This window comes from Streptomyces dangxiongensis (assembly GCF_003675325.1).
Taxonomy (GTDB): Bacteria; Actinomycetota; Actinomycetes; order Streptomycetales; family Streptomycetaceae; genus Streptomyces; species Streptomyces dangxiongensis.
This window is the reverse complement of sequence record NZ_CP033073.1, coordinates 857,678-1,088,363: the sequence shown is the minus strand read 5'-3', so window position 1 is coordinate 1,088,363 and position 230,686 is coordinate 857,678. Positions and strand designations below refer to the sequence as shown.

121 protein-coding genes, 1 tRNA gene, 20 pseudogenes and 1 riboswitch (2 of these 143 cut by a window edge) are annotated in these 230,686 nt (G+C 73.3%); of the genes and pseudogenes, 106 read left to right on the top strand and 36 right to left on the bottom strand.

The window, feature by feature from the left end:
- The 13 genes and pseudogenes from D9753_RS04725 to D9753_RS04680 form a co-directional block, all read left to right on the top strand.
- Positions 1–4,603 carry the 3' portion of a type I polyketide synthase gene (locus tag D9753_RS04725; protein WP_121785851.1) on the top strand. 4,937 nt of this gene lie to the left of the window's left edge, so only the last 4,603 of its 9,540 coding nucleotides appear in the window; the start codon falls outside the window, past its left edge; its stop codon occupies positions 4,601–4,603.
- A gap of 35 nt (positions 4,604–4,638) precedes the next feature.
- A complete protein-coding gene (locus D9753_RS38915) occupies positions 4,639–6,975 on the top strand; it encodes a type I polyketide synthase (protein WP_449454490.1) in 2,337 nt (778 codons plus the stop codon).
- Positions 6,873–9,401: pseudogene (locus tag D9753_RS38905) on the top strand (SDR family NAD(P)-dependent oxidoreductase); the annotation flags it as partial. The gene D9753_RS38915 and the pseudogene D9753_RS38905, both read left to right, overlap by 103 nt.
- Before the next feature lie 428 nt (positions 9,402–9,829).
- A pseudogene (locus D9753_RS37620) lies at positions 9,830–9,928 on the top strand (acyl carrier protein); the annotation flags it as partial.
- Positions 9,929–10,042: 114 nt separating this feature from the next.
- Positions 10,043–10,246: a hypothetical protein gene (locus tag D9753_RS04715; RefSeq protein WP_121785850.1), complete on the top strand. Its 204-nt coding sequence runs from the start codon at positions 10,043–10,045 to the stop codon at positions 10,244–10,246.
- 59 nt (positions 10,247–10,305) lie between these two features.
- Positions 10,306–20,214 (top strand): type I polyketide synthase, encoded by a 9,909-nt coding sequence (locus D9753_RS04710; RefSeq protein WP_121785849.1) that lies wholly within the window; start codon positions 10,306–10,308, stop codon positions 20,212–20,214.
- 64 nt (positions 20,215–20,278) lie between these two features.
- Positions 20,279–23,782, top strand: a complete 3,504-nt coding sequence (locus tag D9753_RS04705; RefSeq protein ID WP_449455868.1) for a type I polyketide synthase — start codon at positions 20,279–20,281, stop codon at positions 23,780–23,782.
- Between the two features lie 46 nt (positions 23,783–23,828).
- Entirely contained in the window at positions 23,829–26,978 is a 3,150-nt protein-coding gene (locus D9753_RS38900) for a type I polyketide synthase (protein WP_338057959.1), read from the top strand.
- Complete coding sequence (locus D9753_RS38895; RefSeq protein WP_205614056.1) at positions 26,932–30,600, top strand: type I polyketide synthase; 3,669 nt, start codon at positions 26,932–26,934, stop codon at positions 30,598–30,600. The genes D9753_RS38900 and D9753_RS38895 overlap by 47 nt, the downstream gene beginning before the upstream one ends.
- Positions 30,601–30,635: 35 nt before the next feature.
- Positions 30,636–40,511 carry a type I polyketide synthase gene (locus D9753_RS04695; RefSeq protein WP_394346798.1) on the top strand — a complete coding sequence of 3,292 codons (9,876 nt, stop codon included), beginning with the start codon at positions 30,636–30,638 and terminating at the stop codon, positions 40,509–40,511.
- A 4-nt stretch (positions 40,512–40,515) separates the two neighbouring features.
- Positions 40,516–41,298 carry an arylamine N-acetyltransferase family protein gene (locus D9753_RS04690; protein ID WP_121785847.1) on the top strand — a complete coding sequence of 261 codons (783 nt, stop codon included), beginning with the start codon at positions 40,516–40,518 and terminating at the stop codon, positions 41,296–41,298.
- 23 nt (positions 41,299–41,321) lie between these two features.
- Positions 41,322–42,956, top strand: a complete 1,635-nt coding sequence (mhpA, locus tag D9753_RS04685) for a bifunctional 3-(3-hydroxy-phenyl)propionate/3-hydroxycinnamic acid hydroxylase MhpA (protein ID WP_121785846.1) — start codon at positions 41,322–41,324, stop codon at positions 42,954–42,956.
- Positions 42,957–43,000: 44 nt separating this feature from the next.
- Positions 43,001–43,951: a class I SAM-dependent methyltransferase gene (locus tag D9753_RS04680; RefSeq protein ID WP_121785845.1), complete on the top strand. Its 951-nt coding sequence runs from the start codon at positions 43,001–43,003 to the stop codon at positions 43,949–43,951.
- A gap of 85 nt (positions 43,952–44,036) precedes the next feature.
- Here D9753_RS04680 and D9753_RS04675 read toward each other — a convergent pair whose 3' ends face one another.
- From D9753_RS04675 to D9753_RS04660, 4 genes and pseudogenes are all read right to left on the bottom strand, one after another.
- Positions 44,037–44,705: a hypothetical protein gene (locus D9753_RS04675; protein WP_121785844.1), complete on the bottom strand. Its 669-nt coding sequence runs from the start codon at positions 44,703–44,705 to the stop codon at positions 44,037–44,039.
- Between the two features lie 244 nt (positions 44,706–44,949).
- A pseudogene (locus tag D9753_RS04670) lies at positions 44,950–45,630 on the bottom strand (polysaccharide deacetylase family protein); the annotation flags it as partial.
- A 71-nt stretch (positions 45,631–45,701) separates the two neighbouring features.
- The gene (locus D9753_RS04665; RefSeq protein WP_121785842.1) at positions 45,702–46,391 is read right to left on the bottom strand and encodes a glycoside hydrolase family 11 protein; all 690 of its coding nucleotides are present in this window, start codon (positions 46,389–46,391) and stop codon (positions 45,702–45,704) included.
- A gap of 549 nt (positions 46,392–46,940) precedes the next feature.
- Positions 46,941–47,654 (bottom strand): GAF domain-containing protein, encoded by a 714-nt coding sequence (locus D9753_RS04660; RefSeq protein WP_121785841.1) that lies wholly within the window; start codon positions 47,652–47,654, stop codon positions 46,941–46,943.
- A gap of 225 nt (positions 47,655–47,879) precedes the next feature.
- Here D9753_RS04660 and D9753_RS04655 point away from each other — a divergent pair, with 225 nt between their 5' ends.
- Positions 47,880–48,314: an ATP-binding protein gene (locus tag D9753_RS04655; RefSeq protein ID WP_121790905.1), complete on the top strand. Its 435-nt coding sequence runs from the start codon at positions 47,880–47,882 to the stop codon at positions 48,312–48,314.
- Here the strand turns inward: D9753_RS04655 and D9753_RS04650 are convergent.
- The gene (locus D9753_RS04650; protein ID WP_121790904.1) at positions 48,256–49,611 is read right to left on the bottom strand and encodes an APC family permease; all 1,356 of its coding nucleotides are present in this window, start codon (positions 49,609–49,611) and stop codon (positions 48,256–48,258) included. The two genes, D9753_RS04655 and D9753_RS04650, sit on opposite strands and share 59 nt — an antisense overlap.
- Positions 49,612–49,803: 192 nt before the next feature.
- Positions 49,804–50,829 (bottom strand): LacI family DNA-binding transcriptional regulator, encoded by a 1,026-nt coding sequence (locus D9753_RS04645; RefSeq protein ID WP_163010622.1) that lies wholly within the window; start codon positions 50,827–50,829, stop codon positions 49,804–49,806.
- Positions 50,830–50,963: 134 nt separating this feature from the next.
- Between D9753_RS04645 and D9753_RS04640 the strand changes: the two genes are divergently transcribed.
- From D9753_RS04640 to D9753_RS04625, 4 genes are read left to right on the top strand one after another with little or no spacing between them, the layout of a single operon-like run.
- Positions 50,964–52,265 carry an ABC transporter substrate-binding protein gene (locus D9753_RS04640; RefSeq protein WP_121785839.1) on the top strand — a complete coding sequence of 434 codons (1,302 nt, stop codon included), beginning with the start codon at positions 50,964–50,966 and terminating at the stop codon, positions 52,263–52,265.
- Positions 52,266–52,272: 7 nt separating this feature from the next.
- The gene (locus D9753_RS04635) at positions 52,273–53,226 is read left to right on the top strand and encodes a carbohydrate ABC transporter permease (protein WP_121785838.1); all 954 of its coding nucleotides are present in this window, start codon (positions 52,273–52,275) and stop codon (positions 53,224–53,226) included.
- Positions 53,223–54,041 carry a carbohydrate ABC transporter permease gene (locus D9753_RS04630; RefSeq protein ID WP_121785837.1) on the top strand — a complete coding sequence of 273 codons (819 nt, stop codon included), beginning with the start codon at positions 53,223–53,225 and terminating at the stop codon, positions 54,039–54,041. The genes D9753_RS04635 and D9753_RS04630 overlap by 4 nt, the downstream gene beginning before the upstream one ends.
- Positions 54,038–56,437, top strand: coding sequence for a beta-xylosidase/alpha-l-arabinosidase (locus D9753_RS04625; protein WP_121785836.1), 2,400 nt, complete (start codon positions 54,038–54,040; stop codon positions 56,435–56,437). The genes D9753_RS04630 and D9753_RS04625 overlap by 4 nt, the downstream gene beginning before the upstream one ends.
- A gap of 54 nt (positions 56,438–56,491) precedes the next feature.
- On the opposite strand, the gene D9753_RS04620 is transcribed toward D9753_RS04625, so the two are convergent.
- Positions 56,492–57,937 carry a cellulase family glycosylhydrolase gene (locus tag D9753_RS04620; protein WP_205614054.1) on the bottom strand — a complete coding sequence of 482 codons (1,446 nt, stop codon included), beginning with the start codon at positions 57,935–57,937 and terminating at the stop codon, positions 56,492–56,494.
- Positions 57,938–58,178: 241 nt separating this feature from the next.
- On the opposite strand from D9753_RS04620, the gene D9753_RS04615 reads away from it, so the two are divergent.
- The 5 genes from D9753_RS04615 to D9753_RS04595 all read left to right on the top strand — a co-directional run bounded on the left by D9753_RS04615 (position 58,179) and on the right by D9753_RS04595 (position 62,464).
- Positions 58,179–59,198 (top strand): substrate-binding domain-containing protein, encoded by a 1,020-nt coding sequence (locus D9753_RS04615; protein WP_121785834.1) that lies wholly within the window; start codon positions 58,179–58,181, stop codon positions 59,196–59,198.
- A complete protein-coding gene (locus D9753_RS04610; protein WP_121785833.1) occupies positions 59,198–60,274 on the top strand; it encodes an ABC transporter permease in 1,077 nt (358 codons plus the stop codon). The genes D9753_RS04615 and D9753_RS04610 overlap by 1 nt, the downstream gene beginning before the upstream one ends.
- 4 nt (positions 60,275–60,278) lie before the next feature.
- Entirely contained in the window at positions 60,279–61,196 is a 918-nt protein-coding gene (locus D9753_RS04605; RefSeq protein WP_121785832.1) for an ATP-binding cassette domain-containing protein, read from the top strand.
- Position 61,197: 1 nt separating this feature from the next.
- Positions 61,198–62,106, top strand: coding sequence for a sugar phosphate isomerase/epimerase family protein (locus tag D9753_RS04600; RefSeq protein WP_121785831.1), 909 nt, complete (start codon positions 61,198–61,200; stop codon positions 62,104–62,106).
- A gap of 163 nt (positions 62,107–62,269) precedes the next feature.
- On the top strand, positions 62,270–62,464 hold the full coding sequence (locus D9753_RS04595) for a hypothetical protein (RefSeq protein WP_121785830.1): 195 nt from the start codon (positions 62,270–62,272) through the stop codon (positions 62,462–62,464).
- 64 nt (positions 62,465–62,528) lie between these two features.
- Here the strand turns inward: D9753_RS04595 and D9753_RS04590 are convergent, their stop codons facing one another.
- The gene (locus D9753_RS04590) at positions 62,529–63,533 is read right to left on the bottom strand and encodes a Gfo/Idh/MocA family protein (RefSeq protein WP_121785829.1); all 1,005 of its coding nucleotides are present in this window, start codon (positions 63,531–63,533) and stop codon (positions 62,529–62,531) included.
- A 107-nt stretch (positions 63,534–63,640) separates the two neighbouring features.
- On the opposite strand from D9753_RS04590, the pseudogene D9753_RS04585 reads away from it, so the two are divergent.
- A pseudogene (locus D9753_RS04585) lies at positions 63,641–64,674 on the top strand (LacI family DNA-binding transcriptional regulator).
- Between the two features lie 250 nt (positions 64,675–64,924).
- On the opposite strand, the gene D9753_RS04580 reads toward D9753_RS04585, so the two are convergent.
- On the bottom strand, positions 64,925–66,085 hold the full coding sequence (locus tag D9753_RS04580) for a Gfo/Idh/MocA family protein (protein ID WP_121785828.1): 1,161 nt from the start codon (positions 66,083–66,085) through the stop codon (positions 64,925–64,927).
- A 133-nt stretch (positions 66,086–66,218) separates the two neighbouring features.
- Entirely contained in the window at positions 66,219–66,563 is a 345-nt protein-coding gene (locus tag D9753_RS04575; protein ID WP_121785827.1) for a cupin domain-containing protein, read from the bottom strand.
- A gap of 129 nt (positions 66,564–66,692) precedes the next feature.
- Here D9753_RS04575 and D9753_RS04570 point away from each other — a divergent pair, with 129 nt between their 5' ends.
- Positions 66,693–67,208 (top strand): hypothetical protein, encoded by a 516-nt coding sequence (locus tag D9753_RS04570; RefSeq protein ID WP_121785826.1) that lies wholly within the window; start codon positions 66,693–66,695, stop codon positions 67,206–67,208.
- Positions 67,209–67,319: 111 nt separating this feature from the next.
- A tRNA-Pro gene (locus D9753_RS04565) sits at positions 67,320–67,393 on the top strand.
- Between the two features lie 781 nt (positions 67,394–68,174).
- Here the strand turns inward: D9753_RS04565 and D9753_RS04560 are convergent.
- On the bottom strand, positions 68,175–69,425 hold the full coding sequence (locus D9753_RS04560; protein WP_121785825.1) for a helix-turn-helix domain-containing protein: 1,251 nt from the start codon (positions 69,423–69,425) through the stop codon (positions 68,175–68,177).
- 151 nt (positions 69,426–69,576) lie between these two features.
- Here D9753_RS04560 and D9753_RS04555 point away from each other — a divergent pair, with 151 nt between their 5' ends.
- The gene (locus D9753_RS04555) at positions 69,577–69,993 is read left to right on the top strand and encodes an ATP-binding protein (protein ID WP_121785824.1); all 417 of its coding nucleotides are present in this window, start codon (positions 69,577–69,579) and stop codon (positions 69,991–69,993) included.
- Positions 69,990–70,151 (top strand): hypothetical protein, encoded by a 162-nt coding sequence (locus tag D9753_RS36385; RefSeq protein WP_163010621.1) that lies wholly within the window; start codon positions 69,990–69,992, stop codon positions 70,149–70,151. The genes D9753_RS04555 and D9753_RS36385 overlap by 4 nt, the downstream gene beginning before the upstream one ends.
- 305 nt (positions 70,152–70,456) lie before the next feature.
- Here D9753_RS36385 and D9753_RS04550 read toward each other — a convergent pair whose 3' ends face one another.
- The 8 genes from D9753_RS04550 to D9753_RS04515 form a co-directional block, all read right to left on the bottom strand.
- Positions 70,457–72,001 (bottom strand): pectate lyase family protein, encoded by a 1,545-nt coding sequence (locus D9753_RS04550; RefSeq protein WP_121785823.1) that lies wholly within the window; start codon positions 71,999–72,001, stop codon positions 70,457–70,459.
- Positions 72,002–72,288: 287 nt separating this feature from the next.
- Entirely contained in the window at positions 72,289–73,707 is a 1,419-nt protein-coding gene (locus D9753_RS04545) for an amino acid permease (protein WP_121785822.1), read from the bottom strand.
- A 337-nt stretch (positions 73,708–74,044) separates the two neighbouring features.
- Positions 74,045–74,734: a GntR family transcriptional regulator gene (locus D9753_RS04540; RefSeq protein WP_205614367.1), complete on the bottom strand. Its 690-nt coding sequence runs from the start codon at positions 74,732–74,734 to the stop codon at positions 74,045–74,047.
- Positions 74,735–74,755: 21 nt separating this feature from the next.
- A complete protein-coding gene (locus D9753_RS04535; protein ID WP_121785820.1) occupies positions 74,756–75,757 on the bottom strand; it encodes a proline racemase family protein in 1,002 nt (333 codons plus the stop codon).
- Between the two features lie 13 nt (positions 75,758–75,770).
- On the bottom strand, positions 75,771–76,667 hold the full coding sequence (locus D9753_RS04530) for a dihydrodipicolinate synthase family protein (protein ID WP_121785819.1): 897 nt from the start codon (positions 76,665–76,667) through the stop codon (positions 75,771–75,773).
- Between the two features lie 86 nt (positions 76,668–76,753).
- On the bottom strand, positions 76,754–78,169 hold the full coding sequence (locus D9753_RS04525) for an FAD/NAD(P)-dependent oxidoreductase (RefSeq protein WP_121785818.1): 1,416 nt from the start codon (positions 78,167–78,169) through the stop codon (positions 76,754–76,756).
- A complete protein-coding gene (locus D9753_RS04520; RefSeq protein ID WP_394346686.1) occupies positions 78,162–78,518 on the bottom strand; it encodes a (2Fe-2S)-binding protein in 357 nt (118 codons plus the stop codon). Before D9753_RS04520 ends, D9753_RS04525 begins: the two co-directional genes overlap by 8 nt.
- A complete protein-coding gene (locus D9753_RS04515; protein ID WP_121785817.1) occupies positions 78,506–79,678 on the bottom strand; it encodes an NAD(P)/FAD-dependent oxidoreductase in 1,173 nt (390 codons plus the stop codon). Before D9753_RS04515 ends, D9753_RS04520 begins: the two co-directional genes overlap by 13 nt.
- 198 nt (positions 79,679–79,876) lie before the next feature.
- Between D9753_RS04515 and D9753_RS38610 the strand changes: the two genes are divergently transcribed.
- From D9753_RS38610 to D9753_RS04470, 12 genes are all read left to right on the top strand, one after another.
- Positions 79,877–79,999, top strand: coding sequence for a putative leader peptide (locus D9753_RS38610; protein ID WP_276209417.1), 123 nt, complete (start codon positions 79,877–79,879; stop codon positions 79,997–79,999).
- A gap of 120 nt (positions 80,000–80,119) precedes the next feature.
- On the top strand, positions 80,120–81,007 hold the full coding sequence (locus D9753_RS04510) for a glutathione S-transferase C-terminal domain-containing protein (protein WP_121785816.1): 888 nt from the start codon (positions 80,120–80,122) through the stop codon (positions 81,005–81,007).
- A 77-nt stretch (positions 81,008–81,084) separates the two neighbouring features.
- Positions 81,085–81,195: riboswitch (SAM riboswitch) on the top strand.
- Positions 81,196–81,226: 31 nt separating this feature from the next.
- Entirely contained in the window at positions 81,227–81,376 is a 150-nt protein-coding gene (locus tag D9753_RS36380) for a hypothetical protein (RefSeq protein WP_163010620.1), read from the top strand.
- Positions 81,377–81,546: 170 nt separating this feature from the next.
- Positions 81,547–82,530 carry an amino acid ABC transporter permease gene (locus tag D9753_RS04505; protein ID WP_121785815.1) on the top strand — a complete coding sequence of 328 codons (984 nt, stop codon included), beginning with the start codon at positions 81,547–81,549 and terminating at the stop codon, positions 82,528–82,530.
- The gene (locus tag D9753_RS04500) at positions 82,527–83,318 is read left to right on the top strand and encodes an amino acid ABC transporter ATP-binding protein (RefSeq protein ID WP_121785814.1); all 792 of its coding nucleotides are present in this window, start codon (positions 82,527–82,529) and stop codon (positions 83,316–83,318) included. The genes D9753_RS04505 and D9753_RS04500 overlap by 4 nt, the downstream gene beginning before the upstream one ends.
- Positions 83,319–83,413: 95 nt before the next feature.
- Positions 83,414–84,433: an ABC transporter substrate-binding protein gene (locus D9753_RS04495; protein WP_121785813.1), complete on the top strand. Its 1,020-nt coding sequence runs from the start codon at positions 83,414–83,416 to the stop codon at positions 84,431–84,433.
- 40 nt (positions 84,434–84,473) lie between these two features.
- Complete coding sequence (locus tag D9753_RS04490) at positions 84,474–85,286, top strand: GNAT family N-acetyltransferase (protein ID WP_121785812.1); 813 nt, start codon at positions 84,474–84,476, stop codon at positions 85,284–85,286.
- Positions 85,283–85,414 carry a putative leader peptide gene (locus D9753_RS39250; RefSeq protein WP_394346685.1) on the top strand — a complete coding sequence of 44 codons (132 nt, stop codon included), beginning with the start codon at positions 85,283–85,285 and terminating at the stop codon, positions 85,412–85,414. The genes D9753_RS04490 and D9753_RS39250 overlap by 4 nt, the downstream gene beginning before the upstream one ends.
- Positions 85,415–85,524: 110 nt before the next feature.
- Complete coding sequence (locus tag D9753_RS04485; protein WP_121785811.1) at positions 85,525–86,733, top strand: LLM class flavin-dependent oxidoreductase; 1,209 nt, start codon at positions 85,525–85,527, stop codon at positions 86,731–86,733.
- Positions 86,734–86,751: 18 nt separating this feature from the next.
- Entirely contained in the window at positions 86,752–88,134 is a 1,383-nt protein-coding gene (locus D9753_RS04480; RefSeq protein ID WP_121785810.1) for an NtaA/DmoA family FMN-dependent monooxygenase, read from the top strand.
- Entirely contained in the window at positions 88,131–89,240 is a 1,110-nt protein-coding gene (locus D9753_RS04475; protein ID WP_121785809.1) for an LLM class flavin-dependent oxidoreductase, read from the top strand. Before D9753_RS04480 ends, D9753_RS04475 begins: the two co-directional genes overlap by 4 nt.
- 11 nt (positions 89,241–89,251) lie before the next feature.
- Complete coding sequence (locus tag D9753_RS04470) at positions 89,252–90,379, top strand: LLM class flavin-dependent oxidoreductase (RefSeq protein WP_121785808.1); 1,128 nt, start codon at positions 89,252–89,254, stop codon at positions 90,377–90,379.
- A 110-nt stretch (positions 90,380–90,489) separates the two neighbouring features.
- Here D9753_RS04470 and absR1 read toward each other — a convergent pair whose 3' ends face one another.
- Entirely contained in the window at positions 90,490–91,575 is a 1,086-nt protein-coding gene (absR1, locus tag D9753_RS04465) for a beta-glucuronidase AbsR1 (protein WP_121785807.1), read from the bottom strand.
- 95 nt (positions 91,576–91,670) lie between these two features.
- Between absR1 and D9753_RS04460 the strand changes: the two genes are divergently transcribed.
- Complete coding sequence (locus tag D9753_RS04460) at positions 91,671–93,395, top strand: LuxR family transcriptional regulator AbsR2 (RefSeq protein WP_121785806.1); 1,725 nt, start codon at positions 91,671–91,673, stop codon at positions 93,393–93,395.
- A gap of 32 nt (positions 93,396–93,427) precedes the next feature.
- On the opposite strand, the gene D9753_RS04455 is transcribed toward D9753_RS04460, so the two are convergent.
- Positions 93,428–96,040, bottom strand: a complete 2,613-nt coding sequence (locus tag D9753_RS04455) for a CHAT domain-containing protein (protein ID WP_240468040.1) — start codon at positions 96,038–96,040, stop codon at positions 93,428–93,430.
- 76 nt (positions 96,041–96,116) lie between these two features.
- On the opposite strand from D9753_RS04455, the gene D9753_RS04450 reads away from it, so the two are divergent.
- The 3 genes from D9753_RS04450 to D9753_RS04440 are packed head-to-tail and all read left to right on the top strand — an operon-like array spanning position 96,117 to position 98,655.
- Positions 96,117–97,541: a S8/S53 family peptidase gene (locus D9753_RS04450; RefSeq protein WP_121785805.1), complete on the top strand. Its 1,425-nt coding sequence runs from the start codon at positions 96,117–96,119 to the stop codon at positions 97,539–97,541.
- A complete protein-coding gene (locus D9753_RS04445; protein ID WP_205614053.1) occupies positions 97,538–98,176 on the top strand; it encodes an RNA polymerase sigma factor in 639 nt (212 codons plus the stop codon). The genes D9753_RS04450 and D9753_RS04445 overlap by 4 nt, the downstream gene beginning before the upstream one ends.
- A 14-nt stretch (positions 98,177–98,190) precedes the next feature.
- Entirely contained in the window at positions 98,191–98,655 is a 465-nt protein-coding gene (locus D9753_RS04440) for a hypothetical protein (protein WP_240468429.1), read from the top strand.
- A gap of 129 nt (positions 98,656–98,784) precedes the next feature.
- Here D9753_RS04440 and D9753_RS04435 read toward each other — a convergent pair whose 3' ends face one another.
- From D9753_RS04435 to D9753_RS04410, 6 genes are all read right to left on the bottom strand, one after another.
- Complete coding sequence (locus tag D9753_RS04435; protein ID WP_121785802.1) at positions 98,785–99,564, bottom strand: N-formylglutamate amidohydrolase; 780 nt, start codon at positions 99,562–99,564, stop codon at positions 98,785–98,787.
- Positions 99,565–99,620: 56 nt separating this feature from the next.
- Positions 99,621–101,840: an NADP-dependent isocitrate dehydrogenase gene (locus tag D9753_RS04430; protein ID WP_121785801.1), complete on the bottom strand. Its 2,220-nt coding sequence runs from the start codon at positions 101,838–101,840 to the stop codon at positions 99,621–99,623.
- Between the two features lie 37 nt (positions 101,841–101,877).
- Complete coding sequence (locus tag D9753_RS04425; RefSeq protein WP_121785800.1) at positions 101,878–102,315, bottom strand: DUF4186 domain-containing protein; 438 nt, start codon at positions 102,313–102,315, stop codon at positions 101,878–101,880.
- Between the two features lie 14 nt (positions 102,316–102,329).
- Complete coding sequence (locus D9753_RS04420) at positions 102,330–102,659, bottom strand: SHOCT domain-containing protein (RefSeq protein ID WP_121790901.1); 330 nt, start codon at positions 102,657–102,659, stop codon at positions 102,330–102,332.
- 45 nt (positions 102,660–102,704) lie between these two features.
- The gene (locus tag D9753_RS04415; protein ID WP_240468039.1) at positions 102,705–103,163 is read right to left on the bottom strand and encodes a DUF6325 family protein; all 459 of its coding nucleotides are present in this window, start codon (positions 103,161–103,163) and stop codon (positions 102,705–102,707) included.
- Positions 103,164–103,318: 155 nt separating this feature from the next.
- A complete protein-coding gene (locus D9753_RS04410; protein WP_394346684.1) occupies positions 103,319–104,065 on the bottom strand; it encodes a GAP family protein in 747 nt (248 codons plus the stop codon).
- Between the two features lie 369 nt (positions 104,066–104,434).
- On the opposite strand from D9753_RS04410, the gene D9753_RS04405 reads away from it, so the two are divergent.
- From D9753_RS04405 to D9753_RS04360, 10 genes are all read left to right on the top strand, one after another.
- On the top strand, positions 104,435–105,106 hold the full coding sequence (locus D9753_RS04405) for a ribonuclease BN (RefSeq protein WP_240468038.1): 672 nt from the start codon (positions 104,435–104,437) through the stop codon (positions 105,104–105,106).
- Between the two features lie 114 nt (positions 105,107–105,220).
- On the top strand, positions 105,221–106,618 hold the full coding sequence (locus tag D9753_RS04400; RefSeq protein ID WP_240468037.1) for a hypothetical protein: 1,398 nt from the start codon (positions 105,221–105,223) through the stop codon (positions 106,616–106,618).
- A 185-nt stretch (positions 106,619–106,803) separates the two neighbouring features.
- Complete coding sequence (locus tag D9753_RS04395; RefSeq protein WP_121785798.1) at positions 106,804–109,476, top strand: LuxR C-terminal-related transcriptional regulator; 2,673 nt, start codon at positions 106,804–106,806, stop codon at positions 109,474–109,476.
- Positions 109,477–109,628: 152 nt separating this feature from the next.
- On the top strand, positions 109,629–110,147 hold the full coding sequence (locus D9753_RS04390; RefSeq protein ID WP_121785797.1) for a hypothetical protein: 519 nt from the start codon (positions 109,629–109,631) through the stop codon (positions 110,145–110,147).
- A gap of 126 nt (positions 110,148–110,273) precedes the next feature.
- Entirely contained in the window at positions 110,274–110,471 is a 198-nt protein-coding gene (locus D9753_RS04385) for a hypothetical protein (RefSeq protein ID WP_121785796.1), read from the top strand.
- A gap of 174 nt (positions 110,472–110,645) precedes the next feature.
- A complete protein-coding gene (locus D9753_RS04380; RefSeq protein WP_121785795.1) occupies positions 110,646–111,296 on the top strand; it encodes an HdeD family acid-resistance protein in 651 nt (216 codons plus the stop codon).
- Positions 111,297–111,418: 122 nt separating this feature from the next.
- On the top strand, positions 111,419–111,889 hold the full coding sequence (locus D9753_RS04375; protein WP_121785794.1) for an SHOCT domain-containing protein: 471 nt from the start codon (positions 111,419–111,421) through the stop codon (positions 111,887–111,889).
- A gap of 33 nt (positions 111,890–111,922) precedes the next feature.
- Entirely contained in the window at positions 111,923–112,354 is a 432-nt protein-coding gene (locus tag D9753_RS04370; protein ID WP_121785793.1) for a DUF7144 family membrane protein, read from the top strand.
- Positions 112,355–112,375: 21 nt separating this feature from the next.
- Complete coding sequence (locus D9753_RS04365; RefSeq protein WP_121785792.1) at positions 112,376–114,286, top strand: glycoside hydrolase family 15 protein; 1,911 nt, start codon at positions 112,376–112,378, stop codon at positions 114,284–114,286.
- The gene (locus D9753_RS04360) at positions 114,279–115,706 is read left to right on the top strand and encodes an MFS transporter (RefSeq protein WP_276209416.1); all 1,428 of its coding nucleotides are present in this window, start codon (positions 114,279–114,281) and stop codon (positions 115,704–115,706) included. Before D9753_RS04365 ends, D9753_RS04360 begins: the two co-directional genes overlap by 8 nt.
- A 43-nt stretch (positions 115,707–115,749) precedes the next feature.
- Here D9753_RS04360 and D9753_RS04355 read toward each other — a convergent pair whose 3' ends face one another.
- The 3 genes from D9753_RS04355 to D9753_RS04345 form a co-directional block, all read right to left on the bottom strand.
- Positions 115,750–116,841, bottom strand: coding sequence for a mechanosensitive ion channel family protein (locus D9753_RS04355; protein WP_121785791.1), 1,092 nt, complete (start codon positions 116,839–116,841; stop codon positions 115,750–115,752).
- A gap of 188 nt (positions 116,842–117,029) precedes the next feature.
- On the bottom strand, positions 117,030–118,568 hold the full coding sequence (locus D9753_RS04350) for an amino acid permease (RefSeq protein ID WP_121785790.1): 1,539 nt from the start codon (positions 118,566–118,568) through the stop codon (positions 117,030–117,032).
- Between the two features lie 153 nt (positions 118,569–118,721).
- Entirely contained in the window at positions 118,722–119,699 is a 978-nt protein-coding gene (locus D9753_RS04345; RefSeq protein WP_205614052.1) for a hypothetical protein, read from the bottom strand.
- 253 nt (positions 119,700–119,952) lie between these two features.
- Between D9753_RS04345 and D9753_RS04340 the strand changes: the two genes are divergently transcribed.
- The 3 genes from D9753_RS04340 to D9753_RS04330 are packed head-to-tail and all read left to right on the top strand — an operon-like array spanning position 119,953 to position 124,024.
- Positions 119,953–121,383 carry an FGGY family carbohydrate kinase gene (locus D9753_RS04340; protein ID WP_121785788.1) on the top strand — a complete coding sequence of 477 codons (1,431 nt, stop codon included), beginning with the start codon at positions 119,953–119,955 and terminating at the stop codon, positions 121,381–121,383.
- Positions 121,380–122,795, top strand: a complete 1,416-nt coding sequence (locus tag D9753_RS04335; protein WP_121785787.1) for an FAD-dependent oxidoreductase — start codon at positions 121,380–121,382, stop codon at positions 122,793–122,795. The genes D9753_RS04340 and D9753_RS04335 overlap by 4 nt, the downstream gene beginning before the upstream one ends.
- On the top strand, positions 122,792–124,024 hold the full coding sequence (locus D9753_RS04330) for an NAD(P)/FAD-dependent oxidoreductase (protein WP_121785786.1): 1,233 nt from the start codon (positions 122,792–122,794) through the stop codon (positions 124,022–124,024). Before D9753_RS04335 ends, D9753_RS04330 begins: the two co-directional genes overlap by 4 nt.
- A 271-nt stretch (positions 124,025–124,295) precedes the next feature.
- Here D9753_RS04330 and D9753_RS04325 read toward each other — a convergent pair.
- Positions 124,296–124,523: pseudogene (locus D9753_RS04325) on the bottom strand (crotonase/enoyl-CoA hydratase family protein); the annotation flags it as partial.
- A gap of 112 nt (positions 124,524–124,635) precedes the next feature.
- Here D9753_RS04325 and D9753_RS04320 point away from each other — a divergent pair.
- From D9753_RS04320 to D9753_RS04300, 5 genes are all read left to right on the top strand, one after another.
- The gene (locus tag D9753_RS04320; RefSeq protein ID WP_121785785.1) at positions 124,636–126,513 is read left to right on the top strand and encodes an ABC transporter ATP-binding protein; all 1,878 of its coding nucleotides are present in this window, start codon (positions 124,636–124,638) and stop codon (positions 126,511–126,513) included.
- 113 nt (positions 126,514–126,626) lie between these two features.
- The gene (locus D9753_RS04315) at positions 126,627–127,487 is read left to right on the top strand and encodes a LolA-like protein (protein WP_121785784.1); all 861 of its coding nucleotides are present in this window, start codon (positions 126,627–126,629) and stop codon (positions 127,485–127,487) included.
- A 72-nt stretch (positions 127,488–127,559) separates the two neighbouring features.
- Entirely contained in the window at positions 127,560–128,099 is a 540-nt protein-coding gene (locus D9753_RS04310; RefSeq protein WP_121785783.1) for a (2Fe-2S)-binding protein, read from the top strand.
- Entirely contained in the window at positions 128,096–129,094 is a 999-nt protein-coding gene (locus tag D9753_RS04305; protein WP_121785782.1) for an FAD binding domain-containing protein, read from the top strand. Before D9753_RS04310 ends, D9753_RS04305 begins: the two co-directional genes overlap by 4 nt.
- 34 nt (positions 129,095–129,128) lie before the next feature.
- Positions 129,129–131,198, top strand: coding sequence for a xanthine dehydrogenase family protein molybdopterin-binding subunit (locus D9753_RS04300; RefSeq protein ID WP_121785781.1), 2,070 nt, complete (start codon positions 129,129–129,131; stop codon positions 131,196–131,198).
- Positions 131,199–131,213: 15 nt separating this feature from the next.
- On the opposite strand, the gene D9753_RS37605 is transcribed toward D9753_RS04300, so the two are convergent.
- The 3 genes from D9753_RS37605 to D9753_RS04290 all read right to left on the bottom strand — a co-directional run bounded on the left by D9753_RS37605 (position 131,214) and on the right by D9753_RS04290 (position 133,130).
- Positions 131,214–131,522 carry an NUDIX hydrolase gene (locus D9753_RS37605; RefSeq protein ID WP_163010619.1) on the bottom strand — a complete coding sequence of 103 codons (309 nt, stop codon included), beginning with the start codon at positions 131,520–131,522 and terminating at the stop codon, positions 131,214–131,216.
- The gene (locus D9753_RS37035; protein WP_240468036.1) at positions 131,423–131,908 is read right to left on the bottom strand and encodes a class I SAM-dependent methyltransferase; all 486 of its coding nucleotides are present in this window, start codon (positions 131,906–131,908) and stop codon (positions 131,423–131,425) included. The genes D9753_RS37605 and D9753_RS37035 overlap by 100 nt, the downstream gene beginning before the upstream one ends.
- 391 nt (positions 131,909–132,299) lie before the next feature.
- The gene (locus D9753_RS04290; RefSeq protein ID WP_205614051.1) at positions 132,300–133,130 is read right to left on the bottom strand and encodes a class I SAM-dependent methyltransferase; all 831 of its coding nucleotides are present in this window, start codon (positions 133,128–133,130) and stop codon (positions 132,300–132,302) included.
- A gap of 62 nt (positions 133,131–133,192) precedes the next feature.
- On the opposite strand from D9753_RS04290, the gene D9753_RS04285 reads away from it, so the two are divergent.
- The 39 genes and pseudogenes from D9753_RS04285 to D9753_RS04160 all read left to right on the top strand — a co-directional run bounded on the left by D9753_RS04285 (position 133,193) and on the right by D9753_RS04160 (position 224,204).
- Positions 133,193–133,792, top strand: a complete 600-nt coding sequence (locus D9753_RS04285; protein WP_121785780.1) for a TetR/AcrR family transcriptional regulator — start codon at positions 133,193–133,195, stop codon at positions 133,790–133,792.
- A gap of 418 nt (positions 133,793–134,210) precedes the next feature.
- Positions 134,211–135,011, top strand: coding sequence for a LytR/AlgR family response regulator transcription factor (locus tag D9753_RS04280; RefSeq protein ID WP_121785779.1), 801 nt, complete (start codon positions 134,211–134,213; stop codon positions 135,009–135,011).
- A 239-nt stretch (positions 135,012–135,250) separates the two neighbouring features.
- Entirely contained in the window at positions 135,251–135,631 is a 381-nt protein-coding gene (locus D9753_RS04275; RefSeq protein WP_121785778.1) for a hypothetical protein, read from the top strand.
- 31 nt (positions 135,632–135,662) lie between these two features.
- Positions 135,663–137,381 carry a sodium/solute symporter gene (locus tag D9753_RS04270; protein WP_121785777.1) on the top strand — a complete coding sequence of 573 codons (1,719 nt, stop codon included), beginning with the start codon at positions 135,663–135,665 and terminating at the stop codon, positions 137,379–137,381.
- A 198-nt stretch (positions 137,382–137,579) separates the two neighbouring features.
- On the top strand, positions 137,580–138,767 hold the full coding sequence (locus D9753_RS04265) for a sensor histidine kinase (protein ID WP_121785776.1): 1,188 nt from the start codon (positions 137,580–137,582) through the stop codon (positions 138,765–138,767).
- Between the two features lie 902 nt (positions 138,768–139,669).
- On the top strand, positions 139,670–140,887 hold the full coding sequence (locus tag D9753_RS04260; protein WP_121785775.1) for a helix-turn-helix transcriptional regulator: 1,218 nt from the start codon (positions 139,670–139,672) through the stop codon (positions 140,885–140,887).
- A gap of 224 nt (positions 140,888–141,111) precedes the next feature.
- Positions 141,112–141,747, top strand: a complete 636-nt coding sequence (locus D9753_RS04255) for an FMN-dependent NADH-azoreductase (RefSeq protein ID WP_121785774.1) — start codon at positions 141,112–141,114, stop codon at positions 141,745–141,747.
- A 96-nt stretch (positions 141,748–141,843) separates the two neighbouring features.
- Positions 141,844–143,037: a cytochrome P450 gene (locus D9753_RS04250; protein ID WP_121785773.1), complete on the top strand. Its 1,194-nt coding sequence runs from the start codon at positions 141,844–141,846 to the stop codon at positions 143,035–143,037.
- Positions 143,038–143,282: 245 nt separating this feature from the next.
- Complete coding sequence (locus D9753_RS37600) at positions 143,283–148,148, top strand: type I polyketide synthase (protein WP_121785772.1); 4,866 nt, start codon at positions 143,283–143,285, stop codon at positions 148,146–148,148.
- On the top strand, positions 148,034–148,618 hold the full coding sequence (locus D9753_RS39665; protein ID WP_121785771.1) for an acyltransferase domain-containing protein: 585 nt from the start codon (positions 148,034–148,036) through the stop codon (positions 148,616–148,618). Before D9753_RS37600 ends, D9753_RS39665 begins: the two co-directional genes overlap by 115 nt.
- Positions 148,528–160,524: pseudogene (locus D9753_RS37595) on the top strand (type I polyketide synthase); the annotation flags it as partial. The gene D9753_RS39665 and the pseudogene D9753_RS37595, both read left to right, overlap by 91 nt.
- Positions 160,525–160,579: 55 nt before the next feature.
- Entirely contained in the window at positions 160,580–176,668 is a 16,089-nt protein-coding gene (locus D9753_RS04225) for an SDR family NAD(P)-dependent oxidoreductase (protein ID WP_449455867.1), read from the top strand.
- A 46-nt stretch (positions 176,669–176,714) separates the two neighbouring features.
- On the top strand, positions 176,715–183,665 hold the full coding sequence (locus tag D9753_RS37590) for a type I polyketide synthase (RefSeq protein WP_240468035.1): 6,951 nt from the start codon (positions 176,715–176,717) through the stop codon (positions 183,663–183,665).
- A pseudogene (locus tag D9753_RS39660) lies at positions 183,658–184,512 on the top strand (acyltransferase domain-containing protein); the annotation flags it as partial. The gene D9753_RS37590 and the pseudogene D9753_RS39660, both read left to right, overlap by 8 nt.
- A 24-nt stretch (positions 184,513–184,536) precedes the next feature.
- A pseudogene (locus D9753_RS39655) lies at positions 184,537–184,953 on the top strand (polyketide synthase dehydratase domain-containing protein); the annotation flags it as partial.
- Positions 184,948–185,565, top strand: a pseudogene (locus D9753_RS39650) (polyketide synthase dehydratase domain-containing protein); the annotation flags it as partial. The pseudogenes D9753_RS39655 and D9753_RS39650, both read left to right, overlap by 6 nt.
- Before the next feature lie 201 nt (positions 185,566–185,766).
- Positions 185,767–186,096: pseudogene (locus D9753_RS39645) on the top strand (SpnB-like Rossmann fold domain-containing protein); the annotation flags it as partial.
- Positions 186,070–186,690, top strand: a pseudogene (locus tag D9753_RS39640) (SDR family NAD(P)-dependent oxidoreductase); the annotation flags it as partial. The pseudogenes D9753_RS39645 and D9753_RS39640, both read left to right, overlap by 27 nt.
- 24 nt (positions 186,691–186,714) lie before the next feature.
- Positions 186,715–187,224, top strand: a pseudogene (locus D9753_RS39635) (beta-ketoacyl reductase); the annotation flags it as partial.
- A gap of 102 nt (positions 187,225–187,326) precedes the next feature.
- Positions 187,327–187,995: pseudogene (locus D9753_RS39630) on the top strand (beta-ketoacyl synthase N-terminal-like domain-containing protein); the annotation flags it as partial.
- Positions 187,996–188,025: 30 nt separating this feature from the next.
- Positions 188,026–188,364 (top strand): annotated as a pseudogene (locus tag D9753_RS39625) (hypothetical protein); the annotation flags it as partial.
- Between the two features lie 12 nt (positions 188,365–188,376).
- Positions 188,377–188,769: pseudogene (locus tag D9753_RS39620) on the top strand (ketoacyl-synthetase C-terminal extension domain-containing protein); the annotation flags it as partial.
- 147 nt (positions 188,770–188,916) lie between these two features.
- Positions 188,917–189,756 (top strand): annotated as a pseudogene (locus D9753_RS39615) (acyltransferase domain-containing protein); the annotation flags it as partial.
- Between the two features lie 156 nt (positions 189,757–189,912).
- Positions 189,913–190,200, top strand: a pseudogene (locus D9753_RS39610) (polyketide synthase dehydratase domain-containing protein); the annotation flags it as partial.
- 60 nt (positions 190,201–190,260) lie between these two features.
- Positions 190,261–190,788, top strand: a pseudogene (locus tag D9753_RS39605) (polyketide synthase dehydratase domain-containing protein); the annotation flags it as partial.
- A 526-nt stretch (positions 190,789–191,314) separates the two neighbouring features.
- Positions 191,315–192,655: a type I polyketide synthase gene (locus tag D9753_RS37580; protein ID WP_240468034.1), complete on the top strand. Its 1,341-nt coding sequence runs from the start codon at positions 191,315–191,317 to the stop codon at positions 192,653–192,655.
- Positions 192,656–192,747: 92 nt separating this feature from the next.
- Positions 192,748–203,802, top strand: a complete 11,055-nt coding sequence (locus D9753_RS37575; protein ID WP_121785768.1) for a type I polyketide synthase — start codon at positions 192,748–192,750, stop codon at positions 203,800–203,802.
- A 15-nt stretch (positions 203,803–203,817) separates the two neighbouring features.
- A pseudogene (locus tag D9753_RS04205) lies at positions 203,818–212,637 on the top strand (type I polyketide synthase); the annotation flags it as partial.
- Between the two features lie 33 nt (positions 212,638–212,670).
- Positions 212,671–213,757 (top strand): annotated as a pseudogene (locus D9753_RS39600) (beta-ketoacyl reductase); the annotation flags it as partial.
- Positions 213,746–214,405, top strand: coding sequence for a beta-ketoacyl reductase (locus tag D9753_RS38890; protein ID WP_394346796.1), 660 nt, complete (start codon positions 213,746–213,748; stop codon positions 214,403–214,405). The pseudogene D9753_RS39600 and the gene D9753_RS38890, both read left to right, overlap by 12 nt.
- A gap of 43 nt (positions 214,406–214,448) precedes the next feature.
- Positions 214,449–215,246 (top strand): arylamine N-acetyltransferase family protein, encoded by a 798-nt coding sequence (locus D9753_RS04200; RefSeq protein ID WP_121785767.1) that lies wholly within the window; start codon positions 214,449–214,451, stop codon positions 215,244–215,246.
- A gap of 56 nt (positions 215,247–215,302) precedes the next feature.
- A complete protein-coding gene (locus D9753_RS04195; protein WP_121785766.1) occupies positions 215,303–216,646 on the top strand; it encodes an NAD(P)/FAD-dependent oxidoreductase in 1,344 nt (447 codons plus the stop codon).
- Positions 216,647–216,754: 108 nt separating this feature from the next.
- Positions 216,755–217,831 (top strand): 3-dehydroquinate synthase family protein, encoded by a 1,077-nt coding sequence (locus D9753_RS04190; protein WP_121785765.1) that lies wholly within the window; start codon positions 216,755–216,757, stop codon positions 217,829–217,831.
- Positions 217,828–219,246, top strand: a complete 1,419-nt coding sequence (locus tag D9753_RS04185; protein WP_121785764.1) for a 3-deoxy-7-phosphoheptulonate synthase — start codon at positions 217,828–217,830, stop codon at positions 219,244–219,246. The genes D9753_RS04190 and D9753_RS04185 overlap by 4 nt, the downstream gene beginning before the upstream one ends.
- Positions 219,243–220,160 carry a shikimate dehydrogenase family protein gene (locus tag D9753_RS04180; RefSeq protein ID WP_121785763.1) on the top strand — a complete coding sequence of 306 codons (918 nt, stop codon included), beginning with the start codon at positions 219,243–219,245 and terminating at the stop codon, positions 220,158–220,160. Before D9753_RS04185 ends, D9753_RS04180 begins: the two co-directional genes overlap by 4 nt.
- 168 nt (positions 220,161–220,328) lie before the next feature.
- Positions 220,329–221,486: a 3-amino-5-hydroxybenzoate synthase gene (gene rifK, locus D9753_RS04175; protein ID WP_121785762.1), complete on the top strand. Its 1,158-nt coding sequence runs from the start codon at positions 220,329–220,331 to the stop codon at positions 221,484–221,486.
- Positions 221,483–222,577 carry a Gfo/Idh/MocA family protein gene (locus tag D9753_RS04170; protein ID WP_121785761.1) on the top strand — a complete coding sequence of 365 codons (1,095 nt, stop codon included), beginning with the start codon at positions 221,483–221,485 and terminating at the stop codon, positions 222,575–222,577. The genes rifK and D9753_RS04170 overlap by 4 nt, the downstream gene beginning before the upstream one ends.
- A gap of 248 nt (positions 222,578–222,825) precedes the next feature.
- The gene (locus D9753_RS04165; protein WP_338057958.1) at positions 222,826–223,281 is read left to right on the top strand and encodes an HAD-IA family hydrolase; all 456 of its coding nucleotides are present in this window, start codon (positions 222,826–222,828) and stop codon (positions 223,279–223,281) included.
- A gap of 2 nt (positions 223,282–223,283) precedes the next feature.
- Positions 223,284–224,204 (top strand): ROK family protein, encoded by a 921-nt coding sequence (locus tag D9753_RS04160; RefSeq protein ID WP_240468033.1) that lies wholly within the window; start codon positions 223,284–223,286, stop codon positions 224,202–224,204.
- Positions 224,205–224,297: 93 nt separating this feature from the next.
- On the opposite strand, the gene mhpA (D9753_RS04155) is transcribed toward D9753_RS04160, so the two are convergent.
- Positions 224,298–225,905, bottom strand: coding sequence for a bifunctional 3-(3-hydroxy-phenyl)propionate/3-hydroxycinnamic acid hydroxylase MhpA (mhpA, locus tag D9753_RS04155; RefSeq protein ID WP_240468032.1), 1,608 nt, complete (start codon positions 225,903–225,905; stop codon positions 224,298–224,300).
- Between the two features lie 327 nt (positions 225,906–226,232).
- Between mhpA (D9753_RS04155) and D9753_RS04150 the strand changes: the two genes are divergently transcribed.
- The 5 genes from D9753_RS04150 (at position 226,233) to D9753_RS04130 (ending at position 230,228) form a co-directional block, all read left to right on the top strand.
- Positions 226,233–227,006, top strand: a complete 774-nt coding sequence (locus D9753_RS04150; protein ID WP_121785758.1) for a thioesterase II family protein — start codon at positions 226,233–226,235, stop codon at positions 227,004–227,006.
- A gap of 34 nt (positions 227,007–227,040) precedes the next feature.
- Positions 227,041–228,420, top strand: coding sequence for a cation:proton antiporter (locus D9753_RS04145; protein ID WP_240468031.1), 1,380 nt, complete (start codon positions 227,041–227,043; stop codon positions 228,418–228,420).
- Positions 228,417–228,860 (top strand): type II 3-dehydroquinate dehydratase, encoded by a 444-nt coding sequence (locus tag D9753_RS04140; protein WP_121785757.1) that lies wholly within the window; start codon positions 228,417–228,419, stop codon positions 228,858–228,860. The genes D9753_RS04145 and D9753_RS04140 overlap by 4 nt, the downstream gene beginning before the upstream one ends.
- Before the next feature lie 68 nt (positions 228,861–228,928).
- The gene (locus D9753_RS04135; RefSeq protein WP_121785756.1) at positions 228,929–229,621 is read left to right on the top strand and encodes an alpha/beta fold hydrolase; all 693 of its coding nucleotides are present in this window, start codon (positions 228,929–228,931) and stop codon (positions 229,619–229,621) included.
- A gap of 22 nt (positions 229,622–229,643) precedes the next feature.
- Positions 229,644–230,228, top strand: coding sequence for an SRPBCC domain-containing protein (locus tag D9753_RS04130; RefSeq protein ID WP_121785755.1), 585 nt, complete (start codon positions 229,644–229,646; stop codon positions 230,226–230,228).
- Here the strand turns inward: D9753_RS04130 and D9753_RS04125 are convergent.
- Positions 230,212–230,686 carry the 3' portion of a restriction endonuclease gene (locus D9753_RS04125; RefSeq protein WP_240468030.1) on the bottom strand. It continues 311 nt past the right edge of the window, so 475 of the gene's 786 nt are visible here — the last part of the coding sequence; its start codon lies beyond the right edge, outside the window — the gene reads right to left on this strand; the stop codon is at positions 230,212–230,214. The genes D9753_RS04130 and D9753_RS04125 overlap by 17 nt on opposite strands.

Sequence of the window (230,686 nt, the reverse complement as noted above, 5' to 3'; positions counted from 1 at the left end):
CCGGTGGCTCGACCGCCCGCTGCGCGACGTCGTCCTGGCCGGCCCTGGCACCCCCGACGCGGACCTGCTCGACCGGACCGCCTACACCCAGGCCGGCCTCTTCGCGGTGGAGGTGGCCCTCTTCCGCCTGGTGGAGTCCTGGGGCGTACGGCCCGACCTCGTCGCCGGGCACTCCATCGGCGAACTCGTCGCCGCCCACGTGGCCGGCGTCTGGTCCCTGGAGGACGCCGCCGCCCTCGTCGCCGCCCGCGGCGCACTGATGCAGCGGCTGCCCGAGGGCGGCGTCATGATCGCCGTCCAGGCCACCGAGGAGGAGATCGCCCCCGAACTGCGCGACGGCGTCGCGATCGCCGCGCTCAACGGACCCGAAGCCGTGGTCCTCTCCGGCGACGCCCCGGCCGTCGAGGCCCTCGCCGCCCGGTTCGAAGCCCGCGGTCGCAAGACCAGGCGACTGCGCGTCTCCCACGCCTTCCACTCGCCGCGCATGGAACCGATGCTCGGCGCCTTCCGGGAGGTCGCCGCCGGACTGACCTTCCACACCCCCGCCCTGCCCGTCGTGTCCAACCTGACCGGCGCCCTCGCCGACCCCGCGGAGCTGTGCGCCCCCGAGTACTGGGTGCGCCACGTCAGGGACACGGTCCGCTTCTCCGACGGCCTGCGCACCTTGCGCGAGCAGGGCGCCCGCACCGTGCTCGAACTCGGACCCGGCGGTGTGCTGACCGCCATGGCCCAGGACTGCCTGCCCGACGACGTCGACTGCGTGGCCGCGCTGCGCGACGGCAGGCCGGAGCCGAAGGCGCTGCTGACCGCCGTCGCCCGCGCGCACACCCGGGGCGCCCGGGTCGACTGGCCCGCGCTGTTCGCCGGCAGCGGTGCCCGTCGCACCACGGTGCCGGCCTACGCCTTCCAGCACGAGCGCTACTGGCTGGACGCCTCGGACCCCGGTGCCGCCGGCGGCCTGCACGCCGCGGGCATCACCGCCGCCGGCCACCCTCTGCTCACCGCCACGGTCGACCTGCCCGAGGCCGACGCCGTCACCTTCACCGGACGCCTATCCCTGGCGGCTCAGCCCTGGCTCGCCGACCACGCCGTCGACGGCACGGTACTGCTGCCCGGCACCGCCCTGGTGGAGATGGCCCTGCGCGCCGGCGACGAGATCGGCCACGGCACCGTCCGCGAACTCGTCCTGGCCACCCCCCTGGTCCTGCCCGACAGCGGCGCCGTACGGATCCGCGTGCACGTGGGGCCTCCCGACGAGACCGGCGACCGACCCGTCTCCGTCCACTCCCGGCCGGACGGCGGCGACACGGTGTGGACCCGCCACGCCGGCGGCGTCCTGACCAGGACGGCCGACGACTCCGGGACCGGCCAGGACCCGTGGCCGCCCACGGACGCCACCGCCGTGCCCGTGACCGACTTCTACCCGGAACGCGCTGCGGCCGGATACGAGTACGGCCCGGCCTTCCAGGGCCTGCGCGCGGTGTGGACCCGCGGCGAAGAGGTCTTCGCCGAGGTCGCCCTCGACGACGAACTCCACGCGGACGCCGAACTGTTCGGCCTCCACCCGGCCCTCTTCGACGCCGCCCTGCACCCCAGCGCCCTCGGCGCCGTCGCCGAACCGGACGACGGCCGGCGCCTGCTGCCCTTCGCGTGGCAGGGAGTACGGCTGCACGCCGCGGGCGCCACGGCTCTGCGGGTCCGGCTGACCCCCGCCGGGCCGGACGAGGTGGCCCTGCGCATCACCGACGCCACCGGCGCCCCGGTCGCCGCCGTCGACTCCCTCGTCCTGCGCCCGGTGGCCGCGGAGCAACTGCGCCCGGCCACCGAGCCGCGCCACGACGCGCTGTTCCGTACGGTGTGGACGGCGCTGCCGGTGGAGGCGCGCGCGGACGGGCTCGACGGCATCCGCGTCCTCGACGCCACCGGCACCGCGACCGGCACCGGCGCGGAGGCCGTGCGCGTGCTGACCTCACGCGTGCTGGCAGACCTGCAGGCGTTCCTCGCGGACCCCGGCGACGACACCGCGCGGCTGCTGGTGCTCACCCGCGGCGCGATCGCCGTACGCGGCGGCGAGACGGTCACCGACCCGGCGGGCGCCGCGGTCTGGGGCCTCGTGCGCTCCGCCCAGTCCGAGAACCCCGACCGCCTCCTCCTCGTCGACCTCGACGGACACGCCGCCTCCCGTGACATCCTCACCGGCGTCCCGGCCGCCGCCGCGGCCCTGGAGGAGCCGCAGCTAGCGGTACGCGAAGGCGAAGTCCTCGTGCCGCGACTCGGCCGGACCACCGACGACGCCCTGACGATCCCGGACGGCGCCCGCACCTGGCACCTGGACACCACCGGCCCCGGCACCCTGGAGAACCTGTCCCTCGTACCGGACGCCGAACCGGGACCGCCGGCACCCGGCCAGGTCAGGGTCGCCGTACGCGCCGCCGGCATGAACTTCCGGGACGTCCTCATCGCCCTGGACATGTACCCGGGCCGGGCCGCGATCGGCGGCGAGGGCGCGGGCGTCGTCCTGGAGACCGGCCCCGGCGTCACCGGCCTGGCGCCCGGCGACCGCGTCATGGGCCTCTTCCCCGGCGGGGCGTTCGGGCCGGAGGCCGTCACCGACCACCGCAGACTCGTCCGCGTCCCCGCCGGCTGGAGCTTCGCCCAGGCCGCTGCCGCACCCGTCGCCTTCCTCACCGCCCTGTACGGGCTGCGCGACCTGGCCGGCCTCCGGGCCGGCGAGAGGGTCCTCGTCCACGCCGCGGCCGGTGGTGTCGGCACCGCCGCCGTCCAGGTGGCCCGCCACCTGGGTGCGGAGGTGTTCGGCACCGCCGGCCACGGCAAATGGGACGCCCTGCGCGCGGCGGGACTCGACGACACGCACATCGCCGACTCCCGTACCACCGGCTTCGAGCAGCGCTTCCTGGAGGCCACCGGCGGCCAGGGCGTCGACGTCGTCCTCGACGCGCTGGCCGGTGAGTTCGTCGACGCGTCGCTGCGTCTGCTGCCGCGCGGCGGCCGCTTCCTGGAGATGGGCAAGACCGACGTCCGCGACGCCGCCGAGGTCGCGGAGCGCCACCCCGGTGTGCGGTACCGGGCCTACGACCTCGCGGAGGCGGACGACGACCGGCTGCGGCAACTGCTCGACGAGCTGGCCGACCTCTTCGAACGCGGCGTTCTCGGCCCGCTGCCGGTGACGGCGTGGGACATACGGCGCGCCCCTGACGCCTTCCGGCAGCTCAGTCAGGCCCGCCTCGTCGGCAAGGCCGTGCTGACCGTGCCGCGCCGCCCCGATCCCGAGGGCACCGTCCTCGTCACCGGCGGTACCGGAGCCCTCGGCGCGCTCGTCGCCCGGCACCTCGTCACCGAGCACGGTGCCCGCAACCTGCTGCTCACCAGCAGGCGCGGCCCCGACGCTCCCGGCGCGGCCGAACTCACCGCAGAACTGACCTCCCTGGGCGCATCGGTACGCGTCGCGGCCTGCGACGCCGCCGACCGTGACGCACTGGCCCGGCTCCTGGAGTCCGTACCGGACCGGGCGCCCCTGACAGCCGTGGTCCACACCGCGGGCGTCGTCGACGACGGCGTACTGTCCCTGCTCACCCCGGAGCGGATGGCCACCGTCCTGCGCCCCAAGGCCGACGCCGCCCTGAACCTGCACGAACTGACCCGGGACCTGGACCTCGCCGCCTGGGTGCTGTTCTCCTCGGCCGCCGGTGTCCTCGGCAACCCCGGACAGGCCAACTACGCGGCGGCCAACTCCTTCCTCGACGGGCTCGCCCGGATCCGTCACGACCAGGGGCTGCCCGCCGTGTCACTCGCGTGGGGCCTGTGGTCGTACGCCAGCGACATGACCGGCGCGCTCGCCGTGGCCGACCTGCGGCGCACCGAACGCGCGGGCATGCTCGGCCTTGCGGCCGACGAGGGCCTGGCCCTGTTCGACGCCGCCCTGACGGCCGACGAGCCGGCCCTCGTACCGACCCGGCTCGATCTGTCCGTGCTGCGCGGCCAGGCAGCCTCCGGCGGGCTCCACCCGCTGCTGCGCGGACTGGTCCGCGCGCCGCGCCGCGCCGCGGGAGCCGGTCCGGCCACCGGCCGCACGCTCGCCGGACGGCTCGCCGCGCTTCCGGCCGACGAGAAGGCCGCCTTCGTCCTGGACGTCGTCCGCAAGGAGGCCGCGGCCGTCCTCGGCCACACCGACGCCTCGCTGATCCTGCCCGACCGCGCTTTCAAGGAGGCCGGCTTCGACTCGCTCACGGCGGTGGAGCTGCGCAACCGCCTCGGCAAGGCCGCCGGGAGGAGGCTGCCGACGACCGCCGTGTTCGACTATCCGGCGCCCACCGCGCTCGCCCAGTACCTGCTCAAGGCCCTCGACCAGGAGACCGACCCGGTCACGGCAGGACTCGACGCCCTGGAGAGCGCGCTCGACGCGCTCCTCACCCAGGAGCTGACGCACTCCGGCGTCCACTCCCGGCTGCGGTCCCTGGGCACGCGGATCCAGGAGGCCGTGAACGGCACCACCGCGGAGACCGCCCCCACCACGGACCGGCTCGAAGACGCCACCGCCGACGACGTCTACGCCTTCATCGACAACGAGCTCGGACTCGGCTGACCCGCCGCCCCACCCGGAAGAGGAGACCAGGTTCCATGACCACCGACGAGAAGGCGCTCACCTACCTCAAGCGGGTCACGGCCGAGCTGCAGCAGACCAGGGAGGCCCTGCGCGAGGAGCAGGGCCGGCGAACCGAACCCATCGCCATCGTCTCGATGGGCTGCCGGCTCCCGGGCGGAGTGACCTCGCCGGAAGGACTGTGGCACCTGGTGTCCGAGGGTACCGACGCGATCAGCGCGTTCCCGGCCGACCGCGGCTGGGACCTCGACGCCCTCTACGACCCCGACCCGGACGCGTCCGGCACGTCGTACGTGCGGGAGGGCGGCTTCCTCGACGACGTGGCGGGCTTCGACGCGGACTTCTTCGGGATATCCCCGCGCGAGGCACTCGCCATGGACCCGCAGCAGCGGCTGCTCCTGGAGACCTCCTGGGAGACCCTGGAACGCGCCGGACTCGACCCCTCCACCCTCAAGGGCGACAGCGTCGGCGTCTTCACCGGGGTCGCCGGACAGGAGTACGCACCCCGCATGGGCACCGGCTCCCAGGAGATCGACGGCTACGTGCTGACCGGCGGCGCCGGCAGCGTCGTCTCCGGCCGGATCGCCTACACCTTCGGCTTCGAGGGACCCGCGGTCACCGTGGACACCGCGTGCTCCTCCTCGCTGGTCGCCATCCACCTGGCCGCGCAGGCGCTGCGCAACGGCGAGTGCTCGCTGGCGCTGGCGGGCGGGGTGGCCGTGATGTCGACACCGGGCGCCTTCGTGGAGTTCTCCCGTCAGCGGGGACTGTCCTTCGACGGCCGGTGCAAGGCCTTCGCCGCCGCCGCGGACGGTACGTGCTGGGCGGAGGGCGTCGGAGTGCTCCTCCTGGAGCGCCTGTCCGACGCGCGCCGCAACGGCCATGACGTCCTGGCGGTCGTGCGCGGCAGCGCGGTGAACCAGGACGGCGCGTCCAACGGCCTGACCGCGCCCAACGGCCCCTCCCAGCAGCGCGTCATCCAGCAGGCCCTGGACAACGCCCGCCTGTCGCCGTCCGACGTGGACGCCGTCGAGGCGCACGGCACCGGCACCGCCCTCGGCGACCCGATCGAGGCACAGGCCCTGATCGCCACCTACGGCCGGGCCCGTTCCGCGGACACGACGCTGTGGCTGGGCTCGCTGAAGTCCAACATCGGGCACACGCAGGCCGCCGCCGGTGTGGCCGGTGTGATCAAGATGGTCGAGGCGATGCGCCACGGCGTGCTGCCGAGGACGCTGCACGTGGACGCGCCGACACCCGAGGTCGACTGGACCGCCGGCACGGTGGAGCTGCTGACCGAGGCCCGGGACTGGCCCGAGACCGGCCGCCCCCGCCGCGCGGGCGTGTCCTCCTTCGGCATCAGCGGCACCAACGCCCACATCATCCTGGAACAGGCCCGGCCCGAGGAACCGGCCGGCGCCCCCGACCCGGCCCGCACGGTCCCCGGCGGCGTCGTGCCGCTGGCGCTCTCCGGCGCCACGCCCGACGCGCTCCGCGCCCAGGCGGCCCGCCTCGCCGACCACCTGCGCACGCACCCCGGCACACCACTGCACGACGTGGCCCTGTCACTCGTCGCCACCCGCACCCGGTTCCCGCACCGCGGCGTGGCCGTCGCCGGCACCCACCAGGAAGCGGTGGAGCGGCTCGCCGCCCTCGCCGCGGCCCCCGACACCGTGCCGGCCACCCACCCCCAGGAAGCGGTGTTCGTGTTTCCGGGTCAGGGGGCGCAGTGGGTGGGGATGGCGGTGGGTCTGCTGGCGGAGTCGGAGGTGTTTGCGGGGTGGATGGCGCGGTGTGGTGAGGCGTTGGCTCCGTTTGTGGGGTGGTCGTTGGTGGATGTGTTGGGTGATGAGGAGGCGTTGGAGCGGGTTGATGTGGTGCAGCCGGTGTTGTGGGCGGTGATGGTGTCGTTGGCGGGGTTGTGGCGGTCGGTGGGTGTGGAGCCGGTTGCGGTGGTGGGGCATTCGCAGGGGGAGATCGCGGCGGCGTGTGTGGTGGGTGGGTTGTCGTTGGAGGAGGGTGCGCGGGTGGTGGCGCGGCGTAGTCAGGTGATTGCGTCGGGTTTGGCGGGTTCGGGTGGGATGTTGTCGGTTGCGTTGCCGGTGGGTGTGGTGGAGGGGCGGTTGGGTTTGTGGTGGCGGCGTGAATGGTCCGTCGTCGGTGGTGGTTGCGGGTGTGGTGGGGGAGTTGGAGGCGTTGGAGGGGGAGTTGCGGGGGGAGGGGGTGCGGGTGCGTCGGGTGGCGGTGGATTATGCGTCGCATTCGGCGGAGGTGGAGCGGGTGGAGGGTGTGTTGGGGGAGGTGTTGGGGTGTGTCGGGTGTGTCGTCGGGGGTGCCGTTCTTTTCGACGGTGACGGGTGGTGTGGTGGATACGGGGGTTCTGGATGGGGGGTATTGGTATCGGAATCTGCGGGAGCGGGTGCGTTTTGAGGAGGTGGTGCGTTCGTTGCTGGGGTCGGGGCGGCGGGTGTTCGTGGAGGTGAGTCCGCATCCGGTGCTGGGGTTCGTGGTGGCGGAGACGATGGGTGCGGTGGGTGTTGATGGTGTGGTGGTGGGGTCGTTGCGGCGTGGTGAGGGGGGTTGGGAGCGGTTTTTGCGGTCGGTGGGTGAGGTGTATGCGGGGGGTGTGGATGTCGATTGGCGGGCGGTGTTGGAGGGGCAGGCGGCCCGGCGGGTCCAGTTGCCGACGTATCCCTTCCAGCACCAGCGCTACTGGCTGAAGGCGGAGCGTACGGCCGGCGACGTCTCCGCCGCCGGACTCGCCGCTCCCGGACACCCGCTCCTCGGCGCCGCCGTGGAGCTGCCCGGAACAGGCGGCGTCGCCTTCACCGGCCGCTGGTCCCCGCGCACCCACCCCTGGCTGGCCGACCACGCCGTCTGGGGCACGGCCCTGCTGCCCGGCACCGGCTTCGTCGACCTCGTCCTCACCGCCGGCGCCGCGGTCGACTGCGGCACCATCGAGGAACTCGTCCTCGAAGCGCCCCTGATCCTCCCCGAGGACAGCGCCGTCCAGGTGCGCGTCGAGGTCGGCGCGGCTGACGCGTCCGGCCGCCGCACCGTCTGTGTCCACTCCCGCCCCGAGACCGACGAGCCCGACTGGACCTGCCACGCCAGCGGCACCCTGGTCCCCGCGGACCAGGACTCCTCGGAACCGGCGCTCGTCTGGCCCCCGGCCGGCGCCACCGCCGTACCCCTGGACGCCCGGTCCGTCTACCAGGGCCTGGCCGAGCGCGGATACGAGTACGGCCCGGCCTTCCAGGGCCTGCGCGCGGTGTGGACCCGCGGGGACGAGATCTTCGCCGAGGTAGCCCTGCCGGAACAGCAGCAGGAGGACGCCGAGCGGTTCACGCTGCACCCCGCCCTGCTCGACTCCGCGCTGCACGCGCCGCTCATCTACGGCACCGGCCTTCCGCGGCTGCCCTTCTCCTGGAACGGCATCACCCTGTGGACCCGCGGCGCCTCCCGGCTGCGGGCGCACTTCGTGCCCGCCGGCGAGGAGACCTGGCAGGTCACCGTCACCGACCGGACGGGCGCACCCGTCGCCCGCATCGAGGCACTCATCGGCCGTCAGGTGACACCGGAGCAGCTCGCGGAGGCCCGGCTGGCCCGCGAGACCGGCTCTTCCCGCCTCGACAACTGGGTGTACGGCACGAGCTGGACCCCGGCCGAGGCGACGGACACGGCCGCGGCACCCCACGGCACCTGGCTGGTGGCCGTGCCCGCGGGCCGGACGGACCACGCCACCGTGGCGGCGTGCGTCACGGCGCTCGGCCAGGCGGGCGCCCACCCCGTCGCGCTGCCGGTCGACAGCGCCGACCGCACGGCCGTGGCCGCACTGCTCACCGACACCACGCACGGCGAGGACACCGTCGAGGGCGTCCTCTCCCTGCTCGCCCTCGACGAGTCCGACCACCCCGACCACCCCGGCGTCACCGGCGGCCTGGCCAGCACGCTCGCCCTGATCCAGGCGCTCGGCGACACCGGCGTCGAGGCACCCGTCTGGCTCGCCACCGACGGCGCGGTCGCCACCTCCGACACCGCCCCGGTGCGCAACCCGCGCCAGGCCGCCCTGTGGGGCCTCGGCCAGGTCGCCGCCCTCGAACACCCCGGCCGCTGGGGCGGCTTGATCGACCTGCCCGGCACGTTCGACGACCGCGCCCGCGCCGGGCTCGCCGCCGTACTGGGCGGCGGCACCGGCACCGAGGACCAACTCGCCCTCCGCACCGAAGGGCTGCTCGCCCGCCGCCTGGAGCGGGTGGCCCTGCACCGGCCGCTGCCCGACGAGACCGGGTGGCAGCCCACCGGAACGGTACTGATCACCGGTGGCACCGGAGCGCTCGGCGCCCACGTCGCCCGCCGGCTGGCCGCCAAGGGCGCCGACCACCTCGTACTCGTCAGCCGGCGCGGCTCCGACAGCCCGGGAGCCGCGGAACTGACCGCCGAACTCACCGAGGCGGGCACCCGGGTCACCGTCGCCGCCTGTGACGTCGCCGACCGGCAGGCCCTGGAGGACCTGCTGACCAAGTCGGCGGCCGACGGCGACCCGATCCGCGCCGTGGTGCACGCCGCGGGCGTCAACGGCTTCGGCTCCCTCGCGGAGACGACACTCGCCGACTTCGGCGCCGTCGTCTCCGCCAAGGTGGCCGGAGCGGCCCATCTCGACGCACTGCTCGCCGACGCCGACCTGGACGCGTTCGTCGTCTTCTCCTCCATCGCCGGTGTCTGGGGCAGCGGCGGCCAGAGCGCCTACTCCGCGGGCAACGCCTACCTGGACGCCCTGGCCCTGCACCGGCGCGCCCTCGGCCGGGCCGCCACCTCCGTCGCCTGGGGCGCCTGGTCCGGCGGCGGCATGGTGGACGCCGCCTCGGCCCCGCAACTGCGCCGCCAGGGCATCCAGTCGGTCCGCCCCGAACTGATGCTCACCGCGCTCGACCGCGCCCTGACGGGCAGTCAGAGCGGCCTCACCGTCGCCGACATCGACTGGAAGCGCTTCTACCCGGCGTTCACCGCGCCCGGCCCTCCGCCCTCCTGCAGGGCATACCCGAGATACGGCGCATCGCCGCCGCCGAGGCCCGTGCCCGGCGCGCCGACCTCGCCACGGCCGGTTCGCTGCAGCGGCGTCTGGCCGGCCTCGGCGAGGACGCGCAGAAGGAGATCCTGCTCGACCTGGTCCGCGCCGAGACCGCCGTCGTCCTCGGCCACCAGGACGTGCACGCGATACACCCGGACCGCGCCTTCCAGGAACTGGGCTTCGACTCGCTCACCGCCGTCGAACTGCGCAACAAACTGTCCGCGGCCACCGGCCTGCGGCTGCCCGCCACCCTGCTCTTCGACCACCCGGCACCCGCCGTGCTCGTCGACCACCTCAGGAACGCGCTCGCCCCCGAGGGCGGCCCGACCGTGCACCAGGCAGTGGCGGATGTGGAGAAACTGAAGGCCGCGCTCGCCTCCGTACCCGACGACCGGGCGGTCCGCGCACAGGTCACCGCCGCCCTGCACGTCCTGCTGGCCAAGTGGTCCCCGGACACCGCCCAGGACGCGACGGACGACGATCTCGAGTCGGTCACCGACGACGAGGTCTTCGACATCATCGACAACGAGTTCGACGAATTCACCGCTTCCTGACGCCGTCCCCCGCTGCCCGCCCGCCGTCAGAAGTCTGTTTCTAGGAGCTGACCTTCCCCATGGTCGACGACAAGAAGTACCGCGAATACCTCAACAAGGCCGTCGCCACCGCACGTCAGGCCACGCGCCGGCTGCGTGAGGTCGAGGAGAAGGCGTGGGAGCCCATCGCCATCGTCGGTATGGCATGTCGGCTGCCGGGCGGAGTGACCTCTCCGGAGGACCTCTGGCGGCTCGTGGCCGACGGCACCGACGCCATATCCGCCTTCCCGGCCGACCGCGGATGGGACCTGGAGGGCCTGTACGACCCGAACCCCGACGTGCCGGGCACGTCGTACGTCCGTGAGGGCGGCTTCCTCCACGGCGCGGCCGACTTCGACGCGGGCTTCTTCGGGATATCCCCGCGCGAGGCGCTGGCCATGGACCCGCAGCAGCGGCTGCTCCTGGAGACCTCCTGGGAGGTCTTCGAAAGCGCCAACATCGACCCCACGTCCCTGCGCGGGCACCGGATCGGCTTCTACACCGGCGTCATGCACCACGACTACGCCCCGCGGGTGCGTCAGGTTCCCGAGGACCTGGAGGCGTACATCGGGCGCGGCAGCACGGGCAGTTTCGCCTCCGGCCGCGTGTCGTACACGCTGGGCCTGGAAGGCCCCTCGGTGACCGTCGACACCGCGTGCTCCTCCTCGCTGGTCGCGATCCACCTCGCCGTGCAGTCCCTGCGCACCGGCGAGTCGGAGATGGCGATGGCGGGCGGCGCGGCCGTGATGTCCGACAGCAAGATGTTCGTGGAGTTCTCCCGCCAGCGCGGCCTCTCCCCGGACGGCCGGTGCCGGGCCTTCGCGGCGAGCGCCGACGGCACCGGATTCTCCGAGGGCGTCGGCGTACTGCTCCTGGAGCGCCTGTCCGACGCGCGCCGCAACGGACACGAGGTACTGGCCGTCGTCCGGGGCACCGCCGTGAACCAGGACGGCGCGTCCAACGGCCTGACCGCGCCCAACGGCACCGCGCAACGGGAGGTCATCCGCCAGGCGTTGGAGAACGCCCGCCTGTCGCCGTCCGACGTGGACGCCGTCGAGGCGCACGGCACCGGCACCTCCCTCGGTGACCCGATCGAGGCGCAGGCGCTGATCGCCACGTACGGCCAGGAACGGCCCGGCGACGGTCGACCGCTGTGGCTGGGCTCGCTGAAGTCCAACATCGGGCACGCCCAGTCGGCCGCCGGTGTGGCCGGTGTGATCAAGATGGTGGAGGCGATGCGCCACGGCGTGCTGCCGAGGACGCTGCACGTGGACGCGCCGACGCCCGAGGTCGACTGGTCCGCCGGCGCGGTGGAGCTGCTGACCGAGGCCCGGGACTGGCCGGAGCGGGACGAGCCGCGCCGGGCCGGCGTGTCGTCCTTCGGCCTCAGCGGCACCAACGCCCACGTGATTCTCGAGTCCGCTCGGCCCGCGTCCGACGAACCCGGCCCCGCGACCGAGCCCACCGACGTCACCGAGTCGGAGCGGACGACCGCCGAGCGTGCCGTCCCGCACGGTGTGGTGCCGTTGGCCCTCTCCGGCAAGTCCCCCGACGCCCTGAGCGCGCAGGCGAAGCGGCTCGCGGCCTTCCTGGAGAGCCACCCCGGGACACCGCTGTCCGACATCGCCCTCTCCCTGACCTCGCGCGCCGTGTTCGACCACCGCGGCGTGGCCGTCGCGGGCACGCACGCCGAGGCCGTCCAGCGCCTCACGGCCCTCGCGCAGGACGCCACGGTGTCCACCGGTACCCACGGTGACACCGGCGTCGTGTTCGTGTTTCCGGGTCAGGGGGCGCAGTGGGTGGGGATGGCGGTGGGTCTGCTGGCGGAGTCGGAGGTGTTTGCGGGGTGGATGGCGCGGTGTGGTGAGGCGTTGGCTCCGTTTGTGGGGTGGTCGTTGGTGGATGTGTTGGGTGATGAGGAGGCGTTGGAGCGGGTTGATGTGGTGCAGCCGGTGTTGTGGGCGGTGATGGTGTCGTTGGCGGGGTTGTGGCGGTCGGTGGGTGTGGAGCCGGTTGCGGTGGTGGGGCATTCGCAGGGGGAGATCGCGGCGGCGTGTGTGGTGGGTGGGTTGTCGTTGGAGGAGGGTGCGCGGGTGGTGGCGCGGCGTAGTCAGGTGATTGCGTCGGGTTTGGCGGGTTCGGGTGGGATGTTGTCGGTTGCGTTGCCGGTGGGTGTGGTGGAGGGGCGGTTGGGTGGGGGGTTGTCGGTGGCGGCGGTGAATGGTCCGTCGTCGGTGGTGGTTGCGGGTGTGGTGGGGGAGTTGGAGGCGTTGGAGGGGGAGTTGCGGGGGGAGGGGGTGCGGGTGCGTCGGGTGGCGGTGGATTATGCGTCGCATTCGGCGGAGGTGGAGCGGGTGGAGGGTGTGTTGGGGGAGGTGTTGGGGGGTGTGTCGGGTGTGTCGTCGGGGGTGCCGTTCTTTTCGACGGTGACGGGTGGTGTGGTGGATACGGGGGTTCTGGATGGGGGGTATTGGTATCGGAATCTGCGGGAGCGGGTGCGTTTTGAGGAGGTGGTGCGTTCGTTGCTGGGGTCGGGGCGGCGGGTGTTCGTGGAGGTGAGTCCGCATCCGGTGCTGGGGTTCGTGGTGGCGGAGACGATGGGTGCGGTGGGTGTTGATGGTGTGGTGGTGGGGTCGTTGCGGCGTGGTGAGGGGGGTTGGGAGCGGTTTTTGCGGTCGGTGGGTGAGGTGTATGCGGGGGGTGTGGATGTCGATTGGCGGGCGGTGTTGGAGGGGCAGGCGGCCCGGCGGGTCCAGTTGCCGACGTATCCCTTCCAGCACCAGCGCTACTGGCTCGACGCCAACGAGCGTCCCGCAGTGGAGGCCGACCCGGTGGACGCGGCCTTCTGGGCCGCGATCGAGGCTGGTGACACCGGCGCCCTCGCCGACGACCTCCAGTTGAAGGCCTCCGTACTCGACGAGGTCCTGCCCGCACTGTCGTCCTGGCGCCGCCGCAAGCAGGAGCGGACCGTCATCGATGGATGGCGCTACCAACTCGGCTGGGACCGCGTCGACACCACCGGCAGCGCTGCCGGTACCGCTGCGGGCACAGGCACAGGCACAGGCACCGGTACCACTGCCGGCACCTTCACCGGTACTGCCGCCGGCACAGCCGTCGGCACCCTCTCCGGGACCTGGCTCGTCGCCGTCGGCGGCGACGGCGGCCCACTCGCCGACGCGGTCGCCGACGGACTCGCCGAACGGGGCGTACAGACCGTGCGCATCGAGGTCGACACCGAGAACGCCGACCGGGAGACGCTGGCCGCCGCCCTGGACGACCAGGATTTCACGGGCGTCCTGTCGCTCCTCGCGCTCGACGGCCGGCCGCACCCCGTCCACACCACCTGGTCGCGCGGCACGATCGGCACCGTCGCCCTCGTCCAGGCACTCGGCGACGCGGGGATCGAGGCCCCCCTGTGGGCGGTCACCTCCGGCGGCGTCGCCGTGGCCGACTCCGCCGAGCTGACCGACGCCTCCCAGCACGCGATGTGGGGTATCGGCACCGTCCTGGCCCTGGACCACCCGCGCACCTGGGGCGGCCTCGTCGACCTGCCCGCCGGCACCACCGAAGCAGATCCGCGCACCCTCGACCTGCTGTGCACCGCCCTCTCCGGCACCGGCGACGAGGACCAACTCGCCGTACGCCCTGACGGCCTGCACGCCCGCCGCATGCGCCGCGCCCCCCTCGACGGCGCCCCGGCCGCCAAGCCCTGGACGCCGCGCGGCACCGTCCTGGTCACCGGCGGCACCGGCGGCACCGGTGCCCATGTCGCCCGCTGGCTCGCCGAGCACGGAGCCGAGCACCTGGTGCTCACCAGCCGCCGAGGCCCCCAAGCGCCAGGCGCCGCCGAACTCCGCGCCGAACTGGAGGCGTTGGGCGCCCGGATCACCATCACCGCCTGCGACATCACCGACCGGGAGGCGGTCGTCGGCCTCCTCCACGACATTCCCGCCGAGCTGCCGCTCACCGCCGTCCTGCACCTCGCCGGCGCCACCCAGACCGAATCCCCGCTGTCCGGGCTCACCGTCGAGCAGTTCGCGGACATGGGCCGAGCCAAGATCGCCGGTGCCCACCACCTGGACGACCTGCTCGGCGACCGCGACCTGGACGCCTTCGTCCTGTTCTCCTCCGGCGCGACCGCCTGGGGCAGCAACGGCCTGACCTCGTACGCCGGGGCCAACGCCCACCTCGACGCGCTCGCCCACCGTCGCCGTGCCCGCGGACTCACCGCCACCTCCATCGCCTGGGGCGCCTGGGGCGGCGGCGGCATGGTCGACGCGTCCATGGCCGGGGAGTTCACCAAGCTCGGCATCACCCTCATGGAGCCCCACCTCGGCGTCGCCGCCCTGGTGCAGGCCGTCGAGCACGACGAGACCCATGTCGTCGTCGCCGGCATCGACTGGACCCGCTTCGCCCCCGCCTTCGCCCTTTCCCGCCCCCGCCCGCTGCTGCGCGGACTGCCCGAGGTCACCGAAATCCTCGCCGGCGCCACCGAGGACCAGCCCGACACCGACGCCTCCGCCCTCCGCTCCGAACTGCTGAAGCTGTCCCCGGCCGAACAGGAACGCCGACTGGTGGACCTGGTCCGGATAGAGGCAGGAGCCGTCCTTGGCCACTCCGACACGGAAGTCGTAGGTGAGGAACGGGCGTTCAAGGAGATCGGCTTCGACTCCGTCACCGCGGTGGAACTGCGCAACCGGCTCAACGCGGCCGTCCGGCTGCGCCTGCCCGCCACCCTCGTCTTCGACTACCCGAACGCCAGGGCACTGGCGGACCACCTCCGCACCGAGCTCGTCGGCGACCGGTCCGCCGCCACCACCGACACCGCCGACGCGGCCCTTCCCACCCTCGTCGTACCGCCGTCCGCGACCGACGACCCGATCGCCATCGTCTCCATGGGGTGCCGCCTCCCCGGCGGCGTGACCTCCCCCGAGGAACTGTGGACCCTGCTCGCCGAGGGCCGTGACGCGCTCGCCGACTTCCCGGCCGACCGCGGCTGGGACCTGGACAACCTCTTCTCCGACGACCCTGACGCTCCCGGTACGACCTACGTCCGCAAGGGCGGCTTCCTGCGCGGCGTCGCCGACTTCGACGCCGGATTCTTCGGCATCAACCCGCGCGAGGCCCTCGCCATGGACCCGCAGCAGCGCCTCCTCCTGGAGACCTCCTGGGAAGTCTTCGAGCGCGCCGGCATCGACCCGGCCTCCCTGCGCGGCAAGGATGTCGGTGTCTTCACCGGCATGGGTGCCCAGGACTACACCCCACGGCTCGGCGGCGGCACCGAGGGCACCGAGGGCTACGCCCTGACCGGCAGCGCCGGCAGCGTCGCCTCCGGCCGCGTCTCGTACGTCCTCGGCCTGGAGGGCCCCGCCCTCACCATCGATACGGCGTGCTCGTCGTCGCTGGTGGCCATGCACTCCGCGATGCAGGCGCTGCGCAGCGGCGAGTGCTCGCTCGCGCTGGCCGGCGGCGTCGCCGTAATGTCCACCCCGGGCGTCTTCGTGGAGTTCTCCCGGCAGCGCGGACTGGCCCCCGACGGCCGGTGCAAGGCCTTCGCCGACGGCGCGGACGGCACGGCGTGGGCCGAGGGCGTAGGCCTGCTCCTGCTCGAGCGCCTGTCCGACGCGCGGCGCAACGGCCACGAGGTCCTGGCCCTGGTGCGCGGCAGCGCGGTCAACCAGGACGGCGCCTCCAACGGCCTCACGGCGCCGAACGGTCCGTCGCAGCAGCGGGTGATCCGTCAGGCGTTGGCGAGTGCCGGTCTGTCGGCGGCCGACGTGGACGCGGTGGAGGCGCACGGGACGGGTACGGCGCTGGGCGACCCGATCGAGGCACAGGCGCTGATCGCCACGTACGGCCAGGAACGGCGCGCCGACGACCGCCCGTTGCTCCTCGGAGCCCTGAAGTCGAACCTCGGTCACACCGGGGCCACTGCGGGTGTGGCGGGTGTGATCAAGATGGTGGAGGCGATGCGGCACGGTGTGCTGCCGAAGACGCTGCATGTGGATGAGCCGTCGCCGAAGGTGGACTGGTCGGCGGGTGCGGTGGAGTTGCTGACGGAGTCTCGGGAGTGGCCTGAGACGGGCCGTCCGCGTCGTGCGGGTGTGTCGGCGTTCGGTATCAGTGGGACGAATGCGCACGTGATTCTGGAGGCCGCCGAGGCTGAGCCGGTGGTGGAGCGTGCGGTGGTTCCCGAGGGTGTGGTGCCGTTGCTGGTGTCCGGGAAGTCGCAGGAGGCGGTACGGGCTCAGGTGGGTCGGCTGGTGGAGTTCCTGGGGGCGGACGCTTCGGTGGACCTCACGGATGTGGCGTACTCGCTGGCGACTGCCCGGACGCACTTCGACCATCGTGCGGTGGTGGTGGCGGGTTCGGTGGAGGAGGCGCGGGAGGGTCTGGCGTCGGTGCGCCCGGAGGGTGTGGTGCCGGCGGGTCGTCTGGGTGTGTTGTTCACCGGGCAGGGGTCGCAGCGGGTGGGGATGGGGCGTGAACTGTACGTCGCCTTCCCGGTGTTCGCCGAGGCGTTCGATGAGGTGTGTGCGGCCGTCGACGGGAAGCTCGGCCGCTCACTGAAGGCGGTGGTCTTCGAGGGCGGGGAGCTGCTGGAGGAGACGGGGTACGCGCAGCCGGCGCTGTTCGCGGTCGAGGTGGCGCTGTTCCACCTCGTACGGTCCTGGGGCGTGCGTCCTGATTTCGTGGCGGGTCATTCGATCGGTGAGGTGGCGGCGGCTTATGTGGCGGGTGTGTGGTCGCTGGAGGATGCGGCGGCGCTGGTCGTGGCGCGTGGTCGGTTGATGCAGGCGTTGCCGGCCGGTGGGGTGATGGTCGCGTTGGAGGCCACGGAAGCGGAGGTCGTGCCGCTGCTGTCGGACGGTGTGAGCATCGCCGCCGTCAACGGGCCGACCTCCTTGGTGTTGTCGGGTGCTGAGGGTGCGGTCGAGTCGGTGGTGGCCCGTTTCGAGCGTCGTCGGGTGAAGCGGCTGAGGGTGTCGCACGCGTTCCACTCGCCGTTGATGGACCCGATGCTGGAGGCCTTCCGTGAGGTTGCGGCCGGGCTGACCTACAACGCCCCGACGCTGCCGGTGGTGTCGAACGTGACGGGTGAGGTGGCGGACGCCGGGCGGTTGTGCTCGCCCGAGTACTGGGTGGAGCACGTACGCGGCACGGTCCGTTTCCACGACGGCGTGCGGGCCATGAAGGACCAGAAGGTCACCACCTTTCTGGAGTTGGGTCCGGACGGCATTCTCACCGGGATGGTGGCGGAGGACTGCGTGCCGTCGCTGCGGCGTGACGTGCCCGAGGACCGCGCGCTGCTGAACGCCGTGGGGCAGTTGCACACGCGCGGTGTCGCCGTCGACTGGGAGCAGGTCTTCGCCGGCCGGGATGCACGCCGCGTGGACCTGCCCACGTACGCCTTCCAGCGGCAGCGGTACTGGCTCGCCGCGGCGGCACCGGCGAGCGACGTCTCGATGCGGCACCCGGTGCTCAACGCGGTGCTGACCGTGCCCGACACGGGTGGTGTGCTGTGCACCGGACGGCTCTCGCGCGCCGCTCAGCCGTGGCTCTCCGAGCAGTTGCCGGGCGGAGACGTCGTCCCGGGAGCCGCAATGGTCGAGTTGGCGATCCGCGCCGGTGACGAGGTCGACGCCGGCACGGTGCGCGAACTGACGGTCGAGACGCCGCTCGTACTGCCCGCCACCGGAGCGCTCCGCGTGCAGGTCTCTGTCGGCGGCGCCGACGACGAGGGGCACCGTACGGTCGGTGTCTACACCCGTCCCGAGCGCGGCGACGACTCCTGGACCTGCCACGCCACCGGCACACTTGCGCCTACGAGCTCGACCGGCGAACCGACTGGCGATGCTCATCCGGCAGGGGGGTACATCGAGGTCGCCTTGGACAACGAACTCACCGCTGAAGCAAAGCACTTCGGCCTTCACCCGGTGCTTCTGGAAGCCGCGGCCCATGTGACCGGCCTGTCGGGCATGTCGACCGAATGGCGCGGTACGACCCTCCACGCAGCCGGCGCCTCCGCGGTGCGGGTTCGAGTGACGCCCACCGATTCCGACACGGTACGTCTGGACATCCGTGACGCGGACGGCGCACCCGTCGCGTCTGTGGAATCGGTCGTCCTGCGTGAGATACCGCAGGAGCAGTTGAGGGTGTCCGGCGGTGGTGGGTCGTTGTTGCGGGTGGAGTGGTCTGGTGTGCCGGTGTCTGTGGATGCGGATGCCGGTGTGGTGGAGGTGTTCGAGGTCGGGGCGGCGGTGTTGGATGCCGAAGGCGTGCGCGCTGTGACGGCCGAGGCGTTGTCGGTTGTGCAGTCCTTCCTTGCGTCGTCGCGGGAGGGTGTGCTGGTGGTGGTGACGCGGGGTGCGGTGGGTGTCGGGGGTGGTGTGGGTGATCCGGTGGTGGCCGGGGTGTGGGGTTTGGTGCGTTCGGCGCAGGCGGAGAATCCGGGCCGTGTCGTCCTGATGGACGTGGACCCGGATACCGGCTTGGACGCTGGTGTGGTGGCGGGTGTGGTGGCGTCGGGTGAGTCGCAGGTGGTGGTGCGCTCGGGTGAGGTGTTCGTGCCGCGGCTGGTGCGTGCTGCGGTGGCGGCTTCGGGTGGATCGGTGTTCCGGCCTGGTGGGACGGTCCTTGTCACGGGTGGTACCGGCACGCTGGGTGGTGTGGTTGCCCGGCATCTGGTCGGGGCGCATGGTGTGCGGAGTCTGGTGTTGACCAGCAGGCGGGGGCTTGATGCTCCGGGTGCGGTGGCGCTGAAGGCCGAGTTGGAGCAGGCCGGTGCCGTGGTGACGGTGGCGGCGTGTGATGTGGCTGACCGTGTGCAGTTGGCCGGCGTGTTGGCCTGTGTTCCCGTTGGGGCGCCGTTGTCGGGTGTGGTGCATACCGCTGGTGTGCTGGATGACGGTGTGATCGGGAGTCTGACGGCGGAGCGGTTGGCTGCGGTGTTGCGTCCCAAGGTTGACGCGGTGCTGGCGTTGCATGAGTTGACCAGCGGTCTGGAGCTGGATGCGTTCGTGTTGTATTCCTCCGCGTCCGGTGTGCTGGGTGGTCCGGGTCAGGGGAATTATTCGGCGGCGAATGCGTTTTTGGATGCTTTCGCTTGCTGGCGTCGTGGGCAGGGTCTGCCCGCTGTGTCGCTGGCGTGGGGGTTGTGGGGTGAGGCGAGCGCGATGACGGGCTCGCTGGGAGCGTCCGATCAGGCGCGTATGAGCCGTGGTGGTATCCGGGCTCTGTCCGTCGAGGAGGGCATGGCACTGTTCGACGCCGGCCTGACCGCCGATGAACCAGCCCTCGTCGCGGCCAAGTTCGACCTCGCGGCCCTCACCGAACAGGCCGCCGCCGACCGGCTGGCTCCCATGCTGCGAGGCCTCGTACGACAGCCGCGCCGGAGCGTCCGGACCGGTGCGGTCGGCGTTGGCACCGGTGGTGCGGCGGGCGAATCGCTGGCCGACCGGTTGGCGATGATGTCCCAGCCCGACCGGCAGCGCATCCTGCTCGACCTGGTGCGCACCGACGCCGCGGCCGTGCTGGGCCGCCGTGAACGGGATGCCATCGCACCGGAGCGTGCCTTCAAGGACCTCGGGTTCGACTCGCTGACGGGAGTGGAGCTGCGCAACCGGCTCACGGCGACCACGGGGCTCCAGCTACCCGCGTCGGCGGTGTTCGACCACCCGACTCCGGCCGCCCTCGCAGACGTACTGGTGGAGCAGCTAGGTGCCTCGCCGGTGTCCGTGCTTGCCGAACTCGACCGGTTGGAAGCCGCGTTGTCCTCGACGGCTCTGGACGACGAGGTCATGGTCCAGGCGGCCAAACGCCTACAGACGCTGGCCAGCCGGTGGGCGTCGTCGGGCTCCGTCGTCGAGGCAGAGGAGGAGTTCGACCTCGCGTCCGCCTCCGACGACGAACTGTTCAGCTTCGCCGAGAACGAGCTCGGCTCCTCCTGACAGCGGCGCCGCCCCCCACACCTGCTGAGCAGAAAGACTGCCGATGACCACGAACGACGCCAAGCTGCGCGACTACCTCAAGCGTGCCCTCGCCGATCTCAGCCAGGCGCGCAAGCGGCTGCGCGAGGTCGAGTCCGAGAGGACGGAACCGATCGCGATCGTCGCCATGGGATGCCGTCTTCCGGGAGGTGTGTCCTCACCCGATGACCTGTGGGAGCTGGTCGCCGCGGGCCACGACGGGATCTCGTCGTTCCCGACCGACCGAGGCTGGGACGTGCAGGGGTTGTACGACCCGGACCCGGAGCGTCCCGGGAAGTCGTACGTCAGGGAGGGCGGCTTCGTGACGGACGCCGCCGACTTCGACGCCGCCTTCTTCGGGATCAGCCCGCGTGAGGCGGTGGCGATGGACCCGCAGCAGCGGCTGCTGCTGGAGACGTCGTGGGAGGTCTTCGAGCGGGCCGGCATCGACCCGACGTCGCTGCGCGGTCGCAACGTGGGTGTGTTCGCCGGTACCAAGCCCCAGGACTACATCCCCAGCCTCGAAAGCGGGGAGTCCACTGCCGAGGGCTACGCCCTGACGGGCAGTGCCGGCGCGGTCACCTCCGGCCGGGTCTCGTACGCCTTCGGCTTCGAGGGTCCCGCCGTCTCCATCGACACGGCGTGCTCGTCGTCGCTGGTCGCCATCCATCTGGCCGCCCAGGCACTGCGCAGCGGCGAGTGCTCGCTCGCCCTGGCCGGCGGTGTGTCCGTGATGGCCACGCCGGGCGCCTTCGTGGCTTTCTCCCGGCAGAGGGGCCTGGCGGCTGACGCGCGCTGCAAGGCCTTCGCTGCGGGCGCGGACGGAACGGCGTGGGCCGAGGGCGTAGGCCTGCTCCTGCTCGAGCGCCTGTCCGACGCGCGGCGCAACGGTCATCAGGTCCTGGCGGTCGTCCGTGGCACGGCCGTGAACCAGGACGGCGCGTCCAACGGCCTCACCGCCCCGAACGGCCCCTCGCAACGACGCGTCATCCGTCAGGCGCTGGCCAATTCCGGGCTCCTCGCCACGGACATCGACGCGGTGGAGGCGCACGGTACGGGTACGTCGCTGGGCGACCCGATCGAGGCGCAGGCGCTGATCGCCACGTACGGCCAGGGCCGTCCGGCGGACCGCCCGCTTTGGCTGGGCTCGGTGAAGTCGAACCTCGGCCACACCCAGGCCACTGCGGGTGTGGCGGGTGTGATCAAGATGGTGGAGGCGATGCGGCACGGTGTGCTGCCGAAGACGCTGCATGTGGATGAGCCGTCGCCGAAGGTGGACTGGTCGGCGGGTGCGGTGGAGTTGCTGACGGAGTCGCGGGAGTGGCCTGAGACGGGCCGTCCGCGTCGTGCGGGTGTGTCGGCGTTCGGTATCAGTGGGACGAATGCGCACGTGATTCTGGAGGCTGCCGAGGCTGAGCCGGTGGTGGAGCGTGCGGTGGTTCCCGAGGGTGTGGTGCCGTTGCTGGTGTCCGGGAAGTCGCAGGAGGCGGTACGGGCTCAGGCCGACGCGCTGTCGTCCTACCTGGACTCCGCTCAGGACGTGCCTCTCACCGACGTGGCGTACTCGCTGGCGACGACCCGGACCCACTTCGACCATCGTGCCGTGGTCATCGCCGAGTCGGTGGAGGAGGCGCGGGAGGGTCTCGCGGTGTTACGTCCGCAGACGGCTTCCTCTGGCCGTCTGGGTGTGCTGTTCACCGGGCAGGGGTCGCAACGGGTGGGGATGGGGCGTGAACTGTACGTCGCCTTCCCGGTGTTCGCCGAGGCGTTCGATGAGGTGTGTGCGGCCGTCGACGGGAAGCTCGGCCGCTCACTGAAGGCGGTGGTCTTCGAGGGCGGGGAGCTGCTGGAGGAGACGGGGTACGCGCAGCCGGCGCTGTTCGCGGTCGAGGTGGCGCTGTACCACCTCGTACGCTCCTGGGGCGTGCGCCCGCACTGTCTCGCCGGTCACTCCATCGGTGAGGTGGCGGCGGCTTATGTGGCGGGTGTGTGGTCGCTGGAGGATGCGGCGGCGCTGGTCGTGGCGCGTGGCCGGTTGATGCAGGCGTTGCCGGCCGGTGGGGTGATGGTCGCGTTGGAGGCCACGGAAGCGGAGGTCGTGCCGCTGCTGTCGGACGGTGTGAGCATCGCCGCCGTCAACGGGCCGACCTCCCTGGTGCTGTCGGGTGCTGAGGGTGCGGTCGAGTCGGTGGTGGCCCGTTTCGAGGGTCGTCGGGTGAAGCGGCTGAGGGTGTCGCACGCGTTCCACTCGCCGTTGATGGACCCGATGCTGGAGGCCTTCCGTGAGGTTGCGGCCGGGCTGACGTACAACGCCCCGACGCTGCCGGTGGTGTCGAACGTGACGGGTGAGGTGGCGGACGCCGGGCGGTTGTGTTCGCCCGAGTACTGGGTGGAGCACGTACGCGGCACGGTCCGTTTCCACGACGGCGTGCGGGCCATGAAGGACCAGAAGGTCACCACCTTTCTGGAGTTGGGTCCGGACGGCATTCTCACCGGGATGGTGGCGGAGGACTGCGTACCGTCCCTGCGGCGTGACGTCAGCGAGGACCGCGCGCTGCTGAACGCCGTGGGGCAACTGCACACGCGCGGTGTCGCCGTCGACTGGGAGCAGGTCTTCGCCGGCCGGGATGCACGCCGCGTGGACCTGCCCACGTACGCCTTCCAGCACCAGCGTTTCTGGCTGAGCCCGACTCTGTCGGAAGGGGATCCCGCGCTGGCCGCCGGGCACCCCCTGCTCGACACCGTGGTCGGAATCCCCGACACGGGCGGTGTGGTGTGCACCGGCCGGTTGTCCCTCGCCGCCCAGCCCTGGCTGGCGGACCATGTCGTGTCCGGCACGGTCCTGCTGCCCGGTGCCGCGCTGGTGGAACTCGCGATCCGCGCCGGCGACGAGGTCGGCGCGCGAACCCTGCGCGAACTGGTCATAGAAGCGCCCCTGGTGATCCCGGACGAGGGTGCCGTCCGGGTGCAGGTCACGGTCGGTGAGGACACGGGCGGTGGTGTGCGGCCGGTTGGGGTGTACACGCGGTCCGATGACGCAGGGTCCGGTGCGCCGTGGGTGCGTCATGCGAGTGGGTTGCTCGATGAGGATGCGCCGGCATCTGGTGCTGGTTTTGCGGTGTGGCCGCCGGAGGGTGCGGTGGCGGTGGATGTGTCGCGGTTGTACGAGGAGTTGGCCGGCCGTGGGTATGGCTATGGGCCGTGTTCCGGGGGCTGCGGCGGTGGCGGTGTGGGGAGAGTGTTCGCCGAGGCGGTGTTGCCGTCGAGTGAGGTGGACACGGCGGCCGGGTTCGGTCTGCATCCGGCGCTGTTGGACGCGGCGCTGCATGCCGGGGCTTTCTCGGGTGCGGCGGAGTCCGAGGGTGGCGGTCTGTTCCTGCCGTTCGCGTGGAGTGGGGTGTCGCTGCACGCTTCGGGGGCGTCGTCGTTGCGGATCCGGTTGTCGTCCTCGGGTGCGGATTCGCTTTCGCTGGAGCTGGCCGACGGTGAGGGGCTCCGGTGGCGTCGGTGGAGTCGCTCGTCCTGCGTGAGATACCGCAGGAGCAGTTGAGGGTTCCGGCGGTGGTGGGTCGTTGTTGCGGGTGGAGTGGTCTGGTGTGCCGGTGTCTGTGGATGCGGATGCCGGTGTGGTGGAGGTGTTCGAGGTCGGGGCGGCGGTGTTGGATGCCGAAGGCGTGCGCGCTGTGACGGCCGAGGCGTTGTCGGTTGTGCAGTCCTTCCTTGCGTCGTCGCGGGAGGGTGTGCTGGTGGTGGTGACGCGGGGTGCGGTGGGTGTCGGGGGTGGTGTGGGTGATCCGGTGGTGGCCGGGGTGTGGGGTTTGGTGCGTTCGGCGCAGGCGGAGAATCCGGGCCGTGTCGTCCTGATGGACGTGGACCCGGATACCGGCCTGGGCACCGGCTTGGACGCTGGTGTGGTGGCGGGTGTGGTGGCGTCGGGTGAGTCGCAGGTGGTGGTGCGCTCGGGTGAGGTGTTCGTGCCGCGGCTGGTGCGTGCTGCGGTGGCGGCTTCGGGTGGATCGGTGTTCCGGCCTGGTGGGACGGTCCTTGTCACGGGTGGTACCGGCACGCTGGGTGGTGTGGTTGCCCGGCATCTGGTCGGGGCGCATGGTGTGCGGAGTCTGGTGTTGACCAGCAGGCGGGGACTCGACGCGCCTGGTGCGGTGGCGCTGAAGGCCGAGTTGGAGCAGGCCGGTGCCGTGGTGACGGTGGCGGCGTGTGATGTGGCTGACCGTGTGCAGTTGGCCGGCGTGTTGGCCTGTGTTCCCGTTGGGGCGCCGTTGTCGGGTGTGGTGCATACCGCTGGTGTGCTGGATGACGGTGTGATCGGGAGTCTGACGGCGGAGCGGTTGGCTGCGGTGTTGCGTCCCAAGGTTGACGCGGTACTGGCACTGCATGAGTTGACCAGCGGTCTGGAGCTGGATGCGTTCGTGTTGTATTCCTCCGCGTCCGGTGTGCTGGGTGGTCCGGGTCAGGGGAATTATTCGGCGGCGAATGCGTTTTTGGATGCTTTCGCTTGCTGGCGTCGTGGGCAGGGTCTGCCCGCTGTGTCGCTGGCGTGGGGGTTGTGGGGTGAGGCGAGCGCGATGACGGGCTCGCTGGGAGCGTCCGATCAGGCGCGTATGAGCCGTGGTGGTATCCGGGCTCTGTCCGTCGAGGAGGGCATGGCACTGTTCGACGCCGGCCTGACCGCCGACGAACCAGCCCTCGTCGCAGCCAAGTTCGACCTCGCGGCCCTCACCGAGCAAGTGGTTACGGCCGAGGTGCCGTCGATGCTGCGGGGTCTGGTTCGTAGGCCGCGTCGCACTGCGGCTTCCGGCACGGGCGGCGCCGCCGGAACTCCGTTGAACAGCCGATTGACGTCACTCACGGTCGACGAGCAGAAGCGCATGCTTTTGGAGTTGGTGTCGGGTGAGGTGGCGGTGGTGCTGGGGCATGCGGGTGCGGGGAGTATCGGTGCGGGGCAGGCGTTCAGTGATCTGGGTTTTGATTCGTTGACGGCGGTGGAGCTGCGTAACCGGTTGAATGCCGTGACGGGGCTTCGGTTGTCGGCGACGTTGATTTTTGATTATCCGTCGCCGGGTGTGCTGGCGGAGTTCTTGCGTGTGGAGTTGGTGGGGGGAGAGGTTGCGGTTGGGCCGGTGGCTGGGCGGGGGGTGTCGGTCGGCGGGGTGTCGGAGGATGCGATCGCGGTTGTGGCGATGGGGTGTCGTCTTCCGGGTGGGGTGGGTTCGCCGGAGGATCTGTGGCGGATGGTGGTGGAGGGTCGGGACGGGATTACGGAGTTTCCGGAGGACCGGGGCTGGGATGTGTCGCGGTTGTTCGATCCTGATCCTGAGAAGGTCGGTAAGTCGATGGTGCGCCATGGTGGGTTTCTTCATGGTGCGGGGGAGTTCGATCCGGGGTTCTTCGGGATTTCGCCGCGTGAGGCGCTTGCGATGGATCCGCAGCAGCGGTTGTTGCTGGAGGTGTCGTGGGAGGTGCTGGAGCGGGCCGGGATCGATCCGACCGTGCTGAAGGGCAGCCGCACGGGCGTCTTCGCAGGCGCCATGTACCACGACTACAGCGAGGCGGTCGCCGCAGGCAGCCTTGTCTCCGGCCGCGTCTCGTACACCCTCGGGCTCGAGGGCCCCTCCGTGACGGTGGACACCGCCTGCTCGTCGTCGCTGGTGGCGATGCACTCCGCGGTCCAAGCGCTGCGCAACGGCGAGTGCTCGCTCGCGCTGGCCGGCGGTGTCGCCGTGATGTCCACGCCCATCGCGTTCGTGCAGTTCTCAAGGCAGCGGGGCCTGGCGGTGGACGGACGGTGCAAGTCGTTCGCTGCGGGTGCGGACGGAACGGCGTGGGCAGAGGGTGTGGGCCTGCTGCTTCTCGAGCGTCTGTCGGACGCGCGGCGCAACGGTCATCAGGTCCTTGCGGTCGTGCGTGGCACGGCCGTGAACCAGGACGGTGCGTCGAACGGCATCACGGCGCCGAACGGTCCGTCGCAGCAGCGGGTGATCCGTCAGGCGTTGGCGAGTGCCGGTCTGTCGGCGGCCGGCGTGGACGTGGTGGAGGCGCATGGTACGGGTACGGCGCTGGGTGACCCGATCGAGGCGCAGGCGCTGATCGCCACGTACGGCCAGGAGCGGGCCGGGGACGAGCCGTTGTGGCTGGGTTCGTTGAAGTCGAACATCGGTCATGCGCAGGCGGCGGCCGGTGTGGCGGGTGTGATCAAGATGGTGCAGGCGATGCGGCACGGCGTGCTGCCGAAGACACTGCACGTCGACGAGCCCACTCCTAAGGTCGACTGGTCGGCCGGTGCGGTGGAGCTGCTGACGGAGTCACGGAAGTGGCCGATGACGGAGGGGCGTCCGCGTCGCGCGGCCATCTCCTCCTTCGGTATCAGTGGGACGAATGCGCACGTGATTCTGGAGGCTGCCGAGGCTGAGCCGGTGGTGGAGCGTGCGGTGGTTCCCGACGGTGTGGTGCCGTTGCTGGTGTCCGGGAAGTCGCAGGAGGCGGTACGGGCTCAGGCCGACGCGCTGTCGTCCTACCTGGACTCCGCTCAGGACGTGCCTCTCACCGACGTGGCGTACTCGCTGGCGACGACCCGGACCCACTTCGACCATCGTGCCGTGGTCATCGCCGAGTCGGTGGAGGAGGGCGCGGGAGGGTCTCGCGGTGTTACGTCCGCAGACGGCTTCCTCTGGCCGTCTGGGTGTGCTGTTCACCGGGCAGGGGTCGCAACGGGTGGGGATGGGGCGTGAACTGTACGTCGCCTTCCCGGTGTTCGCCGAGGCGTTCGATGAGGTGTGTGCGGCCGTCGACGGGAAGCTCGGCCGCTCACTGAAGGCGGTGGTCTTCGAGGGCGGGGAGCTGCTGGAGGAGACGGGGTACGCGCAGCCGGCGCTGTTCGCGGTCGAGGTGGCGCTGTACCACCTCGTACGCTCCTGGGGCGTGCGCCCGCACTGTCTCGCCGGTCACTCCATCGGTGAGGTGACGGCCGCCTATGTGGCGGGTGTGTGGTCGCTGGAGGATGCGGCGGCGCTGGTCGTGGCGCGTGGCCGGTTGATGCAGGCGTTGCCGGCCGGTGGGGTGATGGTCGCGTTGGAGGCCACGGAAGCGGAGGTCGTGCCGCTGCTGTCGGACGGTGTGAGCATCGCCGCCGTCAACGGGCCGACCTCCCTGGTGCTGTCGGGTGCTGAGGGTACGGTGCTGGCGGTGACCGAAGCGCTGCCCGGCCGTCGGGTGAAGCGGCTGAGGGTGTCGCACGCGTTCCATTCGTCGTTGATGGACCCGATGCTTGAGGCCTTCCGTGAGGTTGCGGCCGGGCTGACGTACAACGCCCCGACGCTGCCGGTGGTGTCGAACGTGACGGGTGAGGTGGCGGACGCCGGGCGGTTGTGCTCGCCCGAGTACTGGGTGGAGCACGTACGCGGCACGGTGCGCTTCCACGACGGTGTGCGGGCGTTGCGGGATGAAGGTGTCACCACGTTCCTGGAGTTGGGTCCGGACGGCATCCTGACCGGGATGGTGGCGGAGGACTGCGTGCCGTCGCTGCGGCGTGACGTCGGCGAGGAGCGGGCTCTGCTGGCCGCTCTCGGGCAGTTGCACACGCGCGGTGTCGCCGTCGACTGGGAGCAGGTCTTCGCCGGCCGGGACGCACGCCGCGTGGACCTGCCCACGTACGCCTTCCAGCACCAGCGTTTCTGGCTGAACTCCAACCTTTCGGCCGGTGACCCTGCACTGGCGGCTGAACACCCGTTGCTGGACTCGGTGGTCAGTGTTCCCGAGACCGGTGGCGTTGTGTGCACTGGTCGGCTGTCTGTTGCCGGGCAACCGTGGTTGGCCGATCACATCGTGTCGGGTGTGGTGTTGTTGCCGGGCGCCGCGCTGGTGGAACTCGCGATCCGCGCCGGCGACGAGGTCGGCGCGCGAACCTTGCGCGAACTGGTCATAGAAGCGCCCCTGGTTATCCCGGACGAGGGTGCCGTCCGGGTGCAGGTCACGGTCGGTGAGGACACGGGCGGTGGTGTGCGGCCGGTCGCGGTGTACTCGCGGCCCGACGACGCGCAGTCCGACGCACCGTGGACCCGCCACGCCAGCGGACAACTGGGCGACGACCCATCAGCAGTTGGTGCTGGTTTTGCGGTGTGGCCGCCGGAGGGTGCGGTGGCGGTGGATGTGTCGCGGTTGTACGAGGAGTTGGCCGGCCGTGGGTATGGCTATGGGCCGGTGTTCCGGGGGCTGCGTGCGGTGTGGCGGTGTGGGGATGAGGTGTTCGCCGAGGCGGTGTTGCCGTCGAGTGAGGTGGACACGGCGGCCGGGTTCGGTCTGCATCCGGCGCTGTTGGACGCGGCGCTGCATGCCGGGGCTTTCTCGGGTGCGGCGGAGTCCGAGGGTGGCGGTCTGTTCCTGCCGTTCGCGTGGAGTGGGGTGTCGCTGCACGCTTCGGGGGCGTCGTCGTTGCGGATCCGGTTGTCGTCCTCGGGTGCGGATTCGCTTTCGCTGGAGCTGGCCGACGGTGAGGGTGCTCCGGTGGCGTCGGTGGAGTCGCTCGTCCTGCGTGAGATACCGCAGGAGCAGTTGAGGGTGTCCGGCGGTGGTGGGTCGTTGTTGCGGGTGGAGTGGTCTGGTGTGCCGGTGTCTGTGGATGCGGATGCCGGTGTGGTGGAGGTGTTCGAGGTCGGGGCGGCGGTGTTGGATGCCGAAGGCGTGCGCGCTGTGACGGCCGAGGCGTTGTCGGTTGTGCAGTCCTTCCTTGCGTCGTCGCGGGAGGGTGTGCTGGTGGTGGTGACGCGGGGTGCGGTGGGTGTCGGGGGTGGTGTGGGTGATCCGGTGGTGGCCGGGGTGTGGGGTTTGGTGCGTTCGGCGCAGGCGGAGAATCCGGGCCGTGTCGTCCTGATGGACGTGGACCCGGATACCGGCTTGGACGCTGGTGTGGTGGCGGGTGTGGTGGCGTCGGGTGAGTCGCAGGTGGTGGTGCGCTCGGGTGAGGTGTTCGTGCCGCGGCTGGTGCGTGCTGCGGTGGCGGCTTCGGGTGGATCGGTGTTCCGGCCTGGTGGGACGGTCCTTGTCACGGGTGGTACCGGCACGCGTGGTGGTGTGGTTGGGCATCTGGTCGGGGCGCATGGTGTGCGGAGTCTGGTGTTGACCAGCAGGCGGGGGCTTGATGCTCCGGGTGCGGTGGCGCTGAAGGCCGAGTTGGAGCAGGCCGGTGCCGTGGTGACGGTGGCGGCGTGTGATGTGGCTGACCGTGTGCAGTTGGCCGGCGTGTTGGCCTGTGTTCCCGTTGGGGCGCCGTTGTCGGGTGTGGTGCATACCGCTGGTGTGCTGGATGACGGTGTGATCGGGAGTCTGACGGCGGAGCGGTTGGCTGCGGTGTTGCGTCCCAAGGTTGACGCGGTACTGGCACTGCATGAGTTGACCAGCGGTCTGGAGCTGGATGCGTTCGTGTTGTATTCCTCCGCGTCCGGTGTGCTGGGTGGTCCGGGTCAGGGGAATTATTCGGCGGCGAATGCGTTTTTGGATGCTTTCGCTTGCTGGCGTCGTGGGCAGGGTCTGCCCGCTGTGTCGCTGGCGTGGGGGTTGTGGGGTGAGGCGAGCGCGATGACGGGCTCGCTGGGAGCGTCCGATCAGGCGCGTATGAGCCGTGGTGGTATCCGGGCTCTGTCCGTCGAGGAGGGCATGGCACTGTTCGACGTCGGCCTGACCGCCGACGAACCAGCCCTCGTCGCGGCCAAGTTCGACCTCGCGGCCCTCACCGAACAGGCCGCCGCCGACCGGCTGGCTCCCATGCTGAGGGGCCTGGTCCGTCCACCCCGACGTGCCGCCTCCACCGGCGGCCCCATCCCTGTCGACTCCCTTGCGGACCGGCTGGCGGTGCTGCCGGGGGAGGAGCAGACAGAAATGCTGCTGGACCTGGTCCGCGGTGAGGTCGCCTTGGTGCTGGGGCATGCCGACGCCGAGAGCATCGTGCCCGGACAGGCGTTCAGCGAGCTGGGCTTCGACTCGCTGACCGCGGTGGAGCTGCGCAACCGGTTGGACGCGGCGACGGGTCTGCGGCTGCCGGCCACGCTGATCTTCGACTATCCGTCCCCCGCCGCGATCACCGAGCATCTGCGCGCGGAACTGGTCACGGACACGGCGACCGGAGCGCTGGACCTCGCGGACGTCGACGAGGCCGGGCTGCGCAAGGCCCTTGCCTCGGTATCACTGAAGCGGCTCCAAGAGCTGGGGGTACTACGGCAGTTGCTGCCGCTTGCGGCTGCGGCCCCCGGCGCCGGCAAGCCCGCCCCTTCGGAAGCACAGCAGAACGCGTCGAGCCTGATCGCCGATATGGACGTCGCCGACCTCATCGAACGCGCGATGGGCAACACCAACGACTGAGCCCGTCGCGGCTACGGAGGAACTCAAGTATGTCTGTGTCCGAGGACAAGCTCGTCGCGGCACTGCGCGCTTCTCTCATGGAGAACGAGCAGCTCAAGGAGGAGCGCGACAGGGCTCTCGCGGCCACGTCCGAACCGATCGCTATCGTGTCCGCCGCCTGCCGGTTGCCCGGTGGTGTCTCCTCACCGGAGGATCTGTGGCAGTTGGTGGCCGAGGAACGCGACGGCATCACACAGTTCCCGGAGGACCGGGGCTGGGATGTCGACCGGATCTACGACCCCACTCCCGGCGTGGCCGGGAAGTCCTACGTCCGGGAGGGCGGCTTCCTCCACGACGCCGGGGATTTCGATCCGGCGTTGTTCGGGATCTCTCCGCGTGAGGCCCTCGCCATGGACCCGCAGCAGCGGTTGCTGCTGGAGGTGTCCTGGGAGGTGCTGGAGCGGGCCGGGATCGATCCGACCGCGCTCAAGGGCAGCCGTACGGGCGTTTTCGCCGGCCTGATGTACCACGACTACGAGGCGGCCGTGGCGGCCGGAAGCATCGTCTCCGGCCGGGTGGCGTACACCTTCGGTTTCGAGGGCCCGGCGGTGACGGTGGACACGGCGTGTTCCTCGTCGCTGGTGGCGATGCACTCGGCGGTCCAGGCGCTGCGCGGCGGTGAGTGCTCGCTCGCGCTGGCCGGCGGTGTGGCCGTCATGGCCAGGCCGGGCAGTTTCATCGAGTTCTCGCGTCAAGGAGGCCTCGCGCCGGACGGACGGTGCAAGTCGTTCGCGGCGGGCGCGGACGGTACGGCGTGGGCAGAGGGCGTGAGTCTCGTCCTGCTGGAGCGCCTGTCCGACGCTCGGCGCAACGGCCACCAGGTTCTGGCGGTCGTCCGTGGCACGGCCGTGAACCAGGACGGCGCGTCCAACGGGCTCACCGCCCCCAACGGCCCCTCGCAGCAGCGTGTCATCCGTCAGGCTCTGGCGAGCGCCGGTCTGACCGCGTCCGAGATCGATGTCGTCGAAGCGCACGGTACGGGTACGGCGCTGGGTGACCCGATCGAGGCGCAGGCGCTGATCGCCACGTACGGCCAGGAGCGGGCCGGGGACGAGCCGTTGTGGCTGGGTTCGTTGAAGTCGAACATCGGTCATGCGCAGGCGGCGGCCGGCGTCGCGGGTGTGATCAAGATGGTGCAGGCGATGCGGCACGGCGTGCTGCCGAAGACACTGCACGTCGACGAGCCCACTCCTAAGGTCGACTGGTCGGCCGGTGCGGTGGAGCTGCTGACGGAGTCACGGAAGTGGTCGGCGGCAGAGGGCCGTCCGCGTCGCGCCGCGGTCTCCTCCTTCGGCATCAGCGGCACCAACGCCCACGTCGTTCTCGAATCCGTCGAGAACGAGACCCCGGAGCCGACGGTGACACGCGGAAGCGTGCCTCTCATCCTCTCGGGCCGCACAGCCGACGCCGTGAGCGCGCAGGCCCGGCGCCTCGCGGAACACCTGGAACGGCACCGCGATCTGAGCCTGACGGACACGGCCTACTCACTGGCCACATCCCGTGCCCGGTTCGACCATCGTGCGGTGGTGGTGGCGGGTTCGGTGGAGGAGGCGCGGGAGGGTCTGGCGCAGGTGCGCCCGGGGAGTGTGGTGCCGGGCCGTCTGGGTGTGCTGTTCACCGGGCAGGGGTCGCAGCGGGTGGGGATGGGGCGTGAACTGTACGTCGCCTTCCCGGTGTTCGCCGAGGCGTTCGATGAGGTGTGTGCGGCCGTCGACGGGAAGCTCGGCCGGTCGCTGAAGGCGGTGGTCTTCGAGGGCGGGGAGCTGCTGGAGGAGACGGGGTACGCGCAGCCGGCGCTGTTCGCGGTCGAGGTGGCGCTGTTCCACCTCGTACGCTCCTGGGGCGTGCGCCCGCACTGTCTCGCCGGTCACTCCATCGGTGAGGTGGCGGCGGCTTATGTGGCGGGTGTGTGGTCGCTGGAGGATGCGGCGGCGCTGGTCGTCGCGCGTGGCCGGTTGATGCAGGCGCTGCCGGCCGGTGGGGTGATGGTCGCGGTGGAGGCCACCGAGGAGGACGTTCTTCCGCTGCTCGGCGACGGTGTGAGCATCGCCGCCGTCAACGGGCCGACCTCCCTGGTGCTGTCGGGTGCTGAGGGTGCGGTGCTGGCGGTGACCGAAGCCCTGCCCGGCCGTCGGGTGAAGCGGCTGAGGGTGTCGCACGCGTTCCACTCGTCGTTGATGGACCCGATGCTTGAGGCCTTCCGTGAGGTTGCGGCCGGGCTGACCTACAACGCCCCGACGCTGCCGGTGGTGTCGAACCTGACCGGCGAGGTGGCGGACGCCGGGCGGTTGTGCTCGCCCGAGTACTGGGTGGAGCACGTACGCGGCACGGTCCGTTTCCACGACGGCGTGCGGGCCATGAAGGACCAGAAGGTCACCACCTTCCTGGAGTTGGGCCCGGACGGCATTCTCACCGGGATGGTGGCGGAGGACTGCGTGCCGTCCCTGCGGCGTGACGTCAGCGAGGACCGCGCGCTGCTGAACGCCGTGGGGCAACTGCACACGCGCGGTGTCGCCGTCGACTGGGAGCAGGTGTTCTCCCGCACCGGCGCACACCGTGTGGACCTGCCCACGTACGCCTTCCAGCACCAGCGCTTCTGGCTGAACCCGACGCTGTCGGAAGGGGATCCCGCGCTGGCCGCCGGGCACCCCCTGCTCGACACCGTGGTCGGAATCCCCGACACGGGCGGTGTGGTGTGCACCGGCCGGTTGTCCCTCGCCGCCCAGCCCTGGCTGGCGGACCATGTCGTGTCCGGCACGGTCCTGCTGCCCGGTGCCGCGCTGGTGGAACTCGCGATCCGCGCCGGCGACGAGGTCGGCGCGCGAACCCTGCGCGAACTGGTCATAGAAGCACCCTTGGTGATACCGGACGAGGGCGCGGTACGCGTCCAGGTCACGGTGGCAGAGGACACGGGCGCCGGGGTGCGGCCGGTCGCGGTGTACTCGCGGCCCGACGACGCGCAGTCCGACGCACCATGGACCCGCCACGCCAGCGGACAACTGGGCGAGGCGGCATCGGCAGCCGATGCCGCCTGGGGTGTCTGGCCCCCTGAGGGCGCGCAGCCGGTCGACCTGACCGGCTTCTACGCGGACCAGGCGACCGCCGGATACGGGTACGGGCCGCTGTTCCAAGGGCTCAGGACGCTGTGGACCCGCGGCGACGAAATCTACGCCGAGGTCGCGCTCCCGGCGGACGACACCGAGGCGGTCGCCGGATTCGGTCTGCACCCGGCGCTTCTCGACGCGGTCCTGCACTGCGGAGCCTTCACCGAGCGGAAGGCGGAGGAGGGCAAGCTCATCCTGCCGTTCGCGTGGAACGGCATGACTCTGCACGCCTCCGGCGCCACCGCGCTGCGGGTGCGCATGACGCCCACCGGACCCGAGTCGGTCACGATCGAACTCGCCGACGGCGAGGGCGCACCCGTCGCTTCGGTCGAGTCGCTCGTCCTGCGCGCGGTCGCGGAGGAGCAGGTGAAGGCCGCAGGCCGGACCGGTTCCGGCGACACGGACGCCCTCTTCGCCGTCGAATGGACCGCGTCGGCGGCTGACATGATGGCTGACGCCGCAGCGGTCGTCCCGCACTCGGTGACCATGGCCCTGGACATCGAGGAGCTGGTGCGGTCCGGCGCGGCGATGCCGGAGGTCCTGGTCGTCGACGCCGTCGACGGTGTCGTCAGCGCCGAACGCGTACGCGGCCTCGTCGGCCGCGTCCTCGGCATCCTCCAGGCCTTCCTCGCCGCGCCGGAACTCGATGAGTCCCGCCTGCTCGTCGTGACGCGCGGCGCGGTCGGCGTCCTCGGCGACACCGAGGTGATCGACCCGGCGGGGGCCGCGGTCTGGGGCCTCGTGCGTGCCGCCCAGGCCGAGAATCCGGACCGCGTCGTGCTCATGGACGTGGACGAGATCCAGGCCTCCCGGCCGGCCGTGGCCGGCGTACTGGTCACCGGTGAACCGCAGGTAGCCGTACGCGGTGACGTCGTGCACACACCCCGACTGGCGCGCATCGCGCCGGACGCCGGGACCGGTCCCGCACTGGCCCCCGAGGGCACCGTGCTCGTCACCGGCGGCACCGGAACGCTGGGCGGCCTGGTCGCCCGGCACCTCGTCGCCGAGCACGGTGTACGGCACCTGCTGTTGATCAGCCGCCGCGGCCCGGAGGCGCCCGGCGCCCGGGAGTTGACGGCCGAGCTGGAGGCGGCCGGAGCGAGTGTCACCGTGGCGGCGTGCGACTTGTCCAAGCGCAGGGCCGTGAAGAAGCTCCTCTCGGAGATCTCGCCCGCGGCGCCGCTGACCGGCATCGTGCACGCGGCAGGCGTCCTGGACGACGGTGTGATCCCGAGGCTGACCCCGGAGCGCGTCGGCGCCGCCTTCCGGCCCAAGGTCGACGCCGCGCTGACACTGCACGAGCTGACACGCGACATGAACCTCTCGGCGTTCGTCCTGTTCTCCTCCGCCGCCGGTGTGATCGGTGCCCCGGGCCAGGGCAACTACTCCGCCGCGAACGCGTTCCTGGATGCGTTCGCCCAGTGGCGGCGCGCGCAGGGCCTCAGCGCCGTCTCACTGGCCTGGGGCCTGTGGGCCGAGTCCGGCGGCATGATCGCGACGATGAGCGAGTCGGACCGGGCCCGTATGAACCGGGGCGGGGTGCTCCCGCTCGCCTCGGAGGAAGGCATGGCCCTGCTCGACTCGGCCATGGCCGGTGAGGCGTCGACGCTCGTCCCGGTGAAGTTCGACTTCGCCGCGCTGGCGGAGCAGGCACGGGCGGGACACCTGCCGCCGGTGCTGCGCGGACTGGTGCGCCAACCGCGCCGCACGGCGCGCACCGCGCCGGCCGGCACCGGTGCCACCACGGGCGGGACCCTGGCCGACCGCCTCGCCGCCCTGACGGTCGACGAGCAGAAGCGCATGCTTTTGGAGTTGGTGTCGGGTGAGGTGGCGGTGGTGCTGGGGCATGCGGGTGCGGGGAGTATCGGTGCGGGGCAGGCGTTCAGTGATCTGGGTTTTGATTCGTTGACGGCGGTGGAGCTGCGTAACCGGTTGAATGCCGTGACGGGGCTTCGGTTGTCGGCGACGTTGATTTTTGATTATCCGTCGCCGGGTGTGCTGGCGGAGTTCTTGCGTGTGGAGTTGGTGGGGGGAGAGGTTGCGGTTGGGCCGGTGGCTGGGCGGGGGGTGTCGGTCGGCGGGGTGTCGGAGGATGCGATCGCGGTTGTGGCGATGGGGTGTCGTCTTCCGGGTGGGGTGGGTTCGCCGGAGGATCTGTGGCGGATGGTGGTGGAGGGTCGGGACGGGATTACGGAGTTTCCGGAGGACCGGGGCTGGGATGTGTCGCGGTTGTTCGATCCTGATCCTGAGAAGGTCGGTAAGTCGATGGTGCGCCATGGTGGGTTTCTTCATGGTGCGGGGGAGTTCGATCCGGGGTTCTTCGGGATTTCGCCGCGTGAGGCGCTTGCGATGGATCCGCAGCAGCGGTTGTTGCTGGAGGTGTCGTGGGAGGTGCTGGAGCGGGCCGGGATCGATCCGACCGTGCTGAAGGGCAGCCGCACGGGCGTCTTCGCAGGCGCCATGTACCACGACTACGCCACCACACTGACGCGCGTGCCCGAGGAACTGGAGGGTTTCCTCGGCAACGGCAACGCGGGCAGCTTCATCTCGGGCCGGGTGGCGTACACCTTCGGCTTCGAGGGGCCGGCGGTGACGTTGGACACGGCGTGCTCGTCGTCGCTGGTCGCGATGCACTCCGCGATGCAGGCGCTGCGCAGCGGCGAGTGCTCGCTCGCGCTGGCCGGCGGTGTCGCCGTCATGGCCACGCCCGGCAGCTTCGTGGAGTTCTCGAGGCAGCGGGGCCTCGCGCCGGACGGACGGTGCAAGTCGTTCGCGGCGGGCGCGGACGGTACGGCGTGGGCAGAGGGCGTGGGTCTCGTCCTGCTGGAGCGCCTGTCGGACGCTCGCCGCAACGGTCACGAGGTGCTGGCCCTGGTGCGTGGCACGGCCGTGAACCAGGACGGTGCGTCGAACGGCATCACGGCGCCGAACGGTCCGTCGCAGCAGCGGGTGATCCGTCAGGCGTTGGCGAGTGCCGGTCTGTCGGCGGCCGACGTGGACGTGGTGGAGGCGCACGGTACGGGCACATCACTGGGTGACCCGATCGAGGCGCAGGCGCTGATCGCCACGTACGGCCAGGAGCGGGCCGGGGACGAGCCGTTGTGGCTGGGTTCGTTGAAGTCGAACATCGGTCATGCGCAGGCGGCGGCCGGTGTGGCGGGTGTGATCAAGATGGTGCAGGCGATGCGGCACGGCGTGCTGCCGAAGACACTGCACGTCGACGAGCCCACTCCTAAGGTCGACTGGTCGGCCGGCGCCGTGAAACTGCTCACCGAGCCGCGGGCATGGCCCGACGCAGGCCGTCCGCGTCGTGCCGCGGTCTCCTCCTTCGGCCTCAGCGGCACCAACGCCCACGTCATCCTGGAAGCCGTCGAGACAGAACCCCCAGCGGACCGCGCGGCGGCTCCGAACGCCGCCGTACCGCTGCTGGTGTCGGGCGTGTCTCCGGAGGCGGTGCGGGCTCAGGCCGACGCGCTGTCGTCCTACCTGGACTCCGCTCAGGACGTGCCTCTCACCGACGTGGCGTACTCGCTGGCGACTGCCCGGACGCACTTCGACCATCGTGCCGTGGTCATCGCCGAGTCGGTGGAGGAGGCGCGGGAGGGTCTGGCGGTGTTACGTCCGCAGACGGCTTCCTCTGGCCGTCTGGGTGTGTTGTTCACCGGACAGGGGTCGCAGCGGGTGGGGATGGGGCGTGAACTGTACGGCTCTTTCCCGGTGTTCGCCGAGGCGCTCGATGAGGTGTGTGCGGCCGTCGACGGGAAGCTCGGCCGGTCGCTGAAGGCGGTGGTCTTCGAGGGCGGGGAGCTGCTGGAGGAGACGGGGTACGCGCAGCCGGCGCTGTTCGCGGTCGAGGTGGCGCTGTACCACCTCGTACGCTCCTGGGGCGTGCGCCCGCACTGTCTCGCCGGTCACTCCATCGGTGAGGTGACGGCCGCCTATGTGGCGGGTGTGTGGTCGCTGGAGGATGCGGCGGCGCTGGTCGTGGCGCGTGGCCGGTTGATGCAGGCGCTGCCGGCCGGTGGGGTGATGGTCGCGGTGGAGGCCACCGAGGAGGACGTTCTTCCGCTGCTCCGCGACGGTGTGAGCATCGCCGCCGTCAACGGGCCGACCTCCTTGGTGCTGTCGGGTGCTGAGGGTGCGGTGCTGGCGGTGACCGAAGCCTTGCCCGGCCGTCGGGTGAAGCGGCTGAGGGTGTCGCACGCGTTCCACTCGCCGTTGATGGACCCGATGCTGGACGAGTTCCGCGAGGTCGCGGCCGGGCTGACCTACAACGCCCCGACGCTGCCGGTGGTGTCGAACGTGACGGGTGAGGTGGCGGACGCCGGTCGGTTGTGCTCGCCCGATTACTGGGTGGAGCACGTACGCGGCACGGTCCGTTTCCACGACGGTGTGCGGGCCATGAGGGACCAGAAGGTCACCACCTTCCTGGAGTTGGGCCCGGACGGCATCCTGACCGGGATGGTGGCGGAGGACTGCGTGCCGTCGCTGCGGCGTGACGTCGGCGAGGAGCGGGCTCTGCTGGCCGCTCTCGGGCAGTTGCACACGCGCGGTGTCGCCGTCGACTGGGAGCAGGTCTTCGCCGGCCGGGACGCACGCCGCGTGGACCTGCCCACGTACGCCTTCCAGCACCGGCGCTTCTGGATCGCGGGCGACGGCCCGAGCGCTCCCGAGACAGTCACCGACCCGGTCGACGCGGCGTTCTGGGAGATCGTGGACAGTGGGGACACGGACTCGCTGGCGCGGTCCTTGCGGCTCGACGCGACCGCCCTGGACGGTGTGCTCCCTGCCCTGTCCGCGTGGCGCCGCCGCCATCGGGACCAGACGGTGCTGGACGGCTGGCGATACCGGATCACCTGGCAGCCCGTCACCGACGCGCTCGCCCCGGGTGCTGCCGTCGCCGACGGCACGTGGCTGATGCTGGTCCCCACGGGATACGCCGACGCGACGGCGGCGGCCACGAGTGCCGCGCTGACCGAGCACGGCGGTCGCGTCGTACGGGTCGACGTGGACGCTGAGGACCGGGAGACCCTGGCGAACGTCGTACGGACGCGTCTCGACGCGGAGCCCGGCACGCCGGCCGGGGTGGTGTCCCTGCTCGCCCTGGACGAGCGGCCGGAGCCCACCCACCCGGCGCTGTCGCGCGGTACGGCCGCCACCGTCGCGCTCGTGCAGGCTCTCCATGACCTGGACGTCACCGCCCCGCTGTGGTGCTTGACCTCGGGGGCCGTCGCGGTCCGCGAGGACGCGGAGGTGACGAGTGCGGCGCAGCCGATGATGTGGGGACTGGGCACCGTACTCGCCCTGGACCACCCGAAGACCTGGGGCGGGCTGATCGATCTGGCCGCCGAGCCCGACGGCGCCGCGTGGGGCCGGTTGGTCGCCACGCTGTGTGGACAGCACGGCGAGGACCAGGTGGCGATCCGCTCCTCGGGCGCCTACGCGCGGCGTATGACCCGCGCCGGGTCCGTCGCCGAGGGCGGTGACACCGGGCCTGCCGAGGCCTGGACACCGCACGGTACGGTGCTCGTCACCGGTGGCACGGGTGGCATCGGTGCGCACGTGGCGCGCTGGGCCGCCACCCGGGGCGCGGAGCACCTGCTCCTGCTCAGCCGTCGCGGCCCGGCCGCCGAGGGCGCGGCGGCGTTGGAGGCGGAGCTGACCGCGCTCGGCGCCCGCGTCACCGTCGCGGCCTGTGACGTCACCGACCGGGCGGCGCTAGCGGAGGTGATCGGGCGAGTGCCGTCGGACCTGCCCGTCACCGCCGTCTTCCATACCGCCGGTGTCGCGCAGGAGCCCAAGAAGCTGCCCGACGTCACGTTGGCGGAGTTCGCCGAGGTCGGCCGGGCGAAGGTCGTCGGTGCCGTACACCTCGACGAACTGCTGGCCGACCGTCCGCTGGAGGCATTCGTGGTGTTCTCCTCCGGGGCCGCCGCCTGGGGTGGTGCGGGTCAGAGCGGGTACGCCGCCGCGAACGCCTTCGTCGAGGGGCTGGCGCACCGCAGGCGTGCCGATGGGCGGCCGGCGACCGCCGTGGCCTGGGGTGCCTGGGCCGGCGGTGGCATGGTCGACGACTCCGTGGCCGAGGAGTTCGCGGAGGTCGGCGTGGAGCTGATGCGGCCCGAACTCGCGGTCGAGGCCCTGGGCCGGGCGATGGTGAGCGGTGAGGGGCATGTCGTGGTCGCGGGCATCGACTGGTCGCGGTTCGCGCCGTCCTTCATGGTGGCCAGGGAGCGTCCGCTGCTGCGGGCCCTGCCTGAGGTCGCCGCCCTGACGCAGGTGGCCGGGGCCGGCGCCGCTGCGGACCAGGAGTCCGGGAACGCCGGCGCGGCACTGCGGGCACGGCTGCTGCGCGTGTCCCCGCAGGAGCGGCTGGCGGTACTGACCGATCTGGTGCTGGCGGAGGCGGGGCAGGTGCTCGGTCACGCCACGGGCTCGACGGCCGTCGAGGACGGGGTCGCCCTCCTCGACATCGGCTTCGACTCGCTGACCGGCCTGGAGCTGCGCAACCGGCTCAACCGGGTGTCGGGACTCGAACTGGCGCAGGGCCTGATCTTCGACTTCCCGACCGCCGGCATGATCGCCGAACTCATGCGGGACACCCTGGAGCCCGATCTGACCGTCAGCCCGGAGACGGTGACGGCGGAGTTCAGCAAGCTGGAGCTGGCGGTGACCCCGGCGCTGCACGACGACGCGTCGCGTGCGCGGGCCGTCGCGCGGCTGCGCGAACTGCTGTCCGAGTGGGACCGCCCGGAAGAGGGAGAGTAGCCGGATGTTCGAGGTCGAGACCTATCTGCGCCGCCTGGGCTTCACCGAGGTGCCCGCGCCCAGCGTCGAGACGCTGCGCGTGCTGCACAAGAACCACATGATGTCGCTGGCCTACGACAGCAGCGACTTCATCAAGAGTTTCACGGGCTTCCGTAACGTCGTCGACATCGACGTCGACGCGACGTTCCGGGCGATCGTCGCCGGAGGCGCGGGCGGCGTGTGCCACGACCTGAGCGGCCTGTTCCGCAGGCTCCTGACCGAACTCGGTTACGACGTCTCGATCCTGGCCGCGTCCCAGCGCTGGCCCAACGGGCAGTTCGGGCCGGACTTCGAGCACACCTTCAACTGTGTGCGGCTCGACGGGGAGACCTGGCTCGTCGACGTGGGCTTCGCCGGTCCGTCGTATCTGGAGCCGCTGCGGATGACCGACGAGGTGCAGCAGCAGTTCGGTTGCTCCTACCGGCTCACGACGGCCGGCACGTACCACGTGCTGGAGCGGAAGGCCGCCACCGGGGACTGGCGTTCGGTGTACCGGTTCGAGCTGACGGCCCGCGCCGTCTCCGACTGGGACAGTCCGCAGGACACCGCCGCCGAGCGGATCGTGAAGGACTCGCTGTTCGCCGGAACCGTGCTGCGGGGCCGCGCCACCGACAACGGGCAGGTCGTCCTCACCGGCAGGCGGCTGCTGCGGGTGGAGAACGGCCACGAATCGGCCCGCATGCTGATCGACAAGGCCGAGTTCGAAGGCGTGGTGAAGGACATCCTCGTCGGCTCGGGCAACGGCTGAGGCGGGACCGAACGGAGATGACCATGGAGACGGAGAGCAGCGGCGCCGGGACCGGAACGGTCGCCGCCACCGACACGGACGTGGCCGTCGTCGGCTACGGCCCGGTCGGTCAGGTGCTGGCGATCCTGCTGGCCGCGCGCGGCTGGCGGATCACGGTCGTGGAACGCTGGCCCCGGCCGTACCCCATGCCGCGGGCGGTCGGTTTCGACGACGAGGCAGCCCGTATCCTCGCCGCTGCCGGTATCGGGCCCTTCCTCGACAAGTTCGGTGAGAACTCACGGGACTACGCCTGGCGCAACGCCGCCGGCGAGACCCTGCTGCACATGGAGAGCGCCGAGAACGGCCACTGCGGCTGGCCACAGGCGACCGCCATGTACCAGCCGGGCCTGGAGGCCACGCTCATCGACCGCGGCACCGACTTCCCGAACCTGCGGGTCGTCCGCGGGCAGGCGGTCGTCGAACTCGACGACCGTGGCGACCTGGTCGAGGTGATCTGTGAGGACACCGACGAACAGGAGCACACCTTCACCGCACGGTACGTCGTCGGATGCGACGGGGCGAACAGCTTCGTCCGGGAGTCGATGGAGAGTTCCCTCACCGACCTCGGATTCTTCTACGACTGGCTCATCTGCGACGTCGTGCTGAACGAGCCCCGCGACTTCCACCCCAACAACCTCCAGATCTGCGACCCGGAACGGCCCCGGACCGCGGTGTCGGCCGGTCCGGGACACCGCCGGTACGAGTTCATGCGGCTGCCGGGCGAGAGCATGGAGGAGCTGAAGCGGGACGAGACCCTCTGGCGCATGCTGGAGATGTTCTCCGTCCGCCCCGACAACGCGACCCTCGAACGGCACGCCGTCTACACCTTCCAGGCCCGCTGGGCGGCGGAGTGGCGCAAGGGCCGGCTGCTGATCGCGGGGGACGCCGCGCACCTCATGCCGCCCTTCGCCGGGCAGGGCATGTGCTCGGGCTTCCGGGACGTGGCCAACCTGTCGTGGAAACTCGACCTGCTGCTGCGCGGCCTCGCCGACGACTCGATACTCGACACCTACACCGTCGAGCGCCGGGCGCACGTCCGGAACGCCGTCACCACGTCCGTGAAGCTCGGCAAGGTGATCTGCGTGACCGACCCTGCCGCGGCCGCCGACCGTGATGCGATCATGCTGGCCGGACGTGACCGCGAGAGCGGCGGCGCACTGCCGATGTCGACCGCGATCCCGCTCACCGACGGGCTGCTCCACCGTGCCGCCGACGGCACGCCGCTGCTGCCCGCCGGCACCCTGTTCCCGCAGGCGCGGGTGGCGGGTGCCGACGGGGACGGGCTGCTGGACGAGATCGTCGGCCTCGGCTTCGTACTGCTCACCGCCGCCGATCCGGTGACTGTGCTGGACGATCGGCGGCGGGCCTTCCTCGACGGACTCGGCACGCGCTACGCGCACGTCCTGCCCGTCGGCACATCACCGCGCGAACCCGGCCCCGGCGCCGTGGTCGACATCGAGGACCGGTATCTGCCGTACCTGGCCGAGAGCGACGCGACAGCCGTGCTGGTGCGCCCCGACTTCACCGTCTTCGGCGCGGCGCACGGGCCACAGGCGCTGGGCGCGCTCGTGGACGAACTGGCGCACCGGCTGGGGGCGCCGCTCCCGGCCGCCGGCTGAGGCTTTCCCACCCTGACGAGCACGACGAGAGAGGAACCCGGAACATGGGCGCACGCGAGGACATGTACGGCTTGTTCACGAGTGTCAACGAGATCAATCTGACCGACGATCAGGACGGTCAGAGAGCCAAGGAGGGCGTGCACAAGAAGAACATCTCCACCAGCTACGACCTCCAGGCCCGGATGTCCAAGAAGGGCATCCTGTGGAACTGGGGCTACCACGACGACCAGGTGGCCAAGGAGATCAACGCCCGCATCCCCGGCTTCCTGCAGTACGACACGGACGGCTTCTCCGAAGAGCTGTACTTCGCCGCTCTCAGGGAGGTGCCGATCGACCTCGACGACTACGCGGACAGGTTCGTCCTCGAAGTCGGCTGCGGGCTGGGCGAGGGACTGAACTTCCTCTCCCGTGTGATCCACGCGAAGAGCATGATCGGCCTCGACCTGTCGGAGCAGGCCGTCAACCGGGCGAACGCCGCGCTGTCCCGCAAGGGCCTGCGGTACGTCCAGGGCGACGCGGAGAACCTGCCCTTCGAGGACGGCGAGGTCGACGTCGTGGTGAACATCGAGAGCGCGCACAACTACCCGAGTCTGGAGAAGTTCCTCCAGGAGGTGGCACGGGTGCTCAAGCCGGGAGGCTACTTCACGCACGTCGACCTCTACACCACGCAGCGGCACGCCTTCCTGAAGGAGCTGCAGGAGAAGGGCCTCGGCCTGGAGTGGGTGCTCGACCGTGACATCTCGTCCAACGTGCGGGCCGCGATCCACCGGCGTCTGTCTCCCGACGGCTCCTTCCACAAGGCGCTGCGCGAGCAGCGGGTCGGTGCCATCCAGCGTCACATGGCCAAGCGGGTCGGCCCGGAGGCCGTCGGCGGTTCCTTCGCCGGCTACACCGACAGCGGCTCCACCAAGCTGCTGAAGAGGATGGGCGTACTGCCCTCGCAGTTCATGCCGCCGGTGGACAGCTACCGGCTCTACGTGGCGAAGAAGGTCTGATCCCCGGGCGAGGGGCGGCCCGTGCCCGCTGCCACGGGCGGCCCCTCGGCGACGGCGTTCCGGCGCACCCCGCCACCCGGGCCGTTCAGTGCCGTGGCGTCACCGCGCCGGCCGCCGGGGTGATGTGCGCCGCGCTGCGGTACGTGCAGATCCCCAGGGCCAGCAGCCAGTAGCTGAGGGCGGCCCCCATCAGCGCTGTCGTGCCCCAGCCGTTCGCCGCGTAGAAGAACGCGGGGTCGTTGCCGAAGAACAGCGACGGTACGAAGGCCAGGTTGAGGACGGCCAGGACGTACGCCGAGCGGCCGGTCCAGCGCGGCAGCAGGCCGGTGCGGATGACGGCGTGGCCGAGCGCGGTCAGGAAGAGCGCCAGCATGAGCCGGGAGACGGACCCGTAGAGGATGTAGGTGCCGCTGACGTCGATGGTGGGGTCGATCGGGTGGTCGACGGCGATGACCGCGCCGGCTTCGAGGCCCATCGAGACCAGGGTGACCGTGGTGTACACGAGGCCCGTGGCGAAGGCGATCGAGGCGACCCACTCATGGGCCGGGCCGACCCGCCCGACCAGCTCCTTGAAGGCCGTCACGAACACGACCAGGCAGGCGAGCGCGATGATCCCGATGAGCAGTCGGGACAGGACGTTGGCATCCGGCGGTGGGCCCGAGTAGAGGAAGTACAGCGGTACTTGGACGATGAGGGCTACGGCGGCGACGACGGCGGCGAGGCCGGTCAGACGCCGGGCGTTTGCTTCGGACATGGGATCCCCCGAGTTCTCGGTACGGCCGGTTCGGCGCCGGCGGCCATGAGCTGCTGCTCCTGCCCGCCGGCCCCTGAAGCCTGCCGTTCCCGGGGCGCGCGGTCCCTGGGCCTGAGCACCGGATCGGGGTGGTCCCACCACCACCCCTACGGGTGTACCCCGGCCACCCGCTGACACGACGGAGCCCGGGCGGCGAACGCCCGTGCGCCGGGGCTTCGTCGTGCCGAGTGGGGGATCGCGGTCAGGGTGCCACGGCTCGGCCGGTCTGTGGGGAGATCCGGCCGGCGCACAGGCCCTTGCCCGCCAGCGTCTGAGGGATGCGCGGGATCGCGGCGAGCGTGTTGGCGGGCCATTCGTGCATGAGGATGAGCTGGCCGTTGGCCAGCCGGGACACGGCCTGCACGATCGCGTCGGTGCTCGCGCCGTTCCAGTCCTGCGAGTCCACGTCCCAGACGATCTGGGTCAGGCCGTACTTGGCCTCGACCGCCTGGAGCGTGGCGTTGGTCTCGCCGTAGGGCGGGCGGAACAGTTTCGGCGTACCGCCGCCGGCCGCGGCGATCGCCTGCTGGGTGCGCGACACCTCGGAGTCGATCTGTGCCTGGCTCTGCTGGGTGAGGTGGGGGTGGGTGTAGCTGTGGTTGCCGATCCACATGCCGGCGGCTGCCTCGGCCCGGACCTGGGCCGGGTAGGCGGCGGCGTACCGGCCCTCGTTGAACATGGTGGCCCGCAGGCCGTTCTGCCGCAGGGCGTTGAGCAGGGCCGGGGTCTGGGCGTTGGACGGGCCGTCGTCGAAGGTGAGTCCGACGTATCCGGTGCAGCCTGCGGCGTGCGCCGGGGTGGTGTCGACGGCGGCGGTGACGGTGCCGGCCACGGCCGTCGCGGCGACGGCCAGTGCGGTCAGCAGGGGGCGGTGTGCGGCGCGCATGCGGGTGGGTCCTCCTCGTGGGGGCGGCGTGACCGCGGCGGGGGGAGCGGCGGTCGGGCGGACGGGGGCGCTCAGCCGCTCACCGTGATGTTGGAGTTCCCGCTGCTCTGGTATCCCTCGGTGGCGAGGATCATGTAGTAGCTGAAGCTGCCCAGCCGCATGCCGTAGCGGGCCCAGGCGTCGAAGTGGTTGCCGGTGGTGATGGTTCCGCCCGTCCGCTTCGACTGCCGCACGCTCCAGTACTGGTTGAAGGTCCTGGTGCCTTCCACGGAGGGGGCGTTGTACCGCGTCGTCTGGTAGACGTCGTAGGTGCCGCCGTCGCTGGTGACCGTGCCCTTGTAGGTGCCGGTGGGCCGGTAGGTGCCCCAGTTGTCGACGATGTAGTACTCCACGAGCGGGTTCGACGTCCATCCGTACAGCGCCAGGTAGCCGTTGCCGGACGGGTTGAAGCTGCCCGAGTACTGCACGTTCCTGCGCCCGCCGTTGCTCCAGCCCTTGCCCGCGACGAAGTTGCCGCAGTTCGTCCACGAGGTGCTGTAGTTGCCGCCGGACCCGAGGGTCATGGAGACCGATCCGCCGCCGTCGGTCCAGAACGAGTAGTAGAAGCCGTTGTTGGTGCCGGTCTGGTTGGTGGTGATGGTCGTGGCCGCGTGCGCGGTGCCGGGCAGCAGCAGCCCGGACGCGGACGTCGCCAGCGCCAGGGCGCCGGCGCGGTTGATGAAGCCCCTGCGGCTCATCGGGCGGTCGAGGGCGTTGTCCATGGGGATGCTTCCTCCTGGTGAGTGCTGAATGAGTGCGACGGTCATCCGCTGACGGCCGCTCGGGCATGCGGCAACGGCAAGCAGTAATGGCATGTACATGCCATGTGACAGGTGGGGCCGACCGGCGCTGGGGAAACAGGGGGAGGGCTCGATTGCTGGAGAGTATGCGCCCGGCCCGAAACGGCGGTCAATGCGTCCGTTTCCGAAACTTCATCGAAACTTCGACCGGGTTCTCCGGGGCGCGGTGACGAAAGAGTCGGTCGGCTTCCGGTGCGCCCGTTGGGAGCTGGTGAGGGCCCGGGTGCCCCGCTTGCTGGGCTGTCAGGCCGATCTTCGCGGGCGCGCGACCTCCGGCGACTCTTCGCGGGGCGCGTGCGCGGGGTCGTACCCGGCCTGCGTCTCGGCGGTTGACGGAGGGGGTGCGGCTGCCTGCCTTGTCGCAATGCTCGACGTGTGAACCGAATGTTTCGAAGCGCTCTTGAGCAGGGCCGGCCCAGGAACAGGGGCCGGTTCGGGCGTCGTACGGGTCGGGTCGGGCCGGGCGCGTGACTACGGTGTGCCGGGGGACTCGCGCAGGATGTCCCGGGTGATGTCGGCCAGTGACCTGCCCGTGCGGAAGGCCTCGGCGCGCATGAGGGCCAGCGCGTTCTCCGGGGTCAGTGCCCGGGTGGCCGCCAGGGCGCCGACGGCGCGCGCGGTGTCGAACCAGTGTGCGCGGACGACATCGACCGGTTCCCACGCCGGGGCCCGGTCCCCGGTGATGATCACGTTCCGGGTGGGCAGGAGCGCCGCCGCCACCGCGTCGGCCACGGCGGACGCCCGCTCCAGAGCCTCCTCGTCGAGGGCGTGGGGGCGCAGCGCGAGCAGGTCGACGGAGCCGAGGACGTAGTCGCCGAAGAAGACGGGCAGTGCGTACACCGACTCCACCTGCGGCAATTTCTCCCGCATGGCGGCCCCGAACAGCGGCCAGGGCGTCACCGCGCCGCGCAGCTCGTCCACCGCCACGGGCTCACCCAGGTGCGCCGCGGTGATGCACGGCCCTTCCAGCACGGTGAACTGGATCTCCTCCAGCACCAGCGCGGCGTCGTTCGAGGCGGCGAGGAGCTGGCGCGAGGGTGTGTCGGTGAGCAGTGACAGGGTGGCGCCGTCCATCCCGAGTCCCTCGGACACCGCCGCGCACACCCGCTGGGGGACCTCCGTCAGGAGTGCGCCGTCCGCGGCCTCCGCGACCATCCGCACCGCCTTCGTCACATCGGGCGTCATCCGGCCCTCCGCGACCCGCGGCGACGAGCGGTGAGGGCGCGCGCCGCGCACGGGACGGACCGGGGAAACCCGCGGCGCGACGAGGGCGCCGGCTGACGAGGACAGACCATGCCCACGGAGTACCCGGCCCGGCGGTCGGCACGCCGCTGCGGTACCGGGCCGGTATGCGGGTAGCCGGTAGGCCGACAGACAGAGACGGCCGAGTAGGCACAGACAAGGATGATCGTGGACGGACGTTCGCTTCGCGCGGTGGGCTGGGCACGCTCACTGCCGCTCAACAGCCAGGTCAAGACGGCACGTGACTGGGCGCGGTCCCATCTGGACGAGCTGGGCTGGACGGACGCCGCCGACGAAACGGCGGACGACGTGCTGCTGGTCGTGTCCGAGCTGGTCACCAACGCCCAGATCCACGCGCACAGCACCGCGCAACTGGTGATGTCCTGGGACAGCGAGTGCCTGCACATCGCGGTGCACGACACGTCGCCCGAGCTGCCGGCGCCCCGGCAGCCCGACACCCTCCAGCCGGGCGGGGGGGGCATCCTCCTGATGAACGCCCTGGCCGAGAGCTGGGAGGCCCGGCCCTGCCCGCACGGCAAGACCGTCATCGCCTGCTTCCGGCCGCCTTCGCCCGCGGACGACGGGCACCGCGAACGGCAGTGACCGCGCCGAGCAACGCGCCGACGGCGAGCACGACCAGCCCCCGCAGCCACACCCGGCCCTCGATCTGCGTGGCGAGCAGGACGCAGGAGGCCGCGCCCAGCACGGGCAGGACCGTCGGGGCCCGGAAGTGCCGCTCCTCGCCCGGGTCGCGGCGCAGTACGAGTACGGCGATGTTGACCATGAGGAAGACCACGAGCAGCAGCAGGACCAGGGTGGACGCCAGTGTGGCGACGCTCCCGGTCAGGGCGAGGACCATCGCCGGGACGGTGGTCGCCGCGATCGCGGCCCACGGGGTGCGGCGGCCCGGCAGGACCGCGGCCAGGGGCGCGGGGAGCAGCCCGTCGCGGGCCATGCCGAAGGCGAGCCGGGAGGCCATGATGCCGGTCAGGAGGGCGCCGTTGGCGACGGCGACGAGAGCGATCGCGCTGAAGAGGCGGACGGGGACGCCGCCCGCCTCCTTGACGACCTCCAGCAGCGGGCCGCTGGAGGCGACGAGCCGGCCGGTCGGTACCGCCGCGGAGGCGGCGATGCCCACCAGGACGTAGACGGCACCGGCGGTGGCCAGGGCGCCGAACAGGGCCCGGGGGTAGGAGCGGCGCGGGTCGCGGGTCTCCTCGGCGACGTTCACGGAGGTCTCGAACCCGACGAACGAGTAGTAGGCCAGCACCGAGCCGCTGAGGAGGGCGGTGGCGGCGCCCTTGTCCGCGGTGCCGAGCCGGGTGAGCCGCCCGGGGTCGCCGTCGCCGCGCAGCAGCAGCCAGGCGCCGAGGACCACGATGAGGACCAGCCCGCCCACCTCGATGACGGTGGCGACGGCGTTCGCCCGGGTCGACTCCTTGATGCCGCGCGCGTTGAGCAGGGCGAGCAGGGCGAGGAACACCACGGCGACGAGGCCCACGGGCAGGGACACGAAGGCCGACAGGTAGTCCCCGCCGAAGCCCCGGGCCAGGGCGGCGACCGAGACGATGCCGGCGGCCAGCATGCAGAAGCCGGCCAGGAAACCGGCGAACGGGCCGAACGCCCGCGTGGCGTAGTGGGAGGCGCCGCCCGCCCGGGGGTACTTCGTGGCCAGCTCGGCGTACGAGGCCGCGGTCAGCATCGCCAGGACGAGGGCGACGAGCAGTGGTGCCCACACCGCTCCGCCCACGTCGGAGGCGATCTGGCCGACCAGCACGTACACGCCGGCGCCCAGGACGTCGCCGAGGATGAAGAAGTACAGCAGGGGGGTGGTGAGGGCCTGCTTGAGTGCGGGGCCGCCCGAGGCGGTCTCCGGTGCCTGTTCTCTCGCTATCGACATGTCGATCCGTGTCCCCGCCGGCACGCGAACCACGCCTGCCTCCTGCTGCCGGCGCGGACCGCGTCCGCCCGGACGCGGTTCGCGGGCGGTGGGGGCCGGCTCGCCCCGGGCCGCGTGTCTGTGTGGGCGGCGCTGGCCGCGTCTCTTCCGGGCCGCGTTCTCCGCGGGCGGTGCGGGGCGCGGGGTGCGTGTTCAGTCCGGCGTGGGCGGCGCGGCGGTGCTCTGCCTCACCACCAGATGCGTGGCCAGCTCGATCCGCAGGGCGGCCTTGCGGGGATCCGCGGGCCGCAGCAGCATCCGGGCCGCTTCCTCGGCCATGCGCCGCAGCGGCTGCTGCACGGTGGTGAGGGGCGGGCTCGACCACCGGGCCGGCGGTACGTCGTCGTACCCCACCACCGACAGTTCCCGCGGCACGCTCAGGCCCAGCACCCGGGCCGCCTCCAGGACGCCCAGCGCCTGCAGGTCGCTGCCGGCGAAGATCGCCGTGGGCCGGTCGGGGCGGCGCAGCAGGTCCAGGGCGTGCTCGTAGCCGCCCTGGACGTGGAAGTCGCCGAAGCGCACCAGCCGCGGGTCCGGCGCCAGCCCCGCCATCGCCAGCGCCGAGCGGTACCCGTCCAGCCGGGCCAGCGAGCACATCAGGTCCTCGGGCCCGGTGATGATGGCGACGCGTTCGTGTCCCTGGTCGGTGAGGTGGCGGGTGGCGGCCAGCCCGCCGGCCCAGTTGGCCGAACCGACGGAGGGTACGTCGGGATCGGGATCGCCGGCCGGGTCCACGATGACGAACGGGATGGCCCGGGACCGCAGCCGCCTCTTCACGGCCTCCGGCACGGTGGAGAAGACCAGCAGCACTCCCAGGGGCCGGCGGCGCAGGACTCCGTCGATCCATTCGGGTCCGGGTGCCTGCCGTGTCCCGCTCTCCGTGAGCGCGACGGTCGCGCCGCTGCGCTGGGCGACGTTCTCCACGCCCCGGATCAGCTCCATCGCCCAGACGCTCTCCAGTTCGTGGAAGACGATCTCGATGAGCGGGGCCGGCGGCGGTCCGGGGGTGCGCCGGCGGTAGCCGTGAGCCTCCAGCAGGCGTTCGACCTTGTCGCGGGTTGCGGGGGAGACATCCGAACGACCGTTGAGGACTTTCGAAACTGTCGGAAGGGAGACGCCGGCCTCTCTGGCCACGGCTGCCAGGGTCACTCTGCGGCCGACCTCGTCATCTGCGCCCATGGCCGCAGCATAAGGCATGCCGTCCGATAACGGTTTGGCCGCGTGCGTGCACGACCGTTGACCGATTCTTCGGTCTGCTCCTACTGTCCAGCCGCAGGACTTTCGGCTCTATTACCGAAACTTTCGGAAGGCGGATGACCATGCGTACACGGATGCCTCGGGTGCTCGCCGGCGGTGCGACGCTCGCCCTGGCGGCGAGCCTCGCCGGCTGCGGAAACAGCGGGGGAGGTTCCTCGGACGACGGCAGGATCCACGTGCTGGTCTACGGGGACGCCAGCAACAAGGTCGAGAAGCGGATCGTCGACACCTTCAACAGGACCTCGGACGTCAAGGCCGTCCTCGACACCATTCCCGGCGCCGACTACCAGCAGAAGCTCCAGACGATCATCAACACACCGCAGGCGCCGGACGTCTTCTTCAACTGGGGCGGCGGCAGCATCCAGCCGTTCGTGAAGGCCGGGCTGCTGATGCCGCTGGACGACTTCGTGAAGAAGGACCCGAACCTGGACGACAAGTTCCTGCCCGCCGTCTACAACAGCGCCGTCGTCGACGGCAAGCCCTACGGCGTCCCGATGCGCGGTACCCAGCCCGTCCTGCTGTTCCACAACAAGGACGTCCTCCACAAGGCGAACGTGGACCGGCCCGAGACCTGGAACCAGCTGATCGACGCCGTCAAGAAGCTCAAGTCCCAGGGCGTCACCCCCATCGCCCTCGGCGGCGGCGACCAGTGGCCGACGCTCATGTGGTTCGAGTACGTCTACGACCGCGTCGCCGGCCATGAGCTGTTCCAGAAGGCCCTGGACGGAGACAAGGACGCCTGGGCGAGCGCGGACAGCCGCAAGGCGCTCGGCATGCTCCGCGAGCTGGTCGACGCCGGCGCCTTCGGCAAGAACTACGACTCCGTGAAGTACACCAACGGCGCCTCGCCCGCGCTGGTGGCCCAGGGCAAGGCCGGCTTCGAGCTGATGGGCTCCTGGTACTACGCGCAGCAGCAGCAGGACGCCAAGGACTTCGCCGCCGAGGGCCTGGGCTACACCTCGTTCCCGGCCGTTCCCGGCGGCAAGGGCGACCCGTCCGACGTCGTCGGCAACACCAACAACTTCTATTCGGTGCTGAAGAAGACCGAGCACCCCGAGGCGGTCGCCCGGTTCCTGAAGCTGATGTACTCCGACCAGTTCGTCAAGGCGCAGCTCGCCATCGGCAACCTGCCGACCACCACGAACACGCCGCGGTTCCTCGGCACGTCGGCCAGCCCCGCCTACTCCCGCTTCCAGTACGGCCTCGTCGCCAAGGCGAAGTCGTTCCAGCTCTCCTGGGACCAGGCGTACCCGCCGTCGGCCATGACGCCCATCCACCAGGCCGTCCAGCAGTTCTTCGACGGGCAGCTCGACACCGACGGCTTCATCAAGGCCATGCAGGCCCTCCCGGCCGAGTGAACCGCTCATGACCACACAGACAACGAGCGCTCCGCCCGCCGCCCCGGTCCCCGGAAAGGCCCGGCGGGCGGAAGCCCCCTACACCGCCCGGGGCACGCGCCCCGGCTTCCTCTGGGCCCTGCCCGCCACCCTGTTCTTCGCCCTCTTCGCCATCGTGCCGCTGATCATGGTGGCGGTGCTGTCCTTCATGAGCTGGAACGGCCTGGGGTCGCCGCGGTTCGTCGGAACGGACAACTGGCAGCGCATCCTCGACGACCCCGTGATGATCAAGAGCATCTGGCTCACCCTGCTGCTCACCGCCCTGGGTGTGGCCCTCCAGACCCCGCTGAGCATCGTGCTCGGCGTCTGGGCCGCCGGACACCAGCGCAACCGCGCCGTCCTCTCGGCGATCTACTTCGTCCCGCTGCTGCTGTCGTCCACCGCCGTGTCGGTGCTCTGGCGGGCCCTGCTGGACCCGAACTTCGGCATCCCCGCGCGGATGACCTGGCTGTTCGGCGACGGCAACCTGTTCGGTGAGCAGGCCTCGGCCATCGGCGTGCTGGCCTTCGTCAGCACCTGGCAGTTCACCCCGTTCCACACGCTGATCTACCAGGGCGCCGCCCGTGCCGTCCCGCAGGTGCTGTACCAGGCGGCGGCGATCGACGGCGCGGGGCGCTACCGCCAGTTCTTCCACATCACCCTGCCGCAACTGCGCACCTCGGTGATCACCTCGATGATCCTGATGATCGTCGGCGGGCTCACCACCTTCGAGACCGTGCTCATCCTCACCCAGGGCGGACCGGGCACCGACACCACGATCAGCGCCTACTACATGTACCAGAAGGCGTTCAAGGGCTTCGACTTCGGCGCCGGCTCGGCCATCGCCCTCTGCCTGGTCCTCGCCGCCACGGTCGTCTCGCTGATCGTCGTCCGTGTCTCCGGCTACGACAGGATGCGCAGCTCCACGGAGGGGGTGTCATGAGGCAACGCCCCAACTACCCGGCCGGCGCCGGCTCGCTGCTCTGGCTGGTCCTGGTGGGCCTGCCGCTGTACGTGATGCTCGCCGCGACCCTGCGCACCCGCCAGGACTACGCGAAGAACGGCCCCCTGTCCTTCCCCCGCGACCTCACCCTGGACAACTACACCGGGGCCTTCGACTCGGGCTTCGGCCGGTACTTCCTCAACACCATCGTCGTCACCGTCTGCGTCGTCGGCGTGGTGCTGCTGCTCGTACCGCCCCTGGCCTACGCGATCGTGCGCAGCCGCGGCCGGGTCACCTCGCAGATCTTCCGGCTGTTCCTGCTGGGCCTCGCCATCCCCGCCCAGGCCGTCATCGTCCCGATGTTCTACCTGATCAGCGAGGCGGGCCTGTACGACAACCTGCTCGGGGTCATCCTGCCCACCGCCGCGTTCTGCCTGCCGATGTCGGCGCTCATCCTCAGCGGTGCCATGCGCGACATCAGCCCCGAGCTGTTCGAGGCCATGACGATGGACGGGGCGAGCCCGAGGCGGATGTTCTTCCAGCTCGTCGTCCCGCTCTCGCGCGGCGGCCTCTCCACGATCGTGGTGTTCTCCGCGCTCCAGGCGTGGAACGGCTTCCTGTTCCCGCTCGTCCTGACCCAGTCCGACTCCACCAAGGTGATCACGCTGGGTCTGTACAACTTCCAGACCGAACACGGCATCGACATCCCCGGTCTGCTGGGCGCCGTGACGCTGTCCATGATGCCCGTCCTGCTCGTCTACCTGTTCGCCCGCCGGGCCCTCGTCCAGGGCCTGATGGGCATGGGAGGAAAGTGACCGCCAACGTGGCCGTAGAGACCACCCCCGAAGTCCCCCTCTGGAACGACCCGGCCCAGGACACCGGCACCCGGGTGTCCGCGCTGATCGGCGCGATGACCGTCGAGGAGAAGATCGCCCAGCTCTACGGCGTGTGGGTCGGCGCGTCCGACGAGGGCGCCGAAGTCGCCCCGCACCAGCACGACATGGACGACGCGGTGGACCTCGACGCCCTCCTGCCGGCCGGTCTGGGACAGCTCACCCGCCCCTTCGGCACGGCACCCGTCGACCCCGCGCTCGGCGCGCTCTCCCTGGCGCGCACCCAGAAGCGGATCACCGCCGCGAACCGCTTCGGCATTCCCGCCCTGGCGCACGAGGAATGCCTGGCCGGCTTCGCCACCTGGGGTGCCACCGCCTACCCCGTCCCGCTGTCCTGGGGCGCCACCTTCGACCCCGGCCTGATCCGCCGGATGGCCGCCGCCATCGGCCGCGACATGCGGTCCGTCGGCGTCCACCAGGGCCTCGCGCCCGTCCTGGACGTCGTCCGCGACGCACGCTGGGGCCGCGTCGAGGAGACCATCGGCGAGGACCCCTACCTCGTCGGCAGCATCGGCACCGCCTACGTCCAGGGTCTGCGGTCCGCCGGCGTCGTCGCCACCCTGAAACACTTCGCCGGCTACTCCGCCTCCCGTGCCGGCCGCAACCTCGCACCCGTCGGCATGGGCCCGCGCGAACGGGCGGACGTCGTCCTGCCCCCCTTCGAGATGGCCGTGCGCGAGGGCGGAGCCGACTCCGTCATGCACGCCTACACCGACACCGACGGCATGCCCTCCGCGGCCGACGAGGACCTCCTCACCGGACTGCTGCGCGACACCTGGGGCTTCGACGGCACGGTCGTCGCCGACTACTTCGGCATCGCCTTCCTCAGGACCCTGCACGGCGTCGCCGGCGACTGGGCGGAGGCCGCGGGAGCAGCCCTGCGGGCGGGCGTCGACGTGGAACTGCCCACCGTCAAGACGTTCGGCGCGCCCCTCGCCGAAGCCGTCGCCGCGGGCCGGGTCCCGGAGTCGCTCATCGACCGCGCGCTGCGCCGGGTGCTCACCCAGAAGGCCCGGCTGGGCCTGCTCGACGCCGGCTGGGACCCGGTCCCGGCCGCCCTGCGGGGAGGCGACCTGGACGACCCGGACGCCCTGCGCGGCAGCGTCGGCCTGGACAGCGCCGAGAACCGGGAACTGGCCCGCACCGTCGCCGAGGAGGCCGTCGTCCTGCTGGCCAACGACGGCACCCTGCCGCTGGGCCGGCCCCGCCGCATCGCCCTGATCGGCCCCAACGCCGCCGAACCCACCGCCGTACTGGGCTGCTACTCCTTCCCCCAGCACGTCGGCGTGCACCATCCGCGGACACCGGCCGGCATCGACCTGCCCACCCTGGAGGACGCCCTGCGGCGCGAGTTCCCCGACGCGGAGATCACCGTGGCCCGCGGCACCGGCGTCGACGACGGCGACGTCTCCGGCATCGCCGGGGCCGTCCGCACCGCGCGCGGGGCCGACGTCGTCGTCGTGGCCCTCGGCGACCGCGCGGGACTGTTCGGCCGGGGCACCAGCGGCGAGGGCTGCGACGCCGAGTCACTGGCCCTGCCCGGCGCCCAGCAGCACCTGCTAGACGCGCTCCTGGACTGCGGCACGCCGGTGGTGGCGGTCCTGCTCGCCGGCCGGCCCTACGCCCTCGGCCGCGCCGCCGACGAGGCCGCCGCGCTCGTGCAGTCCTTCTTCCCCGGCGTGGAGGGCACCACCGCCATCGCCGGAGTCCTCAGCGGCCGGACCGTCCCGTCCGGACGGCTGCCGGTCAGCGTGCCCCGCGGTACGGGCGGCCAGCCCGCCACCTACCTCGGTGCCCGGCTCGCCCAGGCCGGCGACGTCTCCAGCATCGACCCCACCCCGGCGTTCGCGTTCGGGCACGGCCTGTCCTACACGTCCTTCGACTGGGACGGCCTGGCGGTCGGGCGGGCCGAGGCGGACACCGGCGGCGAGTTCACCCTCGGCCTCACGGTGCGCAACACGGGGGAGCGGTACGGCACCGAGACCGTCCAGCTATACCTGCACGACCCGGTCGCCTCCGTCGTCCAGCCCGTGCAGCGGCTCATCGGGTACACCCGGGTCCCGCTCGCCCCGGGCGAGGACCGCCGGCTGCGCGTGACCGTACCGGCCGACCTGGCCTCCTTCACGGGCCGCGACGGGCGACGGGTGGTCGAACCGGGCGAGCTGCACCTGCGTCTGGCGGCGTCCAGCAGCGACGTCCGGCTGACGGCGACGGTCACCCTGACCGGCGCGTCACGCCACGTGGACCACCACCGCCGGTTCCACGCGCACTTCGAGCAGGAGACGTCAGGGCGGCCGGAGCCGCACGCCGCCGCCTGACCGCCATCGCGCCGTGGCCCGTCCCGGAGGGGAGGCGGGCCGCGGCGCCGGCCGTCAGCCGCGCTCCACAGTGACGGTCACCAGGCTGCCCGGTACGGCCCGCACCCACGCCCGGCCGGCCGGCCCGAGCACGACGGCCGCACCGCCGTCGGCCGTGACCCGCCAGGTGCCCGGCGGCAGGGACAGCCCGGTCAGCCGGGGCCCGTGAGGCGCCGCACGGTAGGAGAGCCGGTACACGCCCCGCCCGGCGTCGTACGCGGCGGAGCGGACCGTGCCCGCGACGGCCTGCGCGTACGGCTCGGCGGTCAGCTCCTTGTGGGCGCGGAGGACGCCCGCGTCGTCGACCGCGCAGTACCCGCCGCCGTAGCACCACACATAGCCCGCCCAGCCGGAGGCGTAGCGGCCCAGGGAGGCCATCGCGTCCCGGTAGAAGCGGCCCATGTTCGGCAGGGTGCTGTCGGGCGGGCCCCACTCGCCGACCACGACGGGAATCCCGTACCGCTCCGGATATGCGGTGACGGCCCGCTCGTACGCCTCGATCCAGCCGGCCCCGGGGTCGTAGTCGGAGCCGGCCTCCATGGCGGTGTCGTAGAAGTGCGGCGCGTACACGACCCGGGGATCCTCGACGCGGCCGAGTGCGGTCGGTACGCCCTCGCCCACGACCGGGGTGGGCTCGACGAACAGCCAGGAGTGCCGGTCGGCCGAACGGACCGCGTCGGCCAGGCGGTTGTACATCGGCGTGAGCTGCTCACGCTCGATCCGGCCCGCCGCCGTGACCTGGTCCTCCTCCGGCCGCGCTTCGCCCATCGGCTCGTTGAGGAGGTCGTAGCCCAGCAGGGCCGGATGGCGGGCGAAGCGGCCGGCGAGGGTCCGCCACATCCGGGCCTGGGCCCGGCGCAGGTCGGTGTCCTCGTACAGGTGGGTGAAGGCGCGCTGCACGGCGGGCTCGAAGTACTCGGCGAACCAGTCGTCCGGATGCGGTGTGAAGGGCAGTCCGTCGGTCCTGGTCGCCCACTCGGGGATGCCGCGGTGGCCGAAGGCGGGGCCGAAGACGTCCTGGTGGGCGTCGAGCACGACCTTCACGCCGTAGCGCTCGGCCCAGTCCAGTATCCGGCCGATCCGGCTGAGGTAAGCGCGGCTGTACTGCCCCGGACTCGGCTCCAGGTCGTCCCAGAAGACCAGCAGCCGGGCGAAGTCGAAGCCATGGGCGCGCATGTCGCGCAGGTGCCGTTCGGTGATGCCGGTCAGCGCCTGGTCGCCGCGGTGCGCCTTGTCCTCGATGTTCCAGCCGTGCAGGGTGAGGACCCGCCCCTGCCGGTCGGTGAGCGGGGGTATGCCCCGCCCGGCGTCCTCGGCGCGGGCGGTGGCGCGGGCGGTGGTGGCGGTGGCGTGGGCGGGGGCGGTGGTGGGGGCGAGCAGCGCGGCTACGGCCGCGCTCGCCGTCAGAATCGCTCGCAGCACAGGAGACCTCCGGGCCGGCGGTGTTCGTGTGCCGCGCATCCCACCAGTGGTCGCGGCGCTTCTCAAGGGGGCCGGAGCCATCCGGTGTCGGCCGCGGTCCACCGGGTTCCCGGGCGCGGCGCGGGCACCTGGCCGGGTGTGTATTTGTCCTTACATTCTGACCTGCTTGTGAAATGATGTCTTAACAAACCATTGACAGCGGGCTCGGTACAGACTTGTATCCCGTCCCAACGCAACAGCGTCCGTTCCCCCGTCGCACGCACAGTGAGGTGCAGGCAAGATGGACCGCTCTTCTCGCTCCCGCTCCCGCAGAGCGGCCCCCCTCGTGGCCGTGGCCGCCGCGGCGGCGCTCACCCTCGCCGCCTGCTCCAGCGGCTCCGGCGGCAAGAAGGCCCAGGAGGGAGCGGCGAACGCCTCCGCGGGCAGGGCCGACACGCCCCGGATGACCGTCGCGCTGGTCACCCACCAGGCACCCGGAGACACCTTCTGGGACACCGTCCGCAAGGGCGCACAGGCCGCGGCGGCCAAGGACAACGTCAAGCTGGTCTACTCCGCCGACCCGAACGCCGGCAACCAGGCCGGCCTGGTGCAGAACGCCGTCGACCAGAAGGTCGACGGCATCGCGGTCACCCTGGCCAAGCCGGACGCGATGAAGGGCGTCCTCGGCAAGGCCGAGCAGGCCGGCATCCCGGTGGTCGGCCTGAACTCGGGACTGAGCGACTGGAAGAAGCTCGGCCTGGTGGAGTTCTTCGGGCAGGACGAGGGCGTGGCGGGCGAGGCGTTCGGCGACAAGCTCGACACCACCCCCGCCAAGAAGATCGTCTGCGTGATCCAGGAACAGGGCAACGTCGGTCTCACCCAGCGCTGCGACGGCGTGAGGAAGACGTTCAAGGGCACCACTGAGACCCTGTACGTGAACGGCACCGACATGCCGTCCGTGAAGTCGACCATCACGGCGAAGCTCAAGCAGGACAACTCCATCGACACCGTGGTCACCCTCGGCGCCCCCATCGCCCTCACCGCGACCCAGTCCGTGGGCGACGCGGGCAGCAAGGCGAAGGTGGCCACCTTCGACCTCAACAACCGGCTGGTCAAGGCCGTCCAGAACGGCAGCATCGAGTTCGCCGTCGACCAGCAGCCCTACCTCCAGGGCTACCTGGCGGTCGACTCCCTGTGGCTCTACGAGAACAACGGCAACTACAGCGGCGGCGGAGTGCAGCCGGTGCTCACCGGCCCGGCCTTCGTCGACAGGAGCAACGTCGACAAGATCGCCGAGTTCGCCGCGAAGGGCACCCGGTGATGAGTATGGCCCAGCAGGCTGAGCCGGTGGTGGGCACGCCGCCGGCGCCCGGCCCCCGGCGAACCGACGGCCGCACCTCCCGGCGCCCGCTGCCGCTCCGGCTCCTCGCCCGGCCCGAAGTGGGCGTCTTCCTCGGCGCCGTGGCCGTTCTGGTCTTCTTCCTGATCGTCGCGCCGCCGGTGCGTGACGGCAGCTCGATGGCGAACATCCTCTACCAGTCGTCGACCATCGGCATCATGGCCCTCCCGGTGGCCCTGCTGATGATCGGCGGCGAGTTCGACCTCTCCTCGGGCGTCGCGGTGATCTCCTCGGCGCTCACCGCGAGCATGCTCAGCTACCAGCTCACCCTGAACGTGTGGACCGGCGTGATCGTCGCCCTGGTCGTGTCCCTCGCGATCGGCGCCCTCAACGGCTGGATGGTCGTCCGGACCGGGCTGCCCAGCTTCCTGGTCACCCTCGGCACCTTCCTGATCCTCCAGGGCGCCAACCTGGCCGTGACCAAGCTGGTCACCGGCAACGTCGCCACCGACGACGTCAGCGACATGGACGGCTTCGGCCAGGCCAGGAAGATCTTCGCATCCTCCTTCGACGTCGGCGGGGTGCAGGTCAAGATCACCGTGGTCTGGTGGCTGGTCCTCGCGGCCCTCGCCACCTGGGTGCTGCTGCGCACCAGGTACGGCAACTGGATCTTCGCGGTCGGCGGCGACAAGGGAAGCGCCCGCGCCGTCGGCGTCCCCGTCACCTTCACCAAGATCAGCCTGTTCATGCTGGTCGGCTTCGGCGCCTGGTTCGTCGGCATGCACAACCTGTTCTCGTTCAACACCGTGCAGTCCGGCGAGGGCGTCGGGCAGGAGCTGATCTACATCGCCGCGGCCGTCATCGGCGGCTGCCTGCTCACCGGCGGCTACGGCTCCGCGATCGGCCCGGTCTTCGGCGCCTTCATGTTCGGCATGGTGCAGCAGGGCATCGTCTACGCCGGCTGGAACCCCGACTGGTTCAAGGCGTTCCTCGGCGTGATGCTGCTCGGCGCCGTCCTGATCAATCTGTGGGTACAGCGCACGGCGACCCGGAGGTGACCCCATGACCGACAACGGAACCACTGCCGACGGCAGCGGCACCGTCCGCCGGGGCGGCGCCCCGGCACCGGACGGCCCCCTGGTCGAACTGCGCGGCGCCGGCAAGTCCTACGGCAACATCCGCGCCCTGCACGGTGTCGACCTCCAGGTCCACGCCGGCCGCGTCACCTGTGTGCTCGGCGACAACGGCGCCGGCAAGTCCACCCTCATCAAGATCATCTCGGGGCTGCACCAGCACACCGAGGGCGAGTTCCTCGTCGACGGACAGCCGGTGCGCTTCCACACCCCGCGCGAGGCCCTGGACAAGGGCATCGCCACCGTCTACCAGGACCTGGCCACCGTCCCCCTCATGCCCGTGTGGCGGAACTTCTTCCTCGGCTCCGAGCTGACCAGGGGCCCCTGGCCCGTCCGCCGCCTCGACATCGCCCATATGAAGAGAACCGCCGACGAGGAACTGCGCCGGATGGGCATCGCCCTGGACGACCTCGAACAGCCCATCGGCACCCTCTCCGGCGGCCAGCGGCAGAGCGTGGCCATCGCCCGCGCCGTCCACTTCGGCGCCCGCGTCCTCATCCTGGACGAGCCGACGGCCGCCCTCGGCGTCAAGCAGTCCGGCGTGGTCCTGAAGTACATCGCCGCCGCCCGCGACCGCGGCCTCGGCGTCATCTTCATCACCCACAACCCCCACCACGCCTACATGGTCGGCGACCACTTCAGCGTCCTGCGCCTCGGCACCCTCGAACTGTCCGCCGAACGCGCCGACGTCACCCTGGAACAGCTCACCAACCACATGGCCGGCGGCGCCGAACTCGCCACGCTCAAGCACGAACTGGCCCAGGTGCGCGGTGTCGACGTGGAGGAGCTGCCCGAGGACGGCGGTCCCGGCGCGCCCGTGTCGACCTCCCCGGAAGGAACCCCCTGACATGGACCGTCCCACCCCTCTGGACCGCATCCGGGTCGGCTCCGCCCCCGACTCCTGGGGCGTCTGGTTCCCCGACGACCCCCGGCAGGTGCCCTGGGAACGCTTCCTCGACGAGGTCCGCCAGGCCGGCTACGAGTGGATCGAACTCGGCCCCTACGGCTACCTCCCCACCGACCCGGCGCGGCTGACGGAGGAAGTGGCCGCGCGCGGCCTGAAGGTCTCGGCGGGCACGGTCTTCACCAGCCTGCACCGGGGCCCGGCCGGCTGGGAGGAGACCTGGGCCCACGTCAGCCAGGTCGCCGCGCTCACCCGGGCGGTGGGCGCCGGGCACCTCGTCGTGATCCCCTCCTTCTGGCGGGACGACAGGACCGCCGAGATCCTGGAACCCCCCGAGCTGACCACCGAGCAGTGGGCCCACCTGACCAAGGGCATGGAACGGCTCGGCCACGAGGTCAGGGAGGCGTACGGCCTGGAACTCGTCGTGCACCCGCACGCCGACACCCACATCGACACCGAGGCCCACGTCGGACGGTTCCTGGACTCCACCGACAGCGCGCTGGTCAACCTCTGCCTGGACACCGGGCACTACGCCTACTGCGGCGGCGACAGCGTCAGGCTCATCGAGACCTACGGCGAGCGCATCGGCTACCTGCACCTCAAGCAGGTCGACCCGGACGTCCTCGCCGAGGTGGTCGCCGACGGGGTGCCGTTCGGGCCGGCCGTGCAGCGCGGGGTGATGTGCGAACCCCCCACCGGCGTGCCGGAGCTGGGGCCGGTGCTGGAGGCCGCACAGAAACTGGGCGTGGAGCTGTTCGCGATCGTCGAGCAGGACATGTACCCGTGCGAGCCGGACGCGCCACTGCCCGTCGCGACGCGCACCCGGCGCTTCCTGCGGTCCTGCGGGGCCTGAGGAACGCGGACGCATCCGAAAGGGCCGACCGTGGCGCGCCCGTGGCCGCGGCCGGTTCCTTCGCTGTACCAGGGGATTGGGTGCGGGCACGGCCGGGAACCAACCGGGGCACGCGGGCGTTGTGCCGGATGACGGGGGACGCCCGCGCCGACGGGAGGACGAGATGACACACCGTACGGAACCCCGCACGACGCCCCAGGACGCCGCCGACCCGGCCGCCCTGCGCCGCGACCGCTTCGGCGCGCTGCCGGAACGGATACGCCCGGAGGAGACGGTGGAGACGAAGCCGGCGACGACGCCGGACCCGGCGCGGGACACCTACAACCCGGACGAGTGGCTGATCCGGTACTGCGGCTGAGACGCGGGAACGGCGCCGGACACACGCCCGGCGCCCCCTTCCGCCCGCCCCTGCCGGCCCCGGCTCACGCCCGGCGCACCTCCGCCGGCGTCACCGGGCGGTGCTCGCGCAGGGACAGCGTGCAGGCCTCGGCGATCCAGCCGGCCTCGAGGGCGTCCTCGATGGTGCAGGGCGAGGGGCGGGTGCCGGCCACGACCTCGGTGAACGCGATGAGTTCGGCGCGGTAGGCGTCGGCGAAGCGGTCCATGAAGAAGTCGTGCGGGGTGCCGGCGGGGAAGGTCACCCCCGGCTCGGCCGAGCGCAGCGCGAGCTTGTCGTCCAGTCCGACGGCGAGGGAGTCCGCGAAGCCGTGCAGCTCCATGCGGACGTCGTAACCACGGCCGTTGTGACGGGAGTTGGACACCACCGCGATCGTGCCGTCGTCCAGGGTGAGGACCGCGCCGGTGGTGTCGGCGTCGCCCGCGGCCCTGATGTGGTCGGCGCCCCGGTTGCCGCCCACCGCGTACACCTCGGCGACCTCGCGGCCCGTCACCCAGCGGATGATGTCGAAGTCGTGCACGGAGCAGTCCCGGAAGATCCCGCCGGACGCGGCGACGTACGCGGCGGGCGGCGGCGCCGGGTCGAGGGTCGTGCACCGGACGGTGTGCAGGATGCCCAGCTCACCGGCGCGCACGGCGGCCCGCGCCACGGCGAAGCCCGCGTCGAAGCGCCGGTTGTAGCCGATCTGGACCGGAACCCCGCTGTCCCGCACGGCCCGGTGCACCGCGACGCCCTCCGCCGCCGTGCGGGCCACCGGCTTCTCGCAGAAGACCGGCACACCGGCCTCGACGCCGGCCCGGATCAGCGCCGGGTGGGCGTCGGTGGCCGCCGCGACGACGAGGCCGTCCACGCCGGCCGCCAACAGGGCCTCCGGCGAGTCCGCGACCCGCGCCCCGAACCGCTCGGCGGCGGACTCGGCCGCGCCCGCGAACGGGTCGGCGACGACCAGCGACTCGACGGTGTCCAGTCCGGAGAGGGTCTCGGCATGGAAGGCGCCGATGCGGCCGAGGCCGAGGATTCCGATGCGCATGTGCACTCTTTCGGTCACAGGAGCGGAGCGGTCCTGTCATTCTTGTCAGCACAAACCCCTCGAACAACCAGCAGGCAGCCATCAAAAACCCCTCAAGGAGCCGGACCATGGGCCACCCGTTCCCCCTCCGTGAGATCGCGCGGCAGGCGGGCCTGAGCGAGGCCACCGTGGACCGGGTGCTGAACGGCAGGGGAGGGGTGCGGGAGAGCACCGCGCGGGAGGTGCACCGGGCCGTCGCGGACCTGGACCGCCAGCGCACCCAGGTCCGGCTGGTCGGCCGTACGTTCATGATGGACATCGTGGTCCAGGCGCCCGAGCGGTTCACCACCGCCGTACGCGGCGCCCTGGAGGCCGAACTGCCCGCGCTGCACCCGGCGGTGGTCCGCTCCCGTTTCCACTTCCGCGAGACCGGACCGGCCGCGGAGCAGGCCGGGACGCTGGACCGGATCGCCCGGCGCGGCTCCCAGGGCGTCATCCTCAAGGCGCCGGACGTCCCCGAGATCACGGCGGCCGTCGGCCGGATCACCGCCGCCGGCATCCCGGTCGTCACCCTCGTCACCGATCTGCCCACCAGCGGCCGTCTGGCCTACGTCGGCATCGACAACCGGGCCGCCGGCGCGACCGCCGCCTTCCTGACGGGCCAGTGGCTCGGCGACCGGCCCGGCAACGTCCTCACCAGCCTCAGCAGCGGCTTCTTCCGCAACGAGGAGGAGCGCGAGATGGGCTTCCGCGCGGCCTCATGCGGGCCCGGCACCCGGAGCGGACGCTGGTGGAGATCGCCGAGGGACAGGGTCTGGACGCCACGCAGTACGACCTCGTCCGCGCCGCCCTGGAGCGCGATCCGGAGATCCGGGCGGTGTACTCGATCGGCGGCGGCAACGACGCCACCCTGCGGGCCTTCGCCGACCTCGGCCGCGACTGCGCCGTGTTCGTCGCGCACGACCTCGACCACGACAACACTCGACTGCTGCGCGAGCACCGCCTGTCCGCCGTGCTCCACCACGACCTGCGGCACGACATGCGCGAGGCCTGCCACGAGGTGATGCGGTTCCACGGCGCGCTGCCGCCCGCGGGCTCGTTGCTGCCGTCCGCGATCCAGGTCGTCACGCCGTACAACATGCCCGCGCGGACGGCCGGGTGACGGGCGGTCCGGTGACCCGCACGGCGCGAGGCAGACCGAGGACGGACCGCGGGCCGCGGCCCTCTGAGCGGTGCGGCGAGGGTGAGTCCGCGTACGCGCGGCAGGCCGACGCGGTCGCCGGCCGCGCGGGCGAGTCCGACGAAGGCCGTGCCGGGCCCCAGGGCCGCGGCCCTGGGGCCCGGGGCTCGACCGGACGCCGGTGCCGCAGGGCAGCGGCGTGGCGGCAGCCCGGAGCGGGTCTCCGGCGCGCTCAGCCGCCGTCGACGTCCACCCACGAGCCGAGCCGGGCGGACCGCGTCATCGCGTCCAGCACGGTCGCGCTGCGCACGGCGTCCGTGAGGGTGGCCCCGTACGGCGTGCCCTCGGCGACGGAACGGACGAAGCGGCAGGCCTCGATCACCTTCAGGTCGTCGTAGCCCATCGCGTTGGCCGCGCCCGGCTGGAACGCGGCGAACTCGCCGGCACCCGGGCCGACGTACACCGTGCTGACCGGCTGGTCCTGGTACGTCGTCCCCCGGCTCACCCCGAGTTCGTTCATCCGCCGGAAGTCCCAGAACACCGCGCCCCGGGTGCCGTGCACCTCGAAACCGTAGGTGTTCTGCTCGCCGACCGAGACCCGGCAGGCCTCCAGGACCCCGCGGGCGCCGGAGGCGAAGCGCAGCAGACAGCCGACGTAGTCCTCGTTCTCGACCGGGCCCGGTGCGCCGCCGGAGGCCAGGGCGTGACCGGCCGTCGCACCGGGCGGCCGGGCCCGCTCCGGGACGAACACCGCCGTGTCCGCGGTCAGCGAGGCGATCTCACCGAGCAGGAAACGGGCCAGGTCGACGCCGTGCGAGGCCAGGTCGCCGAGCACCCCGTTCCCGCCGCGTTCCCGCTCGTACCGCCAGGTGAGGGCGGAGTCCGGGTGGGCCGCGTAGTCGCTGAACAGTCGGATGCGGGCGTGGGTGAGCGTGCCGATCCCGCCGGAGACGATCAGCTCGCGGGCGGCCTCGACGGCGGGCGCGTTGCGGTAGTTGAAGCCGACCGTGCCCTGGACACCGGCCCGGGCGACGGCGTCGGCGACCGCGCGGGCGTCCCCGGCGGTGAGGCCCACCGGCTTTTCGATCCACAGGTGCTTGCCGGCCTCGGCCATCGCCACGCCGATCTCGCGGTGCAGGAAGTTCGGCGCGGTGACGCTGACGGCCCGCACCCGCGGATCGGCCGCCACCTCGCGCCAGTCGCGGGTCGCCGACGCGAACCCGAACCGCTCGGCGGCCTCCTCGGCCCGGCCGGGCACCTCCTCGGCGACCGTCACCAGCCGGGGGCGCAGCGGGAGCAGCGGATAGTGGTGGGGGAGCCGGGCGTACGCCTGGGTGTGCACCCGGCCCATCCAGCCGAACCCGATGACGGCGACACCCAGCGCATCCACCATGACAGCCTCTCCCTGACCCGTGGGACCGGTCCCTCTCCGTCCGGGCCACCTTTGTCCGGACATACGCGCGGTGTCAACCCTCCGACCGGGCGACACACCTCTGGCGGTTCCGGGCGACAGGGGCCGGGCGCGCTCAGAGGGTGATGGCGTAGGCCTTGCGGAGTGTCTCGTGCACGGTCCACGTCGTCCGGTCGCCCGCGCGCAGCACCGCCATGTCACCGGGCCCCACCGTCAGCACCGGCCCGTCCTCGACCTCGATCGTCGCCGAGCCGCTGATCACCACGAACAGCTCGTCCGCCTCCGTGTCGGTGACCACACCCGGCGTGATCTGCCAGATGCCGTGGATCCGCCGGCCGTCCGGCGACTCCCAGACCACCTTTCCGGTCACCTCCGGCTGCCCGGAGACGATCTGCTCCGGGTCGAGCGGTTCGGGTACCAGGTCGGCGTCGGGGATGTGGAGCGCGAAGCTGTGCGTCATGCGGCCGACCCTAGCCCGCGCGCGGGCCGTGCCGCCGTCGACAGTGTGTGGGGCATCGGGCCTGGTGGGAGGACACTTCGTCGCCCGGTGGAGTGGCGGGCGGGGCGGACGCGGGTGACTGTGGAGTGCATGTCCGACTCCACCGCGGCCGGCCCGCCGCCGCCCCGGCACCACGACACGCGCGAGGTCATCCTGTTCGGCGGGGTGTACGGCGCCGTCCTCGCCAGCTCGATGGTCGCGGCGCTCACCCAGTACGGACACACGTCCGCCGGCGTCCGTGGCTACGACGCCGCATGGGTGCTGGTGACCGCGCTCGCCTCCGCCCTCGCCCACGGTTACGCCCACTACGTCGCCGAGCGCGCCCCGCACCGCCGCCGCGACGCCCTGCTCGCCGTGCGCGACGAATGGCCGCTCGTCGCGGCCGTGCTGCCCACGGTCTTCCTGCTCGCGGGCGCCTACTGGCGGTGGTGGCCGGCGAACGGTGTGGAGTACGCGGCATTCGTCCTCAACGTCGTACTCCTCTTCGCGCTCGGCCTCATCACCGCCCGCTGGTCGGCCCGGAGCTGGCCGGCCGCCGTCCTCACCGGCCTGGTGGACGCCTTGCTCGGGCTGGTCGTGGTGGTGGCGAACGCGCTCATCAAATGACCGGCGGGCCGGACGCGCCCGGCGACCGGCGCGGGCGCGGCACGGGCACCCGCGCCGGTGCGGTAGGGTTGACGTGCGTGATCACGCGGGAGGCTCCGCGGGGGACCGCGACGGGACGTGGCGCAGCTTGGTAGCGCACTTGACTGGGGGTCAAGGGGTCGCAGGTTCAAATCCTGTCGTCCCGACGGGTTAGAAGCAGGTCAGAGGGGTCCTTCGGGGCCCCTCTTGATCGTTCCCAGAGGCGCCGTCGCACAATGTCTCACAAACCTGGTTGATCAAGGTCAGCCGAGCAGTTAGGCCAACTTCTCCGAAACCGTCTTCAACGACTGCGGGTCGGGGCGCACGTAGGTCCGCTTGGTGAACCCGTGGTCCGAGTGACCGGCCCGCTGAAGATGTGTGACCTCGTGGCCGAGATGAGCGTGGAAGAGCGCCTGGTGACGCTGGCCGAGGTCCGGACGAAGATCATGTACGGGGCGATGCACCGGGCTCTGGAACGCCCTGGAGTTGACGGCTGCGCAGCGTGCCCGCGTGCCGGAGGTGATGGCCTGTCTCCTGCGTGGCATGGCCACCGAGGGGCGGGCGGAGCGCCCCACCGCCTGAGCGGCACGAAGCCGCAGCCCGTGTGAGCCGTGGCTCCCTGGCGTGTGAACGGTCAGCCGGTCCGCTACTACCGATCAGGGCTCCAACGCTCCGAGCCTGGCTAAGATCCGTCGATGGAATGGTGGAAAACGATCGCGCCCCTGGTCGAGTAGCCCATTTAGAGCAGCAGCCACCCAAGCTGGACTGTTCTTGCGCGCACACATCGCCAGGCTGGAGGACAGGGACCTGGCCACCAGCGTGCAAGGATGGCTGGGGCCTCACCAGGACGCAACTGCCGCGCGCGCATCGCTGGACGCGCTTCAGGAGCGGCTCAGCCGCCGCCTCCGAGGACTCTACGGAGATCAGTAGGCACGACGGCCGCCGCGATCAGGCGAGCAGGAGATGTCCGTAGTCGGCCAGCACTTCGCGCGCCTCGGGTACGTCCTCGTACTCCTTCAACCGGTGCAGGACCGTCCGGGCCCGCTCCGCCGTGCGCTCCGAGGAAAGATCCCCGCACGTGTCGATGACGCGGCGGGCCTCTTCGGCGGCCTGCTCGGGCTCGTTCGCGTCGGCCAGCGCCACGGCCAGCCACGAGCGGTACAGCGCGACCTCCCGGGCGTGCGTGGCGTCGTAGCGTCCCAGCACGTCCTGGAGCAGCGGCACCGCGCGCAGCGGGCGGCGCAGCTCGGTGAACACCCGGGCGTCCATGACCTCCAGCTCCTCGCGGTTCACCCAGTACGCCCATGTCGGTGCCGGAGGGCCGTCCGTGGCGTCCAGGGCGGCGTGCGCCTCCCCGAGGGCCCGCAGGGCAGCTTGCGCCTCCCCGGCACGCGTATGTGCCCACGCCACGCGATCGTGGAACAGAGCGCGTGTCGTGGCCGGAGCGTCCGGCCCGGCCTCCGCGACGGCCGCCTTCGCCAGCTCCAGGCCCTCCCGCTCCCGGCCACTGTTCGTCAGGTGGTAGCCGAGGCTGCCCGCGAGCTGCGCCACCAGCGGGGTGTCCCCGGCCTGGCGGGCGGCCGAGAGCCCGAGCCGGTAGGCGTACTCCGCGTCCTCACCCCGACCGGCGTCCGAGGCGATCCACCCGGCGATCTGCCCCAACTCCCCGATCTGCACCAGCAGGCCGCGCCCCGTCTCCTCGGAGTGCTGGGACTCGCGGTACAGGCGGACGGCGGCGCGCAGCTCCCGGAAGGCGGGGGCGATCAGGTCCCCGCCGGCCAGCACGTCGTCCGCGAGCCGGAGGCCGTGCACGCGGGCCGCCAGTCCAGCAACCGTGGTGGTGCCGATACGACGGCCGCGGGGGGCTGCCAGGGGCTCCAGCGCATCCCCGTCGGGCAGCAGGTCCGCGAGGGTGGCCGCGATCCCAGGGAGGGCGGCCTGTGCGTCGCCCCGGGCGTACGCGGCTGCTTGCTCCAGTTCACGCAGAGGCACGCCGAGTACCTGGGCGTAGGTGGGCAGCCACACGTCCGGGATGCGCTCCCCGCGCTCCCACCGGGAGACCTCGTTCCGCGTGATCGACTGGGCGCCGGACACGGCGCACAGCACGGCGGCGAACTGCCGCTGCGAGCGGCCGGAGTGCCGCCGCAGACCGGCGAGGTAGGCGCCGAACTCGCGGCGTCGCTCGGTGGTGTCGCTCATGGTGGCCCCCTTCCGTATCCAGTGTGGCCCCTCCCTGGCCCCCTGGTGGGCTCCTCCGCGTGATCACGCCCCCCGGTTACCTGAACGCGAAGCGCCCCGGCTACCGCGCGAACGGCCCCGGGGCTGGCCGATCTGAAGGAAGCAGACCGACATGCCGCAACCTACAACCCGGGCCCGCCGGACAGGGCACCCCGGGTACAGCGAGACCCTGCCGAGGCAACCCGAGAGCGCAGCCACCGCCCGGCGCCTGCTTCGTACCGCCTGTGCTGTCTGGGGACTGGACGACTTGGCCGAGGACGGGGCCCTGATCGTGTCCGAGCTGGTGGCCAACGCCGTGCAGCACGCCCGGCGGGAGTCCATCCGAGTCGTCATCGACCGTCCCGACGCTGCGCGGGTGCGTGTCGGCGTCGCGGACCTCTCCCGGGCGCGGCCGGTGGAGTGCGAAGCGGGCGGTAACGAAGAGGGCGGGCGCGGCCTGCGTCTCGTGGCGGCGCTGGCCGCCGACTGGGGCACCGATGAGCGGCGCTGGGGCAAGATCGTATGGGCGGACCTGGAAGGGCGCGGGTGACCACGGGAGAGACCCCCGGCCGTAGTGCGGCCCGCGCCCATCTGTCGCAGTTGATCGAGTTGTTCGGTACGGACGGGTGCCTGCGGATCACCACGGCCCCTGCTGAACCCGGTCTGGCCGCCGTCGGCGGAGAGCCCGAGGACGATGAGCAGCACTGACTGCCCCAGGGCGCGGCGAAGCCCCGGCCCGGTGAACTCCACCGGGCCGGGGCTCGGCCGTCTCACACAGGTCTCACGACTGCACGGACTGACGCGGATTCGGTGGCGCTGACCTGGACGTTCCTGCACTCCCTGGATCTCACGGACCCCCAGGACGCTGTTTCGTTCACCGGAGGTCAAACGGTCGCAGGTTCCGGCCCTGACCATCTCCCGGGGGCCGGACCGGTCGTACCCGCGGGCATCGCTCCTCCGGTGGTACGGCGAGCGGCCGGGCCGCTCGCCGTGTGCGCGCCGGGGCGGAGCGCTCACCCGGCGTAGGTCTCGAACTCGGCGATCCTCGGGGTGCCGCTGGAACCGGTGATCTCGAAAGTGATCTTCTTGAGGGTGGTCCGGGGGACGGCGATGGCCCCTGCCCCGCTGCCGGAGGCCAGGGTCGTGCCCGTGTCCCCGTCGAGGACCCGCCAGGAGCCGACGGCGCCCGTGGCGCCGGACGCCTCCCTGATGTCGATCCGGGACACCGTGGTCGCCGTGCCCCACTTGACCGAGACGGACCCCGTCGGACCGGCGGGCGACCAGTAGGTGCTCATGTCGCCGTCGCGGACGTTGCCGTAGCTCGTCCCGTCCGCCTTGCCGGAGCCGTCGGCACCGGCGCCCAGGCTGAGGTTGGTGCCGCCGGGCTGCGTCGGCCCGGTGGTCGGGGTGGGTGCCGGTGTCGGCGTGCTCGGCGTCGGGGCGGGCGTCTGGGCCGAGCAGTTGCCGTCCGACACCTTCAGTCCGGTGCCGGCACCGGCCGTCCGCGTCACGATGGACGGCACGCACGCCGCGTCGTCGAGGCGATAGGAGTACGGCACGTCGACGGTGGTGTTCGACGTCGGGCCCGGACCGGCCGGGTGGTTCTCCGCGCCCGGCGCCGACCAGGTCACGTTGTCGAAGATGTTGCCGCCGACCTGCCAGTACCCGGCCGCGTCCGTGTAGAAGGTGCCCAGGACGTCCTTCGAGTCCTCGAAGTAGTTGTTGTCGACCTTGGCGCGGGCGCCCGCACGGGAGTTGATGCCGGACTTGTTCAGGTTCCGGTAGTAGTTGTCGTAGATGTGGGCGATGCCGCCGCGCAGCAGCGGGGTGCGGGAGTCGATGTTCTCGTACAGGTTGTGGTGGTAGGTGACGTAGCCGTTGGAGAGCTGTGTGTCGCTCGACCCGACGAGACCGCCTCGGCCCGAGTCGCGCATGACGCTGTAGGACAGCGTCACGTACTGCGTGTTGTCCTTCAGGTCGAACAGGCTGTCGTACCCCTCGGACTCGCCCCCGGACGCTTCCAGCGTGGTGTGGTCGACCCAGACGTTGCGGACGCCGCTCTCCATGCCGATGGCGTCGCCCCCGTTGGACGTGGGCGAACCCGACTTCTTGACGTTCCTCACCGTCACGTTCTGGATGATGATGTTGCCGGACTCGCGGACATGGATGCCCACCTGGTCGAAGACCGCCCCGCTGCCGACTCCGACCAGCGTCACGTTGCGGATCCGCTTCAGCTCGATCACACCGTCGGCGGTGTCGCAGCCGGGGCCCGACACCTTGGTGGTGTTGGCGTGGTTGATCGTCCCCTCTACCTCGATGGTGAGGGGTGTGTCGCGGCTCGCCCGGTTGCACAGGGCCGCGTGGATGGCGGTGCCCGTGGTGGCCCGCACGGTCGCACCGCCCGCCCCGCCGGTGGTGCCGCCGTTCTGGCCGGCGTAGCCGGTCGCGCCGCCGGTCACCGCCGATGCGAATGTTGTGGACATGACAGCTCCGGTCGCGGCTGCGAGCGCTACGGCGGCTCCGGCCGCGTAGAGCCGCACTGCGGCTGAACGTCTCATACTCGACTGCTCCTTCGCCCCCTGACGCGGGGTCGGTCGGGTACGCGCGATACGCCCGCCGGGGCGCCGGTGCGCGGATGCGGAAGCGGCTCACGCGCGGCGGCACGGAGGGACGGCCCCCACGGCAGCGCTCGGCCGTCGAGGGGGAAAGCGCTTTCTGGCTCCCGGAGAATAGGAGCGCGACGACGGGCTGGCAAGACTTCACGCAACCGGGGAAGGGCGTGGAACGGCGCGGGGGCGGGCCCCGTGCCGCGCTGTCCGGGCCCGGCCCCGCCGCGTCGGCGGCGTTACGGCGCCGGGGTCGCCGGCGTCTGCCCGCGCTGCCGGCGCGCCGCCATCACCGCGTAGACGATGATCCCGGCGAACAGGAACAGCGCGCCCTGATACACCGCCGCGTAGCCCGCGCCCGCCATCAGCCACACCGAGAAGGCGGCGGCCACCGCGGTGACCACGGAGTCCCGGACCAGCCGCCCCCGGTCGACCGCCTCGGGGCGGCCGGAGACGAGGTGGAAGATCTGCGCGGACGCGGCCAGCAGGTACGGCACGGTCGCGGTGAACGTGGTGACGAGTACCAGGACCTCGAAGACCCGGCCCGAGCCTGACAGGTAGTTGTAGACGGTGAGCAGTGAGGCGAGGACGACGGTGACCCCGACACCGACCGTGGGCACACCCCGCCGCCGGCGCGCGAAGGCGCTCGGGAAGAGGCCGTCGCGTGCCGCGGCGTACGGCGTCTGCGCGCTCAGCAGCGTCCAGCCGTTGAGGCAGCCGGTCATCGACACCAGCGCGGCGAGGGCCACGGCCGTACCGCCCCAGCTACCGCCGAACATCGTGTTCACGGCGTCCGAGAACGGCGCGGTGGAGTTCACCAGACGGCCGTGCGGGACCGTACCGAACACGGACAGCGTGCCCAGCAGGTACACCAGCGCGGCGCCCGCGGTGCCGATGACGGTGGCGCGCCCCACGTTGCGGCGGGCGTCCCTGACCTCTCCCGCGCTGACGGCGGCGGACTCCACGCCGAGGTAGGAGAAGAGCAGCAGGGCCGCGGCGGCGGAGACCGCGCCGACCGCGCTGTGCCCGCCGGCGTTGAACGGCCCGAGCCTCGACGGGTCGAAGAAGAACAGCCCGCCGACCGCGACGAGCAGCAACGGCACGAACTTCAGCACCGTGGACACCAACTGGACCGCGCCCACGTAGCGGGTGCCGGCGAAGTTGGCGAGGGCGGGCAGCCACTGGAGGGTCAGGGCGGCCAGGCACGCGGTCCAGCGATGCCCTTGGACCGGGATCAGCACGTCGAGATACCCGACGGCGGCCACGGCGAGCGCGGCGTTCGACACCCAGGTGGTGATCCAGTACGACCAGGCGGCGAGGAACCCCGCGAAGTCACCGAACGCCTCGCGGGCGTAGGCGTACGGCCCGCCGGTACGGGGGTCCCGGGCGGCGAGCCGGCCGAAGACCAGGGCGAGGGCGATGGCGCCGACGGTCAGCACCCCGAAGGCGACCAGGCTGACCGTGCCGTAAGGGGCGATGGAGGCGGGGAGCAGGAAGATGCCCCCGCCGATGATGTTGCCCATCACCAGCGCGGTGGCGACGGGCAGGCCGAACCGGCGGGCGTGCCTGCCGGACTCTCCGTGCGGGTCCTCGACGGGAGTCGCGAGGATCTCCGCAGGGGCCGGAGCCGACGGTGTGGCGGTCCCGGTGCTGTGCATGGGTGGTGCGCCTCTCATGGAACTGACGTTCCCGGGATCGCCGGGACGGGGCCCATGGTCGGGGATGTGGCATTCCGGCGCAAAATCGCCGTTTGTTGTCCCGTGCGCCCCGCCGGACAACGCAAAAAGCTTCGCGCCACGGCTTCCCGACCGCCAGATGTGCGGCGGCGGAGTGACGCGGCGCGTCCGGCGGTGGGGGCCTGTCGGCGGGGGCGCGGTGGTGGAGGGTGGAGGGGTGCCCGGCGGTGGGGGGCCGACGGCGGGGGTCCGGCGGTGGTGGCGGTGGGGGTCCGGTGGTGGAGGGGCGGGGGGCCTCCCTGTGCCGGGGGGCGTGGGGTCAGTCCGGTGACGCCCACAGGCTGCGGACGTGCCCCAGGTGCCGGCTCATGATGGCGTGTACGGCCTTCTCGTCGCGCTGAGACAGTGCGTCCAGCAGCTCCAGGTGCTCCTCGGCGGAGGCGAGCAGCCGGCCCGCCTCCACCAGCGCGGTAAGGCCGTACAGGCGGGAGCGCTTGCGCAGGTCGGCGACGACCTCGACCAGGTGGGCGTTGCCCGCCAGGGCGAGCAGGCCGAGGTGGAAGCGGGTGTCGTCGGCCTCGACGTAGCCGATCAGGTCGCCCGCCGCCGCGGCGGTGACGATCTCCCGGGCCGCCGGGCGCAGCGCCTCCAGCGAGACGCGGTCGGCCGTGCGGGCCAGCTCCACCACGGTGGGGATCTCGACGAGGGAGCGGATGTGCGTGTACTCGTCCAACTGTCTGTCGGAGACGGCGGTGACCCGGAAACCCTTGTTGGGCACGGTGTCGACCAGCCCCTCCTTGGCCAGGTCCAGCATCGCCTCCCGCACCGGCGTCGCCGAGACACCGAAGCGGGTGGCGAGCGAGGGCGCCGAGTACACCTCGCCCGGCCGCAGCTCACCCGCGATCAGCGCGGCGCGCAGCGCGTCGGCGACCCGCTCGCGGAAGCTGCTCCGCCGGCCGCCCAGCCGGGGGAGTACGGGCGGCTCCGCGCCCTGCCGGTCCTGTGCCATGTCACGCATCACCCGGTGAGTCTAGAGGACGAACCCCTCCGGGAACGGGTCGGCGGGGTCCAGCAGGTACTGGGCGGTGCCGGTGATCCAGGCGCGGCCGGTGAAGCTGGGCAGGACGGCCGGGATCCCGGCGACCTCCGTCGTGCCCAGCAGCCGTCCCGTGAAGCGGGTGCCGATGAACGACTCGTTCACGAACTCGGTGTGCAGGGGGAGTTCGCCGTGCGCGTGGAGCTGCGCCATGCGCGCGCTCGTACCCGTGCCGCACGGGGAGCGGTCGAACCAGCCCGGGTGGATGACCATCGCGTGCCGGGAGTGCCGGGCCGTGGCGCCGGGCGCGAGGACGTGGACGTGGTGGCAGCCGCGGATCGACGGGTCGTCGGGGTGCACCGGCTCCGCCTCGGCGTTGATCACCCGCATCAGCGACAGGCCCGCCGCCAGGATGTCGTCCTTGCGGGCACGGTCGAAGGGCAGACCGAACGCGTCGAGCGGGAGGATCGCGTAGAAGTTGCCGCCGTAGGCGAGGTCGTAGATGACCGTGCGGCCGTCGGGCAGGGTGGCCGTACGGTTCAGGCCGGCGGCGAACGACGGGACGTTGTGCAAGGTCACGTTCCGCGCGGCACCGTCCGCCACCGCCACCTCGGCGACGACCACCCCCGCCGGGGTGTCGAGCCGGATGGTGGTCACCGGCTCCACCACCTCCACCATGCCCGTCTCGACCAGCACGGTCGCCACGCCGATCGTGCCGTGCCCGCACATCGGCAGATAGCCGGAGACCTCGATGTAGATGACGCCCCAGTCGCAGTCCGGCCGGCTCGGCGGCTGGAGGACGGCGCCGCTCATCGCGGAGTGGCCGCGCGGCTCGTTCATCAGCAACTGCTTGAGGTGGTCGCGGTGTTCGCGGAAGTACAGCCGTCGTTCGTTCATCGTCGCGCCGGGGACGGTGCCGATCCCGCCGGTGATCACGCGGGTCGGCATGCCCTCGGTGTGCGAGTCGACGGCGTGCAGGACGAGCTTGCTGCGCATGTTCCCGCCCTCCTTACCCGAGGCCCGCGGCGACGGCCTTCTCGGTGGCCGCGCGGACCACGGCCTCCTGCTCGGGCAGCAGCGGGACGCGTGGCGGGCGCACCGGGCCGCCGTACCGTCCGACGACGTCCATCGACACCTTGATCGCCTGCACGAACTCCGTTCTGGAGTCCCAGCGCAGCAGTGGGTGCAGTTGCCGGTACAGGGGGAGCGCGGTGGCGAGGTCGCCGGCCGCCACGGCACGGTACAGCTCGGCCGAGGCCCTCGGCAGTGCGTTGGGGTAGCCGGCCACCCAGCCCTTGGCGCCGGCCAACCCCAGCTCCAGCAGGACGTCGTCGGCGCCGATCAACAGGTCGAGTTCCGGAGCGAGTTCGGCGATGCGGTAGGCGCGGCGGACGTCTCCGGAGAACTCCTTGACGGCCTGCACGAGCCCCTCGCCGTGCAGTCGGGCGAGGAGTTCGGGCACCAGGTCGACCTTGGTGTCCACGGGGTTGTTGTACGCCACCACCGGCAGGCCCGCCCGGGCCACCTCCGTGTAGTGGGCGAGGACGGACCGCTCGTCGGCGCGGTAGGCGTTGGGCGGCAGCAGCATCACCGACCCGCAGCCGGCCTCGCCCGCCTGCTCGGTCCAGCGGCGGGCCTCGGCGGAGCCGTACGCGGCGACGCCGGGCATCACCCGCTCGCCGCCGACCGCCGCCACGGCGGTCTCCACCACCCGCCGGCGTTCGTCGGCGGTGAGCACCTGGTATTCGCCGAGGGAGCCGTTCGGTACGACGCCGTCGCAGCCGTTCGCGACGAGCCAGGCGCAGTGTTCGGCATAGCGGTCGTGGTCGACGCGGAGGTCCGCGGTGAGTGGGAGGGCGGTGGCGACGAGGATGCCGCGCCAGGGACGCTTCGGTGCCTCGGGCATGGGCGCTTCCCCCTTCAGTAGGGTGTGACATATTACTAATGGCTTCGAGTGCGGACCAGCGGCGCCGGGCTCAGCCCGTGCCTGGCTCATTCCGTGCCGGGCTCCCCTTCGGTTCCCGCGAGTGCGGCCAGCACGCCGAGCGGTACCGGCCGCGCGAACGGCCGGCGGCCTGCCGTCAGCGGGCATCCGGCCAGCCCGGCCACCCCGGCCGCGCACATCCGGCCCTGGCACCAGCCCATCCCGGCCCGGGTGAGCAGCTTCACGGTGCGCAGATCACCGGCGCCGAGCACGTCGACGGCCTCCCGGACCTCCCCGGCGTCGACCTCCTCGCAGCGGCACACCACCGTGTCGTCCGTGACCGCGTCCGCCCAGCCCGCCGGCGGGACGTACACCGCGTCGAGGGCGGTGGCGAACGCCCGCAGCCGGGTCCTGGCCCGGGCGGCGGGGGCCCAGTGGCGCGGGTCGGGGGCTCTGCCGTACAGGCGGGCGGCGGCCGAACGGCCGGCGATGTGGCCTTCGGCGAGTGCCAGGGCCGCCCCGCCGACGCCGGTCGTCTCCCCGGCGGCCCAGACGCCGGGCACGTCGGTGCGCTGCTCGTCGTCGACCCGGACGGCCGTACCGGCCAGGGTGCAGCCGAGGGTCTCGGCGAGATCGGTGTGCGGCAGCATGCCGTGACCGACGGCCAGGGTGTCGCAGGGGATGCGCCGCGCGCTGCCGGGCCGTGGGCGCCCGTCGCGGTCGAGCGCGGACACCGTCACCGCCTCCAGCCGGTCGGTGCCGTGCGCCTCCACCACGGTGTGCCGGGTCAGGGTGCGTACCCCGTGCCGCAGCAGTCGTACCGCGTACCCGGCGCCCTCGGCGAGTTTGCCGGGCTGTGTGACCAGGGCGGGCGCCCGGCGCAGCAGCGCGGCGGGACCGGCGGACTCCACCAGCGCCGCGACCCGGGCGCCGGCCGCGGCGAGCGCGGTGGCCACCGGCAGCAGCAGCGGCCCGGTGCCGGCGATCACGGCCGTCCGGCCGGGCAACGCCAGGGCGCCCTTGAGCATGGCCTGGGCGCCGCCCGCCGTGACCACGCCGGGCAGCGTCCAGCCGGGGAAGGGGAGCACCCGTTCATAGCCGCCGGTGGCGAGGAGTACGGCGTCGGCGCGGACGGTGCCGCCCTCCTCCTGGGCGGGGCCGAGCAGGCTGTGCACGGTGAACGTGCCGGTCGCCTCCTCCCGTGCCACGCACCAGACATGATGGTCCGCCAGGTGGACGATGCGGCCGGCCGCGCGGTGCCGGCCGAGGCCGTCCCGGAGCCGCTTCCAGGTGCGCCCCTGGTGGTGCGGGGCCTGTGGCGGACGGGCGGCGAGGGCCGGGGCGGGCTGCCGGTAGAACTGTCCGCCGGCCCGGTCGCCCGCGTCGACGAGGGTCACCCGTACGCCGCGGCCGGCCGCGGCCAGGGCCGCGGCGAGCCCCGCCGGGCCCGCGCCGACGACGGCGAGGGACGGCTGTTCACTCATGGTCCGCTCCCGCGTCCTGCGGCCGGGCATCGGCCCATCCCGTGCCCGGCTGTGTGCGGATGGCGTCACCGGGGCGCACCGGGACCAGGCAGGCCCGCTGGTTCGGGCGGCCGTCGACGGTCACCAGGCAGTCGAAGCACACGCCGATCCCGCAGAACACCCCACGGGGCCGGCCCGCGCCGCGGGTGTCGCGCCACGCGGTCACGCCGGCCGCCCACAGGACCGCCGCGACCGTCTGCCCGGACAGCGCCGGCAGCCGCCGGCCGTCGAAGGTGACGGTGAAGGTCTCGTCCGGCCGGGCCGGGGCCGGCTGCGGTGGGTGCGCGGAATGCCGTCTCAGTGGACGCACGGGCTCTCGCCTCCGTCGGTGTCGAACCGTTCCGGCCGGAACGGTGTGAGGTCCAGTTCCGGCGCCTTCCCGGTGAGGGTCTGCGCGACCAGCCGTCCGGTGGCCGGGGCGAGTCCGATGCCGGCGCCCTCGTGCCCGCAGGCGTGGAACAGGCCGGGCACCCGTGGGTCGGGGCCGATCGCCGGCAGGTGGTCGGGCAGGTACGGCCGGAAGCCCGCGTAGGTCCGCAGCGCGCGGACCGGTGCCAGGAACGGGAACAGCCCGACCGCCCCGGCCGCGAGCGCACGCAGCGCGGGCAGCGACAGCGAGCGGTCGAAACCGACCCGCTCCCGGCTGGCGCCGATCAGTACCGGACCGGCGGCAGTCGCCTCCACGACCGGCGAGGTGCGCAGGCCGGCCGAGTCGCTCGCCACGTCGGCCACGTAGTCCGCGGCGTACACCTTGTGCCGGATCACGCGAGGCGGCAGCGGCTCGGTGACCAGGACGAAGCCGCGCCGGGGGAGCACGGGCAGCCGGACACCGGCGAGCGCCGCGAGGTCACCGCCCCAGGTGCCGGCCGCGTTCACCACCGCCGGCGCGTGGATGTCGCCCCGGTCGGTGCGCACGCCGTACACCGCGCCGTCCGCCGCGCGCAGCACCCTGGTCACGGTCCGGCCCGTGTGCAGCCGGGCGCCGGAGGCGCGGACCAGGTGCGCGGCGGCCAGAGCGGGCATCACCTGGGCGTCCTGGGAATAGTGGACCCCGCCCGCCATGCCGGGTGCCAGACGGGGTTCCAGGGGGCGCAGTCCGTCCGCGTCGACCGGTACGGCCGTGACTCCGGCGGCCCGCTGGCCCGCGGCGAACTCCCGCAGCGCGGACAGGGCGCCGGGGGTCCGGGCGACCACGAGGCCGCCCTTGGGCTCGTACTCGATCGCCGAGCCCAGTTCCTCCGCGAGGTCCGTCCACAACGCGGCCGACAGCAGGGCGAGTTGCAGTTCGGGGCCCGGTTCCTTGTCGGAGACGAGCACGTTGCCCTCGCCGGCGCCGGTGGTGCCGCCGGCCACCGCGCCCCGGTCCACCAGCCGTACGTCGAGGCCGGCCCGTGCGGCGTACAGCGCACAGGCCGCACCCACCATCCCGGCTCCCACGACCACGACATCACAGGTCGGTCGCTTCGTCACGCCAGTACTATGTCACATACCTCAGGCGCTGAGGAGGCCGTGCGGCAGAATCTCGCGAGCGACCTCATACGGCCTCAGGCAGTCCTCGTCGGCCACCCGCTCACCCGCCCGGAGTCCCGGGCGTGGACGCCCCCTTGACGCCACGGCGCGCCGGATCGACACTCCAGACAGGGAATCCTAGTGAACAGGTAGGGAATCATGACGCGCCTCGAAGCGGTCACCGGCCGAGCGGGCCGGCCACCGTCGCGCGCACTCCTGCTCACCTCCCGCCGTCACATCGACCTGCTGCGCGTCTGTAGCGCGATCAGCCCCCAGGGCTGAGCCGGGCCCCTCCGCGCCCACCGCCCGGCCGCACGCGCACCGTCCGGCCGCGCCCGCGCAGTGCTCGTCCGCCCGCGCAGCGCCCGTCCGCACGCCCACGCCCTCGACCCGGGGAGACGCATGTCCATCACTCCGCTCGCCACCGCTCCGGCCGCCTCCCGCACCGCCCCCCTCTTCCGGGGCCGGATCGGCCGGGACGCCCGCAGCGGCCATTACGCCGTGCCGCACCGCTACCGGCTCCACCTGTCGACCGCCTGTCCCGACGGGCTGCGCCTCGCCGTCGGACACAGCCTGCTCGAACTGGACACGAGCTGTCCGGTCACCTTCCTGCCCGCCGTCCCGGACCAGCCCGGCGGCGGCCACACGGCGCTGCGCCCGCTGTACGAGGCGAGCGCCCACCACCACACCGGCCCGGCGCTCGCCCCCGTGCTCAGCGACGACTGGTCCGGGCGCATCGTCAGCACCCATGCCCCGGACATCCTGCGCGACCTGGACCGCTTCCGGCACACCGGCCGTGCCCGCCTCCACCCCCAAGGCCTGGAGTCCGTGATCGAGGCCGTGGAGCGGATGTGCGCCGAGGGCATCGAGGAGGCCGCGCAGCGCGCCGGGTCGGCCGGTGCCGGACCGGCGGAGCGGGCCGCCGCCCTGGAGGTGCTGCTCGACACCCTGGGCCGGCTGGAACGGCGGCTGACCGGCGAGGAGTACCTGGCCGAAGACCGGCTCACCGCCGCCGACATCGAGCTGTGGGTGACCCTCGTGCAACTGGACACCGTCCACCGCTGCCACCTTGACGCCACCGCCGTGCACCGCATCGCCGACCACCGCGCCCTGTGGGCCTACGCCCGCCGCCTGACCGCCCGTCCAGCCTTCGGCCGCCACCTCGACCTCGACGGCGTCGCCCGCCGTCACCACGGCCGCTGCCAGGGCCTGGAGGCCGCCGGAGCCGCCGTCCAGATCCTGGACTGGGCGGGTCACGCCGCGGAGGCCTCGAACTCTTCTCGCAGGTGAGAGCGGGTTGTCGGCGTCCAGTACGCGGACGGCCGTTGACATTCGAACGGACGACTGCCTTACTTACGGCTCAGAACGGTCATGAGCGTCAGCGCCAAGCCCTGGCTCGCTGACCGGCAACCCTCGCACCGCGGTGGGGTGCCCCAGGTGACGACCGGACCGGACGACGTTTTCGGTAAGCGCGAGGCCCCACGGGCCGGAACAGTGACAGGTGACGCCATGTACGCAGCTCCCAGGACGGCCGACAGCCGCCCCCAGGGCTGCGTACCGTCGTACGCCGGTCTCCTCGTCGCCGACCGTGCCGTCGACCTGCTCCGCGTGAACAGCGCACTGTGTACCGCGCCGGGCCTCGCCCGCTGCCGGGGCTGACGTCCCCCTCCCAGCCCCCGCGTTCCCGCCGCACCCCGTCCTCGCGGTGTGCCGTTGTCCACCCAGCTCCCGGTTCCGCGCGTACCCGTGCGCCGCCCCACGCCCAGTGCCGTCGGGGCCCGCACCCGCTCGCCGCCGTCCCGGGGTGTCCGATTCCGCCGGAGTCCGCCATGAGTGAACCCCCAGGCGCCGCCCTCTCCCTCGCCGAGGCGCCACCACCCACCGACGCCCCGTCAAGACCGCTCGCCGCACAGCGGGTTCAGCCGCTGCGCCGGCCCGGCCGGTGGATCGTCACCGCCGTCGTCCTCGTGCTCGTCACCCAGATCCTGCACGGGCTGGTCACCAACCCCTTCTACCAGTGGGACCGGTTCCGCTACTGGTTCCTGCGCCCGGCCGTTCTCGACGGGCTCCTCGTCACCCTCGAAGTCGCCGCGCTCAGCGCCGTGCTGGGTCTCCTCGGCGGCGTCCTGCTGGCCCTCGGCCGGCTCTCCGGCAGCCCGGTGCTGCGCGCGGTCAGTTGGACGTACACCTGGCTGTTCCGCTCCGTGCCGCTGATCGTGGTGCTGATCTTCCTGTACAACTTCAGTGCCCTGTACAAGACGTTGAGTCTGGGCGTGCCGTTCGGCCCGGCCGTCGTCCGCTTCGACGAGTCGAAGCTGGCCACCGACATGACGATCGCCGTCGTCGGCCTCAGCCTCAACGAGGCGGCGTACGCGGCAGAGGTGGTCCGCGGCGGCATCCTCTCCGTCGACCAGGGCCAGCACGAGGCCGCCGCCGCGCTGGGCCTGCCCAAGGGGTACCAGTTCCGCCGGATCGTCTTCCCGCAGGCCCTGCGCTCCATCACCCCGAACTACGTCAACCAACTGATCGGCCTCATCAAGAGCACGTCCCTGGTGTTCTACGTGTCGCTGCTCGACCTGTTCGGCTCGGTGCAGTCGCTGGGCAGCACCTACCCCGGCGACATCGTGCCGCTGCTGCTGGTCGCCACCGTCTGGTACCTGATCCTGACCAGCGCCGTGTCCGTCGTCCAGTATCACGTCGAGCGGTACTACGCCCGGGGAGCCACGCGCACCCTGCCGCCGACACCGTCGCGGCGAGCCCGGGCCGCGCTGGCCGGTCTGCTGGCCCGGCTGCGCAGGGAGGCCGCCGTATGACCACCGCCAAAACCCTCGACAAGGCCGTCCCCGCCGCGCTCGAACTGCACGGCGTCCACAAGTGGTACGGCGCCCACCGCGTCCTCGACGGCATCGACCTGACCATCCGCCCCGGCGAGGTCACGGTCATCCTCGGTCCGTCCGGCTCCGGCAAGTCGACGCTGCTCAGGGTCGTCAACCACCTGGAGAAACCCGAGATCGGCCACGTCAGCGTGGGCGGCGAACTGATCGGCGTGAAGCGGCACGGCGGACGGCTGAAGGAACTCAGCGAGCGCGCCATCCTCGCCCAGCGCAGCCGGATCGGCTTCGTCTTCCAGAGCTTCAACCTGTTCCCGCACCTGACCGTCCTCGACAACGTCGCCGCCGCGCCCGTCGCCACCGGGAAGCTGACCAGGCCGGCGGCCCGGGAACTCGCCCGTGAGCTGCTCACCCGCGTCGGCCTCGGCGACCGGACCGGCGCCTACCCCCGGCAGTTGTCCGGCGGCCAGCAGCAGCGCGTCGCCATCGCCCGCGCCCTCGCCCTGCGGCCCGGGGTGATCCTCTTCGACGAGCCGACCTCGGCGCTCGACCCCGAACTCGTCGGCGAGGTGCTGGCCGTCATCAAGGACCTGGCCACCAGCGGCACCACCCTGGTCATCGTCACCCACGAGATCGGCTTCGCCCGCGAGGTCGCCGACCGGGTCGTCTTCATCGACGGCGGCCGGATCGTCGAACAGGGCCCGCCCGGCGAGGTGCTGGACCGGCCCCGCCACGAACGGACCCGGGACTTCCTCGCCAAGGTCCTCTGACCCCCGCCCCCGGCCGACGCACCCACGACCTCCCCCCACGGCACCACTCCCACCACCGTCATCAGCGAGACAAGCGAGACAAGGACAGCCACGCCATGCCTACCCACCTCTCCCGACGCAGCCTGATCCGGGGCATCACCGCGGCGACCGCCGCCGCCACCCTCGCCACCGGGCTCGCCGCCTGCGGGGGCGACAGCGAGGCCGCCACCACCACCGATGCCGCGGGAACGGTCACCGTCGGACGGCTGTCCAACGGGGCCGCGAAGGAGACCACGCTGAAGGTCTCCGAGGTGAAGTCCATCCGTGCCGAACTGCCCGCGTCCGTCCGCGAGAGCGGCAAGCTCGTCATCGGCGTCGGAGGCCTGCCCTCGGGGTCCGCGCCGCTCAACTTCATCGGCACCGACCAGAAGACCCTCACCGGCTCCGAGCCCGACTTCGGACGCCTGGTGGCGGCGGTGCTCGGACTCAAGCCCGAGATCAGGAACTTCACCTGGGAGAACCTCTTCGTCGGCGTCGACAGCGGCAAGGTCGACGTGGCCTTCTCCAACGTCACCGACACCGAGGAACGCAAGAAGAAGTACGAGTTCGCCTCCTACCGCAAGGACAACCTCGCCTTCGAGGTGCTGAAGAAGAACACCTGGAACTTCGACGGCGACTACGAGAACCTCGCGGGCAGGACGGTCTCCGTGGGCGCGGGCACCAACCAGGAGAAGATCCTCCTGGAGTGGAAGGCCCGGCTCGCCAAGGAGGGCAAGAAGCTCACCGTCAAGTACTTCCCGGACCAGAACGCCATCAACCTGGCGCTCAGCAGCGGCAAGATCGACGCCTTCCTCGGCCCCAACCCGGCCGTGGCCTACCGGGCCCGGCAGACCGTGAACACGCCCAACCCGACCCGCAACGCGGGCACCTTCTCCGGCGCCGGCGAGACGCTCCAAGGCCTGATCGCCGCCACCGCCAAGAAGGACAGCGGGCTCGCCAAGCCGCTCGCGGACGCCGTCAACCACCTCATCGAGCACGGGCAGTACGCCAAGTGGCTGGCCGCCTACAACCTTTCCAACGAGGCCGTCGCCAAGTCCGAGGTCAACCCGCCCGGGTTGCCGCTGACCAACTCCTGACCCCCCGTACACGCCGGATGACGAGAGGACCCCGCCCTCCGTGGCACACCCGAACGACGTCCGCGGAGGCGGCGCCCCGACCGCCCCGCCCGGCGGCAGCCCGCTGGACAACGCGGTCTGGGCCGCGCTCGACGGCCCCCACGCGCACCTCGCCGAACGGTACGGGCGCGCGGCCCGCTACCGGCCGGACCTGTACGCCTTCGCCGCCCTCGCCGACCCGGCGGACCCGACCGCCTGGACCGACCTGCACACCCTGGCCGGACCCTCGGCCACCGTACGGGTCAAACCCGTCGACCAGGTGCCGCGCGGCTGGGAGCTGCTGGGCGAGGGAGAGGGCGTCCAGCTCGTCGGCACCGCGCTGCGCGCCGAACCGGCCCCGGAGGCGGCCCCGCTGGGCACCGCCGAGCTGCCCGAGATCCTCGACCTGGTCGCCCGCACCCGGCCGGGCCCGTTCCTCACCCGGACCGTCGAGCTGGGCACCTATCTCGGCATCCGGCACCACGGCAGGCTGGTCGCCATGGCGGGGGAGCGGCTGCGGCTGCCCGGCTGGACGGAGATCAGCGCCGTGTGCACCGACCCCGGACACCGCGGCCGGGGACTGGCGACCCGGCTGGTGCGCGCGGTCGCGGCGGGCATCCGGGAGCGCGGGGACACCCCGTTCCTGCACGCCGCCGCCGACAACACGCCCGCGATCCGGCTGTACGAGTCGATCGGGTTCACCCTGCGCCGCCGCACCCGCATCGTGCGCCTGCGCACCCCGGGAACAACCGTCCCCGGCCCGGCGTTGAGCGTCCTGACGAGGTCCGCCAGGCGGACGCCGATCCGGCCCGCCTCGCCCGACGTAGGGAGGTGACGGCCGTGACGCCCGTACGACCGCGCCGGCGCCCGCTGTGCCTCCCGTACCCGTACCGCTCCGTCCGTCTGCACTCCCGGCCGCACATAGACCTCCAGCGCGTGTCCGCCGCACTCTGTCGCCGCTGACTCCTGTCCCCGGCCCTCCCGGCCCGGGTCCTCTCTTCGCCGCGCTCGCCCCTCGCCGCACGCTGCCCGCGAGCCGGACTTCTCGTACGGACGTCAAGGAAGGCACCGACGTGTCCTCAACTCCTCCCGCACACCTGCATCTCGCCGTCGCCCTGGACGGCACCGGCTGGCACCCCGCGTCCTGGCGCGAGCCGGCCGCCCGCCCCCGGGACCTGTTCACCGCCGGCTACTGGGCCGACCTGGTCGCCGAGGCCGAACGCGGCCTGCTCGACTTCGTCACCCTGGAGGACGGCCTCGGCCCGCAGTCCGACCAGCTCCTGGTGCCCGACGAGCGCACGGACCGGGTCCGCGGCCGGCTCGACGCCGTCCTCGTCGCCTCCCGCATCGCCCCGCTCACCCGGCACATAGGCCTGGTCCCCACCGTGGTGGCCACGCACACCGAGCCGTTCCACATCTCCAAGGCCATCGCCACCCTGGACTACGTCAGCACCGGCCGCGCCGGCCTGCGCGTGCAGATCACCGCCCGCCCGGACGAGGCCGCCCACTTCGGCCGCCGTACGGTCCCCCGGGTCACCGGATTCGACAGCCCGGGCGCACAGGAACTGGTCAGCGTGCTGTTCGACGAGGCCGCCGACCACGTGGAAGTGGTACGCCGGCTCTGGGACAGCTGGGAGGACGACGCCGAGATCCGGGACGCGGCCACCGGACGCTTCATCGACCGGGACAAGCTGCACTACATCGACTTCGAGGGCCGCTTCTTCCACGTCAAGGGCCCCTCCATCACGCCCCGCCCGCCGCAGGGCCAGCCGCTGGTCACCGCCCTCGCCCACCAGACCGTCCCGTACCGGCTCGTCGCCCGCCAGGCCGACGTCGGCTACGTCACCCCGCACGACACGGCGCAGGCCAGCGCCATCGTCACGGAGATCCGCGCCGAGCAGGAGGCGGCGGGCCGCGCCGAGGAGACCCTGCACGTCTTCGGTGACCTCGTCGTCCTCCTCGACGACAGCCAGGCGGAGGCCGAGGACCGCCTCGGCCGCCTCGACGCCCTCGCCGGCGAGCCGTACACCAGCGACGCCCGCGTCTTCGCCGGTACGGCCGCCCAACTGGCCGACCTGCTGGAGGAGCTGGCGGGCGGCGGGCTGAGCGGTTTCCGGCTGCGTCCCGCGGTCGCCGGCCACGACCTGCCCCGCATCAGCCGCGAGCTGGTGCCCGAACTCCAGCGCCGCCACCGCTTCCGGGACGCCTACGAGGCCGGCACCCTGCGCGGCCACCTCGGCCTCGCCCGCCCCGCCAACCGCTACGCCGCAGCCACCGCCTGAGCCAGGAGGACCGCCCCCATGAGCAAGCCGCTGAAGCAGATCCACCTGGCCGCCCACTTCCCCGGGGTCAACAACACCACCGTGTGGAGCGACCCGGCCGCCGGCAGCCACATCGAGTTCGAGTCGTTCGTGCACTTCGCGAAGACCGCCGAACGCGCCAAGTTCGACTTCCTGTTCCTCGCCGAGGGGCTCAGACTGCGCGAGCAGGGCGGCAAGATCTACGACCTGGACGTGGTCGGCCGCCCCGACACCTTCACCGTGCTGGCCGCGCTCGCCGCCGTCACCGACCGGCTCGGCCTGACCGGCACCATCAACTCCACCTTCAACGAGCCCTACGAGGTGGCCCGCCAGTTCGCGACCCTCGACCACCTCTCCGACGGCCGCTCCGCGTGGAACGTCGTCACCTCCTGGGACGCCTTCACCGGCGAGAACTTCCGCCGCGGCGGCTTCCTGCCGCAGGAGGAGCGCTACTCCCGCGCCGAGGAGTTCCTCACCACCACCCAGGAACTCTTCGACTCCTGGCACGGTGACGAGATCCTCGCCGACCAGGCCACCGGGACCTTCCTCAAGGACGCCGCGGCCGGCGCCTTCGTCCACCAGGGACAGCACTTCGACATCCACGGCCGGTTCAACGTGCCGCGCTCCCCGCAGGGCCGCCCGGTCATCTTCCAGGCGGGCGACTCCGACGAGGGCCGCGAGTTCGCCGCCTCCACCGCCGACGCGATCTTCAGCCGCTACGCCACGCTGAAGGAGGGCCAGGCCTTCTACACCGACGTCAAGTCCCGCCTCGCCGCGTACGGCCGCCGCCCCGACCAGCTGCTCATCCTGCCCGCCGCGACCTTCGTCCTCGGCGACACCGACCAGGAGGCCGCAGAACTCGCGCGCGAGGTCCGCCGGCAGCAGGTCAGCGGCGCCACCGCCATCAAGCACCTGGAGTTCGTCTGGAACCGTGACCTGTCGGCGTACGACCCGGAGGGCCCGCTGCCCGACGTCGACCCCGTGGTCGACGAGGAGCACATCTCCCGGGGCCGCGCCCAGGTGCGGATGTACCGCGATCCGATCGCCATCGCCCGGGAGTGGCGCCGGCTCGCCGAGGCCAACAAGTGGTCCATCCGCGACCTGGTCATCAATACCGGCAACCGGCAGACCTTCGTCGGCGCCCCGGCCACCGTCGCCCGGACCATCAACGACTTCGTGCAGGCCGACGCCTCCGACGGGTTCATCCTCGTCCCGCACATCACTCCCGGCGGACTCGACCCGTTCGCCGACCGGGTGGTCCCGCTGCTCCAGGAACGCGGCGTGTTCCGCAGCGAGTACGAGGGCACGACCCTGCGCGACCACCTGGGACTCGCCCACCCCGACGCCGCGGCCGGCGCCCCGGCCGAGCGGGCGGCCTCGTGAGGTTCCTCGCGATCACCCTGATCGTGCACCGGCCGGACCCGGTCACGGGCGTGCGCACGTCGACGTACGACCGGTTCCGTGAGGTCCTCGACAGCGCGGTGCTGGCCGAGGAGCTGGGCTTCGACGGGTTCGGCGTGGGGGAGCGGCACGAGCGGCCGTTCCTCTCCTCCGCGCCGGCGGTCGTGCTCAGCCATGTCGCCGCGCTCACCCGGCGCATCCGGCTCTTCACCGCCGTCACCACGCTCAGCCTGCTCGACCCGGTCCGGGCCTACGAGGACTACGCGACGCTGGACCACCTCTCGGGCGGCCGGCTCGACCTCATGGTCGGCAAGGGCAACGGCGCCGCCCAGCGGGAGCTGTTCCAGGTCACCCCCGAGGACCAGTGGGAGCGCAACGCCGAGAGCTACGAGGTGTTCCGGCGGATCTGGCGGCAGGACCGGGTGACCGCCGACACGCGGTTCCGGCCGCCGCTGACGGACGCCGAGGTGTGGCCGCGGCCGTACCAGCGGCCGGTCCGCGTCTGGCACGGCAGCGCCACCAGCAAGGAGTCCGTGGACCTCGCCGCCCGGTACGGCGACCCGCTGTTCTCGGCGAACGTCACCCACCCGATGGAGCCGTACGCCGAACTGGTCCGCCACTACCGGGAACGCTGGGAGCACTACGGCCGCGACCCGGCGGACATCGCGGTCGGCGCCGGCTCGGCGGGCCTGTGCGTGACCAGCACCTCGCAGGAGGCGCTGGACCTCTACCGTCCGGTGTTCGAGAGCAACCTGGCCTTCTACCGCGAGGCGGGCCTGCCCGTGGTGTTCGAGACGCTGGAGGACTTCGTGGCGCGCAGTTCGGCCCTGATCGGCAGCCCCGAGCAGGTCATCGACAAGGTGCACCGCTACCACGAACAGTTCGGGCACAGCGTGCTGCACGTGCCGGCGGACGCCGGCGGACTGCCCGGCAACCGGCACCGGGACTCGCTGGAGCTGTTCCAGTCGGAGGTGGCGCCGGTGCTGCGCCGGGACATCCCGGACCCGCCGTTCCCCTGGGCACCGGTGCTGGCCGCGCCCGGGCCGGTGGCCGGCCCCCTGCCCGCTCCCGTGCCCGCCGACCGCTGAGGAGTCACCTCATGCCCTCCGCCGTACCCCTCGGCGTCCTCGACCTGGTGCCCGTCCCGTCCGGTTCCGGCGCCCCCGAGGCACTGCGCAACTCCATCGACCTCGCCCGGCGCGCCGAGGACGCCGGCTACGCCCGCTACTGGTTCGCCGAGCACCACCTCAACCCGGGGGTGGCCGGGACGTCCCCCGCCGTCCTCCTGGCCCTGACCGCCGGCGCGACCTCCACGATCCGGCTGGGCTCGGGGGCCGTCCAGCTCGGACACCGCACCGCGCTGTCCACCGTCGAGGAGTTCGGCCTCGTCGACGCGCTGCACCCCGGCCGCCTGGACCTCGGCCTCGGCCGTTCCGCGGGCGGCCCGCCGGGTCCCCGGACCCCGCCCCCGGCGGCCACCCCGGTGGTCGACGGCCGCGCACCCAACGGCCTGCTCGTCCCGCCCCGCTTCTCCTTCGAGTCCCTGCGCGGCTCGCCCCGCATCGCCCTCCAGCGCAGGCTGCTCCTGCTGCCCCACGCCGAGCCGCAGGACTACGCCGAGCAGATCGACGAAGTCCTCGCCCTGCTCGCGGGCACCTACCGCTCCCCGGACGGCGTCGAGGCGCACGCCGTGCCGGGCGAGGGAGCCGAGGTGCAGGTGTGGATCCTCGGCAGCAGCGGCGGACAGAGCGCCGAGGTCGCGGGCGGCCGGGGCCTGCCGTTCGCCGCCAACTACCACGTCAGCCCCGGCACCGTGCTGGAGGCCGTGGACGGCTACCGCGCGTTCTTCCGGCCCTCCGACGTCCTGGACAAGCCCTACGTCAGCGTCTCCGCCGACGTGGTCGTCGCCCAGGACGACGACACCGCGCGGGAACTCGCCGCCGGATACGGCCCCTGGGTGCGCGGCATCCGCACCGCCGAGGGCGCCATCCCGTACCCGAGCCCGCGGGAGGCCCGCGCGCTGGTGTGGACCGAGGAGGACCAGGCGCTGGTCCGGGACCGGCTCGACACCCGGTTCGTCGGCTCGCCGGGCCGCGTCGCCGACGGGCTGGAACAGCTCCGGGAGGCGACGGGCGCCGACGAACTGCTCATCACGACCATCACCCACGACCACGCCGCCCGCGTCCGCTCCTACGAGCTGCTGGCGAAGGAGTGGCAGCGCGGATAGCCGATGACCGGTCCGGGCGTCGGCGAGGCCGCGGACGTCACCTCCCCCGTGGGTGACGTCCGCGGCCGTTCCCCGGCGCCGGACTGTGGCCGGATGCCGTCCGGGTGCCGTCACCAGCACATGACGGCCGTCTCTCCCGAACCCCACGTGGAGTACAGGCGGACCCGGACGGTGTAGCGGCGGCCCCTGACGAGCCGGACCCGGACGGCGGCGTTGTCCGGCGTGCCGCCGTCGTCGTGCCCCGCGAGGAAGCGCGGTTCCCCGTCGCGCTCCTCGAAGACCACCAGCACGGTGTCGGCGTCGCCGAACACCCCCACCGTGTACTCGCGGGTCTCCGGCGGCTCGACGGTGAAGTCGGCCTGCTCGCCCGGCCCGAGCCCGAGCGGCGCGGAGCGGAACGGCACCAGCGCGGCCGGCTCGGACAGCCCGGTGGGCGGGTACCAGCGCAGCACGAACTCCTTGTCGGCCGGGGACGGGACACCGGGCGGGCGCAGTCCCCCGCGGTACTGCTCCGGCTCCAGCACCAGCCCCGGCCCGATCGGCAGCGTCATCACCGACTGCGGGTCCCACACCGAGCCGCCCGCCGCGCAGGCGTCCAGCCGGCGCAGCACGTTCGTGTACGTCGTCTCCCGGCTCCAGAAGTTCGGCGGGCCCGCCAGCTCGGCGTACACGGCCTCGTCGTCCCAGTGCAGCCCGGCGAAGGGGCTCTGGTGCTCGTGCACCATGCCGAGCGCGTGCCCGAGCTGGTGCAGGACCGTCCCGCGCTCCCCGGGCGCGGTCACCTCCCAGCCGAGGTTGACGGTGCGCTCGCCGCGCCCCGTCGACAGCGCGTCCCGGCCGACCGCCGACCAGGAACCGGCACCGGTCTGGAACCCGATCCGCAGTTCCGCCTCGTGCCGGTCGCCGACCTCGGCGAACGTGACGCCGATGCCGAGGTCCTGCCACTCGCGGAAGCACCCGCGGACCACGTCCCGCTGCTCCGCGCCGCCCGCCCACGGCACCCGGCGCAGTTCACCGGACCCGGGGACCGGGATCACCGAGGCGTCGGAGCGGCTGTCCAGGAAGCAGTAGTGCAGGACCGTGCCGTTGACCCACATCCGCCGCCCGGCGAGCAGCGCGCCCAGCCGCCCGGCGGTCAGCCCCGGTGCGAAGGACGGGGCCGGCTGCCGCGGGAGCGAGCAGAGGCGTCGGGTCATGCGGCCAGCGTGCCGCACCGCCCCGGCCGCGCGCCTGAGTCGGGGGCTACTCAAGTCGCCCTGTATCAAACCTGAGTACGCGCGCTCAGGATGACGTGAGAACTGACGAACAGGACGCGAGCACGCCCGCACCGCCCTGGCCGTTCACGGGCCGGACGGACGAACTGGACCTGGTGCGCGGCGCGTCCGCCGCCGGCCGGCCCGGGATCGTGGTGACCGGGCCGGCCGGCCGCGGCAAGACCCGGCTGATCACGCAGGCGGTGCGGGGCACGGACCACGCCCGGGTGACCGGCACGCCCGAGGCCCGAGACCTGCCCTTCGGCGCCTTCGCCCCGCTGCTCCCCGGCACCGTCTCGCTGCACGACGCGGTCCGCGCCCTGTCCGGGGTGCGGCTGCTCGTCGTGGACGACGCCCAGTTGCTGGACGAGGCCTCCGCCGCCCTGGTCCACCAGCTCGCCGTGCACGGACGCACCCGCCTGGTCGTGGCCGCCGCGGACGAGGTGCCCGCGCCGGGCGCGGTGTCCCGGCTGTGGACCGGGGAACTGCTGCCCCGGCTGGCCCTCGCCCCGCTGTCCCACGAGGACACCGCCCGGCTGCTCGCCGGCGCCGCACTGGAACCGCTCACCGTGCGCCAACTGCACCGGGCGTGCCGGGGCGATCTGCGGCTGCTGCGCGACCTGGTGACCGCGCTCGCCGCGTCCGGACGGCTGACGCCCGTGCCCGGCACCGGCGAGCGGGCCTGGCGGGGCGCGCCGCCGGTCACCCCGGCCGTCCGCGAGCGGCTCGCCCCCGTCCTGGAGCGGTCCGGCCCCGGCGAGCGCGACACCCTGGACCGCCTGGCGTTCGCCGAACCCCGGCCGCTGCCGGTGGACGGGCTGGACCTGGACGCCCTCGAACGCCTGGAGGCGGACGGCCTCGTCGACGTCGACGACGAGGGTGGCGTCACCCTCGCCCATCCGCTGCACGGCGCCGCGCTGCGCGCCACGGCCGGCCGGCTGCGGGCCCGCCGGCTGGGCCGCGCACCCTTCGCGTACGGGCCGGCGCTGGCCGCCGAACAGCGGCTCCTGGCGGAGCGGTTGGAGCGGTTCGACGTACGGGCGGTGCCGACGCCGGTGGGCGAGTGGCTGGTGGCGGAGGGCGGCCCGCTGCCGGCCGGGTACGCCGCGGTCCGCGCCCGGTTCGCGCGACTGCGGGGCGAGCTGCGGGAGGCGGCGGCCTGGGCCCGGGAGGGGCTGCGGGAGACCCCCGGGGACACCGGGTGCCGGACGGAACTGGCCCTGGCGGAAGGGGAGCCGGGGGAAACGGCCGACCCCGACGACATCCACGCGCTCTACGGCGCCGTACGCCTCGGTGCTCCCCGGGAGACGGTCGGACGGCTGCCGGCCGGCAGCGTGTTCGCCCGGCACGCCGAGGCGCTGGCCCGCGGAGACGGGGCCGCGCTGGACCGGGCCGCGCAGGCGCTCGCGGGCCGGGGGTTCCTGCTGTACGCGGCGGAGGCCCACGCCCAGGCCGCACGCGCCCACCGCGATCCGCGTGCCGCGCGGCTGTCCCTCACCCGGGCCGTCGCCCTGGCCCGCCGCTGCCAGGGGGCCCGCACACCAGCCCTGACCGGGCTGCTCCTCGGCGAACTCACCGCACGACAGCGGCAGATCGTCGCGCTGGCGGCGGCCGGGCTGAGCAACCGGGAGATCGCCGAGAAGCTGACCCTGTCCGTGCGGACGGTGGGCAACCATCTGTACGGCGCCTACACCCGGCTGGGCACGGGGGGCCGGGGCGCGCTGCCGTGGCTGGTGGACGTGCCCGAACGGGAGACGGTGTAGCGGGGGCCCCGACAGGGGCCCGGCACGGCCCCTCAGGCCGCCCCGAACGCCGCGAACGCCCAGCCCGTCGCCTGGTGCACCGCGTCGCCCGGCAACGTCGTACGGGCGTCACGCAGGGCCTCGGCCAGGGAGAGACCCGCGCCGAGGCCCTTGTGCAGGGCCAGCATCAGCGGCACCACCGCCGCGTCGTTGACCGGTGCGCTGCTGGCCACCACCCCGGCCGTGCCCAGCGGCAGCAACGCGGTGACCAGGCCGAGGAGTTCGTCGGCGCCGACCGAAGCGAGGCGGGCGGTGTCGCAGCTTGAGAGGATGATCCGGTACGGGCTGCGCGACAGCCGCTCGAAGTCGTGCACGATCAGCGGTCCGTCGGCCATCCTCAGGGCGGAGAACAGCGGGCTGTCGGCGCGGAACGTGCCGTGCGCCGCGAGATGGGCGAGGCCCGCCCCGTCGAGTTCCGCCAGCACCCGGGGCACCTGCGCGTCGTCGCCCTCCAGGACCGTCGCCGTGCCGTACCGGCCGGCCAGTTCGGGCACCTCGGCACCGCCCGTCGCCAGGCCGGGACCGCGGACCAGCACCGGCCGGCCCTCCGGCGGCGGCTCCGTCTCCCGGGCCCGCAGCCAGCTTCCCGCCGACGGTGACACGCTGAGCACCCGCTCCCGCAGCGCGGGCAGCAGCGCCCACGGCACGCGGTGCAGCGCCCCCGGCGGCACGATCACCACCGGGCCCGGCCCGAGCCGCTTAGCCGCCCCGGCGAGCAGCAGCTCCTGCAACCGCCGGCCCGCCGCCTCCACCAGCGGCAGCCGCGCCTCGGCACCCGGGTGCGCGAGCCGCCGCAGCCCGGCCTGCACATGCTCGGCCTCGGCCACCGCCTCCGCCAGCGAACCGCCGGCGAACCGCCGTACCCTGCCCCGCCCGCACAGCAGCACGTGCACCCGGCCGTCCACGACGGCCAGTTCCACCAGCCACCCGTCACCGAGCCGGTCCAGCAGCCGGGCCACGTCGAAACGGTCACCCGCGCCGGCGGCGGCACCGCCGATGTGCCGGGTCCGGGAGCGGATCTCCCGCTCCAGGCGCCGCTGTTCACGCTCCAGCGCCGGCACCGGGCGGCCCTCCATCCGGGCGGCCTCCGCGCGGGCCGCGATCTCCCGGTAGGCGGTCAGCCCGCTCAGCAGCGCCGGATCGTGCGGCGGCCGGGCCGGCGGCGCGGACAGCACGGTCGCCCGCCACCGCTCGCTCCACACCAGCAGCCGCCGCGGACTGCCCTGGGCGAGGCTCACCTCCTGTGCCAGTGCGGCCAGTTCGGCGCCCTGCGCGGTGGCGTGGGCGCGCAGCTCCGAGGCGCCCAGCGTCATCCGGTGGTCGTCCAGCACGGCCAGGCCGCGCCGGCACGCCTCCAGCACGCCCCGCCGCGAACCGGCGGCCCGCGCCCGCAGCGCCTGCGCGGCCCAGCCGGTCATCCGGGCCGGTGGCCGCCCGCAGTTGCGGCTGCGGGCGGCCACCGCCAGATGTCGTTCGGCGTCGGCCGTCCAGCCCAGCTCCAGCGCGATCCGGCCCGCCAGCAGCGAGGCCTCGGGGGCGGCGGGCGACCCGAAGGAGGCCAGCCGCTCGGCGACCGCCGCCGCGTCCCCGACCAGCCGCCCCGACCGGCGCCCGGCCGCCACCCGCGCGTCGATCAGCACCAGCCGGGCGTGCGTCTCCCACCACGTCCGCCGCTGCGCGGCGAACAGCCGTACGGCGACGGCGGCGCGGGCCGTCGCGGTGTGCGGGTCCCCGGCCGAGCGGGCGGCCCGCGCCGCCGCGAGCAGCAGCTCGGCCCTGCGGGTGGACTGCCCGCCGATCCGGTCCAGCACCGCGCCGGCCGCGTCCGCCTCGGCCAGCGCCTCCGGGGCGAGCCCCGCCGCCATCAGCACCTCGCACCGCCGGATCGACAGGTTGTAGGTGGGCGTGCCCAGCTTGGCGTACCGCTCCTCGGCCTCGTCCAGCAGCCGCAGCGCCGCGGGGATGTCCCCGGACCGGAACGCGGCCAGCCCCCGGCTCTCCACCGCGTCCGCCTTGTCGTGCTCCTGGCCGGTGGTGTCCCACAGCCGCTCCGCCGCCGTGAAGTCCGCGACCGCCCGGTCCACCGCCCCGAGCGCCAGATGCACGGTCGCCCGCAGGGTCAGCGCCCGCGCGGTCCAGATGTCGTCACCGACCTGCCGCAGCACCGGCAGCGCCCGCCGGACGTCCTCCAGCGCCTCCCGGTGACGCCCCAGCACCCACCACACGTAGGCCCGCCGGAACAGCACCCGGGCCCGGGTGTGCCCGCTGCCCCGGGCGACCCCCCGCTCGAACGACGCGAGCCCCTGCCGCGTGCGCCCCGCGTGCACCAGTGCGACCCCCAACGTCGCGAGCACATCGGCCTCCCGGTCGGCCGACTCGGCGCGCGCGGCCAGGTCCCGGGCCCGCCGCAGATGCCGGAGCGCGATGCGCAGGTCGCCGAAGTCCCGCTGCCAGATGCCGAGTACCTGGTGGGCCACGCTGGCGTGCAACGGCGGCGCGGCGGAGCGCAGGACGTGTTCCGCGCGTGCCCGGGCCTCGCCCGGATCGGCGAACACCATGGGCAGCAGTTCGAGCACCGACTCGCTTCCCGCTGTCACGTCTCGCATGGTAGTGGCCTGCTGTATCAGACGGTGGTCCCGCGACTCTCACTGTCGGACACCGTCCCGAGGGGGAGAACACGACATGGCACCAGAACGATTCCACGAGCAGTTCGAGCACATCCGGCGCTCCCTGCCGGACGTCCCCCTCACCATGGGGCCCGACGACACCCCGGGCCTCCTCTACGAGAAGGGTGTCGTCCTCGTCCGGGGCGGTGAGGAGGCCCGGTTCGTCGAGGACGCCGTGCGCGCCCACTTCACCGAGACCCCGGGCCTCGTCCCCGACCACGTGGGACGCGTGGACCCGCCGGCGGACCGCACCGGCGTCACCCGGATCCGGGTCGGCGACCCGGCCGGGGGCGAGGACACCGTGCCGCACGCGCTGCGCGCCGTACGGGCGGCCGAGCGGCGCGGGGGCCGCCGGCTGGCCGGCCGCAACCACGTGCTGCACATCGCGGTCAACGCCTGCCCCGGCGACGAGCCCGTGCCCGCCCCGCGCACCGAGGACGCCAACCCGGCCGTCTCCGGGGGCGGTCACGACCCGGCCACCGCGGTCGGTGTCCTCGTGATCGACACCGGTCTGGTGCACGACCACCTCGCCTACCCGCCGCTCGCCCACACCACCGGCGACGCCCAGCTTACCGAGACCGGCGGCGACGGGGTGCTCCACCAGTACGTCGGCCACGGCACGTTCATCGCCGGGATCGTCGCGGCCCTCGCGCCCAACACCGACATCACCGTCCGGGGCACCCTCAACGACGCCGGTGCCGTCCTGGAGTCCGAGTTCGCCGGCCGGCTCTTCGAGGCCGTCGACCGGGACGGCTGGCCGGACATCATCAGCCTCTCCGCCGGCACCCCCGGCGCCGACACCGACGGCCTGATCGGTCTCGACACGTTCATGCGGGAACTGCGCGACCGGCGCACCCTGCTGGTCGCCGCCGCCGGCAACAACGGCAGCGACACCCCGTTCTGGCCCGCCGCCTACGCCGCCCTGCCCGAGTACGCCGACTGCGTGCTCTCGGTCGGCGCCCTGCGCGCGGACGGCGAGTCCGGGGCCTGCTTCACCAACCACGGCCCCTGGGTGCGCGTCCATGCCCCCGGCGAGCGCCTCACCAGCGCCCTCACCGGCTTCGTCACCCCCGTGCCGTACGTCTACCAGCACTCCACCTACGACGACTGCCGGTTCGGCTCCGACTACGCCTGTACCTGCCTGTACCCCCGTCACACCGGCGTGCTGAGCGAGGGCCGGGAGAACACCGGCGGCAAACCGGATCAGGTGATGTTCGACGGCCTCGCGCAGTGGAGCGGGACCTCCTTCGCCGCGCCGGTGGCCGCGGGACTCGTCGCCGCCCGGATGACGGCGTACGGGGAGCGCGACCCGCGGGTGGCCGCCGCCCGGCTGCTGGCGGCCGCGACCGGCCGGGCCGAGGTGCGCGGGGCGCGCGTCCCCGCGCTGCGCCCGCCCACCTGGCGCCCCGTCCGGACCGTGATCCCGGCGCTGCCCGCATGACGGCCGGAACCCTCCGCTCCGCGGCGTACGATGACGTGCCGTACACAAGGGGTGGAGCCGTGGACCGAGCAGAGGTCGGCGCGCTGGTCCAGTCCGCCGTCGACGGGGACGCCGCGGCCTGGAAGGCGCTGGTGGAAGGGCTGAGTCCGCTGGTGTGGTCGGTCGTGCGCGCACACCGGCTCTCGGACGCCGACGGGCACGAGGTCTTCCAGACCGTGTGGTTCCGCTTCGCCCAGCATCTGGGGCGGATCCGGGAGCCCGACAAGACCGCCGCCTGGCTGGCCAGCACCGCCCGCCATGAATGCCTGAAGGTGCTCAGACAACTGACGCGGCTCACCCTGACCGACGATCCGCAGCTTCTCGACCGGGCCAGCCAGGACCGGACACCGGAGGAGTCGCTGATCGACAACGAGGAGGCGGCGGACCGGGCCGAACGGATCCGCCGGCTCTGGCAGGAGCTGGACTCACTGGGCGAGCGCTGCCGGCAACTGCTGCGCGTGCTGATGGCCTCGCCGCCGCCCAGCTACGGCGAGATCTCCGCCGCCCTCGGTATCGCGGTCGGCAGCATCGGCCCGCTGCGCCAGCGCTGTCTGCGCCGGCTGCGGGCCCGGATGGACACACGGGGTGTGGTGTGAACGGCGACGACGAGCTGCGCCGGGAAGCGGTCCCGGACGAGGACACGCACGCGGACACGCTGCTGGAGGAGGAACTGCGCCAGGCCGCCGCCGTCCTGGACCCCGTCCCGGCCGAACTGCTCCAGAGCGCCCTGGACGCCTACGCCCTGCACGACCTGGACGCCCGGCTCGCCGAGCTGACCTTCGACTCGCTCGTGGACGCGCTGCCGGTCCGGGGAGTCATGGACGCGCCGCGCATGCTGACGTTCCGGGCGGGCGAGGTGAGCGTCGACGTCGAGGTCACCGCCGACGGACTGATCGGTCAGGTGCTGCCGCCGCAGCCGGCCCGGATCGAGGTGCTCGACGGCCCCCGGACCCCGCGCCCGGTCGCGGCCGACGCCCTCGGCCGGTTCACCAGCCACACGCCACCGGCCGGCCCGTTCGCCCTGCGGCTGCGCACCGGCGCGGAGGTGATCGTCACCGAGTGGCTGCGGGCCTGAGACGCTCACCGGGCCACGGGCGGCACCCGGAGCCGGCGGACCGTCGTCCGGTGCCGTCTGCCCGGTGACGCCCTTCACCCCGCCGCGCCCCGCCGCTGTCCCGCGGCAGGGCGCCGGCCGGTGGGCGGGCTACAGGGCGTCGACGAGTGTGGCCAGTGCCGAGGCGAGCCGGTCCAGACCCGGCCCGGCGGGCCCGCCCGGCTCGGTCATGTAGACGTCCCGCCGGATCTCCACCATCAGCGCGCCGACCCGGGCGTCGGTGCCGTAGAACTCCAGCGGTACGTACGTCCCCGCGAACGGGCTGTCCAGCCCGGTCTCCCCGCACCCGGCGAACGCCTCGCGCGCGGCCTCGGCCAGCGCGGGCGGGGTGTGGAAGGCGTCCGTGCCCAGGCACACCGGTGGGCGCGGCCCGGCGCCGTGCAGCTCGTAGGGGAGCGGCGCGGCCGGGTACGAGTGCACGTCTATGATCACGGCCCGCCCGGTGGCGGCCAGCCGTCCGGCGACCGCCTCCGTCATGGCCTCGGCGTACGGCCGGAAGTAGCGGGCGAGCAGCGGCTCCGGGTCGGTGTCCGCGGGCCGCAGCTCGCCGCGGTGCGTGGTCCGCGTGTACACGGCGCCCATCCCGGCGGCGAGCATCTCCTCCCGCTCGTCCGGGAACCGCTCCGGGTCCACGACCAGCCGCGACAGCCGGTTCACGAACCGCCAGGGCCGCACCCCGGCGAGCGCGGCGGCCCGCTCGGCGATCTCGGCGGTGTGCGCGTCCGTGATGTGGTCCAGCTCCCGTTCCAGCTCCGCGTCGCCCAGCAGGATCCCTTCCCGTACGTCGTCCGGCACCGCCCGTGCGGAGTGCGGCACGTGCAGCAGGACGGGCGAGCCGGCGGCACCGGGCAGGAGGTCGAAGGAGGACACGGGCGGCTCCCGGGGTGGGGTGGGCGGAGCCTACGGGGACGGTGGGGCCGCGAGCGTCAGCTCAGCGACGCCAGCACCTCGTTCCAGGTGGCCGACGGGCGCATGACCGCGTCCGCCTTGGCCTGGTCGACCTGGTAGTAGCCGCCGATGTCGACCGGGGAGCCCTGGACGGCGTTCAGCTCGTCCACGATCCGCTCCTCGTTCGCGGCGAGGGTCTCGGCCAGCGGCGCGAACGCCTTGGCCAGGTCGGCGTCGTCGGTCTGCCGGGCCAGCTCCTGCGCCCAGTACAGGGACAGGTAGAAGTGGCTCCCGCGGTTGTCGATGCCGCCGACGCGCCGGGTCGGGGACTTGTCCTCCTCGAGGAAGGTCGCCGTGGCGCGGTCCAGGGTGTCGGCGAGGACCTTGGCGCGGGTGTTGCCGGTGGCCTCGGCGAACTGCTCGAAGGAGGGGACGAGCGCGAAGAACTCGCCGAGCGAGTCCCAGCGCAGGTAGTTCTCCTTGACCAGCTGCTGGACGTGCTTGGGCGCGGAGCCGCCGGCGCCCGTCTCGAACAGGCCGCCGCCCGCCATCAGCGGGACGACCGACAGCATCTTGGCGCTGGTGCCCAGCTCCAGGATCGGGAACAGGTCGGTCAGGTAGTCGCGCAGCACGTTGCCGGTGACCGAGATGGTGTTCTCGCCGCGGCGGATGCGCTCCACCGACAGCTTGGTGGCCTGGACCGGGTCGAGGATCCGGATGTCGAGGCCCTCGGTGTCGTGCTCCGGGAGGTACTGCTTGACCTTGGCGATCAGCTGCGCGTCGTGGGCGCGGGTCTCGTCCAGCCAGAAGACGGCCGGGTCGCCGGTGGCGCGGGCACGGGTGACGGCCAGCTTGATCCAGTCGCGGATCGGGTCATCCTTGGTCTGGCAGGCGCGGAAGATGTCGCCGGCGGCGACCGGCTGCTCGATGAGCACGTTGCCGGCCCCGTCGGTCAGGCGGACGGTACCGGCGGCCGGGATCTCGAAGGTCTTGTCGTGGGAGCCGTACTCCTCGGCCTTCTGCGCCATGAGGCCGACGTTCGGCACGGAGCCCATGGTGGACGGGTCGAAGGCGCCGTTGGCCCGGCAGTCGTCGATGACGGCCTGGTAGACGCCGGCGTAGGAGGAGTCGGGGATGACGGCGAGCGCGTCGTGCTCCTGGCCGTCCGGGCCCCACATGTGGCCGGAGGTGCGGATCATCGCCGGCATGGAGGCGTCGATGATGACGTCCGAGGGCACGTGCAGGTTGGTGATGCCCTTGTCGGAGTCGACCATGGCGAGGGCCGGGCCCTCGGCGATCTCGGCGTCGAAGGAGGCCTTGATCTCGGCGCCCTCGGGCAGCTTCTCCAGGCCCTTCAGGATGCCGCCGAGGCCGTCGTTCGGGGTGAGGCCGGCCGCCTTGAGGGTCTCGCCGTACTTCGCGAACGTCTTCGGGAAGAAGGTGCGCACCACGTGACCGAAGATGATCGGGTCGGAGACCTTCATCATCGTGGCCTTCAGGTGCACGGAGAACAGGACGCCCTCCTCCTTGGCGCGGGCGACCTGCGCGGCGAGGAACGTGTTCAGCTCGGCGACACGGAGCACGGAGGCGTCGACGACCTCGTCCTTGCGGACCGGCACGGACTCGCGCAGCACGGTGGTGCTGCCGTCCTCGCCGACCAGCTCGATCCGCAGCGCGCCGTCCTCGGCGATCACCACGGACTTCTCGGTGGAGCGGAAGTCGTTCTCACCCATGGTCGCCACGTCGGTCCGGGACTCGCCGCTCCAGGCACCCATGCGGTGCGGGTGTGCCTTGGCGTAGTTCTTCACCGAGGCCGGGGCGCGGCGGTCGGAGTTGCCCTCACGCAGCACCGGGTTGACGGCGGAGCCCTTGACCTTGTCGTAGCGGGCGCGGATGTCGCGCTCCTCGTCGGTCTTCGGGTCGTCCGGGTAGTCCGGCAGCGCGTAGCCCTTGCCCTGGAGCTCGGCGACGGCGGCCTTGAGCTGCGGGATCGACGCCGAGATGTTCGGCAGCTTGATGATGTTGGCGGCGGGGGTCTTGGCCAGCTCGCCCAGCTCGGTCAGCGCGTCGGGGATGCGCTGGTCCTCGTTCAGGTACTCCGGGAAGAGGGCGATGATGCGCCCTGCCAGCGAGATGTCGCGGGTCTCCACGGGTACACCGGCCTGCGAGGCGTACGCCCGGATCACCGGCAGGAACGAATGCGTCGCCAGGGCCGGGGCCTCGTCTGTGTAGGTGTAGATGATGGTCGAGTCAGTCACCGGGTGCTCCGCTCCACGTCTGCAACATTGCTCGACATCAAGATATCTCGTGACCGGGGTCGGTTGGACAGGGGTCCTGGCCGGAAAACGCGCCGTCGTCCATCTCGCGCGCGATCCAGCGGCAGATCACGTCCACCACGTACAGGTGTTGGGCACGGGTCAGCTCCCGTCCCGCGGGGATGCCGTGCCAGCGTGCCAGGCAGCTCCGGCAGCAGGTGGCGGTGGCGTGCTGGGCCACGAACACCGGGTGACCGCGGTACGGCGTCTGCTTGCCGTCCTTGTACGGCTCGGCCGGCGCCAGCCGCCTGGCGACCAGGTCGAACGCGTGTCGCCGGAGGGTCACCGGCCCCTTCAGCGCGGCGGTCGCCCGGTCCCGGCCGCGCAGGTGGAACCGCGCCCGGAACGGCTGCCGGGCGAGCGCGTCCAGCCGCCGGTCCAGGGAGCGGAGCGCGCGGGCCCGGTCCTCGTCCCTCACCGGCCCCCGTCGGCTCAGGCCAGCAGCCGGCGCTTCTGGTTCTCGAACTCCTCGTCCGTCAGTACCCCCTGCGCCTTGAGGTCGGCGAGCTGCTTGAGCTGATCGATCCGGTGACTCATGTCATCGGCGGCGGCGGCGGGGACGGGAGCGGGGGTCGGGGGCGCGGCGGGCGGGGGCGGCGGGGCCTGCTGCTGTGCGTACTGCTGCTGGTCGTACGCCTGCTGCTGGTCGTAGTCCTGCTGCGCCCAGCGGCCCGCCTGCCGCCGTGAGACACGGTTGGACACGGCGGTGGCGGTTCCGGCGACGACGGCTGTGCGTGCGACGCCCCGAAGCAGTCCGGGCATGTCGGTCATCTCCCAAGTCGATGCGCCGGCCGGTGCGGGACCGGCTCAGGCGGCTGCGGAACCGCCGGGGGGCACGGTGTCCTCGATGGCGTCCAGCGAGGCGAGCAGGGCCTGTACGGGGATGCGGCCGCCCGCGACGAGCTGGGCCCCGCTGCGCCGCAGCGCACGGGCCAGCGGGGCCGCCCACAGGTTCTCGTACACCAGCACCGCGGACGCGTTGCCGGGTTCGAGGGCGTTGGCGGCCTCCTCCAGGTCGCTCTGGTCCAGCACCCCGGACGAGGCTCCCTCGAAGACGGACAGGTCCATCTCGTCGCCGAGGTCCCTCAACTCCAGTGCGACGACCGAACCGTCCGCCTCCTTGCGTACGAACGCCAGGTCGATGATGCGGACGATGCCGCGCTCGGCCAGCTCGACCAGCAGGGGGAACGCCTCGCCCGTCATGCGGTTCCCGGGGAACTCGATGACCAGGTAGTCGACGGGGCCCATCTCTTCGACACTCTCCATGGCCACTCCTCATCGAAGCCGGACAGGAGCCGGGACCGTTCGCCCGTCCGGCCCTGCCGTTGCCCCGGCAGCGCCTTCGCGGCCGACGGCCGGCAGCACCCGCCTGCCATTCCAGCACGCGCCGCGGGGCCCCGCACTTCCGCGCCCGCGCGGGATCAGCCGGTGAGCTGGTAGATGCTCTTCCCCATCAGCCAGCAGCCCAGCACCAGGCAGATGGTGACCAGCGCCTGCTCCTGGTGACCCGCCAGCCACGCCCGCAGCCGCAGCAGCCGCACCTTCGCCCGGACGGGACTGAACACCACGTACAGCTCGACGGCGAGCAGGCCGGCGGTGGCGAGCAGACAGAAGCAGAACAGCACGAACCAGGCCGACAGGTGCGAGGTGTCCGCCTCCAGCACGGTCGTCGCGCCGGCCGCGACCAGACCCCAGGGCTGCAGGAGCACGGCGAGTCCGGCGGCGGCCCAGGCCGTGATGCGGTCCGTCCTCTCCGTCAGCCGCGCGGACGACGCCTGCCCGTCGGCACGGGCCACCCCGGGGTCCGTGCCCCCACCCGTCCCGGGCCCCGGCCCGGCCCCGCGGTCCCGGGCGGCGGCGATGGCCCGCCGGTGCCGGTGGCCGCCGTAGACGATCAGCAGCACCCCGATGAGCAGTTTGGCGGCGAGGACGGCCGTCGAGGGCGGTGACCGGGGAGCCGGCGGTTGTCCACCGGTCACGGCCAGGACGAGCACGATCACCACGACGAGACACGCCAGCCAGCTCAGGATGAAGACCAGCCCTTTCCACACCCCCCTCGCCGACCCCAGCACCAGGACGAAACTCATGACGGGCAGCGGGTCGAGCGCGATGGCCAGGGCGATGAGCAGCAGGTCGGGCACCATGGCGACCCCATCGTGTCGGGACACCACGACAGTAGCCAGCAGCCGCGGGAACGACATCTCGTGGCCGTCCCCGTGCCGGCCGGCACGGCGTCCGCCGGGGTGCCGCCGGCCACGTGGCACCCCACCCTGGACGCAGCGAAGGCAGTGGCAGCGAAGGGAACAACGTCATGCCGTCCCCGAGACCCTGATGGCAGCGGGCCGGGCGCGCCCAGAGGCTGATGGCCCGGGCGAAGTCGGCGCACCGGCGGGCGGAGAGCCGCCTGCCGGTTCTCACGCACCTCGCGGACCGCATGGTGTCCGTGAACATCTTCGACTCCGCCACCCGACTGGCCGCGCAGTGCTTCCTGACCGCGGTCCCGCTGCTCTTCGTCGTCGGCCTACGCCCCGCCGGCGGTGCGCCACCAGTTGGCCGGCTCCGTGAAGGCGGTCTTCGGGCTGACCGGGGCGACGAGCAGCGAGCTGGAGCACGTGCTCCAGCCCACGACGGGCGACCTCCAGCAGGCCACCGGCGTCGTGGGCGGGCTGATGGTGCTGCTGTCGGCCACCGCGGTCAGCCGGGCGCTGCAACGCCTGTGCAAACGCGCGTGGGAGATTCCCCGAGCCGGCACCAGGGTCGCCCCCTGGCGGTGGCCGGCCTGGCTCTTCCTGTGGCTCGGTGTCCTGATCCTCCAGGGACCCGTACGGGACGGGTTCGGGGCCGGCGCCTGGCTGGGCGTACCCCTCACACTCCTCGTCCAGGCGGGGCTGTGGTGGTGGACCCAGCATCTCCTGCTGGGCGGCCGCATCGGCTGGAAACCCCTGCTGCCGGGCGCCGTGATCACGGCGACGGTCCTCACCGTGCTGACGGTCACCGCGCGCCTGTACATGCCGCGCGCCCTGAACCGCGCCATGGCCGAATACGGGTCCGTCGGTTCCGTGTTCGTGCTGCTCTCCTGGCTGATCGTGGTCTGCGTCGCGGCCGCCGTCAGCGTCAGCGCGGGCGCCGTCCTGGCACAGGAGCCCTTCCTGGCCCGCCGCCTGGACAGCCCGACACCCCTGCGTGACCGCCGGCCGGCCGCCTCCTGAGGATCTCGCCCGTGGCGTACCCGGCGTCGTCCGTCCGGTCCACCCGGCGTGCGCCCGGGGTACGGAGCTGAGGCAATGGGGCGTGTCCAGGCACCTACCGCGCCGGAGAGCCCCGTGACCGAGCCGACCGACCCGCGCCCGCCGGACCCCGACCGGACCCCGCCGGACCCGGACCGCACGCCACCGGACCGCACCCCAACGGACCGCACCGCCACGGCTCCCGGAGGCGCGGCGCGGCCACCCGGTGGGAAGGGCGCCGGGGCCGCGGGCCGCACGGCGCGCGGCGCGGTCTCGGCCCTGCTCCTCGTGCTCACCTGCGTGCTCGTCCCGGTCGCCCTCATGGCCACCTGGGTGCACGACATCGCGCTCGACACCGACCGCTACGTCTCCACCGTCGCGCCCCTCGCCACCGACCCCGCCGTGCAGAACGCCGCGGTCCACCGCGTCAGCGAAGCCGTGGACGCCCATGTGAACGGCGCGCAGGCCGCCGCGGACATGGCCTCCTGGCTACGGTCCCAGGGCCTGCCGCCGCGCGCCGCCGACGCGATCCGGGGGCTGGGTCCGCAGCTCGACTCCGCCGCCGACCAGGCCGTCACCAAGATCACCACGCGGGTCGTCGAGAGCGACGCCTTCGCCACGGTGTGGCGCACCGCCAACCGCGCGGCCCACAACGCCGTCGTGCACGCCCTGACCGGCCAGGGCCGCGGCGCGGTCGGAGTCAGCGACGGCACGGTCAGCCTGGACGTGGGGACGGCCGTCGACCGGGTCAAGAAGGAGCTGGTCGACGCGGGCCTGAAAGCCGCCGACAAGATCCCGCAGGTGAACAAGGAGTTCGTGCTCTTCCAGTCCGACCAGCTCGCCAGGTACCGCAAGGCCGCACACCTCCTCGACATCGTCGGGAACTGGTTCCCGGTGATCGTCGTGGTCCTCGGCGCCGCCGGAGTGCTCCTGGCCCGCCGGCGCCGCCGAGCCCTGGCGCGCACCGCGCTGGGAGCCTCCCTCGCCTGCCTGGTGGTGGCCGTCGCCCTGGTCGTGGCGCGCCGCTACTACCTCGACCACCTGCCGTCCCAGGTGCAGTCCGAGGCCGCCGCCGCGGCCGTCTTCGACACCCTGCTCCGCTTCCTGCGGGTCAGTCTGCGGACGGCCGTCGTCCTGGGCGTCGTCATCGCCCTGGGCGCCTATCTCGTCGGACCCGGCCGGCTGCCGGTGGCGATCCGCGGCGCGTCCGACCACACGGCGGACTCCGCGGCGCGCTGGGCGGCGGCCCGTCACATCGGCACCGGGGGAGTCGGCTCCTGGACCCTGGCCCACCGCCGGTGGCTCACCCTGGCCGCCCTGCTGGTCATCGCGTTCGTCTTCGCGCTCTGGAACCACCCGACGGTTCTCACCGTCCTGCTGCTGGTCCTGGTGCTCCTGGGGGTCCTGGCGCTGCTCGCCCTGCTCGCGGCCACCGCCCGCGTCCAGCTCCCCGCGGGACGCGGGCGGACGCGTCCGCCCCGGGACGAGCACTGACAGCGGCACCCGCCGTACGGACGCCTCGCCGGGCTGCCCCCGCACGGCGCGGGGGACCGGCACGCGCCGCCCGAGGACCCGTGCAAGGGCCAGGCAGGTCCCGCGCGAACTGCGCCGGGGCCCCGGGCCTGGGATGCTGATCGAGTGGAGTCCTCTCCACGGTCCGACGGACGGGTGGTGACCCAGTGTCCGAGAGGCAGCAGAACGCGACGGCGCCGGCCGTCGCCCACGTCGATCCGCTGGGCGAGCCGTTCCTCCAGACCCGGTTCGCGGTGCCGGCCAGGCCGGCCACCTTCCTGCGCCGCCCACGGCTCGCCGCACACCTCGACCAGGCCTTCGACACCCCGCTGACGATGGTCGACGGCTCGGCGGGCGCGGGCAAGACCCTGCTGGTCGCGGACTGGGCCACCAGGCTCGGCCAACCGGTCGCCTGGCTGACGGGCGAACCGGGGGAACAGGGCTGCGGCATGTTCTGGGCCTACGTGCTCCAGGCCCTGCGCGCCGCCGGCATACCGCTCCCGTCCGGCATCGGCAGCCCCGGGGACGCCGGCCGCGTGGAGCACGGGCTGCTGGTCCGCCTCGCCGACGACCTCAGCGGGCGCGAACGCCCCGTCGTCCTCGTGCTCGACGACTTCGACCGGATGACCTCGGGGCCGGTCGCCGAAGAGCTGGAGTTCGTCCTGCGCCACGCCGGGCCCGGTCTGCGCCTGGTACTGGTCACCCGCACCGAGCCGCTGCTGCCGCTGCACCGCTACCGGGCGGCCGGCGCCGTCACCGAGATCCGGGACGCCGAGCTGGCCTTCACCACCGACGAAGCCGCGGCGCTTGTGGAACTGCACGGGCTACGACTCCCCCCGGAGGCCGTCCGCGCCCTGGTCGAGCGCACCGGGGGCTGGGCCGCCGGGCTGCGCCTGAGCGCCCTGGCCGCCGAGCGGAGCCCGGACCCCGAGGCGTACCTGAAGGAATTCGAGGCGGGCCGCAGCACGATCGCCGACTTCCTGCTCGCCGAGGTGCTCAAGCGGCAGACGGCACGCACGCAGGATCTTCTGCTGCGCGTCAGTATCACGGACCGCTTCTGCCCCGCTCTGGTGGCGGAGCTGACCGGCCGCGGCGGTGCGGAGCCGGTGCTCGCCGCACTGCACAGCCAGAACGCGTTCGTGGAGGACCTGGGACAGTCCTGGTACCGCCTGCACCCGCTGTTCGGGGAGATCCTCAGGGCCCATCTGCGGGCCCGCTCACCCGGTCTCGAACCCGAGCTCCACCGGCGTGCCGCGCGGTGGCTCCGGGCCGCCGGCTTCCTGCCCGAGGCGCTGGCGCACGGCGCCGCCGCGGGCGACTGGAACTTCACCGCCCAGGCTCTCGTCGACGACCTGGCGATCGGCCAGCTTCTCGGCGGGGTGCGCGCGGGCGACCTCACCGAGCTGTTCTCACCGATGGGGCCCGAGGCCACGAGCGCGGCGGCGGACCTGGTGCGCGCCGCCCGCGACCTGTCCGAGCGCGAGGTCGATCGCGGCCTGGCCCATCTGCGCCGGGCCGAGGAGCAACTGGCCGCGCAGCCGCCCGACGCCGCGCTCAGGCTGAGCTGTCTGCTGCTCTGGACCCTGGGGGCCCGGCTGTCCGGTTCACCCGGCACCGCCGAGCGGGCCGTGGCGGCCGCCGAGGAGCTGCGGGGCGAGGTCTCCGCCCGGCTGCTGGAGAAACACCCCGAACTCACCGCCTTCCTGCTGACCCACCTGGGCTCGGCCCGGCTGTGGGCCGGCCGTTTCGACGACGCGCGCGCCACCCTGTCCGAGGTCGCCTCGGGCCCGGGCGGGGCGGCGACCGCGCTGCCCCGGGAGGACTCCCTCGGACAGCTCGCGCTGATCGACTACCTGAACGGCTGGCTCTGCCGGGCCGAGCGCACCGCGCTGGCGGCCCTGACCGAGACGGAGACGTCCGGCGCGGACCATCCGCGCTGCGCCGGCTCGGGCCTCGGCCGGCTGGTGCTGGCGGCCGTGGCCGTGGACCGCGGCGAACTCGCGCGGGCCCAGACCCTGCTGGACGAGGCGGCCGACTGTGGAAACCCGCGCGATCCGGTGACGGCCACCAGCCGGTCCCTCGTGACGGCGGGACTGCTGCTGGCCCGGGACGAGCCCGTGGCCGCCGCGGCGGCGGCCGTTCCCACCGTCCCGGCGCTCGCGGCCTCCCCCTGGGCGGAGGCCCGCACGGCGCTGATCACCTCCGCGGCCCATCTGGCCGAGGGCCGCCCGGACAGCGCCGTCAAGGTCCTCGACGACGTCTCCTGCGCCGGTGAGCCCGCGTACGCGGCCGACATCGCCTGGGCCCAGCTCGCCGCCGGGAACCGCGAGGCGGCCATCGGCCTCCTCGACGACGTGCGGCCCGGGGACCGTACCGGCCCGCGCGTGACTGTCCGGGCCGCGCTGGTGCGCGCCAGGGACGCCGAGGAGGCGGGGGACACCGCCACCGCCCGCAAGCAGCTCGCCCACGCGCTCCTGGAGGCCCGGCGAGAGCGGCTGCGGCGGCCCTTCCTCGAAGCCGGACCCCGTATCCGGCGCCTGCTGGACTCACCGTCCCTCCAGGGGCTGGCCGCGGGCTGGCTCACCCCGGAGGGTTCCGGCCCGCCGGACGGCCCGGGACCGGCCGCGTACGCCCCGCCCCTCGTCGTGGAGGAGCTGAGCGCGCGCGAACGCGAGGTCGTGGACGGGCTGGCCGACCTGATGTCCACGGAGGAGATCGCCGCCCATCTGTACGTCTCCGTCAACACGGTGAAGACCCACCTCAAGAGCGTCTACCGCAAGCTCGGGGTGAACGGACGCGCCGACGCGGTACGCCGTGCCCGCGAGCACGGGCTGATCTGACCCTCCGCCGGGCGGCTCGCCCGTCACGGGTGAGGCGCGTCCAGGGCGCCGGAGCTGCGATGAGGGCGGTGGCCGGGCAGGTCCGCCCGCGGCCGACGGGCCCGCGCGGCCGGCGCGGCGGCGCGACGCAATGCGGACGAAAGGCGACGGCGATGTCCTCGACCGACCAGGCCACGACCCGGGAACGCCGGACCCTGCGCCGCTCCCACGCCGACTACACGGGCGCCGTGTACGGGTCGATGCTCGCCGCGTCCGTGGTGATCGGCGCCTCCGGCCTCGGTGAGTTCCCCCGGCTGGAACTGGTGCTCCTGCTGCTGGTCACCGGACTGGTCTTCTGGGTCGGGCACATCCACGCCCACCTGTTCGGGGCCCGCCTCGCGCAACGCTCGCTGGACCGGCCGACCGTGCTGCGGGTGTGCCGCGAGGAGTGGCCGATCGTGGAGGCGGCCGTCCCGCCGGCCGTCGCGGTGGCCGTCAGCCCGCTGCTGGGCCTGGGCGTGCAGGGCGCGGGCTGGCTGGCGGTCGCGGTGGCCGTGACCGGTCAGGTGGGCTGGTCCGCGGTCGGCGCGCGGCAGGCGGGAGCGTCCTGGCGTCTGGTGGCGGGCACCGCCGCGGTCAATCTGCTGCTCGGCCTGGCGATCATCTCGTTCAAGATCGCGATCACGCACTGATCGCACGGCACCGGTCCGGTGCGCCGGTGCCGGGCGGCGGGTCACCTGCGCCGGGTGAGGTCCCGCGCGGCCGGGCGGAGAAGGATCGCGAGGAGACCGCGACAGGCCGGCGGCGGGAGAAGGCCCATGCGCTACGAGATACGTGTCGACGGACACATGTCGGAGACCCTGGCCCAGGCCTTCCCGGAGCTCGAGCGGGTGCTGATGTCCGGGCAGACGGTCCTGTTCGGTCACGTCATCGACGAGGCACACCTCTACGGGCTGCTCAACCGCTGCCGGTCGCTCGGACTGCGGGTCGTGGAGATGCGGCAACTGCCGGAGTGAGCACCGCCACGGCCCGGCCCACCGCCCGAACCGGCCCGGACGGGATCGCGAGGATCACCCGCGGTGGGTGATCCGGCGCACCGGCCCCTCGGCCAGGCTGTTGAACCGAGGGGCCGTGTGCCGTCCTGTCGGGGATCCGGGGGCGGCCCGGTCAGGGACATGCGAGGAGGAGCCATGACCGAGTCGCGTGGACAGGCGCCGCGGACTGGACATTCGTATCTGTCCGACGGGACGGCCACCGGCCCCACCGAGACCATGACGGTGATCGCCCGCTCCTGGACCTGGACCCTGGGAGCGGCGGTCGTCACGCTCGTGCCGGGCGTGCTGATCCTCGGCTGGCCGGACGAGACGCTGCACGTCCTGGCGGTGATCCTCGGCCTGTGCCTGCTGCTCAACGGCGCGTTCCGGTTCGTGACGGCGTTCGCGCGGGAGGAGCACGGGGAACGGCTGCCCGGACTGCTGGCCGCGGTGCTGTACGTCCTGGCCGGCGTGCTCTGCCTGCGCAACCCGATGCAGACCGTCGCCGCCCTGTCGCTGATCGTCGGACTCGTCTGGCTGGCGTCCGGTGTCCTCACGCTCTACACGGCGATCGCCGTCAGGGAGCTGCCGCACCGGGGCGTGGTCCTGGGTGCCGCGCTGCTCGGCATCGTCGCCGGGATCGTGGTGCTGGCGCTGCCCGCCGAGTCGGCCCGCGCGCTGACCCGCCTGCTCGGTCTGTGGCTCGTGCTGCTGGGCCTGGTCGAGCTGGGTATCGCCTTCGCCTGGCGGGCCGCGCTGCGCAGGAGCGGCGGCACGCTGCCGGGCGCGCACGACCCCACCGCCTGACCCCTCGCGGACACGCTCACCCGCTCCGGGTGAGGACGGGCCCCCTCGTCGTGTGCACGCTGAAAGCGGCTGAAGCCGGCCCGGCGAACCGTAGGTGCCGGCGCCCCGGACGGAGGAGAGACATGAGCGCGCAGACCTATCTCGCGTACGACTATCCACTGCTGAGCGCCTTCTGGACCATGCTGGTGTTCTTCCTGTGGATCCTGTGGTTCGTCCTGCTGTTCCGGATCATCGTCGACATCTTCCGCGACGACGGCCTGAACGGCTGGGCCAAGGCCGGCTGGACGCTGTTCGTCTGCGTGCTGCCCTTCCTGGGTGTCTTCGTCTACCTGATCGCCCGCGGCAGGGGCATGGGCGAGCGCGAGGTTGCGGACGCGCGCGCCCGGCAGGAGGCCGTCGACTCCTACGTACGGCAGACCGCGCAGTCCGGCATGCCACAGCCCAGCCACGCCGACGAACTCACCAAGCTGTCCGAGATGCGCTCCCGCGGTGACATCACCGACGACGAGTTCCGCAGGGCCAAGGAGCTGGTCCTGAGCGGCGCCGGACCGGCCCGTGGCCCCGACAGCGTATCCACCGTCTCCGGGCGCTGAGCGGCGCCCACGGCAATGAATCGAGGACACAGCATGACCGCGACACATCCCACCGGTGCCCACACCCGCTCCGCCAGGCAGGCTTGGGCGGGCGGCCTGACCTCCTTCGCCGGGGTCATGCTGTCGATCGCCGGACTGCTCGCCGTGTTCCGGGGCATCATGGCGATCGCCCACGACGACGTCTTCGTCTCGACGCCCAACTACGTCTTCAAGTTCAACCTCACGAGCTGGGGCTGGATCCACCTGATCCTGGGCGTGATCGCGGTGATCGTGGGCTTCGGCCTGCTGGGGCGGGCGACATGGGCACGCGTGTCCGGGATCGTCATCGCCGGACTGGTCATCATCGCCAACTTCCTCTCGCTGCCGTACTACCCGCTGTGGTCGATCGTGCTGATCGCGCTCTCCGGGTTCATCATCTGGGCCCTGTGCGTGGTCGAGGACGACGACTCGGCCGTGAGCCGGTAGCGGGGACCGGGAGGAGAGACGATGGACCGGTATCCGCCCATCGCGGAGCACGGGCTGGTGGGTGACCTCCAGACGGCGGCCCTGGTGTCGTCCGGCGGCACCGTCGACTGGTGGTGCACCCCCCGCTTCGACTCGCCCAGCGTCTTCGCCTCGCTGCTGGACAGCGAGCGCGGCGGACACTGCCGGCTCGCCGTGGACGGCCTCGACGGCCACGTGTCGGTCCGTCAGCTCTACCTGTCCGACACGGCGATCCTGATCACCCGGTTCATGGGGCCCGGGGGTGTCGGCGAGGTAGCCGACTTCATGCCCCCCGTCGACTCCCCGACGCCCACCGACCGGCACCGCCTGATCCGGATCGCCCGGGTCGTGCGGGGCAGCCTGCCCTTCACCTTCATGTGCAGGCCGCGCTTCGACTACGGGCGGGTTCCGCACACGCTCGGCGTCACCGACGACCATCAGGCCGTCCTGCGCGGACCGGGCACCGACCTGCACGTCCAGTCCACCGCCGGGGCCCCGCTGCGGGCCGACGGCGCCGACGTCACTGCACGGTTCACCCTCGGCGCCGGGCAGGCCGCCGCTTTCGTGCTGACCAGCGCGGCGGCCGGCGCACCCGCTCCGGCCGCCCCGGCGCTGCCCGGAATCGCCCAGGAGGTCGAGGAGTGCCGCCTGTACTGGCTGTCCTGGCTGCGCTCGTGCACCTACCACGGGCGCTGGCAGGACATGGTGAACCGTTCGGCCATCACCCTCAAACTGCTCACCTACGCGCCGACGGGCGCGCCCATCGCCGCCGCCACCATGGGACTGCCCGAGCAGGTCGGCGGCGAACGCAACTGGGACTACCGCTACACCTGGGTACGGGACGGTTCGCTGTCCGTGGGCGCCCTGACCGACCTGGGTTTCGAGGCGGAGGCGTACGCCTTCCGGCGCTGGCTGCGTGACCGTGTCGAGGCCGGCGGCACCGCCTCGGGCGACCCTTTGCAGATCATGTACCGGGTGGACGGTGAGCCCCACCTGGGCGAGGAGATCCTCGACCACCTGGAGGGCTACCAAGGGTCACGGCCGGTACGGGCGGGCAACGCGGCCGTCGACCAGCTCCAGTTGGACATCTACGGCGAGGCCTCGGACGCCCTCATGGTCGGCGGGGACGTCGGCGCGGTGCGCGGCTGGAAGGCGCTGAGCGGCGTACTGGACTGGCTGGCCGACAACTGGGACCGGCCGGACGAGGGCATCTGGGAGACCCGGGGCGGCCGGCAGGACTTCACCTACAGCCGGCTGATGACCTGGGTGGCGTTCGACCGGGGCATACGGGCCGCCACGCAGTTCTCCCGCCCCGCCGACACCGCGCGCTGGACGGCCGTCCGGGACACCGTCTTCCGGCAGATCATCGAGCGGGGCTGGCACGACAAGCGGCAGGCCTTCGTCCAGCACTTCGACACCGACGTCCTGGACGCCTCGCTGTTGCTGATGCCCCGGGTCGGCTTCCTCTCGCCGAGGGACCCCGACTGGATCAGCACCCTCGACGCCATGGACGGGGAGCTGGTCAGCGACAGCCTGGTCTACCGGTACGACCCGGCGGCCTCGCCCGACGGACTGCGCGGTTCCGAGGGCACGTTCAACCTGTGCAGCTTCTTCTACGTCGAGGCGCTCGCCCGCAGCGGCCGGCTCCACCAGGCCCGGTACGCCTTCGACAAGATGCTCACCTACGCCAACCACGTCGGCCTGTTCGCCGAGGAGATCGGCCCGTCGGGGGAGCAACTCGGCAACTTCCCCCAGGCGTTCACGCACCTCGCCCTGGTCACCGCGGCCATGGCCCTCGACGAGGAACTGGGCCAGGCCACGACCGGAGCCGGCACCGACACTGCCCGGCATTCCGCCATCCAGGGCCTCACGGCGCGCGACGGGGCCACGGGAAAGGAGAGCGCGGGTGACTGACAGGGCCGGGCCGACACAGCCGCCGCCGGAGCAGCGGCGGATACTCGCCGCGCTGGCCCTCGCCCAGTTCATCTGCAGCTTCGCCGGCTCCAACATGAACGTGATGATCAACGACATCAGCGAGGACCTCGACACCACCGTCCAGGGCGTCCAAGTGGCCATCACGGTCTTCCTGCTGGTCATGGCCGCGCTGATGATCCCCGGCGGCAAACTCACCGACCGCTACGGCCGCAAGCGCTGCTTCGTCGTCGGACTCGTGGTCTACGGCGTCGGCGCGCTGCTGAGCGCGGCGTCCCCGGGACTCGGTGTCCTCATCCTCGGCAACTCCGTCCTGGAGGGCGTCGGCACCGCCCTGCTCATCCCGCCCGTCTACATCCTCACCACACTGCTCTACCCGGACCTGACCTCCCGCGCCCGCGCGTTCGGCATCATCATGGCGCTCGGCGGCATCGGGGCCGCGGCGGGACCGCTGATCGGCGGGCTCATCACCACCGGCATAAGCTGGCGCGCGGCCTTCGTGTTCCAAGCGCTCGTCATCGCGGTGATCGTCTGGCTGAGCCGCCGTATCGAGGACCCGCTGCCGCCGGACCCCGGCCGTTCCTTCGACACCTCGGGGGCGGTCCTGTCCGCGGCGGGCCTGATCCTGGTCGTCATGGGCATCCTGGCGGCGGACAACAACATCTGGCTGATGATCGGCCTGATCGTCCTCGGCGTCCTCGTCCTCGGCTGGTTCCTCCGCTCGTCGCGCGCCAAGGAGCGGGCCGGCAGGGAACCGCTGCTGTCGCTCGGCCTGTTCCGCAATCGCACCTCCAACCTCGGACTGATCACGCAGAACGTGCAGTGGCTGCTGCTCATGGGCACATCGTTCACGGTGGCCGCCTACCTCCAGGTGGTCCGCGGCTACGACGCCATCCAGACCGGCGTGATCTTCACGGCGGCCACGCTCGGCCTGCTCGTGACGTCGCTGTCCGCCGCGGCGCTGGCCCGGCGGCGGTCCCAGCGGGCGCTGATCACGAGCGGGTTCGTGGTCGCCGTCGCGGGCGTGGGGGTACTGGTCGGCCTGGCCGCCAGCTTCTCCACGGCCTGGGCGTTCGTTCCCGGACTGCTCCTCGTCGGACTCGGCCTGGGCCTGATGCTGACGCCGTCGGTGAACGTCGTCCAGTCGAGCTTCCCGGAGGAGCGGCAGGGCGAGATCTCCGGCCTGTCCCGCAGCGTGTCCAACCTCGGCTCGTCCTTCGGCACGGCGATCGCCGGGACCATCCTCGTCGCCGGACTCACCAAGGGCGCGTACGCCGTCGCCATGATCACGCTCGCCGTGATCGGTCTGGGCGGCCTCGCCGCGGGCGCCCTGCTCCCGCGGACCCCGGCCCCGTCCCGGGCCGGCGACACCCCGGCCACCGCACCGGGGACCCGGACGTAGTGCCGTACGGGAGGCGGCGCCGGAGTTCCGCCCTGAACCGGTGCTACTCGGTCCGGGCGGACTCCGGGGTCGTCTCCTCCCCGCTGCGCTGCTGCGGGATGACCACCGAGCCCTGCTGGAGGGCCACCGTGCGGGTGGGAGCCGGGATGCGGATGCCCTCCTCGCGGTAGCGGCGGTGCAGGCGCTTGATGAACTCGTGCTTGACCCGGTACTGGTCGCTGAACTCGCCCACGCCGAGGATCACCGTGAAGCCGATCCGCGAGTCGCCGAAGGTGTGGAAGCGGATGGCGGGTTCGTGGTCGGGGACGGCGCCCGTGACGTCCGTCATGACCTCCGCGACCACCTCCGCGGTCACCCGCTCGACGTGCTCCAGGTCGGAGTCGTAGCCCACGCCGACCTGCACCAGCACGGTCAGTTCCTGCTCGGGACGGGTGTAGTTGGTCATGTTGGCCTTGGCGAGCTGGCCGTTGGGGATGACCACCAGGTTGTTGGAGAGCTGGCGGACCGTCGTCTGACGCCAGTTGATGTCGACGACGTAGCCCTCCTCGCCGCTGCTCAGCCGGATGTAGTCGCCCGGCTGGACGGTCCTGGAGGCGAGGATGTGGACGCCCGCGAAGAGGTTGGCGAGGGTGTCCTGCAGGGCCAGGGCCACGGCGAGACCGCCCACGCCCAGGGCGGTGAGCAGGGGCGCTATCGAGATGCCGAGGGTCTGCAGGACGATCAGGAAACCGATCGCCAGGACCAGCACCCGGGTGATGTTGACGAAGATCGTCGCCGAGCCCGCCACGCCCGAGCGGGACTGGGTGACCGTACGGACCAGGCCGGCGATGACCCGGGCCGCGGAGAACGTCACCACGGCGATCAGCCAGACCTGGAGCGTCTGGTCGGCGTGGTGCTGGACGACTCCGGTGAGCGGCAGCACGGCCGCTGCCGCCGCCGCGCCGCCCGCGATCGCCGCCCACGGGACGACCGAGCGCAGCGCGTCCACGATGACGTCGTCCCCGCTCCAGCGGGTCCGCTTGGCGTGCCCCCCGAGCCAGTGCAGCAGGGTGCGCGACAGGAAGGCGAGCAGCAGGCCCGCCCCCAGGGCGATACCGGCGAGGACGAGGTCGTCCAGGGTCGGCGTGCGGTTCACCGGTCACCTCCCGGGCACGGGAGCGCTGCGGAGGGCCTGCGGGGAAGTTGCGTCACGTTGTCACCTGCTCGATGTCCGGGATGTGCGACCGCGCCGGCCCCGGAACTCCGGTGACCGGCGCGTTCGTTCATCCTGCCGTATCCGGTACGCGCGCCCGTACCGGGACCGGCGCTCACCGGACAGCCGGCTCAGACGATGCCCTCGGCCAGGTCGGCCTGATCGCGGTCGCTGCCGTAGGCGGCCGTCGTGGGCGTGCCGTACGACCGGCGGGCGACGTACCACCAGACGCTGGCGAGGACCAGGACCACGGCGAGCGCCACCGACGCGTAGTTCATCGTGTCGACGTTCACCGGGGACGACTGCGGCAGGCAGAACAGCACCGTCACGCACGCCACCCACACGACCGCCACCCAGCCGACCGGTCTGCTCCAGCGGCCCAGGTGCCACGGCCCCCGCTGGAAGCGGTCGCCCGCGCGCAGCCGCAGGTAGACGGGGATCGCGTAGGCCGGGGTGATGCCGATGACGTTGATGGCGGTCACCGCGTTGTACGCCGTCGCCGAGTACAGCGACGGCAGGGCCAGGACGAAGGCCACGGTGACGGAGAGCCAGACGGCGGCGACCGGGGTCTGGGTGCGGTCGCTCACCTTGCGCCACAGGTGCGAACCGGGCAGCGCCCCGTCCCGGCTGAACGCGAACACCATCCGGCTGGCCGCGGCGACCTCGGCGTTCCCGCAGAACAACTGGGCGACGATCACGACGAGCAGCAGCGCGCTGGCGCCGCCGGTGCCGAGGCCGTCGAGCAGGATCCGGGCCGGCGGCACACCGGTGTCGGTGGTGCGCGTGGCGTCGTAGTCCTGGATGGCGAAGGAGAGTCCGGCCAGCAGGACGAAGCCGGCGAGCCAGGAGACCCAGATCGCCCGGACGATGCCGCGGGAGGCGGCCACCGAGGCGTGCGAGGTCTCCTCCGACAGGTGGGCGGAGGCGTCGTAGCCGGAGAAGGTGTACTGCGCGAGCAGCAGGCCGATCGCCGCGACGTACAGCGGGTTGTGCCAGCCGGTCTCGTTGACGAACTTCGTGAACACGAAGGACGGCGACCGGTGGTGGTCGGGGAAGATCGCCAGCGCGCCGACGATCAGCGCGACACCCGCCAGGTGCCACCACACGCTGACCGAGTTGAGCACGCTGACCAGGCGGACCCCGAACAGGTTCAGCACCGCGTGCAGCAGCAGGATCGCGCAGAAGATCAGCATGGTCCTGCCGGGCGTCGGCTCGAAGCCCCACTGGAGGTTGGCGAACGCGCCGGTGAACAGGGCGGCGCCGTAGTCGATGCCCGCGATCGCGCCGAGCAGCCCCAGCAGGTTCAGCCAGCCTGTGTACCAGCCCCAGCGCCGGCCGCCGAGCCGGTCGGCCATGTAGTACAGGGCGCCGGAGGTCGGGTAGGCGCTGGTGACCTCGGCGAGCGCGAGCCCGACGCACAGCACGAACACGCCGACGCCGGCCCAGCCCCACAGCATCACGGCGGGGCCGCCGGTGTTCAGGCCGAAGCCGTACAGGGTCATGCAGCCCGACAGGATCGAGATCACCGAGAAGCTGATCGCGAAGTTGCCGAAACCGCCCATGCGGCGGGCCAGCACCGGCCGGTAGCCGAGTTCACGCAGGCGCTGTTCCTCGTCCTGCTGCGGCAGGCCCGTGGCGGGGGCGGACGAGGGATCGGGGGTGGGGGACACGCGGGGACCTCCGGGATCAACGGGTTGTCGAACAGGGCACGTTCAGGGGGCGAGCGGGGATTTCCTGGTGCGGGGAGTTCCGGGGTGGTGCGGGGAGCCGCCGGGTGGTGCGGGGTGGCGTGGGGGCCGGTGGTGCCGGGTCGGTCAGGGGCGTCAGCCGTCCGCGGCGGCCCGGCAGCGGTCCCGGGCCTGGACGAAGATCTCCACGGCCCGCTCCCGGTCCGGGGTGCGGTACATCCAGGGCGGGGGTGTGAAGTACGGCCCGATCGCCTCGAACACCCGCGATGCGTCCGAGAACTGGAGCGAGCCCCACAGGGCGTGCGCCAGATGGTTGAGATCGGACAGCGAGCGTTCGGCGCGCTGGGTGTTCTCGAACCACGAGTGCAGGCCGCGCCGCGCCTCGCGGGCCGCCTCGTCCCCCACCCAATGCAGGTCCAGCGCCGCGTCGTGGCCGCTGTCCCGGCGGTAGCGCTCGACCCGGACGTACAGCGGCAGCAGATGCGCCGCGGCACCGGGCGGAGCCTGCCCGGCGGCCCACTGCGCGTACCCGGCGGCCTCCGCCAGCCGGCCCGAACCGCCGCGCACGTACAGGAACTGCAGCATCCGGTGGTGGGCTTCGCGGTTGTCCGGGTCGCGCCTGCCGGCCTCGGCCAGCAGCCCCCAGGGCCCCGGCGGCAGCATCGGCTCCGGCGCGGCGGCCCGGTGCTCCTCCCAGCGCTGCTCCGGGTCGAGCTGGGCCAGTGCCAGCAGGCACACCCAGGGCACGGGGTCCCGCGGGGCGGTGGCCGTGGCGGACTGGGCGGCGTCCCACGCCTCGATCCACAACTCGTGGGTACGGCGGTGCCGTTCCCGTCGGGCCCGCAGCGCCCGCTCCACCAGGACCCGGGCGTGCATCACCGCGGCGTGCACGTTCCCCGGCTCCTCGGCGAGCCAGGCCCGCACCACGTCGGTGCCGGCCGCGGCCGCCGCGAGGATCTGGGTGCGCTGGGTCCACCGCCACCACTGTGTGGTGTCCGCGAGCAGGGCACGCATGGCCATCCAGCGGCCGGTGCGCAGGTCCTGCAGGGCGGCGCGCAGCGCCTGGTCGGGGCCGGCGGGATCGTAGGAGGGGCGGACTCCGTCTCTGGCCATCAGCCGCCGGCCCCTTGCCACTGGCGCACGGGCGTGGTGGCGGGGTGACGTAGCAACAGCCCTCCCCTGGGCGGTCATGAAGATCTCGCGTGTGGTCGGCGGTCACTATAGAGGCGTAGGTTCCCGCCGAACCATTATTGCCAACTCAACCATCGAACAGATCAGTTGGCCGAATCCGTAAGCCCTTGACGCCGGACCCCGTGCGACGGCAGGCTGACGTGGTGATCTTCAGTGCCGCGGCGGAGGGCGGGCGATGACAGGTCCGGTGCTCGCCGTCGACCAGGGCACGTCCGGCACCAAGGCGCTCGTCGTCTGCCCCGAGCGCGGCGTCCTCGGCACCGGGTTCGCCGAGGTCCGCCCCCGCTACCTGCCCGGTGGCCTGGTCGAGGTCGACCCGGCCGGGCTGTACGACTCGGTGGTCGACGCCGGCCGCCGCGCGCTCGCCGAGGCCGGCGAGGACGTCGTCGCGCTCGGCCTCGCCAACCAGGGCGAGACCGTCCTCGCCTGGGACCCCGCCACCGGCCGCCCGCTCACCGACGCCCTGGTGTGGCAGGACCGGCGCGCCGAGACCGTCTGCGCCGGGCTGGCCGCGCACGCGGACGAGCTGCGGCGGCTGACCGGCCTGCCCCTCGACCCGTACTTCGCCGCGCCCAAAATGGCCTGGATCCGCCGTCACCTCACCCGTGAGGGCGTCGTCACCACCTCCGACGCCTGGCTGGTCCACCGTCTCACCGGCGCCTTCGTCACCGACGCCGCCACCGCCGGCCGTACCCAGCTACTGGATCTGGACAGCGCCACCTGGTCCCCGCGCGCCCTCGACCTGTACGGGCTGGCCGGTGAACGCCTGCCCGAGGTGACCGACGCCGCGCAACCGGTCGGCACGACACGGGCGTTCGGGCCCGAGATCCCGCTGACCGGCCTCGCCGTCGACCAGCAGGCCGCCCTGCTCGCCCAGCGCGTCACCGGTCCCGGCGCCGCCAAATGCACCTACGGCACCGGCGCGTTCCTCCTCGCCCACACCGGCGACCGCCCCCGGCGCGGCGCCTCCGGCCTGGTCAACTGCGTGGCCTGGCGGCTCGCCGGACACACCAGCTACTGCCTGGACGGCCAGGTGTACACGGCCGCCTCCGCCGTCCGCTGGCTGACCGACCTCGGCGTCCTCTCCGGCGCGGCCGACCTCGACCCGGTCGGCGGCACCGTCCCGGACAGCGGCGGGGTCACCTTCGTCCCCGCGCTCGCCGGACTCGCCGCCCCCTGGTGGCGCGGCGACCTGCGCGGCTCGCTCACCGGCCTCGCCCTCGACACCACCCCCGGACACCTGGTGCGCGCCCTGTGCGAGGGCATCGCCGCCCAGGTCGCCGAACTCGCCGAGGCCGCCGCCACCGACCTCGGCACCCCGCTGGACACCCTCCGCGTCGACGGCGGCCTGACCCGCTCCGCGCTCCTCATGCAGACCCAGGCCGACCTGCTGCAACGCCCCGTCGAGGTGTCCGCGCTGCCCGACGCCACCGCGCTCGGCGCCGCCGCCCTCGCCCGCCTCGGCGTCGACCCCGCACTGAGCGTCGAGGACGCCCTGCCCGACTGGAAACCCGCCACCGTGTACGAGCCCCGCATCCCGGCCGACCGGGCCGCCGAACACCGCGCCCGCTTCCGTACCGCCGTCGCCGCCCTCCTCGGCCCATGACCGTCACCGCGGACGGCCCGCTGCCCTCGACGGCGTACGACGTGGCGATCGTCGGCGCCGGCGTCGTCGGCTGCGCCATCGCCCGCGAACTCGCCCGCCACCCCCGCCTGAGCGTCGCCCTCGTCGAGGCCCAGGACGACGTCGGCCAGGGCACCTCCAAGGCGAACACCGCGATCCTGCACACCGGTTTCGACGCGACCCCCGGCACTCTGGAGGCCCGCCTGGTCCGCGAGGGCTACGAGCGGCTCGGCGCCTACGCCGCCGAGACCGACATCCCCGTCGAACGGGTCGGCGCGCTGCTGGTCGCCTGGGACGAGGAGCAGCTCGCCGCGCTGCCCCGGCTCGCCGCGAAGGCCGAGCGCAACGCCTGCCCCGGCACCGCGCTGCTGGGTCCCGGTGAGCTGTACGCCCGCGAACCCCGCCTCGGCCCCGGCGCGCTCGGCGCCCTGCACGTCCCCGGCGAGAGCGTCATCTGCCCCTGGACGACCACCCTCGCCTACGCCACCCAGGCGGTCCGCGCCGGAGTCGACCTGCACCTCAACACCGCCGTACGGGACGCGCGGTGGGCGGACGGGCACCGGCTGACCACCACCCGGGGCACCCTGCGCGCCCGCCACCTGGTCAACGCGGCCGGACTGCACGCCGACACCCTCGACCGCCGGCTCGGCCACCAGGACTTCACCGTCACCCCGCGCCGCGGCCAGCTCCTGGTGTTCGACAAGCTCGCCCGCCCCCTCGTCCGGCACATCCTGCTGCCCGTGCCGACCGCCCTCGGCAAGGGCGTCCTCGTCACCCCCACCGTCCACGGCAACGTCCTCCTCGGCCCCACCGCCGAGAACCTGCCCGACAGACAGGCCACCGGCTCCACCGCCGACGGGCTCGCCGGGCTGCGCGACCAGGGCCGGCGCATCCTGCCCGCCCTGCTCGACGAGGAGGTCACCGCCGTCTACGCCGGACTGCGCGCGGCCACCGAGCACGAGGACTACCGCATCACCGCCCACCCCGGGCAGGCCTACGTCACCGTCGGCGGCATCCGCTCCACCGGCCTCACCGCGTCCCTGGCCATCGCCGCCCACGTCACCGGCCTGCTGACCGACGCCGGCCTCGACCCCGGCCCGGTACGCGAACCGGACGCGGTCGTCATGCCCCAGCTCGGCGAGGCCTTCCCGCGCCCCTACCAGCGGGCCGACCTCATCGCCGAGGACCCCGAGTACGGCATCCTCGTCTGCCACTGCGAGCGCGTCTCCCGCGGGGAGATCCGCGACGCCCTCGCCGGGCCGGTCCCGCCCCGCAGCCTGGAAGGCCTGCGCCGCCGCACCCGGGCCCGGGCGGGCCGCTGCCAGGGCTTCTACTGCGGGGCGGCGGTGCGCGAGCTGTTCGAGCGGGGGCCGGACGGAAGGAACGGGCCATGACGGCAACGCGCCGCGTCGACGTCCTCGTCGTCGGAGCCGGCCCCGCCGGGCTCGCCGCCGCCGCGCGGCTGGCCGTGGCCGGTGCCGGACGCGTGGAGGTGCTGGAACGCGAGGCGTCGCCCGGCGGAGTCCCCCGGCACTGCGCGCACGGCGGCTTCGGCACCTGGACGCGGCCGCTGACCGGCCCCCGCTACGCCCGCCTGCTCACCGAGGCCGCCGAACGGACCGGCGCCACCGTCCGCACCCGGACGACCGCGCTGGACTGGGCGACCGAGGGGCCGGTGCTCCATGCCGTCGGTCCCGGCGGGCCCGAGATCATCGAGGCACGGGCGGTCGTCCTCGCCACCGGCGCCCGCGAACGCCCGCGCCCCGCCCGGCTGGTGCCCGGCACCCGGCCCGCCGGCGTCTACACCACCGGCGAACTCCAGCAGTCCGTGCACCTGTTCGGTCAGCGCATCGGCAGCCGCGCGGTCGTCGTCGGCGCCGAGGACGTCTCGTACGCGGCCGTCGGCACCCTGCGCACGGCAGGCACCGAGGTCGTCGCCCTGGTCACGGAACACCCGCGCGCCCGGACCGGCCGCGCCCGCGCCGAGGCGGCCCGGCTGCTCCACGGCATCCCGCTGCTCACCGGCACCACGGTCGCCGAACTCCTCGGCCACGGGCGGCTGTCCGGCGTCCGCGTCCGCCACCGGGACGGCCGTACGGCCGTACTGCCCTGCGACACCGTCGTGTTCACCGGAGACTTCGTCCCCGACCACGAACTCGCCCGGCGCGGCGGCCTCACCCTCGACCCCGGCACCCGCGGCCCCGCCGTCGGCGGCTCCCTGCACACCTCGCGGCCCGGCGTCCTCGCCGCCGGCAACGTCCTGCACGCCGTGGAACCCGCCGGCACCGCGGCCCGCGAGGGCGCCCGGGCCGCCGGCGCCGTCCTGGACCTCCTCGCCGGCGCGCCCTGGCCGGACCCGGGCGTACCCGTCACCGTCGAGGCGCCGCTGCGCTGGATCGCCCCCAACCGCGTCACACCGGGCGCCCGCCCCACCCGCCACGTGCTGCGCACCGGCACCGCGCTGACGCGACCGGTCCTCCTCGTCCACCAGGACGGCCGCCTGCTGCACCGCGAACGCCGCGGCCCCGGCACCGTCCCCCCTCACCGCCCCCTGGCCCTCACCGGCCACTGGCACGACCGGGTCGACCCCGAGGGCGGAGAGGTACGGGTGAGCACGGCCTGAGCGACCTCCCGAGCCGAACGACCGGCGCCGCGGCCCGGTGCCGGTGGGGGAGCGGCGGTCTCCCGAGTCCGGAAACGGCCCGTGCCCGCCCCGGGGGCGCCCGGTTCGCGCTTGGGGCAACGTGCCGCGACCCGGTTGGCCTCCTGGCCCGCGGACGACCCGTGCCGCCCCGGCCCCGCTCCCGCGCCGGTGGGGGCGGCGGTCTCCCGAGTCGAGCCCGGGAAGGACCACCCGTGCCGCCCCGGCCCCGGTCCGTCCCCGGGGCGGTGGTTCACGCTTCGGGGAACGCGCCGTGTCGGCCGGCTCCGGAGGCGAAGCGGGTCGCGCCCTGCGTGCCCTGGGCCAGGACGGCCATGCCGTGGCGGAGTTCGGTGCGCAGCGCCGTCTCCTCGTCCCGGCCCTCCTGGTCGAGGACCGACGCGCGGTCGCCGCGCAGGCAGGCCTGGGGGAAGCGGGCGATCCGCGCGGCGAGCGCCTCGGCCTCGGCGCGGGCCGTGCCCGCGGCGCCGCGCTCCGCCGAAAGAGGGCGGGACAGGGAGCGCCGGGGGGGGTGAAAGAGCCCGGCCCTTGACCTCGACGTCGCTTGAGGTTCTACGTTCTCTTCCATGAGCATGGAAACCACCGCCTGGACGCAGCTCCACAGCGTGATGAACGCGCAGTCCGAGCGTCGCCCCCTCGCGCGCGCCACGCTGCGCCGCATCGCCGCCTTCGCCCGCCCCCACCGCGCCGGCATCGTCCGGTTCGTGCTCCTGGGGGTGGTGACGGCCCTGCTCGCCGTGGCGACCCCCGTGCTCGCCGGCCGCGTCGTCGACGCGATCGTGGCGGGGCACGACTCCCGCACCGTGGTCCGGCTCTCCCTGCTCATCGGCCTCGTCGCCCTCGTCGAGGCGGGGCTCGGCATCCTCGGCCGGCGCCTGTCGGCGACGCTCGGGGAGGGACTCATCCTCGATCTCCGCACGGCCGTGTTCGATCATGTGCAGCGCATGCCCGTCGCGTTCTTCACACGTACCCGTACGGGCGCGCTGGTCAGCCGTCTCAACAACGACGTGATCGGCGCGCAGCGGGCGTTCGCCAACACCCTCTCCGGCGTGGTCAGCAACCTGGTCACCCTGTTGCTCACGCTCGCGGTGATGCTCACCCTGTCCTGGCAGATCACGCTGCTCGCGCTGGTGCTGCTCCCGGTGTTCGTGCTGCCCGCGCGCCGCATGGGCCGCCGGATGGCCCGCATGCAGCGCGAGGCGGCGACGCTGAACGCGGCCATGGGCACCCGGATGACCGAACGGTTCTCCGCGCCCGGCGCCACCCTGGTCAAGCTGTTCGGCCGCCCCGAGGAGGAGTCGGCCGAGTTCGCCGCCCGCGCCCGCGAGGTCCGCGACATCGGTGTGCGCACGGCCACGGCCCAGTCGGTCTTCATCACCTCCCTCACCCTGGTCTCCGCCCTCGCCCTGGCCCTCGTCTACGGCCTCGGCGGCTGGTTCGCGCTGCGCGGCACCCTGGAGCCCGGCGCGGTGGTCTCCCTCGCCCTGCTGCTGACCCGGCTGTACGCCCCGCTGACCGCGCTCGCCGGCGCCCGGGTCGAGGTGATGAGCGCGCTCGTCAGCTTCGAGCGGGTCTTCGAGGTGCTCGACCTGAAGCCGCTCATCGAGGAGAAGCCGGACGCCCGCGAGGTCCCCGAAGGACCGGTCGCCGTCGAGTTCGAGGACGTCCGCTTCGCCTACCCGTCCGCCGACCAGGTTTCCCTCGCCTCCCTGGAGGAGGTCGCCGCCCTCGACACCCGGGGCGGTACCGAGGTCCTGCACGGCATCTCCTTCCGTGCCGAACCCGGCCGGACGGTCGCCCTCGTCGGCTCGTCCGGCGCCGGCAAGTCGACCATCGCGCAGCTCCTGCCGCGCCTGTACGACGTCGACGCGGGCGCGGTCCGCATCGGCGGGACCGACGTCCGGGACGTGACCGCCGCGTCGCTGCGGGCGACCCTCGGCATGGTCACCCAGGACGGTCACCTCTTCCACGACACCGTCCGCGCCAACCTGCTGCTGGCCCGGCCCGACGCCACGGACGACGACCTGTGGGACGCCCTCGGCCGCGCCCGCCTCGCCGACGTCGTACGGTCCCTGCCCGACGGCCTGGACACGGTCGTCGGCGAGCGCGGCTACCGGCTCTCCGGCGGCGAACGCCAGCGCATGACGATCGCCCGGCTGCTGCTGGCCCGCCAGCGCGTGGTCATCCTGGACGAGGCCACCGCCCACCTGGACAACACCTCCGAGGCGGCCGTCCAGGAGGCGCTCACCGAGGCTCTGGAGGGCCGCACCGCCGTCGTCATCGCGCACCGCCTGTCCACCGTGCGGGCCGCCGACCAGATCCTCGTCGTGGAGTCCGGCCGGATCGTCGAACGCGGCACGCACGAGGAACTGCTGGCGGCGGGCGGCCGGTACGCGGAGCTGCACCGCACCCGGTTCGCCCGGCGGGACGAGACCGTGCCGACGGTCTGAGCGGCCACGGCCCACGGATGGCGAGCTGCCCGGGGCGTGAGCGGCACGGGACGGGGAAGCCGTGATCGGGTCAAATACCCGCGGGCAGACCCGAATTGGAAGGAGACACCATCGTGTCCAAGACCGGTGTCGGAAGTGCCGTCGCCGCCCTCGTCCTCGCCGCCGGACTGACCGGCTGCGGCAGCGACGACGGTGACGGCAAGGGTGGGGACACGCAGGCCCGGCCGAGCGCGACCCCACCCGCCCGGGCCGTCCAGGACGCCTACCGCAGGACAGTGGCCGCGGACACCGCGAAGATAGCCGTCACCAGCAAGGTCGTCGCCGAGGGGCAGGCCGTCACGGCGCGCGGCAGCGGCGTGGCCGGCCTGAAGGACGGCACCAGCCGCGTCACGCTGACCTCGCGGGGCGCCACCGTCGAGCAGCGCGTCGTCGACGGCGTGGTCTACCAGAAGCCGTCCGGCGGGAAACACGCCTCCGTCCCGGGCGGCAAGACCTGGGCGAAGATCGACCTCAAGCGGCTGGCCCAACGGGGCTCGGCCGGGCGGTCCCAGGTCAGCGACCCCGCCGAACCGGTCCGCTACCTCAGGAACGTCGGCTCCGAGGACGTCACCCGCGTCGGCACCCAGAACCTCGACGGCACCCGCACCACCCACTACCGCGTCTCCGTCCCCCTCTCCGCGCTCTCCTCCGGCAACGCCGCACAGGAGCGGGAACCGCGCGGGCAGCTCGGGAAGTCCACCCTGCCCGTGGACCTGTGGCTGGACGAGCAGGGGCGGCTGCGCCAGGAGAGCGTCCGGCTCACCCTGCACCCGCTCGCACACAGGACGCCGGGCCGGGAGAACACCGCCGTGACCAGCACGACCGTCCTGCGCCTCTCCGACTACGGAACCGACGCGCGGGTCAGCGCGCCGCCCGCCCGCGACACCGCGGACGTCACCGGCAAGGTGGCCGGGGCCGGCGCGGCCGACGGCTGACAGGTGTGAGCCGCCCGGGCCGGGATACGCGGTCTGGACGGCACCACCGCCCGTCCGGAAGGTCAGCCCCTCATGACCAGCGCACAGGAGCCCGGCCACCACTCGGAGGTGACCCTCCGGGTCAACGGCAAACCCCACACCGTGCTCGTCGACCACCGGCGCGTCCTGCTGGACGTGCTGCGCGAGGACCTGGACCTCACCGGGTCCAAGAAGGGCTGCGACCAGGGCCAGTGCGGTGCCTGCACCGTGCTGGTCGACGGGCGCCGCCTCAATAGCTGCCTGCTGCTCGCCGTCACCCTCGACGGCCGCGAGGTCACCACCGTCGAGGGCCTCGGCGGCGACGGCGAGCAGCCGCACCCGCTCCAGCGGGCCTTCCTGGACCGCGACGCCTTCCAGTGCGGCTACTGCACCCCGGGCCAGCTCTGCTCCGCCGTGGGCATGCTCGCCGAGGCCGCGGCCGGCCACCCCTCCCACGTCACCGACCCGGCAGCCCCCGCCGGCCCGCCCGTACCGCTGGGCCGGCCCGAGATCCGCGAGCGGATGAGCGGCAACCTGTGCCGCTGCGGCGCCTACCCGCGCATCGTCGAGGCGATCGAGGACGTGATCGAGTGACCGGCTTCGGATACCTCAGGCCCGCCGGACTCCAGGAGGCTGTCGAGGCGTACGCCGCCCACCCGGGCGCCCGCTACCTCGCCGGCGGCACCAACCTGGTCGACCTGCTGAAACTCGGTGTCGAGCGGCCCGCCCTCCTCATCGACATCGGCCGCCGGCTGCCGCTGGACACCGTCGAGGAGCTGCCCGACGGCTCCCTGCGCGTCGGCGCCACCGTCCGCAACAGCGACCTGGCCGCCGACCCACGCGTCCGGAACCGCTACCCGGCCCTGTCCCAGGCACTGCTGGCGGGCGCCTCCGCACAGTTGCGCAACGCCGCCACCACCGGCGGCAACCTGCTCCAGCGCACCCGCTGCCCCTACTTCCAGGATCTGGACAAACCCTGCAACAAACGTGAGCCGGGCAGCGGCTGCGGCGCCCGGGACGGCGTCCACCGCGACCACGCGGTCCTCGGCCACTCCGAGCACTGCATCGCCACCCACCCCTCCGACATGGCCGTCGCCCTGGCCGCGCTGGACGCCCAGGTCGAGCTGTACGGCACCGGCGGCACCCGGCGCCTCGCCGTGGCCGACCTCCACCGGCTGCCCGGCGAGCACCCCGAACGGGATACCTGGATCCGCCCCGGCGAACTGATCACCGGGGTGCTCCTGCCGGCCGCCACGGCCGGGGTCCCCTCCGCCTACCGCAAGGCCCGGGACCGGGCGTCGTACGCCTTCGCCCTCGCCTCCGTGGCCGTCGTCCTGAAGGTCACGGACGGGGTCGTCGACCAGGCGGGCGTCGCCTTCGGCGGACTCGCCCACCGGCCCTGGCGGGCCCGTCACACCGAGCTGGCCCTGCTCGGCGCCCCCGCCACCCCGGCCGCCTTCGAAGGGGCCGTGGCACTCGAACTCGCGCACGCCGAGCCGCTGCGGGACAACGCCTACAAGGTGCCCCTCGCCCGCAACCTGGCCCTCGACGTCCTGCACCGTCTCGCCCCGGCACCCGCGACCGCTTGAGCCGCCACAGGAGGAACCATGACCGGGCAGCGCCCTGGGCGCCCCCGCCGAGCGCCGGGAAGGACGCCAGAAGGTCACCGGCGCCGCCCGCTACGCCGCCGAGTACGCCGTGCCCGGCCGTGCCCACGCCTGGCCCGTGCCGGCCGCGGTCGCGTCCGGCCGGGTCACCGGCGTCGACACCTCCGCCGCCCTCGCCCTGCCCGGCGTCCTCGCCGTCCTCACCCCCGGCGACGCCCCGCGCCTCGCCGAGGCCGAGGACGCCACCCTCGCCGTCCTCCAGGACCCCGCGGTACCGCACCGGGGCTGGTGCGTGGCCCTGGTCGTCGCCGAGACGCCGGAGACGGCCCGCGCCGCCGCCCGCGCCGTCCGCGTCCACTACGACAGCCGGCCCCACGACGTGAACCTGAGCGAAGGCCACCGGGACGCGTACGCGCCCGAGGAGGCCGGCGGCCAGCCGGGCACCCTGGAGCACGGCGACCCGGAGGCGGCCTTCGCCGCCGCCGACATACGCGTCGACGTCGCCTACCGGGTGCCGCCGCTGCACAACCACCCCATGGAACCGCACGCCAGCACCGCCCACTGGGACGGCGACCGGCTCACCGTGTACACCTCCAGCCAGGGCGGTACGGCCGTCCGGTCCGTGCTCGCCAAGCTGTTCGAGCTGCCCGAGGAGCAGATCACCGTCGTCGCCGAGCACGTCGGCGGCGGCTTCGGCTCCAAGGGCACCCCGCGCCCGGACGTCGTCCTCGCCGCGCTGGCCGCCCGGCACACCGGCCGGCCCGTCACCCTGGCCTGTCACCGCCGCCACCTGCCCACCGTCACCGGCCACCGCGCCCCCACCCGGCAGCGGATCCGGCTGGGAACGGACGCGGACGGCCGCCTCACCGCCCTGCTGCACGAGGTGACCACCTACACCTCGCGGGTGAAGGAGTTCGTGGAGTACGCCGCCGTGGTCTCGCGCACCATGTACGCCACCCCCGCCCTGCGCAGCGCCCACCGCGTGGTCCCCCTGGACGTACCCAGCCCGTCCTGGATGCGGGCACCCGGCGAGGCCCCCGGCATGTACGCCCTGGAGTCCGCCCTGGACGAACTCGCCGACGCGCTCGGCATGGACCCGGTGGAGCTGCGCGTCCGCAACGAACCCGACCGCGAACCCGGCAGCGGCAAGCCGTTCAGCAGCCGCAACCTCGTGCGGTGCCTGCGCGAGGGCGCCCGCCGCTTCAACTGGGCCGACCGTGATCCGCGCCCCGGCGTCCGCCGCGAGGGACCCCTGCTCCTGGGCACCGGCGTGGCCGCCGCCACCTACCCCGTGATGGTGTCCCCGTCCTCGGCCGCCGTCGAGGCCCTGCCCGACGGCACGTTCACCGTCCGGGTCAACGCGGCCGACATCGGCACCGGGGCCCGTACCGTCCTCGCCCAGATCGCCGCCGACGCCCTCGGCGTCCCCCTGGACCGGGTGCGCTGCGAGGTCGGCCACAGCGAGCTGCCGCCGGCCCCGCTGGCCGGCGGCTCCTCCGGCACCGCCTCCTGGGGCTGGGCCGTCCACGAGGCGTGCACCCGGCTCGCCGCGCACCCCGGCCCGCTGCCCCCCGACGGCCTGACCGTCCGCGCCGACACCACCGGCCGTGCCGACGCCGACAGCCCCTACGCGCGGCACGCGTTCGGCGCCCACTTCGCCGAGGTCGCCGTCGACACCGTCACCGGCGAGGTCCGCGTCCGCCGGATGCTGGGTGTCTTCGCCGCCGGACGGATCCTCAACGCCCGTACCGCGCGCTCCCAGTTCACCGGCGCCATGGTCATGGGCCTCGGCATGGCGCTCACCGAGGGCAGCACCCTGGACCCCGCGTTCGGCGACTTCCCCGAGACCGACCTCGCCGGCTACCACGTGCCCGCCCACGCCGACGTCCCCGCCATCGAGGCCGACTGGATCGACGAGGACGACCCCCACCTCAACCCGATGGGCAGCAAGGGCATCGGCGAGATCGGCATCGTCGGCACCGCCGCAGCCCTCGGCAACGCCGTCCACCACGCCACCGGCATCCGCTTCCGCGAACTCCCCCTCACCCCCGACCGCGTCCTGACCGGCCTGCTCTCGGAGGGCTGACCCCGGCCGGGTCGCTCAGTCGTCGGCGACCGGGTAGCGGTGCACCGGGGGCAGGCCCGGCAGGAGGCCCGGCCACACGGTGTCCAGGACATGGGCGCTCGGCGTGAACAGGGGTGCGGACAGGGCGGCCAGGTCGGCGACCTCGTGCCACTCCCAGCGGTGGACCAGGTGCGGCTCGGTGACGACCGGTTCCCCGGTGAACGCGGTGACCCGCACGGCGGCCGTCAGCCGGGGTATGCCGTCGACGGAGTCCAGCAGCACCGCCCGCACCCGGGCGCCGGCCGGGTCGGCCCGCAGCGACGTCTCCTCCGCCAGCTCCCGCACACCGGCGGTGGCGAAGTCCTCACCCGGGTACGGTCGCGGACGAACGGCCAGGCGAGCCGGACGGTGATCAGGTCGTAGGCGGGGTGCGGGAGTCGCGCCAGGTCGTCGCGTTCGACGTCCAGCCGCAGGTACCCCACCCCCGGCCCGCCCGTGCGCCGGGCCTCGGCGAGCGCGGTGGCGGACAGGTCGACCGCGTCCACCCGGTATCCCGAGCCGGCCAGATGGCGGGCGAGTTCGCCGAGTCCGCAGCCCACGTCCAGGGCGAACCCGCGCGCGGGGGCCGGGACGTGCGCGGCGAGCAGCCGCCGCTCGGCGTCGCCCAGTGGCCGGAACCGGCCGCCGCTCGTGTAGTGGGCGTCCCACTCCTCGGGTGTCGGGTGTGCCACCGGGTCTCCTCCGTGCGTGCCGGTCCGTCCGCCGCCGAGGCGATCATGGCCGGGGGAAGGGCCGGACACACCCGTCGGCTCGAACACACCCGCCGGCCTCGGACATGTCCGTCGGCCCCGACACAGACTGTTGAAGAGGCGGTGTTCCAGCCCCGCACCATTCAGTCGTGTCAGCAGGCGCTGCCGTTCGGGACGAGCACGTCTGCGGTCCCGGCACTGGCTGAGTACCCCTCCGCCTTGATGCGTCGGGGCGGGTGGGGTGCGTCGCTGCTGCTGACGGCCGGGTGCCGGCGCAAGGCGGGAGGACCTTCCGGCGCTCTTGCAGGCCCTCTTCCGGGTCGCCGAGCCCATCGGTTCGCCGCCGCCCGGCGACGCCCGACGTTTGCGGTGGTCAGGCCGTACCGGAGCGGGTCGAGGTGACGGCCACGGTGATGTAAGGCACGGTGACGTGGCCGCCGAGCGTGTCGATCACGGCCCCGACGCTGTCCAGGACCTCCGCCAGTTCGTCTGCGGGAAGTCGGGTGAGAGCGCCGAAGGTGGGGAGCTGGTCGAGCCATTCCTCCCGGGTGTAGGTGCGCTCCCAGGCGAAGCGCCACTGTTCCGGCTCGCTGAACCTGCCCGTCTGCCGGATCCCGTCGGTGATCCTCGCGAACAGCGGTCGGGATGCGTCCAGGGCCGATCCCTTCAGCAGACCGAGGTCGAGCGGGGAGTCGGGGGCGACCTGTCGGTGTGCCTCGGCGAGTGCGTCGATCACCTCCTCCGGGAGCTGGGGGACGTGGTGGAAGGGTGCGAGTCGGCCGCCGGGCCGGAGTACCTGGGCCGCCTTGGCCGCGCCAGCGACGGGGTCCACCCAGTGCCAGGCGGTGCCGGCGATGACCGCGTCGAACTGTCGTCCGGCCGGCTGCCAGTCCTCGAACCTGGCGACCTCGACCTCGACCCGGCTGCGCCGCGCGAAGGCGGCCATCCGCTCGTCGGGCTCGATACCGAGCACCGTGCAGCCGGCCGCTTGGAACTGCCGGGCTTCAATGCCGGTCCCGGCCCCCACATCGAGGACGTCCCGGCCAGGGCTTGCCGTGACGATCCGGTCCACCAGAGCGTCGGGATACGGCGGCCGGGCGCGGTCGTAGCGTTCGGCGTCCACGCCGAACGACTCGGCCACCTGCCGGTGGCGGTGGGGCTCGGGTCCGGAACGGTCCGGCTGTCCCTGCGATAAAGTGGGCATGCGCCCACACTAATGGGCGATTGCCCACTTGTGGAAGCCGGGCCGGAACGGAAAGAGAGACGATGCCGTCAGGGGTACACATCCACAATGTGCGCGGCCAGTTGTTCGAGGCCGCCGAGCGCGTCTTGCTCCGGGACGGGCCCGACGCGCTGACCAGCCGGGCGGTCACGGAGGAGGCGAACTGTGCCAAGGGCGTGCTGCACCGGCACTTCACCGACTTCGATGCCTTCCTGACCGAACTGGTCCTCGACCGCATTCGCGGTATCGAAGACCGGGCCACGGTACTGAGCGCGGCCGCAGGGACCGGGAGCGTGGTGGACAACCTGACCGAAGCGCTGCAGGACCTGTTCGGGCCGGTCACGGTGGCGATCGTCGCGCTCATCACCTTCCGCGACGGCCTACGCGCCCGGCTGCGGCAGGCCGGTCTCACCGGTATCCCGCTGGCCATGCAGGCAACCTCCATGATCGCCGCCTACCTTGCCGCCGAGCGGGAGCTGGGGCGCCTGGCCGACGACGCCGACATCGACACGCTCGCCCCCACCCTCGTCGGAGCCGCGCACCTGCTGTTCGCCGACCGGGCAAGCGCCCCGCCGCAGACCGCCGCCATCCGCAAGACGGTGACCGCCGTCATCGCCAGCGGCTTGCGACCGCCGCGGGTGTGACTTGCGCGCCCAGGTCGCTCGTCGTCGCGCTCGCCCCTGCCCGGTGCGGCGACCGTCCTGGGACGGCCGAACCATGGAGCGGACCGTTGGTCCTGCGACCTGTTCCTCGATGAGCACTGCCAGCTTGGGCGCCAGCAGGACCGGGTTCCGTTCGATGGGGAGGCAGGCGTCGTCCCCAGTGCGTTCGAACCGGTCAGTGGCCAGTTGGACCGGGCGAACAACGGGCAGGGCACAGAGCCCGAGCACAGAGCCCGATCAGAGCGCCCGCGATTCGGACGATGCAATTCATCCCGATTCCGGCCGGCCCCGGCAGAAGCCGGCACTCCGCGCACACCGCCGTACGCGATCTCGACGCCGGGGCCCCGGGGGACCACCATTTCCCGGGAGGAGCGGTCGAGGGTGACAGGAGCTGCCGGACATGCACGTGAGCGACGTACCCCTGCGCGTCCTGGCGGTGGACGACGAGCAACCCGCGCTCGGGGAACTGCTGTACCTGTTGGGGCAGGACCCACGGGTCGGCACGGTCGTGCCCGCGCCCGCGGCCACCGAGGCGCTGCGCCGGCTCGGCCGGGCCATGGAGGAGGGACCGGACGGCGCGGACGCCTTCGACGTCGTGTTCCTCGACGTCAGCATGCCGGGCCTGAACGGCCTCGAACTGGCGCGGCTGCTCGGCGGGTTCGCCACACCGCCGCTGATCGTCTTCGTCACCGCCCACGAGGACTTCGCGGTCCGCGCCTTCGATCTCAAGGCCGTCGACTACCTGCTCAAGCCGCTGCGCAGGGAACGCTTCGCCGAGGCCGTGCGGCGGGTCGCCGAGCTGGTCCGGGCCGGGCAGGGCCCCCGGCCCGCCGCCCTTCCAACGCCCACGGCCGCCCTCGGCGACCAGATCCCGGTGGAACTGGGCGGGGTGACCCGTTTCGTGCCCGTCGCCGACATCACCTATGCCGAGGCACAGGGCGACTACGCGCGGCTGCACACCCGCGACGGCAGCCACCTGGTGCGGGTACCGCTGTCCACCCTGGAGGAGCAGTGGCGCGCACGCGGCTTCGTCCGGATCCACCGCAGCCGTCTCGTCGCACTCGGCCGGATCGAGGAACTCCGCCTGGACGGCGGCAACCTGAGCGTGCGGATCGGCGACCGGATTCTCGCGGTGAGCCGCCGCAACGCCCGCGAACTGCGCGACCTGCTGGCCGTCCGCGCGACAGCCCGGCCCCGCTGAACCTGCGGCGCGAGGGCGGCCCGATCCCGCTCGACCGGCGGTGCTTCGGTGGCGCGGTCCCGTTCGACCGGCGGCGGCTCGGTGGCTCGGTCCCGTTGAACCCGGAGCGCGGCGGCGGCCCGGGTGCCGCGCGCGGGTGCCGGGTCGTGGGGAATCTCGTCCGACGGGTGTCTCGACGGTGGCGCTCTGCGTACACTCGCCGCACACAAGGTGATCACCGTGGCGTCGGGGAGTGCGTGATGGGTACGGAATCCGTCCCTCGCAGAGAGGTGGTCACCGGACGGCCGCACACCCCCGGCGGCGGCCGGACCGTACCGCCCCCGGTCCCCGCGCCCGCCCCCGGCCCCGCTCACCCTGACGCCGACGCCGTACGCGCCCTGATGCGCCGTCAGCTCCGGGCCGCTCTCACCGCGACGGCCCTGCTCGCGGCCCCGCTCGGCCTGCTCCCCGTCCTCCTGCGGGTCCTGCCGCTCGCCGACAGCGAACCCCGCGTCCCGCCGGCCCTCTGGCTCCTGCTCGGCGTGGCGCCGTACCCGGCGCTGCTGGGCATCGGCGCCTGGTACGTCCGCCGGGCCGAGCGCAACGAGACCGGTACGCCCGCCCCCGCGGAGCGCCCCTGACCATGCGCCGACCACACACCGGGGCCGGCCGGTGAACCGGACGTACGGCATCGCGGGCGTGACGGCCGTGGTCCTCGCCACGGTCCTCGTCGGCGCGCTGGGCCTGCGCGTCTCCCGCACCACGTCCGACTTCTACGTCGCCTCGCGCACCGTCGCCCCCCGGCTCAACGCCTGCGCGGTCAGCGGCGAGTACCTGTCCGCCGCCTCCTTCCTCGGCGTCGCCGGGCTCGTCCTCGCCCAGGGCGTCGACATGCTGTGGTTCCCCATCGGCTACACCGCCGGGTTCCTGCTGCTGCTGGCCTTCGTCGCCGCCCCGCTGCGCCGCTCCGGCGCCTACACCCTGCCGGACTTCGCCGAGGCCCGGCTGGAGTCCCGGGCGGTCCGCCGGATCGCGGGCGGGCTGGTCGTCGGCATCGGCTGGCTCTATCTGCTGCCGCAGTTGCGCGGGGCCGGGCTGACCCTGCGGCTGCTCACCGGCGTGCCCGGCTGGGTCGGCGGCCTGATCGTCGCGGCCGTGGTGACCGTGGCGGTGGCCGCGGGCGGGATGCGCAGCATCACCTTCGTCCAGGCCTTCCAGTACTGGCTGAAACTCACCGCCCTGCTGGTGCCCGTGGCCTTCCTGCTGCTCGCCTGGCGCGCCGACCACGCCCCGGCTCCCTCCTGGGAGGACCGGCCCGTCTTCCACCGCCCGACCGAGGTGCGCCTTGACCGGCCGGTCACCCTCACCGCCCACGCGCCGGTCCGCGTGACCGTCTCCGGCTCCGTCGACGGCCGTACCGTGCACGGCGGTTCGGTCACCCTGGCCGAGGGCGGGCACCGGATCGGCGCGGACACCGTCCTGCGCTTCCCGGCCGGCGCCCGCGTCCCGCTGCCGGACCGCGCGTCCGGCCGTACCGCCCAGTCGAGCTGGGCGAGACCGCTTTCCGCGGACCGCGAACAGCACAGCCTGTACGCCACCTACGGGCTGATTCTGGCCACCTTCCTCGGCACGATGGGTCTGCCGCACGTCGTCGTCCGCTTCTACACCAACCCCGACGGCCGCGCCGCCCGCCGCACCACCGTGATCGTGCTCGGCCTGCTCGGCGCCTTCTACCTGCTGGTACCCCTGTACGGCATGCTCGGCCGGCTGTACGCGCCCGATCTGCTGCTCACGGGCGACACCGACGCGGCGGTCCTCGTGCTGCCGCAGCGGCTGATCGGCGGTGTCGCCGGCGACCTGCTCGGGGCCCTCGTCGCCGGCGGCGCCTGCGCGGCGTTCCTGTCCACCGCCTCCGGGCTCACCCTGTCCGTGGCCGGTGTGCTCGCCCAGGACGTGCTGCCCACCCGCGGCGTACGCCACTTCCGGTTCGCCGCGCTGCCCGCGATCGCGGTGCCCACCGCCGCGGGTGCCGTGGTCAGCGACCTGCCGGTGGCCGACGCGGTCGGGCTCGCCTTCGCCGTGTCCGCCTCCTCGTTCTGCCCGCTGCTCGTGCTCGGCATCTGGTGGCGCGGCCTGACCCCGCCGGGCGCGATCGCCGGGCTCCTGCTCGGCGGCGGATCGGCGCTCACCGCGGTCACGGTGACCATCGCGGGCGGCGCCCGTTCGGGCTGGCTGCACACCCTGCTGGCCTGGCCCGCGGTGTGGTCCGTGCCCGTGGGGTTCGCGGCCATGGTGCTGACGTCCCTGGCCACGCGCGACCGGGTGCCACCCGGCACGACCGCCACGATGGCCCGCCTCCACCTGCCCGAACCCACCCCCGTCCACCCCTGACCACCCCTGCCCCCCGTCCACCCCTGCCCCCGTCCACCCCTGCCCCCCCGTCCACCTCTGACCACTCCCACCCCCGGCCACCCCTGCCCCTCCGCCGCAGCCGGCCTCGCCGCTGCCCCCCGGCCCCCGACGCCCCCCACCCCCACCGAGGAGCCCCGTGTCCGTCCGTTCGTCGGATCGTCCGCAGCCGTACCGCTCATGACCGTGCTCGTCACCGCGGCCCTCGCCCTGGCCGGGCTCGCGCTGTTCGTGCTGGGGGCCGCCCTCGGGCACGGCGCGGCGCGCCGGCAGCTCGAGCACACGGCCGGCACCGACGGGACGCGCGCCCTCGCGCACGCCCTGCACACCGCCGCGCTCGCCGCGGCGCCGCTGCGCGCCGGACTGACCCCGGACACGGCCCGCAGGACGGCCCGTCGGCTGCGCCCCCTGCTCGGCGCCCCGGCCCTCGCCCTCGCCGACGACACCCGCGTCCTCGTCTGGGACGGCGCCGCCGAACACCATCGCGACCAGCTCGCGACCCAGTTGGCCCCCACCCCGCGCCCCCGTACTCTGGCGCTGTCCTGCGCCGACGAGGGCTGCGCCGTGCGCTGGGCCGCCCTGGTGCCGCTCAGCGCCGGCGGGGTGGCCGCCGGCACGCTCGCCGTGTTCGCGGGCGCCGAGTCCGCCACGCTGCTCCGGGCCGCGGAGGAGGCGGCCCGCCGGCTCTCCGTGGACCTCGACCTCGCCGGGCTCGACCGGGCCCGCTCCAGCGCGCACGAGGCCGAGGTGCGGGCGCTGCGCGCGCAGATCTCCCCGCACTTCGTATACAACTCCCTCGCGAGCATCGCCTCCTTCGTCCGCACCGACCCCGGCCGCGCCCGCGAACTGCTGCTGGAGTTCGCCGAGTTCACCCGGTATTCGTTTCGCCGCGACGGTGACTTCACCACCCTCGCCGAGGAACTGCGTTCCATCGAGCAATACCTGGAGCTGGCCCGCGCCCGGTTCGGCCACCGCCTCCAGGTCACCCTGCGCATCGCCCCCGAAGTGCTGCCCGTGACGCTCCCGTTCCTGTGTCTGCAACCCCTGGTCGAGAACGCCCTCAAGCACGGCCTGGAGGACTCCGTGGAGCGCAGCAGGGTCACGATCACGGCCGAGGACGAGGGCACCGAGGCCCGGGTCGTGGTCGAGGACAACGGTGTCGGCATGGAACCGGAGCGGCTGCGCGGGATCCTGCGCGGCACGGCCGGGGCGTCCACCGGCATCGGTCTGAGCAACGTGGACCGCAGACTGCGCCAGGTGTACGGCGACGACCACGGCCTGGTCATCGAGACGGGCGTGGGAGCCGGTACGAAGATCACGGTCCGGGTGCCGAAGTTCCGGCCGGGCGTCCAGGCGCCCCCGCCCTGACGCCGCCGTCCGGCCACTATGGCCGAACCCCGACGGTTGCGCACCGGGTGAGCGGGCCCCCGTCCCCGTGGCATTGCTCACGTTCACACGGGCGCCGACGGGGGCAGGGCTCTTCTCCGGGGACGCGGGGCGGTGAGCTGCCTTGCCGCGGGGACAGGGGTGGGACTTGTGTGGGGGAATGGTGAACGGTGGTAGTGATCACGCGTGCGCTCGGCCGGTCGTCGGCGAGCGTTAACGGCAGCGTCACGGCGATTCGTGGTGCTTCACCGCATGAATACGTATGGTTGTGCGAAGGGATCCATGGGCGGATGGCGAGGGCGGTATTTCTCGCCGGTCATGTGAGGTTCGTGCGCGACTGCGGTTCACCATGCGTATAGGCAACACGGACAACCGGCGCACAGGCCAGGGGGGTTACTTGATGTTCTTCATCAGACCGGGCCGTGTCAGGCAGGAGCCGTTCCGGCAGGGCGGAGTGCGCAGGCCGTTCGTTCGCGCAGCACGGCGGACGGGGCGCTGAGGCGTTCCGGTCGAGTCGGAGAAGGGCGGGCCGCACGGTCGTGCCGTGCGGGCCGCCGGCGGACAAGGCAGCTGTGAGGTGCGGAATCGTGCTGGACGGCGGACGCGAGCAGACGCAGGACACCTTTCGACTCCTCCGGGCGAGTCCCCGGAGAGCCATGGCGAGGGACAGGGCACCACCTCCGAGCGGCCCCGAAGAAGCGGCCAACGGGTCAGAGCGACACCCCCACGAGATCAGAACGCCACCCGATCACGAGTCAGAGGTTGTAGTGCCCCCGCGATATTCAGTCATCTCCGAACAAATTCTTCTGGAATCATCTTCCGAACCGGGCCGCTCTATTGCACAATCCGCGCTGTTCTGGCTCGACGGACGGCTTGGCAAAGGCATGGAGTTAGCAGCCGCGGCGTCGCAACCCGCCCCGGGGGAACGAGCCGGTCGCGGCAGCTCGCTGGAGGCCCGCATCTGGTACGCCACGCTGCTGACACGAGTCCGCGGCCTGCGGCCGGCCGGCCGTCTCGTCGCCGCGGCCACCTCCGCCCCCCACGCGCCGCACCGGCCGGAGGTGCAGGCGGCGCTGCACCTGTGCCAGGCGGAGATCCACCTCGCCGGGGGCAGACCCGCCGAGGCGGCGGCAGCGGCCGAGGCGGGGCTCCGGCTGGCCGGCCAGGCCGGGAGCCGCGGTCTCCCGCCGAGGGGGCATGTGGTCATGGCCGTGTGCTCGGTGCGTTCCCTGGACCTGACGACGGGCCTGCTGTACGCCAACTACCTGCGGGACGCCGGCCTGCTCGGGCAGGAGAACCTCATGCCGGGCCAGTGCGTGTGGGCCGCCGCCCAGGCGCTGGAGGCCCGCAACGGCCTGGAGAGCGTGGCCCATCTGCTGAAGGGCATCGCCTACGACGACGTACTCGCCGGCGACCTGCTGGTGTCCCAGCCGGCAGCGGCCTCCTGGCTGGTCCGGGCGGGGCAGCGCCTCGGCGACGACGACCTCGCCGAGGGTACCGTCCGCCGCATGAGCGGGATCGCCCTGGCCAACCCGAGCTTCCGCAGCGTACAGGCGGCGGCGGAGCATGCCGCCGCGCTGTACGAACGGGACGCGGACGCCCTGGAGACGGCCGCGGAACGGCATCTGGACCCGTGGGCCCGGGCGTCCGCGCTGGAGGACGCGAGCCGCATACGTTCCGCGCGCGTCTCGGAGCGCGACCGGGCGGTCGGCCTGCTCCGGCGCGCGGCCGACGCCTACCTGGGCGCGGGCGCGTCCCGTGACCTGTCCCGGGTGCAGAGCCGCATCCGGGAACTCGACGGCCAGTGCGGCCGGCCGGCCCGCGGCCGGACCCGGGTCAGCCGGCTCACGGACACCGAGTTCGCGGTGGCCGAACTGGTCAGCCAGGGCCTGACCAACGGGCGGGTGGGCAGCCAGTTGTACATCTCGCCCCACACGGTGGCGTTCCATCTGAAGAAGATCTTCCGCAAGCTCGACGTGACCTCCCGCGTCGAACTGGCCCGCTCCTGGAACCGGATCCTGGTGGAGGAACGCGCCGACTCGCCACGGGAGTCCGAGCCCGGGTTCAAGATCCGCCCGCCCATGGCCCGGCAGGCCGTGTAGCCAGCCGTCGGCGCGGGGCCGTCGTCGCAGGTGGCAGTCCCGCGCCGAGACCACCGTCCCCGCCCTACCAACCTGAGGGATGCCGCCGCGGTGGTGTCTGCCCGTAGCCTCCGATCGAGGGATGCACCGCTCCTCACCGTGGTGTGCCGTCCGTCGGCGAGTGCCGGCCGGAAGGGACCGGGCGGGTTGCCGGAACAGCCGTACAAGTGGCCAGGAGTCATGTCATGACACATCTTCTGCACATCGACGCGAGCATCCGCACCGCCGAGTCCGTGACGCGGCAGCTCACCGCCGAGTTCGCCACCCAGTGGCGGCAGAACCACCCCGACGCCGCTTACACCTACCGCGACCTCGGTGCCGAGCCGGTCCCGCACATCACGCACGAGGTGCGGGAGTGGCTCTTCGACCCGACAGGCGACCCGCACGGCGTCAGCCCCGAGGAGCAGGCGCTCACCGAGGCGCTCGTCTCCGAGGTCCGCGAGGCGACCACGATCGTGCTCGGCATCCCGATGTACAACTACACGATCCCGTCGTCGATCAAGGCATGGATCGACCGGCTGGTCAGCCCGGCCCACATGATCCTCCCGGGCGCCGAGTCCGGCGCGCTGAGCGGCAAGAACGTCATCGCCGTCACGGCGCGCGGCGGCTCCTACGCCCCCGGCACCCCGCGCGAGGGCTGGGACTACCAGGAGCCGTACCTGCGGGCCGTGCTCAGCGCCATCGGCCTCGCCGACCACCTGAGGTTCGTGCACGCCGAACTCACCTTCGCGGCGATCGTGCCCGCCATGGCGGAGCTGAAGCCGCTGGGCGAGAAGTCCCTCGCGGATGCCCGCGAGGCCCTGCGCAAGCTGGCTCTCTGACCTTCGGCACCACCGTTCTCGCGGGCGGGCGCACCCGTGGGGGGCGCGGTTCTCCGCGGCCAGGTACGTTCGCACACACTGTGGGGAAGGTGCTTCATGAGCGAGATGCTCTCCTACGAAGAAGTCTGGTCACGCACCCATCACTTCGACCCGCCCGCGATCTTCGACACGCTGCGGGAGGAACGCCCGCTCACGCGGATGGCCTACCCCGACGGTCACATCGGCTGGATCGCCACCAGCCACCGGCTCGTCCGGGAGGTCCTCAGCGACCCCCGTTTCAGCCACAGCCTGGAGATCGGCCACTTCCCGGTCACCAAGTACGGTGCTCCCGTACCGCAGTTCGCGGCGCTGCCCGGCATGTTCATCCACATGGACCCGCCGGACCACACCCGCTTCCGCCGCATGCTGGCGCGGGAGTTCACCGTCCGGAGTGTCGCCGAACTCGCCCCCCGCGTCGAGTCCGTGGCCGCCGAGCAGATCGAGGCGGTGCGCGAGCACGGCGCGCCCGCCGACCTGCTCGCCACGTTCGCCAAGCCGTTCGTCCTGCGGGTCCTGTCCGAGCTGGTCGGCCTGCCGTACGAGGAGCGGGACCGGTACCAGGACGTGCCCGCCATCACCCACGACCCGGACGGTGACGCCGAGGTGGCGATGGCCGCCTACGGGCAGGTCGGCGCGCTCATCGGGGAGACCATCGAGCGCAAGCGCAAGGAACCCGGCGACGACATCATCAGCCGGCTGCTGGCCGCCGGTGAGCTGTCCGACGAGGAACTGGGCAACATGGTGGCCCTGTTGCTCTTCGCGGGTTACGAGACGACGGAGAGCGCTCTCAGCGTCGGTGTGCTGGCGCTGCTGCACCACCCCGAACAACTCGCCGCCCTGCGCGCCGATCTCACCCGCGTCGACGCCGCGGTGGAGGAGATCCTCCGCTATGTGACCGTCAACCAGTACGAGATCTTCCGCACCGCGCTGGAGGACGTCGAGCTGGACGGCCGGACCGTGAAGAAGGGGGAGACCGTCACGGTGTCCCTGCCGGCCGCCAACCGCGACCCGGCGAAGTACGGCTGCCCCGCACAGCTCGACCTCGACCGCGACACCGCCGGACACCTGGCGTTCGGCCACGGCATCCACCAGTGCGTCGGCCAGAACCTGGCCCGCCTCGAACTGCGCACCGGCCTGCGCGCGCTGCTGGAGGCCTTCCCGGACCTGCGGGCGGCCACGCCGGCCGAGGAGATCCGGCTGAGCCTGCGCGGATCCGTCTTCGGCCTGAAGAGCCTGCCGGTCACCTGGTAGCACCCCCTGACAGCAGCCCCCTGGTAGTGCCTCCGCCCCTCCCACCTCCGGCGGCGCGGCGGCGCCCCGCGCAATGTCGCGCGGGGCCGGCCGCCTGACCGCCGCGCGCGTTTCAGCGCGGCGCGGGGATGTTCTGCTCCCGTCGTTTCCGGACGACGACCGGCTGTCCGATGCCGCACAGCCGCCCGCGCAGTGTCCGGCAACCACTCCCGACCCGCTGCCGCCCTGTGGAAGGAGTCCGAGGCGTGCGTCCCGACCTGGTCACACCGCTTGCGGTCACGCTCCGACAGCACGCTTCCCGCACTCCGGAGAAGGTCGCCTTCGCCGACGACCGGCGCTCCGTCACCTACGGCGAGCTGGAGGCGCGTACCCGGCGGCTCGCCGGGCATCTGGTCCGCCTCGGTCTGCGGCGCGGAGACCGGGTGACACTGTGTCTGGGCAACTCCGTCGCCATGGTGGAGGGTTATCTCGCGGTCGTGCGCGCCGGCGGCGTCGGTGTCCCCGTGAACCCCCGGTCCGCGCCCGCCGAGCTGGAGCACCTCCTCGCCGACAGCGGCGCGGTGTTCGCCCTCGCCGGGGCGAGCGATGCAGTGACGTTTCTTCAGGCGGTGGCGTCCACCGCCCCCCGTACGACCGTCCTGCTGGCCGGCACCACGTCCGTCCCGCCCGGCACCCACGCCTGCGACGAGCTGGCGGTCACCGATCCTGGCACGCCCGCCCCCGACGACCTCGGCCTGGACGAGGTGGCCTGGATGTTCTACACGTCCGGCACCACCGGGCGCCCCAAGGGCGTGCTGTCCACCCAGCGCAACTGCCTGTGGTCGGTCGCCGCCAGCTACGTGCCCCTGCCGGGCCTCACGCCGGACGACCGGGTGCTGTGGCCGCTGCCGCTCTTCCACAGTCTGTCCCACATCGCGTGCGTGCTGTCCGTGACCGCCGTCGGCGCCACCGCCCGTCTCACGGACGGCAGTTCCGCCGACGACGTACTGGACCTGCTCCGCGAGGAGAAGGCCACCTTCCTCGCCGGCGTCCCCACCACCTACCACCACCTCGTCGCCACCGCCCGCCGCACCGGCCTATCCCTGCCCGACCTGCGCATCGGCCTCGTCGGCGGCGCCGTCACCGGCTCCGAGCTGCGCCGCTCCTTCGAGGAGACCTTCGGCGTCCCGCTGGTCGACGCCTACGGCAGCACCGAGACCTGCGGCGCGATCACCATGAACCCGCCGGACGGCGCCCGCGTCGAGGGCTCCTGCGGGTTGCCGGTCCCGGGCGTCGGCGTCCGCGTGGTCGACCCCGGCACCGGACAGGACGTGCCCACGGGGCAGGAGGGTGAGGTCTGGGTCAGCGGCCCCAACGTCATGGTGGGCTACCACAACAGCCCCGAGGCGACCCGCGCCGCCCTGCGCGACGGCTGGTTCCGCACCGGCGACCTGGCCCGCCGGGACGCGGCCGGCTACTTCACCGTCTGCGGCCGGCTCAAGGACCTGATCATCCGCGGCGGCGAGAACATCCACCCCGACGAGGTCGAAGCCGTCCTTCGCGGCGCCCCCGGGGTCGCCGACGCCGGAGTCGCCGGCGCCGCCCACGACACCCTGGGCGAGGTCCCCGTCGCCTGGCTGGTCCCCGGCCCGGCCGGTCTCGACACGGCCGCCCTCCTCGAACACTGCCGCGCCCGGCTCTCCGCCTACAAGATCCCGGAGCGGATCCACGAGACCACCGCCGTCCCGCGCACCGCCTCCGGGAAGATCGTCCGCCGGCTGCTCGCCGCACAGCCGTACTGGCCGAGGTACACCGCCGACGGTCACCACGACGCCCTGGTGACCCCCGCCTGGATCCCCGCGCCCGCCGGACCCGCCACCGCCCGCCCGGCCGCGTGCGCCCTGGCCGGCGAGGACACCACCGCACTCGCCGCCGCCCTGCGCACGGCCGGCGTCCGCATCGACCTCCACTCCGACCTGGCGTCGGCGGCGCGTAGCGACGCGCCCCTGACCGTTCTGCTGCCACCGGCCGACACCACCGACCCCGCCGCCCCGGCCCGCGCCCTCACCGCACACGTCACCAGCGGCGTCGCCCCCGCTCCGCTCGTGGTCCTCACCCGGGGAGCCACGTCCGCCGGCGACACCGCGCCCGACCCCGCGGGCGCCGCACTGTGGGCCGCCGTACGGTCCCTCCAGGCGGACGGACACCCGCAGGTGACCGTCATCGACCTCGACACCGACGGCCCGGACGCGCACACGCTGCTCATCGCCCTCACCACGGACGAACCACAACTGGCCGTGCGCGGCGACCGGTTGCTGGTACCCCGGCTGCTGCGCACCCCCCTTGACGACCGGCCGCGCCCCGCCCCGGCGCTCACCCGCCCCGGCACCGTCGGCGTCACCGGCACGGACACCCCCCTCGGCGCCGCGCTCGCCCACCACCTCGCCGACGTCCACCGGGCCGGCCACCTGCTGCTCGTCCACGCACCCGGCACCACCGACGCCACCGACCCGGACGCCTGGCCCCCCGGCATCCACACCACCAGCGTCACCGCCGACGGCGCCGACCTCGCCCACGCCCTCGCGGCCCTACCGCACCCGGTCACCGCGGTGGTGCACACCACCGGCGACCCCGACCTCGCCCGCACCCTCGACGAACTCTCCGACGACAGCGCCGAGTTCGTCATCATCACCGACGGCTCCGCCGTTCTGGGCGCACCCGGCGACCCGGATCGGGCCGTCCGCGACGCCCGCACCGAGGCCGTCGCACACGCCCGCCGGGCCCGTGGCGCCGACGCGGCCACCCTGGCCTGGACCGGCTCCCGGGACACCGAGGACGGGACGGACCGAACCGCCGACCTGCTAGCCGCGTTCGACGTACTCCTGGCCGGCCGGACCCCCGCCCTCCTCGCCCCACGGCCCGCCCTGCCCGACCCGACCCGGCCGGCGCCCGCGCTCCTGCGCGCGCTGACCGAACCGCCGGCCCGGCAGGTACGGCCCGACCCGGCCGTCACCGCGGCCCTGCGCGCCCGCCTGGCCGGCCTGGACGAACGCGCCCGACTCTCCCACCTCGAACAACTGGTCCGGGAACAGGCCGCCGCGGTCCTGCACGGACCGGACGCGGCCCCGCTCCCCGCCGGCCGCGCCTTCCGCGACCTCGGCCTGACCTCGGTGACCGTCGTCGCCCTGCGCGACCGGCTCACCGAGCACACCGGGCTACGGCTGCCCACCACAGTCACCTTCGACCACCCCACCCCGCGCGACCTGGCGGCCCACCTGCACGGTGCGGTCCTCGGCCGGGACGACGCCCCGGCCCGACCGGAGCAGCCGGCCGGCGACGCCGACCCGCAGGAGCCCATCGCCATCGTCGGCATGGCCTGCCGACTGCCCGGTGGCGTCGACACCCCCGACGAACTGTGGCAGTTGCTCGCGGCGGGCCGGGACGCCGTATCCGGCTTCCCGACCGACCGGGGCTGGGACCTGGACGGCCTCTTCGACCAGGACCCCCGGAGGACCGGCACCTCCTACGTCGACCAGGGCGGCTTCCTGCCCGACGCCGGCCGGTTCGACGCGGGCTTCTTCGGCATCTCCCCGCGCGAGGCACTCGCGATGGACCCGCAGCAGCGGCTCCTGCTGGAGACCTCCTGGGAGGCACTGGAACGGGCCGGCATCGACCCGACCTCCCTCAAGGGAACCGACGTCGGCGTGTTCGCCGGTGTGATGGGCCAGCAGCAGTACGGCACCGGCGGCCAACTCCCGGCGGAACTCGAAGGCTTCGTCACCACCGGCACCGCCACCAGCGTGGCCTCCGGCCGGGTCGCCTACGTGTTCGGCCTCGAAGGCCCCGCCGTGACCGTGGACACCGCCTGCTCCTCCTCCCTGGTCGCCCTGCACCTCGCCGCCCAGGCGCTGCGGCGCGGTGAGTGCTCCATGGCCCTGGCCGGCGGCGCCACCGTCATGGCGACCCCGGGCACCTTCGTGGAGTTCTCCCGGCAGCGCGCCCTGGCCGCCGACGGCCGCTGCAAGTCGTACGCGGACGCCGCCGACGGCACCGGCTGGGCCGAGGGCGCCGGCGTCCTCGTCCTGGAACGGCTGTCGGAGGCCCGCCGCAACGGGCACCGGGTGCTCGCGGTGGTCCGGGGCAGCGCGGTCAACCAGGACGGCGCCTCGAACGGCCTCACGGCCCCGAGCGGCCCCTCCCAGCAGCGGGTGATCCGCAAGGCACTGGCCGACGCGGGCCTGACCCCGGCCGACGTCGACGCGGTCGAGGGCCACGGCACCGGCACGACTCTCGGCGACCCGATCGAGGCGCAGGCCCTGCTCGCCACCTACGGCCAGGACCGCGAACAGCCCCTCTGGCTGGGCTCCCTGAAGTCCAACATCGGACACACGCAGGCCGCCGCCGGAGTCGCCGGTGTCATCAAAATGGTCCAGGCGATGCGCCGCGGTCTCCTCCCCGCCACGCTGCACGTCGACACCCCCTCCTCCCAGGTCGACTGGTCGGTGGGCGCCGTCGAACTCCTCACCGAGGCCCGGGACTGGCCCGAGACCGGCCGTCCCCGCCGGGCCGGCGTCTCCTCCTTCGGCGTCAGCGGCACCAACGCACACGTCATCCTGGAACAGGTACCGGACGAGCCCGTCGCCCCCACCGAGACGCACGACGGTGTCGTCCCGCTGGTGGTGTCGGCGGCTTCGGAGGGTGCTCTGGCCGGGCAGGCGGAGCGGTTGGCGGTGTTCGTCGGTGCCACGGATGCGTCGTTGGTGGAGGTCGCGGGTGTGCTGGCGGCCCGGCGTGCGGTGCTCTCGGAGCGGGCGGTGGTGGTTGCCGGTTCGCGTGCGGAGGCGTTGGCGGGGCTGGGTGCGCTGGCTGGAGGGGAGTCGGCTGCCGGGGTGGTGAGCGGTGGTGTGGCTGCCGCCGGGCGGACGGTGCTGGTCTTCCCCGGTCAGGGTTCGCAGTGGACCGGTATGGGGCGGGAACTGCTTGAATCCTCGGCGGTGTTCGCCGAGCGGGTCGGGGAGTGTGCCCGGGCGTTGGAGCCGTGGGTCGACTGGGACCTGAAAAGGCCGTGCTGCGGGGTGAGGTCGACCTGCTGGCGCGCGTCGACGTCGTACAGCCGGCGAGTTTCGCCGTGAACGTCGGGCTGGCGGCTGTGTGGGCGTCCGTGGGTGTTGTACCGGATGCGGTGGTCGGGCATTCGCAGGGTGAGATCGCCGCCGCATGTGTGGCGGGTGCGCTGTCACTGGAGGATGCGGCGCGGATCGTCGCGGTGCGTAGTCAGGTGATCGCGGGGGAGCTGGCGGGCCGGGGCGGCATGGCTTCCGTGGCGTTGTCCGAGGCGGAAGCGGTCGTCCGCATCGCGCCCTGGGACGAGCGGGTCGAGGTCGCTGCCGTCAACGGCCCGTCGTCGGTGGTGATCGCGGGCGATGCCGAGGCTCTGGACGAACGTTGGCCGTGCTGGAGGCCGAGGGCGTGCGGGTGCGCCGGGTCGCGGTGGACTATGCGTCGCATACCCGTCATGTGGAGGCGATCGAGGGGGCGTTGGGGGAGGCGTTCGCGGAGATTCGCGGTCAGGCGCCGGTGGTGCCGTTCTTCTCGACGGTGACCGGTGGGTGGGTGCGTGAGGCGGGTGTCCTGGACGGTGGTTACTGGTACCGCAACCTGCGTGGTCAGGTGCGTTTCGGGCCGGCGATCGCCTCCTTGCTGGCTGAGGGGCATTCGGTGTTCGTGGAGTCCAGTGCGCATCCCGTGCTGGTGCAGCCGGTGAACGAGGTGGTGGACGAATCGGGGTCCGAGGCTGTTGTCGTCGTGGGTTCCCTGCGTCGTGATGAGGGTGGGCTGCGGCGGTTGTTGATGTCGCTGGCCGAGGTGTTCGTCAAGGGTGTGGCGGTCGACTGGACGGGTGTGCTGCCCGAGGGTGCCGGGGCGGCGGACGTGGAGTTGCCGACGTACGCCTTCGAGCACCGGCACTACTGGCTCAAGCCCGCTCCGGTGGCGGACGCCGCCTCCCTCGGGCAGGCCCGGGCCGACCACCCCCTGCTCGGCGCGGTCGTCGGCCGGCCCGACTCCGGTGGGTTCATGACGACCTCGCGGTGGTCGCTGCGCTCGCAGCCCTGGCTGGCCGAGTACCTCGTGGGCGACGACGCCGTCCTGGTGCCGAACGCGGCACTGGTCGAGCTGGCGGTCCGGCTCGGTGACGAGGCCGGGGCACCGGTCGTGGCGGAGCTGACCGTCGAGCGGCCCGTGGTCCTGCCGGCGCGCGGTGGCCGGGCCGTCCAGACAGTGGTGGGCGAGGCCGACGGCACCGGGCGGCGTACGGTCGAGGTCTACTCGCGTGCGGACGGCTCCGGACTGGACGCCGTCTGGACGCGGCACGCGCACGGCACGCTGGCCCCCGCCGCTCCGGAGGAGGACGACGACCGGCCGGCCGCCGGGCCCGGTGTCGAGGTGACCCTCGACGAGGCCGCCGGGGACGCCGACCGGTACGGCGTACACCCCACCCTGCTCGACGCGGCCGTGCGGACGGTAGTGCCCGCCGGTACCCACGCCGTCACCTGGCGCGGGGTCAGGCTGCGCGCGTCCGGCGCGACCACTGTCACGGTACGGTCGGCGGCGCAGGGCACCCGGCTGGAGCTGACGGACCGGGCCGGGCGGCCCGTGCTGAGCGTCGACGCCGTACTGTCCGAGCCGTTCGACCCGGCACGCGCCGGGCTCGCCGAGGCTCTCACCCAGGACGCGCTGTTCCGTGTCGACTGGACCGAGCTGCCGCTTCCGGCGGGTGACGGGACGCCGTCCGTCGTCACCGTACGGACCGCGCGGGACATCAGCGCCGACGCGGCCGACGCCGATGTCCTGCTGTACACGGCCGACGGCGTGGGCGGTGATCCACGGGCGGCGCTCACCGCCGTGCTCGCCGTCCTCCAGGCCTGGCTGGCCGAGCCCGCCCTTGAGGGGACCCGACTGGTCGTGACGGCCGCCGGTGCCGCCACCGACCTTGCCACGGCCGCCGTCCGGGGGCTGCTGCGCTCCGCCCAGTCCGAACATCCCGGCCGCATCGTGCTCGTCGAGGTCGACGGGCCGGACGACGCCCGGGAAGCCGACGCGGCCGTTCGCTCCGCCCTGCCCGGCCTGCTGGCCTGCGGCGAACCGCTGATACGGATACGGGCCGCGGGGGCTCCGGGCGTCCTGGAAGCTTCGCGTACGCCGGGGGCTCCGGGGAATGCGGCAGTTCCGGCGGCTTCCGGGGTTCTGGGTGCCTCGGGTGCCTCGATGGCCGACGTGCCCCGGCTGGTCCGGGCCGACGTGGCGGCGGGGGAGGGCGACACTCCGCAGCCGGGCCGCGCGCTCGATCCGGACGGGACCGTCCTGGTCACCGGTGGCACCGGCACACTGGGCGCGCTCACCGCGCGGCACCTGGTCACCGCCCACGGCATCCGCCGTCTGCTGCTGCTCAGCCGGCGTGGACCCGCGGCGGACGGCGCCGCCGCCCTGTCCGAGGAGCTGACCGCGCTCGGTGCCACCGTCACGCTCGCCGCCTGCGACACCGCCGACCGGGCGCAGCTCGCGGCCGTCCTGGACGCGGTGCCCGCCGCACACCCGCTGACCGCCGTCCTGCACACCGCCGGTGTCCTGGACGACGGCGTGGTCACCGCGCTCAGCCCGGAACGCCTCGACACCGTACTGCGGCCCAAGCTGGACGCGGCCCTGCTGCTGGACGAGCTGACGCGGGACCTCGACCTCGCGGCGTTCGTGCTGTTCTCCTCGGCAGCCAACGTGTTCGGCAACCCCGGACAGGCCAACTACGCCGCCGCCAACGCCTGCCTGGACGCGCTCGCCCGGCACCGTCGCCAACAGGGGCTGCCCGGCCTCTCGCTCGCCTGGGGCCACTGGGAGCGGGCCAGCGGCATGACCCGGCACCTCGGCGCCGCCGACCTCAACCGCAACCGGCGCCTCGGCATGACCGCGCTGTCCGAGGCCGAGGGCATGGCGCTGCTGGACCTCGCCCTGCGCCCCGGCACCGGGCTGCCCGCCACCCTGGTGGCCGCGAAGCTGGACCTGCCCGCCCTGCGCGCGGCAGCCCGCACCGCACCCGTGGCGCCCCTGCTGCGGGGCCTCGCCCCCGCGCCGCGCTCGCTGACCCGAGCCGCCGGCAGCGTGGACCGGGGCAGCCTGCGTGACCGCGTCGGCCGGTTGGACCCCGCCGCCCAGCAGGCACTGCTGCTGGATCTGGTCCGGCGCAACGCCGCCGACGTGCTCGGCCACGGCACCGCCGACGCCGTCCGCGCCGACCGGGCATTCAAGGACGCCGGGTTCGACTCACTGACCGCGGTGGAGCTGCGAAACCGGCTGGCGACCGCCACCGGTCTCACCCTGCCCTCGGCCGTCGTCTTCGACTACCCGAAACCCACGGCACTCGCCGGGCATCTGCGGGCCCGGCTCGCCGGTGACGGCACGGTCGCCCCCGCGCCCGCCGGACCGGTCCCCGCCACGGGCCCGGCCGCGCCCGACGAGCCGATCGCGATCGTCGCGATGGCCTGCCGCTTCCCCGCCGGGGTGCACAGCCCCGAGGACCTGTGGCGGGTCGTCGCCGACGGGGTCGACGCCGTCACGGAGTTCCCCGACGACCGCGGCTGGGACATCGACCGGCTCTACGACACCGACCCCGACAAGGCCGGCACGACCTACGTGCGGCACGGCGCGTTCCTCGACGACGCCCCCGGCTTCGACGCCGCGTTCTTCGGCATCTCCCCGAACGAGGCCCTCGCGATGGACCCGCAGCAGCGGCTGCTGCTGGAGACGTCCTGGGAGGCGTTCGAACGCGCCGCGATCGATCCCACCGGGCTCGGCGGCCGGGACATCGGGGTCTTCGTCGGGGTCAACAGCCACGACTACACCGTACGGATGCACCACTCGGCCGACGCCGAGGGCTTCCGCCTCACCGGCGGCTCCGGCAGCGTCGTGTCGGGCCGCGTCGCCTACCACTTCGGGTTCGAGGGCCCGGCCGTCACCATCGACACCGCCTGTTCCTCCTCCCTGGTCGCCCTGCACCTCGCGGCCCAGGCGCTGCGCAACGGGGAGTGCTCCATGGCGCTCGCCGGCGGCGTGATGGTGATGGGCAACGTCGAGACGTTCGTCGAGTTCTCCCGACAGCGCGGCCTGGCCCCCGACGGCCGGTGCAAGGCCTTCGCGGACGGCGCGGACGGCACCGGCTGGTCCGAGGGCGCGGGCGTACTCCTGGTCGAGCGGCTGTCCGAGGCACAGCGGCAGGGCCACCGGGTGCTGGCGGTGATGCGGGGCAGCGCCGTCAACCAGGACGGCGCCTCGAACGGTCTTACGGCGCCGAACGGGCCGTCGCAGCAGCGGGTGATCCGCAGGGCGCTGGCGAACGCCGGTCTCTCGGTGGCCGAGGTGGACGCCGTCGAGGCGCACGGCACGGGCACGGTCCTCGGTGACCCGATCGAGGCGCAGGCCCTGCTCGCGACCTACGGCCAGGACCGCGAGGAGCCGCTGTGGATCGGCTCGGTGAAGTCCAACCTGGGGCACACCCAGGCGGCGGCCGGCGTCGCCGGCGTCATCAAGATGGTCATGGCGATGCGGCACGGGTTGCTGCCCCGCACCCTGCACGTCGACCGGCCGTCCCGCCACGTGGACTGGTCCGCGGGCGCGGTGGAGGTCCTCACCGAGGCCCGGGCCTGGCCGGAGACCGGCCGCCCCCGCCGCGTCGGCGTCTCCGCCTTCGGCATCGGCGGCACCAACGCCCACCTGGTCCTCGAACAGGCACCCGCACCGGCCGAACCCGCGGCGGACAGCACCGCGCCGGCATCGGGGGACGGTGCTGCGCCGGCATCGGCGGACAGTGCTGCGCCGGCATCGGCGGACGGTGCTGCGCCGGCATCGGCGGACGGTGCTGTATCGGCGCCGGTGCACAGTGCCGTGCCTACGCCGGCCGACCGTGTCGTGCCCGCATCGGCTGACAGCGCCGTGCCGGCTTCGGCGGACTCCGAGGAGGCGTCGGCGCAGGTCACGAACACGAACGGCCTCTCCGGTGCCCCGGTGACGGTCACGGCCACGGGTGACGCCTCGGATGTCCCGGCACCGGCCGACGGCGCGGACGCGACGGCCGACAGCCCCCTCCTCTTCCCGGTCTCCGCACGCACCCCCGCCGGTCTGCGCGGACAGGCCGGCCGGCTCGCGGACTGGGTGGCGGAGCGGACCGGGACGCCGCTCGGCGCCACGGCCCACGCGCTCGCCACCGCCCGCGCCCACCTCGACCACCGCGCCGTCGTCCTGGCGGCCGACCGGCAGCGGCTCGTCGCCGCCCTGCGCGCGCTCGCCGGCGGCACCGCCGACACCGGCACCGTCACCGGCGGCCCGGCCGACGGCGAACTCGCCTTCCTGTTCACCGGGCAGGGCAGCCAGTGGCCCGGCATGGGCCGCGAACTCGCCGCGGCGGAACCGGTGTTCCGCGACGCCTTCGACGCCGCCTGCGCCGCCGTGGAACGGCACCTGGACGGACGACTCACCCACTCCCTGAAGGACGTCGTGTTCGCCGAGCCCGGCACCGAACAGGCGGCCCTGCTCGACCAGACCCTCTACACCCAGACCGCACTGTTCGCCCTGGAGACCGCGCTGTTCCGGCTGTTCGCCTCCTGGGGCGTACGGCCCGGACTGCTCGCGGGCCACTCGGTCGGCGAGATCGCCGCGGCCCACGCGGCCGGCATCCTGGACCTGGCCGACGCCGGTGAACTCGTCGCCGCCCGCGGCCGGTTGATGCAGGCCCTGCCCGAGGGCGGCGCGATGACCGCGGTCGAGGCCACCGAGGCCGAGGTGGCGCCCCTGCTCGCCCGGACACCCGGCGTCGTAGGGATCTCGGCGGTCAACGGGCCGCGGGCACTGGTCCTGTCCGGCACCGAGGACGCCGTCCTGGCCGTCGCCGGACGCCTCGCCCGGGACGGCCACCGCACCCGGCTGCTGTCCGTCAGCCACGCCTTCCACTCCGCGCTGATGGAGCCGATGCTCGACGAACTGCGCGCCGTGGCCGTCCGGCTCCGCTACCGGCCGGGCACCGTGCCGATCGTCTCCACACTCACCGGCGCGCTCGCCACGGACGGGCTGCTCGCCACCCCCGACTACTGGGTGGACCAGGCCCGGCACGCCGTGCGGTTCGCCGACGCCGTCACGACCCTGCGCGACCAGGGCGCCGTGACCCACCTCGAACTGGGTCCCGGCGGAGTCCTCAGCGCCATGGCCCTCGGCACGCTCGGACCGGACACCCGGGGCTGCGTCACCACCCTGCGCCGGGACACCGCCGAGGACACCGCCGTCCGTACCGCGCTCGCCGAACTGCACGTGCGCGGCGTGCCGGTCGACTGGACCGCCGTCCTCGGCCGGCGCGGACCGGCCGTCGGCCCCGACCTGCCCACCTACGCCTTCCAGCACCAGCGGTACTGGGTGGAGGGCGCCACCGCCACCGACGCCGAGGCGCTCGGCGCCCGGGCCGCCGGCCACCCGCTGCTGGGCGGCATCGTGGAGGTCCCCGGCACCCACGGCGGCACCGGCGTCGTCCTCACCGGGCGGCTGTCCGGACGCGGCCCCGGCCGCCTCCCCGGCGCGCACACCGGCGGTGACACCACCGTCCCGGCGGCCGTCCTGCTGGACCTCCTGGTCCGGGCCGGCGACGAGGCCGGCGGCGGCACCGCCGAGCGGGTCACCGTCGACGCACCCCTTCTCGCCCCCGCGCACGGGCACCTCCAGTTGCGCGTCTTCGTGGACGCCCCCGGCCCCGACGGCCGCCGCGATGCCACCGTGCACAGCCGCCCGGCCGGCCGCGAGGGCGAGCCGTGGCTGCGGCACGCCCACGCCACCCTGGCACCCGTCGTCCCGCGGCACGCGTTCGACCTGCGCACCTGGCCCACGGAGCCCGCCGAGGCCAGTGCCCTGCCCGGCGTGCGCGGGCTGTGGCGGCAGCCCGGCGAGATTCTCGCCGACATCGCCCTGCCGGCCGAACTCCTGGCAGAGACAGCGGACTTCACCCTGCACCCGGTGCTCCTGGACACGGCCCTGCGGCTCGCGGCCGAGGCCGCCCACGGTGACGCGGACGCCTGGTCACCGACCGGGTGCGCCACTCTCGCCGTGTACGCGGTGGGCGCCACCGAGCTGCGGGTGCGCGTCACCCCCGCCACCGGAGGCCACCTGGTGGAGCTGGCCGACTCCGACGGACGGCCCGTGGCCCTGCTCGGCCCCGTGACGTTCACCCCCGTCGAGGGCACCGGGGACACCGAGGGCACCGAGGGCTCCGTCCCGCGAGACACCGCCCCCGCCAGGCGTGTCATCCGCCGCGAACCCGCCGCCGACGGCGACGGGCTGGCCGCCCGGCTGAGCGGTCTCCCTGCAGCGGAACAGCGCCGAGTCCTGCTGGACCTCGTCCGGGAGAGCGCCGCCGTCGTGCTCGGTCACCGGGACACGGACGGCTTCGACGAGGGACAGCCGTTCAAGAACCTCGGCTTCGACTCGCTCACCGCGGTCAAACTCCGCAACCGGCTGCACGACTTCACCGGCGTCGGCCTGCCCAGCAGCCTGGTGTTCGACCACCCCACCCCGGCCCTGCTCGCCGACCACCTGCGCGGCGAACTCCTCGGCACCCGCCCGGAGCCGGCCGCCGTCACCCGCCGGGGCACGGCGGACCCGGACGAGCCCATCGCCATCATCGCCATGAGCAGCCGGCTGCCCGGAGGCGCCAACAGCCCCGAGGACCTGTGGCAGCTCGTCATGGACCGGCGTGACGCCATCTCCGCCTTCCCCGCCGACCGCGACTGGGACATCGACAGGCTCTACCACCCCGACCCGGCCCACCCGGGCACCAGCTACACCCGCGCCGGCGGCTTCCTGCACGACGCCGCCCGGTTCGACGCGGGACTCTTCGGTATCTCCCCTCGTGAGGCGCTGGCGATGGATCCGCAGCAGCGGCTCCTGCTGGAGACCTCCTGGGAGGCCATGGAGCGGGCCGGCATCGACCCCCTGTCCGCCCGCGGCCAGGACATCGGCGTGTTCACCGGCATCGTCCACCACGACTACGTGACCCGGCTGCGCCAGGTGCCCGAGGACGTCCACGGCTACGTCATGACGGGTACGGCCTCCAGCGTGGCGTCGGGCCGGGTGTCGTACGTCTTCGGCTTCGAGGGCCCCGCGGTGACCGTGGACACCGCCTGCTCCTCCTCGCTCGTCGCGATGCACCTCGCGGCGCAGGCGCTGCGCAACGGCGAGTGCTCCCTCGCCCTCGCCGGCGGCGCGACCGTCATGGCCAGCCCGGACGCCTTCCTGGAGTTCTCCCGTCAGCGCGGCCTGTCCGCCGACGGCCGCTGCAAGGCGTACTCCGCCACCGCCGACGGCACCGGCTGGGCCGAGGGTGTCGGCGTGGTGCTGCTGGAACGGTTGTCGGAGGCCCGCCGCAACGGGCACCGGGTGCTGGCGGTGCTGCGAGGCAGCGCGGTCAACCAGGACGGCGCGTCCAACGGTCTCACCGCCCCGAACGGCCCCTCGCAGCAGCGGGTGATCCGCAGCGCCCTGACCGCGGCCGGGCTCGGGCCCGCCGACGTGGACGTGGTCGAGGGGCATGGCACGGGCACCACCCTGGGCGACCCGATCGAGGTCCAGGCCCTGCTGGCCACCTACGGTCAGGACCGTGAACAGCCCTTGTGGCTGGGTTCCTTGAAATCCAACATCGGGCACACGCAGGCCGCCGCCGGAGTCGCCGGCGTGATCAAGATGGTGGAGGCGCTGCGGCACGGCGTCCTGCCCCCGACCTTGAACGTCACGGAACCCACCCCGCAGGTGGACTGGTCGGCGGGCGCGGTCGAACTGCTCACCGAGGCCCGCGAGTGGACCCGCGACGACCGGCCGCGCCGGGCCGCGGTCTCCTCGTTCGGCGCGAGCGGCACCAACGCGCACGTCATCCTGGAGGAGGCGCCCGACGCCGGGCCGGTCAACCGGCCGGAGGTGCCCGCCGGTGTCGTCCCGCTGGTGGTGTCGGCCCGCAGCGCGGCCTCGCTCGCGGCCCAGGCCGGGCGTCTGGCGGCGTTCGCCACGGACACCGGCGCGGCCCCGGCCGAGGTCGCGGGCGCGCTCGTCACCCGGCGGGCCCTGCTGACCGAGCGTGCCGTGGTCGTCGCCGGTTCGCGTGACGAGGCGGTGGCCGGGCTCGGTGCGCTGGCCCGCGGCGAGAGCAGCCCCCTCCTCGTGACCGGCACCGTCGCCGGCTCCGGCGGACCCGGCCGGACGGTACTGGTCTTCCCCGGCCAGGGTTCGCAGTGGCTGGGCATGGGCCGGGAGCTGCTGGAGTCGTCGCCGGTGTTCGCCGAGCGGGTCGAGGAGTGTGCCCGCGCTCTGGAGCCGTGGGTCGACTGGGACCTGAAGGCCGTGCTGCGGGGTGAGGTCGACCTGCTGGCGCGCGTCGACGTCGTACAGCCGGCGAGTTTCGCCGTGAACGTCGGGCTGGCGGCCGTGTGGGCGTCCGTGGGTGTCGTACCGGACGCGGTGGTCGGGCATTCGCAGGGTGAGATCGCCGCCGCATGTGTGGCGGGTGCGCTGTCACTGGAGGATGCGGCGCGGATCGTCGCGGTGCGCAGTCAGGTGATCGCGGGGGAGCTGGCGGGCCGGGGCGGCATGGCTTCCGTGGCGTTGCCCGAGGCGGAAGCGGTCGTCCGCATCGCGCCCTGGGACGAGCGGGTCGAGGTCGCTGCCGTCAACGGCCCCGCGTCGGTGGTGATCGCGGGTGATGCCGAGGCTCTGGACGAGGCGTTGGCCGCGCTGGAGGCCGACGGCGTGCGCGTCCGGCGCGTCGCGGTGGACTATGCGTCGCATACCCGTCATGTGGAGGCGATCGAGGGGGCGTTGGGGGAGGCGTTCGCGGAGATTCGCGGTCAGGCGCCGGTGGTGCCGTTCTTCTCCACGGTGACCGGTGGGTGGGTGCATGACGAAGGTGTCCTGGACGGCGGCTACTGGTACCGCAACCTGCGTGGTCAGGTCCGCTTCGGGCCGGCGATCGCCTCCCTCCTCGCCGAGGGGCACACGGTGTTCGTCGAGTCCAGCGCCCACCCCGTGCTCCTCCAGCCGGTCAACGAGATCTTCGACGAGGCCGCCGACGACAACGTCCGTCTCCGTGCCGTCGCCGCCGGATCGCTGCGGCGCGAAGAGGGCGGTCTCCGGCGGCTGTTGGCGTCGATGGCGGAACTCTTCGTCAAGGGCGTGGCGGTCGACTGGACGGCTGTGCTGCCCGAGGGTGCCGAGGCCGCCGACGTGGAGCTGCCGACGTACGCCTTCGACCGGCAGCACTTCTGGCTGCGTGAGGCGGAGACCACCGCGGACGCCCCGACGGCCGAGGGCGCCGAGACCGACTTCTGGTCCGCCGTCGAACAGGCCGACGCCGACTCCCTCGCCGAACTGCTCGACCTGGCCGCGGCCGACCAGCGCGACGCGCTGCGCACGGTCGTCCCCGTGCTCGCCGACTGGCGCGGCCGGCGGCGCGAACGGTCGGCGGCGGAGAAACTGCGTTACCACGTCACCTGGCGGCCCGTCGACCAGGAGGGCGCCGGTGTCCCGGCCGGCACCTGGCTGGCCGTCGTACCGGCGGCGCCGGCCGGCTCGGCGCCGGCCGAGCTGCTGCGGGAACTCACCGCGCGGGGACTGGACGTCGTCCCGCTGGAGGTCGCCGTGGCCGACGCCACCCGCGACCGGCTCGGCGAGCGTCTGGCCTCCGTCCTCGACGAGCACACCGTGGCCGGCGTCCTGTCACTGCTCGCGCTCGACCCGGCCGGCGAGGACGGTCCTCAGGACCCGGTTCCGCTGACGGCGGCCACCGTCGCGCTGGTGCAGGCCCTGGGCGACACCGGGGTCACACAGCCGCTGTGGTGCCTGACCCGGGGCGCCGTCAACACCGGCATCCAGGACACCGTCACCGCACCGGCCCAGGCGGCAGTCTGGGGCATCGGCCGGGCCGCCGCCCTGGAACGCGGCGACCGCTGGGGCGGACTGATCGACCTGCCCGCCACCCCCGACAGCCGGACCGTCCGGCATCTGCTCGGCGCGCTCGACGCCGCCGGCGACGACGACCAGCTAGCCGTACGCCGGTCCGGTGTGCACACCCGCAGGCTGCTGCGCAAGACCGCCCCCGACCCGGCCGCCGGCTCCGGCTGGCAGCCCCGCGGCACCGTCCTGGTGACCGGCGGAGCCGAGGGCCTCGGCCGGCACGCCTCCCTGTGGCTCGCCCGGTCCGGTGCCCGCCGGCTCCTCGTCACCACCACCGCCGCCGCACCCGCGGCCGCCGTCGGCGCACTCCGCGCCGAGGTGACCGCGCTCGGCACCGGCACCACCGTCGAGACGTGCGCCGACACCGACCGGACCGCCATCGACCGCCTGCTCGCCGAGACCCCCGGCGACCAGCCGCTCACCGCCGTCGTGCACACCGCCGACATCGCCCGCACCAGCACCGTGGACGACACGGGCGTACCCGAACTCACCGAGGTGTTCTCGGCCAAGGTGGACACCGCCAGATGGCTCGCCGGACGGTTCGCGGACACCCCGCTCGACGCCTTCGTGGTGTTCTCCTCCATCGCCGGCATCTGGGGCGGCGGCGGGCAGGGCCCGTCCGGCGCGGCCAACGCCGTCCTCGACGCCCTCGTGGAGTGGCGCCGCGGCCACGGCCACCCCGCCACCGCGATCGCCTGGGGCGCCCTCGACGAGGTCGGCGTCGGCATGGACGAGGACACCCTCACCCAGTTGCGCCGGCGCGGTGTCCTGCCCATGGCCCCGCACATCGCCGTCACCGCCTTCGAACAGGCCGTGCGGGCCCAGGAGAAGGCCGTCACCGTGGTCGACATGGACTGGGACGCCTTCATCCCGGCGTTCACCTCGGTCCGGCCCAGCCCGCTCTTCGCCGACCTGTCGGAGGCACAGGCCGCCCTGCGGGCCGGCCAGCCGGACACCGACGACGGCGACACCACCGCCGGCCTCGTGGAGTCCCTCCGCGACGTCCCCGAGGCCGATCAGAACCGCCTCCTGCTCCGGCTGGTGTGCGGACACGCCGCCACCGTCCTCGGACACAGCGGCGCCGAGAGCATCGGGGCCCTCCAGGCGTTCCAGGAGGTCGGTTTCGACTCGCTCGCCGCCGTCAACCTGCGCAACAGCCTGCACGTGGCGACCGGCCTGCGGCTGCCCGCCACCCTCATCTTCGACTACCCCACACCGGACGCCCTCGTCGGCTATCTGCGCTCCGAACTGCTGCGGGACGCCGACGACGGGCTCGACGGGCGGGAGGACGACCTCAGGCGAGCCCTCGCCTCCGTCCCCCTCGCCCGGTTCAGGGAAGCGGGCGTCCTGGACACCCTGCTCGGCCTCGTGGACACCGAGGACGCTCCCGCGTCCGACACGGCGGAACCGGCCGAGGACGACGAAACCCTGATCGACGCCATGGACGTTGCCGACCTCGTGCAGCGTGCTCTGGGCAGGACGAGCTGACCCCATGACAGCGGACGTACCACGGAGGACGGATATGTCGGGCCCGGACGACCAGATCGTCAACGCGCTGCGCGCCTCCCTCAAGGAGAACGCGCGGCTGCAGCAGGAGAACAGCAAACTCGCGGCGGTCGCTGCCGAGCCCATCGCCATCGTCTCCATGGCCTGCCGGTACGCGGGAGGCATCCGCACCCCCGAGGACCTGTGGCGCGTGGTGACCGACGGCACAGACGTCTACACCACGTTCCCCGAGGACCGCGGCTGGGACCTGGAGGGCCTCTACCACCCCGACCCGGACAACCCCGGCACGACGTACGTCCGCGAGGGCGCCTTCCTCCACGAGGCCGCCGAGTTCGACGCCGCCTTCTTCGGCATCTCGCCGCGTGAGGCCCTCGCCATGGACCCGCAGCAGCGCCAACTGCTCGAGGTGACCTGGGAGACCCTGGAACGGGCCGGCATCGACCCGCACTCCGTGCGCGGCAGCGACATCGGCGTCTTCGCCGGCATCGTCCACCAGGACTACGCCCCTGACCTCAGCGGCCACGAGGGCTACCTCAGCCTGGAACGGGCCCTGGGGACCGCGGGCGGTGTCGCCTCCGGCCGCGTCGCCTACACCCTCGGCCTGGAGGGGCCCGCGGTCACCGTCGACACCATGTGCTCGTCCTCCCTCGTCGCCATCCACCTCGCCAGCCAGGCGCTGCGCCGCGGCGAGTGCTCCATGGCGCTCGCCGGCGGCTCCACCGTGATGGCCACCCCCGGCGGCTTCGTCGGCTTCGCCCGCCAGCGCGGCCTCGCCTTCGACGGCCGCTGCAAGTCCTACGCCGCCGCCGCCGACGGCTCCGGCTGGGCCGAGGGCGTCGGCGTCGTCCTCCTGGAGACGCTGTCGCATGCCCGGGAGCGCGGCCACCGCGTCCTCGCCGTCGTCCGCGGCTCGGCCGTCAACCAGGACGGCGCGTCCAACGGCCTGACCGCCCCCAACGGCCCCTCCCAGCAGCGCGTCATCCGCAAGGCGCTGAGCAGCGCCGGGCTGAGCACCTCCGACATCGACATGGTGGACGGCCACGGCACCGGCACCGTCCTCGGCGACCCCATCGAGGCCCAGGCGATCCTCGCCACCTACGGCCAGGACCGTCCCGCCGGACAGCCGCTGCGGCTGGGCTCCGTGAAGTCGGTCATCGGCCACACCCAGGCCGCCTCCGGCGTCGCCGGCGTCATCAACATGGTGCAGGCCATGCGCCACGGCCTGATGCCGGCCAGCCGGCACATCGACGCCCCCACCCCGCAGGTCGACTGGTCGTCCGGTGCCGTGGAGCTGCTCACCGAGGCCCGGGAGTGGCCCGAGACCGACCGGCCGCGCCGCGTCGGCGTCTCCGCCTTCGGCGCCAGCGGCACCAACGCCCACCTGATCCTGGAACAGGCCCCCGAGGAGGACGCGCCGGCCGCCGCCGTCACCCCGGGCGGCGCCGTGCCGCTGGTGGTGTCGGCGGCCTCCGCCGCCTCGCTCACCGGCCAGGCCGGCCGACTCGCCGCCTTCCTGGACGGCACGGACACCCCCCTCGCGGCCGTCGCGGGCACCCTCGCCACCCGGCGAGCGGTGCTCGGCGAACGTGCCGTCGTGGTCGCGGAGACCCGCGACGAGGCACTGGCCGCGCTGACCGCCCTCGCCCGCGACGAGCAGGCCCCCGGAACCGTCCGGGGCACCGCCGGCGCCGCCGGGGCCGGCAAGACCGTCCTGGTCTTCCCCGGCCAGGGCACCCAGTGGATCGGCATGGGCCGCGAACTCCTCGGCACCTCCCCGGTGTTCGCCGAGCGGATCGAGGAGTGCGCCCGGGCCCTGGAACGCTGGGTGGACTGGGACCTCAAGGCCGTGCTGCGCGGCGACGCCGACACCGGCCTGCTGACCCGCGTGGACGTGGTGCAGCCCGCGAGCTTCGCCGTCATGGTCGGCCTGGCCGCCGTCTGGGCGTCCGTGGGTGTCGTACCGGACGCGGTGGTCGGTCACTCGCAGGGCGAGATCGCCGCCGCCTGCGTCGCCGGCGCCCTCACCCTGGACGACGCCGCCCGCATCGTCGCCGTCCGCAGCCAGGTCATCCGCGGCCGGCTCGCCGGACTGGGCGGCATGGCCTCGGTCGCGCTCACCGAGGACGACGTCACCGCCCGGCTGGAGCGCTGGGCCGGCCGGGTCGAGGTGGCCGCCGTCAACGGCCCGGCCTCCGTCGTGATCGCCGGTGACGCCGAGGCCCTCGACGAGGTCCTGGACACCCTGGAGGACCAAGGCGTGCGCGTACGGCGCATCGCCGTGGACTACGCCTCCCACAGCCGGCACGTGCAGGCCGTGCAGGAGGCCCTCACCGAGGCCTTCGCGGACATCCGGGGCCGGGCCCCCGCCATCCCGTTCCTGTCCACCGTCACCGGCGAGTGGGTCCGTGACGCGGGCGTCCTGGACGGCGGCTACTGGTACCGCAACCTGCGCCGGCAGGTCCGTTTCGGCCCCGCCGTCGCCACCCTCCTCGCCGAGGGCCACACGGTGTTCGTCGAGTCCAGCGCCCACCCCGTCCTCGTCCAGCCGGTCACCGAGATCGCCGACGCGGCCGACGCCGTGGTCACCGGCTCCCTGCGCCGTGACGACGGGGGCCTGCGCCGCCTGCTCACCTCCATGGCCGAGGTCTTCGCCGGCGGCGTGGCCGTCGACTGGAAGGGCATCCTGCCCGAGGCGGCCCGCACCGCCCACGTCGACCTGCCGACGTACGCCTTCGACCGCCGCCGCTACTGGATCCAGCTCACCCCCAACGGCGGTGACGCCGCCTCCCTCGGCGTGACCGGCACCGACCATCCGCTGCTCGGCGCGGTGGTACCGCTGCCGCAGACCGACGGACTGGTCCTCACCTCCCGGCTCTCCCTGCGCACCCACCCCTGGCTGGCCGACCACGCCATGCAGGGCGTCGTCATCGTCCCGGGCACCGTCTACGTCGACCTCGCGGTGCGCGCCGGCGACGAGTTCGGCTGCGGCACCCTGGAGGAACTCGTCATCGAGGCGCCGCTGGTGCTGCCCGCGCAGGGCGGCGTCCGCGTCCAGGTCGCCGTCGGCGGCGCCACCGGGAACGGTTCGCGCGCCGTCGACGTGTACTCGCTGCGGGAGGACGCCGGCGAGGACGGGCACGGCGAGTGGACCAGGCACGCCACCGGCCTGCTGTCCAGCGCACCCGCCCGATCCACGGCGCCCGCCGCCGACTTCACCGCCTGGCCGCCGCCCGGCGCCGAACCCGTCGCCATCGACGACTTCTACGGCGCCCTGGTCGCCCGCGGCTACTCCTACGGCCCCGCCTTCCAGGGCCTGCGCGGTGTGTGGCGGCGCGGCGAGGAACTCTTCGCCGAGGCGGCCCTGCCGCAGGACCACCGGGAGGACGCCGACAAGTTCGCCATTCACCCGGCGCTCCTCGACGCGGCCCTGCACACCAACGCCTTCGCCAACCCGGACGACGACCGCAACGTCCTGCCGTTCGCCTGGAACGGCCTCGTCCTGCACGCCGAGGGCGCCTCCGCCCTGCGGGTACGGGTCGCGCCCGCCGGCCCCGACGCCCTGTCGTTCCAAGCCGCCGACGAGACCGGCGACCTGGTGCTGACCATGGACTCCCTGGTGTCCCTGCCGGTCTCCGCCGAACAGCTCGGCGCCGCGGCCGGCGGGAACCAGGACGCCCTGTTCGCCGTCGACTGGGTGCCGCTGCCCGCCGCCGAGGGCGTCTCCACCGCACCCGCCTGGGTGCCGGTCGCCGACGCCGACGCCGTGCGCGCGCTCACCGCCCGCGAGAGCGTGCCCGCCGCGGCGATCCTGGACGCCTACAGCGACGGCGCCGACGCCCAGACCCTGACCTGCCGCGTCCTGGACGTCCTCCAGGCCTGGCTGACCACACCCGGTCTCGAAGCGGCCCGTCTGGTGGTCGCCACCCGGGGAGCGGTGCCCGCCGGCGGCGACGCCACTCTCACCGACCCGGCCGGCGCGGCCGTGTGGGGCCTCGTCCGCGCCGCGCAGGCCGAGAACCCCGACCGGGTCGTCCTGGCCGACCTCGACCCGGCCACCGCCACCGGGGCCGGCCCCGTCCTCGGGCAGCTCCTCGCCACCGGCGAACCACAGCTCGCCGTGCGCGGCACCGCCCTGTCGGCACCCCGCCTGGTCCGCGCGGAGCAGACGGCCACGGCCGGTTCCACCGGTTCGGCGGACACGGCCACGGCCGGTTCCACCGGCACGGCGGACCCCGCCACCGCCGCCCAGGCCCCCGCGGTCGGGCCCGTGCCCGCGTTCGACCCCGACGGCACCGTCCTGATCACCGGTGGTACCGGTTCGCTCGGCGCGCTCGTCGCCCGGCACCTGGTCCAGCGGCACGGCGTACGCCACCTGGTGCTGGCCGGCCGGCGCGGTCCCGACGCCACCGGTGCCGCCGCTCTCACGGCCGACCTGACCGGCCTCGGCGCGGACGTCTCCGTCGTCGCCTGCGACGTCTCCGACCGGGACGCGGTCGCCGCGCTGCTGCGCGACCTGCCGGCCGCGCACCCGCTGACCGGTCTGGTGCATCTCGCCGGCATCCTCGACGACGGTGTGATCAGCGCGCTCACCGAGGAACGGATCGCCGGGGTCTTCGCCCCCAAGGCCACCGCCGTACGGCATCTGGACGAGCTGACCCGACAACTCGCGCCCGCCCTGCGCTCGTTCGTGGTGTTCTCCTCCGCCGCCGCCCTCCTCGGCTCCGCCGGCCAGGGCAACTACGCGGCTGCCAACGCCTTCCTGGACGCCCTCATGGCCCACCGCCGCGCGGCCGGGCTGCCCGGCGTCTCCCTGGCCTGGGGCCTGTGGGAGCAGAGCGCCGGTCTGACCGCGCACCTCAGCGAGACCGACCAGGCCCGCATGAGCCGCGGTGGCGTCCTCGCGCTCACCGCGGACGAGGGTCTCGCCCTCCTCGACACCGGTCTGCACGCCGACCGGGCCCTGCTGGTCCCGATCAAGCTGGACCTGCGCGCGCTGCGCTCCGACGCGGCCTCCGGCGGCACCGTGCCGCACCTGCTGCGCGGCCTGGTCCGGGCCGGCCGGCGCTCCGCGCGGGCCGCCGCCGGTGACGGCAGCGCTCTCCTGCGCCGCCTCGCCGGCCTCGCCGAGGCCGAGCAGGAAGCCGTCCTGCTGGGCGTGATCCAGGCCGAGGCCACCGCCGTCCTGGGCTTCAGCGGTCCCGAACTCGCCCAGGGCACCCGCGGGTTCGGCGACATCGGCTTCGACTCGCTCACCGCGATCGAGCTGCGCAACCGGCTGTCCGCCGCCACCGGCGTCACGCTGCCCGCCACGCTCATCTTCGACTACCCCACGCCGGTGGCACTCGCCCGCCATCTGCGCGAGGAACTCGGCGAGAGCGCGGCCGGCGCCGCCGCCCCCACGGTCGTCGCCACCGACCCGGACGAGCCCATCGCCATCGTCGGCATGGCCTGCCGGCTGCCGGGCGGCGTCACCGACCCGGCCGGCCTGTGGCGGCTGGTCCTCGACCGCCGCGAGGGCATGACGGGCTTCCCCGACGACCGCGGCTGGAACCTGGACGAGCTGTTCGACGCCGATCCCGACAAGGCCGGCACCTCCTACGTCCACAAGAGCGGATTCCTCCAGGGCGCCGCCGAGTTCGACGCCGACTTCTTCGGCATCTCCCCCCGCGAGGCGCTGGCCATGGACCCCCAGCAGCGGCTGCTGCTGGAAGCGACCTGGGAGGCCCTGGAGAACGCCGGCATCGACCCCGGCTCCACCCGCGGCGCCGACATCGGCGTCTTCTCCGGCGTCTCCATCCACGACTACCTGGAGTCCCTCAGCAACATGCCCCCCGAGCTGGAGGGCTACGTCACCACCGCCACCGCGGGCAGCGTCGCCTCGGGCCGGGTGTCGTACGTGTTCGGCTTCGAGGGTCCCGCGGTCACCGTCGACACCGCCTGTTCCTCGTCGCTCGTCGCTATGCACCTGGCGGCCCAGGCACTGCGGCAGGGCGAGTGCTCGCTGGCGCTGGCCGGCGGCGTCGCCGTGATGGGCTCGCCGATCGGCGTGCTAGGCATGTCCCGCCAGCGCGGCCTCGCCGCGGACGGCCGGGTCAAGGCGTTCTCCGCGGGCGCCGACGGCACCGTCCTGTCCGAGGGCGTGGGCATCGTCGTCCTGGAACGCCTGTCGGAGGCCCGCCGCAAGGGGCACCAGGTGCTCGCGGTGCTGCGCGGCAGCGCGGTCAACCAGGACGGCGCGTCCAACGGCCTCACCGCCCCGAACGGCCCCTCGCAGCAGCGGGTCATCCGCCGGGCACTGGCGGCTGCCGGTCTGGCCGCCTCCGACGTGGACGCCGTGGAGGCGCATGGCACGGGCACGGCGCTCGGTGACCCGATCGAGGCGCAGGCCCTGCTCGCCACCTACGGCCGGGACCGCGAACAGCCGCTGTGGCTGGGCTCGTTGAAGTCCAACATCGGGCACACGCAGGCCGCCGCCGGTGTCGCCGGCGTCATCAAGATGGTCCAGGCGCTGCGCCACGGCGTCCTGCCGCCCACCCTCAACGTCACCGAGCCGACCCCGCAGGTCGACTGGTCGGCCGGGGCCGTCGAGCTGGTGACCGAGGCCCGGCAGTGGCCCGAGTCCGGCCGTCCGCGCCGGGCCGGTGTCTCCTCCTTCGGCATCAGCGGTACCAACGCGCACCTCATCCTGGAGCAGGCACCCGAGGAGCCGGTCACACGACCGGCGGACCGGGCCGACGGCCCGGTGCCGCTGGTGGTGTCGGCGGCCTCCGAGGGCTCACTGACCGGACAGGCGGAACGGCTCGCCGCCCGCACCGCGGACACCGACGCGTCGCTCGCGGACATCGCGGCCGCCCTCGTCACGCGCCGGGCCACGCTGTCCGAGCGGGCCGTGGTGCTCGCCGGGTCCCGCGCGGAGGCGGTGGCCGGGCTGGCCGCGCTGGCGCGGGGCGAGTCGGCCGCCGGGCTGGTGACCGGCGGTGCGGGCGCCGCGGGACGGACGGTACTGGTCTTCCCCGGCCAGGGCTCGCAGTGGACCGGCATGGGCCGGGAACTGCTGGAGACCTCACCGGTGTTCGCCGAACGGGTCGAGGAGTGCGCCCGAGCCCTGGAACCCTGGACCGACTGGGACCTGAAGGCGGTGCTGCGCGGCGAGGCCGACGCCGCTCTCGTCGCCCGCGTCGACGTCGTCCAGCCGGCCAGCTTCGCGGTGATGATCGGCCTGGCGGCCGTGTGGGCGTCCGTGGGTGTCGTACCGGACGCGGTGGTCGGGCATTCGCAGGGCGAGATCGCCGCCGCGTGCGTGGCCGGAGCGCTGTCACTGGACGACGCGGCCCGGATCGTCGCCGTACGCAGCCGGGTGATCGCCGGTGAACTCGCGGGCCGGGGCGGCATGGCCTCCGTGGCCCTGCCGGAGGCCGACGCCGCCGCCCGGATCGCCGCGTGGGACGGCCGGGTCGAGGTCGCCGCCGTCAACAGCCCCTCGTCGGTGGTCATCGCCGGCGACGCCGAGGCCCTGGACGAGGCGCTGGCCGCGCTGGAGGCCGAGGGCGTGCGCGTCCGGCGTGTCGCCGTGGACTACGCCTCCCACACCCGGCACGTCGAGGCCATCGAGAACACGCTCGCCGAGGCGCTCGCCGAGGTACGCGGGCAGGCCCCGTTGGTGCCCTTCTTCTCCACGGTGACCGGCGAGTGGGTGCGCGAGGCGGGCGTCCTGGACGGCGGCTACTGGTACCGCAACCTGCGGCAGCAGGTCCGCTTCGGACCGGCGATCGCCGCCCTCCTCACCGAGGGCCACACCGTGTTCGTCGAGTCCAGCGCCCACCCCGTCCTCGTCCAGCCGGTCAACGAGATCACCGACGACACCCGCGCCGACGCGGTCGCCACCGGCTCCCTGCGCCGCGAGGAAGGCGGCCTGCGCCGGCTGCTCACCTCGATGGCCGAGGTCTTCGTCAAGGGCGTCCCCGTCGACTGGACCGGTGTGCTGCCCGAGGGCGCCGGTGAGGCACACGTCGACCTGCCGACGTACGCCTTCGACCACCGCCCCTACTGGCTCAGGACCGCTCCGGCCACGGGCGCCGCCTCACTCGGCCAGGCCTCCGCCGACCACCCCCTGCTGGGCGCGGTCGTCCCGCTGCCCCAGTCGGACGGGCTGGTCCTCACCTCCCGGCTCTCCCTGCGCACCCACCCCTGGCTGGCCGACCACGTCGTCGGCGGGGCGGTCGTCGTCCCGGCCACGGCCCTGGTGGAACTGGCCCTGCGCGCCGGCGACGAGGCCGGCACCGCCACCCTGGAGGAGCTGACGGTCGAGACACCGCTGCTGCTGCCCGAGGACGGCGGCATACGCGTCCAGGTCGCCGTCGGCGGCCCCGACGAGACCGGCGCGCGGACCGTCGACGTCTACGCGGCCGGCGAGGACCCCGAGGCCGCCGCCTGGACCCGGCACGCCACCGGACGGCTTGCGCACGCCCCACTCACCACGCCCGGCACGAGCGCCGACCTGACACTGTGGCCGCCGACCGGCGCCCGCCCCGCCGACATCGACGAGTTCTACGACGACCTGCTCCGCCTCGGCCACCCGTTCGGCCCCGCCTTCCGCGGCGTACGGACGCTGTGGCGGCGCGGCGACGAGGTCTTCACCGAAGTCGCCCTGCCCGAGGAACAGCGCGCGGGCGCCGAGCGGTTCGGCATCCACCCCGCGCTCCTCGACGCCTCCGTGCAGTCCGGGCTGCGGCACGCGGCCACGGCCGACCCGGACGGCGGCGACCAGCGGCTGTGGCAGCCCGCCGCCTGGCAGGGGCTGACCCTGCACGCCACCGGCGCCACCACGCTCCGCGTGCGGCTCGCCCCCTCCGGGGACGGGCGCCTGTCGCTGGAGGCCACGGACGGCACGGGCGGCCTCGTCGTCACCCTGGACGCCCTGGGCTTCCTGCCGGTGGCCGCCGACCAGTTGACGCCGGCCCCCGCCGACGGCGGTCACTCCCTCTACCGCGTCGACTGGACCGACCTTCCCGCGCCCGACTCCGACGGGCAGCAGGTGCCGCCGTGGGTGCCGCTGTTCCACGCGGACGAGGTCGGCATCCTCGCCGGCGCGGCGACCGGCCCGATGGTCGCCGTCGTCGAGGCCGTCACCCCCGACGGCACCGCCGAGGGCACCGCGGACGGCGCGCTGTCTCTGGCCAACCGGATGCTGGCCATGCTCCAGGCGTGGTTCGCCGCACCCGGCCTGGACGAGTCCCGCCTGGTGGTCCTGACCCGGGGCGCCGTTCCCGCCGGCGGCGACACCGCGGTGACGGACCCGGCCGGCGCGGCGGTCTGGGGGCTGGTCCGCGCGGCCCAGGCCGAGAACCCGGGCCGCGTCGTCCTGATCGACACGGACACCGACCCCGACATCGCCTACGGCACCACCGTCGAACCGCTCCTCGCCACCGTCCTCGCCTCCGGGGAACCGCAGGTGGCGGTGCGGGAGGCGGCGCTGTCGGTGCCGCGCCTGGTGCGGGCGGAGCCTTCCGAGGGCGAACGGTCCGAGGGTGAGTCGAGTGTGTCGTTCCGTCCGGGGGGTACGGTCCTGGTGACGGGCGGTACGGGTTCGCTCGGTGCGCTGGTCGCCCGTCATCTGGTCGTACGGCACGGGGTACGGCACCTGGTGCTGGCCGGCCGGCGCGGCACGGAGGCCGAGGGCGCGACGGAGCTGGTGGCCGAACTGTCCGGCCTGGGCGCCGAGTCGGTGTCCCTGGTGGCCGCCGACGTGTCCGACCGTACCCAGGTGGCACAACTGCTGGAGTCCATCCCGGCCGAGCACCCGCTGACGGGTGTGGTCCACACGGCAGGCGTCCTGGACGACGGCGTCATCGGCGCCCTCACTCCGCAACGGATGGCGGGCGTCTTCGCCCCCAAGGCCGACGCCGCCGCCCACCTGGACGAGCTGACCCGCACCCTGGACCTGACGGCGTTCGCCGTCTACTCCTCCGGCGCCGGCCTGTTCGGCTCGGCGGGCCAGGGCAACTACGCCGCCGCCAACGCCTACCTCGACGGCCTGATGGCCCGCCGCCGCGCCGCCGGCCTGCCCGCGGTGTCCCTGGCCTGGGGCCTGTGGGAGCAGGACACCGGCCTGACCGCCCACCTCAGCGAGACCGACCAGGCCCGCATGAGCCGGGGCGGCGTCCGCGCCCTGCCCCCCGAGGAGGGCCTCGCCCTCTTCGACGCGGCCCTCGGCGCCGGACAGGCCCTCCTCGTCCCGATCAAGCTGGACCTGCGGGCCGCCCGCGCCGACGCCGCCTCCGGCGGCACCGTGCAGCCCCTGATGCGCGGCCTGATCCGCGTCACCCGGCAGGCCGCCCGGACGGCCACCGCGGACCGAACCGGCGGCGGCCTGGCCGACCGGCTCGCCGGACTCGGCCCGGACGAGCAGGAAGCGCTGCTCCTCGACATCGTCCGCGGCCAGGTCGCGGCCGTCCTCGGCCACGCGGGTGCCGACCAGGTCAGGGCGGAGAAGGCGTTCAAGGACGCCGGCTTCGACTCCCTCACCTCCGTCGAACTGCGCAACCGCGTCCGCGAGGCCACCGGCCTGACCCTGCCGACCACCGTCGTCTTCGACTACCCGACCCCCCTCGCCCTCGCCCGCCATCTGCACAGCCACTTCGGACACGTCACCGCGGCACCCGCCGCCCCGGCCCCGGCCGTCGCCGCGGCCGACCCCGGCGAGCCGATCGCGATCGTCGGCATGGCCTGCCGGCTGCCCGGCGGCGTCACCAGTCCCGAGGGCCTCTGGCAGCTTGTGGCGGAGGGCCGGGACGCGATGTCCGGCTTCCCGTCCGACCGCGGCTGGGACCTGGACGGCCTGTTCGACTCCGACCCGGGACGGGTCGGGACCTCGTACGTCGACCAGGGCGGCTTCCTCCACGACGCCGGCCTGTTCGACGCCGGCTTCTTCGGCATCTCGCCGCGTGAGGCGCTGGCGATGGACCCGCAGCAGCGGCTGCTCCTGGAGACCTCGTGGGAGGCGCTGGAGCGGGCGGGCATCGACCCGACCTCCCTCAAGGGCACCGACGTCGGCGTGTTCTCCGGCGTGATGACCCAGGGCTACGGCTTCGGCGGCGAACTCCCGCCGGAGCTGGCCGGGTTCACCGCGACCGGGTCCGCGGGCAGCGTGGCCTCCGGCCGGGTGTCGTACGTCCTCGGGCTCGAAGGCCCCGCCGTGACCGTGGACACCGCGTGCTCCTCGTCCCTGGTCGCCCTCCACCTCGCGGCGCAGGCCCTGCGCAACGGCGAGTGCTCCATGGCCCTCGCCGGCGGCGCGACCATCCTCGCCAACCCCTACACCTTCGTGGAGTTCTCCCGTCAGCAGGCCCTCTCACCCGACGGGCGCTGCAAGGCCTTCGCGGACGCCGCCGACGGCACCGGCTGGGCCGAGGGCGCGGGCGTGGTCGTACTGGAACGGCTGTCGGAGGCACGGCGCAAGGGGCACCGGGTGCTGGCGGTCGTCCGCGGCAGCGCGGTCAACCAGGACGGCGCCTCGAACGGCCTGACCGCACCCAACGGCCCCTCCCAGCAGCGGGTCATCCGCAAGGCGCTGGCGAACGCCGGTCTCTCGGTGGCCGAGGTGGACGCCGTCGAGGCGCACGGCACGGGCACGGTCCTCGGTGACCCGATCGAGGCGCAGGCCCTGCTCGCGACCTACGGCCAGGACCGCGAGGAGCCGCTGTGGATCGGCTCGGTGAAGTCCAACCTCGGCCACGCGCAGGCCGCGGCGGGCGTCGCCGGCGTCATCAAGACCGTCGAGGCACTGCGGCACGCGGTGCTGCCCCCCACGCTCCACGTCGACCGGCCCTCGACCGAGGTCGACTGGTCGGCGGGCGCGGTGGAGGTCCTCACCGAGGCCCGGGCCTGGCCGGAGACCGGCCGCCCCCGCCGTGCCGGCGTCTCCGCCTTCGGCGTGAGCGGCACCAACGCCCACGTCATCCTGGAACAGGCACCCGAGGAGGAGCCGGCCGCGAAGCCGGTGGCCCCCGCCGACGGTGTGCTGCCGCTGGTGATCTCGGCCCGCGGCGCCGACGCGCTGGCCGGGCAGGCCGGCCGGCTCGCCGAGTTCGCCGCCGCCACCGACGCCCCGACGGCGGCCGTCGCCGGAGCGCTCGTCTCCCGGCGGGCCGTGCTCTCCGAACGGGCCGTGGTCGTCGCCGGCTCGCGCGAGGAGGCGGTGGCCGGCCTCGCGGCACTGGCGGCCGGCGAGTCGTCGCCGGCCGTGGTCACGGGCACGGAGAGCAGCGGTGCCACGGTCATCGTGTTCCCCGGCCAGGGCTCGCAACGCCTCGGCATGGGACGCGAGTTGTACGACCGTCACCCGGTGTTCGCCCGTGCCTTCGACGAGGCCTGCGCCGCACTCGACGCACAGCTCGCCGGCTGGGCGGACCACCCCGTCAAGGACGTGGTCTTCGGCGAGGTCGGCAACGCCGGCGGCGGCCTGCTGGACCAGACCATCTTCACCCAGGCCGGGCTGTTCGCCGTCGAGTCGGCCCTGTTCCGGCTCGTGGAGTCCTGGGGCGTACGGCCGGACGTGGTGGCCGGACACTCGATCGGCGAGGTCGTCGCCGCGCACGTCGCCGGGGTGCTGTCGTTGACGGACGCGGCGGCGCTGGTCGCCGCCCGAGGCCGGCTGATGCAGGCCCTGGCACCGGTCGGCGCGATGGTCGCCGTGGCCGCGAGCGAGGCGGAGATCGCCGGTCACCTGGGTGCGGGCGTGGACCTGGCCGCGGTGAACGCGCCCGGCTCGGTGGTGCTCTCCGGTGACGAGGAAGCCGTCGTGGCCGTCGCCGAGAAACTGCGCGAACAGGGCCGCAGGGTCAAGCGGCTCACCGTCTCGCACGCCTTCCACTCGGCGCTCATGGAGCCCATGCTCGCCGACTTCACCGCCGCCCTGTCCGGGCTGACCTGGCACGAACCCACCCTCCCCGTCGTCTCCAACGTGACGGGCCGCCTCGCCGAACCGGGCCGGTTGACCGACCCCGCCTACTGGGTCGACCACGTCCGCCGTCCCGTCCGCTTCGCCGACGGCATCGCCGCGTCGGGCGGGTCGGTCTTCCTGGAACTCGGCCCCGGCGGCGCGCTGACCGGCGCGATCGCCCAGTCGGCCGGCGACGACGCGGTCAGCGTGCCCGCCCTGCGCGACGACCGCGGCGAGGCGCAGACCCTGCTGCTGTCCGTCGCGGAGCTGTTCGTGCGCGGCACGAACGTGAACTGGGCGGCCGTCCTCCCCGAGGGTGCCACCGACGCCCACGTGGACCTGCCGACGTACGCCTTCGACCACCGCCACTACTGGCTGCGGATGGCTCCCGCCACCGACGCGGTCGCCCTGGGCCAGGGCACGGCGGACCACCCGTTGCTGGGTGCGGTCGTGGAGGTCCCGGAGACCGGCGGGGTGCTGTTCACCTCCCGGCTGTCCCTGCGCACCCACCCCTGGCTCGCCGACCACGCCGTGGGCGGTGTGGTCCTGGTGCCCGGCACCGGGCTGGTCGAGCTGGCCGTGCGGGCCGGTGACGAGGTCGGCAGCGGAGTGCTGGACGAACTCGTCATCGAAGCACCGCTGGTCGTCCCGGAACACGGCGGTGTCCGGGTCCAGGTCGCCGTCGGCGGCCCCGACGACAGCGGACTGCGGACCGTCTCCGTCTACTCGGCCCGGGAGAACACCACCGGCGAGATCGACACCGACGCCTGGACCCGGCACGCCACCGGCACCGTGACGGCGTCGGCGGCGGACACACCCGCCTTCGACACCACCGTCTGGCCGCCCGCCGGAGCCGAACCCGTCGACCTCGACATCACCGCCTTCTACACGGACCTGCTGAGCCACGGCTACGCCTACGGCCCGGCGTTCCAGGGGCTGCGCGCGGTGTGGCGGCGCGGCGAGGAGATCTTCGCCGAGGTCGCCCTGCCGGACGAACAGCGCGACGAGGCCGCACGCTTCGGCCTCCACCCCGCACTGCTCGACGCGGCCCTGCACACGGACGCCTTCGCCCAGCCGGACGACGGGCACAACGTCCTGCCGTTCTCCTGGAACGGGCTGGAGCTGCACGCCGCCGGCGCCGCGTCCCTCCGGGTACGGATCACCCCCCGCGGAACCGACGCGCTCTCCCTGGTCGCGGCCGACGAGAACGGCGGTCTTGTCCTGACCGTCGACTCGGTGACCTTCCGCCCGGTGGACGTCGGACAGCTCGACGCCGCCGCGACGGCCGGCGAGGACCGCGACGCCCTGTTCACCGTCGCCTGGACCGACCTCCCCGCACCGGCCTCGACGCCGGACACGGCCCCCGCGTGGGCGCGGGTCGCCACCGCGGCCGAGGTGACCGCGCTGAGGGGCGAGGTGTCCGAGGCCGCCGTCCTGGACCTCCGGGGCACCGGCGACGGAGACGAGGAGACGCTCACCCGGACCGCCGCCGCCCTGGAGGTCGTCCAGGCGTGGCTCGCCGACGAGGACGCCGAGGACGCGCGGCTGCTGGTGGTGACCCGGGGCGCGGTACCCGCGGGCGGCGCCGCCACGGTGACCGACGCGGCCGGCGCGGCGGTCTGGGGCCTGGTCCGCGCGGCCCAGGCCGAGAACCCGGACCGCATCGTCCTGCTCGACCTGGACCCGGCCACCGACCCGGCCACCGACGAACCGTCCGACGGCCTCCTCGCCACCGTCCTCGCCTCCGGGGAGCCGCAGGTGGCGGTGCGGGAGGCGGCGCTGTCGGTGCCGCGCCTGGTGCGGGCGGAGCCTTCCGAGGGCGAACGGTCCGAGGGCGAGTCGAGTGTGTCGTTCCGTCCGGGGGGTACGGTCCTGGTGACGGGCGGTACGGGTTCGCTCGGTGCGCTGGTCGCCCGTCATCTGGTCGTACGGCACGGGGTACGGCACCTGGTGCTGGCCGGCCGGCGCGGCACGGAGGCCGAGGGCGCGACGGAGCTGGTGGCCGAACTGTCCGGCCTGGGCGCCGAGTCGGTGTCCCTGGTGGCCGCCGACGTGTCCGACCGTACCCAGGTGGCACAACTGCTGGAGTCCATCCCGGCCGAGCACCCGCTGACGGGTGTGGTCCACACGGCAGGCGTCCTGGACGACGGCGTCATCGGCGCCCTCACCCCGGAACGCCTCGCCCGGGTCTTCGCACCCAAGGTCAGCGCGGTACAGCACCTCGACGAGCTGACCCGCACCCTGGATCTGACCGCGTTCGCCGTCTTCTCCTCCGCCTCCGGCCTGTTCGGCTCGGCGGGCCAGGGCAACTACGCCGCCGCCAACGCCTACCTCGACGCGGTCGCCCACCAGCGCCGGGCCGACGGCCTGCCCGCCACCTCACTCGCCTGGGGCCTCTGGGAGCAGACCAGCGGCATGACCGCCCACCTGGGCGCCGCCGACCAGGCCCGCATGAGCCGGGGCGGTGTCCTGCCCATCGCCCCCGCCGAGGGCATGCGCCTCCTCGACGCGGCCCTGGCCACCGCCGAAGCACTCCTGGTCCCCATCAAGCTCGACCTGCGGGCCCTGCGCGCCGACGCGGCAGCGGGCCGCACCGTACAGCCCCTGTTGCGCGGCCTGGTCCGCACCGGCCGCCAACCGGTCCGCACCACCGCCGGGGACAGCGGCGGCGGCCTCACCCGCCGGCTCGCCGGACTCGCCCAGGCCGAACAGGAGGCCCTGCTCCTGGACCTCGTCCGCGGCCAGGTCGCGACCGTCCTCGGCCACGCCGGGGCGGAGAACGTGGGCCCCGAGACGGCCTTCAAGGACGCCGGGTTCGACTCACTCACCTCCGTCGAACTGCGCAACCGGCTCCGCGAGACCACCGGGCTCAAACTGGCCGCCACGGTCGTGTTCGACTACCCCAACCCGCTCGCTCTGGCCCGCCACCTGCACACGGAACTGGGCACCACCAACGACGCCCTGTCGCTGGTCCACGAAAAGATCGAGGACATCGACTCGCTGATCGCCGGACTGCTGTCCGACGAGTCCAAGAAGGCAGACATCGTGCTCCGCCTCCAGGGCCTGGTCGCGAAGTGCAACGGAGTGGTCGAGGAGACAGAGGGTTCCGCCGTGGCGGAACAGCTCGAATCCGCCTCCGCCGATGAGGTCCTCGACTTCATCAACGACGAACTCGGAATCTCCTGACCGTCACGTTTTCGCGGACCGTCAAACCCCCGGTGAGGAATGGAAGATGGCCACAGAGCAGGAACTCCTCAAGTACCTCAAGCGCGTCACGACCGAACTGCACGACCTGCGCCGGCAGGTCCGGCGGAACGCGGACGAGCCGGTCGCGATCGTCGGCATGGCATGCCGGCTGCCCGGCGGTGTGACGACCCCGGAGGAGCTGTGGCGGCTGGTCGCCGAGGGCCGGGACGCCGTGTCCGACTTCCCCGCCGACCGCGGCTGGGACCTGGACACCCTGTTCGACGAGGACCCCGACAAGGCGGGCACCTCCTACGCCCGCCAAGGCGGATTCCTGCGCGACGCCGGCCTGTTCGACGCCGAGTTCTTCGGTGTCTCACCGCGTGAGGCGCTGGCGATGGACCCGCAGCAGCGACTGCTGCTGGAAACATCGTGGGAGGCGCTGGAACAGGCCGGCATCGACCCGCTCTCGCTGAAGGGCGCGGACGTCGGTGTCTTCAACGGCATCATGGGCGTCGACTACTTCTTCGGCGGCAACCTCCCGCCGGAACTGGAGGGTTACGCCGGCACCGGCGGCGCGGGCAGCGTCGCCTCCGGCCGCGTCTCCTACGTGTTCGGCTTCGAGGGCCCCGCGGTGACCGTGGACACCGCGTGCTCCTCGTCCCTGGTCGCCATCCACCTCGCGGCCCAGGCGCTGCGGCGCGGCGAGTGCTCGATGGCCCTGGCGGGCGGCGCCAGCGTCATGGCCACCCCGCACACCTTCGTGGACTTCTCCCGCCAGCGCGGCCTGGCCGCCGACGGCCGCTGCAAGTCGTACGCCGACACGGCCGACGGCACCGGCTGGGCCGAGGGCGCGGGTGTCGTCGTGCTGGAACGGCTGTCGGAGGCACAGCGCCGGGGCCACCGCGTGCTCGCGGTGATCCGGGGCAGCGCCGTCAACCAGGACGGCGCGTCGAACGGTCTGACCGCCCCCAACGGCCCCTCGCAGCAGCGCGTGATCCGTAAGGCGCTCGCGAACGCGGGGCTCACCCCGGCGGACGTGGACGCGGTCGAGGGCCACGGCACCGGCACCGTCCTCGGCGACCCGATCGAGGCACAGGCCCTCCTCGCCACCTACGGCCAGGGCCGTGAAGCACCGCTGTGGCTGGGCTCGTTGAAGTCCAACATCGGCCACACCCAGGCCGCCGCCGGTGTCGCCGGCGTCATCAAGACGGTGCAGGCCCTGCGCCACGGCATCCTGCCCGCCACCCTGCACGCGGACGAACCCAGCAGCCGCGTCGACTGGGACGCGGGCGCCGTCCGGCTCCTCCACCGCACCAGCCCGTGGCCCGAGATCGACCGGCCGCGCCGGGTGGGCGTGTCCGGGTTCGGCGTGAGCGGCACGAACGCGCACCTGATCCTGGAACAGGCACCGGAGCAGACACCCGAGCAGGACACCGCCGAGCCGGTGGTTCCGGCCGACGGTGTCCTGCCGCTGGTCGTCTCGGCACGGAGCACGGGAAGCCTCGCCGGCCAGGCGGCCCGGCTGGCGGAGTTCACCGGCGCCGCCGACGCGCCTCTGGGCTCCATCGCGGGCGCCCTGGTCACGCAGCGGGCGGTCCTGCCCGAGCGGGCGGTGGTCGTCGCCGGTTCGCGTGCGGAGGCGGTGGCGGGGTTGGGTGCGTTGGCTGCGGGGGAGTCGTCTCCGGTCGTGGTGACGGGGTCGGGTGCCGGTGGGAAGACGGTGTTCGTGTTCCCGGGCCAGGGTTCCCAAAAGGTCGGCATGGGCGCGGAGTTGTATGAGCGGTTCCCGGTGTTCGCGCGGGCGTTGGACGAGGCGTGTGCGGCGTTGGACGCGCAGCTCGCGGGTGCGGTGGGGCATTCGGTGCGGGATGTGGTCTTCGGGGCGGGTGAGGGCCTGCTGGATCGGACGGTGTTCACGCAGGCGGGTCTGTTCGCGGTGGAGTCGGCGTTGTTCCGGCTCGTGGAGTCGTGGGGTGTGCGGCCGGATGTGGTGGCCGGGCATTCGATCGGCGAGGTTGTGGCCGCGCATGTCGCCGGGGTGTTGTCGCTGACGGACGCGGCGGTGCTGGTGGCTGCTCGGGGTCGGTTGATGCAGGCCCTGCCGTCGGGTGGGGCGATGGTGGCGGTGGCGGCGAGTGAGGCGGAGGTCGGTGAACACCTGGGCGCAGGTGTGGATCTTGCGGCGGTGAACGGGCCCGCGTCGGTTGTCCTGTCGGGTGACGAGGATGCCGTCGTGGCGGTGGCGGACCGGCTGCGCGAACAGGGCCGCCGGGTGAAACGGCTGACCGTCTCCCATGCGTTCCATTCGGCGTTGATGGAGCCGATGCTGGCCGAGTTCGGCGAGGTGCTGTCGGGGCTGACCTGGAACGAGCCTGCCGTCCCGGTGGTGTCGAACGTGACCGGAGAGCTGGCCGAGCCGGGTCAGTTGTCCGACCCTGCTTACTGGGTGGATCACGTTCGCCGTCCGGTGCGTTTCGCCGACGGCATCGCCGCGTCGGGCGGGTCGGTCTTCCTGGAACTCGGCCCCGGCGGCGCCCTGACCGGTGCGATCGGTGAGTCCGCGGCCGAGGACGCGGTGAGCGTTCCGGCCCTGCGGGATGACCGGGGCGAGGAGCGGACGCTTCTGCTGTCCGTCGCGGAGTTGTTCGTGCGCGGTAAGAAGGTGGACTGGGCGGCGGTGCTGCCCGAGGGTGCCACCGAGGCCCACGTGGAGCTGCCGACGTACGCCTTCGACCACCAGCACTACTGGCTGCGGATGGCGGAGTCCGTGGTCGACGCGGCGGCGCTGGGGCTGGCCGGCGCCGACCACCCGCTGCTGGGCGCGATGGTGCAACTACCGCAGTCCGACGGGCTGGTCCTCACCTCCCGGCTGTCTCTGCGCACTCACTCCTGGCTGGCCGACCACGCCGTCGGCGGAGTGGTTCTGGTGCCCGGCACCGGGCTGGTCGAGCTGGCTGTGCGCGCCGGTGACGAGGTCGGCTGCGGGGTGCTGGACGAGCTGGTCATCGAGGCACCGCTGGTCGTTCCCGAGCAGGGCGCCGTACGCCTCCAGATCGCCGTGGGCGGCCCGGACGGGACCGGCGCCAGAAGCGTGGAGGTGTACGCGGCCCCCGACGATCCCGCCGGCTCGGACGGACCGGCCGTCTGGACCCGGCACGCCACCGGTATCCTCGCGCCGACGGCCGGCGAGGCCGCGCCCGGCTACGACTTCACCACCTGGCCGCCGCCCGGCGCACAGCGCACGGACACGGACGACCTGTACACCGAACTGATCGCCCACGGCCACGCCTACGGGCCGCTTTTCCAGGGGCTGCGCGGGCTGTGGCGGCGCGGTGACGAGCTGTTCGCCGAGGCCGCGCTGGCGGAGGAGGACCAGACCGAGGCGGACCGGTACGGCGTGCACCCGGCGCTGCTGGACGCCGTCCTGCACCCCGCCGTCCGGGAAGCCGTCGCGGGCGACGGCGACCAGGTGTGGCAGCCGCTGGAGTGGCACAGGGTCGTCCTGCACGCCACGGGTGCCACCGTGCTGCGGGCCCGGCTGCTGCGGTCCACCCGGGGTGTCGTCTCGGTCGAGGCGGCCGACGAGACCGGCGGGCCCGTCCTCACGGCGGATGCCGTGACCCTGCGGCCGGTCGCCGCCGACCGCCTGACGACGCCGGACGCCCCCACGGGCACGGACGACGCCCTCTTCCACGTGGAATGGACCGAGCTGCCCGCGCCCCGGCCGGGCGCCGCGGCACCGGAATGGGCCGCGCTGTCCGCACCGAGCGGGGTGGCGGCGCTGGTGGACGGCGCCGAGCCGCCGGCCGCCGCAGTGGTCGACTGCGTCGCGGACGGTGCGACCGACACCGAAGCGCTCACGCTGACCAGCGCGGCGCTGGAGATCGTCCAGGCCTGGCTGGCCGAACCCGGGACGGAGGGAACGCGCCTCGTCGTACGCACCCGGGGTGCGGTGCCCGCCGACGGTGAGCGGACGGTGACCGACCCGGCCGGGGCCGCCGTATGGGGCCTGGTCCGGGTGGCTCAGGCGGAGAACCCCGACCGGATCGTCCTGCTCGACACGGACGACGACGACGAGACCTTCGGCCCCCTGCTCACCGCCGCCCTCGCGACCGGCGAACCCCAGCTCGCCGCCCGAGGCGCCACGCTGTACGCCCCTCGGCTGACCCGCGCGACCGCCCCCACGGTCGCTGACGCGGGTTTCGATGCGGATGGGTCGGTGCTGGTCACGGGGGGCACCGGTGTGCTGGGTGCGCTGGTGGCGCGGCATCTGGTGGTGCGGCATGGGGTGCGGCATCTGGTGCTGGCCAGTCGGCGGGGATCGGATGCGGCGGGTGCCGCGGAGCTGGTGGCGGAGCTGTCCGGTCTGGGTGCGGAGTCGGTGTCGGTGGTGGCGGCCGACGTGTCGGACCGTGGGCAGGTGGCGCAGTTGCTGGGTGGGGTGGCGGCGGAGCGTCCGCTCTCGGGTGTGGTGCACACGGCTGGTGTGCTGGACGACGGGGTGATCGGTGCCCTGACCCCTGAACGCCTGGCAGGTGTGTTCGCACCCAAGGTGAGCGCGGTCGCGCACCTGGACGAGTTGACGCGTGAACTCGTTCCCGCACTGGGCACGTTCATCGTGTTTTCGTCGGCGGCGGGTGTGTTCGGTTCGGCGGGTCAGGGTAACTACGCGGCGGCGAACGCCTATCTGGACGCGGTGGTGCAGCGGCGCCGGTCCGCGGGCCTGTCCGGTGTGTCGCTGGCGTGGGGCCTGTGGGAGCAGGCCACCGGAATGACCGCCCACCTGAACGACGTCGACCAGGCCCGTATGCACCGCGGCGGCTTCCAGGCGATCACCCCCGACGAGGGCCTGGACCTGTTCGACGCCGCCCTGCGCACCGGCGAGACCCTGCTGGTCCCGATCAAGCTGGACCTGCGGACCATACGTGCCGAGGCCGCGGCCGGCGGAGACATACCGTCCCTGCTGCGCACACTGATCCCGCACAGCCGCCGCGCCGCCGCCCGCATCGCCGCCGGCCGCGGCAGCGGGCTGGCCGGCCGGCTCGCGGGCCTGCCCCCGGCCGAGCAGGAGGCCCTGCTCCTGGACCTGGTCCGCACTCACGTCGCGACCGTGCTCGGTCACACCGGCCCCGAGAAGGTCAGAGCCGAAAAGGCTTTCAAGGACGCCGGCTTCGACTCGCTCACCGCTGTCCAGTTGCGCAACCGGCTGCGCGAGGCCACCCGGCTCAGCCTCCCCGCGACCCTCGTCTACGACTACCCGACCCCGCTCACGCTCGCCCGTTTCCTCCGCGGCGAGCTGGACGGACCGAACGGCAACGTCACCGGCGCGGCGGCCCCCACGGTCGTCGTCGCCGACCCCGACGAGCCGATCGCCGTCGTCGGCATGGCCTGCCGACTGCCCGGCGGCGTCAACAGCCCTGAAGAACTCTGGCGGTTGGTCGCCGAGGGCCGGGACGCGATCTCCGGCTTCCCGGAGGACCGCGGCTGGGACGCGGAAGGCCTCTTCGACACCGACCCCGAGAACGTCGGCACCTCCTACGTCGACCAGGGCGGCTTCCTGCACGAGGCGGGCCGGTTCGACGCGGGCTTCTTCGGCATCTCCCCGCGCGAGGCACTCGCGATGGACCCGCAGCAACGCCTCCTGCTGGAAACCTCCTGGGAGGCACTGGAACGGGCGGGTGTGAACCCGTCCACGCTGAAGGGCACGGACGTCGGCGTCTTCTCCGGCGTCATGACCCAGGGCTACGGCATCGGCGGGGACATCCCCCCGGAACTCGGCGGCTTCACGGCCACCGGCTCAGCGGTGAGCGTGGCCTCGGGCCGGGTGTCGTACGCCTTCGGCTTCGAAGGCCCCGCCGTCACCATCGACACCGCCTGCTCCTCCTCCCTGGTCGCCATGCACCTGGCCGCCCAGGCCCTGCGCAACGGCGAGTGCTCCATGGCCCTGGCCGGCGGCGCGACCATCATGGCGACACCAGGTACCTTCGTGGAGTTCTCCCGGCAGCGCGCCCTCGCCCCCGACGGCCGCTGCAAGGCCTTCTCCTCGACGGCCGACGGCACGGGCTGGGCGGAGGGCGTCGGCGTAGTCGTACTGGAGCGACTCTCGGAGGCCCGCCGCAAGGGCCACCGCGTCCTGGCGGTCCTGCGCGGCAGCGCCATCAACCAGGACGGCGCCTCCAACGGCCTCACCGCCCCCAACGGCCCCTCGCAGCAGCGGGTCATCCGCCGGGCCCTGGCGGTGGCCGGTCTGGCCGCCTCCGACGTGGACGCGGTGGAAGCACACGGTACGGGCACGGCGCTCGGCGACCCGATCGAGGCGCAGGCCCTGCTCGCCACCTACGGCCGGGACCGCGAACAGCCCCTCTGGCTCGGCTCGGTGAAGTCCAACATCGGACACACGCAGGCCGCCGCCGGAGTCGCCGGTGTCATCAAGATGGTCGAGGCGCTGCGGCACGGCGTCCTGCCCCCGACCCTGCACGTCGAGGAGCCGACCCCGCAGGTCGACTGGTCGGCCGGGGCCGTCGAGCTGCTGACCGAGGCCCGGGACTGGCCCGAGACCGGCCGTCCCCCGCCGGGCCGGCGTCTCCTCCTTCGGACTCAGCGGTACCAACGCCCACCTGATCTTCGAACAGGCCCCCGAGGAACCGGCCCGGGAGCCGGTCACGCCGGCCGACGGTGTCGTCCCGCTGGTGGTGTCGGCGGCTTCGGAGGGTGCTCTGGCCGGGCAGGCGGAGCGGTTGGCGGTGTTCGTCGGTGCCACGGATGCGTCGTTGGTGGAGGTCGCGGGTGTGCTGGCGGCCCGGCGTGCGGTGCTCTCGGAGCGGGCGGTGGTGGTTGCCGGTTCGCGTGCGGAGGCGTTGGCGGGGCTGGGTGCGCTGGCTGGAGGGGAGTCGGCTGCCGGGGTGGTGAGCGGTGGTGTGGCTGCCGCCGGGCGGACGGTGCTGGTCTTCCCCGGTCAGGGTTCGCAGTGGCTGGGTATGGGGCGGGAGCTGCTTGAATCCTCGGCGGTGTTCGCCGAGCGGGTCGGGGAGTGTGCCCGGGCGTTGGAGCCGTGGGTGGACTGGGATCTGCTGGCCGTGTTGCGGGGTGAGGCCGACGCCGGTCTCGTCGCCCGCGTCGATGTCGTGCAGCCGGCGAGTTTCGCGGTGATGGTGGGGCTGGCGGCTGTGTGGGCGTCCGTGGGTGTTGTTCCGGATGCGGTGGTCGGGCATTCGCAGGGTGAGATCGCGGCCGCCTGTGTGGCGGGTGCGTTGTCGTTGGAGGATGCGGCGCGGATCGTCGCGGTGCGTAGTCAGGTGATCGCGGGGGAGCTGGCGGGCCGGGGCGGCATGGCTTCCGTGGCGCTGTCCGAGGCGGATGCCGCTGCCCGGATCGCCGCGTGGGAGGGGCGGGTCGAGGTCGCTGCCGTCAACGGCCCGTCGTCGGTGGTGATCGCCGGTGACGCCGAGGCTCTGGACGAGGCGTTGGCCGTGCTGGAGGCCGAGGGCGTGCGGGTGCGCCGGGTCGCGGTGGACTATGCGTCGCATACCCGTCATGTGGAGGCGATCGAGGGGGCGTTGGGGGAGGCGTTCGCGGAGATTCGCGGTCAGGCGCCGGTGGTGCCGTTCTTCTCGACGGTGACCGGTGGGTGGGTGCGTGAGGCGGGTGTCCTGGACGGTGGTTACTGGTACCGCAACCTGCGTGGTCAGGTGCGTTTCGGGCCGGCGATCGCCTCCTTGCTGGCTGAGGGGCATTCGGTGTTCGTGGAGTCCAGTGCGCATCCCGTGCTGGTGCAGCCGGTGAACGAGGTGGTGGACGAATCGGGGTCCGAGGCTGTTGTCGTCGTGGGTTCCCTGCGTCGTGATGAGGGTGGGCCGCGGCGGTTGTTGATGTCGCTGGCCGAGGTGTTCGTCAAGGGTGTGGCGGTCGACTGGACGGGTGTGCTGCCCGAGGGTGCCGGGGCGGCGGACGTGGAGTTGCCGACGTACGCCTTCGAGCACCGGCACTACTGGCTCAAGCCCGCTCCGGTGGCGGACGCCGCCTCCCTCGGGCAGGCCCGGGCCGACCACCCCCTGCTCGGCGCGGTCGTGGAAGTACCCGAGACGGGGGGCGTGTTGTGCACCTCACGACTGTCTCTGCGCACGCACCCCTGGCTGGCGGACCACACCGTCGGCGGGGCGGTGCTCGTCCCCGGTACCGGACTGGTCGAGCTGGCCGTGCGGGCCGGTGACGAGGTGGGCTGCGGAGTTCTCGAAGAGCTGGTCGTCGAGGCACCGCTGGTCCTGCCGGAGCAGGGTGGAGTGCGCGTGCAGGTCACCGTGGGTGGCCCGGAGGAGACGGGCACCCGGACGGTCGCCGTCTACTCGGCGCCCGACGACATCACCGGAGACGCCGACACCTGGACCCGGCACGCCACCGGCACCCTCACCGCCCTGGTGACCTCCGACGTGGCCGAGTCGGCCACCGGCCTCACCGTGTGGCCGCCGACCGGTGCCCGCCAGGTGGACATCTCCGGCGGTTACGAGCTGCTGGCCCAGGCCGGCTACGGTTACGGGCCGGTCTTCCAGGGCGTACGAGCCCTGTGGCGGCGCGGCGACGAGCTGTTCGCCGAGGTCGCCCTTCCCGAGGACCAGCGGGCCGGCGCCGCCCGGTTCGGCATTCACCCGGCGCTGCTCGACGCCGCGCTGCACCCCGCGATGCTGGACGTGGCGCTGTCCGATCCCGAGGGCGAGAACCGCAGCGAAGACGGTGTCCACCTCCCCTTCGGCTGGAACGGCCTGCACCTGCACGCGGCCGGTGCCACGGCGCTGCGGGTGCGCCTGAACCGGTCCGCGCCCGACGCCCTGGCCCTCGAAGCGGCGGACGAGACGGGCGCGCCGGTGCTCACGCTGCGGTCGCTGGTCTCGCGGACCGTGTCCGCCGACCAACTGGGTGCGGCGACCGACGACAGCCGGCACTCCCTGTTCCGCGTGGAGTGGACGGAGCTGCCCGCGACGACGGAACCCGGCATCGATCTGCCGCCCGCCTGGGTGCCGATCACCGAGCCGGCACACGTGGCCGCGCTGACCGACGGCTCGGGCGTGCCCCCGGTCGTCGTCCTCGAAGCAGGGCGCGCCGACATGGCGGACGGTACGGACGACGACGCGGCGCTGGCCCTGACGGGCCGCGTGCTGGAGATCGTCCAGGCGTGGCTGGCCAGCCCCAAACTGGAGGCGGCCCAGTTGGTCGTCGTCACCCGGGGTGCGGTGCCCGCCGACGGTGAGCGGACGGTGACCGACCCGGCCGGGGCCGCCGTATGGGGCCTGGTCCGGGTGGCTCAGGCGGAGAACCCCGACCGGATCGTCCTGCTCGACACGGACACCCCCGCAGGCGTTGATGTCGAGCCGGTGCTTGCCGCCGTACTGGCCACCGCGGAACCCCAGGTGGCCGTGCGCGGCGCCCGCCTGTTCGCGCCGAGACTCGCCCGCGCGACCGCCCCCACGGTCGCTGACGCGGGTTTCGATGCGGATGGGTCGGTGCTGGTCACGGGGGGCACCGGTGTGCTGGGTGCGCTGGTGGCGCGGCATCTGGTGGTGCGGCATGGGGTGCGGCATCTGGTGCTGGCCAGTCGGCGGGGATCGGATGCGGCGGGTGCCGCGGAGCTGGTGGCGGAGCTGTCCGGTCTGGGTGCGGAGTCGGTGTCGGTGGTGGCGGCCGACGTGTCGGACCGTGGGCAGGTGGCGCAGTTGCTGGGTGGGGTGGCGGCGGAGCGTCCGCTCTCGGGTGTGGTGCACACGGCTGGTGTGCTGGACGACGGGGTGATCGGTGCCCTGACCCCTGAACGCCTGGCAGGTGTGTTCGCACCCAAGGTGAGCGCGGTCGCGCACCTGGACGAGTTGACGCGTGAACTCGTTCCCGCACTGGGCACGTTCATCGTGTTTTCGTCGGCGGCGGGTGTGTTCGGTTCGGCGGGTCAGGGTAACTACGCGGCGGCGAACGCCTATCTGGACGCGGTGGTGCAGCGGCGCCGGTCCGCGGGCCTGTCCGGTGTGTCGCTGGCGTGGGGCCTGTGGGAGCAGGCCACCGGAATGACCGCCCACCTCGACACCGCCGACCAGGCCCGGATGGGCCGCAGCCGTAGCCAGACTCTCGCGTCCGACGAGGGCCTGGACCTGTTCGACGCCGCCCTGCGCACCGGCGAGACCCTGCTGGTCCCGATCAAGCTGGACCTGCGGGCGATGCGCGCCGACGCCGCCGCCGGGCGCGGCGTGCAACCCCTGCTACGGGGCTTGGTCAAGGAGCCGCGGCAGGCCGCCCGAGCAGCGGCCACCGCCGGTGACGACACCGGGCACCTCGCACGCCGGCTGGCCGGGTTGGGTGCGGTGGAGCAGGAGGCGTTGCTGCTGGACCTGGTGCGCACGCACGCGGCGACCGTCCTCGGGCACGCCGGTCCGGAGGGCATCAAGCAGGACACCGCGTTCCGCGACTCCGGGTTCGACTCGCTCACCTCGGTCGAGTTGCGCAACCGGCTCCGCGACGCCACCGGCCTCAAACTGCCGGCGACCGTCGTCTTCGACCATCCCACCCCGCTCGCCCTGGTCCGTCATCTGCACGGCGAGCTGGGGGAGACGGTGTCGGAGGTGACCACCGAACCGGTCATCGCACTGGCCGACCCCGACGAGCCCATCGCGATCGTCGGCATGGCCTGCCGACTGCCCGGCGGCGTCAACAGCCCCGAGGCGCTGTGGCGGCTGGTGTCCGAGGGCCGTGATGCCATGTCCGGCTTCCCGGACGACCGCGGCTGGGACCTGGAGGGCCTGTTCGACTCCGACCCCGACAAGGCCGGCACGTCGTACGTCGACCAGGGCGGGTTCCTGCACGAGGCGGGCCTGTTCGACGCCGCCTTCTTCGGCATCTCGCCGCGTGAGGCGCTGGCGATGGACCCGCAGCAGCGACTGCTGCTGGAAACATCGTGGGAGGCGCTGGAGCGGGCCGGCCTCGACCCGACCTCCCTCAAGGGCACCGATGTCGGCGTGTTCTCCGGCCTGATGGGCCAGGGCTACGGCTCCGGCGGCGACGTGCCCGCGGAGCTGGAAGGATTCGTCACCACCGGAGCCGGCAGCAGCGTGGCCTCGGGCCGGGTGTCGTACGTCTTCGGCTTCGAGGGCCCGGCGGTCACCGTGGACACGGCGTGCTCCTCCTCCCTCGTCGCCATGCACCTGGCCGCCCAGGCCCTGCGCGGCGGCGAGTGTTCCCTCGCCCTGGCCAGCGGCGCGGCCGTCATGTCCAGCCCCGGCGCCTTCGTCCAGTTCTCGCGGCAGCGGGGCCTGGCTTCGGACGGGCGCTGCAAGTCGTACGCCGACGCCGCCGACGGCACGGGCTGGGCCGAGGGCGCGGGTGTGGTCGTACTGGAGCGGCTGTCGGAGGCGCGGCGCAAGGGTCACCGGGTGCTGGCGGTCGTCCGCGGCAGCGCCGTGAACCAGGACGGCGCGTCGAACGGTCTGACCGCACCCAACGGCCCCTCGCAGCAGCGCGTGATCCGTAAGGCGCTCGCGAACGCGGGGCTCACCCCGGCGGACGTGGACGCGGTCGAGGGCCACGGCACGGGTACCGTCCTCGGCGACCCGATCGAGGCACAGGCCCTCCTCGCCACCTACGGCCAAGGCCGTGAAGCACCGCTGTGGCTGGGCTCGTTGAAGTCCAACATCGGCCACACCCAGGCCGCCTCCGGTGTGGCCGGTGTGATCAAGATGGTGGAGGCCATGCAGCACGGTGTCCTCCCGCCGACCCTGCACGTGGACGCGCCGTCATCCCAGGTCGACTGGACCGCCGGAGCGGTGGAACTCCTCACGGAAGCACGCGACTGGCCCGACACCGGGCGCCCGCGCCGGGTCGGAGTCTCCTCGTTCGGGCTGAGCGGTACGAACGCGCACGTCATCCTGGAGCAGGCACCGGAGGAGGATGTCACCGAGCCGGCGGCCCCGGCTGACGGCGTGATCCCGGTGGTCGTCTCCGCGCGCACCGCCGGGGCCCTGGCCGGACAGGCGGGCCGCCTGGCGGAGTTCGTCCGCCGGACCGACGCACCGCCGGCGTCCGTCGCCGGTGCGCTCGTCTCCCGGCGGGCGGTCCTGCCCGAGCGGGCGGTGGTCGTCGCCGGTTCGCGTGCGGAGGCGGTGGCGGGGTTGGGTGCGTTGGCTGCGGGGGAGTCGTCTCCGGTCGTGGTGACGGGGTCGGGTGCCGGTGGGAAGACGGTGTTCGTGTTCCCGGGCCAGGGTTCCCAGCGGGTGGGTATGGGGCGGGAGTTGTATGAGCGGTTCCCGGTGTTCGCGCGGGCGTTGGACGAGGCGTGTGCGGCGTTGGACGCGCAGCTCGCGGGTGCGGTGGGGCATTCGGTGCGGGATGTGGTCTTCGGGGCGGGTGAGGGCCTGCTGGATCGGACGGTGTTCACGCAGGCGGGTCTGTTCGCGGTGGAGTCGGCGTTGTTCCGGCTCGTGGAGTCGTGGGGTGTGCGGCCGGATGTGGTGGCCGGGCATTCGATCGGCGAGGTTGTGGCCGCGCATGTCGCCGGGGTGTTGTCGCTGACGGATGCGGCGGTGCTGGTGGCTGCTCGGGGTCGGTTGATGCAGGCCCTGCCGTCGGGTGGGGCGATGGTGGCGGTGGCGGCGAGTGAGGCGGAGGTTACTGAACACCTCACTGCCGGCATCGACCTGGCGGCGGTGAACGGGCCCGCGTCGGTTGTCCTGTCGGGTGACGAGGATGCCGTCGTGGCGGTGGCGGACCGGCTGCGCGAGCAGGGCCGCCGGGTGAAACGGCTGACCGTCTCGCATGCGTTCCATTCGGCGTTGATGGAGCCGATGCTGGCCGAGTTCGGCGAGGTGTTGTCGGGGCTGGCCTGGAACGAGCCTGCCGTCCCGGTGGTGTCGAACGTGACCGGAGAGCTGGCCGAGCCGGGTCAGTTGTCCGACCCTGCTTACTGGGTGGACCACGTTCGTCGTCCGGTGCGTTTCGCCGACGGTATCGCCGCGTCGGGTGGGTCGGTGTTCCTGGAACTCGGTCCCGGCGGCGCCCTGGCCGGTGCGATCGGTGAGTGTGCGGCCGAGGACGCGGTGAGCGTTCCGGCCCTGCGGGATGACCGGGGCGAGGAGCGGACGCTTCTGCTGTCCGTCGCGGAGCTGTTCGTGCGCGGTACGAAGGTGGACTGGGCGGCGGTGCTGCCCGAGGGTGCCACCGAGGCCCACGTGGAGCTGCCCACGTACGCCTTCGACCACCAGCACTACTGGCTGCGGATGGGTCCCGCCACGGACGCGGTCGCGCTCGGCCAGAGCACGGCGGACCATCCGCTGCTGGGTGCGGTGGTCCAGTTGCCGCACTCGGACGGGCTGGTCTTCACCTCGCGACTGTCCCTGCGCACCCACCCCTGGCTCGCCGACCACGCCATCGGCGGTGCCGTCCTCGTGCCCAGTGCCGGGTTGGTCGAGCTGGCCGTGCGGGCCGGTGACGAGGTCGGCTGCGGCGCGGTGGAGCAACTGGTCATCGAGGCACCGCTGGTCGTTCCCGAGCAGGGCGGTGTCCGGGTCCAGGTCACCGTCGAGGCGCCCGACGCGGAAGGCCGCCGACCGTTGGCGATCCACTCCGTGAGGGAGGACAGCGTCGGTGACGTCGGTGCCGACGCCTGGACCCGGCACGCCACCGGTGCCCTGAGTACGGCACCCGCTTCGACGGAGACCTTCGACTTCATCGCCTGGCCCCCGCCCGGCTCCCAGCCCGAGGACCTTTCGGGCGCGGAGGAGCGGCTGCTCCGGCACGGTTACGAGTACGGTCCCATCCTCCAGGGCCTGCGGGCGGTGTGGCGGCGCGGTGACGAACTGTTCGCCGAGGTCGCGCTGCCGGACGGGCAGCGGGACGCGGCGGCCCGGTTCGGCATCCACCCGGCACTGCTGGAAGCCGCACTGCACCCGGCGCTGCTGGAGATCACGGCGACCGACGACGAGCAGGTGTGGCAGCCGCTGGAGTGGCACGGGCTGGCGTTGCACGCCGAGGGCGCCACGACGCTGCGCGTGCGGCTCCTCCGGACCGCTCCCGGCGTGCTGGCGGTCCAGACCGCCGACGAGACCGGCGAATCGGTCGTGACCGCCGAAACGGTCACACTGCGACCGCTCACCGCCGAGCAGTTGACCACAACGGCCGGTTCGGACGCGCTGTTCCGGGTGGAGTGGAGTGAGCTGCCGCCTGTGTCGGGTGTCGGTGAGGTGCCGTCGGTGACGGTGGTCGATGCCCGTACCCGTGGGGACGGTGGGGACGGTGGGGCGCCGGTGGTGCTGGTGGGTCGGGTGCTGAGGGAGGTGCAGGCGTGGCTGGCGGAGGAGGCGGGAGAGGACGGTCGGCTGGTGGTGGTCACGCGGGGTGCGGTGCCGGCGTGTGGTGACGCGGAGGTGACCGATCCGGGTGGCGCGGCCGTCTGGGGGCCTGGTCCGTGCCGCGCAGGCCGAGAACCCCGACCGGATCGTCCTCATCGACACCGAGTCCCAGGCCCAGGCCCAGGCCGAGACCCAGGCGGAGACATTCGCCATCGCCGCAGCCGATCTCGGTCCGGCCCTCGCCACCGGCGAACCCCAACTCGCCCTACGGGGCACGTCCATGTACGTGCCCCGCCTCGCCCGAGCGGTCCCCGCCCCCGCCGCGGAGCCGGTGCTCGACCCGGAAGGCACGGTCCTGATCACCGGTGGCACCGGGGCGCTGGGCGCCGAGATCGCCCGGCATCTGGTCGGGCGGCACGGCGTACGCCACCTCGTGCTGGCCGGGCGGCGCGGTGCCGACGCCGAGGGAGCGACCGCGCTCGTCGCCGAACTCGAAGAGCTGGGCGCCGCCGTTTCGGTGGCCGCGTGTGATGTCACCGACCGGGACGCGGTCGCCGCGCTCCTGACCGCCGTACCGGACGCGCATCCGCTGACCGCAGTCGTCCACGCGGCACGCGTCTTCGACGCCGGAGTGATCGGCGAGGTGGACCAGGATCGCATGGCCCGGGTCTTCGCCCCGAAGGTGACCGGGGTACGGCACCTTGACGAGCTGACCCGCGAACTGGCACCGCGACTCTCCGCGTTCGTCCTGGTGTCCTCCGCCTCCTCGGTCTTCCTGGGCGCCGGCACCGGCGGCTACGCGGCGGCGAACGCCTACCTCGACGCGGTGGCCCACCGGCGCCGGGCGGCCGGTCTGCCGGCTGTCTCGCTGGCCTGGGGACCGTGGGAGCGGACGGGTGGCCAGGACGCCGCCACCGGCGAGGCCGCCCGGAACCGGTCCGGCCGCCGTGGAGGTGTCGTGCCCCTCACGCCTCCCGAGGGCATGGAACTCCTCGACGCGGCGCTCCGGACCGGTGAGACGCTGGTGCTCCCGGTCCGGCTGGACCTACGGGCGGTGCGCGCCGATGCCGCCCTGGGCGGCGGAATCCCGGCCCTGTTGCGGGGGTTGGTGCGGACCGGCCGTAGGACCGCACGGGCCGGCGCCGGTGACTCGGGCGGACTCGCGCGCCGGCTGGCCGCGTTGTCCCCGGCCGAGCAGGAGACCTTGCTGCTGGGGCTGGTGCAGGGACAGGTGGCGACCGTCCTCGGGCACACCGGCCCGGACCAGGTGAGGGCCGAAACGGCTTTCAAGGAAGCCGGGTTCGACTCCCTCACCTCCGTCGAGCTGCGCAACCGGCTGCGCGAGGCCACCGGCCTCAAACTGCCCGCGACCGCCGTGTTCGACTACCCGACCCCGCTGGCCCTCGCCCGCTATCTGCACGACCGGCTGGCCCCGGGCGCCGACGCCGCACCGGCGACGCACCCGCTGCTCGCCGAACTCAGCAAATTGGAAGCGCTGTTGGCCGACACTGCTTCCGACGACGCCACCCGCGCCCAGGTCGCCACCCGGCTCCAGGGCCTGCTGACCACCTGGTCCACGGCGAGCGGCACGGACCAGCAAGCCGAGCAGGGCCTGGACTTCGCGTCGGACGACGAACTCTTCGACCTCATCGACACGGAGTTCGGCCATTAGCCGGCGGCCGGCCGCCCGGCACCGCCCGTAGCCCATGTCCACGCCAGCCCCGCAGTTACTGACGCCTTAGCCCCACTAGGAGCTGACCCGCAATGGCGGATGAAAGCAAGCTTCGCGACTACCTCAAGCGCGTTCTCGCCGACGCGCGCCGCTCCCAGCAACGCGTCCGTGAACTCGAGGCCGAGAAGGCGGAGCCGATCGCGATCGTGGGCATGGCATGCCGGCTGCCCGGCGGGGTGACCGGCCCCGACGACCTGTGGCGACTGGTCCGGGAAGGTGGGGACGGCGTCTCGGGGTTCCCCACCGACCGGGGCTGGGACCTGGAGGAACTGTTCGACGCCGACCCCGACAAGACGGGCAAGTCCTACGTCGACCAGGGCGGGTTCCTGCACGACGCGGCCCTCTTCGACGCGGGCCTCTTCGGGATCTCCCCGCGTGAGGCGTTGGCGATGGACCCGCAGCAGCGGCTGTTGCTGGAGATGTCGTGGGAGGCACTGGAACGGGCGGGACTGAACGCGGCCACCCTCAAGGGCTCCGACGTCGGTGTCTTCGTGGGCGTCATCAACGAGGGGTACGCGACCGGCGGCCCGGTCCCGCCGGAGCTGGAGGGCTTCACCGGGACCGGCACCACCGGGAGCGTGGCCTCGGGTCGCATCTCGTACGTCTTCGGTCTCGAGGGCCCGGCGGTGACCGTGGACACCGCCTGCTCCTCGTCCCTGGTCGCCATGCATCTGGCCGCCCAGGCGCTGCGGCGCGGTGAGTGCTCCATGGCCCTGGCCGGCGGCGCGACCGTCATGGCCGGCCCCGGCATGTTCATGCAGTTCTCGCGGCAGCGGGCGCTGGCCTCGGACGGGCGCTGCAAGTCGTACGCGGACGCCGCCGACGGCACCGGGTGGGCGGAGGGCGCCGGTGTCGTCGTCCTGGAGCGCCTGTCCGACGCCCGTCGCAACGGCCACCGGGTCCTCGCCGTCGTCCGTGCGTCCGCCGTGAACCAGGACGGCGCGTCCAACGGCCTGACCGCCCCGAACGGCCCCTCGCAGCAGCGCGTCATCCGCAAGGCGCTGGCCGACGCGGGCCTGACCTCCGCCGACGTCGACGCGGTCGAGGGCCACGGCACGGGCACCGTCCTCGGCGACCCGATCGAGGCGCAGGCCCTGCTCGCCACCTACGGCCAGGACCGCGAACAGCCCCTCTGGCTGGGCTCCCTGAAGTCCAACATCGGACACACGCAGGCCGCCGCCGGAGTCGCCGGTGTCATCAAAATGGTGCAGGCGATGCGGTACGGCGTGCTGCCGGCCACGCTGCACGTCGACACCCCCTCCTCCCAGGTCGACTGGTCGGCCGGGACCGTCGAGCTGCTGACCGAGGAACGCGACTGGCCCCGGACCGGCCGCCCCCGCCGGGCCGGCGTGTCCTCCTTCGGCGTCAGCGGCACCAACGCCCACCTGATCCTGGAGGAAGCCCCGGAGGAACCGGCCGGGGAGCTGACGGCACCGGCCGACCGGGTGGTTCCGTCCGTCGTTCCGTCGGCGGTTCCGCTGGTGGTGTCCGCGGCCACCGAGGGCGCGGTGGCGGGCCAGGCCGGGCGCCTGGCGGCGCTCGTCGCCCAGACGGACACGCCCCTCGCCGACATCGCGGGCGCGCTCGTCACCCAGCGGACCCTGTTGACCGAGCGGGCCGTGATCGTCGCGGGTTCCCGTGACGAGGCGACGACCGGCCTGGGTGCGCTGGCGAACGGGGAGAACAGTCCCGCGGTGGTGACGGGTGCGGTGGCTGCCGCCGGGCGGACGGTGCTGGTCTTCCCCGGTCAGGGTTCGCAGTGGCTGGGTATGGGGCGGGAGCTGCTTGAATCCTCGGCGGTGTTCGCCGAGCGGGTCGGGGAGTGTGCCCGGGCGTTGGAGCCGTGGGTGGACTGGGATCTGCTGGCCGTGCTGCGGGGTGAGGCCGACGCCGGTCTCGTCGCCCGCGTCGATGTCGTGCAGCCGGCGAGTTTCGCGGTGATGGTGGGGCTGGCGGCTGTGTGGGCGTCCGTGGGTGTTGTTCCGGATGCGGTGGTCGGGCATTCGCAGGGTGAGATCGCGGCCGCCTGTGTGGCGGGTGCGTTGTCGTTGGAGGATGCGGCGCGGATCGTCGCGGTGCGTAGTCAGGTGATCGCGGGGGAGCTGGCGGGCCGGGGCGGCATGGCTTCCGTGGCGCTGTCCGAGGCGGATGCCGCTGCCCGGATCGCCGCGTGGGAGGGGCGGGTCGAGGTCGCTGCCGTCAACGGTCCGTCGTCGGTGGTGATCGCCGGTGACGCCGAGGCTCTGGACGAGGCGTTGGCCGTGCTGGAGGCCGAGGGCGTGCGCGTCCGGCGCGTCGCGGTGGACTATGCGTCGCATACCCGTCATGTGGAGGCGATCGAGGGGGCGTTGGGGGAGGCGTTCGCGGAGATTCGCGGTCAGGCGCCGGTGGTGCCGTTCTTCTCGACGGTGACCGGTGGGTGGGTGCGTGAGGCGGGTGTCCTGGACGGTGGTTACTGGTACCGCAACCTGCGTGGTCAGGTGCGTTTCGGGCCGGCGATCGCCTCCTTGCTGGCTGAGGGGCATTCGGTGTTCGTGGAGTCCAGTGCGCATCCCGTGCTGGTGCAGCCGGTGAACGAGGTGGTGGACGAATCGGGGTCCGAGGCTGTTGTCGTCGTGGGTTCCCTGCGTCGTGATGAGGGTGGGCTGCGGCGGTTGTTGATGTCGCTGGCCGAGGTGTTCGTCAAGGGTGTGGCGGTCGACTGGACGGGTGTGCTGCCCGAGGGTGCCGGGGCGGCGGACGTGGAGTTGCCGACGTACGCCTTCGAGCACCGGCACTACTGGCTCAAGCCCGCTCCGGTGGCGGACGCCGCCTCCCTCGGGCAGGCCCGGGCCGACCACCCCCTGCTCGGCGCGGTCGTGGAAGTACCCGAGACGGGGGGCGTGTTGTGCACCTCACGACTGTCTCTGCGCACGCACCCCTGGCTGGCGGACCACACCGTCGGCGGAGTGACCCTCGTCCCCGCGGCGGCGCTTGTGGAGCTTGCCGTACGGGCCGGTGACGAGGTCGGCTGCGGGACCGTGGACGAACTCGACGTCGTGGCACCGCTGGTGCTGCCGGAGCAGGGCGCGGCGCGCCTCCAGGTCGCCGTCGGTGGTGTGGACGAGGACGGCTGCCGTGCGGTCACCGTGTACTCGACACGGGAGGACGCCGGCGAGGTCGGCGGCGCGGAGGCCTGGGTCCGGCACGCCACCGGCGTACTGACGGCGACGCCCAAGCCCGGGGAGACCCCGCGGGGCGACTTCGGCGCCTGGCCGCCGCCCGGCGCCCAGCGCGTCGACGTGAAGGCGCTGTACGGCGGTCTGGTCCGGCGCGGTTACGAGCATGGGTCCCTCTTCCAGGCCGTACGGGCGCTCTGGCGGCACGGTGAGGAGATCCTCGCCGAGGTCGCCGTGCATGAGGAAGAGCGTGAGGAGGCCGGCCGGTTCGGGCTCCACCCGGCGCTGTTGGACGCCGCTCTGCACCCGGCGCTGCTGGACGCGGCCCTGGCCGACGGCGGTCCGCGGGTGTGGCAGTACCTGACCTGGCGCGGGCTCGGGCTGCACGCCGTCGGGGCCACGGCCCTGCGCGTGCGGATCACGCCGCACGGCCGGGACGCCCTGGCCCTGGAAGCGGTCGACCAGGCCGGCGGGCTGGTGCTGCGGGCGGAGTCGGCGGAACTTCGGCCGCTGTCCGCCGACCAGCTTGAGGCCGCCGTGGGCACGGCGAGCGACGACTCGCTGTTCCGCGTCGACTGGACCGAATCGGCCATGGCCGACACGGTGTCCGACGAGCCGCTGTCCTGGGCCGGGGTGTGGTCCGCCGACGATGTCACCGCCCTGGCGGACAGCGCGAGCACGGCGGCGGAGGAGCTTCCCGCGCTGATCGTGCTGGACGCCATGGTGGACCAGGCACAGGACCAGGCACAGGACCAGGCACTACAGGACCAGGAACGGGCACAGGCCCAGGCCCAGGCCCAGGCGCAGGTCCGGGTCCAGGCCCAGGACCAGGGCCATGGCGACGGCGTGGGCGATCCGGCGCTGGCCCTGACGAACCGGGTGCTGGCGGCCGTGCAGGCCTGGCTGGCAACCCCCGACCTGGAGCCGACCCGGCTCGTCGTGGCCACGCGGGGCGCGGTTCCGGCCGGTGCCGACGGCGCGGTGAGCGACCCGGCGGGCGGCGCGGTCTGGGGCCTCATCCGGGCCGCCCAGTCCGAGAACCCCGACCGGATCGTGCTGCTCGACCTCGACCCGGGCCTGCGGCCCGGCACCACCCCCGGCCTGGCCGCCGACGGCACCCTCGACCGTGTTCTGCGCCGGCTGCTGTCCGACACGGAGCCCGAACTGGCCTTGCGCGGCGAGACGTTGTACATCCCCCGGCTCACCCGCGCCACCGCGGCGGCGCCCCACCGGTCCGCACCGGCGGCCAAGACGCCCGTGGAGTTGGACCCGGAGGGTACTGTCCTGATCACCGGCGGCACGGGCTCGCTCGGCGGGCTGCTGGCCCGGCACCTGGTCGCCCGGCACGGCGTACGCCATCTGGTGCTGGCCAGCAGGCGGGGCCGGGCAGCCGGAGGAGCCGCCGAGTTGGTGGCCGAGCTGACCGGGCTCGGCGCCGCCGACGTCAGGGTCGCCTCGTGTGACGTCACCGACCGCGACGCGGTCGCCGCACTGCTCGCCGAGACGCGCCGGGCCGGCCGCCCGCTGACCGGGGTCGTGCACACGGCGGGCATCGCCGACGCCGGCGTGATCGGGACCATCCGTCCCGAGCAGGTGGCGCAGGTGTTCGCGCCGAAGGTGACCGCGGTACGGCACCTGGACGAACTGACCCGCGAACTCGTACCGGAACTGGCGGCGTTCGTCGTCTTCTCCTCCGTCTCGTCCGTCTTCCTCGGCGCGGGCACCGGCAGCTACGCGGCGGCCAACGCCTTCCTGGACGCCGTGGCCCACCAGCGCCAGGCGGCGGGCTTCCCCGCCACCTCCCTCGCCTGGGGCCTGTGGGATCAGGCCACCGGCGGTATGGCGGCCGGCATGGACGACCTCACCCGCAGCCGGATGAACCGGCGAGGCGGCGTGCTCCCCATGTCGCCGGAGGAGGGCATGAACCTCTTCGACGCCGCCCTGGGCACCGGTGAGGCCCTGCTCGTCCCGGCCAGACTGGACCTGCGGCAGCTACGCACCGACGCCGGTGCCGGCCGCGCCATTCCCACGCTCCTGCGCGGCCTGGTGCGCACCGGACGGCAGACTGTGCGGGCCGCGGCCGGGGAAAGCGGCGGAGGCCTGGCGGACCGGCTGGCCGGGTTGGGTGCGGTGGAGCAGGAGGCGTTGCTGCTGGACCTGGTGCGCACGCACGCGGCGACCGTCCTCGGGCACGCCGGTCCGGAGGGCATCAAGCAGGACACCGCGTTCCGCGACTCCGGGTTCGACTCGCTCACCTCGGTCGAGTTGCGCAACCGGCTCCGCGACGCCACCGGCCTCAAACTGGCCGCCACGGTCGTCTTCGACCACCCGAACCCGCTCTCCCTCGCCCGCCACCTGCACGGCGAGCTGGGGGAGACGGTGTCGGTGCCGCCCACCGTGACGCTCAGCGCGCCCGCCGACCCGGATGAGCCGATCGCGATCGTCGGCATGGCGTGCCGGCTGCCCGGCGGTGTCGACACCCCCGACGCACTCTGGCGGCTGGTGACCGAGGGCCGGGACGCGATGTCCGGCTTCCCCGACGACCGCGGCTGGGACCTGAGCGGCTTCTTCAGCGACGACCCGGACCGGACCGGCACCTCCTATGTGAGCCAGGGGGGATTCCTCTACGACGCCGCCCTGTTCGACGCCGCCTTCTTCGGCATCTCGCCGCGTGAGGCGCTGGCGATGGACCCGCAGCAGCGGCTGCTCCTGGAAACATCGTGGGAGGCGCTGGAGCGGGCCGGCCTCGACCCGACCTCCCTCAAGGGCACCGACGTCGGCGTGTTCTCCGGCCTGATGGGCCAGGGCTACGGCACGTCGGGGCCGGTGCCGCCCGAGCTGGAGGGCTTCACCGGCACGGGAGGCATGGGCAGCGTGGCCTCAGGCCGCGTCGCCTACGTGTTCGGCTTCGAGGGGCCCGCGGTGACCGTGGACACGGCGTGCTCCTCGTCCCTCGTCGCCATCCACCTCGCGGCCCAGGCCCTGCGCAACGGCGAGTGCTCGATGGCCCTCGCCGGCGGCGCGACCGTCATGGCGACCCCGGGTACCTTCGTCGAGTTCTCGCGGCAGCGGGGCCTGGCCTCGGACGGGCGCTGTAAGTCGTACGCGGACGCCGCCGACGGCACGGGCTGGGCCGAGGGCGCGGGTGTGGTCGTACTGGAGCGGCTGTCGGAGGCACGGCGCAAGGGTCACCGGGTGCTGGCGGTCGTCCGCGGCAGCGCGGTCAACCAGGACGGCGCCTCCAACGGGCTCACGGCCCCCAACGGCCCCTCCCAGCAGCGGGTCATCCGCAGGGCGCTCGCGAACGCGGGACTGACCCCGGCGGACGTGGACGCGGTCGAGGGCCACGGCACCGGCACCGTCCTCGGCGACCCGATCGAGGCACAGGCCCTCCTCGCCACCTACGGCCAGGACCGCGAACAGCCGCTGTGGCTCGGCTCCTTGAAGTCGAACATCGGGCACACCCAGATGGCCGCGGGCGTGGCCGGCGTGATCAAGATGGTGCAGGCCATGCAACACGGCGTGCTCCCGGCCACGCTGCACGTCGACACCCCGACGTCCCAGGTCGACTGGGCGGACGGCGCAGTCGAGCTGCTGACGGAGGCCCGCGCGTGGCCGGAGGTGAGCCGGCCGCGCCGGGCGGGCGTGTCCGGGTTCGGCGTGAGCGGTACGAACGCGCACGTCATCCTGGAGCAGGCGCCGCAGGAGGATGTCACCGAGCCGGTGGTCGCTCCGGTCGACGGCATGATCCCGGTGGTCGTCTCCGCGCGCGGTGCGGGTGCTCTCACCGGGCAGGCGGGCCGGCTGGCGGAGTTCGTCCGCCGTACCGGCGCGCCGCTGACCGCCGTCGCGGGGGCGTTGGTGTCCCGGCGGGCGACGCTGTCCGAGCGCGCCGTGGTGGTCGCCGGGACACCGGAGGAAGCGGTGGCCGGACTGGAGACGCTGGCCGTGGGCGGAACCTCGCCCCTCGTGGTGACGGGCACGGACACCGGCGGCAGGTCAGTGTTCGTGTTCCCGGGCCAGGGTTCCCAGCGGGTGGGTATGGGCGCGGAGTTGTATGAGCGGTATCCGGTGTTCGCGCGGGCGTTGGACGAGGCGTGTGCGGCGTTGGACGCGCAGCTCGCGGGTGCGGTGGGGCATTCGGTGCGGGATGTGGTCTTCGGGGCGGGTGAGGGCCTGCTGGATCGGACGGTGTTCACGCAGGCGGGTCTGTTCGCGGTGGAGTCGGCGTTGTTCCGGCTCGTGGAGTCGTGGGGTGTGCGGCCGGATGTGGTGGCCGGGCATTCGATCGGCGAGGTTGTGGCCGCGCATGTCGCCGGGGTGTTGTCGCTGACGGACGCGGCGGTGCTGGTGGCTGCTCGGGGTCGGTTGATGCAGGCCCTGCCGTCGGGTGGGGCGATGGTGGCGGTGGCGGCGAGCGAGGCGGAGGTCGGTGAACACCTGGGCGCAGGTGTGGATCTTGCGGCGGTGAACGGGCCCGCGTCGGTTGTCCTGTCGGGTGACGAGGATGCCGTCGTGGCGGTGGCGGACCGGCTGCGCGAGCAGGGCCGCCGGGTGAAACGGCTGACCGTCTCGCATGCGTTCCATTCGGCGTTGATGGAGCCGATGCTGGCCGAGTTCGGCGAGGTGCTGTCGGGGCTGACCTGGAACGAGCCTGCCGTCCCGGTGGTGTCGAACGTGACCGGAGAGCTGGCCGAGCCGGGTCAGTTGTCCGACCCTGCTTACTGGGTGGATCACGTTCGTCGTCCGGTGCGTTTCGCCGACGGTATCGCCGCGTCGGGCGGGTCGGTGTTCCTGGAACTCGGTCCCGGCGGCGCCCTGGCCGGTGCGATCGGTGAGTGTGCGGCCGAGGATGCGGTGAGCGTTCCGGCCCTGCGCGACGACCGCGACGAGGCGCAGACCCTGCTCGTGGCCGTGGCCCACCTCTTCGTACGGGGTGCCGGGGTGAACTGGGCGGCCACCCTCCCGAAGGGTGCCACAGAGGCCCGCGTGGACCTGCCGACGTACGCCTTCGACCACCGCCACTTCTGGCTTCCGGCGGCTCCCGTCACCGACGCCACCGCCCTGGGCCAGGGCACGGCGGACCACCCGTTGCTGGGTGCGGTGGTGGAGGTCCCGGAGACCGGCGGGGTGCTGTTCACCTCCCGGCTGTCCCTGCGCACCCACCCCTGGCTCGCCGACCACGCCGTGGGCGGTGTGGTCCTGGTGCCCGGCACCGGGCTGGTCGAGCTGGCCGTGCGGGCCGGTGACGAGGTCGGCAGCGGAGTGCTGGACGAACTCGTCATCGAAGCACCGCTGGTCGTCCCGGAACACGGCGGTGTCCGTGTCCAGGTCGCCGTCGGCGGCCCCGACGACAGCGGACTGCGGACCGTGTCGGTCTACTCGGCGCGTGAAGACACGGTCGGCGAGATCGGCTCCGACGTCTGGACCCGGCACGCCACCGGCACCCTCATCACCACGCTCACCACCACCGGCACCGGCATGTTCGACTTCACCGCCTGGCCGCCGCTCGGCGCCGAGCAGGTCGAGGTGGACGTCGACGCCTTCTACTCCGGCCTCATCGAGCAGGGCTACACGTACGGCCCGGTGTTCCAGGGGCTGCGGGCGGTGTGGCGGCGCGGCGACGAGGTGTACGCCGAGGTCGCTCTGCCGGACGGGCAGCGCGAGGAGGCCGCGCGGTTCGGTATCCATCCCGCACTGCTGGACGCCGCCCTGCACGCCAACGGCTTCGTCGCCCCGGCCGACGCGCCCGCTCCGGGCGACGGGCCGCGCACGGTGCTGCCGTTCGCCTGGAGACGGCTGGCGCTGCACGCCTCCGGGGCCTCGGCGCTGCGCGTGCGCGTGGCACCCTCCGGACCCGACGCGGTGTCGGTGCAGGCCGCCGACGAGACCGGCGACCCGGTGCTGACGACGGAGTCGCTGGTGTTCCGCGCGGTGAGCGCGGAACAGCTACAGGCCGCCGCCGGTGCACCCGGCGCCGACGCCCTGTTCCGCGTGGAGTGGACCGACCTGCCCGCGCCCGCCCGCGCGGGCACACCGGCACCGTCGTGGGCGCGGGTGGCCAACGCCGCCGACCTCGCAGGACCGGCCGTCACGGACGCCGTACCGGAGGTCCTGGTCGTGCCGGCCGACGGACCCGGCGACGCCCTGGACCGCACCTCCCACGTGCTGGACGTCCTGCGGGCCTGGCTGGCCGACGAGCGGCTCGCGGAGTCGCGGCTCGTCGTCGTCACCCGGGGCGCGGTGCCCGCCGACGGTGAGGAGACGGTGACCGACCCGGCGGGGGCGGCCGTGTGGGGCCTCGTCCGTGCCGCCCAGGCGGAGAACCCCGACCGCATCGTCCTCATCGACACCGACGACACCGCCCACACCGGCATCTCTCCGGCCACCGACAGCACCGCCAGCCGGGAGACCGTCCACGACACCACCCAGCCGGAAGCCGACGAGTCCCTCGCCGTGCTTCTCGCCACCGCCTTGGCGGCCGGCGAACCGCAGGTCGCGCTGCGCGGTACGGCCGTCCGCGCGCCGCGGCTGGTCCGGGCCGCGCCCGTGGGCGCCGGCGCGGACGGCGCGCCCTGGGACCCGCAGGGCACCGTCCTCGTCACCGGCGGCACCGGCTCGCTCGGCGCCCTGCTGGCCCGGCACCTGGTCGAGCGGCGCGGCGTACGACACCTGCTGCTGGCCAGCCGACGCGGTCCGGACGCGGCGGGCGCCCGGGAGCTGGTGGCCGACCTGACAGCGCTCGGCGCCGCCACCGTACGCGTGGCCGCCTGCGACATCGCCGACCGGGAGGCGGTGGCGGCCCTGCTGGACTCCGTGCCGGACGACCGCCCGCTGACCGCGGTCCTGCACACCGCGGGCGTCCTGGACGACGGCGTCATCGGCACCCTGGACCGGGAACGCCTGGCCCACGTCTTCGCTCCGAAGGTCGTGGCCGTACGGCATCTGGACGAGCTGACCCGGGAACGCGCCCCGCGGCTCGCCGAGTTCGCGGTGTTCTCCTCCGCCGCCGGACTGTTCGGCTCGGCCGGCCAGGGCAACTACGCCGCGGCCAACGCCTGGCTCGACGCCGCGATGGCCCGCCGCCGGGCGGCCGGCCTTCCGGCGCGTTCGCTGGCCTGGGGGCCCTGGGAGCAGACCACCGGAATGACCACCGGCACCGAAGCCGCGGCCCGTACCCGCGGCAACCGGCGCGGTGGTGTCCTGCCGCTCACCCCGCAGGAGGGCATGGCCCTCCTCGACGCCGCCCTGGCCGGCGACGACACACTGCTCGTCCCGGTCAAGCTGGATCTCAGGGCCGTACGCGCCGAAGCGGCCACCGGCACCGGCGTACCGCCCCTGCTCCGCCAACTGGTCCGCGCAGGGCGGCAGTCGGCGCGAGCCACCGCGGGGGACGGCGGGGACGGCCTGCTGCGCCGCCTCGCCGGGCTGGACCGCGACCGGCAGGAGGCCCTGCTGCTGGACGTCGTCCGCGACCATGTGGCCGGTGTGCTCGGACACGCCGGGGCGGACGGCGTCAGCGCCGAGACGGCGTTCAAGGACGCCGGGTTCGACTCCCTCACCTCTGTGGAGCTGCGCAACCGGCTGCGCGGCGCGACCGGCGTCAACCTGTCCGCGACCGTGGTCTTCGACTACCCCACGCCACTCGCGCTCGCCCGCCATCTGCACGCCGAACTGGCCCCGGAGAGGCCCGGACACCGGCCGGCGGCGGAGGCGGACGAGGAACTGCTGCGCCACGCCCTGCTCGCCCTCCCACTCGAACGCTTCCGGGAGGCCGGGCTGCTGGACGCGCTGGTCGAACTGGCCGCCCACGAACCCGGCGCGCCCGCGCCCGGCGAACCGGACACCGCCCAGGGCGCACTGGCCGATCTGGACGTCGACGACCTCGTACAACTTGCGCTCGGTGACGGCGAATCCCTCGAAGGCTGACGCGGCACACGACTGATTGGGGCAGGGAAAGTGAGTGCTTCCTACGAGAAGCTTGTCGAGGCGCTGCGGAAGTCACTGGAAGAGGTCGGCACGCTGAAGAAGCGGAACCAGCAGCTTCTGAGCGCGTCGCGTGAGCCGGTCGCGATCGTCGGCATGGCCTGCCGGCTGCCCAGCGGCGTCGACACCCCCGAGGACCTCTGGGAGCTGGTCGCCGAGGGCCGCGACGGAGTGTCGGGCTTCCCGGACGACCGCGGCTGGGACCTGGACGCCCTGCTGGACGCCGATCCGGAGAAGACCGGCACCTCGTACGTCGACCAGGGCGGCTTCCTGCGGGGCGCCGGCCGGTTCGACGCCGAGTTCTTCGGCATCTCGCCGCGTGAGGCGCTGGCGATGGACCCGCAGCAGCGGCTGCTCCTGGAGACGTCCTGGGAGGCGCTGGAGCGGGCCGGTGTCGATCCGGCGACCCTCAAGGGCACCGACGTCGGCGTCTTCAACGGCATCATGGGCGTCGACTACTTCGCCGGCGGAAGCGTCCCGCCCGAACTGGAGGGCTTCACCGGCACCGGCGCCGCCTCCAGCGTGGCGTCCGGCCGCATCTCCTACGTCTTCGGTTTCGAGGGCCCCGCGGTCACCCTCGACACCGCCTGCTCGTCCTCCCTGGTCGCCATCCATCTCGCCGTGCAGGCACTGCGCAGGGGAGAGTGCACGATGGCCCTGGCGGGGGGCGCCACGGTCATGGCCACGCCCGGCCTGTTCATCGACTTCTCCCGGCAACGGGGCCTCGCGGCGGACGGCCGCTGCAAGGCTTACTCGTCGACCGCGGACGGCACGGGCTGGGCCGAGGGCGCGGGTGTCGTCGTACTGGAGCGGCTGTCGGAGGCGCGGCGCAAGGGTCACCGGGTGCTGGCGGTGGTGCGCGGCACGGCCGTCAACCAGGACGGCGCCTCCAACGGCCTCACCGCCCCCAACGGCCCCTCGCAGCAGCGGGTCATCCGCAAGGCGCTGGCCGCTGCCGGGCTGACCCCGGCGGACGTGGACGCCGTGGAAGGCCATGGCACGGGCACGGCCCTCGGGGACCCGATCGAGGCTCAGGCCCTGCTCGCCACCTACGGCCAGGACCGTGAAGAGCCGTTGTGGCTGGGCTCGTTGAAGTCCAACGTCGGCCACACCCAGGCCGCCGCCGGTGTCGCCGGCGTCATCAAAATGATCCAGGCGATGCGCCACGGCGTGCTCCCGGCCACCCTGCACGTCGCGGAACCCTCCCCTCGCGTCGACTGGGAGTCGGGCGCCGTACGGCTGCTGACGGAGGCCCGCGCGTGGCCGGAGGTGAGCCGGCCGCGCCGGGCCGGTGTGTCCGGGTTCGGCGTGAGCGGTACGAACGCGCACGTCATCCTGGAGCAGGCACCGGAGGAGGATGTCACCGAGCCGGCGGCCCCGGCTGACGGCGTGATCCCGGTGGTCGTCTCCGCGCGCAGCGCCGGGGCCCTGGCCGGACAGGCGGGGCGGCTCGCCGAGTTCGCCGGTGACACCGACACCGGCCTGCCGACCGTCGCCGGTGCGCTCGTCTCCCGGCGGGCGGTCCTGCCTGAACGAGCCGTGGTCCTCGCCGCATCCCGGGAAGAGGCCCTCACCGGGCTGCGCGCACTGGCCGACGGGCAAACGGTCCCTTCGGTGATCACGGGGTCGGGTGCCGGTGGGAAGACGGTGTTCGTGTTCCCGGGTCAGGGTTCCCAGCGGGTGGGTATGGGCGCGGAGTTGTATGAGCGGTTCCCGGTGTTCGCGCGGGCGTTGGACGAGGCGTGTGCGGCGTTGGACGCGCAGCTCGCGGGTGCGGTGGGGCATTCGGTGCGGGATGTGGTCTTCGGGGCGGGTGAGGGCCTGCTGGATCGGACGGTATTCACGCAGGCGGGTCTGTTCGCGGTGGAGTCGGCGTTGTTCCGGCTCGTGGAGTCGTGGGGTGTGCGGCCGGATGTGGTGGCCGGGCATTCGATCGGCGAGGTTGTGGCCGCGCATGTCGCCGGGGTGTTGTCGCTGACGGATGCGGCGGTGCTGGTGGCTGCTCGGGGTCGGTTGATGCAGGCCCTGCCGTCGGGTGGGGCGATGGTGGCGGTGGCGGCGAGTGAGGCGGAGGTTACTGAACACCTCACTGCCGGCATCGACCTGGCGGCGGTGAACGGGCCCGCGTCTGTTGTCCTGTCGGGTGACGAGGATGCCGTCGTGGCGGTGGCGGACCGGCTGCGCGAGCAGGGCCGCCGGGTGAAACGGCTGACCGTCTCGCATGCGTTCCATTCGGCGTTGATGGAGCCGATGCTGGCCGAGTTCGGCGAGGTGCTGTCGGGGCTGGCCTGGAACGAGCCTGCCGTCCCGGTGGTGTCGAACGTGACCGGAGAGCTGGCCGAGCCGGGTCAGTTGTCCGACCCTGCTTACTGGGTGGATCACGTTCGTCGTCCGGTGCGTTTCGCCGACGGTATCGCCGCGTCGGGCGGGTCGGTGTTCCTGGAACTCGGCCCCGGTGGCGCTCTCACCGGTGCGATCGGTGAGTGTGCGGCCGAGGACGCGGTGAGCGTTCCGGCCCTGCGGGATGACCGGGGCGAGGAGCGGACGCTTCTGCTGTCCGTCGCGGAGTTGTTCGTGCGCGGTACGAAGGTGGACTGGGCGGCGGTGCTGCCCGAGGGTGCCACCGGAGTCCATGTGGACCTGCCGACGTACGCCTTCGACCACCAGCACTACTGGCTGCGGATGGCGGAGTCCGTGGTCGACGCGGCGGCGCTGGGGCTGGCCGGCGCCGACCACCCGCTGCTGGGTGCGATGGTGCAACTACCGCAGTCCGACGGGCTGGTCCTCACCTCCCGGCTGTCCCTGCGCACCCACCCCTGGCTCGCCGACCACGCCATCGGCGGAGTGGTTCTGGTGCCCGGCACCGGGCTGGTCGAGCTGGCCGTGCGGGCCGGTGACGAGGTCGGCTGCGGGGTGCTGGACGAGCTGGTCATCGAGGCACCGCTGGTCGTTCCCGAGCAGGGCGCCGTACGGGTCCAGGTCGCCGTCGGCGGGCCGGACCGGACCGGGGCGCGCAGCGTCGAGGTGTACTCCACCCGCCAGGACGTCGGTGCGGAGAGCGGGCCGGACGCCTGGACCCGGCACGCCAGCGGCACCCTGAGCACCGCTACCGCCCCCACCGGGACCCACGACTTCACCGCATGGCCCCCGCCCGGCGCCCGGCAGGTCGACATCTCCGACGGCTACGAGAAGCTGACGCGCGCGGGATACGCGTACGGCCCGGCGTTCCGGTGCGTGCGCAAGGTCTGGCGACGCGACAGCGAGCTGTTCGCCGAGGTCGTCGTCCCCCCGGAGCAGCGCGAGAACGCCGCCGGGTTCGGCATCCACCCGGCGCTGCTCGACGCGGCCCTGCACGCCAGCATCCTGGACGCGGCTGCCGAGGTGGCCGACGGAGCCGTGGTCGAGGAGGAGCCGGTGGTACGGCTGCCGTTCGCCTGGAACGGGCTGACGCTGCACGCCTGCGGCGCCGCGTCGATCCGGGTACGGCTCCTGCGGCCCGACCCGGACACGCTGTCCCTGGAAGCCGTCGACGACTCCGGCGACCTCGTGCTGACCCTGGACTCACTGGTCTCGCGGGCGGTCTCCGCCGAGCAGCTCGACGCGGCGGCCGGCACTGCCGGTTCGGACGCGCTGTTCCGGGTGGAGTGGAGTGAGCTGCCGCCTGTGTCGGGTGTCGGTGAGGTGCCGTCGGTGACGGTGGTCGATGCCCGTACCCGTGGGGACGGTGGGGACGGTGGGGCGCCGGTGGTGCTGGTGGGTCGGGTGCTGAGGGGGGTGCAGGCGTGGCTGGCGGAGGAGGCGGGAGAGGACGGTCGGCTGGTGGTGGTCACGCGGGGTGCGGTGCCGGCGTGTGGTGACGCGGAGGTGACCGATCCGGGTGGCGCGGCCGTCTGGGGCCTGGTCCGTGCCGCGCAGGCCGAGAACCCCGACCGGATCGTCCTCATCGACACCGAGTCCCAGGCCCAGGCCCAGACCCGGGCGGAGACATTCGGCATCACCGCAGCCGATCTCGGTCCGGCCCTCGCCACCGGCGAACCCCAACTCGCCCTACGGGGCACGTCCATGTACGTGCCCCGCCTCGCCCGAGCGGTCCCCGCCCCCGCCGCGGTGCCGGTGCTCGACCCGGAAGGCACGGTCCTGATCACCGGTGGCACCGGATCTCTGGCCGCTCTCCTGGCCCGGCATCTCGTGACCCGGCACGGCATCCGCCATCTGGTGCTGGTGAGCCGAAGTGGCCTGGAGGCTTCCGGGGCACGGGAGCTGGTGGCGGAGCTGGAGGCGCTGGGCGCGGAGTCGGTGTCGGTGCCCGCCTGTGACGTGACCGACCGGGACGCGGTGGCGGCCCTGCTCTCCGGGCTGACCGGGCCCCGGCTGACCGCCGTCGTCCACGCGGCCGGTGTCTTCGACGCCGGGGTCGTGGGGGATATCCGACCCGAGCGGCTGGCCGGGGTGTTCGCGCCGAAGGTGACCGCGGTGCGGCACCTGGACGAGCTGACCCGCGAACTCGCCCCCGGCCTGGACGCGTTCGTCACCTACTCCTCCGTCTCCGGTGTCTTCCTCGGCGCCGGTACCGGCGGTTACGGCGCCGCCAACGCCTGCATGGACGCGCTCATGTCGGTACGCCGGGCGGCCGGGTACCCGGCGCGGTCGCTGGCCTGGGGCCTGTGGGAGCAGACCACCGGCATGGGAGCCGACCTCGACGAGCTGTCGCGCAGCCGCATGAACCGCCGTGGTGGCGTGCTGGCCCTCGGGGCCGAGGAGGGCATGGAGCTGTTCGACGCGGCACTGGGCAGCGATCAGACGCTGCTCGTGCCCGCCAGGCTGGACCTGCGGGGTCTGCGTGCCGACGCGACCGCCGGGGCCACCGTGCCGCCACTGCTGCGCGGCCTGGTCCGTGTGGGCCGGCGTGCCGCGCGCGGTGCCGGACGGGAGGGCCGGGACGGCCTGGCCGGGCGGCTGGCCGGGCTGGCTACGGCCGAGCAGGAGGCGCTGCTGCTGGACCTGGTCCGCACCCATGTCGCGAACGTCCTCGGGCATGCCGGACCGGACCGGGTGAGGGCCGAGACCGCCTTCAAGGACGCCGGGTTCGACTCCCTCACCTCCGTGGAACTGCGCAACCGGCTGCGCGAGGCCACCGGCCTGAGCCTGCCCGCCACCGCTGTCTTCGACTACCCGACCCCGCTCACCCTCGCCCGGCACCTGCACGAGGAGTTCCGGGGCGTGGCACCGGCCACGCCCGCGCCGGTGACCGCGCCGCACGACCCGCAGGAGCCGATCGCCGTCGTGGGCATGGCCTGCCGGCTGCCGGGCGGCGTCGGCAGTCCCGAGGACCTGTGGCGCCTGGTCAGCGAGGGCCGCGACGGTGTCACCGGGTTCCCGACGGACCGTGGCTGGGACCTCGACCGGGTCCTCGACGACGATCCCGAGCACACCGGGACGTCGTACGTCGGTCAGGGCGGCTTCCTGCACGAGGCACCGCTGTTCGACCCGGTGTTCTTCGGTATCTCGCCGCGTGAGGCGGTGGCGATGGACCCGCAGCAGCGGCTGCTCCTGGAGACCTCGTGGGAGGCGCTGGAGCGAGCCGGTATCGATCCGACCGGGCTCAAGGGCACGGACGTCGGGGTGTTCAGTGGCATCATGGGCGTCGACTACTACTCCGGCGGTGACGTCCCGGAGGAGGTGGGCGGCTTCGCGCTGACCGGTGCCGGGGCGAGCGTGGCCTCGGGCCGGGTGTCGTACGTCTTCGGCTTCGAGGGTCCGGCGGTCACCGTGGACACCGCCTGTTCCTCGTCCCTGGTCGCCCTGCACCTGGCCGCGCAGGCGCTGCGCAACGGTGAGTGCTCCCTGGCCCTGGCCGGCGGTTCGACCGTGATGGCCGGGCCTGGGATGTTCATGGAGTTCTCGCGGCAGCGGGCGCTGGCCACGGACGGGCGCTGCAAGTCGTACGCCGACGCCGCCGACGGCACGGGCTGGGCCGAGGGCGCGGGTGTCGTCGTACTGGAGCGGCTGTCGGAGGCGCGGCGCAAGGGTCACCGGGTGCTGGCGGTCGTGCGCGGCAGCGCCGTGAACCAGGACGGCGCGTCGAACGGTCTGACCGCACCCAACGGCCCGTCGCAGCAGCGCGTGATCCGTAAGGCGCTCGCGAACGCGGGGCTCACCCCGGCGGACGTGGACCTGGTGGAGGGCCACGGCACGGGTACCGTCCTCGGCGACCCGATCGAGGCACAGGCGCTGCTCGCCACGTACGGCAAGGCGCGCGAAGAGCCGTTGTGGCTGGGCTCGTTGAAGTCGAACATCGGGCACGCCCAGGCCGCCGCCGGAGTCGCCGGTGTCATCAAGGCGGTACAGGCGCTGCGGCATCGAGTGATGCCCGCCACCCTGCACGTCGACGTACCGTCCTCCCAGGTCGACTGGTCGGCCGGCGCGGTGGAACTGCTCACCGAGGCCCGTGAGTGGGCCGACCCGGGACGGCCCCGCCGGGCCGCGGTGTCCTCGTTCGGGCTCAGCGGCACCAACGCGCACGTGATCCTGGAGGAGGTCCCCGAGGAGCCGGAGCAGCCGCCCACGGCCGAGCCGGTCCCGGCCGGTGTGGTGCCGCTGGCGGTGTCGGCCCGCGGTACCGGCGCGCTCGCCGGTCAGGCCGCTCGCCTCGCCGCGTTCCTCGACGGCACCGACGCCTCGCCGGCCGACGTCGCGGCGGCCCTGGTGACCCGGCGGGCCGTCCTGCCCGAGCGGGCCGTGGTGGTGGCCGGCACCCGGGAGGAGGCCGTGGCGGGGCTGGGCGCGCTGGCCCGCGGCGAGAGCGGCCCCGCCGTCGTGACCGGCAGCCCCGCCGCCACGGCCGGCACCGGGAAGGTCGTCTTCGTCTTCCCCGGCCAGGGCGGCCAGTGGGCCGGCATGGGCCGTGAACTGCTCGACACCTCACCGGTGTTCGCCGAGCGGATCGCGGAGTGCGCCCGGGCGCTGGAACCCTGGGTGGACTGGACGCTGGAGGACGTGCTGCGCGGCGAGGCACCGGACGAGCTGCTGCGACGCACCGACGTGGTCCAGCCGGCGAGCTTCGCCGTGATGATCGGCCTGGCGGCCGTCTGGGCCTCGGTGGGTGTCGTACCGGACGCGGTGACCGGTCACTCGCAGGGCGAGATCGCCGCCGCCTGCGTCGCCGGAGCGCTGTCACTGCGGGACGCGGCGCGGCTCGTGGCACTGCGCGCCCAGGTGATCGCCGAGCGGCTGTCCGGGCTCGGCGGCATGGCCGCCGTGGCCCTGCCCGAGGACGAGGCGACCGCCGCCGTCGCACGCTGGGCGGGCCGCGTGCACGTCGCCGCGGTCAACTCCCCGTCCTCGGTGGTGGTGGCCGGAGACGCCGGCCTGCTGGACGAGGTCGTCGAGACGCTGTCGGCCGAGGGCGTCCGGGCCCGGCGGATCGCGGCCGACTTCGCCTCGCACACCCCGCACGTGGAGACGGTGCGCGAGCTCCTCACCAAGGCGTTCGCCGACGTCCGCAGCCAGGCCCCCGTCATCCCCTTCCACTCCACCGTCACCGGCGAGCGCGTCGGCGAGGCCGGCACGCTGGACGGCGACTACTGGTACCACAACGTGCGCCGGCCGGTCCGCTTCGCCCCCGCCGTCACCGCCCTGCTGGAGACCGGGCACACCGTGTTCGTGGAGGTCAGCGCCCACCCGGTGCTCGCCCCGGCCATCAGCGAGACCGCAGACGGCGCCGACGTGCTCGTCACCGGCTCGCTGCGCCGCGACGACGGCGGCCCCCGGCGGCTGCTGGCCTCCATGGCCGAACTGTTCGTCAGAGGTGTGCCGTTGGACTGGACGGGAATCCTGCCGGCCGCCGCCCACCCCGTCGACCTGCCCACGTACGCCTTCGACCACCAGCACTACTGGCTCCCCGCACCCGCCGCCGCGGGCGACGCCGCCTCGCTCGGGCTGGCCGGCGCCGACCACCCGCTCATCGGCGCGGTGGTCGAGGTCCCGGACACCGGCGGCGTCCTGTGCACCTCCCGGCTGTCCCTGCGCACCCACCCGTGGCTGGCCGACCACGCCGTCGGCGACGTCGTCCTGCTGCCCGGCACCGGCCTGGTCGAACTCGCCGTCCGCGCCGGTGACGAGGCCGGCTGCGCCACCCTGGAAGAACTCGTCATCGAGGCCCCGCTGATCCTCCCGCCACAGGGCGGCGTGCGCGTGCAGGTGAGCGTCGGCGGCCCCGGCGAACACGGCACCCGTACGGTCACCGTCCACTCCACGCCCGACGGCGCGACCGGCGCCGACGGCTGGACCCGGCACGCCACCGGCGTCCTCGCCCCGGCCCCGCCCGCCCGCACCCCCGCCCACCCCGACCTCACCACCTGGCCGCCGTCCGGCGCCGAACGCGTCGAGGTGACCCCGCAGGACTTCTACGCCGGACTGCGCGACCACGACTACCACTACGGGCCCGTCTTCCGCGGCCTGCGCGCGGCGTGGCGGCGCGGCGAGGAACTCTTCGCCGAGATCGCCCTGCCCGAGCAGGAGCACAAGGCCGCCACGGAGTACGGCATCCATCCGGCGCTCCTCGACGCCGCCCTGCACACCAAGGCCTTCCTCAGCGGCGGCGAGCACCGCACGATGCTGCCCTTCGCCTGGAACGGGCTCACCCTGCACGCCTCCGGGGCGACCTCCCTGCGGATCCGGGTCGCCCGGCCCGCGCCGGACGCGCTGTCCCTGGAGGCCGCCGACGACACCGGCAGTCCTGTCCTCAGCGCCGCCTCGCTGGTGTTCCGCCCGGTCGCCCCCGAGCAACTGCGCACCACCGGCGGCGGCGACATGCTCTTCGGCGTCGACTGGGTCCCGCTGCCCCGGCCGGAGGAGGCGCAGACCCCGTCCTGGCTCCGGCTGTCCACCGCGGAGGAGGTGGCGACCCTCGCCGAGGACGCCACGGGCGGCACCGAGCTGCCCCGCGCCGTCGTCCTGGAGGCCGCGACCGCCGGCCCGGACGACACCCCGCTCGCCGTGACGGACCGCGTCCTGGAGGTCGTCCAGACCTGGCTGGCCGGCGGCGGCCTGGAGGACACCCGGCTGGTCGTGCTCACCCGGGGTGCGGTGCCCGCGGGCGGCGACGCGGCGGTCACGGACCCGGGCGGCGCGGCCGTCTGGGGCCTGGTCCGTGCCGCGCAGGCGGAGAACCCCGACCAGATCGTGCTGCTCGACACGGACGGCGACACGGGGACAGGCCCGGACGGCGGCCCAGGGACCGGCACGGACACCGGTACGGGCATCGGCCCGGACGCGGACGGTCTCGGGTCGCTGCTCGGCGCGGTCCTCGCCACGGGGGAGCCGCAACTCGCCGTACGCGACGCGGCGTTGCACGTGCCGCGGCTGACCAGGGCGGTCCCGGCCCCCGCCGCGGAGACGGTGCTGGACCCGGAGGGCACGGTGCTCGTCACCGGTGGCACCGGGTCCCTGGCCGGCCTCCTGGCCCGGCACCTGGTGACCCGGCACGGGATCCGCCATCTCGTGCTGGTGAGCCGAAGTGGCCTGGAGGCTTCCGGGGCACGGGAGCTGGTGGCGGAGCTGGAGGCGCTGGGCGCGGAGTCGGTGTCGGTGCCCGCCTGTGACGTGACCGACCGGGACGCGGTGGCGGCCCTGCTCTCCGGGGCTGACCGGGCCCCGGCTGACCGCCGTCGTCCACGCGGCCGGCCTGTACGACGCGGGCGTGGTCGGTGAGATCGAACCCGAGCGGCTGGCCCGGGTGTTCGCGCCGAAGGTGACCGCCGTGCGCCACCTGGACGAGCTGACCCGCGAACTCGCCCCCGACCTCGACGCGTTCGTCACCTACTCCTCCGTGTCCGCCGTGTTCCTCGGCGCCGGCACCGGCGGTTACGCGGCGGCCAACGCCGCCATGGACGGGCTCATGTCGGTACGCCGGGCGGCCGGGTTCCCGGCGCGGTCGCTGGCCTGGGGCCTGTGGGAGCAGACCACCGGCATGGCCGCCCGCACCGACGAACTCACCCGAGGCCGGCTCAGCCGCCGCGGCGGCGTCCTCGCCCTCGCCCCCGAGGAGGGCATGGAGCTGTTCGACGCGGCGCTGGGCAGCGACCGGACCCTGCTCGTGCCGGCCAGGCTGGACCTACGGGGCCTGCGCGCCGACGCCACCGCCGGCACGGCCGTACCGCCCCTGCTGCGCGGGCTCGTCCGCGCCGGCCGGCAGGCGGCGCGGGCCGCCGTCAGCGGGGACGAGCGGCGCCGGCTCGCCGAACGCCTCGCCGGACTGCCGGCTGAGGAGCGGACCGGGACGCTGCTGGAGCTGGTGCGCACCCAGGTGGCCGTCGTCCTCGGCTACGCCGCCACCCACCAGGTCGACGCCGACCAGGGTCTGTTCGAGATCGGCTTCGACTCGCTCACCGCCCTCGAACTGCGCAACCGGCTAGGCGAGCTGACCGGGACCAAGCTCGGCGCGGGCCTCGTCTTCGACCATCCGACCCCCGCGATGATCGTCGCCCAGCTGGCCGAGCGCCTGTACGGCGACGACGCACCCGGGCCCGTGGCCCTCTCCGTCTGAGGCGTCCACCCACCACCCCGCACCGAAGGGAGCAGATCACCGCATGTTCGACGTGGATGCCTACCTCCGCCGCCTCGGCCGGCCCGGACAGCGCCCGAGGCCGGACCTCGACACCCTGCGCACCCTGCACAAACAGCACCTGATGACCCTGCCGTACAACGTCGCCGGACAGGGCTTCGCCGACGGCGTGCACCTCGTGGACGTGGACGAGGACGAGGTGTTCCGCACCGGTGTCCTGGAGGGCCTGGGCGGCACCTGCTTCCAGCTCAACCGGCTCTTCTTCCGGCTCCTGTCCGAACTGGGCTACGAGGTCACCCTGCTGGCCGCGAGCACCGCCGAGGGCCGGGAGAACTTCGGCACCGAGATCGAGCACATGTTCATCCGGGCCGTCGTCGAGGGCCAGGAGTGGCTCGTCGACGTCGGCTACCCCGGACCGTCGTACCTCGAACCGCTGCGCGTCAGCGACCAGGTGCAGACCCAGTACGGCTGCCAGTACCGGCTCGTCGGCGCCGACGACGGCGCCATCGCCGTGCAGCGGCGCGGACGCGTGACCCGGTGGGGCACCGTCTACACGTTCCGGCCGCGGGCCCGCCAGTGGCACGACTGGAAGGAGCTGGAGGACCGGGCCCGCGCCCACCACGCCACCGCCTCCCAGGACGACGGCCAGGGCATCCTGTGCGGCCGGACGTTCCACAACGGCCAGGCCGTGCTCAAGGGCCGCCGCTACCTCGTCGTCCGGGACGGACGCGAACGCGTCCGCACCGTCGTCGACGACACCGAACACCGCAGGCTCGTCACCGCCCTGCTCACCGGCGACCTCGACCCCGGCGACCTCGCATGACCCGGGGAAGGACGAACCGAACCATCGGCACCAGCCAGAAGACGGAAGGACAACTCATGGGGAACAACTCGGCCGACGTGGTCGTCATCGGCGGCGGACCGGCCGGCGCGATCAGCGCCTACGTGCTGGCCAAGCAGGGACACTCCGTCGTGCTCCTGGAGCGCGAGGAGTCCCCGCGCTTCCACATCGGCGAATCGCTACTGCCGTACATGATGGGCCTGTTCGACCGGATCGGCATCCGGGAAGCCGTCGAGGCCGGCGGCTACGTCCCCAAGTTCGGCGGTGAGTTCATCGACCCGACCGAGAAGAAGTTCTTCTCCGGCGTGTTCCGCGCCGACTTCGGCCTGCAGGGCGACGGCCGCTACGACCAGGCGTACCAGGTCCAACGGGCCCGTTTCGACAGCATGCTGGTCCAGGAGGCCGGCAAGGCCGGCGCCGAGGTCCGCCTCGGCGCCACCGTCGGCGAACTGCTGATGGACGGCGACCGCATGACCGGCGTCCGCTACACCAAGAACGGCGAGGATCACGAGGTCCGCTCCCGGTACGTCATCGACGCCAGCGGACGCGCCGGCCGCATCGCCCACAAGTTCGGGCTGCGCAAGACGCTGGAGAAACTCCGCATGGTCGCGGTGTTCCGGCACTACGAGGGCCTCGACGAGCAGCACAACCTCGGCGTCGAGGGAGACATCCAGGTCGGCGCGCACGGCGACGGCTGGGTGTGGGCCATACCGCTGTCGAAGGACGTCATCAGCGTCGGCACCGTCATGCCCCGCGACGTCTTCCGCGCCTCGACCCCGCAGAAGGTGTTCGAGGAGCACCTCGCCCGGGTCCCGCGCATCACCGCCCGGCTGACCGGCACCCGCCCGGTCATGGACCTGCAGGTCGAGACCGACTACTGCTACCACGCCGACACCGTCAACGGCCCCGGCTGGCTGATGGTCGGCGACGCCGGCTGCTTCGGCGACCCCATGTTCTCCGGCGGTGTCCTCGTCGCCTCGGCCACCGCCGTCCGCGCCGCCGAGACCCTCGGCGAGGCCCTGCGCAACCCGCAGGACGCCGACCGGCTGATCGACGAGTACGCCAACTTCTTCAAGACCGGCTACGACACCTACATCCGGCTCATCCACGCCTTCTACGACGGTGAACTCGTCGCGGTCGCCGCCGATGCCGGCCGCACCACCGACCGGGAGACACTGGAGCGCTATCTGATCCGGCTCATCGGCGGCGACTTCTGGAGCGAGCACAACGCGGTCGCCCAGGAGATGCGCCGGCGGACCGAATGGGACACCTTCACGCCGTTCCAGCGGGTCTTCGGCTGCCCGTCCTACCCGCACCTGGACGAGCAGGACCGCAAGGAGCGCGCCGAGTCCCGCATCCGCCGGGTGACCGCCGGCCAGTAACCCGCCGACGCCCGCCCCGCCACGGAGTCCCGGCCGCGGTACCGCCGCCGGCCGGGCTCCGGGCGACCGACCCGAAGTCCCCGTGCGATCGAACAAGGTGAAGCGGAAGTGACAGAACAAGTCCCGGTGCGTTTCGGCGACCGGTCCTACGAGGTGCACATCGGCCCCGGGGTGCGCTCCGCGCTGCCCGCGGTCATCGAGAAGCTGGCCGCCCGGCGCGTGGCGGTGGTCTCGGCGCGGCCCGCCGCATGGGTGCCCGACACCGGCGTGGAAACCCTGCTGCTGCCCGCCCGGGACGGTGAACCGGACAAGACCCTCGCCACCGTCGAGGCCCTGTGCGCCGCGTTCGTCCGGTTCGGGCTGACCCGCTCCGACGCCGTCGTCTCCGTCGGCGGCGGCACCACCACCGACGTCGTCGGCCTGGCCGCCGCGCTCTACCACCGGGGCATACCGGTCGTCCACCTGCCGACCAGCCTGCTCGCCCAGGTCGACGCCAGCGTCGGCGGCAAGACCGCCGTCAACCTGCCCGAGGGAAAGAACCTGGTCGGCGCCTACTGGCAGCCCGCCGCCGTCCTGTGCGACACCGACTACCTGACCACCCTGCCGGCCCGCGAACTGCGCAACGGGCTGGGTGAGATCGCCCGCTGCCACTTCATCGGGGCCCCGGACCTGCACGGACTGCCGCTCGCCGAGCAGATAGCGGCCAGTGTGACCCTGAAGGCCGGCATCGTCTCCGCCGACGAACGCGACACCGGGCCGCGGCACCTGCTCAACTACGGCCACACCCTCGGCCACGCCCTGGAAGTGGCCACCGGTTTCGCCCTGCGGCACGGCGAGGCCGTCGCCGTCGGCACCGTCTTCGCCGGCCGGCTCGCCGGCGTCCTCGGCCGGATCACCTCCGACCGGGTCCGGGAACACCAGGAGGTGGTCGCCGCGTACGGCCTGCCCACCGCACTGCCGGACACGACCGACCCCGGCACACTGATCGGATTGATGCGCCGGGACAAGAAGGCCCGCGCCGGCCTGACCTTCGTCCTCGACGGCCCGGCCGGCGCCGAACTCGTCGCCGACGTGCCCGAGCCGGCCGTCGCCGAGGCCCTCGCCCGGATGGAACGCGCCCCCCTCGACCGGCTCCTCGCCGTCGCCCCGGCCTACGGCGCGGGAACGGAGACGGCGGTGACATGACGTACACGCCACGGTGGCCGCCGGACACCCCGGCGCGGATCCGGCGGCGGGCCGTCGAACGCGCCCTCGCCGACCGGCTCGACGCGGCCCTGGCCAGGCCCGCCGCACAGCAGCCCGGCTGGCCCGACCCGGACCGGGTCCGGGCCGTGGTCCGCCGGCTGACCGCCGGCGAACCCCTCGTCGCCCCCGCCGAGACCCGGCGGCTCCTCGACCGGCTCGGGGCCGTCGCCCGCGGCGAGGCACTCCTGCTCCAGAGCGGCGACTGCGCGGAGACCTTCGCCGACAGCACCGAGGCTCACCTGCGGGGCAACCTCGGACTGCTCCGGCGGATGGCGCTCGTCCTCACCCACGGCGCCGGCCTGCCCGTGGTCACGGTGGCCCGCGCCGCCGGCCAGTACGCCAAGCCCCGCTCCGCCCCCGTCGACGCCCACGGACTCCCGGTGTACCGCGGCGACATCGTCAACTCCGCCGAGGCGACCCACGCCGCCCGCGCCCCCGACCCCGAACGCATGGCATGGGCCCACGCCCACGCCCGCGAGGCGATGACCGTCGTCCGCCGGCTCGCCCGCGGTGAACTCGCCGACGCGCACGCCCTGCACGAGGAGAACCGGCGTTTCGTCGACACCGCGCCGGGAGGCCGCCGGTACGCCGCCCGGTCCGCGGCGATCGGCCGCGGTCTGAGCTTCATGACCGGCATCGGCGCCCCCGCCCCTCGGCTCGGCGAGATCTGGACCAGCCACGAGGCGCTGCTGCTGGACCACGAACGCACCCTGCTCTGGATCGACGCCGAGGGGACCGAACCCCAACTTTCCAGCGGACTGGCCCACTTCCTGTGGATCGGGGAACGTACCCGGCAGCCCGACGGCGCGCACCTCGCCTTCGCCGAGCTGCTGGCCAACCCCGTCGGCGTGAAGATCGGCCCCGGCACCACACCGGAACAGGCCGTGGAGTACGTCCGCCGGCTCGACCCGCACGGCGTCCCCGGCCGGGTCACCCTGATCAGCCGGATGGGCCACGACCGGATCCGCCAGGTGCTCCCGCCGATCGTGGAGAAGGTCACCGCCTCCGGCCGCCAAGTGGTCTGGCAGTGCGACCCCATGCACGGCAACTCGCGCACCGCCGCGAACGGTTACAAGACACGGCACTACGACCGCATCCTCGACGAGATCACCGGCTTCCTCGAGGTGCACCGGGCCCTGGGCACCCACCCCGGCGGCCTGCACCTGGAGGCGACCGGCGAGAATGTCACCGAGTGCGTCGGCGGCGCCCGCGGGCTGGCCGAGGCCGACCTGCCCACCCGCTACCGCACCGCCTGCGACCCCCGCCTCAACGCCGAACAGGGCATGGAACTCGCCTTCGCGGTGGCGGAGCTGTTCGCGGCCGGCACGACCCCCAGCCCGGAGACACCACGATGACGGACACCCCGCGACCGACCGAGACCGACACCCCGAACGGCAGCACCCCCGCCGACGCCACCGGCACCAGTACCGGCACGGGCACGGGCACCGGCACGGCCGGCTCCCGGCAGACCCTGGTCAGCGGGAGCACCCGGCTCTACGCCGTCCTCGGTGACCCGGTCGGGCAGGTCCAGTCGCCCGGGCTGCTCAACCCGCTCTTCGCCCGGCTCGGCATCGACGCCGTGCTGGTCCCCGTGCACGTCCGCCCCGGCGACCTGGAGAGCGTCGTCCGGGGACTGCAACGCGTCGGCAACCTCGACGGCCTGTTCGTCACCGTCCCGCACAAGACGACCGCGGCCCGGCTGGCCGACCGGCGCAGCCGCACCGTCGAGATCACCGGCAGCGCCAACGCGCTGCGGCGCGAGAGCGACGGCGCCTGGCTCGCCGAAAACTTCGACGGCTCCGGGTTCGTCACGGGCCTGCTCCGGGCGGGCCACCCGCCGAAGGGCGCCCGAGTGGCCCTCGTCGGCGCCGGCGGAGCGGGCAGCGCCATCGCGGCGGCCCTGCTCGACGCGGGCGTGGACCGGCTGACGGTCACCGACCCCGACACCCCGAAGCTGACCGCGCTCGTCGACCGGCTGGCCGCCCACTGGCCGGGCCGGGTCCATGCCACCGGCCGGCCGCCCCTGGAAGACACCGACATCGCCGTCAACGCCACCCCGCTCGGCCTGCGCCCCGACGACCCGCTGCCCTTCGACCCCCACGGACTGCGGCCCGGCACCGTCGTCGCGGACATCGTCATGAAACCCCGCGACACCCGGCTGCTGCGCGAGGCCGCCGCACGCGGACTCCCCGTGCACCACGGGAGCCATATGCTCACCGGCCAGGTCGACTCCTACCGCGCCTTCTTCGCACTGCACGAGGCACCCTGACCGTCCCCCCACCGGCCGACTACCAGACCGAGGGATGGAAAGGCCCCCACACCGGGGCCTAGGCTGAGCACGGCCAGCACCGCGCGAACCGTCCGGACCGGCTCCCCGCCCCCTCGCCTCGCCCGCTCACCTTCCAGCAGCCCGTTCCCGACGGAGATTTGGAGAACCATGAACGCGCGACCGGCACCCCGGTTCCCCGAGTGGCCCCAGTACGACGACGAGCGGACCGGACTGATCCGCGCCCTGGAACAGGGCCAGTGGTGGCGCATGGGCGGACAGGAAGTCGAGTCCTTCGAGCGCGAGTTCGCCGAATTCCACGGCTCCCCGCACGCCCTCGCCGTCACCAACGGCACCCACGCCCTCGAACTGGCCCTGCAGTGTCTGGGCGTCGGCCCCGGCACCGAGGTCGTCGTGCCGGCCTTCACCTTCATCTCCTCCTCGCAGGCAGCCCAGCGCATCGGCGCGGTCGCCGTGCCCGTCGACGTCGACCCGGACACGTACAACATCGACGTCGCCGCGGTGGCCGCCGCGATCACCCCGCGCACCCGGGCGATCATGCCCGTGCACATGGCCGGCCTGGTGGCCGACATGGACGCCCTCGGCAAGCTCTCCGCCGACACCGGCGTACCGATCCTCCAGGACGCGGCCCACGCCCAGGGCGCGCGCTGGCAGGGCAAGCGCGTCGGCGAACTCGGCTCGGTCGCCGCGTTCTCCTTCCAGAACGGCAAGCTGATGACCGCCGGTGAGGGCGGCGCCGTCCTGTTCCCCGAGAGCGACCTGTACGAGGCGGCGTTCCTGCGGCATAGCTGCGGCCGGCCGCGCACCGACCGCCGTTACATGCACCAGGTCGCCGGCACCAACATGCGGCTCAACGAGTTCTCCGCCTCCGTGCTCCGCGCCCAGCTACGCCGCCTGCCCGCCCAGACCGCACTGCGTGACAAGCGCTGGGCGCTGCTGTCCCGGCTGCTCGGCGCGGTCGACGGCGTCGTACCGCAGGGCAGCGATGTCCGCGCCGACCAGAACACGCACTACATGGCGATGTTCCGGGTCCCCGGCATCTCCGAGGAGGACCGCAACGCCCTCGTCGACCGGCTGGTGGACGCCGGGCTGCCCGCCTTCGCCGCGTTCCGCGCCATCTACCGCACCGACGCCTTCTGGGAGACCGGCGCCCCCGACGAGAGCGTCGAGCAGATCGCCGAGCGCTGCCCGCACACCGAGGCCATCAGCAGTGACTGCGTCTGGCTGCACCACCGGGTGCTCCTCGCCGACGAACCCGACCTGGAGCTCACGGCCGAGATCGTCGCGGACGCCGTGGCTGCCGTATGAGCGTGCGGGCCGCCGTGGTGGGGCTCGGCTGGGCGGGGCGTGAGCTGTGGCTGCCCCGGCTGCGGTCCCACCCGGACTTCGAGCTGGTCGCCGTGGCCGATCCCGACCCCGCCGCGCGGGCGGCCGTCGGCGCGGCGACGGGCACGCCCGCCCACGCCGGCCCGGACGCGCTCGACGCCCGGTCCGTCGACCTCGCCGTCGTCGCCGTACCCAACCACCTGCACACCACGGTCGCCGCCGGGCTGCTCCGCCGGGGCGTGTCCGTCTTCCTGGAGAAGCCGGTGTGCCTGTCCAGCGCCGAGGCCGACGTCCTGGCCGAGGCCGAGCGCGACGGCGGCACCCTGCTGGCTGGCAGCGCCGCCCGGCACCGCGCCGACGTACGCGAACTGGGCGCACTGCTGCCCGGACTGGGGCGGATCCGGCATGTCGACCTGGCCTGGGTACGGGCCCGTGGCGTACCGCGCGCGGGCGGCTGGTTCACCCGGCGCAGCGAGGCCGGCGGGGGCGCCCTCGTCGACCTCGGCTGGCATCTCGTGGACACCCTGACCGCCCTGCTCGGCCCGTCCCCGGTCCGCCAGGCCGTCGGCGCCACCTCGGACGACTTCCTCGACACCGGTGAGTTCTCCGCCGCCTGGCGCCGGGAACAGCCCGTCACCGCCCCCAGCGGCGACGTCGAGGACACCGCCCGCGGACTCCTGCTCCGCGAGGACGGCATCTCCGTATCGCTGCACGCCAGTTGGGCCTCGCACGAGGCGCGGGACCTCACCCTCGTCCGCGTCGAGGGCAGCGCCGGCACCGCCGAACTGCGCTGCACCTTCGGTTTCAGCCCCAACCGGCAGCCCGAGTCCGTCCTGACCCTCACCCGCGAGGGCACCACCCGCCGGCTGCCGGTGCCCGCCGAACCCGTCGGCGCCGAGTACACGCGGCAGCTTGACGGCGTCCCGGCCCTCCTCGCCGACCCGGCCGGCCGGGGCCGGGCCGTCGCCGAGGCACGGACCACCGTACGGCTCGTGGAGCGTCTCTACGCCTCCGCGCGGGCCGGCCGCGACGGGCCGAGCGAGCCCGCGTACCAGCAGACCACGAGCAGATGAGGACCCCATGACAGTCCCCTCGACCGACCGGCCCATCGCCACGGCCGGCCTCCTCACGGCACTCCGGACGGCGGTCGTCTTCGACCTCGACGGGGTGATCGTGGACAGCTTCCCGGTCATGCGGGAGGCGTTCGCGGTCGCCTACGCGGAGGCCGTCGGCGACGGCCCGGCCCCGTTCGAGGAGTATGTGCGCCACCAGGGGCGCTATTTCCCCGACATCATGCGGATCATGGGGCTGCCTCCCCGAGATGGAGGAGCCCTTCGTCCGCGAGAGCTACCGGCTCGCCCACCGCGTCGAGGTCTTCGACGGCGTCGTCGAACTCCTGCTCACGCTGCGGGTACGCGGCCTGCGGCTGGCCGTGGCCACCGGCAAGAGCGGCGACCGTGCCCGCTCCCTCCTCGACGGCCTCGGCCTGCTGCCGTTCTTCGCGCACGTCATCGGCTCCGACGAGGTGGCCCGGCCCAAGCCGGCACCGGACATCGTGCGACGCGCCCTGGAACTGCTGGACGTGCCGCCCGAGCAGGCCATCATGGTCGGTGACGCGCCCACCGACCTGGCCAGCGCCCGCGACGCCGGTGTCGCCTCCGCCGCCGCCCTGTGGGTCGGCCCCGACGAGGCGGAACTGCTCGCCGCCGGACCCGACGCGGTCCTGCGCCGCCCCCTGGACCTGCTCGCCCTGTGCCCCGCCGTGCCGGGCGAATGACCGTGCGCGCTCCTGCGGATCAGCGGCCCGGCGCCGGGCCGGCGCCGGGCCGGCTCGGCGTCGACATCGGCGGCACCAAGGTCGCCTTCCGGGCCGAGACCGATGACGGACGCGTCGAGGAGTCCACCTTTACCTGGGGGCCGCACCGCGACGCCGACCGGGACCTGGCCGAACTCGCCGCACACATAGAGGGGTTGCCCGCCCTCACGGACGTACGGGTCGTCGGCGTGGCCGTGCCGGCCACCGTCGGCCCCGGCGAACGGATCACCGCCTGGCCCAGCCGCCCGGCTTGGACCGGCCTCGCCCTGGGCCCGGCGCTGCGGAAGCTGTTCCCCGGGGCGGCCGTCGCCTGGGCGGACGACGGCGACCTCGGCGCCCTCGCCGAAGCGGATGCCGCCGGCTGCCCCCACCTGCTCTACGTCGGCGTCGGCACCGGCGTCGGCGGCGGACTCGTGCTCAACGGCACCCTGTGCCCCGGGCCCGGCCGGGGCTCCTTCGAGATCGGCCACCTCGTCGTCGACCAGGACGGCCCCGGGTGCGTCTGCGGACGCCGGGGCTGCCTCCAGGCAACCGCCTCCGGACCGGCCACCCTCGCCCACGCCGCCCGGCTGCGCGGCGCGCCCGTCACCTTCGACGCCCTGCGGGACGGCCTGCGCGACCACCTGCCCTGGGCCGAGGCCGCCCTGGACCGGACGGCCCGCGCCCTCGCCACGGCCATCGCCGGCGTCGGCGAACTCGTCCACCCCGAACGCGCCCTGCTGGGCGGCGGCTTCGCCGCGGGCATCCCCGCCCTGCTCGACACGGTCGCCACCCACCTGACGGCCTTGGACCGCCCCGGCCACCCCACGCCACCCCTCACCCCGGCCCGCCTGGGCGGCCTGTCCTCTCTGCGCGGCGCACTGCTCCTCGCCCGTCAGCTATGACCCGCCGGCCGTCCCGCGCCCTCGTCGCGCGACGCCGGCTCGCCCCGCCCCGAGGGCGGGGCGTCGTGCCGACGCCCCGCCGGCCCGTCCCGGTCAGTTCACCCCCGCCGTGACGGCCCGGGCCGGGGTGGTCAGGGCGGCGCGCAGGTCGTCCACGAGGGCGGTCACCGCCGCGGGGTCGCCCGCCGCGCCGAAGACGTGGTAGTCGGGGCGGACCAGCAGCGCGGTCGCGCCGTACCGTTCGAGCCAGGCGCGCAGCACACCGTCGGTGTCCACCGCGTCCACGACACCGGCCGTGCCGTTCACCGTTCCGTCGTACGGGCCTGTCGCCGGCCACAGCCGTACGACCGGGGCGCCGAGGTCCCGCAGGAAGGACAGCCGGTCCGGGTCGAGGCCCGGCTCCGTCCCGGCGCGGGTGAGCAGGACGAAACCGCCGCCCACGACACCGTCCAGCGGCTCGCCGCCGGCCGGCCGGTGCAGCCGGCCGTCCGGCAGGACCTCGCCCGCCGGGGGCACGCGGCTCTCCGCGCCGGCGCCCGCCGGGCGGTGCAGCAGACCGCAGGTGATCGGCCGCGCCGGATCCGGCCGGCCCGGCCCCCGCCCGCGCCGGTTCGCCAGCACCGTCGCGTCGCGCTCCGCCGCGGCAGCCGTGTCCGTCACACAGATCAGCCGCCCTAGCTGCACCGACGCCAGGATGGACTCGCGGACCTGCGTCCGGCGTTCCTCGGTGTAGGTGTCGAGGAGGGACTCCGGGGAGGTCCCGCGCAGCACCAGGTCCAGCCGCCAGGCCAGGTTGACCACGTCCCGTACCCCCGAGCACATGCCCTGCCCCGCGAACGGCGGCATCAGATGCGCCGCGTCCCCGGCCAGCAGCACATGCCCCTTCCGCCAGGTGTCGGCCCACCGCGCCTGGAAGATGTACGTGGTGCTGCGCAGCAGCCGCGCGGTCCGCGGAGTGACCCCGAACGGCGCCAGCAGCCGCCACGCGGTCTCCTCCCGGTTCAGGTCGGCCGCCCGCTCGCCCGGCAGCCGCATGAACTCCCAGCGCCGGTGCCCCGGCCCGCTCCCGACCAGTGTGGTGGGCCGGGCCGGATCGCAGATCTGCACGTTGGTCGGCACGAACTCCCGTGGCTCACGCAGTTCCACATCGCACAGCAGCCACTCGTAGGAGAAGCCGAGGTCGGTGACGGACACGCCCATCCGGTCGCGGACGAAGCTGTTGGCGCCGTCGCAGCCGACCACCCACCCCGCGGGGAACGTCTCGGCCGTCCCGTCCTCGTCCTCGGCGGTCACCGTCACCCCCGCCGGGGAGTCGGCGATGTCCACCACCTGCCGGCCGCGCAGCACCGTGATGCCCGGCAGTTGTCCGGCGCGGGCGGTGAGCAGTTCCTCCAGGGCGGGCTGGTGCATGGTGTTGGCGTCCGGCCAGCCGTACGGGCCTCGCGTGCTGAACTCGATGTCCAGCAGCGGCTTCCCGTCCGCCGTGCGCCACTGGTACCCGGTGCCCGGCTCGGTGATCCGGCCCAGTTCACCGCCGATGCCGGTGCCGGCCAGCAGCCGTGCGGTCTCGCCGTCGAAGCTCGTCGCCCGGGGCAGCGTGTACGGCCGGCGCCGGCGTTCGAGGACCGTCACCCGCCAGCCGCGCCGCGCCAGCAGCAGGGACAGCACCGAGCCGACGGGCCCGTACCCGACGACCACCACGTCCGTCCCCGGCCCGCCCCCCGGTGAACCACCGACCGCCGCGGCGTCGTTCGGTGACACGACGGGCCGTGACGCGTCGCGCGGTGACGCCTCGTGCGGTGACGCCCCGGACGGTGACGCATCGGACATGGAAACCCCCTCGGTGCTGCCTGGCTGACGGGCCTGCTCGGGTGACTCGTGGCGAGCGTACGGTCCGGGCGGCCGGCACCGGCCGGAATCCGCCTCGGGCTATCAGGTTGAGGGATACCGGCCCCGGCCCGCCCCGGCCTACGCTGCCGCACGTCCCGCCCGGACGCTGGTCCCCGACGTGAAAGCGAGCCCTTCGGCATGCCTGGAGCAACCGTGCAGTTCGAGAAGTGGATCAGCGTCTTCCGCCCCTCGCCGGACAGCGCGGTACGCCTCGTCTGCCTGCCGCACGCCGGCGGCTCGGCGAGCTTCTTCTTCCCCGTCGCCACGGCCCTCGCCCCCGCGGTGGAGGTCCTGGCCGTCCAGTACCCGGGCCGGCAGACGCGTCGGCAGGAACCCGGCATCGACAACATCCCCGAGTACGCCGACCAGATCTTCGCGGCGCTGCGCCACCTGGACGACCGGCCGCTCGCCCTGTTCGGGCACAGCATGGGCGCGGTGCTCGCCTACGAGGTCGCGCTGCGCATGCGGGACGCCCGACTGCCCTCCCCGGTACGGTTGTTCGCCTCCGGCCGGCGCGCCCCCTCCCGCTACCGCGACGAGCACGTGCACATGGCCGGCGACGAGGAGGTGCTGGCGGAACTGCGCGCCCTCAGCGGCCCGAACCAGGCGATCCTGGCCGACCCCGAGGTGCTGGCGATGTTCCTCCCGGCGATCCGCAGCGACTACACCGCCATCGAACGCTACCGGCACGAACCGGGCCGGCTGCTCGACTGCCCGGTGACCGTCCTCACCGGCGACAGCGACCCCAGGACGACGCTCGACGAGGCACGCGCCTGGGAGGAGCACACCACCGGCCCGACCGACCTGCATGTCTTCTCCGGCGGCCACTTCTTCCACGTCGAGCGGAGCGCCGAGGTTCTCACGCTCCTGACCCGCAACCTGAGCGGACGGGGTGCCGACACCGCTCACTGATCCCCACCGCCCCTGCCGACGAGGGAAAACGCCCGTGACGCTCGCCAACCCGGTGCCCACCATGGCCCCGCACGCACTCCTGGTCTTCCTCCTCCAACTCGCCTTCCTGCTGCTGTTCGCGTTCGTCCTGGGCCGGCTCGCCGAACGGCTGCGCATGCCCGCGGTCGTGGGTGAGCTGTGCGCCGGCATGCTCCTCGGCCCGTCCGTGCTGCACCATCTGCTGCCCGCCTTCTCCGACTGGCTGCTGCCCCGCCAGCCCGAGCCGATGCACCTGCTGGACGCGACCGGGCAGCTCGGCGTGCTCCTCCTCGTCGGAGTCACCGGCGCCGAGCTGAACTTCGGCCTGGTCCGCAAGCGGGGGGCCACCGCCGTCCGGGTCAGCGTCGCCGGACTCCTGCTGCCGCTCGGACTCGGCATCGCCACCGGCTTCGCGCTGCGCGGTGTCCTCATGCCGGCCGGCGTCGACTCCCCGGTCTTCGCGCTCTTCCTCGGCGTGGCGATGTGCGTCACCGCCATCCCGGTGATCGCCAAGACGCTGTTCGACATGAAGCTGCTGCACCGCGACATCGGCCAGTTGATCCTGTCCGCCGGCGTCGTGGACGACATCGTCGGCTGGTTCCTGCTCTCCGTGGTCTCCGCGATGGCCACCGCCGGACTGACCGCGGGAGTCGTGACGACCTCCGTGCTCTACCCGGTCGGCGTCGTGCTGTTCGCCGTGCTGATCGGCCGCCCGCTGGTGGGTGCCGTGCTGCGCCGGGCGGGGCGCGCCCAGGGCCCCGGGCCCACCGTCATGACGGTCGTGATCCTGGTCGTCCTCGGTGCCGCGGCCACCCAGGCCATGAAGCTCGAGGCGATCTTCGGCGCCTTCGTCTGCGGTGTGCTGGTCGGCACCAGCAAGGACCTGGACCGGGAGAAGCTGGAACCGCTGAAGACCACTGTGCTGGCCTTCCTCGCCCCGCTGTTCTTCGCCACCGCCGGGCTGCGGATGGACCTCACCGGCCTGCGCCACCCGGACGTCCTCGCCGCCGCCTGCGCCGTACTGGCCGTCGCCGTCCTCGGCAAGTTCGCCGGTGCCTTCCTCGGCGCCCGGCTCAGCCGCCTCAACCGCTGGGAGGCGCTCGCCCTCGGCGCCGGCATGAACGCCCGCGGCGTGGTCGAGGTCGTCGTGGCGATGACCGGCCTGCGCCTGGGCGTCCTGGACACCGACTCGTACACCATCATCGTCCTCGTCGCGATCGTGACCTCGGTGATGGCACCGCCCATCCTCCGGGTCGCCATGGACCGCGCCGAGAAGCTCGCCGAGGCCGGACTCGTCCTCGCGGACCGGGACGCGGACGGCCCCCGGCCGCCGCACGGCTCCGGCCGGCCCGGCGCGCCGCACAGCGACGCGCCCAACAGTGAGGTGACCCCATGAACACCCTGCTCCTGCTGAACGGACCGAACCTGGGCATCCTGGGCCGGCGCGAACCCGAGATCTACGGCACCGACACCCTCGCCGACATCGAGAAGGCCGTCGCCGCGGAGGTGAGCGACGCGGGCTGGGAGGTGCTCTCCCTCCAGCACGACTCGGAGGGCGACCTGGTCCGCGACATCCACCGGCACCACTCCGACACCGTCGGCGCCATCGTCAACCCGGGTGCGCTGATGATCGCCGGCTGGAGCCTGCGCGACGCGCTCGCCGCCTACCCGCGGCCCTGGATCGAGGTCCACCTCAGCAACGTGTGGGCGCGCGAGCGGTTCCGGCACGAGTCCGTGATCGCCCCGCTGGCCTCCGGCGTCGTGGCCGGCCTCGGCCCGATGGGCTACCGGCTGGCCGCGGCCGCCCTGCTGGAGCTGGCCGGGGGAGAGCGCTGACGACCGCCGGGCCGGCCCCCGGCCGCGCCCGCACCTGACCGCCACCGCGTGTCGAAAGGACCCCGCTCATGAAGCTCGCACTGCACGAGGCCGGCGACGGAGACCGGTCGGCGCTGCTCGTCCACGGCGTGATGTCGTCGGCGGACACCTGGCGCCGGGTGGCCCCGCTGCTCACCGCCCGCGGTTACCGAGTGATCATGCCCGACCTGCGCGGCCACGGCGACAGCCCGCACGCCGACGAGTACACGCCCGAGCTGCTCGCCGCCGACCTGGTCGAGTCCGTCCCGGCCGGCGTCGACCTCGCCGTCGCCCACTCCTTCGGTGCGCCCGTGCTCGCTCTCGCGGTGCCCGGCCTGCGCCCGGCCCGCGTCGTCTACAGCGACCCCGCGTGGCGGCTCGGCGCCCGATCGGTCGACGAGGTGCGGGAGTTCGCGCAGGCCACCAAGTCGGCCACCGCCGAGAGCATCCGCCAGCTCTGCCCGCGCTGGCTCCCCGAGGACATCGAGGCCGAACTCGCCGGATACGCCCGCTGGGACGTCCGGGCCATCGAGTGGCTCCAGAGCGACAGGGACCTCATCCCCGCCCGCGCCGAGGTGCCCTCACTCGTCCAGGGCGCCGGCGACCACCACCTCGTACCGGACGAGCTGGCGGAGCGGCTGCGCGAGCGCGGTTTCGAGGTGGTGTACGTGCCGGACACGGGTCACTGCATCCACCGGGACGACGTCGACGGCTTCCTCAAGTCGTTGGAAGGCTGGCTCTGACGGCCTGTGTTACGTTGATCCAATGGACGCTGCCGGTCAGGTCACACGGGCGGAAACGGGTTCTCCCTCCACCGGTGACGCACCACCACCCGCGTTACACGGCTCGTTCTCGCTCGACCTGGACTTCACGGTGGCGCGGGCCGAGGTCTTCCGGGGCTTCGCCGACCCGTCCGTGCGGCGGCGCTGGTTCCGCCTCCCCGGCAGTTCCTCCACCGCCGAGCACGAGCTGGACTTCCGGGTCGGCGGTGGCGAGAGCGCCCGGAACGTCTTCGTCAACGGCGACACCGAGGAACACCTCGCCTACCGCTCGCGGTTCGTGGACATCGTGCCGGACTCCCGCATCCTGTACGTCTACGAGGCGGAGGTCGACGGCAGGCGCCGCTGGGTCTCCCTGGTCACCGTCGAACTGGCCGACGACCCCATCGGATCCCGCCTGACCTGGACCGAGCAGTTCACCTGGCTCGTCCCCACCGGCGACGGCACCCAGGACCTCGCCCATCTGCGCGGCGGCACCCGGCTCCAGCTCAACGGCCTGACCGCCGCGGTGAATCCCGACCGTCACCGCGGCCTGCGCAGGGCCACGACCTCGGTCAGCAGGGACCGCTGACGTCCACGAGCAGCCACGGCGCCGGGCCGGTGCCGTCGCTCCAGGCGTCCAGGGCCGCGCGGTTCAGGCACAGTATCCCGCACTGCTCGGCGTACTCGACGGCCGGCGCCGTGAAGTCGCTGGTGGTGACGAGGACCGCGACATCGGCCTCGTGCACGGTGTAGCAGGTACCGCCGAAGCGCTGGAGGTCCTGCGAGCCGACGCGGTTCGCATCGCCGTACCGTTTGCACTGGACGACCATCCGCCGCCCGTCCGGTGCCATGGCCAGCACGTCGGCGCCCAAGTCGCCCGCGCCGCCCACGACTTCCACGGCCGTACAGCCGTCCCGTTCACACAGCGCGGCCACGGCCTGCTCGAACTCGTCGGCGTCGAGGGCGCCGTAGTCGACGGTGTCAGGGGCGGGGAGGAGGGCGGGGGAGGGGAGATCGCGGTCCGCCTCGGCCTGCCGGGGCACGAAC

Bases quoted from the DNA above. Each gene is read 5' to 3' on its own strand.
- D9753_RS38915 (WP_449454490.1), top strand. From the start codon at position 4,639: ATGACCACCGACGAGAAGGCGCTCACCTACCTCAAGCGGGTCACGGCC.
- D9753_RS04710 (WP_121785849.1), top strand. From the start codon at position 10,306: ATGGTCGACGACAAGAAGTACCGCGAATACCTCAACAAGGCCGTCGCC.
- D9753_RS04690 (WP_121785847.1), top strand. From the start codon at position 40,516: ATGTTCGAGGTCGAGACCTATCTGCGCCGCCTGGGCTTCACCGAGGTG.
- mhpA (WP_121785846.1), top strand. From the start codon at position 41,322: ATGGAGACGGAGAGCAGCGGCGCCGGGACCGGAACGGTCGCCGCCACC.
- D9753_RS04680 (WP_121785845.1), top strand. From the start codon at position 43,001: ATGGGCGCACGCGAGGACATGTACGGCTTGTTCACGAGTGTCAACGAG.
- D9753_RS04675 (WP_121785844.1), bottom strand. From the start codon at position 44,705: ATGTCCGAAGCAAACGCCCGGCGTCTGACCGGCCTCGCCGCCGTCGTC.
- D9753_RS04665 (WP_121785842.1), bottom strand. From the start codon at position 46,391: ATGGACAACGCCCTCGACCGCCCGATGAGCCGCAGGGGCTTCATCAAC.
- D9753_RS04660 (WP_121785841.1), bottom strand. From the start codon at position 47,654: ATGACGCCCGATGTGACGAAGGCGGTGCGGATGGTCGCGGAGGCCGCG.
- D9753_RS04650 (WP_121790904.1), bottom strand. From the start codon at position 49,611: ATGTCGATAGCGAGAGAACAGGCACCGGAGACCGCCTCGGGCGGCCCC.
- D9753_RS04645 (WP_163010622.1), bottom strand. From the start codon at position 50,829: ATGGGCGCAGATGACGAGGTCGGCCGCAGAGTGACCCTGGCAGCCGTG.
- D9753_RS04640 (WP_121785839.1), top strand. From the start codon at position 50,964: ATGACCATGCGTACACGGATGCCTCGGGTGCTCGCCGGCGGTGCGACG.
- D9753_RS04635 (WP_121785838.1), top strand. From the start codon at position 52,273: ATGACCACACAGACAACGAGCGCTCCGCCCGCCGCCCCGGTCCCCGGA.
- D9753_RS04630 (WP_121785837.1), top strand. From the start codon at position 53,223: ATGAGGCAACGCCCCAACTACCCGGCCGGCGCCGGCTCGCTGCTCTGG.
- D9753_RS04620 (WP_205614054.1), bottom strand. From the start codon at position 57,937: ATGCGCGGCACACGAACACCGCCGGCCCGGAGGTCTCCTGTGCTGCGA.
- D9753_RS04615 (WP_121785834.1), top strand. From the start codon at position 58,179: ATGGACCGCTCTTCTCGCTCCCGCTCCCGCAGAGCGGCCCCCCTCGTG.
- D9753_RS04610 (WP_121785833.1), top strand. From the start codon at position 59,198: ATGAGTATGGCCCAGCAGGCTGAGCCGGTGGTGGGCACGCCGCCGGCG.
- D9753_RS04605 (WP_121785832.1), top strand. From the start codon at position 60,279: ATGACCGACAACGGAACCACTGCCGACGGCAGCGGCACCGTCCGCCGG.
- D9753_RS04600 (WP_121785831.1), top strand. From the start codon at position 61,198: ATGGACCGTCCCACCCCTCTGGACCGCATCCGGGTCGGCTCCGCCCCC.
- D9753_RS04595 (WP_121785830.1), top strand. From the start codon at position 62,270: ATGACACACCGTACGGAACCCCGCACGACGCCCCAGGACGCCGCCGAC.
- D9753_RS04590 (WP_121785829.1), bottom strand. From the start codon at position 63,533: ATGCGCATCGGAATCCTCGGCCTCGGCCGCATCGGCGCCTTCCATGCC.
- D9753_RS04580 (WP_121785828.1), bottom strand. From the start codon at position 66,085: ATGGTGGATGCGCTGGGTGTCGCCGTCATCGGGTTCGGCTGGATGGGC.
- D9753_RS04575 (WP_121785827.1), bottom strand. From the start codon at position 66,563: ATGACGCACAGCTTCGCGCTCCACATCCCCGACGCCGACCTGGTACCC.
- D9753_RS04570 (WP_121785826.1), top strand. From the start codon at position 66,693: ATGTCCGACTCCACCGCGGCCGGCCCGCCGCCGCCCCGGCACCACGAC.
- D9753_RS04560 (WP_121785825.1), bottom strand. From the start codon at position 69,425: ATGAGCGACACCACCGAGCGACGCCGCGAGTTCGGCGCCTACCTCGCC.
- D9753_RS04555 (WP_121785824.1), top strand. From the start codon at position 69,577: ATGCCGCAACCTACAACCCGGGCCCGCCGGACAGGGCACCCCGGGTAC.
- D9753_RS04550 (WP_121785823.1), bottom strand. From the start codon at position 72,001: ATGAGACGTTCAGCCGCAGTGCGGCTCTACGCGGCCGGAGCCGCCGTA.
- D9753_RS04545 (WP_121785822.1), bottom strand. From the start codon at position 73,707: ATGCACAGCACCGGGACCGCCACACCGTCGGCTCCGGCCCCTGCGGAG.
- D9753_RS04540 (WP_205614367.1), bottom strand. From the start codon at position 74,734: ATGGCACAGGACCGGCAGGGCGCGGAGCCGCCCGTACTCCCCCGGCTG.
- D9753_RS04535 (WP_121785820.1), bottom strand. From the start codon at position 75,757: ATGCGCAGCAAGCTCGTCCTGCACGCCGTCGACTCGCACACCGAGGGC.
- D9753_RS04530 (WP_121785819.1), bottom strand. From the start codon at position 76,667: ATGCCCGAGGCACCGAAGCGTCCCTGGCGCGGCATCCTCGTCGCCACC.
- D9753_RS04525 (WP_121785818.1), bottom strand. From the start codon at position 78,169: ATGAGTGAACAGCCGTCCCTCGCCGTCGTCGGCGCGGGCCCGGCGGGG.
- D9753_RS38610 (WP_276209417.1), top strand. From the start codon at position 79,877: ATGACGCGCCTCGAAGCGGTCACCGGCCGAGCGGGCCGGCCACCGTCG.
- D9753_RS04510 (WP_121785816.1), top strand. From the start codon at position 80,120: ATGTCCATCACTCCGCTCGCCACCGCTCCGGCCGCCTCCCGCACCGCC.
- D9753_RS36380 (WP_163010620.1), top strand. From the start codon at position 81,227: ATGTACGCAGCTCCCAGGACGGCCGACAGCCGCCCCCAGGGCTGCGTA.
- D9753_RS04505 (WP_121785815.1), top strand. From the start codon at position 81,547: ATGAGTGAACCCCCAGGCGCCGCCCTCTCCCTCGCCGAGGCGCCACCA.
- D9753_RS04500 (WP_121785814.1), top strand. From the start codon at position 82,527: ATGACCACCGCCAAAACCCTCGACAAGGCCGTCCCCGCCGCGCTCGAA.
- D9753_RS04495 (WP_121785813.1), top strand. From the start codon at position 83,414: ATGCCTACCCACCTCTCCCGACGCAGCCTGATCCGGGGCATCACCGCG.
- D9753_RS04480 (WP_121785810.1), top strand. From the start codon at position 86,752: ATGAGCAAGCCGCTGAAGCAGATCCACCTGGCCGCCCACTTCCCCGGG.
- D9753_RS04470 (WP_121785808.1), top strand. From the start codon at position 89,252: ATGCCCTCCGCCGTACCCCTCGGCGTCCTCGACCTGGTGCCCGTCCCG.
- absR1 (WP_121785807.1), bottom strand. From the start codon at position 91,575: ATGACCCGACGCCTCTGCTCGCTCCCGCGGCAGCCGGCCCCGTCCTTC.
- D9753_RS04455 (WP_240468040.1), bottom strand. From the start codon at position 96,040: ATGCGAGACGTGACAGCGGGAAGCGAGTCGGTGCTCGAACTGCTGCCC.
- D9753_RS04450 (WP_121785805.1), top strand. From the start codon at position 96,117: ATGGCACCAGAACGATTCCACGAGCAGTTCGAGCACATCCGGCGCTCC.
- D9753_RS04445 (WP_205614053.1), top strand. From the start codon at position 97,538: ATGACGGCCGGAACCCTCCGCTCCGCGGCGTACGATGACGTGCCGTAC.
- D9753_RS04420 (WP_121790901.1), bottom strand. From the start codon at position 102,659: ATGCCCGGACTGCTTCGGGGCGTCGCACGCACAGCCGTCGTCGCCGGA.
- D9753_RS04415 (WP_240468039.1), bottom strand. From the start codon at position 103,163: ATGGAGAGTGTCGAAGAGATGGGCCCCGTCGACTACCTGGTCATCGAG.
- D9753_RS04390 (WP_121785797.1), top strand. From the start codon at position 109,629: ATGTCCTCGACCGACCAGGCCACGACCCGGGAACGCCGGACCCTGCGC.
- D9753_RS04385 (WP_121785796.1), top strand. From the start codon at position 110,274: ATGCGCTACGAGATACGTGTCGACGGACACATGTCGGAGACCCTGGCC.
- D9753_RS04380 (WP_121785795.1), top strand. From the start codon at position 110,646: ATGACCGAGTCGCGTGGACAGGCGCCGCGGACTGGACATTCGTATCTG.
- D9753_RS04375 (WP_121785794.1), top strand. From the start codon at position 111,419: ATGAGCGCGCAGACCTATCTCGCGTACGACTATCCACTGCTGAGCGCC.
- D9753_RS04370 (WP_121785793.1), top strand. From the start codon at position 111,923: ATGACCGCGACACATCCCACCGGTGCCCACACCCGCTCCGCCAGGCAG.
- D9753_RS04365 (WP_121785792.1), top strand. From the start codon at position 112,376: ATGGACCGGTATCCGCCCATCGCGGAGCACGGGCTGGTGGGTGACCTC.
- D9753_RS04345 (WP_205614052.1), bottom strand. From the start codon at position 119,699: ATGGCCAGAGACGGAGTCCGCCCCTCCTACGATCCCGCCGGCCCCGAC.
- D9753_RS04340 (WP_121785788.1), top strand. From the start codon at position 119,953: ATGACAGGTCCGGTGCTCGCCGTCGACCAGGGCACGTCCGGCACCAAG.
- D9753_RS04335 (WP_121785787.1), top strand. From the start codon at position 121,380: ATGACCGTCACCGCGGACGGCCCGCTGCCCTCGACGGCGTACGACGTG.
- D9753_RS04330 (WP_121785786.1), top strand. From the start codon at position 122,792: ATGACGGCAACGCGCCGCGTCGACGTCCTCGTCGTCGGAGCCGGCCCC.
- D9753_RS04320 (WP_121785785.1), top strand. From the start codon at position 124,636: ATGGAAACCACCGCCTGGACGCAGCTCCACAGCGTGATGAACGCGCAG.
- D9753_RS04310 (WP_121785783.1), top strand. From the start codon at position 127,560: ATGACCAGCGCACAGGAGCCCGGCCACCACTCGGAGGTGACCCTCCGG.
- D9753_RS04290 (WP_205614051.1), bottom strand. From the start codon at position 133,130: ATGCCCACTTTATCGCAGGGACAGCCGGACCGTTCCGGACCCGAGCCC.
- D9753_RS04285 (WP_121785780.1), top strand. From the start codon at position 133,193: ATGCCGTCAGGGGTACACATCCACAATGTGCGCGGCCAGTTGTTCGAG.
- D9753_RS04280 (WP_121785779.1), top strand. From the start codon at position 134,211: ATGCACGTGAGCGACGTACCCCTGCGCGTCCTGGCGGTGGACGACGAG.
- D9753_RS04275 (WP_121785778.1), top strand. From the start codon at position 135,251: ATGGGTACGGAATCCGTCCCTCGCAGAGAGGTGGTCACCGGACGGCCG.
- D9753_RS04265 (WP_121785776.1), top strand. From the start codon at position 137,580: ATGACCGTGCTCGTCACCGCGGCCCTCGCCCTGGCCGGGCTCGCGCTG.
- D9753_RS04260 (WP_121785775.1), top strand. From the start codon at position 139,670: ATGGAGTTAGCAGCCGCGGCGTCGCAACCCGCCCCGGGGGAACGAGCC.
- D9753_RS04255 (WP_121785774.1), top strand. From the start codon at position 141,112: ATGACACATCTTCTGCACATCGACGCGAGCATCCGCACCGCCGAGTCC.
- D9753_RS04250 (WP_121785773.1), top strand. From the start codon at position 141,844: ATGAGCGAGATGCTCTCCTACGAAGAAGTCTGGTCACGCACCCATCAC.
- D9753_RS37590 (WP_240468035.1), top strand. From the start codon at position 176,715: ATGGCCACAGAGCAGGAACTCCTCAAGTACCTCAAGCGCGTCACGACC.
- D9753_RS37575 (WP_121785768.1), top strand. From the start codon at position 192,748: ATGGCGGATGAAAGCAAGCTTCGCGACTACCTCAAGCGCGTTCTCGCC.
- D9753_RS38890 (WP_394346796.1), top strand. From the start codon at position 213,746: ATGGACGGGCTCATGTCGGTACGCCGGGCGGCCGGGTTCCCGGCGCGG.
- D9753_RS04200 (WP_121785767.1), top strand. From the start codon at position 214,449: ATGTTCGACGTGGATGCCTACCTCCGCCGCCTCGGCCGGCCCGGACAG.
- D9753_RS04195 (WP_121785766.1), top strand. From the start codon at position 215,303: ATGGGGAACAACTCGGCCGACGTGGTCGTCATCGGCGGCGGACCGGCC.
- D9753_RS04185 (WP_121785764.1), top strand. From the start codon at position 217,828: ATGACGTACACGCCACGGTGGCCGCCGGACACCCCGGCGCGGATCCGG.
- D9753_RS04180 (WP_121785763.1), top strand. From the start codon at position 219,243: ATGACGGACACCCCGCGACCGACCGAGACCGACACCCCGAACGGCAGC.
- rifK (WP_121785762.1), top strand. From the start codon at position 220,329: ATGAACGCGCGACCGGCACCCCGGTTCCCCGAGTGGCCCCAGTACGAC.
- D9753_RS04170 (WP_121785761.1), top strand. From the start codon at position 221,483: ATGAGCGTGCGGGCCGCCGTGGTGGGGCTCGGCTGGGCGGGGCGTGAG.
- D9753_RS04165 (WP_338057958.1), top strand. From the start codon at position 222,826: ATGGAGGAGCCCTTCGTCCGCGAGAGCTACCGGCTCGCCCACCGCGTC.
- D9753_RS04150 (WP_121785758.1), top strand. From the start codon at position 226,233: ATGCCTGGAGCAACCGTGCAGTTCGAGAAGTGGATCAGCGTCTTCCGC.
- D9753_RS04140 (WP_121785757.1), top strand. From the start codon at position 228,417: ATGAACACCCTGCTCCTGCTGAACGGACCGAACCTGGGCATCCTGGGC.
- D9753_RS04135 (WP_121785756.1), top strand. From the start codon at position 228,929: ATGAAGCTCGCACTGCACGAGGCCGGCGACGGAGACCGGTCGGCGCTG.
- D9753_RS04130 (WP_121785755.1), top strand. From the start codon at position 229,644: ATGGACGCTGCCGGTCAGGTCACACGGGCGGAAACGGGTTCTCCCTCC.